Source organism: Chitinimonas arctica, from assembly GCF_007431345.1.
GTDB classification, from domain to species: Bacteria; Pseudomonadota; Gammaproteobacteria; order Burkholderiales; family Chitinimonadaceae; genus Chitinimonas; species Chitinimonas arctica.
Map to the genome: position 1 here is coordinate 570,882 of NZ_CP041730.1, position 230,686 is coordinate 801,567.

Annotated in this window: 163 protein-coding genes and 4 pseudogenes (2 of these 167 only partly in view); 98 read left to right on the forward strand and 69 right to left on the reverse strand. The window is 62.3% G+C overall.

Going from position 1 to position 230,686, the window contains the following annotated elements:
* From prpB to FNU76_RS02695, 4 genes are all read left to right on the forward strand, one after another.
* On the forward strand, positions 1–425 hold the end of the coding sequence (prpB, locus tag FNU76_RS02680) for a methylisocitrate lyase (protein WP_143856273.1). It extends 463 nt beyond the left edge of the window; only the last 425 of its 888 coding nucleotides appear in the window; its start codon lies off the left edge, out of view; its stop codon occupies positions 423–425.
* Between the two features lie 112 nt (positions 426–537).
* The gene (gene prpC / locus FNU76_RS02685; RefSeq protein ID WP_143856274.1) at positions 538–1,689 is read left to right on the forward strand and encodes a bifunctional 2-methylcitrate synthase/citrate synthase; all 1,152 of its coding nucleotides are present in this window, start codon (positions 538–540) and stop codon (positions 1,687–1,689) included.
* A gap of 256 nt (positions 1,690–1,945) precedes the next feature.
* Positions 1,946–2,569, forward strand: a complete 624-nt coding sequence (locus FNU76_RS02690) for a hypothetical protein (RefSeq protein WP_143856275.1) — start codon at positions 1,946–1,948, stop codon at positions 2,567–2,569.
* A gap of 24 nt (positions 2,570–2,593) precedes the next feature.
* On the forward strand, positions 2,594–4,045 hold the full coding sequence (locus FNU76_RS02695) for a bifunctional 2-methylcitrate dehydratase/aconitate hydratase (protein ID WP_143856276.1): 1,452 nt from the start codon (positions 2,594–2,596) through the stop codon (positions 4,043–4,045).
* A gap of 365 nt (positions 4,046–4,410) precedes the next feature.
* On the opposite strand, the gene FNU76_RS02705 is transcribed toward FNU76_RS02695, so the two are convergent.
* From FNU76_RS02705 to FNU76_RS02715, 3 genes are all read right to left on the reverse strand, one after another.
* Complete coding sequence (locus FNU76_RS02705; RefSeq protein WP_223879201.1) at positions 4,411–4,728, reverse strand: type II TA system antitoxin, ParD family; 318 nt, start codon at positions 4,726–4,728, stop codon at positions 4,411–4,413.
* A gap of 122 nt (positions 4,729–4,850) precedes the next feature.
* A complete protein-coding gene (locus FNU76_RS02710) occupies positions 4,851–5,930 on the reverse strand; it encodes an IS630 family transposase (protein WP_144280546.1) in 1,080 nt (359 codons plus the stop codon).
* Between the two features lie 102 nt (positions 5,931–6,032).
* The gene (locus tag FNU76_RS02715) at positions 6,033–7,112 is read right to left on the reverse strand and encodes an IS630 family transposase (RefSeq protein WP_144280546.1); all 1,080 of its coding nucleotides are present in this window, start codon (positions 7,110–7,112) and stop codon (positions 6,033–6,035) included.
* 713 nt (positions 7,113–7,825) lie between these two features.
* On the opposite strand from FNU76_RS02715, the gene FNU76_RS02720 reads away from it, so the two are divergent.
* The 4 genes from FNU76_RS02720 (at position 7,826) to FNU76_RS02735 (ending at position 17,631) form a co-directional block, all read left to right on the forward strand.
* Positions 7,826–8,572, forward strand: a complete 747-nt coding sequence (locus FNU76_RS02720) for a lysozyme inhibitor LprI family protein (RefSeq protein ID WP_143856277.1) — start codon at positions 7,826–7,828, stop codon at positions 8,570–8,572.
* Between the two features lie 9 nt (positions 8,573–8,581).
* Positions 8,582–9,106 (forward strand): hypothetical protein, encoded by a 525-nt coding sequence (locus tag FNU76_RS02725; protein WP_143856278.1) that lies wholly within the window; start codon positions 8,582–8,584, stop codon positions 9,104–9,106.
* Positions 9,107–9,244: 138 nt separating this feature from the next.
* Positions 9,245–10,369 (forward strand): lysozyme inhibitor LprI family protein, encoded by a 1,125-nt coding sequence (locus FNU76_RS02730; protein ID WP_143856279.1) that lies wholly within the window; start codon positions 9,245–9,247, stop codon positions 10,367–10,369.
* Positions 10,370–11,478: 1,109 nt separating this feature from the next.
* Positions 11,479–17,631, forward strand: a complete 6,153-nt coding sequence (locus FNU76_RS02735; RefSeq protein ID WP_179958319.1) for a calcium-binding protein — start codon at positions 11,479–11,481, stop codon at positions 17,629–17,631.
* Positions 17,632–17,720: 89 nt separating this feature from the next.
* On the opposite strand, the gene FNU76_RS02740 is transcribed toward FNU76_RS02735, so the two are convergent.
* From FNU76_RS02740 to FNU76_RS02755, 4 genes are all read right to left on the reverse strand, one after another.
* Positions 17,721–18,545 (reverse strand): hypothetical protein, encoded by an 825-nt coding sequence (locus tag FNU76_RS02740; RefSeq protein ID WP_143856281.1) that lies wholly within the window; start codon positions 18,543–18,545, stop codon positions 17,721–17,723.
* Positions 18,546–18,561: 16 nt separating this feature from the next.
* Positions 18,562–19,782, reverse strand: a complete 1,221-nt coding sequence (locus FNU76_RS02745; RefSeq protein WP_143856282.1) for a hypothetical protein — start codon at positions 19,780–19,782, stop codon at positions 18,562–18,564.
* A gap of 44 nt (positions 19,783–19,826) precedes the next feature.
* Complete coding sequence (locus tag FNU76_RS02750; protein ID WP_143856283.1) at positions 19,827–20,417, reverse strand: hypothetical protein; 591 nt, start codon at positions 20,415–20,417, stop codon at positions 19,827–19,829.
* Positions 20,418–20,568: 151 nt separating this feature from the next.
* A complete protein-coding gene (locus FNU76_RS02755) occupies positions 20,569–21,120 on the reverse strand; it encodes a helix-turn-helix transcriptional regulator (RefSeq protein WP_143856284.1) in 552 nt (183 codons plus the stop codon).
* A gap of 239 nt (positions 21,121–21,359) precedes the next feature.
* Between FNU76_RS02755 and FNU76_RS02760 the strand changes: the two genes are divergently transcribed.
* From FNU76_RS02760 to FNU76_RS02770, 3 genes are all read left to right on the forward strand, one after another.
* Positions 21,360–21,911, forward strand: coding sequence for a cysteine hydrolase family protein (locus tag FNU76_RS02760; protein WP_143856285.1), 552 nt, complete (start codon positions 21,360–21,362; stop codon positions 21,909–21,911).
* A 69-nt stretch (positions 21,912–21,980) separates the two neighbouring features.
* Positions 21,981–22,229: a DUF1272 domain-containing protein gene (locus FNU76_RS02765; RefSeq protein ID WP_143856286.1), complete on the forward strand. Its 249-nt coding sequence runs from the start codon at positions 21,981–21,983 to the stop codon at positions 22,227–22,229.
* A complete protein-coding gene (locus FNU76_RS02770) occupies positions 22,219–23,190 on the forward strand; it encodes a GlxA family transcriptional regulator (RefSeq protein WP_143856287.1) in 972 nt (323 codons plus the stop codon). The genes FNU76_RS02765 and FNU76_RS02770 overlap by 11 nt, the downstream gene beginning before the upstream one ends.
* Before the next feature lie 34 nt (positions 23,191–23,224).
* Here the strand turns inward: FNU76_RS02770 and FNU76_RS02775 are convergent, their stop codons facing one another.
* Both FNU76_RS02775 and FNU76_RS02780 read right to left on the reverse strand, forming a co-directional pair.
* Positions 23,225–24,445 (reverse strand): glycosyltransferase, encoded by a 1,221-nt coding sequence (locus tag FNU76_RS02775; protein WP_143856288.1) that lies wholly within the window; start codon positions 24,443–24,445, stop codon positions 23,225–23,227.
* Positions 24,446–24,510: 65 nt separating this feature from the next.
* A complete protein-coding gene (locus FNU76_RS02780) occupies positions 24,511–28,530 on the reverse strand; it encodes a PAS domain S-box protein (protein ID WP_143856289.1) in 4,020 nt (1,339 codons plus the stop codon).
* A gap of 515 nt (positions 28,531–29,045) precedes the next feature.
* Between FNU76_RS02780 and FNU76_RS02790 the strand changes: the two genes are divergently transcribed.
* From FNU76_RS02790 to FNU76_RS02830, 9 genes are all read left to right on the forward strand, one after another.
* Entirely contained in the window at positions 29,046–29,876 is an 831-nt protein-coding gene (locus FNU76_RS02790; protein WP_143856291.1) for a TetR/AcrR family transcriptional regulator, read from the forward strand.
* Positions 29,877–29,880: 4 nt separating this feature from the next.
* Entirely contained in the window at positions 29,881–31,023 is a 1,143-nt protein-coding gene (locus FNU76_RS02795) for an efflux RND transporter periplasmic adaptor subunit (protein WP_179958320.1), read from the forward strand.
* Positions 31,024–31,126: 103 nt separating this feature from the next.
* Complete coding sequence (locus FNU76_RS02800; RefSeq protein ID WP_143856293.1) at positions 31,127–34,285, forward strand: efflux RND transporter permease subunit; 3,159 nt, start codon at positions 31,127–31,129, stop codon at positions 34,283–34,285.
* A 129-nt stretch (positions 34,286–34,414) separates the two neighbouring features.
* Positions 34,415–35,089 (forward strand): YIP1 family protein, encoded by a 675-nt coding sequence (locus FNU76_RS02805; RefSeq protein ID WP_179958321.1) that lies wholly within the window; start codon positions 34,415–34,417, stop codon positions 35,087–35,089.
* Between the two features lie 30 nt (positions 35,090–35,119).
* Positions 35,120–36,328: an efflux RND transporter periplasmic adaptor subunit gene (locus FNU76_RS02810; RefSeq protein WP_143856295.1), complete on the forward strand. Its 1,209-nt coding sequence runs from the start codon at positions 35,120–35,122 to the stop codon at positions 36,326–36,328.
* Positions 36,325–37,020, forward strand: a complete 696-nt coding sequence (locus FNU76_RS02815) for an ABC transporter ATP-binding protein (protein ID WP_143856296.1) — start codon at positions 36,325–36,327, stop codon at positions 37,018–37,020. Before FNU76_RS02810 ends, FNU76_RS02815 begins: the two co-directional genes overlap by 4 nt.
* Positions 37,008–38,231 (forward strand): ABC transporter permease, encoded by a 1,224-nt coding sequence (locus FNU76_RS02820; protein WP_143856297.1) that lies wholly within the window; start codon positions 37,008–37,010, stop codon positions 38,229–38,231. Before FNU76_RS02815 ends, FNU76_RS02820 begins: the two co-directional genes overlap by 13 nt.
* A 114-nt stretch (positions 38,232–38,345) precedes the next feature.
* Positions 38,346–40,298, forward strand: coding sequence for a S9 family peptidase (locus FNU76_RS02825; protein ID WP_143856298.1), 1,953 nt, complete (start codon positions 38,346–38,348; stop codon positions 40,296–40,298).
* 376 nt (positions 40,299–40,674) lie between these two features.
* A complete protein-coding gene (locus FNU76_RS02830; RefSeq protein WP_223879202.1) occupies positions 40,675–41,361 on the forward strand; it encodes a transporter substrate-binding domain-containing protein in 687 nt (228 codons plus the stop codon).
* Between the two features lie 136 nt (positions 41,362–41,497).
* Here the strand turns inward: FNU76_RS02830 and FNU76_RS02835 are convergent, their stop codons facing one another.
* From FNU76_RS02835 to FNU76_RS02850, 4 genes are all read right to left on the reverse strand, one after another.
* Positions 41,498–42,388, reverse strand: a complete 891-nt coding sequence (locus FNU76_RS02835; protein WP_143856300.1) for an OmpA family protein — start codon at positions 42,386–42,388, stop codon at positions 41,498–41,500.
* 109 nt (positions 42,389–42,497) lie between these two features.
* Positions 42,498–42,875 carry a DUF4398 domain-containing protein gene (locus FNU76_RS02840; RefSeq protein WP_143856301.1) on the reverse strand — a complete coding sequence of 126 codons (378 nt, stop codon included), beginning with the start codon at positions 42,873–42,875 and terminating at the stop codon, positions 42,498–42,500.
* A gap of 164 nt (positions 42,876–43,039) precedes the next feature.
* Positions 43,040–43,354 carry a BON domain-containing protein gene (locus FNU76_RS02845; RefSeq protein ID WP_143856302.1) on the reverse strand — a complete coding sequence of 105 codons (315 nt, stop codon included), beginning with the start codon at positions 43,352–43,354 and terminating at the stop codon, positions 43,040–43,042.
* Between the two features lie 53 nt (positions 43,355–43,407).
* Positions 43,408–43,662, reverse strand: a complete 255-nt coding sequence (locus FNU76_RS02850) for a GlsB/YeaQ/YmgE family stress response membrane protein (protein WP_143856303.1) — start codon at positions 43,660–43,662, stop codon at positions 43,408–43,410.
* 236 nt (positions 43,663–43,898) lie between these two features.
* Between FNU76_RS02850 and FNU76_RS24310 the strand changes: the two genes are divergently transcribed.
* The 6 genes from FNU76_RS24310 (at position 43,899) to FNU76_RS02875 (ending at position 46,056) form a co-directional block, all read left to right on the forward strand.
* Positions 43,899–44,216 (forward strand): CsbD family protein, encoded by a 318-nt coding sequence (locus FNU76_RS24310; protein ID WP_223879203.1) that lies wholly within the window; start codon positions 43,899–43,901, stop codon positions 44,214–44,216.
* Positions 44,217–44,293: 77 nt separating this feature from the next.
* A complete protein-coding gene (locus tag FNU76_RS24015) occupies positions 44,294–44,470 on the forward strand; it encodes a hypothetical protein (RefSeq protein WP_179958322.1) in 177 nt (58 codons plus the stop codon).
* 144 nt (positions 44,471–44,614) lie between these two features.
* Positions 44,615–44,947, forward strand: coding sequence for an ArsR/SmtB family transcription factor (locus FNU76_RS02860; RefSeq protein WP_143856304.1), 333 nt, complete (start codon positions 44,615–44,617; stop codon positions 44,945–44,947).
* Positions 44,948–44,977: 30 nt separating this feature from the next.
* On the forward strand, positions 44,978–45,214 hold the full coding sequence (locus tag FNU76_RS02865) for a hypothetical protein (protein ID WP_143856305.1): 237 nt from the start codon (positions 44,978–44,980) through the stop codon (positions 45,212–45,214).
* A 65-nt stretch (positions 45,215–45,279) separates the two neighbouring features.
* Entirely contained in the window at positions 45,280–45,726 is a 447-nt protein-coding gene (locus FNU76_RS02870) for a hypothetical protein (protein ID WP_143856306.1), read from the forward strand.
* A gap of 33 nt (positions 45,727–45,759) precedes the next feature.
* Positions 45,760–46,056, forward strand: coding sequence for a hypothetical protein (locus FNU76_RS02875; protein ID WP_143856307.1), 297 nt, complete (start codon positions 45,760–45,762; stop codon positions 46,054–46,056).
* A 155-nt stretch (positions 46,057–46,211) separates the two neighbouring features.
* Here the strand turns inward: FNU76_RS02875 and FNU76_RS02880 are convergent, their stop codons facing one another.
* Positions 46,212–48,359, reverse strand: a complete 2,148-nt coding sequence (locus tag FNU76_RS02880; RefSeq protein WP_143856308.1) for a leucine-rich repeat domain-containing protein — start codon at positions 48,357–48,359, stop codon at positions 46,212–46,214.
* 447 nt (positions 48,360–48,806) lie between these two features.
* On the opposite strand from FNU76_RS02880, the gene FNU76_RS02885 reads away from it, so the two are divergent.
* From FNU76_RS02885 to FNU76_RS02895, 3 genes are all read left to right on the forward strand, one after another.
* Positions 48,807–49,154: a type II toxin-antitoxin system RelE/ParE family toxin gene (locus FNU76_RS02885; protein WP_263405645.1), complete on the forward strand. Its 348-nt coding sequence runs from the start codon at positions 48,807–48,809 to the stop codon at positions 49,152–49,154.
* Between the two features lie 14 nt (positions 49,155–49,168).
* Positions 49,169–49,450, forward strand: a complete 282-nt coding sequence (gene nadS, locus FNU76_RS02890) for a NadS family protein (RefSeq protein ID WP_308418597.1) — start codon at positions 49,169–49,171, stop codon at positions 49,448–49,450.
* 519 nt (positions 49,451–49,969) lie between these two features.
* The gene (locus tag FNU76_RS02895; protein WP_143856310.1) at positions 49,970–51,187 is read left to right on the forward strand and encodes a M23 family metallopeptidase; all 1,218 of its coding nucleotides are present in this window, start codon (positions 49,970–49,972) and stop codon (positions 51,185–51,187) included.
* Between the two features lie 62 nt (positions 51,188–51,249).
* Here FNU76_RS02895 and FNU76_RS02900 read toward each other — a convergent pair whose 3' ends face one another.
* Positions 51,250–51,693: a response regulator gene (locus tag FNU76_RS02900; RefSeq protein ID WP_143856311.1), complete on the reverse strand. Its 444-nt coding sequence runs from the start codon at positions 51,691–51,693 to the stop codon at positions 51,250–51,252.
* A 174-nt stretch (positions 51,694–51,867) separates the two neighbouring features.
* The gene (locus FNU76_RS02905) at positions 51,868–52,635 is read right to left on the reverse strand and encodes a DeoR/GlpR family DNA-binding transcription regulator (RefSeq protein WP_143856312.1); all 768 of its coding nucleotides are present in this window, start codon (positions 52,633–52,635) and stop codon (positions 51,868–51,870) included.
* A 201-nt stretch (positions 52,636–52,836) separates the two neighbouring features.
* Between FNU76_RS02905 and glpD the strand changes: the two genes are divergently transcribed.
* The 21 genes from glpD (at position 52,837) to FNU76_RS03010 (ending at position 74,843) form a co-directional block, all read left to right on the forward strand.
* A complete protein-coding gene (gene glpD, locus FNU76_RS02910) occupies positions 52,837–54,378 on the forward strand; it encodes a glycerol-3-phosphate dehydrogenase (protein WP_143856313.1) in 1,542 nt (513 codons plus the stop codon).
* Between the two features lie 111 nt (positions 54,379–54,489).
* Positions 54,490–55,599 carry an ABC transporter ATP-binding protein gene (locus FNU76_RS02915; protein ID WP_143856314.1) on the forward strand — a complete coding sequence of 370 codons (1,110 nt, stop codon included), beginning with the start codon at positions 54,490–54,492 and terminating at the stop codon, positions 55,597–55,599.
* A gap of 14 nt (positions 55,600–55,613) precedes the next feature.
* Positions 55,614–56,684 (forward strand): ABC transporter ATP-binding protein, encoded by a 1,071-nt coding sequence (locus tag FNU76_RS02920; RefSeq protein WP_143856315.1) that lies wholly within the window; start codon positions 55,614–55,616, stop codon positions 56,682–56,684.
* 15 nt (positions 56,685–56,699) lie between these two features.
* Positions 56,700–57,581 carry a carbohydrate ABC transporter permease gene (locus tag FNU76_RS02925; RefSeq protein WP_143856316.1) on the forward strand — a complete coding sequence of 294 codons (882 nt, stop codon included), beginning with the start codon at positions 56,700–56,702 and terminating at the stop codon, positions 57,579–57,581.
* 2 nt (positions 57,582–57,583) lie between these two features.
* Positions 57,584–58,381: a carbohydrate ABC transporter permease gene (locus tag FNU76_RS02930; RefSeq protein ID WP_143856317.1), complete on the forward strand. Its 798-nt coding sequence runs from the start codon at positions 57,584–57,586 to the stop codon at positions 58,379–58,381.
* Between the two features lie 238 nt (positions 58,382–58,619).
* Positions 58,620–58,892, forward strand: a complete 273-nt coding sequence (locus tag FNU76_RS02935; RefSeq protein WP_308418599.1) for a DUF2160 domain-containing protein — start codon at positions 58,620–58,622, stop codon at positions 58,890–58,892.
* Between the two features lie 86 nt (positions 58,893–58,978).
* Positions 58,979–60,703: an ABC transporter substrate-binding protein gene (locus FNU76_RS02940; protein WP_308418600.1), complete on the forward strand. Its 1,725-nt coding sequence runs from the start codon at positions 58,979–58,981 to the stop codon at positions 60,701–60,703.
* A 67-nt stretch (positions 60,704–60,770) separates the two neighbouring features.
* Positions 60,771–62,258, forward strand: a complete 1,488-nt coding sequence (glpK, locus tag FNU76_RS02945) for a glycerol kinase GlpK (protein WP_143856319.1) — start codon at positions 60,771–60,773, stop codon at positions 62,256–62,258.
* Positions 62,259–62,430: 172 nt separating this feature from the next.
* Positions 62,431–62,691, forward strand: a complete 261-nt coding sequence (locus FNU76_RS02950) for an antitoxin (protein ID WP_143856320.1) — start codon at positions 62,431–62,433, stop codon at positions 62,689–62,691.
* Entirely contained in the window at positions 62,688–63,137 is a 450-nt protein-coding gene (locus FNU76_RS02955) for a type II toxin-antitoxin system VapC family toxin (RefSeq protein WP_143856321.1), read from the forward strand. The genes FNU76_RS02950 and FNU76_RS02955 overlap by 4 nt, the downstream gene beginning before the upstream one ends.
* Before the next feature lie 172 nt (positions 63,138–63,309).
* Entirely contained in the window at positions 63,310–63,726 is a 417-nt protein-coding gene (locus FNU76_RS02960) for a DNA topoisomerase IB-related protein (protein ID WP_143856322.1), read from the forward strand.
* A 43-nt stretch (positions 63,727–63,769) separates the two neighbouring features.
* A complete protein-coding gene (locus FNU76_RS02965; RefSeq protein ID WP_143856323.1) occupies positions 63,770–63,994 on the forward strand; it encodes a hypothetical protein in 225 nt (74 codons plus the stop codon).
* A gap of 68 nt (positions 63,995–64,062) precedes the next feature.
* Positions 64,063–64,833, forward strand: coding sequence for a triose-phosphate isomerase (gene tpiA, locus FNU76_RS02970; protein WP_143856324.1), 771 nt, complete (start codon positions 64,063–64,065; stop codon positions 64,831–64,833).
* Between the two features lie 177 nt (positions 64,834–65,010).
* Entirely contained in the window at positions 65,011–67,329 is a 2,319-nt protein-coding gene (locus tag FNU76_RS02975; RefSeq protein WP_143856325.1) for a penicillin-binding protein 1A, read from the forward strand.
* Positions 67,330–67,385: 56 nt separating this feature from the next.
* Positions 67,386–68,780, forward strand: a complete 1,395-nt coding sequence (locus FNU76_RS02980) for a CoA transferase (RefSeq protein WP_143856326.1) — start codon at positions 67,386–67,388, stop codon at positions 68,778–68,780.
* A gap of 3 nt (positions 68,781–68,783) precedes the next feature.
* The gene (locus FNU76_RS02985; protein WP_143856327.1) at positions 68,784–69,947 is read left to right on the forward strand and encodes an acyltransferase family protein; all 1,164 of its coding nucleotides are present in this window, start codon (positions 68,784–68,786) and stop codon (positions 69,945–69,947) included.
* Positions 69,948–70,031: 84 nt separating this feature from the next.
* On the forward strand, positions 70,032–70,985 hold the full coding sequence (locus tag FNU76_RS02990) for an Rpn family recombination-promoting nuclease/putative transposase (protein WP_143856328.1): 954 nt from the start codon (positions 70,032–70,034) through the stop codon (positions 70,983–70,985).
* A gap of 92 nt (positions 70,986–71,077) precedes the next feature.
* Entirely contained in the window at positions 71,078–71,395 is a 318-nt protein-coding gene (locus FNU76_RS02995; protein ID WP_143856329.1) for a hypothetical protein, read from the forward strand.
* A gap of 128 nt (positions 71,396–71,523) precedes the next feature.
* The gene (locus FNU76_RS03000) at positions 71,524–72,909 is read left to right on the forward strand and encodes an ATP-binding protein (protein WP_143856330.1); all 1,386 of its coding nucleotides are present in this window, start codon (positions 71,524–71,526) and stop codon (positions 72,907–72,909) included.
* Between the two features lie 198 nt (positions 72,910–73,107).
* On the forward strand, positions 73,108–74,118 hold the full coding sequence (locus FNU76_RS03005; RefSeq protein WP_223879322.1) for an Rpn family recombination-promoting nuclease/putative transposase: 1,011 nt from the start codon (positions 73,108–73,110) through the stop codon (positions 74,116–74,118).
* Between the two features lie 269 nt (positions 74,119–74,387).
* Positions 74,388–74,843: a hypothetical protein gene (locus FNU76_RS03010; protein WP_143856332.1), complete on the forward strand. Its 456-nt coding sequence runs from the start codon at positions 74,388–74,390 to the stop codon at positions 74,841–74,843.
* A 130-nt stretch (positions 74,844–74,973) separates the two neighbouring features.
* Here FNU76_RS03010 and FNU76_RS03015 read toward each other — a convergent pair whose 3' ends face one another.
* Positions 74,974–77,859: a M9 family metallopeptidase gene (locus FNU76_RS03015; RefSeq protein ID WP_143856333.1), complete on the reverse strand. Its 2,886-nt coding sequence runs from the start codon at positions 77,857–77,859 to the stop codon at positions 74,974–74,976.
* A 334-nt stretch (positions 77,860–78,193) separates the two neighbouring features.
* On the opposite strand from FNU76_RS03015, the gene FNU76_RS03020 reads away from it, so the two are divergent.
* The 15 genes from FNU76_RS03020 (at position 78,194) to FNU76_RS03095 (ending at position 95,244) form a co-directional block, all read left to right on the forward strand.
* Positions 78,194–80,014 carry a M4 family metallopeptidase gene (locus tag FNU76_RS03020; RefSeq protein WP_223879204.1) on the forward strand — a complete coding sequence of 607 codons (1,821 nt, stop codon included), beginning with the start codon at positions 78,194–78,196 and terminating at the stop codon, positions 80,012–80,014.
* A 31-nt stretch (positions 80,015–80,045) separates the two neighbouring features.
* Entirely contained in the window at positions 80,046–81,971 is a 1,926-nt protein-coding gene (locus FNU76_RS03025) for a M12 family metallopeptidase (protein WP_143856334.1), read from the forward strand.
* 185 nt (positions 81,972–82,156) lie between these two features.
* The gene (locus FNU76_RS03030; protein ID WP_143856335.1) at positions 82,157–82,750 is read left to right on the forward strand and encodes a hypothetical protein; all 594 of its coding nucleotides are present in this window, start codon (positions 82,157–82,159) and stop codon (positions 82,748–82,750) included.
* A 113-nt stretch (positions 82,751–82,863) separates the two neighbouring features.
* Positions 82,864–83,283: a type II secretion system major pseudopilin GspG gene (gene gspG, locus FNU76_RS03035; protein WP_143856336.1), complete on the forward strand. Its 420-nt coding sequence runs from the start codon at positions 82,864–82,866 to the stop codon at positions 83,281–83,283.
* A 103-nt stretch (positions 83,284–83,386) separates the two neighbouring features.
* Positions 83,387–84,580, forward strand: coding sequence for a type II secretion system F family protein (locus FNU76_RS03040; RefSeq protein ID WP_143856337.1), 1,194 nt, complete (start codon positions 83,387–83,389; stop codon positions 84,578–84,580).
* Entirely contained in the window at positions 84,577–86,268 is a 1,692-nt protein-coding gene (locus FNU76_RS03045) for a GspE/PulE family protein (protein WP_143856338.1), read from the forward strand. Before FNU76_RS03040 ends, FNU76_RS03045 begins: the two co-directional genes overlap by 4 nt.
* Positions 86,249–87,037 (forward strand): hypothetical protein, encoded by a 789-nt coding sequence (locus FNU76_RS03050; protein ID WP_143856339.1) that lies wholly within the window; start codon positions 86,249–86,251, stop codon positions 87,035–87,037. The genes FNU76_RS03045 and FNU76_RS03050 overlap by 20 nt, the downstream gene beginning before the upstream one ends.
* 1 nt (position 87,038) lies before the next feature.
* The gene (locus tag FNU76_RS03055; RefSeq protein WP_143856340.1) at positions 87,039–87,617 is read left to right on the forward strand and encodes a PilN family protein; all 579 of its coding nucleotides are present in this window, start codon (positions 87,039–87,041) and stop codon (positions 87,615–87,617) included.
* Positions 87,614–88,168, forward strand: a complete 555-nt coding sequence (locus FNU76_RS03060; protein WP_143856341.1) for a hypothetical protein — start codon at positions 87,614–87,616, stop codon at positions 88,166–88,168. The genes FNU76_RS03055 and FNU76_RS03060 overlap by 4 nt, the downstream gene beginning before the upstream one ends.
* Positions 88,165–88,704, forward strand: a complete 540-nt coding sequence (locus FNU76_RS03065) for a hypothetical protein (protein WP_143856342.1) — start codon at positions 88,165–88,167, stop codon at positions 88,702–88,704. Before FNU76_RS03060 ends, FNU76_RS03065 begins: the two co-directional genes overlap by 4 nt.
* Positions 88,701–90,635 carry a secretin GspD/PilQ domain-containing protein gene (locus tag FNU76_RS03070; RefSeq protein ID WP_143856343.1) on the forward strand — a complete coding sequence of 645 codons (1,935 nt, stop codon included), beginning with the start codon at positions 88,701–88,703 and terminating at the stop codon, positions 90,633–90,635. The genes FNU76_RS03065 and FNU76_RS03070 overlap by 4 nt, the downstream gene beginning before the upstream one ends.
* Complete coding sequence (locus FNU76_RS03075) at positions 90,632–91,123, forward strand: type II secretion system protein (RefSeq protein WP_143856344.1); 492 nt, start codon at positions 90,632–90,634, stop codon at positions 91,121–91,123. Before FNU76_RS03070 ends, FNU76_RS03075 begins: the two co-directional genes overlap by 4 nt.
* Before the next feature lie 4 nt (positions 91,124–91,127).
* Complete coding sequence (locus FNU76_RS03080; protein ID WP_143856345.1) at positions 91,128–91,517, forward strand: type II secretion system protein; 390 nt, start codon at positions 91,128–91,130, stop codon at positions 91,515–91,517.
* Entirely contained in the window at positions 91,504–91,989 is a 486-nt protein-coding gene (locus tag FNU76_RS03085) for a type II secretion system protein (RefSeq protein WP_143856346.1), read from the forward strand. Before FNU76_RS03080 ends, FNU76_RS03085 begins: the two co-directional genes overlap by 14 nt.
* 303 nt (positions 91,990–92,292) lie before the next feature.
* Positions 92,293–95,244 carry an ImpA family metalloprotease gene (locus FNU76_RS03095; RefSeq protein ID WP_179958325.1) on the forward strand — a complete coding sequence of 984 codons (2,952 nt, stop codon included), beginning with the start codon at positions 92,293–92,295 and terminating at the stop codon, positions 95,242–95,244.
* A gap of 80 nt (positions 95,245–95,324) precedes the next feature.
* Here FNU76_RS03095 and FNU76_RS03100 read toward each other — a convergent pair whose 3' ends face one another.
* Entirely contained in the window at positions 95,325–96,827 is a 1,503-nt protein-coding gene (locus FNU76_RS03100; RefSeq protein ID WP_308418601.1) for an AMP nucleosidase, read from the reverse strand.
* Between the two features lie 305 nt (positions 96,828–97,132).
* Here FNU76_RS03100 and FNU76_RS03105 point away from each other — a divergent pair, with 305 nt between their 5' ends.
* The 8 genes and pseudogenes from FNU76_RS03105 (at position 97,133) to FNU76_RS03140 (ending at position 108,005) form a co-directional block, all read left to right on the forward strand.
* Complete coding sequence (locus FNU76_RS03105) at positions 97,133–97,885, forward strand: substrate-binding periplasmic protein (protein ID WP_143856348.1); 753 nt, start codon at positions 97,133–97,135, stop codon at positions 97,883–97,885.
* A gap of 84 nt (positions 97,886–97,969) precedes the next feature.
* Entirely contained in the window at positions 97,970–100,522 is a 2,553-nt protein-coding gene (locus FNU76_RS03110; protein WP_143856349.1) for a diguanylate cyclase domain-containing protein, read from the forward strand.
* 230 nt (positions 100,523–100,752) lie between these two features.
* Positions 100,753–101,562 carry a cysteine hydrolase family protein gene (locus FNU76_RS03115; protein ID WP_143856350.1) on the forward strand — a complete coding sequence of 270 codons (810 nt, stop codon included), beginning with the start codon at positions 100,753–100,755 and terminating at the stop codon, positions 101,560–101,562.
* Positions 101,563–101,583: 21 nt separating this feature from the next.
* Entirely contained in the window at positions 101,584–102,789 is a 1,206-nt protein-coding gene (gene pncB, locus FNU76_RS03120; RefSeq protein WP_143856351.1) for a nicotinate phosphoribosyltransferase, read from the forward strand.
* A gap of 10 nt (positions 102,790–102,799) precedes the next feature.
* Entirely contained in the window at positions 102,800–104,488 is a 1,689-nt protein-coding gene (locus FNU76_RS03125; RefSeq protein ID WP_143856352.1) for an NAD+ synthase, read from the forward strand.
* Positions 104,489–104,491: 3 nt separating this feature from the next.
* Positions 104,492–105,457, forward strand: a pseudogene (locus tag FNU76_RS03130) (bifunctional nicotinamide-nucleotide adenylyltransferase/Nudix hydroxylase); the annotation flags it as partial.
* A pseudogene (locus FNU76_RS24840) lies at positions 105,358–105,903 on the forward strand (hypothetical protein); the annotation flags it as partial. The pseudogenes FNU76_RS03130 and FNU76_RS24840, both read left to right, overlap by 100 nt.
* Positions 105,904–106,061: 158 nt before the next feature.
* Positions 106,062–108,005, forward strand: a complete 1,944-nt coding sequence (locus FNU76_RS03140) for a leucine-rich repeat domain-containing protein (protein ID WP_143856355.1) — start codon at positions 106,062–106,064, stop codon at positions 108,003–108,005.
* 141 nt (positions 108,006–108,146) lie between these two features.
* Here the strand turns inward: FNU76_RS03140 and FNU76_RS03145 are convergent, their stop codons facing one another.
* The 14 genes and pseudogenes from FNU76_RS03145 to tssA all read right to left on the reverse strand — a co-directional run bounded on the left by FNU76_RS03145 (position 108,147) and on the right by tssA (position 126,194).
* On the reverse strand, positions 108,147–109,064 hold the full coding sequence (locus FNU76_RS03145) for an Rpn family recombination-promoting nuclease/putative transposase (protein WP_143856356.1): 918 nt from the start codon (positions 109,062–109,064) through the stop codon (positions 108,147–108,149).
* Positions 109,065–109,260: 196 nt separating this feature from the next.
* Positions 109,261–112,692 (reverse strand): type VI secretion system membrane subunit TssM, encoded by a 3,432-nt coding sequence (tssM, locus tag FNU76_RS03150; RefSeq protein WP_143856357.1) that lies wholly within the window; start codon positions 112,690–112,692, stop codon positions 109,261–109,263.
* A 34-nt stretch (positions 112,693–112,726) separates the two neighbouring features.
* Complete coding sequence (tssL, locus tag FNU76_RS03155; RefSeq protein WP_143856358.1) at positions 112,727–114,004, reverse strand: type VI secretion system protein TssL, long form; 1,278 nt, start codon at positions 114,002–114,004, stop codon at positions 112,727–112,729.
* Positions 114,005–114,015: 11 nt separating this feature from the next.
* On the reverse strand, positions 114,016–115,350 hold the full coding sequence (tssK, locus tag FNU76_RS03160) for a type VI secretion system baseplate subunit TssK (protein WP_143856359.1): 1,335 nt from the start codon (positions 115,348–115,350) through the stop codon (positions 114,016–114,018).
* 69 nt (positions 115,351–115,419) lie between these two features.
* Positions 115,420–116,604, reverse strand: a complete 1,185-nt coding sequence (locus FNU76_RS03165) for a type VI secretion system-associated FHA domain protein (RefSeq protein WP_143856360.1) — start codon at positions 116,602–116,604, stop codon at positions 115,420–115,422.
* Positions 116,601–118,577, reverse strand: a complete 1,977-nt coding sequence (locus FNU76_RS03170; protein WP_223879205.1) for a type VI secretion system Vgr family protein — start codon at positions 118,575–118,577, stop codon at positions 116,601–116,603. The genes FNU76_RS03165 and FNU76_RS03170 overlap by 4 nt, the downstream gene beginning before the upstream one ends.
* Positions 118,574–118,963 carry a DUF4280 domain-containing protein gene (locus FNU76_RS03175; RefSeq protein WP_143856362.1) on the reverse strand — a complete coding sequence of 130 codons (390 nt, stop codon included), beginning with the start codon at positions 118,961–118,963 and terminating at the stop codon, positions 118,574–118,576. Before FNU76_RS03175 ends, FNU76_RS03170 begins: the two co-directional genes overlap by 4 nt.
* Positions 118,964–118,975: 12 nt before the next feature.
* Entirely contained in the window at positions 118,976–120,004 is a 1,029-nt protein-coding gene (tssG, locus tag FNU76_RS03180) for a type VI secretion system baseplate subunit TssG (protein ID WP_143856363.1), read from the reverse strand.
* Positions 119,989–121,862 (reverse strand): annotated as a pseudogene (tssF, locus tag FNU76_RS03185) (type VI secretion system baseplate subunit TssF). Before tssF ends, tssG begins: the two are co-directional and overlap by 16 nt.
* Positions 121,859–122,356, reverse strand: a complete 498-nt coding sequence (gene tssE, locus FNU76_RS03190) for a type VI secretion system baseplate subunit TssE (RefSeq protein WP_143856364.1) — start codon at positions 122,354–122,356, stop codon at positions 121,859–121,861. The pseudogene tssF and the gene tssE overlap by 4 nt, the downstream one beginning before the upstream one ends.
* Positions 122,357–122,461: 105 nt before the next feature.
* Complete coding sequence (locus FNU76_RS03195) at positions 122,462–122,947, reverse strand: Hcp family type VI secretion system effector (protein WP_143856365.1); 486 nt, start codon at positions 122,945–122,947, stop codon at positions 122,462–122,464.
* 119 nt (positions 122,948–123,066) lie between these two features.
* On the reverse strand, positions 123,067–124,566 hold the full coding sequence (gene tssC, locus FNU76_RS03200) for a type VI secretion system contractile sheath large subunit (RefSeq protein WP_143856366.1): 1,500 nt from the start codon (positions 124,564–124,566) through the stop codon (positions 123,067–123,069).
* A gap of 30 nt (positions 124,567–124,596) precedes the next feature.
* On the reverse strand, positions 124,597–125,112 hold the full coding sequence (tssB, locus tag FNU76_RS03205; RefSeq protein WP_143856367.1) for a type VI secretion system contractile sheath small subunit: 516 nt from the start codon (positions 125,110–125,112) through the stop codon (positions 124,597–124,599).
* A 47-nt stretch (positions 125,113–125,159) separates the two neighbouring features.
* Complete coding sequence (gene tssA, locus FNU76_RS03210) at positions 125,160–126,194, reverse strand: type VI secretion system protein TssA (RefSeq protein WP_143856368.1); 1,035 nt, start codon at positions 126,192–126,194, stop codon at positions 125,160–125,162.
* A 300-nt stretch (positions 126,195–126,494) separates the two neighbouring features.
* Here tssA and FNU76_RS03215 point away from each other — a divergent pair, with 300 nt between their 5' ends.
* A complete protein-coding gene (locus FNU76_RS03215) occupies positions 126,495–128,222 on the forward strand; it encodes a sensor histidine kinase (protein WP_143856369.1) in 1,728 nt (575 codons plus the stop codon).
* On the opposite strand, the gene FNU76_RS03220 is transcribed toward FNU76_RS03215, so the two are convergent.
* Positions 128,198–128,860: a response regulator transcription factor gene (locus FNU76_RS03220; protein ID WP_143856370.1), complete on the reverse strand. Its 663-nt coding sequence runs from the start codon at positions 128,858–128,860 to the stop codon at positions 128,198–128,200. The two genes, FNU76_RS03215 and FNU76_RS03220, sit on opposite strands and share 25 nt — an antisense overlap.
* A gap of 198 nt (positions 128,861–129,058) precedes the next feature.
* Here FNU76_RS03220 and FNU76_RS03225 point away from each other — a divergent pair, with 198 nt between their 5' ends.
* The 3 genes from FNU76_RS03225 (at position 129,059) to FNU76_RS03235 (ending at position 133,545) form a co-directional block, all read left to right on the forward strand.
* Positions 129,059–129,253 (forward strand): hypothetical protein, encoded by a 195-nt coding sequence (locus FNU76_RS03225; protein ID WP_143856371.1) that lies wholly within the window; start codon positions 129,059–129,061, stop codon positions 129,251–129,253.
* 209 nt (positions 129,254–129,462) lie between these two features.
* Positions 129,463–132,438 carry a collagenase gene (locus tag FNU76_RS24845; protein WP_143856372.1) on the forward strand — a complete coding sequence of 992 codons (2,976 nt, stop codon included), beginning with the start codon at positions 129,463–129,465 and terminating at the stop codon, positions 132,436–132,438.
* Between the two features lie 243 nt (positions 132,439–132,681).
* A complete protein-coding gene (locus FNU76_RS03235; protein WP_143856373.1) occupies positions 132,682–133,545 on the forward strand; it encodes a leucine-rich repeat domain-containing protein in 864 nt (287 codons plus the stop codon).
* 18 nt (positions 133,546–133,563) lie between these two features.
* Here the strand turns inward: FNU76_RS03235 and FNU76_RS03240 are convergent, their stop codons facing one another.
* Both FNU76_RS03240 and FNU76_RS03245 read right to left on the reverse strand, forming a co-directional pair.
* Entirely contained in the window at positions 133,564–134,856 is a 1,293-nt protein-coding gene (locus FNU76_RS03240) for a DUF6630 family protein (RefSeq protein ID WP_143856374.1), read from the reverse strand.
* A gap of 127 nt (positions 134,857–134,983) precedes the next feature.
* Positions 134,984–135,694: a substrate-binding periplasmic protein gene (locus FNU76_RS03245; protein ID WP_179958326.1), complete on the reverse strand. Its 711-nt coding sequence runs from the start codon at positions 135,692–135,694 to the stop codon at positions 134,984–134,986.
* Between the two features lie 154 nt (positions 135,695–135,848).
* Between FNU76_RS03245 and FNU76_RS03250 the strand changes: the two genes are divergently transcribed.
* Positions 135,849–136,688: a hypothetical protein gene (locus FNU76_RS03250; RefSeq protein ID WP_143856376.1), complete on the forward strand. Its 840-nt coding sequence runs from the start codon at positions 135,849–135,851 to the stop codon at positions 136,686–136,688.
* 73 nt (positions 136,689–136,761) lie between these two features.
* Here the strand turns inward: FNU76_RS03250 and FNU76_RS03255 are convergent, their stop codons facing one another.
* The 4 genes from FNU76_RS03255 to FNU76_RS03270 form a co-directional block, all read right to left on the reverse strand.
* Positions 136,762–138,975: a M12 family metallo-peptidase gene (locus FNU76_RS03255; RefSeq protein ID WP_179958327.1), complete on the reverse strand. Its 2,214-nt coding sequence runs from the start codon at positions 138,973–138,975 to the stop codon at positions 136,762–136,764.
* Between the two features lie 463 nt (positions 138,976–139,438).
* Entirely contained in the window at positions 139,439–139,831 is a 393-nt protein-coding gene (locus FNU76_RS03260; RefSeq protein ID WP_143856378.1) for a VOC family protein, read from the reverse strand.
* Between the two features lie 24 nt (positions 139,832–139,855).
* Positions 139,856–140,560, reverse strand: coding sequence for a glutathione S-transferase N-terminal domain-containing protein (locus tag FNU76_RS03265; protein ID WP_143856379.1), 705 nt, complete (start codon positions 140,558–140,560; stop codon positions 139,856–139,858).
* 133 nt (positions 140,561–140,693) lie between these two features.
* Positions 140,694–141,539 (reverse strand): substrate-binding periplasmic protein, encoded by an 846-nt coding sequence (locus tag FNU76_RS03270; protein ID WP_143856380.1) that lies wholly within the window; start codon positions 141,537–141,539, stop codon positions 140,694–140,696.
* A gap of 283 nt (positions 141,540–141,822) precedes the next feature.
* On the opposite strand from FNU76_RS03270, the gene FNU76_RS03275 reads away from it, so the two are divergent.
* The 8 genes from FNU76_RS03275 to phnF all read left to right on the forward strand — a co-directional run bounded on the left by FNU76_RS03275 (position 141,823) and on the right by phnF (position 151,396).
* The gene (locus FNU76_RS03275) at positions 141,823–143,562 is read left to right on the forward strand and encodes an alkaline phosphatase family protein (protein WP_223879206.1); all 1,740 of its coding nucleotides are present in this window, start codon (positions 141,823–141,825) and stop codon (positions 143,560–143,562) included.
* Positions 143,563–143,681: 119 nt separating this feature from the next.
* Positions 143,682–144,704: a putative 2-aminoethylphosphonate ABC transporter substrate-binding protein gene (locus tag FNU76_RS03280; RefSeq protein WP_143856382.1), complete on the forward strand. Its 1,023-nt coding sequence runs from the start codon at positions 143,682–143,684 to the stop codon at positions 144,702–144,704.
* A gap of 15 nt (positions 144,705–144,719) precedes the next feature.
* The gene (locus tag FNU76_RS03285) at positions 144,720–145,832 is read left to right on the forward strand and encodes a putative 2-aminoethylphosphonate ABC transporter ATP-binding protein (protein WP_143856383.1); all 1,113 of its coding nucleotides are present in this window, start codon (positions 144,720–144,722) and stop codon (positions 145,830–145,832) included.
* Entirely contained in the window at positions 145,829–147,541 is a 1,713-nt protein-coding gene (locus FNU76_RS03290; RefSeq protein WP_223879207.1) for a putative 2-aminoethylphosphonate ABC transporter permease subunit, read from the forward strand. The genes FNU76_RS03285 and FNU76_RS03290 overlap by 4 nt, the downstream gene beginning before the upstream one ends.
* Positions 147,542–147,579: 38 nt before the next feature.
* The gene (locus FNU76_RS03295; RefSeq protein ID WP_143856384.1) at positions 147,580–148,680 is read left to right on the forward strand and encodes a 2-aminoethylphosphonate--pyruvate transaminase; all 1,101 of its coding nucleotides are present in this window, start codon (positions 147,580–147,582) and stop codon (positions 148,678–148,680) included.
* A gap of 25 nt (positions 148,681–148,705) precedes the next feature.
* Positions 148,706–149,548, forward strand: a complete 843-nt coding sequence (gene phnX, locus FNU76_RS03300; protein ID WP_143856385.1) for a phosphonoacetaldehyde hydrolase — start codon at positions 148,706–148,708, stop codon at positions 149,546–149,548.
* A complete protein-coding gene (locus FNU76_RS03305; RefSeq protein WP_143856386.1) occupies positions 149,545–150,651 on the forward strand; it encodes a TIGR03364 family FAD-dependent oxidoreductase in 1,107 nt (368 codons plus the stop codon). Before phnX ends, FNU76_RS03305 begins: the two co-directional genes overlap by 4 nt.
* Positions 150,644–151,396 carry a phosphonate metabolism transcriptional regulator PhnF gene (phnF, locus tag FNU76_RS03310; RefSeq protein ID WP_143856387.1) on the forward strand — a complete coding sequence of 251 codons (753 nt, stop codon included), beginning with the start codon at positions 150,644–150,646 and terminating at the stop codon, positions 151,394–151,396. The genes FNU76_RS03305 and phnF overlap by 8 nt, the downstream gene beginning before the upstream one ends.
* A 22-nt stretch (positions 151,397–151,418) precedes the next feature.
* Here phnF and FNU76_RS03315 read toward each other — a convergent pair whose 3' ends face one another.
* The 4 genes from FNU76_RS03315 to FNU76_RS03330 all read right to left on the reverse strand — a co-directional run bounded on the left by FNU76_RS03315 (position 151,419) and on the right by FNU76_RS03330 (position 155,034).
* The gene (locus FNU76_RS03315) at positions 151,419–151,955 is read right to left on the reverse strand and encodes a hypothetical protein (protein WP_143856388.1); all 537 of its coding nucleotides are present in this window, start codon (positions 151,953–151,955) and stop codon (positions 151,419–151,421) included.
* 3 nt (positions 151,956–151,958) lie between these two features.
* Positions 151,959–153,326, reverse strand: coding sequence for a peptidylprolyl isomerase (locus FNU76_RS03320; RefSeq protein WP_143856389.1), 1,368 nt, complete (start codon positions 153,324–153,326; stop codon positions 151,959–151,961).
* A 2-nt stretch (positions 153,327–153,328) separates the two neighbouring features.
* Positions 153,329–154,345: a phospholipase C/P1 nuclease family protein gene (locus FNU76_RS03325; protein ID WP_143856390.1), complete on the reverse strand. Its 1,017-nt coding sequence runs from the start codon at positions 154,343–154,345 to the stop codon at positions 153,329–153,331.
* Positions 154,346–154,482: 137 nt separating this feature from the next.
* The gene (locus FNU76_RS03330; RefSeq protein WP_143856391.1) at positions 154,483–155,034 is read right to left on the reverse strand and encodes a GNAT family N-acetyltransferase; all 552 of its coding nucleotides are present in this window, start codon (positions 155,032–155,034) and stop codon (positions 154,483–154,485) included.
* A gap of 221 nt (positions 155,035–155,255) precedes the next feature.
* Here FNU76_RS03330 and FNU76_RS03335 point away from each other — a divergent pair, with 221 nt between their 5' ends.
* Positions 155,256–156,110, forward strand: a complete 855-nt coding sequence (locus tag FNU76_RS03335) for a tachylectin-related carbohydrate-binding protein (protein WP_143856392.1) — start codon at positions 155,256–155,258, stop codon at positions 156,108–156,110.
* Between the two features lie 370 nt (positions 156,111–156,480).
* Here FNU76_RS03335 and FNU76_RS03340 read toward each other — a convergent pair whose 3' ends face one another.
* The 9 genes and pseudogenes from FNU76_RS03340 to FNU76_RS25155 all read right to left on the reverse strand — a co-directional run bounded on the left by FNU76_RS03340 (position 156,481) and on the right by FNU76_RS25155 (position 201,573).
* Complete coding sequence (locus FNU76_RS03340) at positions 156,481–157,170, reverse strand: hypothetical protein (protein ID WP_143856393.1); 690 nt, start codon at positions 157,168–157,170, stop codon at positions 156,481–156,483.
* A 50-nt stretch (positions 157,171–157,220) separates the two neighbouring features.
* On the reverse strand, positions 157,221–158,450 hold the full coding sequence (locus FNU76_RS03345; RefSeq protein ID WP_143856394.1) for an AAA family ATPase: 1,230 nt from the start codon (positions 158,448–158,450) through the stop codon (positions 157,221–157,223).
* A gap of 204 nt (positions 158,451–158,654) precedes the next feature.
* On the reverse strand, positions 158,655–172,511 hold the full coding sequence (locus FNU76_RS03350; RefSeq protein ID WP_308418603.1) for a non-ribosomal peptide synthetase: 13,857 nt from the start codon (positions 172,509–172,511) through the stop codon (positions 158,655–158,657).
* 8 nt (positions 172,512–172,519) lie between these two features.
* The gene (locus FNU76_RS24980) at positions 172,520–172,831 is read right to left on the reverse strand and encodes a condensation domain-containing protein (protein ID WP_308418604.1); all 312 of its coding nucleotides are present in this window, start codon (positions 172,829–172,831) and stop codon (positions 172,520–172,522) included.
* Positions 172,792–176,307, reverse strand: coding sequence for a non-ribosomal peptide synthetase (locus tag FNU76_RS24985; protein ID WP_308418605.1), 3,516 nt, complete (start codon positions 176,305–176,307; stop codon positions 172,792–172,794). Before FNU76_RS24985 ends, FNU76_RS24980 begins: the two co-directional genes overlap by 40 nt.
* Positions 176,304–189,203, reverse strand: coding sequence for a non-ribosomal peptide synthetase (locus tag FNU76_RS03355; RefSeq protein ID WP_179958328.1), 12,900 nt, complete (start codon positions 189,201–189,203; stop codon positions 176,304–176,306). Before FNU76_RS03355 ends, FNU76_RS24985 begins: the two co-directional genes overlap by 4 nt.
* Positions 189,200–198,796 (reverse strand): non-ribosomal peptide synthetase, encoded by a 9,597-nt coding sequence (locus tag FNU76_RS03360; protein ID WP_143856395.1) that lies wholly within the window; start codon positions 198,794–198,796, stop codon positions 189,200–189,202. Before FNU76_RS03360 ends, FNU76_RS03355 begins: the two co-directional genes overlap by 4 nt.
* A gap of 74 nt (positions 198,797–198,870) precedes the next feature.
* Entirely contained in the window at positions 198,871–200,253 is a 1,383-nt protein-coding gene (locus FNU76_RS03365; protein ID WP_143856396.1) for an MFS transporter, read from the reverse strand.
* Positions 200,243–201,573, reverse strand: a pseudogene (locus tag FNU76_RS25155) (diaminobutyrate--2-oxoglutarate transaminase family protein). The gene FNU76_RS03365 and the pseudogene FNU76_RS25155 overlap by 11 nt, the downstream one beginning before the upstream one ends.
* A 541-nt stretch (positions 201,574–202,114) precedes the next feature.
* On the opposite strand from FNU76_RS25155, the gene FNU76_RS03375 reads away from it, so the two are divergent.
* A complete protein-coding gene (locus tag FNU76_RS03375; RefSeq protein WP_143856397.1) occupies positions 202,115–202,570 on the forward strand; it encodes a hypothetical protein in 456 nt (151 codons plus the stop codon).
* A gap of 63 nt (positions 202,571–202,633) precedes the next feature.
* On the opposite strand, the gene FNU76_RS03380 is transcribed toward FNU76_RS03375, so the two are convergent.
* From FNU76_RS03380 to FNU76_RS03430, 11 genes are all read right to left on the reverse strand, one after another.
* Positions 202,634–203,854 carry an MFS transporter gene (locus FNU76_RS03380; RefSeq protein ID WP_143856398.1) on the reverse strand — a complete coding sequence of 407 codons (1,221 nt, stop codon included), beginning with the start codon at positions 203,852–203,854 and terminating at the stop codon, positions 202,634–202,636.
* Positions 203,855–203,912: 58 nt separating this feature from the next.
* Entirely contained in the window at positions 203,913–204,833 is a 921-nt protein-coding gene (locus tag FNU76_RS03385; protein ID WP_223879208.1) for an NAD(P)-dependent oxidoreductase, read from the reverse strand.
* A complete protein-coding gene (locus FNU76_RS03390; protein ID WP_143856399.1) occupies positions 204,830–206,182 on the reverse strand; it encodes an amidohydrolase family protein in 1,353 nt (450 codons plus the stop codon). The genes FNU76_RS03385 and FNU76_RS03390 overlap by 4 nt, the downstream gene beginning before the upstream one ends.
* A complete protein-coding gene (locus FNU76_RS03395) occupies positions 206,179–207,438 on the reverse strand; it encodes an ATP-grasp domain-containing protein (RefSeq protein WP_143856400.1) in 1,260 nt (419 codons plus the stop codon). The genes FNU76_RS03390 and FNU76_RS03395 overlap by 4 nt, the downstream gene beginning before the upstream one ends.
* A gap of 48 nt (positions 207,439–207,486) precedes the next feature.
* The gene (locus tag FNU76_RS03400; RefSeq protein ID WP_143856401.1) at positions 207,487–208,401 is read right to left on the reverse strand and encodes a transketolase family protein; all 915 of its coding nucleotides are present in this window, start codon (positions 208,399–208,401) and stop codon (positions 207,487–207,489) included.
* A complete protein-coding gene (locus tag FNU76_RS03405; protein ID WP_223879209.1) occupies positions 208,398–209,213 on the reverse strand; it encodes a transketolase in 816 nt (271 codons plus the stop codon). The genes FNU76_RS03400 and FNU76_RS03405 overlap by 4 nt, the downstream gene beginning before the upstream one ends.
* Positions 209,210–211,147, reverse strand: a complete 1,938-nt coding sequence (locus tag FNU76_RS03410; protein ID WP_143856402.1) for a M20/M25/M40 family metallo-hydrolase — start codon at positions 211,145–211,147, stop codon at positions 209,210–209,212. Before FNU76_RS03410 ends, FNU76_RS03405 begins: the two co-directional genes overlap by 4 nt.
* Positions 211,144–212,187 (reverse strand): N-acetyl-gamma-glutamyl-phosphate reductase, encoded by a 1,044-nt coding sequence (argC, locus tag FNU76_RS03415; RefSeq protein ID WP_143856403.1) that lies wholly within the window; start codon positions 212,185–212,187, stop codon positions 211,144–211,146. Before argC ends, FNU76_RS03410 begins: the two co-directional genes overlap by 4 nt.
* Positions 212,184–213,101, reverse strand: coding sequence for a RimK family alpha-L-glutamate ligase (locus tag FNU76_RS03420; protein ID WP_179958329.1), 918 nt, complete (start codon positions 213,099–213,101; stop codon positions 212,184–212,186). The genes argC and FNU76_RS03420 overlap by 4 nt, the downstream gene beginning before the upstream one ends.
* A gap of 1 nt (position 213,102) precedes the next feature.
* Complete coding sequence (locus FNU76_RS03425; protein ID WP_143856405.1) at positions 213,103–213,273, reverse strand: lysine biosynthesis protein LysW; 171 nt, start codon at positions 213,271–213,273, stop codon at positions 213,103–213,105.
* A 401-nt stretch (positions 213,274–213,674) separates the two neighbouring features.
* Positions 213,675–214,388 carry a LuxR family transcriptional regulator gene (locus tag FNU76_RS03430; RefSeq protein ID WP_143856406.1) on the reverse strand — a complete coding sequence of 238 codons (714 nt, stop codon included), beginning with the start codon at positions 214,386–214,388 and terminating at the stop codon, positions 213,675–213,677.
* A gap of 345 nt (positions 214,389–214,733) precedes the next feature.
* Between FNU76_RS03430 and FNU76_RS03435 the strand changes: the two genes are divergently transcribed.
* Positions 214,734–215,108 carry a DUF4902 domain-containing protein gene (locus FNU76_RS03435; RefSeq protein WP_179958330.1) on the forward strand — a complete coding sequence of 125 codons (375 nt, stop codon included), beginning with the start codon at positions 214,734–214,736 and terminating at the stop codon, positions 215,106–215,108.
* 153 nt (positions 215,109–215,261) lie between these two features.
* Entirely contained in the window at positions 215,262–215,876 is a 615-nt protein-coding gene (locus FNU76_RS03440) for an acyl-homoserine-lactone synthase (protein ID WP_143856408.1), read from the forward strand.
* Here FNU76_RS03440 and FNU76_RS03445 read toward each other — a convergent pair.
* The gene (locus tag FNU76_RS03445; protein WP_143856409.1) at positions 215,873–216,526 is read right to left on the reverse strand and encodes a DsbA family protein; all 654 of its coding nucleotides are present in this window, start codon (positions 216,524–216,526) and stop codon (positions 215,873–215,875) included. The genes FNU76_RS03440 and FNU76_RS03445 overlap by 4 nt on opposite strands.
* 41 nt (positions 216,527–216,567) lie before the next feature.
* Positions 216,568–217,440, reverse strand: a complete 873-nt coding sequence (locus FNU76_RS03450) for an MBL fold metallo-hydrolase (RefSeq protein ID WP_143856410.1) — start codon at positions 217,438–217,440, stop codon at positions 216,568–216,570.
* Positions 217,441–217,549: 109 nt separating this feature from the next.
* Between FNU76_RS03450 and FNU76_RS03455 the strand changes: the two genes are divergently transcribed.
* The 6 genes from FNU76_RS03455 (at position 217,550) to FNU76_RS03480 (ending at position 225,562) form a co-directional block, all read left to right on the forward strand.
* Entirely contained in the window at positions 217,550–218,440 is an 891-nt protein-coding gene (locus tag FNU76_RS03455; RefSeq protein ID WP_143856411.1) for a LysR family transcriptional regulator, read from the forward strand.
* Between the two features lie 83 nt (positions 218,441–218,523).
* Positions 218,524–218,868 (forward strand): hypothetical protein, encoded by a 345-nt coding sequence (locus tag FNU76_RS03460; protein WP_143856412.1) that lies wholly within the window; start codon positions 218,524–218,526, stop codon positions 218,866–218,868.
* Between the two features lie 101 nt (positions 218,869–218,969).
* Entirely contained in the window at positions 218,970–220,217 is a 1,248-nt protein-coding gene (locus FNU76_RS03465) for a TolC family protein (RefSeq protein WP_143856413.1), read from the forward strand.
* The gene (locus FNU76_RS03470) at positions 220,217–221,473 is read left to right on the forward strand and encodes an efflux RND transporter periplasmic adaptor subunit (protein ID WP_143856414.1); all 1,257 of its coding nucleotides are present in this window, start codon (positions 220,217–220,219) and stop codon (positions 221,471–221,473) included. The genes FNU76_RS03465 and FNU76_RS03470 overlap by 1 nt, the downstream gene beginning before the upstream one ends.
* Entirely contained in the window at positions 221,470–224,610 is a 3,141-nt protein-coding gene (locus tag FNU76_RS03475) for an efflux RND transporter permease subunit (protein ID WP_143856415.1), read from the forward strand. The genes FNU76_RS03470 and FNU76_RS03475 overlap by 4 nt, the downstream gene beginning before the upstream one ends.
* Positions 224,611–224,779: 169 nt before the next feature.
* On the forward strand, positions 224,780–225,562 hold the full coding sequence (locus FNU76_RS03480; protein ID WP_143856416.1) for a substrate-binding periplasmic protein: 783 nt from the start codon (positions 224,780–224,782) through the stop codon (positions 225,560–225,562).
* A gap of 18 nt (positions 225,563–225,580) precedes the next feature.
* Here FNU76_RS03480 and FNU76_RS03485 read toward each other — a convergent pair whose 3' ends face one another.
* Positions 225,581–226,501 (reverse strand): LysR family transcriptional regulator, encoded by a 921-nt coding sequence (locus FNU76_RS03485; RefSeq protein WP_143856417.1) that lies wholly within the window; start codon positions 226,499–226,501, stop codon positions 225,581–225,583.
* A 231-nt stretch (positions 226,502–226,732) separates the two neighbouring features.
* On the opposite strand from FNU76_RS03485, the gene FNU76_RS03490 reads away from it, so the two are divergent.
* A complete protein-coding gene (locus FNU76_RS03490) occupies positions 226,733–227,605 on the forward strand; it encodes an MBL fold metallo-hydrolase (protein WP_308418606.1) in 873 nt (290 codons plus the stop codon).
* Between the two features lie 123 nt (positions 227,606–227,728).
* Here FNU76_RS03490 and FNU76_RS03495 read toward each other — a convergent pair whose 3' ends face one another.
* Positions 227,729–228,451 carry a nucleotidyl transferase AbiEii/AbiGii toxin family protein gene (locus FNU76_RS03495; protein WP_179958331.1) on the reverse strand — a complete coding sequence of 241 codons (723 nt, stop codon included), beginning with the start codon at positions 228,449–228,451 and terminating at the stop codon, positions 227,729–227,731.
* Entirely contained in the window at positions 228,426–228,908 is a 483-nt protein-coding gene (locus tag FNU76_RS03500; protein ID WP_143856420.1) for a hypothetical protein, read from the reverse strand. Before FNU76_RS03500 ends, FNU76_RS03495 begins: the two co-directional genes overlap by 26 nt.
* Positions 228,909–229,022: 114 nt before the next feature.
* Here FNU76_RS03500 and FNU76_RS03505 point away from each other — a divergent pair, with 114 nt between their 5' ends.
* The gene (locus tag FNU76_RS03505; protein ID WP_143856421.1) at positions 229,023–229,469 is read left to right on the forward strand and encodes a type II toxin-antitoxin system RatA family toxin; all 447 of its coding nucleotides are present in this window, start codon (positions 229,023–229,025) and stop codon (positions 229,467–229,469) included.
* 49 nt (positions 229,470–229,518) lie between these two features.
* Here the strand turns inward: FNU76_RS03505 and fusA are convergent, their stop codons facing one another.
* Positions 229,519–230,686, reverse strand: partial view of an elongation factor G gene (gene fusA / locus FNU76_RS03510; protein WP_143856422.1) — the 3' portion only. It continues 845 nt past the right edge of the window; 1,168 of the gene's 2,013 nt are visible here — the last part of the coding sequence; the start codon falls outside the window, past its right edge; the stop codon is at positions 229,519–229,521.

Sequence of the window (230,686 nt, forward strand, 5' to 3'; positions counted from 1 at the left end):
TGGCCCGCACCGACGCCTTGGCCGTGGAAGGACTGCAGGCCGCCATCGACCGCGCGTGCCTATGCGTCGAGGCCGGCGCGGACATGATCTTTCCGGAAGCGATGGAATCGCTGGAGATGTACCAGGCCTTCGTCGATGCGGTAAAGGTGCCGGTGCTGGCCAATATCACCGAATTCGGCAAGACCCCGCTGTTCACCCGGGCGCAACTGGCTTCGGCCGGCGTGGGCATGATGCTGTACCCGCTATCGGCCTTCCGCGCCATGTCCAAGGCCGCCCTCAATGTCTACGGCCATATCGCCGCAGAGGGAACCCAGCAGGGCGTGCTCGATACCATGCAGACCCGGATGGAGTTGTACGATCACCTTGGCTACCACGTTTACGAGCAAAAACTGGACGCCCTGTTCGCGGCGGAAAAGCAGGCCTGACCACGGTACCGAACGGCCGGCCGCGTAGTGCGAACACATCCGGCCACGAACAAGACAAAACGCTATTGCAATTCAGCCGGCCACGCGCCGCCGCCCTACCTGGAGACAATTGATGAGCGACACCCCCGTCACCCCCAAGCCGAAGAAATCGGTCGCCCTGTCCGGCGTCGCCGCCGGCAATACCGCACTGTGCACCGTGGGCCGCACCGGCAACGACCTGCACTACCGGGGCTACGATATTCTCGATGTGGCACAGGCCTGCGAGTTCGAGGAAATCGCCCATCTGCTGGTCCACGGCAAACTGCCCAACCAGGCCGAATTGACCGGCTACAAGCAAAAGCTCAAATCGCTGCGCGGCTTGCCGGCGGCGGTCAAGGCGGTGCTGGAAAGCCTGCCGGCCGGCGCCCACCCGATGGATGTCATGCGCACCGGCGCGTCGGCCCTGGGTTGCGCGCTGCCGGAAAAGGACGACCACAATATCGCCGGCGCCCGCGATATCGCCGATCGCCTGATGGCCAGCTTCGGCTCCATGCTGCTGTATTGGTACCACTACAGCCATAACGGCAAGCGGATCGAAGTAGAGACCGACGACGACAGCATCGGTGGCCATTTCCTGCACCTGCTGCATGGCCAGCAGCCGTCCGACAGCTGGGTACGGGCCATGCACACCTCGCTGGTCCTGTATGCCGAGCATGAGTTCAACGCTTCCACCTTCGCCGCCCGCGTCATCGCCGGCACCGGCTCCGATATGCATAGCGCCGTCACTGGCGCCATCGGCGCGCTGCGCGGCCCCAAGCATGGCGGCGCCAACGAAGTCGCCTTCGAGATCCAGAAGCGCTACGACAGCCCCGACGAGGCGGAAGCCGATATCCGCGCCCGGGTGGAACGCAAGGAAGTGGTGATCGGCTTCGGCCACCCGGTCTATACCGTCAGCGATCCCCGCAATGTGGTCATCAAGGAAGTGGCCCGCCAGCTATCGCTGGAAGCCGGCAACAGCAAGATGTTCGACATCGCCGAACGGCTGGAAAGCGTGATGTGGGACATCAAGAAGATGTTCCCCAATCTCGATTGGTTCTCGGCCGTCAGCTATCACATGATGGGCGTACCCACCGCCATGTTCACACCACTGTTCGTCATCGCCCGCACCAGCGGCTGGAGCGCGCATGTGATCGAACAGCGCATCGACGGCAAGATCATCCGCCCCAGTGCCAACTACACCGGGCCGGAAGACCTGTCGTTTGTGCCATTGGCGCAACGGAAATAAGGCCGGACCGGCGGTGTTGTCGCGGTGCCTTACCGTTCGCACCACCTGGACTCGGCATAAATACAACGGTTTTTCGCTGCCGGCCAAGCGCTCGCTGCCCGCGCCGCCGCGACCCGCCTGGTTTGCCCTCCGGGTGGGATTCGTACCGCGCTTCTGTAATCACACACTGGAGTCTCTTGTGCTAACTTTGCCCGCCGTGGCGATACCGACCCAGGGCTTGCCACGGTGCGGACATGACACAAGGGAAATACGGTAAATGAATGCAATCTTGCGCAAGACCGAGTCCGGCTTGCAGGCGCTGCAGGTGCGCGAAGGAACGGCCAGGCTGCCGGTGCGTCTGCGCACCCTGTTGTTGCAGGTGGATAGTCAAAAGAGCCGGCAACAGCTAGGCGAGCTGGCCATTTCGCTGGGCAATACGGCCGATATCGTCGACAAGCTGCTGGAAATGGGCTTGGTGGAGATCGTGCCGGGTAGCGAGCTGGCCACCGAAGCAGCACCGGTCGTCGAAGCCACGCCGCCGCCTGCGGTCGCGGTCAGCGCACCTAGTGCGCCGGTCAAGATCGAACCACCGGTATTGCTGGACGAGGAAGAGCAGCCCGTCGCGCAGGAAGATCTGCCGGTCTCGGCCAAGCTGCCCGAGCACTTGCGCCCGGTCGCCGCGCTGATGCGCAAACTGGTGGAAATCCATCTGGGCATCAAGGCCATGCTGCTCAAGCGCCGGATCAGCCACTGCGATACCGAAGCGGAACTGCGTCTGGCCCTGGTGGCGCTGCGCGAAGCATTGGGCAAGGCCAGCAATACCGCCAAGGCCGATACGATTTTGCAGGAGGTCTACGTCCACCTCCCCATGATCGGCCTTAACCGTCCCAAGAGTTTTTAACCCCCGCAAATCAAGGATACCGTCATGTCCGCCGCAATCTCCAACGTCCGGCCCGATCCCGATCAGGTCCTGGTCGATATCGCCGACTATGTCTGGCAATACGAAGTCCAATCGACCGAGGCTTACAACACCGCCCGCCTCTGCCTGATGGATACCCTGGGCTGCGGCTTCGAAGCGCTGGAATACCCTGCCTGCACCAAGCTGCTGGGACCGATCGTCCCCGGCACCGTCGTACCGAACGGCGCCAAGGTGCCCGGCACCTCCTTCCAGCTCGACCCCATCCAGGCCGCCTTCAACCTGGGCGCCATGATCCGCTGGCTGGACTTCAACGACACCTGGCTGGCAGCCGAATGGGGCCACCCGTCCGACAACCTCGGCGGCATCCTGATGGCGGCCGATTGGCTGAGCCGTAGCCGCGTCGCCGCCGGCAAGTCGCCCATCCTGATGCGCGAAGTGCTGACCGCCATGATCAAGGCACACGAGATCCAAGGCGTGCTGGCCCTGGAAAACAGCTTCAACCGGGTCGGCCTCGACCACGTCGTGCTGGTCAAGGTCGCCTCGACCGCCGTGGTGACCAAGCTGCTGGGCGGCACCCGCGAAGAAATCATCAATGCCGTCTCGCAAGCCTGGGTGGACGGACAAGCGCTGCGCACCTACCGCCACGCGCCCAACACCGGCTCGCGCAAGTCGTGGGCGGCGGGCGATGCCACCAGCCGGGCCGTGCGCCTGGCGTTGATCACCCTGAAGGGCGAAATGGGCTATCCAGGCGTGCTGAGCGCCAAGGGCTGGGGCTTCTACGACGTCCTGTTCAAGGGCAAGCCTTTCCAGTTCCAACGCCCCTACGGTAGCTACGTGATGGAGCAAGTCCTGTTCAAGATCAGCTTCCCGGCCGAGTTCCACTCGCAGACCGCCGTGGAATGCGCCATGACCCTGCACGCCAAGCTGGCGGCGCTGGGCAAGGGTGCGAGCGATATCAAGAAGATCACCATCCGCACGCACGAAGCCTGCATCCGCATCATCGACAAGAAGGGTCCGCTGAACAATCCGGCCGACCGTGACCACTGCATCCAGTACATGGTGGCGGTACCGCTGATCCACGGCCGCCTGACCGCCGCCGACTACGAGGACAGCATCGCCGCCGATCCCCGTATCGACGCCCTCCGCGACAAGATCGTCTGCGTGGAAGACACGGCCTTTACCGCCGATTACCACGACCCGGAAAAGCGCTCCATCGCCAATGGCCTGACCGTGGAACTGAACGACGGCACCGTCCTGGCCGAAGAAGTCTGCGAATACCCGATCGGCCACCGCCGCCGCCGCGGCGACGGGATCCCGCTGCTGGAAGCCAAGTTCAAGACCAACCTGGCCCGCAAGTTCCCGCTCAAGCAAGCATTGGCGATTTACGCGCTGTGCGATGACCAGCAGAAACTGGAAGTAACGCCGGTCAACGAGTTCGTGGATCTGATGGTGATTTGATCCTTAGGCCGTCGCCAAGGGACGATAGAACGGGGAGCTGGGCTCCCCGTTTTTTGTTCTAACCCAGCCTGTTCTTGAGGCGGGAGATGATGTCCATGCGTTCGTGCAAAATGGCAAGAATCAATGCCGGTTCGCCAACCTTTGGAAGACAGAAGATGTAGTGGCGCCCCGTCGCTTTCATTCGTAAGCCAGGAAGCAGCGAACTCATGTCCTTGAACACCCGTCGCCGGTTGCGACCTCGTAGGCCGCCTTCTCGATCTGTTCGATGTAGGCGCGGCACCGTAAATCACACCACTTCTCGACGGTGTAATGGGTGATCTCCCGAATGTCGGCGGCAGCGCCTTTGGTTAGGACATACGACTTGGTCACGAAGGCCCTCTCGCCGACAATACTTCGTCAGCCACCTCGGTGATGCTGCGATCAGTCACATCCCCGCGCTGTGCCTCGGCCATGCGGCGCGACAGAAGGGCCTTCAAGTCGTCGAGCGCTTGGTTTTCATCGGATACCGAAGGAAACAGACGCTCAACGGCATACTGTTTGATGGTCTTCCCCTGCAGCGCTGCCGCAGCCTTGAGGGCTTGATGCTGCTGCTCGGTGACATCAATCGTTAGCAGGCTGGTGAGAAACTCGTCAGAGTCCCACTGTGCTGCAGGAAAGCTGTGGAAATACAGTATTTTGTTCAAAAATCAGGCAATTTTCGCCTATTTTCTGAGCAAACCTCCCTGATCTGGTCGGATTTTCCCACGCAGTTACTGATGCAGGGAGTTTCTCACCAGCCTGCTAGTGTGGTGTACCTGAAATAGCATTAATTAATAACTTTGCCTGCACGAGCAATGGCCTCAAGGATTGAATCTGCGCTTTTGCGCCATACAAAGGGCTTCGGGTTGGTGTTGTGGATGTCCAAGTAGTGGCGGATTGACTGCTCTAGATCGGCGACGCTGCTGTGGGCACTACGCTTGATCCACTTCTCACTGATTTGTGAGAAAAAACGCTCCACAAGGTTGAGCCAGGAGGCCGAAGTTGGCGTGAAGTGCAGATGGTAGCGTGGCCTGCTGGCGAACCAGGCACGCACCTTCTCCGTCTTGTGCGTCCCGTAATTGTCCATGATCAGGTGGATATCCAGGTCTGCCGGTACGCTTGCGTCGATGGTATTGAGGAACTGCAGAAATTCGACGCTCCGGTGGCGACGTTTGAGTTGGCCAATGACCTTGCCAGTGGCCACATCCAGAGCTGCGAACAGCGAAGTCGTCCCGTGCCGCTTGTAATCGTGTGTCCGGGTTTCTGCTTTGCCGAACGTAAGCGGAAGTGAAGGCTGCGTTCTATCCAGTGCCTGAATCTGGCTCTTCTCATCCACGCAGAGCACCAAGGCACGATCCGGCGGGGCGAGGTACAAGCCCACCACATCGCGGACCTTATCGACAAAATTCGGATCGGTGGAAAACTTGAACGTCTCCAGCCGATGGGGCTTGAGCCCGAACGCGTGCCAAATGCGCTGCACTGTGGACGCCGACACGCCTGTTGCCTTGCTCATCGTGCGCACGCTCCAGTGCGTCGCGTCAGTAGGCTTACTGTTCCGGACACGATCAATCACCGCCTGAACGTGTTCGTCTAGCACCGTGCGAGGCCGCCCCGACCTCGGTGCATCGGTCAGCCCTGCCAGACCATACGACTCGTACCGACGACGCCACCTTGAGACGGTCTGCGCAGTGGTATCCAGCCGCTTCGCGATCTCTTTGCCTCCTTCGCCGTCAGCACAACTGAGCACAATCTGAATTCGTAGCTTCTCATCGGCCGGCGCCTTGCGCAGCGCCAAACGTGCATTCAGCTCTCTGCGCTGCTCTTCGGATAGTTCCAGCTTCTTGATCGGGCGGCCCGTTCTGGTCATCGTCATAGTCTCCATGAGCTATTGAACTACGACAACTATACCAAATATTTAATTAATTCTACTTTTGAGACACCACACTAGTGTGGTGTACCTGAAATAGCATTAATTAATAACTTTGCCTGCACGAGCAATGGCCTCAAGGATTGAATCTGCGCTTTTGCGCCATACAAAGGGCTTCGGGTTGGTGTTGTGGATGTCCAAGTAGTGGCGGATTGACTGCTCTAGATCGGCGACGCTGCTGTGGGCACTACGCTTGATCCACTTCTCACTGATTTGTGAGAAAAAACGCTCCACAAGGTTGAGCCAGGAGGCCGAAGTTGGCGTGAAGTGCAGATGGTAGCGTGGCCTGCTGGCGAACCAGGCACGCACCTTCTCCGTCTTGTGCGTCCCGTAATTGTCCATGATCAGGTGGATATCCAGGTCTGCCGGTACGCTTGCGTCGATGGTATTGAGGAACTGCAGAAATTCGACGCTCCGGTGGCGACGTTTGAGTTGGCCAATGACCTTGCCAGTGGCCACATCCAGAGCTGCGAACAGCGAAGTCGTCCCGTGCCGCTTGTAATCGTGTGTCCGGGTTTCTGCTTTGCCGAACGTAAGCGGAAGTGAAGGCTGCGTTCTATCCAGTGCCTGAATCTGGCTCTTCTCATCCACGCAGAGCACCAAGGCACGATCCGGCGGGGCGAGGTACAAGCCCACCACATCGCGGACCTTATCGACAAAATTCGGATCGGTGGAAAACTTGAACGTCTCCAGCCGATGGGGCTTGAGCCCGAACGCGTGCCAAATGCGCTGCACTGTGGACGCCGACACGCCTGTTGCCTTGCTCATCGTGCGCACGCTCCAGTGCGTCGCGTCAGTAGGCTTACTGTTCCGGACACGATCAATCACCGCCTGAACGTGTTCGTCTAGCACCGTGCGAGGCCGCCCCGACCTCGGTGCATCGGTCAGCCCTGCCAGACCATACGACTCGTACCGACGACGCCACCTTGAGACGGTCTGCGCAGTGGTATCCAGCCGCTTCGCGATCTCTTTGCCTCCTTCGCCGTCAGCACAACTGAGCACAATCTGAATTCGTAGCTTCTCATCGGCCGGCGCCTTGCGCAGCGCCAAACGTGCATTCAGCTCTCTGCGCTGCTCTTCGGATAGTTCCAGCTTCTTGATCGGGCGGCCCGTTCTGGTCATCGTCATAGTCTCCATGAGCTATTGAACTACGACAATTATACCAAATATTTAATTAATTCTACTTTTGAGACACCACACTAGGCCGCTCATGGGATTGCTCAAGGATGATGGATGTTGATCAATTTGCACAAATGTGGTTTTGTGGTGGCGTACCACAATTGGCATGCTGCGCTCGGCATATTGTAAGAACAAGCATCACGCCATGCGTTCCTTACCACCACATCTAATCTACAAGTCAAATCGGCCAGAATTTGAACAGCTGCACACCGCTCTTGGATTAATGACGTCCTAATCCGTCCTATTCATAGTGCGCGACTGATGTTCCTCCCTGAAGGCCAGGTGCAAGTGCATCTTGTATGGGCGAGGGCTTCCTTTGCCACGCCGGTGAGGCTGCACAAGGGGCTGCTGTGATTTCTACAGCTTCTGGACGATAAGTTGACGTTTTATGCTCGTCTGACGAAACGTGCGACCACCTTGGTCTACCTATTCTTGTTAGCCGCTCTTAGTCATACGCCTAGCTTAGGGAAAATTTACGTGAAACAAGCGTACAAGTTAGGCTTTCGTATTGGACTACCCCGGTATGATGCCCGCCTCGCGGTTCACCGCTTGGATGACAGTATGAGCTCTGCTCCAAGTGGTCAGCGTGCGGCAGATAAGTATTTGCTTATTTCACGCGGAAAATTCACAGACTAAATTTTTTTCGGAGGAACGAAATGACAAAAAAATGGCTTGAGTCAATTGCATTGACAGGTATAACAGTCCTTGCCATCAACGCTAGTGCAGCAAGTTTTGATTGTACTACCGCAAAGCGAACAGCAGAGAAACTCATTTGTACCGATTCAAACTTGTCGAAGTTGGATGAGCAGCTTCACGAAGCCTATCGAAAGTTAGGCAGCAATAAGCAACTACGAACCCAACAGCGGGCTTGGTTGAAGACACGGGATGCGTGCTTGGAAGTGACCTGTCTAACAGGAGTTTATGGACAGCGACTTGCCGTACTACAATCCCTGGCGCCAATCTCAGCAAAGAACGGATTGCCCGTCACAACGAAAGCGGAGCGCAGTTCTCACGCCACCACGCATGCGGGGCAAAGTGATTTCTGCAATGAATTTTCTAATGATTTGGAAAAAACTCCTCTAGGCTCCACAGAGCGTTTCGTTGAATATGCTGATGGAGAGGGGCGCGCAAAAATATTCAAAGATGTGGATATTGACGGAGACAAAAAAAATGACGAAGTGATGCAAGACTGCGGAAGTATTAGTGAAGGCACTTGCACCCTTTACATACAGCTCTCTGGAGGCAGAGGGTATGAATTCACGGACAAACCATTCACTTTGATTCGCTTGCGCGGGGAATATTATGCGCTAGTGGGTCATACTTATCCAGAAATAAATACAGGCAATCGCCGTTTATTCGCTTTGTCAAGCAGGAAAGCGAGTCTGGCTTGCAAAGGGCTTTAAGGGTTTTGTATGAAATATACTAGAAATCTCTCGGCTGAAGCATACAGCAATTTTGTTATGCAGCTAATCAGTGGATGTGAAGGACACATCACTCGTACCAGAGATATTGGCGACGGGAAGGCCACAGTAGGTTGGGGGTATACGTTCAACCGCTCCAACAACGTGGCGATTTGGCGGAGTTCTGGCATTTCCCTAACAGAAGATGAGCTAGGCATACTGAAAAAAATTGACGAGGCCAAGGCGCCAAAACAGACTGCGCTTGCCATTGCAACCTTTCCCCGGAATATAAGCAGGGCCGAAGGCCAAGCGTTGCTACTACAGACTTATCCTCAATATGAAGTACATGCTGACGGCTTGAACATGCCTTTCTCGCCGGAGCCAGCGTTTTCGGTAAGCCTATCAAGATGGCCTGCAGGCACTGATGAACTTCTGCGGCATCAGCGAGTGAAATTTCGCCCTCTACTTAGGCACACGGCTGGCTTAGGGAAAATTTACGTGAAACAAACGTACAAGTTAGGCTTTCGTATCGGATGACTCCGGTATGATGCCCGCCTCGTGATTCACCGCTTCGACGACGGCATGAACTCTGCTCAGAGTTGTCAGCGTGGAGAAAATAAGAACTTTCTTACTCGCTGTGGAAAGTTCAGACTAAATTTTTTTGGGAGGACTGAAATGACAAAAAAGTGGCTAGAGCCGATTACCCTAGCAGCGATGGCATCCCTCACCCTGAACGTTAGTGCCGCTAGCTTCGACTGTGCAGGTGCAAAACGCTCTATCGACAAGTTGATTTGTGCTGATACGGTCACTTCTTTATTGGACGAGCGACTCGCTGAAGTTTACTTGCTAGCAGATCCCGATAAGCAGCTTAAATCAGAGCAATTGGTATGGCTGAAGAAACGCGACACCTGCCGCGATACTGCATGTCTTATTACTCAATACAAGGCTCGTATCGAAGAACTGCAATCCTTGTCAATCTTTGTTCCATATGCAGGAGCATCAACTACCCCCACCCATAAAAAACGTAAACAAATTTTCGTTCCTATGCAGTGGGACTTCCTTCAAGAAAGGAACGAGATGTATGGCGGTGTTACCGTTTATGGCAGCGAGGATAAAATGTGCCAAAACTTAAAGTCCTATTTGAACGAGGCCGCACCCGAAGGGACGTCGGTACGTGGCACTTCTACACTCCAAAATTATTGCAGTTCGACTATTTTGCTCGCACCGATTTTCTCAGAGCCTCCATGGACTGAGCTTGATCCAAAAGAGCATAAAGCCTTGATAGAGAAATTGCTTCAATACACTCGCGACGGCGCAGAGAAATATTTCCAGAGTGCTGGCTTAGCTTCTTCCTCGCAAGCTCGCTCCTATGCAGCGGAGGCGGAAGAATTTATTAATAGCGGTGGACGTGTTCAGTATTGGAAGACACGTCTACTGGATAACGCTTACCCACCAAATGACCCAGCAACAATTGCGTTGGCTTCGGGCGAACAGCATGTGATACAGCTGAGATTCAATACTAACACTCCTGTAGTAAGAAGTGAATATGCGCCATTGGAGAACGGTTGCAAAACGCCTGGTTGGTACGGTCGTGTTTTCCTGGTAACAGGTGATCTAGCAAATCCAGAGAAGATAAGTGGGTGGAACACTACACATGCCTCTCTAAAATTATTCGAGAAAGACCCTGTGCTTATTAGTGACTATGGTAGCGGAGTTGATATAAAGAGTTCGCGTGAGAAAGATATTCCTCACGATTGCCGACTTGTCGTAAAGTCTAAGTACGTAGGTAGGAAAAAATGAGCATAACCTGGCGTCCTGTTTCTGGTGATTTCGTTCAATCACTTTTCAACGTGTTAACTTCTTTCGAGTCGCCGCGCACTCCTGCTGAGCGGCTAAAGTTGCATCCAATAAAGACGCCTACCATTGGTATTGGGTTTGATTTGCTTGAAGGCCGTGATCCTATCCAGAAAGCCGTGTTCACTGCGATGGGAATGGATGTAGCGCACGCCTGGATAGATGCCCGAACTACTCCAGGGACGCCAGAACGAAAGGAGCAGGATTATATTACAGAATTACGAAGGCTAATTCAGGCATCCAATACGACACAGTCTGCTTACGACGCGGTAATGGCAAGAAGAAATGCTTCGATTGCATCTGACCCTGCTTATAGCGCGATTATCAACGCGGACAAGCGGCGTAGTACCTTTACATTCCTTGACGACAATGAGGTTTTTAAAGCATTACAGATCGCATGGCCAACTTATGAGGCGAAAATCTATCGCCATGCACCTTCACTGAGAAACACGCCGTTTTCTACCTCGAAAGAAATGGCTATTGTTGCGACTTTGGCATGGCTAGGTGTTTATGGGCGACAAACAGGGGCTACATTAACAAAAAATACACGCGCCTATGCCTGGTTTCAAATGCGCTACCAATGGAAGGAAGGCACAGGGGTAAAAGCCGAAAATAATGGTGGTTGGGCTAAGCGCAGTTATGGGGCATCGGCCATGTTCGGCGTGTATGATACCGCAGGGACCGCGACAATAGATGAAGCGAAAAGTCTTTACAGTATCGTCACCGAAAACCGGAAGCGGATATTTGACCGCGAGCTTAAATATTCGGTCAGCCCTGATGGGTTGGTAGCGGCCAAGGATAGGGTAAAAGCGGCTAACATCGACTATAAGAAGGCAATGACCGTTTCGGGGTCTGAGCAGGCTAAAACGCTAACTGATACACTAAAACCTGCCTATCAGACATTCCTAACTTGGTCGAATACCCAGCGCGGCCCCAACGCCCCGGCTATCGACCAAGCGATAATTAGCAATACCGCCGCGATTTATTTCAAAGATGAAGGGCTTCAGAGCCAAACGCTGGACGCCCGCGTGGATGATAGCCGTACAGGCGCCAGTTTGAATAACAATCTCCTGGTTGGCGGTGCAGGCGCGGACCAGCTCTACGGCGGCACCGGCCACGACTACCTAATTGGCGGTGCAGGGGCGGACATCCTGCGTGGCGGTGACCAAAACGACACGCTGATTGGCGGCCTCGGCAATGATCAGCTGGAGGGTGGCAATGGTGTGGATACCTATGTGATCGAGGCCGACGGCGGTAGCGACACAATTACGGATACAGACGGCCAAGGCACGATCAAATTTGCCGGCACGACATTGTCCGGCGGTTCACGTAACGGTATTTTTGGAACCTATCTAAGTGCCGACGGCAAGTTTCGCTATGTCGCCAACAAGGGCGCCAGCCCAGGCACCGGTGTGCTCGTGGTGACTTGTATAGCCACTGGGCAAAAAATGGGCATTCGCAATTTCAGCAGCGGTCAATTCAGTATCAACCTGACTGAGGGCACTACGTCCAAACCGCCCGGCACCGTCGGCTTAGCGAGCAACGACTTGCTCGGTTACTTCGGCAGTTCTCTCCCCACGTCGGCGGCTTTGCGCCACGGCGTCGCAGCCGACATGGCCGCCCCCCAGATGATCGGGATCTACGGCAAGGGCGGCAACGACTTTATCCTGGCGCCGGACGGCAGTGGCACGCTGGAGGGTGACGAAGGCAATGACTATATCTATGCCGGCAATGGCCTCAAGCTGATCACCGGCGGGTCCGGCGACGACCATATCCAGGGCAACTGGCGACTGTTGCCGCGCGTCAGCAGCAATCCCCGTGATATCTGGAACAACAGGTATCAGGACTGGACCCTACGCTATACCGCCTCCCGCAATCTCAAGCCCTTCTATGTGATTCCCGATGAGGGTATGGATATCCATCTGGATCTACCCTACCACTGGGAGCTGGATGGCACGCCGCAAAGCGGTAGCCAGCCACGCCTCGATATGAACAAAACCGAGCAAAAGGCCGCCAACACCAGCGGCTTCTTTGCCGACGGGGGCGAGGGCAAGGACTTTGTCGAAGGCGGCAATGGCGCTGATAGCCTGATGGGCAATATTGGTCAAGATACCGTAGTGGGCAACGGCGGCGATGACCAACTCTATGGCGATGCTGGCGAAGACTGCCTGGTGGGCGATGACGGTAACGATACGCTCGATGGCGGTGATGACAGCGATACCTTGGTTGGGGTGGTTGGCGATGACCTGCTATCCGGAGGCGGAGGCAACGACTATCTCTATGGGGGCAGCTTCGACGAGCGATTCAGTGGCAGTGACGATGACCGGCTATACGGCGGCGAGGGTAATGACACCCTCGACGGCAATGGTGGCTCGGACCAGCTATTCGGCGATGAAGGTAATGATTTGGTGGTCGAGAGCGGAGCGGGTGCGCTAGCCGATCGAAACCTGCTCGATGGCGGCGACGGCAACGACACCGTGTGGGCGGGCACTGGTAACAATAACTTGTTCGGTGGCAACGGCAATGATGTGTTGCTGGTCGGTTCCGCCACCTTGGCGCTTGAGTTGATCGGCGACAATTACCTCGATGGCGGTGACGGTGAGGACAAACTGCAGGGCGCCAAGGGCAACGATACGTTGGCCGGCGGCGAGGGCCTGGATAGCGTGCGCGGTGGCGCGGGTGAAGATCAGCTATTTGGCGAAGGCGGCAACGATCTGCTGACGGGCGAAGAGGGCAAGGACACCCTTACTGGCGGAGAAGGTAGCGACTCGCTGAATGGCGGCGACGGTGACGATACCCTGGACGGTGGCGAAGGCGATGACCGACTCGACGGTGGCGATGGCAATGACCTGCTGCAAGGTGGCGAAGGCACGGATGGTCTGTATGGCGACGCGGGCAATGACACTTTGAGCGGGGATGGCGAGGACTATCTCGACGGCGGCGAAGGGGATGACAGCATCAGTGGCAGTGACAGCGACATCCTGCAAGGCGGCAGCGGCAGCGATACCCTGCAGGCTCTGGGCAGCGGCCTCTCGCTGCAAGGTGGCGAGGGCGATGATCGCTATCTGATGGCCGACGCAATCGACGGCGAGGCACGGTCGGAGATTATCGATGCGGCCGGCAGCAATCGCATTGTGCTCGACGCGAGCTTGGATGAGATAGCGGTAGCGAATAGCAACATCGACTTGGCATTCAATGCCGGCGGTACGTCCTTCACGGTGCGTGGCGGCCTGCGCAACGGCAATTTCCGCTTTACCGCGTTGGCGGAGAGTTCGGGTACGCCGACCACCGCGCACATTGCGGGTACACCGGTTGCCGCCTTGGCAGCAGCGGGGGTGCTAGCCGATACGGAATCCACCGAACTGGACCTGTCGTTCAAAACCTTGATGAACAGTGCCTGCCGCACGGCGATCCTCCTCACATTCGAAGATCGGCAACAAGCCAGCGGCTTCTTCGGCGGCCAGGCCAATGACAACGTGACCGGCTCCCTGCTGGCCGACAATCTGGACGGCAACAGCGGCAACGACACCCTCAGCGGCCGAGCCGGCAACGATACGCTGATCGGCGACCTGGGCGACGACAGCCTCTATGGCGACGCGGGCAACGACCAACTGGATGGCGGGCTGGGTAACGACAGCTATGGCTATCTGCGGGGCGAGGGCCATGATCAGATCAGCGATACGGGTGGTGATGACACGCTAAACCTGTTCGATATCGCACTGTCCCAGCTTACCGTCAGCGCCAGCGGCCGCGACCTCAGCCTGCGCCTGAACGAGCAAGATGATGTGCTGGTCAAGGGCGGTATGGACGGCGCGATCAACCACTTTGCGTTCAGCGGCGGTACGGTTTCCCTCGGCTATCTGCTCTCGCGCCTGCGCACCGCCCCGTTGAACCTGACCGGTACCGCCGCCGCCGAAAGCTTGGAGGGTGGCATGGGCAACGACACGCTGAATGGCCTGGCCGGCAACGACAGCCTGGCCGGTTACGACGGCTCGGACACCTATCGCTTCGCCCAGGGCGACGGTCGCGACACCATCAATGACCAGGGCGCCATCGGCGAAAGCAATACCCTGCAGTTCGCCGCCAATATCGTGCGGGCCGATATGCGCCTGAAGCAGGCCGGCAATGATTTGCTGGTGAGCTTCGCTAACAATGGTGACGCAATCAGCATCCAGAACTATTTCATCCCGGTCGGCACCGTCAGCGAATTCCGCTTTGCCGACGGCCAAGCCTGGAACCGTGCGGCCATCCAGCAAAAGCTCTTGGCCGACTCCGCGACGGCTGGCAATGACACGCTCCAGGGTGGTGCAGGCGACGACCTACTGAACGGCCTGGCCGGCGACGATGTGCTGAATGGCGGTGAAGGGAACGACACCCTCAATGGTGGCGTCGGTAACGATAGCTTGAACGGCGGCTGGGGAGACAATCTCTATCAATTCGATGCCGGCTTTGGCCAAGACAGCTTGCGGAGCGACTACGCCGCCGGGCAAGACCTCATCCAGTTCGGTACCGGCCTGCTCGCCAGCCAACTGGTGCTTACCCGGCCAAGCGACACCACCGACCTGGTGATCGGCTTCCAGGGCCGGTCCGATACGCTGCTGCTGGCCGACTTCTTCAACCGCTATGCGACCTATAGCCATCTAGCCAGCCTGCATTTCGCCGACGGCAGCAGCCTCGGCAGGCGCGCCCTGCACGATGCCTATTTCGCTGGTTTGGCCAACCAGGAAGATAACTACATCCCAGGTACCGAGATGGCCGACACGCTACGTGGCCTGGGTGGCAAGGACTACCTGACCGGCCGAGACGGCGACGACCTGCTGGAGGGGGGCGATGGCGACGACGATCTGTCCGGCGACGAGGGCAACGATACCTTGGTGGGCGGTGCCGGTAACGACCGACTTTCTGGGGGCGCGGGCAATGATGTGCTGAAGGTAGAGGGTGGGGGTATCGACCACCTGAGTGATACCACGGGCAGCGATACCGTGCAGCTATGGCAAGGCACAACCCTGGCGGACCTGACCTTTCAGCGCAATTACTTCATGGACCAGCTCGATATCGGTCGGAAGGGCAGCAGCGAAGTGGTCCAGTTGTCAGGCTATTGGCGTTACCCTGACTTCAATCAGATCCAGGGCGGCACCATTCTGCTAGCCGATGGCACCGCGATCACGCCCGAGACTTTCTATGCCCAAGCCCTGCGCAACAGTGCCGGCAACGACCTGATCACCAACTTCGCCTCCGATGACAGGCTGTTGCAAGGTCTGGCCGGCAATGACCGTATCGAGGGCGGACGCGGCAACGACACGCTGGAAGGCGGCGCCGGTGACGACACCGTGATCGGCTATGGCGGCGAAGATACCTTTGTGTTTGGTCGCGGCGATGGCCAGGACCTGCTGGTCAATTACGATAACAATGGAACACGCAGTCCCGATGGCTCGCCGCTACCCTTGCGCGGCACCCTCAAGCTCCGTGATTTGCGGGCCGCCGATATCAGCATCCGCAGCGGCGACCAGGGCAGTCTCTTGCTGGAAGTACTGGGCAGCAACGATAAGCTGACCATCGCCGCTTACTTCCGCGATATCAACAACGGCAACGCCCATAACGTGGCGGTGGCTCGTATCCAATTCGCAGATGGCGTGATCTGGGGCAAGGACGAGATCCAGGCTGCCCGGCTGAACTACCAGCTTGGCTACGAACAGCTTTTCGAAGGCGATGCCGGCAACAACCAACTGCAGGGCCAAGCCACTCGCGACTTGCTGCGCGCCTACGCCGGTAACGACAACCTATTCGGCTTCGGCGGCGATGACCGACTGGAAGGGGGCGATGGCAACGACTACCTGAGCGGTGGGGATGGCCGGAGTGCAGATAGCGGCAACGACCTGCTGATGGGTGGCAATGGCGATGACCAGCTTAATGGCGAGGACGGCAACGACAAGCTACTCGGCGGCGTGGGCAACGACAAATATGTATTCAAGGCCAACTGGGGCCAGGATGTCATCGACAATACCGGTGGCGGCACCGATTGGCTGATCTTTAGCGACGTCGAACGCAATCAATTCAGCTTCCGCCGCGAAGGTAACGATCTGATGATCGGCGTAGTTGGCGATGCCAGCCGCAGTGTGCGGGTGTTGAACCACTTCAATGGTGGCGAGGCAGCGATTGCCTATGTGCAACCGAAGAGCGGCAACGGTATTTCGGCCGCCGAGATTGCCCGGCTGATTCCGCCGAATACCCCCACGGCTGGCAACGACAACCTCAATGGCACCGCTGTCGCCGAAAGCCTGGCGGGTGGCGCTGGCAACGACACGATCTATGGCCTGGGCGGTAACGACTCCCTGGCTGGCGACGATGGCGACGACCGCCTCAACGGTGGCGACGGCGACGACAACTTGCGCGGTGGCAACGGTAATGACCAGCTATTCGGCGAAACCGGCAATGACCTGCTAGATGGTGGTGGCGGCGATAACACCCTCGCAGGCGGACTGGGCCATGACTTCTATATCGTCAGCAATGGCCGTGAAGTGATTGTCGAAAACGCCAACGAAGGCAGCGATACGGTGGTTACTGGTGTCAGCTACACCCTCGGCAATCAAGTCGAAAACATTACCCTGGCTCCCGGTACTGCCGCCATCAACGGTACCGGCAACGCGCTGAATAATGTGCTGACCGGCAACAACGGTGCCAACCGCCTGGACGGCGGCCTGGGTAGCGATACCTATACCCTCGCAAAGGGCGGCGGCGCTGACGTCATCCGCGATTTCGACACGACCGCCAACAACGTCGATGCCATCCAGTTCAAGGATGTGAAATCAACCGAGATTAGCGCGGTGCAGAAGGTGGGTGCGAATCTGGTCCTGAAGTACGGCGCTACCGACCAGGTAACCGTCGAGAACTACTTCGACGCAACCAATGCGCTGTCCTATCGCATCGAACAGTTCAAGTTCAGCGATAGCGTGGTCTGGAACAACACGCAGATCCAAGCCAAGGTGGTGACAGCCAAATTGCTGGGCGACACCGTGCCTGGCGCGGGTGGAATTGTTCTGCCACGGCCGCCGATGGTGGCGAATCAAGTAATTTCGGTCGATCAACAGCTGACCAGCTTGGTCAGTGCCATGGCAGCGTTTGCACCGATAGATGCGGGCCTGCTACATCAAACGGTGCCAGCGCATGAGCACTATTCACCACTGTTGTCGGCAAACCGGTTGATATAAAACCGTTTTACAGCATAAGCGGGAGCCCATAGCCATTTCATGGGTTCCCGTGATGCCACAGTACGAACATTGTTTCGTCTGAGTCATGCTTATTGGATCGCGCAAAGACATCGTTTGATCGGAGCAAAAGCCAATGGATACAACGCGCCGTCCGTGAGATCGGTTAATTCCTGTGGCTTTACAAATTTTCTCAATTGCTCTTTTGACATAAATCTTTGAATTAGCAATCCAGCCAGCTCCGCACGCTCAATTATTTCGCTATCCAAGTAATCACTTTCTTTAAATTGCCCGGAAATTGGCTCTTTGAATAGATCCTTCTTCAGAACATCCGTTTCATCATACTGAGCATAGCGAAATCGTTCGAAGCCTGCCGGCTCAATCTTTCTTGCAAAATGGATCAATACCTGCTCCAGTTCGCTGACTCTAAGCCTCTGCTCATAATCATTCTTGCTAATGAATTCATAATCTTCGTGCTCGAATATATATTTTACCGCGCCTTTTTGAGTGATGTCTTTTTTTATCAGCAACGGTCCCGGCCGCGTAAAAGCATACAACAGGACATCTTTCTCGCAAATAAAGTTGAGCAAGGTATTAGAGCACGCGTTGTACCCAACTTCACTAAAAAGCCCCAGCCGCACAAGCTCCTTGCCAACATGTGTACCGTACGATAGTTTAGGCAGCAGTTCGAACAAGATCCTTATCTGCTCATCACTTTTCCCGGCACGTTGAGCTTCGCGTAAAAAATCATCAAACTTCGCTTCCAAACCATCAAAATATTCGTGCAGAAATGCATTTTCCATCTTCACTTCTGAGCAATAAACAGAAATCACATCCGCGCTCAGCTTTGAACAATATTGCACCCACCCGGAATTGAGGGATATGGCGACCTGAGGTATTGCAACTGATTTCATCATCCTATCATTCTCCTCATTAGATCGGTGCGGTAACACCCTCCGAAGCTTCAGGCTTCCATAACGCTCGGCCACCGTCATTCGATAAAAACCGTTTAATTCTTTCAGCAGCCAACGTTTCTTGGCCATTTGCTGCAAGAACTTTCAACTCATGAATATCATGCTCACTCATACCTGTGCGCAATAAGAATAGCGTGGCGAATTCCCGCCTGATTTTCACCCCCGTCTCAGAAATAATCGTCGCACCTTTGCCTTGTTCAAAGGCATTGTTTTCCTTGGCAACTTTTCTAGCGAACCTTTCCTTTTCTGTAGCAATATCCATCCTGGCTTGAGCGCTCTTTGCTTTGGCCGCTTCTTTTCCGCCACTTAAATGCTTAACCAACAATTCTGCTGCGAGGTGGCTATTTGCCGCATAGCCAGCGGACTTCATCTTTTCTTCCAAGCTCGCGAGCGGTTTGCTTTTTAACGCATTAGTCGCGCCCGCTTGCAAAGCGTTGTCACGTCCTGCCTTTTTCGCTTGCTCACGTAGTTGGCGATTTCGGTAGGTGTTATATCCTATCCATAAACCACCTGCCAGAAGTGCCACGGCTCCGATTGCCAGCAGGACAACCAAACCGCAACCTGTCGCGGCCAAGGCAATAGTAGTTACGCCTACTGCAACGCCAAGCGCGCCATAAATAATGCGTTTTTTGGCATGACTTCTTTTGTCTCTCTGCAAGCTCCGTTCGAAATCCTGGTTGCTAATGAATTGAGTATAAAAAGCACCATATACCGCCTGCATATGGCGGTATTCATCACGCGACGTTGCTTTGAAGCATTGAATATTTTCACTATATTTCCCAAAGCGACTATTGACATTTCCAACACCAATTTTCCGCTTGTCCAACTTGCCATCCTTGGTTAAGAATAAGCAACCTTCCCTTGCGGCGGCTAGCTTTCGAAATGAAGGTCTATCTTTGAGATTTAGGCACGCTTTCATTTTGTCGCGTAAGTCCTTCGCAACCCGCCTTGCCTTATTCGTCGCGCGCCACGTCACTCCGCCTTGAACAATTTGGGCTGTCCCACTGGCCACCGACAAGGCACCGCCCGCGATGCCCGCCGCTGTAGCGGCAAGATGAACAGCGGCGCCGAAGGACTCGGCCGAGCCGGTAATGGTCAGCGCTGCGCTCCCTACTTGAAGCACGCCGTCACGGGCCAGCCCAACCGCACTGGCGGGTACTGCCTTGACTTGCTGTTTCAAGGCAATTTTTGCATCTTGGTATAGGGCGTGGGCTAGAGCACCCTTCAGTGGTCCGCAATCGAGGCCGGGTTGTCGCTTTCCTCACTCTGCGATGCCGGCAAGGCCGAAGATCGATCAACGCGCGCCAGCAGCGGCGATTCGACGGTTATCTCGTCACTGGCTGGATGAGTTTGCTCCTGGCGAGATGAATCGGCGCGCTCGGCTTCATCCGCCTTGCTCTTGTTTTCGCGTTCCGCCGTCTTGGCCTTTTCGAATGCCTTGGCAGCCGGTTTGTTGTCCCGTTTTTGCGCCCGTGACTGCCTGATGGCAATGGCCAACTGGATGGTTGCACGCCAACTCATGCCCGCCTCAGCCAAGCCAAATACGCACCCCGCCAGGCCAAGGAAGCCGCCGACTTCACCCGGAAGCGAGGGGGCTCGGTCATGGCAAGCGTCTGCGATGGCGATAGGACTTATCGAGGCTTTGGCAAAGGTTTCGACGGTCCAGGGGCCGAGTAGGCCAATCTGTAGGTTGTACTCCTTTAGATTTGGCTTTTCGGGCGCTCGCGAAGGAGCGGGTTTGTCGGGCTGTTTGAGGGCAGGCTCGGCTTGACGCTGGGGCAGCCGAGAGAAAGCGGCGATCAGAGCGATGAGCATGGACAGACTCCTACGGCGAGGGAGTAGGCAAACCGATTTTTTACTCTAATTACCCTCCCCTCATAGGCCATACGCATCTAGCCGCGCATCTGTTTTTCCCTGCAACCTTCATCTTTTTGCCGACACCGCTTGCCGCCGCCAGCAGCCTAAGTTAGGGCATATAGCCTGGTCGCGCAGACCCGCTCGATGCCAAAATTTGGTCAGCCACATCCGTGATGCTGCGGTCAACCACGTCCCCGCGTAGGACCTCGGACATGCGGCACGACAGCAGGGCCTGCAAGTCGTCGAGAGCTTGCTCCTCATCGGAGGCTCCCTTTTCGGAAAGTCGCAACTCTCGCACTGCCGCAGAGGTCATATCCTCGCTGCGGTCCTGCACCTCAAGCCGGGATTCGCTAAAATTCACAACGTCCAGAATGCCTTTGCTGAAAGGCTTGAAGGAAAAGGCTAGGTGGGCATCAAAGGCGTGTGCAAGCTTCCGCAGGGTCCTTATTGTCCAAGCGTCATAGTCCACATCTTCCAATGCGCTGATCTGCGCCAGCTTCATCCCAGTCAGGTCAGCCAGCTGCGCCTGCGTCAGCCCACGCTGCTCCCTTAGCGCCTTGATTTGCGCGGCAATGGCCATATTGGCGAACTGCTCCAAGTAGGCGTGCGCATAGTCTCTGTCCTCGAATTCGACGGTAAGTCGCCTAGCCAACTCACTCATGTTCTGCTCTCCCAATTAGTCGGATCGAGCCTCCTGATGCCGTAAGAACAATTGCCACGCCATGCGTTCCTCCGTACCTCATCATGTACAGATCAAATCTGTCCGGGATTCGAACCACGGCACAACACCAGCCGGAAACAAACGTCCCATTCCGTCCCAATTCAGTCTTTATCCACCACTTTCAAGCTTATAATTTAAGAATAAATTACGGACATCCCAGCCACCAATGGAGTCCCAAAATGTCCCAAACCCTCCTGGTCATCGATGTACAGGAATCATTCCGCCACACGCTTTACTGGCAGACCGACGATCTCGCCCGCTACCTGGCCGCGCAGAATCGCCTGATTGCCGGCGCCCGCGAGGCCGGCGTACCCGTGGTACGGATATTCCATGTCGATGCCGACGGCCCCTTCTCGCACGATTCCGGCCTGATCGTCCCGCTGGCCGGCAGCGACACCCATGCCGACCACACCGTCCAAAAGCATGTGCACAGCGCGATGGTCGATACCGGCCTGCCGGAATGGTTGCGGGCACGCGGCATCGAGCGGCTGATCATCTCGGGGATCCGCACCGAACAGTGCTGCGAGACCACCACCCGGCATGCTTCGGATATCGGCTTTCAAATCGATTACGTCAGCGAAGCGACCCTGACCTTTCCCATGCGCCATGCCAACGGCCGCGTTTTCTCCACGGCCGAGATCCGTGAAAGGACCGAACTGGTATTGGCCGGCCGATTTGCCCGCATCTGCACGGTGGATTCGGTACTCGACACTTTGAGCGTGACTGCCTGAGCCATCTTGATCCTGTCACCCTGCCTCGGCGGCCGATGGCGCTTGCCAGGCACCCCCACGGAGAAGTCCATGCTGACCATGCGTCCCGGCTGTGAACGTTGCGACAAGGACCTGCCCGCCGACCAGGCAGGCGCCTATAGCTGCAGTTTCGAATGTACCTACTGCGCCGACTGTGCCGTCACCCTTTTGCAGCAGATCTGCCCCACCTGCGGCGGCGAACTGCTGCCCCGGCCTCGCCGTCCCACCCATAAGCTGGGCAAATACCCGGCCAGCACCGAGCGCATCTATCGGCCATTGGTCGCTAGCGATGCCGGCTGAGCGGACCGCCGCGCCGCTGCCGGTGTATTTCCTGCTTTTGCCCGGCTTCCTGCTGCTGGATTTCGCCGGCCCGGCCGAGGCGCTGCGCATCGCCCAGCGTCTCGGCGTACCGTTCGAGCTACGCTGTATCGGGCCGGATGCCATGCCGGTCAGCTCGCTGGGGGTGCCGGTCGCCGGCGTGGCGCCGCTGCCGGACAGCTTGCCGGCGGGATGCTGGCTGTTTATCCCCGGCTTGTTGAGCAAGACATTGGTGGAACGGCGTGCCGACACGCTGGCAGCCGTCAAATGGCTGAAGCGGGTCTGGCGGCCGGATATCCAGCTGGCCACGATCTGCTCGGCCGCCGTGCTGGCCGGCGAAGCGGGCTTGCTGGACGGCCGCAGTTGCACGACCCACCACACTTTGACCGAGACCTTGCGGCAGTGCGCACCCCGGGCCAAGGTGGCCGACAACCGGGTATTCGTCATCGACGGCAATATCGCCAGCTCGGCCGGCGTGACCACGGGCATCGACCTGACCCTGGCGCTGATCGGCCAATTGGCCGGTCCCAAGCTGGCGCTGGATGTGGCCCGCGAGATGGTGGTCTGGCTCAGGCGCGATAGCGAGACCCCTCAGCTATCGCCCTTTCTTAGCCATCGCAATCATCTGCACCCTGCCGTTCACCGGGTACAGGATGCCATCGCCGCCGAACCGGCCCGCGACTGGTCGCGCGATAGCCTGGCCGCGCTGGCCTGCGTCAGCCCCCGGCACCTGGATCGCCTGTTCAAGCTGCATACCGGCCTGGCGCCGCTGGATTACCGCCAGCAAATCCAGCTGGCCCAGGCGGAACCCCTGCTGGCACGGCTTGACTGGTCGCTGGAGCGTATCGCCGAGGCGGCCGGCTTCGGCTCGGCGCGCGATCTGCGCCGCGTCTGGTTGAAGCAACGGGGGACGCCGCTCAAGCGTAAGGCCGCGCCGGCGTGAAGCAAGCCTGCAGCGCTCAATGACCGATACGGCACTAGCGCCGGGCAACAGCCTCGGGCACTGTCCCGGTGTCCGCCACGGGCGCGCCAAGCAGCACCCGCTGGTAGAAACCCGCCAGGCGCTCGGCCATGACCGGGGCGCTCCAGGACTGGGCAAAGGATCGCGCCTGGCTTCCCATTGCCTGCCGCAGCGCCGGCTGTTGTAGCAGGCGCAGCAGTTTTTCGGCGAAGTCCTCGGCATCGTCCCGCGCACACAGGCAACCCTCTTCGGCGGCCAGGATATCGCGAGCCCCCATGGCGGGGATGGCCACCACCGGCAGTCCCATGGCCATGGCCTCCAGCAGCACCAGGCCCTGGGTCTCGGTGGTGGAGCCGAATACAAAGACATCGGCGGCGCGGTAGCAGTCCAGCAGCTCGCCGTCGCGGGCCAGGTAGCCGACGAATTGGACGTGTTCTTCCAGTTTCATCTCCACTGCCATGGTGCGCAAAGCGCCCAGGGCCGGGCCTTCGCCGGCGATCAGCAAGAGGAAGTCCGGTCGAATCAGGCGGATCACGGCGCTCACCCGCAACAGCAGATCGATATGCTTTTCATGTGCGACCCGGCCGACGAAAAGCGCCACTTCGCGTTGTGCGGCGATGCCATGGCGCTGCCGAAAGGCCGTGCCATCGCCGCCGGCGAACTGATCGAGCGGAATACCGGTCGGAATGACTTCGATAGGCACGTTGACGCCATAGCCGCGCAAGGCATCGTACATGGCGCTGGAGGGGGCGATGACACCGGCGGTGGCATTGCACTGCCCGCGCGAGAAACGGCGCGCGAAAGCCCGCGTCAGGCCGGCCGGCAACAGCCGGGCATAGTGGTGCAGGTATTCCTCGAAGAAGGTGTGATAGGTGCTGATCGCCGGAATGGCCAGTTCGCGCGCCAGGGCGAGTCCGGCGTAATGGGCGACGAAAGGCGTCTGGATATGTACCAGCGCGTAGTCACGCTCGCGCAATTGCGGCAGCAGGCGGGCGATCAAGCCTCGCCGCATCATTCTGTCTTCCGGATCGAAGGCCAGGTAGCGTGAGGGAATGCGGAATAAACGCCTGTTCTCGTCGTCCGGTTCGCCGTGCGTCCCACCGCCGTCCGGATAGTCCGGCGCGATCAGGTCCACCTGGACGCCCTGCCCCGCCAGCTCGCGCCGAAAGGTCTGGATCGAGGTGGACACCCCGTTGACGCGGGGGAAATAGACATCCGAGACCATCAGTACGCGCATTGTCGGCAACCTTGGCGGGGAAAGACCCCAGCCTAGGCGGCGGCCATGACAGATTGATGAAGTATTCAGGCGCCGCCTGGCCCTTGCTCGCTGACCACGGCGCGGTCGCGCCCTGCCTTCTTCGCTTGGTAAAGCGCCTGGTCGGCCGCAGCCAGCAGGAAATCGGCCGCCATGCCGGGTTGCGGTATCACGGCCGCGATGCCGACACTGGCGGTCAGATAGGCGTGGGTGGGTGAGAATGCATGCGGAATGGTGGCATCGGCCAGGCCTTGCCGGATCCGGGCTGCGACGGATAGCCCGCCGTCAGCTTCGGTCTCGGGCAAGAGGATGACGAATTCCTCACCGCCATAGCGCGCAGCAAAATCACTGGCGCGCGGTACGGAAGCCTGCAGTATCTGGGCAACCTTGCGCAGGCATTCATCGCCCAGCTGGTGACCATAGCCGTCGTTGTACTTCTTGAAATGGTCCACATCGATCATCAGCAGGGCCAGGGGATGGTTCATCCGGACGGCCCGGCTCCATTCGATGGCAAAGCGCTGGTCGAAGGCGCGCCGGTTGGCCACGCCGGTGAGACCATCCTGCTGGGCCATGCGGCCCAAATCGGTATTGGCGCGCAGCAGTTGCTCATTGGCGGCATTGAGCGCCTGCTGGGTGACCCGCATCTCGTCGATATTTTCCAGCAGGCGCTCCTCGAAGGCTTTGCGCTCGGAAATATCGCGCATCACCCAGGTGAACAGGCGCTTACTGCCCAACTGGATCTCGCTGACGGTCAGTTCCAGCGGAAAGGTGCTGCCGTCCTGGCGCTGGCCAAGGATTTCGCGCCGTTGGCCGATCACCTGGCTGCCGTGTTCGCCGGTTGCGATATAGCGGGCGAACGCCTGGGTATGCTTGTCGGCCAGCGCATCAGGCAGCAGCATGGCTACCGGCTTGCCCATCACGCGGTGCAAGCCGTAACCGAACAGGTCCGCCACCGCCGGGTTGAGCGCCTGCACCTCCGCCCGCTCATTGATCACCACGATGGCGTCCTGCACGCTTTCCAGGATGGAATTCAGCAGGGCATCCTCCTCGACCATCTTGGCTTCCATCGCCCGCATTTCACTGAGATCGTGGGTGATGGTGGCGGTAAAGCTCGGTTCTCGGCCATTCATGCGTGGCGCGACCAGTAGCTGGCGGGTATCGATGATCTGGCCGTCCGGCAGCTGCCACTGGGTATCGCCCTGCCAGGGTTGGCCGGCCAGGGCCTGCGGGACGGCGATATTGCTGATCAACTGGTAGGACCAGTCGGTGCAGCCACGCTTGGCATGCACATCGACCAAGTCTTCGTCGGGCGCGATGCCGCGCATACGCCTACCGGCCAGATTGATATAGATAAGGCGTTCATCCAGCGAGGCCATCGACACCATGTCCGGCAAAGCCTCCACCACGGCATGGAGCCGGTCGCGCTCCTCTTCGACCTGCCTTTGTTCGCTGACATCGTAGGCAATGCCCATGCTGCCGGCCGGCTTGCCGCTGCCGTCCAACCTGACCGAGAGGGTGAGCTTGACCGGAATGCGGCGGCCCTCGCGATGCAGATACGTCCATTCCCGCACTAGGGGCTCGTGGCGGGCCGCCAGCATGAACATCTGCATATTCGGTTCGACCGTCTCGCCAAGCTGCTCGCCCAGCTCAAGGGCATAACGCGCCAGTTCGGTATTGTCGTGGAACAGCGTGGGCGTGTGGCGGCCGACCAGCTCGGCCGCACTGTAGCCCAGCATCTGCTCGGCGGCCTTGTTGAACAGGGTGATCAAGCCATCGATACCGACCGCGACAATGGCGTAGGGGGAAGAGTCGAAGATATTCCGTTGCAATGCCTCATTGCTGGCCAAGACGAGTTCGGCTTGCTTGCGTGCGGTGATATTGCGGCTGGTCAGCGTCACCCCCCAACCCATCGGCACCACCCGGTTCTCGTACCAGCCGGGTACCACGCCCAGGTAGTCGAGATAGGCTTCCTCGACAAAGGGCTCGCCCCGCTCGATCGACCTGACATAACGATCGAAATAGCCCAGTTCATAGCTCAATGGCTGGATTTCGGACAGGAGCCGGCCCAGGAAGTATTCGCGCGACGCATTGACCACCGCCAAGGCTTGCTGGTTGGCTTCGACATAGCTGAAATCGACGATGCGGCCGGCTTCATTCTTCACCACCTCCATCACGAAGACCGCGTCCAGGCTGCCATTGAATACCGCTCGGAACAGTTCCTCGCTGCGCGCCACCCGGGCCTGGATGCGCGCCATATCGGTTACGTCGCGGGCAAACAGGATGGCGCCGTTCAATTCGCCGCTATCGTCGCGCAAGGGCGCGAAGGAGGCATCGAACAGACGCCGCATGGGCCCCAGGGTTAACCGCAGCTGGCCATGCTTGCCTTGCAGTGCATTGCCGAACTGGGTCAGCAGATTGCCCTGGTCGGTGGGGAAGCGCGCCATCCAGTCGAATAGCTGATCACCGGGCTCCGGCGCATCGCGATAGAGCGAGCCGAAGGTCTGCCCCAAGGCCGGGTTGGCCAGGGAAACCCGCATCTGGGCATCGATGGCCAGGATGGGATCGCCGCTGCCGTCCAGCACGCCCTGCACCAACTTGAGGGCGGTGGCCAGGCGGGCTGCATGGTCCTTGCTGGCCTGGATGTCGGCGAAACTGATGATGCAGGCGATCGCCTTCAGCATGGCGCCGGGTCCCGCCGAGAACATGCAGACAACCCAACGCCGGCTACCATCGGCACGCCGCAATTGCATCTCCAGGCGAGGCGGCACTTGCCCAGCCGCCAGCTCGGCCAAGGCCGCTTGCATCCGTTCCTGATCGGCCGGTTCGAACAGCGACCACCAGCCGTGCCCACGCGCCAGGGAAGCGCTTAGCGCCGTCAGATTCAACCAGTTGCGGCTGAAGAAATACCCCTCGCCCGCCTGGTCCAGCACCATGACGCCCAGCGGTGCCTGCTCCAGCAAGCCAAGGAAGATCTGCTCCCGGGCCAGCTTGGCTTCGCCGCGAATGGCCTGGGTGGCCAACAGGATGGCGCCCACCAGGGCCAGGGCCAGGGCGCCGCCGCCAAACAGCAAACTCAGGCGCTGTGCATCGGCGAGGTTGGGTTGCAGGGCGTCTTCATCGTGCTCGCTCAGCAGTATCCAGTCGAGCGCCCGGTCCACCGTGACAAAGGGAAGCTTCAAACGGCTGGATTCCGGTCGCTTGGCCGGGTCCGCGGGTTGCACGCGACGATAGTTCCATAGCCCCCCATCATCGAGAAAATGGCCACTGATACCACTGGCCATCTTGGCCCACACCGAGGGCGAACGCTCGGGCAGGGTCCTACCCGTGCGGGTGAGCAAGCTGAAATTGTCCTCCTCCCGGCCACCGGCAAGCCACTGGCCGCGACTATCCACCAGCGACAATCGGCTGCCTTCCGGCGCGCCCGCCCGCAACCGTTCAAAAAGCTGGTTGGCCACCAGGTCCAGCACCAGCACGCCCCGCTTGTTACCGTCCACGTCGAACATCGGCGTGGCCAGGCGCATGGTGGGTCGATAGGGCTTTTCCAGCTGCCCTCTATCGCGATTCAACTCCAGCGCCGACAGATAGATCTGTCCCCGCGCCAAGCCCACCCCTTCGATAAAGTATTCGCTGTCGTGCGAGTCCTGCAGGCCCTCGCTATTCACCTGGTAGGGCTCGCCGCCCGCGAGCCTGATCCGCAGGCGTTCACGGCCGCGCAGATCCAGCAATCGGGCTTGCGCGTAGATGGACTTGTAAGCGAGCAGATTCAGGAATTGCTCGGACTGTTCGCCCCATTGCGCCGGCGCCTTGCCCACCAGCAGCCGAACGGCGGGGTCGTTGCTCAGCAACATCAGATCGACCGCGCTCTCGGTCAAGGCGTTGGCGATATCGCGCTGGCTTGCCGCCAGTTGAAGGTCGGTCCGCTGCGCCAGATTGAGCAGGTTCTGTTCACGCTCGTTGCGCCACAGCCACAGGCTGGCCAGTAAAGCCAGCATGGCAAGCGGAACAAAAGCACTCAGAAAGCGCCGCGACCACTGGGCGCGCGGCGATAGCATGGTGGCTGAAAGCATCCGTCAGGCTCGGGTTTCGCTTAGCTGTGTGCGATTTTTTTGTGCCTGAACTATAGATGGGCGAGACGCATTCCGGGTGCCGGACATGAAACGGAGAACGCTGTGAACCGTACCGTTCGAATTCGCCTGCGTACATCATGAAAGGTCCGCCTCAGTGCAATCGATGGCAATACGCGGCGGATCGAACTCAACCTCCTCAACGTCCGGCATTGCTAGCGCATCCGCAATATTCCGACCTCGCTTCGGGAGTCGCCGGTAATCGCTATCGTCTCGATTGCGTTCCAGGCTCGATAGAGTTGTTTTGGTCATGTCGGGTCCCCGTGCATGCGCACAATGTAGGTATGTGGCCACATCGCGCCTCCACAGGCTTCCGAAAAGCATGGCGTGGAGCCAATACAATATGACCGCCAAGCCTCTCCATTCCACTATCCCCGTGTTTTTTCGCCAGACGGCGCTTTACACCACCCCCGCCGGAGACATAAAATACCGATCAGTATGCTTATGGAGCACCGGACTTGAATCGTTCAGCCACCCCCGCCTCGATCGAACTGGATACGCAGGAAGCGCGCCAGCGCGCCCTGCTTGCGCTACGCGGACTTACCGCAGGGAAGTCCGCCGGCGAGGTGAACTATGGCGAAATCGCTGCCGCCGCAGGCTTGCCCTGGCAGACGGTCAAACGGCTGTTGGGTCCGCGCGACGGTTTTGCCGCCTTGCTCAACGGCGCCGCGCCAGAACCCGTCGATACCCGCGACCGCATCCTGGATGCCGCGGCACGCATCTTCGCCCAGAAAAGTTACCAGGGCGCGTCGCTGGACGAGGTGGCGGCCGATGCCGGGCTGACCAAGGGTGCGGTCTATTGGCATTTCAAGAGCAAGAGCGATCTGTTCTTTGCCTTGCTCGACAGCCGCTTCCAGCAGGAATACGACGAACATCTGCCGGAAGCCTTGGCGCACGAGGCCACCCACGCCGATCCGAAGGAAGGCCTGAAAGCGGTACTGGGCAGTGTGGTCGGGCGCGTCAAGGACGATCCGGACTGGCCACGGCTGTTTCTCGAGTTCATGGGCCAGGCCCGCGATCCCGATGTGCGCCAGCGGCTGGCCAGCGCCTACCAGGATGCCTGGCGCATGTCGGCCGGCCTGATCGCCCACCAGCACCAGCTGCGCGGCCAGACCCCGCCGGCCGATCCTGAGCTGCTGGCCATTTTCTGGAGTGCCTTGATGGACGGCCTGATCATTTCCTGGCTGGTCAATCCCGAACGCATCCAGCTCGACACCCTGATGCCTCGCCTGGTCGACATGCTGTGGCGCGGTCTCGAACCCCAATCCCATGATTCTCCCAAGGAGTAGTCCCATGCCTGCCCTGCTAGCCCGTTTCAAGCGCCGCCCGCTGCTTATCGGCGCGGCAACCGTCCTGGTCGTAGGCGGGATTATTGCCAGCCAGTCCGGCCGCGCGGCGCCCGACGCATCCAAGGCAGCCAAGCCGCCGGTGGTACTGGAACTGGCCTCGTCGGACGTCGTCCGCGTGGCGGACGCCAGCCTGATCCGGCCCTTGGCCTTGTCGGGCAGCCTCAATCCGGTGCGGCAGACCGCCATCAATGCCGAAGTCGAAGGCGTGGTGGCCGCTGTGCTGGTGCGCCCTGGCGAGGTGGTCAAAGCCGGCCAGGTCCTGGCCCGTTTCGAGACCAGCGACCTGAACCAATTGCTGGCCACCCGCCAGGCCAACCAGGCCCGTGCACGCGCCGAAATGCAGCTGGCGCAGAAGAACAGCGAGCGCAACGCCGATCTATTGAAGCAAGGCTTTATCTCGCCCAATAGCTACGACCAGTCGGAAAGCAGCCTGGCGGTCGCCGTGGCCCAGTTCAAGGCGGAGGAGGCGCAAACCGCCCTGGCGCGTAAAGCGCTGGGCGATAGCGCGGTGCGGGCGCCTTTCGGCGGCATCGTGTCGGATCGAAAGGTCGAGCCTGGTTCACGCGTCAATATGACCCAGCATCTATTCAGCGTGGTCGATCTGGATGAAATGGAGTTCGAAGCCGCCGTGCCGGTCAATGCCCTGGCTGCCGTGAAGGTCGGCCAGCACATGACCCTGACCGTGGAAGGCTACCCCGGCAAGCAGTTGGGCGGCCGAGTAGAACGGATCGCCCCGGTGGCGGACAGCGCCTCGCGCATGGTGCCCATCTATGTACGCCTGCAAAATCCGGACGGCTTGCTCAAGGGTGGCCAATTCGTCCAGGGCGAACTGGCCCTGGCGCGAGCCGACCATGCCGCCACCTTGCCATTCGGCGCCATCCGCGGCCTGCATGGCCCTGCCCCCCATGTCATGGCGGTCGAGAACGGCAAGGCCGTTTCGCGGCCGGTGCGCCTGGGCCTGCTGAACGAGCTGAGCAAGCAGGTCGTGGTGGAAAGCGGCGTGCCGGTCGGCGCCCTGGTCATCATCGCCAAGGTCGAAAACATCAAGGCGGGCCAGGCGGTCAAGCTGCCACCAGCCAAATCCTAGCTGCTCCGGTCCCGCCCCGGCGCGGGACCAATGCCTCGTCTCGCCCCTAGCAAGGGCGTGGGTACCTTCCAAGAATAAAACTAGTCTGACAAGGACAACCGCCATGTGGTTCACCCGCATCAGCATCCAGAATCCCGTCTTTGCCACCATGATGATGGTGGCACTGGTGGTGCTTGGCCTGGTGGCCTACTTTCGCCTGCCGGTGGAGGAAATGCCGGATGTGAAATTCCCCTTCGTGATCGTGGGAGCGACCTACCCGGGCGCCTCGCCCGAGATCGTCGAGACCGAAATCTCCCGTCCGCTGGAAGAGAAGCTCAGCACCCTGTCGGGCATCAAGCACATCACGGCCGACTCGTATAACGGCCAGTCCATCGTGTTCGTCGAATTCGAGCTGAGCACCGATATCGACAAGGCCCTGCGCGATGTGCGCGAGAAAGTGGACGAGGCCAAGGTCGATTTCCGCAAGGAGATCGACGAGCCGTTCATCACCCAGGCCCGCAACGACGACTCGCCGACCATCTCGGTGGCGGTCACCAGCGACAAGCTGTCGCTGCGCGACATGACCATCCGTACCGACCAGTACATCCAGCGCCAGTTCCAGACGCTCAAGGGCGTCGGCAGCGCCCAGCTGGTGGGCGGTGTCAAACGCCAGGTGCGGGTGGAAGTCCAGCCTGAGCGCATGCACGCCCTGGGGGTGGGCACCGACCAGGTGATCGCCGCACTGCGTAGCGAAAACCGCGAGGTACCGATCGGCAATATCGCCTTCGACAAGACCGAGCGCATCGTCCAGCTGAAAGGCCGCGTCGCCGAAGCGAACGACTTCAGGCAGCTGGTGGTGGCTCGCCGTGCCGGCCAACCCATCACGCTGGGCCAGGTGGCGACGGTCGTGGACGGGGCCGAGGAAGAGGAATCGCTGTCCCTGGTCAACGGCCAGCGCTCCATCTCGCTGGATATCCGCAAGGTGGATGGCGCCAATACCATCGAGGTCACCGACGGGGTGAAGGAGATGGTGAAGAAGCTGGACAAGGAACTGAAGGCCGAGGGCATGAGCCTGACCGTGGTGGGCGATAGCTCGCGCGGCATTCGCCGTTCGCTGCAGGAGGTCAAGACGACCATCTTCGAAGGCGCCGCCCTGACCATCCTGATCGTCTGGCTGTTCCTCGGTTCCTGGCGTTCGACCGTGATCACCGGCTTGACCCTGCCGGTGGCGCTGATCGGCACCTTCTTCTTTCTGCAGGCTTTCGGCTTTACCCTCAATGTGATGACGCTGATGGCGCTCAGTCTCTGCGTGGGCTTGGTGATCGACGATGCCATCGTGGTGCGCGAGAATATCGTTCGCCATGCCGAAATGGGCAAAGGCCATTATCAAGCCTCGCTGGACGGCACCCAGGAGATCGGCCTGGCGGTGCTGGCCACCACCCTCACCATCGTGGCGGTCTTCCTGCCGGTCGGCTTTATGGGCGGCATCATCGGCAAGTTCTTCTTTCAGTTCGGCATTGCCGTCTGCGCGGCGGTGCTGATCTCGATGCTGGTGTCGTTCACGCTGGACCCGATGCTGAGCTCCATCTGGCACGATCCGCACGCCCACGGCATGCGCCATACCGGTCCGCTGGGCCGGATCCTGGACGGCTTCGAGCGCTGGATGGACCGCGTCTCGAATACCTACGGCCGGGTGATCGAATGGGCGCTGGGCCATCGCAAGACCACCCTGGCGATTGCCTTCGCCACCTTGATTGCCGCCTTCGCCATTCCGGCCGCCGGCCTGGTCGGCGCCGAGTTCATCCCCAAGGCCGACACGGGCCGGATCTTCGTTGATTTCCGTACCCCTATCGGCACTTCGCTGGACTACACCACCATCAAAGCCCGCCAGGTGGAAGCCGCCCTGCGTGAATTCAAGGCAATCGATGAAATCTATACCACGGTCAACACCGGCGATTCGGGCGGCAAGCATATCGGCACCACCACCATCAAACTGGTGGACCGTGACCTGCGCATACCGCAAGACGAGTTGATCCCCAAGGTACGCGAGCGGCTGGAACGCATCGCCGGGGTTGAAATCCGTGGTGTCCGCGGTCCGGATGGCGGTGGCGGCGGACCGGCCGTGGCCATCCAGATCCAGGGTAAGGAACTGGGCGAGCTGCGCCGCATCGCCGAGAACATCAGCGAGCGTCTGAAGCGGGTCAAGGGGCTGACGGATGTGCAGACTTCGCTGCGTGCCGCCAAACCCTCGGTGGATATCGAAGTGAATCGCGAGCTGGCCTCGGCGGTGGGCTTGTCGGTCGGCCAGGTCGGCGAATCCTTGCGGCCGCTGGTGGCCGGCGACAAGGTCACTACCTGGAAATCGCCGGACGGCGACAATTACGACGTGGTGGTACGCCTGCCACGCTCGGACCGCCGCATCGTCGAAGACCTGGGCAAGCTGCCCATCGCCAGTGGCGACCTGGACCCGCGCACCGGCCAACCCGCCATGATCCCGCTGTCGCATATCGCCAGCGTGAAGGAAAGCGGCACCTCGACCCTGATCCAGCGGCGCGACCTATACCGCAATGTGACCATCACGGCCGAAGTGCAAGGCATGCCGGTCGGCGCGGTCCAGCCGGACGTAAAGAAGGTGCTGGACAGCATCCAGATGCCGCCGGGTTACCACTATGTGCAGGAAGGCGCCAATGAGTTCATGAACGAGTCGGCCGGTTACGCCGGTATCGCCATCCTCACCGGCGCCATCTTTATCTACCTGGTACTGGCATCGCAGTTCGGCAGCTTCAGCCAGCCGCTGGCCATCATGGTGTCGCTGCCGCTCAGCCTGATCGGTGTGATGCTGGCGCTGATGGCATGGGGCAGCACGCTGAATCTGTTCTCGGTGATCGGTGTGATCATGCTGATGGGCCTGGTAACCAAGAACGCCATCCTGCTGATCGACTTCGTCAATCGGCTGCGGCGCGACGGCGTGCCACGCTACGAGGCCATTGTCGAAGCGGGCCGGGTTCGTTTGCGTCCCATCCTGATGACCACCTTCGCCATGATAGGCGGCATGCTGCCGCTGGCCCTGTCGATGGGCGAAGGTTCGGAGACGCGGGCGCCGATGGCCCATGCCATTATCGGCGGGGTGGTCACCTCCACCCTGCTGACCCTGGTGGTGGTGCCCGTGGTGTTCACTTACCTGGATGATTTCGGCGCCTGGTTCCTGCGCCTGTTCAGCAAGCACCCGATGGACGACAAGGCAGCGTTGGAAGCCGCGCCGCAGGCGAGTAGCGGCAGATAATCGTCGTTGAGCGCGACTTTCGGGTATTTCGTCGCATGCACCAATCCGGCCGGCATGGGTTTCGTTACCATGCCGGCCGTTGCTTGTGATTCTGCAACGCCCCAGGAAAAGAACCTTCACGAGGATGCCATGCAGCTGCTGACCGCCCTGACCGAACCCTCCAAGCTTTATACCGAACTGAAACAACGTCCCAGTTTCATCCTGCCCATGCTGTTGATGCTGGTCGGCACCGTGGCGGTCTGGCTCCTGTACTTCCAGCGCGTGGATAGCGGCTGGCTGGTGGAGACCATGGTGACCGCCGGCGGCGGCACACCGGCCGAGCAGGAGATGATGCGCAAGAGCATGAACCCCGACATGCTGATGTGGTGGTCAGTGATTGCCGCGCCGGTGTTTATCGTGATCTTCCAGTTGATGCTCGCCCTCTACTACAAGCTGGCCGGCAAGGTGGCCGGCGCGGAGTACGGTTTCCGCGCCTGGTTCGGCTTTGTCAACTGGTCCGGCGTGCCCCTCTTGCTGTCCACCGTGGCGAGCTTGATCAGCGTGCTGACCATGTCGCCGCAGACTTCGCCACAAGGTGTCGCCCCTACCCATCTGGACCCGCTGCTGGTCGAGTTGGCCATGGATCACCCCTGGCAGAGCTGGGCCACCAGCCTGGACCTGTTGAACCTGTGGTGCATCGCCCTGGCGGCCATCGGCTGGCGCGTGTGGACCGGCACCGGCTGGGGCAAGGCGGTTGGGGTCGCGCTGCTACCGCACCTGGTGATTTATGGCATCTGGGCCGCCGTGATATTGGCAAGGTCGTAAGCCCTTTTCCGAACAGACAGGATCTCCGATATGCGTTTGCCGTTCAGTAAGAAATGGCTGGGCCTGGCCTTGGCCGTGCTCGTGATTGCCGTACCGCTGGCCTTGCGGGCCAAATCGGCCGGCGACGGCAAGCCGGTGGAGATGGTCACCCTGGCCCGGCAGGCCATCCGGCCCACCATCCTCGCCTCCGGCACGCTGGCCTATCGCACCGAGGTGGCCTTGACCGCCGAGGTGACCGCCAAGGTCAAGGAGATCCTGGTGGCCGAGGGCGACGACGTCAAGGCGGGCCAGTTGCTGCTGCGATTGGACCCGGAAAGCTACCGCAACGCCATCGAGCGGGAACAGGCCAGCCTGCGGCAGAACGGCATCGGCATAGAACGGCAGACGGTGGCGCTGGAGCTGCGGCGCAAGCAGTTCGATCGCACCAGCAAGCTGTTCGAAGCCCGCATGATCGATCAGTCGCGTTATGACGAAGACCGCAATCAGCTGCAATTGGCCGAAGTGGAGCTGAAATCCAGCCGCGAAGCACTGACGCGCGCCAACACCGTGCTGGCCGATGCACGCGAGCAGCTGGGCAAGACCGAGGTACGGGCGCCGCTGGCCGGCCGGGTGGTGGCCTTGCCCATCAAGGTGGGCGAGACCGCCATCCCTTCGACCATGAGCTTTGCCGGCGCGCAGCTGATGACCATTGCCGACACTTCGACCATACAGGCCGAACTGAAGGTCGATGAAGGCGATATCGCCAAGATCAGTACGGGTCAATCGGTCGATCTCTTTGCCGCCGCCTATCCGCAGCAAGCGCTCAAGGGCCGTGTCGAAAAGGTCGCACTGGCGCCCACGGTGGAAAACCAGGCACGTGCCTATAAGGTCACGGTCACCCTGGCCAGCACCGACGGGCTGAAGCTGCGGTCCGGCATGAGCTGCCGGGCGGAGATCTACCTGGGCGACGGCAAGCTGCGCCTGGCGGCGCCGGTCGAGGCGGTGATCAGCGAGGACAAGGATGGCAAGACTACCCGCCGCTACCTGGTCCTGGTCCGCGACGGCAAGGCCGACAAGGTGGAGGTGCAATTAGGCCTGTCCGACGATAAATGGCAGGAAATCGTCAAGGGCGCCAAGGCCGGCGACAGCCTGGTGAGCGGCCCCGGCCGTACGCTGCGCGAGCTGAAGCAGGGTGAGCGGCTCAGCCAGCAAACGGCCGAGGACAAGCAGGCATCCAAGCCCAAGGGCGAAGCGACATGATCACGCTGGAAGGCATCGTCAAACGCTACCGCATGGGTGAGGAGGAGTTCGACGCCCTGGCCGGCGTGGATCTGCATATCGCCCGCAACGAGTACGTGGCCCTGACCGGGCCGTCCGGCTCGGGCAAGTCCTCTCTGATGAACCTGCTGGGTTGCCTGGATACCCCCAGCCAGGGCGAATACCGCTTGAACGGCCGCAATGTGGCCAGTTTCAACGACCGCGAACTGGCCGGTATCCGCAACCGCGAAATCGGCTTTGTCTTCCAGAGTTTTCACCTGCTGACCCGCCTCGACGTGCTGGGCAACGTCGCCCAACCGCTGATCTATCGGGGCCTGCCACCGGCGGAGCGGGAGCGCCTGGCCCGCGAAGCCTTGCAACGGGTGGGCCTGGGCCAGAAGCTGCGCCATCTGCCCAACCAGTTGTCCGGCGGCCAGCGCCAGCGGGTGGCGGTGGCGCGCGCCCTGGTCGGCAATCCCTCCATCCTGTTGGCGGACGAACCCACCGGCAACCTCGACTCGAAGACCTCGGCCGAGATCATGGCGCTGTTCGACGCCCTCCACGGCGACGGCCAGACCGTTATCCTGGTCACCCACGAAGCCGATATCGCCGCCCATGCCGCCAGGGTGATTCGGCTGGTGGATGGCCGCATCGAATCGGACCTTGCCCAGGAGCGCCGGCCATGTACCTCTTGATCGAATCCGCCCGGGCCGCCTGGATCAATTTGCTGGCGCACCGTTTGCGCAGCTTCCTGACCACGTTGGGCATCGTCATCGGCACCGCTTCGGTGGTGGCCGTGGTGGCGCTGATGCAGGGTTTTTCCGATTCCATCAGCGCGCAGTTCGCCGACCTGGGCGGTACCGCGCTGACCTTGAAGGCCCATAACGATTTCAGCAATTTCAATACCGGCAATATCAACCAGTTGCGCACCGAGGATATCGACCTGCTGCGCTACCAGGTAGAGGGCGTGTCGCACGTGGTGCCGGTCATGGGCGTGGCCTACGGCGGCACGGTACGCTACCGCGGCCGCTCCGCCAGCCCGCAGGTCTATGGCAGCACCGCCGAATATCAACAGGTGGAACGGCGCTATCCGGATAAGGGCCGCTTCCTGGTCGAAGGCGACGACCAGGGCCACCGCCGCGTCGCGGTGATCGGCGCCAAGCTGCGCGACGACCTGAAGATGCCGGACAATCCCGTCGGCGAATATGTCCAGGTCGGCAGCGAGTGGTTCAAGGTGATCGGCCTGATGGAAAAGCGCGGCGAGGTGTTTGGGATGTCGCAGGACAACTACCTGATCGTGCCCTTTGAAGTGGGCCGCGCCCTGCAAGGCAACAATCGGCGGCTGATGTTCGAAGTGCACTTTACCGTAAACGATATGAAGGATATCGAGCAGGTGAAAGATCGGGTCAATCGCCAAATCCGCGCCGCACACCGTATCCAGCCGGGCAAGGACGACGATTTCGAAGTGGAATCGGCCGATCAACTGGCCCGCCAGTTCAGCCAGATCACCAGCATGGCCACCCTGGTACTAGGCGGCATCGTCGGCATTTCACTGCTGGTCGGCGGCATCGGCATCATGACCGTGATGCTGGTCAGCGTGACCGAACGGACGCGTGAAATCGGTATCCTGAAAGCCCTGGGCGCGACACGCAGCGATATCCTGGTCCAGTTCCTGATGGAGTCCGGCATGCTGTCGCTGCTGGGCGGCCTGATCGGCATCGCCATCGGCGTGCTGCTGGGACATGGCATCGCCGCCTTGATACCCAACTTTCCACCGGCCTCGGTGCCGGTCGGGGTCGCCATCGGCGCCGCTGTGTTTTGTGCCTTGGTCGGGGTGATTTTCGGCATCATGCCGGCTTCGAAAGCAGCCAATCTCGATCCGATCGAGGCGCTGCGCTATGAGTGAGCCCGCTGGTCGATGCTGGTAAAGGCCTGCACCCGCTAGTCGCGTGAATAGGCACCCACACCCGTGGAGTGCCTATTTCGCATTTTTCCATTTCAACAGTAAGGTCGATATCCCATGCAACCCACCCTGCTCGCCGTCCTGATCGCCAGTAGCCTTGCCGTTCATGCCGCCGAAACCGTCAATTACAAGGGTCTAGGCAAAGCCAGCATCACGGCGGAGACACTGGAAAAATTCCGCGCCAAGCCTTTGGATGCCACCCTCAGCCGCAAGGTCCAGGCCACGCTCGACCTGCGCGCGCCCGGCAGCGGCGTGCTGGCGCCGGACGGCAAGTCGCTTTATTTCGGCTGGCGGGTAACGGGCGTGGCCCAGGTATGGCGTATCGACGGCCCCCAGACCTTCCCGGTGCAGATGACCGGCGGCGAAGACGCCACCAGCATCAATGACATCACCCCGGACGGCAAATGGCTGGTACTCAGCCGCGACCGCAAGGGCGAAGAAAACCCCGGCATCTATCTGCAAGCGGCCAAGGGCGGCCCGCTGACGGTTATCCAGCATATTCCCGACGTCCAGACCTTCTTCGAGTTCATCAGCGACGACAGCCGCTACGTCTATTACCGCAGCAACGATGAGGTGAACGATAGCTACACCTTCTACCGCTATGAGCTGGCCAGCGGCCGCAAGGAAAAGCTGTTCGGCGAAAAAGGCAGTTGGAGCGTGCTGGACCACCGCGCCGACGGCACCCTGCTGGTACAGAAATCCAATAGCAACAGCGCCGCCGAAATCTGGCAATGGCACCCGGCCACCGGTAAGCTGGAACCGCTGCTGGGCCAAGGCGAGAAGGAAGAATTCGAAGCCCGCTACGGCGCCCAACCCGGCGAACTGATCGTCCACACCAACAAGTTCAGCGATTTCCGTCGTCTGTACCGCTGGGTAGGCGGCAAATTCGAGGCCATCACGCCCGAGAAGAAGTGGGATGTGGCCGGCTTCTCGCTGGACGAGCAAAAGCAGCGGCTGTATTACAGCGTCAATGAAGGCGGCTATACCCGCAGCTACGCGCTGGATGCCGCCACGCTCAAGCCTATTGCCCTGCCCACCTTCACAGGCGCCGACCACGTCAATATCGCCGGCGGCACCCGCGACGGCAGCAAGACCATCGTCAGCGTGGGGACCGCCACCGCGCCCCGTTCCAGTTATGTGCTGGACTGGAAGAGCGGCAAGCTGACCCAGTGGGTGCTGCCCTCCACGCCCGAGATCGATACCGCCAGGTTCGCTGTCGCCAGCCTGGAAAGCTATCCCAGCCGAGACGGCGTCGCGATCCCCATGTTCGTCCGCCGGCCGGCTCAATGCGCCGCCGACGGCGCCGGTGCGCCCTGCCCGGTCGTGGTGCATTTCCACGGCGGACCGGAAGCCCAGTCCGACGCAGGCTTCTCGGCCTATGGCCAACTCTTCGTCGATGCCGGCTTTATCTACGTCGAACCCAATGTGCGCGGCTCCGATGGCTACGGTAAACAGTGGCTGCATCTGGATGACGGCCCCAAGCGCCTGCAGGTAGTCGGCGACATCGAGGATGCCGCCGTCCATATCCGCAAGCAGTGGGGCCGCAACGGCACCGCCCCCCGTATCGGCGTGATGGGCGGCAGCTACGGCGGCTACGCCACCATGGCCGCGATGACCATGTTCGCGGGCAGCTACGATGCCGGTGTGTCGACGGTAGGCATTTCCAATATGCTCACCTTCCTGGAGAACACCGCGCCTTATCGCCGCACCAACCGCATCGCCGAATATGGCGATCCGGTGAAGGACCGCGCGGCCTTGATCCAGCTCTCCCCCACCACGCATATCGACAAACTGAAGGACCCCCTGTTGATCATTCAAGGTGCCAGCGACCCGCGCGTGCCGGTGGGCGAAGCCGTGCAGATGTATGAAGCCGCCAACAAGAAAGGCATCGCCGCCGAACTGATCATCTTCGGCGATGAAGGCCATGGCGCGCAGAAGCGCGAGAACCAGGTGGCCGCCATTGGCCATACCTTGCGCTTTATGGAGCGTTATCTGAAGGCTGCCAAGTAAGTCGTAGCTTGTCCGCTGCCATGCATGTCCCCGCTTCGGCGGGATGTGCATGGCTTGGTCAGGCTTCGCCCGGTTGCTGCCGGCGGTTATAGTGAGCCGGCTTAAAATCGCAAGGATGCGTTCGCATAATAGAAGGCGGGACGCCGGATTATATTTCCCAAGGCGTCATTGCAGATGCATTTAGTGACGATTATTTTCCATGCAAATGTCCTAGGTACGCATTTAACCCTTTAGACTCCTGCCGGCAGTCGAATACCGTACCCATTATTCAGAACGGATCATTATGAAACGCTCGGCATCGCTATTTTATATAATCACACTGCTTGGCCTCGGCCAAGCCCATGCTCAGGCTCCAACGGAAGAAATCCGCATCGCCATGGAGGGCAAGTTCCCGCCATTCGAGGAAATGGATGCGAACGGCAATCTGAAGGGTTTTAATGTCGATATCGCCAATGCCCTTTGCGCGGAAATGAAAGCCAAATGCAAGCTGGTCCGTTTCGAATGGGATGAGCTTATCCCTGCCCTGAAAGCACAGAAGGCCGATGCCATCCTGGCTTCGATGGCCATCACCCCCGAGCGCCAGACCCAGGTCGACTTCACCAACAAGTACTCGCACACTCCGGCCTTCTTTTTCGCGCGCAAGCGCCGCGTGCCTTACGTCTATATCACGCCCAAGCGGATCGCCGGCATGAAGATCGGTGCGCAGAACGGCACCACCAACGATAAGTATGTGTCCGCCGTGTACGCGGCCACCTCGCCCATCGTGCGCTACGAATCGACCAAGGAAATGTACGCCGCCCTGGTCAAAGGCGAGATCGACCTGGTACTGGATGACTCCGTCGCCGGCTACTACGGCTTCCTGCAAACACCGCAGGGGCAAAATTTCGAAATGGTCGGTTCGTCCATCGTGGAGCAGAAATATTTTGGCGAAGGCGCCGGTATTGCCGTACGCAAGGGTGACAAGGCGTTGCGCGAACGCCTGAATAAAGCGCTGGCCGCGGTGCTGGACAATGGCGTCTATCTGGAAGTGCAGCGGAAATATTTCATTTTCAATGTCTATTAAGAAGTAGCAGCGCGTCTGGTTCGTCCATACAAATGTTTTGCGGTGGTTAAACGGGAGTTCGAGCGCTTGCTGCCCGAACTCCCGCTGTCCAACGCATGACCTTGCTTCCTGACAGCCAACCGCACCGAGCCATGGATCAGCGTTGCGGAATTACGCCGCTGGCATCCGACAGCACAATCTCTACCCGCCGATTCAGCTGACGGCTCTGGGCGGTGTCGTTGTCGGCCACCGGGTGGGTCTCGCCATAACCTCGGGTGCTGACCCTGCTACGCGCTACGCCCAGCTCCTGCAAGGCACTCTGCACCGCGCCGGCCCGGCGTTCGGACAATTCCTGGTTATGCGGACCTGAGCCCGTACTGTCGGTAAAGCCCTCCACCAACACATTGCGCTGGGGGTTTTGCTGCAGCACATCGGCCAGTTTTTGGGCGGTACGCATGCCGTCCGGATTCAAGCGCGCCATATCCGTACCGAACAGCACATCACCCAGGGTGATCACCATGCCGCGTTCGGTCTTCTTGGCCGCGAGATCCGCCAGCTGGGCTTCCAGCTGTGCGTTGCGGGCCTGGGCTTCCTGCATCTGGCGCTGGGCTTCGGCGGTGTCGGTCTGTGCGGCCTGGGTGACCAATTTGGCCTGCTCCGCATTCAGCTTGGCTTGATCGGCCTCGATGGTGCGCTGTTCCAGCCGCATGGCATCGCGTGCCTTGCCTGAGCTGGCCACTTCGGCCTCGGCTCCCTTGCGCTTGGCGACTTCCTGGCTCAGGGCAATCTTTTGCTTGGCGATATAGGCCAGCTTGTCGATCTTTTCCTTGCTGTCATCCTGGCTGGCGGCCGTGTTGGCTTGTGCCATGGCGTCGCCCGCCAGTTTGATTTCCTGCTGCGCATAAGTCGCGACTTGCGGGTTGTTTTGCGCGGCCTGGAACTCAAGGCGGGTCTGATCCAGCAAGCTGGTGGTGGTAGGTACGGAGCCGCAAGCCGCCAGCATGGCGGCAATCGCCACCAGCACAGGGGTTGAAGTAGATTTTTTCATGATGGAATCCTTTGGTTTACCACAGTGCTGGGCCCCGCCACAGCAAGATGCCGGGATACGGCCACCCGGGATGCGGCCTGCCGGGATGCGGCCTGCCGACAGAGCGGGTTTATTTGCTGTTGCGGTTCAGTTCTTCGCGCAAGACGCGGATATCGTCCTGCAAGGCATCGGCGGCGAGTTGGGCCTTGGCCGAAGTGGCCTTACCCTGAGCCAGCTTGGCATCGGCTTGTGCCTGGGCCGCCAAGTCGGTAGCCCGCGGGTAATCCTTGTCCATCATGGCTTTTTGGGCCAGCGCCATCTTCTCGCGCGCCAGGTTCATCTCGACCGGGGCAAATTGCGTACCGCCGGCGCTGGCGGCGTTATCTACTGCGGCGGCAGAGACGGCGACTTCGGCTGTCGCGGGCGTTTTCATGCTGCTGCAAGCGGTGAGCGCCAGTACGGCGGCCCCCAAGATGGCGAAGCGCCGCTGGTGGTATTTGCTGGTCATGATGTATCTCCGATAAAGAATCCCTTGAACGCGGTATTGCCCTCAATGCATGACTTATGGGCGCTATCGGACAATTGATCGGTACGTTGTCGCACATAGGGCGGGATTATTGGCGATCCACGCATCTCTCGGATGCCAGTCCAAAGTCGATGGCCATCCGTGCTTTACTTGATGCGCATTTCGTCTCTGACGGATTTCACGCCATGCACGTTGCGCGCCACTTTCACCGCAATATCGGCAGCCGTACGGGAGTTGACGAAGCCGCTAAGCTGCACGGCACCCTTATAGGTTTCGACATTGATCTCGGCCACTTTCAGGCTGGGTTCGTTTAGTACGGCTGCCTTGACCTTGGTGGTGATCACACTGTCATCGATGTATTCGCCAGTCCCCTCGTATCGAGGGGTAGAGGAGCAGCCTGCCGTGGCGCCCAACATAAAGGCCATGAAGAGGGTGGGCACGAACTTGGGTAGGGCTTGCATGGTATGTTGCTCCGAAAGCGTGGAGTGAGAGATCCTTTGACGAGAGCTGGACGCTAGCGCAGGCCGCGAGAAAGTGCGTGGTAGGCAGCGAGCGCAATGGTCGCGCCGGCGACGGCCACGATCGGGCTGTAGATAGTCAGACCGGTCACCCCGGCCATGCCGAATGTGTTGAACAGCCAGCCACCGATGACGGCGCCCGCGATGCCGAGCAAGAGATCCATTACGACACCCTGGCTGCTGCTGTCGACGAGCTTGCCGGCGACATAGCCGGCGATAAGCCCAAGGATGATCCAAGCGAACAAACTCATGATGGTCTCTGGAGTAAGGAAGTCCGATGACAAGGCAAGGCTAGGCTTGGTCGATAAACAGTGTCGGTGCGGTGGAGTACATAGTCCATAAGCAGGCGCCCTGCGCGATTCGGGTGTTCTGCCTAAAGTGCGACAGCGCACAGACCCGTCGCGGGGCGCGGCTCATTGTTCGTCTGTCATAGCTCATCCCGGCACCCCGCGATCGTGCGGTTCACGGGCATCCATCCGAGGTCACCATGAACACGCCAAACGAACAAAACTGCTCCGCCGATACCACGCCACAGGGTGCGCATCACGCGGAGGCAAGCATTCGCGATAGCCAGGAGGCCTATATCAGCAAAGCGCTGCTATCCATGGCGGAGTTAACCGAAGCCAATTGGCAAAAACAGATGCGTGCCGCCAAGATCACCTGGCACAAGCTGACCGACAGCGAGCTACTTCGGTCGGAAGGGCAAAGCCAGAAGCTGGCGGGACTGGTGCAGGAGCGTTATGCCATTCCCCGTGCAGAAGCTGACAAGCAGGTTGCGAGTTTCTTCCGGAATTACTGGGCCTGAACCATGGCGTGAATGGGTGGCGATAGATCTGGGCGAGCCAAGCCGAACAATTCAACGGACGCCTCCGGAGAGCCTGCATGCAACGACATCCTTATCCCACTCCCGAGCTTGAAGAACGATCCCTATTCGATCTCATGACCTCGCCCGCCACCAGCGCCGAAGTACACCACAAGCAGATGCTGCATAAACGGGATGTGCGCCGAAAGATTGAAGATCTGAAGGATCAATCTCGCTACATCGCCGATCTTTGGTGAACCTCCTCGCCGTCCTGGCACCCTCAACCTGCGCCCTGACGCTACCCTCATAGCGGACGTTTCTATCGCCGGACGCTTTGCCGGCTTACCCCAGCTAGACCAGCTCCGCTTGCTTTCCTTTCACCTGTCAGATATTGTTTACATATGACAGAATATTCAGGAAACCCAAACGGAGAACAGCTGCTCGCGATGTTGGCGGCGCTGTCCAATCCGCACAGGTTGCGAATCGTTGCCGCCCTTGTGAACGGAGGGCGCAACTATGTCAGCCAACTTGCGCGTGAGATCGGCATCAGCCGGCCCTTGTTGCACCTGCACCTGCAAAAGCTTGAAGACGCCGGCCTCGTCACGGGCAAGCTGGAGCTTTCCCACGACGGCAAGGCACTCAATTACTTCGAAGTCACGGCGTTCGCCGTCGAGCTCACCCCGGACGCCATTGCGCAGGCAGTGAAATCCCTGAAGACCAATCCAGAACCATAGAGGTGTCCCATGTCAGCAGGCGTGTATTTTTTGACGATTTGCCTCCCGCTGGGGACGGTACTGATCATTTTCGGCATGAAGTATTTCTCGGCCATGCAACAAGCAAAGGCGCGCTTCAACCAGGACGAAGCGTACCGACAGATCGCCACCAGGATGGCCGAAGCGCAAGCCGAAACGGCGGCGGCACTTTCCGCCATCAACGGCACGCTCACTGACATCAACACACGCCTGGCGGCCGTCGAGAAGATTCTGAAAGACGTGGAGTAGCCGGATAGCCGCCAATTTCCAAGCCAAACGCACCAAATCGATAATCACCGGAGGAATCTGCCGCCATGACTGAAATCTCGCTTTTCCGTCTTTACCTGTTGCGTGCGATGTATTTGTTTATCGTCGTTGGATTTGGCTTGTTTATGTGGCCGAGTATTCTTCGCAACCACCAATCATGGGAGCTGATGGAGGGCGTGGTGAATTGCATGCTGGTCGCCTTTTGGACGCTATCGGTCCTGGGGCTGCGCTACCCGCTGCAAATGCTGCCCATCCTGCTGTGGGAGCTTATCTGGAAGTCGCTTTGGCTCTTGGCTGTTGCGCTGCCGCAATGGTCCAGCGGCCACATGGACCAGGCAACCCAGGCGAATGTCATCGCCTGCGCCGTGGTGGTGCTTATTCCATTCGTCATTCCTTGGCGTTATTTCATCACCCACTACCTCAAAAAGGCGGGTGATCCCTGGCTACGCCGTGCCGATCCGCAGCCCTCGCCGGCACCCGCTGGCGTGCTTTAGACAACCTTTAGCTCCCACACCGAAAGGCATCCCATGAAACACGCCATTGCATTCCTGCTGATTGCCGCGAGCCTTGCCCACGGCGCCCATGCCGCCCCTACCAATTCGGTACAAGCCGCCACCCTGTCGGACAAGGATCGAATCGACCTTCTGATTCGGCAGAACACCTTGCTGACGGAAGCGAATGAACGGTTGATTGCGCAGCAGCGGGAAAAACCCGCGTCGAAGGAAGAGACGTTTGCCAGCTGCATGCAGGCGGCAAGGGGGCAGACGAGTGCCATGGTTGCCGAGTCCATCGGGGGGCATTGCGACCAGCTGTTGAAGAAGTGATACGCCTGGTCGTTGCGGTGAGGGAGCCAGGGTAGGCTTGGCTTTCTCAAATGGGTGTTGTGCGGGAGTACGCCTCAAGGTCGGCAATTTTCGTGGCAGCGGATCTCGAACAAGTCGCCTCTTCCCAATCTGCAGGACGTCCCCGTTCGCCCGGCTTATTGCCACACTGTCGCCAGCTCCTGCAAGGCATCGCCGTAACCCTTGTAGAGCGCTTTGTCGCTGCGGTGTATGCCGAATAGCTCGGGAATCAAGCCGCGCGGATTCAGGGCACTCGCCAGGCTGCGGTAATAGTCAATCGGCGTACTGCAATCGCGGTACAGCACATTCTTGTCCACCTTCGGCAACACGTCCTCGGCCTTCCCCTCGAACAGCAAGGGTAACCACTCGATTTGGCGCTGCTGCACCTGGCTAAAGGTTCTGGCAATGTCGCTGCGTGGCAGCACGAGCTGCTGTTTATAGGCGGGGGTGCCAATCAACAGCAGATAGGCAGCATCGGCCAGCGGTCCACTGCGGCGAACCGCGATGCCCAAGGTGGCTAAGTCTTGTACCAAGACCTCGATGCGCGCCGCCAGTTCGGTCTTGGCTTCCGTCGCTGCACTTAAATAGCAGACCGGTACCTGCTTACCGTGCTGGCGAAGCACGGTCTGACTGCTCCGCAGAAAGGCGTCGAACGCGGCACGGGCGGCGAGCGGGTCGATGGGTGTGCTGGCGGGCGGGCGTAACTTGGTCTGGAAATGCTGCCAGGCGCGCTGGTAGTCGGGACCGACGGCCGCACCCAAGAGCCGCGGAATCAGTCCGCCCTCGGGCTCTCCCATATGCTGGGCATAATCCGCCGGCACGCTGAAATCGCATTCGCTGCCACGTAGATCGATCGGCAGTGCCTGCTCGGCGGTACCCTGGTACAGCAGCGAGATCAAGGCGTCGGGCTGCTGCTGGCGCAGTGTGCGTAGATGGACGAGTTCGATCTGTAGATTGTTGCGCTCTGGCGCGGTGGCTCGTTCAAGCAGTCGGGGTGTGCCGATCAGCAGCACATGGCGGCATCGCCCCAGAGTGGCCATATAGGCATCGATCTGCCCGCTGAGGTCGCTGATATCCAGTTGCACCGGCATGCCGAGTTTTTCCAGATCGTTTTGCAGGCGGATCAGAAAGGCTTGCAAAGCCCGGTTGGCCGACCCACTGCTCGGCGTTTCCCAGGCATAGCTGATAAAGCAGCGTGGCGCGGGTCTGGCCTGCCAGAGTCGGAGCCGTTTCAATTCGCGCAGAAAATCCTGCCAAGCGCGTCGTTCGGGGACCAGCCCTAGACTGGCTTGACGCGCCAGCATTTCTCGCTGGGTGATCACCGTGGCCTCGACCTGCTTGAGCTTTTCCGCCGCCAGCTTGATGCTGGCCAGTGCGGCCGGCTGGGTGGGGGCACGCTGGTTCAATTGCTGGCAGGTGGCCTGGCAGCGGACCAGTTCATCCTCGCCTTGTCTCACCTGGGTCCGTAATGCGCTCAGCTTGGACGAATCAGGCGTGGATTGCTGCTCGGCCAGCAGGGCGATGCGTAGCGCCAGGATGTTCAGGTGGGCGTGGAGTTCGTCCTGGCTGGCCAACAGATCGCGCTTGTCCTGTTCCAGCGCGGCGATCCGCAGCCGCAGCGCGCCATCGGCCGCGATACTGCGCCGATGCGAGCCCGCCTGTGCCAGTTGCCGCTGGAGGTCGGCCAATGCCTGTTCCTTGGCGGCCAAGGCCTGCGCCTGTTGCTCGCATTGGGCTGCCAACCGGTCGTGCCACTGGCGGGTAGATGCCTGCTGTTGAGCGTGAAGCTGCTGCTCCTCTGCCAGTTGCTGAGGCAGATCGGCGGCAGTAGGGGTTTGAGGGGATGGCTGTGGCGGCGGCGCCATCAAGGCTGCGTGCGCCGCCTGCAGCCCTTGTTGCGCGGCCGCGTGGTCGCAACAGATCGCCAGTGCCCGCACAAACGCCGCATGTGCCAGCACAAAGCGTTGCGCCTGAAGGTGCGCCTTGCCACTTTGGGTGTGCCCGTCGGCCTGCTTGAGCTGTTGTCGGACGAGGTCGAGGGCGGCTTGGATGGGCTGGCGATCTTGATACTTGATTCCCAACCGTAGCGCCTGCCGGAACCGCTCGGCGGCCTGCTGGACTTCGCCCGCAACGGCGAATTGTGTGCCTTGCTGCAACAGGATTTTAGATTGACCTTTCGTAACTTTCTGGTTGCGGGTCAATGCGGCATTGATTTTGCGCTGCGCGCCGCTGTCGCCAATCTGGTTCTGGCTCAGGTCGAGCTCCGTCAGGCAACGATTCTGCACTAGCGCACTAGCGCACTGGCCAGCGCCTGCGCGCCGCTGTCACCAATTTTCTTACAGGCAAGATCGAGCGCTGGCAGCGTCGAATGGCCGTGCGCACCTCAGGATCGGCGATCGCCTCCAGCCGACCAGTCAAGTCCAGGGTCGATACGCGGGGTACGGCGGCAGGTACGGGCTGCATGATTCCCTCTCCTTGGTTTTAGGCCCGAACACGATGAACTCGACAAGCCCTGCAAGGCAGGAGGGCGGTCAAGTTAGCGTGATGTGCGCGCGGTAAGCACATCAGGAGAGAGGCTTTGGATGCAATATGCCTTACGAGATTGCCGTTCGCTTGTTGCTTTATCTAATCGCTACCTCTGCCGAAGACACACCACAACGAATAGCTGAAAGCGCCGTCGAGAACCCGATAGACAGGTGCAATGGGTGGGAAAGACTAAGGAATTCTAGCTGTTGAGCTATCCGCCATTGGCGCATATCATGCAATATATAGAATTCATTGAAACCCCTACATTTACCCGCTTGGTCACCCACCTACTGACAGACGATGAATACATCGATCTCCAGAATGTCTTGGTAGAAAATCCAGAAAGGGGTGACCTGATTCAGGGCGGTGGCGGCATCCGTAAGCTGCGCCACGCCTCGTCCGGCCGTGGAAAAAGTGGCGGTGTGCGGGTTATTTACTACTGGATTCGGGATGACGAGCAGATTTACATGCTTTATCTCTATCCCAAATCGAAGCAAGACAAGCTGAGCGACAGGGAAACCGCCTTGCTGCGCGAGTTTGTGAAGGACTTATAACGATGGAAAAAATCATGTTTGACGAACTGGTGCAAAGCCTGCAAGAAGCCAGGTCCATCGCTCGCGGCGATGCCCCGGCCTCGCGCCGATTCAGGGTTTCACCACCTGATGCCAAGGCAATACGCGAACAAACCGGCCTGTCCCAAAGCGAGTTTGCCCGTTTAATGCAGGTGAGTATCAAGACATTGCAAAACTGGGAGCAACACCGCCGCAACCCAACGGGTCCGGCTGCTGCGTTGCTTAGGATTGTGATGACAGCACCCGAGGTAGTACTCAACTCGCAGTTGGAAAAGTAGCCTTCACCAGCGCAACACACAATCGAGGCGGCGACGGTTTGCAGATCGGGTTTGCCGGCGAAAGCACCCCTCACCTAGCCCTGCTCAAAAAACAGGCGCCCCGGCGTATACCACTACCCACCAACACCTTAGCCGACTTGTTCCAAAGTTATGCCAGTACTTACCCACAGTGGATGTGGACAGCTTTGACCTCCGATCAAGGCTGGGCTGGCACCGGCATGGCTCCCAGCCCCTCGAGCGGCAACGGATTTACCGCACGTACATTTACCCAGCCAGCATAACCACCGCCATACCAGCCACGCCCTAATTTGGGTCCAAAGCGGACTCATCTGTAAGCAAGTGGCCTGCTTATTCTGTGGGTAAGTGGTATTAGACAACCGGTAGTCAGCGCGGTATTGAGTACATCCGTCCTGCTTACTACGGTGAAGCGACCGGCGGGTCCCTGTGGGTCCGCCGGGCTCGCATGCGTCGGCGCGCATTACGGATAAGCCGACGTATTCACCTAGTTCAGGAGGAATCATGTCGAATCGCTATCTACCGAAATTGCTCTGCACCGCCAGTCTGCTCGGAATCTGTATCAACGGTCCGCTCCGTGCCGCCGAAGCCTCGAAGCCGGATAATAGTTTACGACAGGCGGCCAATACGGCGTTTTCCGCCCACACGGTGAAATCCCTGGCCGACGCCCCTACGTCGGACGATACCCTGGTCGAGGTGCTGGCCGGCGCCGTACCGGGCTGGGCTTTCGGTTCGGTAACCCAAGTCATCAACGACGGCCGCGATGCTGCACCAGTGTCGCTACTCTACCTGGCACAGCGCACCGCAGGTGGCTGGAAGCTCGGACTGGAAGGGAGCGACAGCTTCTTTTCCTTACTGGAATCGGTTCCCGACCAGGTCTTGAGCCGCGCTGAAAAAGCCACCTTTCGCAGCCAGCGCGCTGCGCTCAAGCAGTTGGCCGGGGTGGAGACCGGCCTGGGCCTGCCTTGGCCCAAGGGTGCATCCTGGCGGCTGACCGGCGGTCCGCACGGCAATAGCGGCAGTAGCCGGCCCTACGATTCGATCGACCTGGCGGGCGGCGACGGGCGGGTGTTGGCGCCGCGAAATGGCCGCATCTACAAGAGTTGTATCCGGAATGGCAGCGCGCTGGTGACCCTGGTACACGACAATGGCTATTCCACACGCTACTACCATATGGAAAGCCTCACCAATGTCGCCGATGGCACCATGCTCGCCACCGGCGCCTATCTGGGCCATATCGCCAATGGGCTGCCCTGCGGCGGCTCCAGTAGCGGTGCCCATGTCCATTACTCCTTGACCCGCAACGGCAATGCCGAGCCTTTCAACAACAAACTGGTGGGCGGCTGGCAATTCTTCGAGGGGAGCAGCCCCTACCAGGGCTACGCCTTACGCAGGAATGTCCGGGTAAATGTCGGTGGCTATCTGATCAACGATGGTCCCAATCCAGGGCCCGGGCCCGACCCCGAACCGATGGTCGTAATCGTTCGCGCACCCAATGGCGCCAAGGTCAATCTGTACAAATCGCCCCAGCTCAGCGCCACGGTGCTGGGCACCGCCGGCCATGGCGAGTCCGTGAAAATCGTTTGCCATGCCTATGGCGATGCGGTGCAGGGAAATTGGGGCTCGACCAAGCTGTGGAACCGCTTGACCACGAACGCCTGGGTCAGCGATGGCCATGTAGAGACGGGCAGCAACAATCCGGTAGTGCCTGCATGTCCGTAATCGGTTAGTTCACGCGGACTACGCGGCCTGTCGGTATCCGCCGGCGGGCCGCTTCGAGCGGGCTATTGGGTCGAACGCTGATCGACCAGAATCCAGTTGAGGCCGGTATTGTTGACCACCTTGCTCATGGCGAGCAGATCGACCGGCTTGATGACGTAGCAAGTGGCGCCCAACTCCCGCGCCATCAGGATGTCGCACTCCAGATCGGAAGTGGTCATGACTACCACCGGAATATGCTTGGTGCGCTCATCGGCCTTCAGAATGGCCAATACCTCGGTACCGTCCACGCGCGGCATATTCAAGTCCAGCAGGATCAGCCCCGGCAGCTCGGGCGTGCGCTGCGCGAACGCCTCGCGGCAATAGATAAAGTCCAGCGCCTCCAAGCCATCCTTTACCCAGGTGAGCGCATTGGCGAAATTGCTTTCGCGCAGCAGCTCCATGCTCAATTCGGCGTCGTGAGGATCGTCTTCCACCAGCAAAATATGGGTTGGCTGCTGTGCTTGCATCGGTTCACTCCTGCTGCCACAGACTTGGCAGATACCGTTTTGATGGTGAATCACGCGCTTTGTTCGGCGGGCACGCGCGAATGTCTCACCAAATAGTAGGACAAGTGCGAAGGCTCGGCTGCGTGGGAAGCACCGAACAAGCTCGCCAAATCCGACCTTACCTACCGTAGCAATTCAAGTGCCGGCCTGCCCGGCGACGAACACCCGGGTACCCGCCTCGCGCAAGGCCGCACCCAAGTGTTCCGGTACCGGCATATCGGTGAACAGGCAATCGACCTGGGACAGGTGTCCCAGCCTGACCAAGGCTTCACGGCTGAACTTGGTATGGTCGGCCACCAGCCAGACCTGGCGAGACTGCTCGATGATGGTCTGGGCGACCTTGACCTCCTGATAGTCGAAATCGCGCAGCGTTCCGTCCGCCTCGATGCTGGAGACACCGATGATGCCGATATCCACCTTGAACTGGCGGATGAAATCGACCGTCGCCTCGCCCACCACGCCACGGTCCCGGTTGCGCACCACGCCACCGGCCACGATGACCTCGCAATCGGGATTCGCCGACAGGGTCATGGCCACGTTCAGGTTATTGGTGACCACATGCAGGCCGCGGTGGTGCAACAGGGCATTGGCCACCGCCTCGGTGGTGGTGCCGATATTGATGATCAGCGAGCGGTCGTGGGCCAGCTCGCTGGCCACCAGCTGCGCGATCCTTTGCTTGGCTTCGCTATTGAGTACCTGCCGCTGCGGATAGGCGATGTTCTGCACGCTGGACGGCAGTCCGACGCCGCCGTGATAGCGCCGCACCAGCTCTTCTTCCTCCAACTGGCTGACATCGCGCCGGATGGTTTGCATGGTGACGCCGAAGTGGGTCGCCAATGCCTCCACCGATACGAAGCCGCAGCTGCGTACCCGTTCCAGCAGTTCCATTTGCCTCGGGTTCAAGGGCATGTCCTTTTTCGATCAGGTACGGGCGACTATAAGTGCAATTACTCGGAAAGCGATAGATCATGTTGTTCAAATTGGTTAATCGCACAAAAACGAACAAAAACGAAAAGTTCCTTGCCACAACGAAGTCTGTTTTAGTACATTTGCATGGTTAAGTGAGACATAAACGAATATCAGCGCCAGCCAGAGGAGAACACGGTGGAAGCAAGCGAATATGATGTTGTCGTAGTGGGAGGCGGCATCAATGGCGCCGGCATCGCTCGCGACGCGGCCGGTCGCGGCTTGTCCGTGTTGCTTTGCGAAAAAGACGATCTGGCGCGGCACACTTCCTCGGCCAGCACCAAGCTGATCCATGGCGGTTTGCGTTATCTGGAATATTACGAATTCGGCCTGGTGCGCAAGGCCCTGCAAGAGCGTGAAGTCTTGCTCAAGGCGGCGCCGCATATCATGTGGCCGCTGCGCTTCGTCATGCCGCACGACAAGCATCTGCGTCCGGGCTGGATGATACGGGCCGGTCTATTCCTATATGACCACTTGGCCCGCCGCCAGATCCTGCCCGGTTCGAGCGGCATCGACCTGCGCCGGCATGAGGCCGGCAAGCCCTTGCAGGCACGCTTTGGCAAGGGTTTCGTCTATTCCGACGGCTGGGTGCAGGACGCCCGGCTGGTCACCCTCTGCGCCATGGACGCCCGCGAACGCGGCGCCACCATCCTGACCCGCACCGCCTGCGTCGGTGCACAGCGTAGCGAAGGCAGCTGGCGTATCGCCTTGCGCGATGCTTCCGGCGCGGAACGCACCGTGGGGGCCAGGGTACTGGTCAATGCCGCCGGCCCCTGGGTGGGGGATTTCCTGTCGCAGGTGGCGCAGGTCAAGTCCGCCCGCCGGGTCCGGCTGGTCAAGGGAAGCCATATCGTGGTGAAGAAGCTGTACGAGCATCCCTATGCCTATATCTTCCAGAACCCGGACAAACGCATCATCTTCGCGATTCCCTACGAGCAGGATTTCACGCTGATCGGCACCACCGACCTGGAATACCGTGGCGCCGCCGACCAGGTCGCCATCGACGCCGACGAAACTGCCTACCTGTGCGAGATGGCCAGCCGCTATTTCAGCAAGCCCGTCGTGCCGGCCGACGTGGTCTGGAACTATTCCGGCGTGCGGCCCTTGCTGGATGACGAATCGGCCGATGCTTCCGGCGTGACCCGCGATTACGACCTGGTCATGGACCAGGGCGGCGCGCCCATGCTGTCGGTGTTCGGTGGCAAGATCACCACCTTCCGGAAGCTGGCCGAGGAGGCCGCCGACCTGTTGCAGGAACAGCTGGGCAAAGGCAGCGGGGCTTGGACCGCGCGTGCCACATTGCCCGGCGGCGATCTGCCCGGCGGCGATTTCGGTAAATTTCTCGAAAGTCTGCGCCAGGCCCATCCCTGGCTGCCGGCCACGCTGGCACAACGCTATGCGCGTGCTTATGGCAGCCGCACGGAGGCCATGCTGTCCGGCGCTCGTTCGCTGGAGGAGCTGGGCGAAGAGGTACTGCCTGGCTTGTATGAAGCCGAAATCCACTACCTGCATCGGCAGGAATGGGCCTGCAGCGCCGAGGATATTCTCTGGCGCCGATCCAAGCTGGGCCTGCATGTACCGGCCGATGGCGGAGAAATACTGGCGCGTTGGTTGGCAGAGCATGTTGTAAATGTGACAAAATCGAAAGATTCGCCGCAAATCGCACCCACGGGCCATTAAGCGTACCTTGTCGCGCCCGGCATTGAATTTTTCAGCATCCCCGCTCGGCGATGAATGGCAAGCCGTGCGGGATGACGTACACGTCCGCGACGGACAATGGAGACAAGCACCATGCAGCTTCAACTGGACGGCGTGAGCAAGCTGGCCGGCGCGGATACGCATATCTATCCGCTCGACCTGCAATTGCAGGCCGGCAAGATCAATGTGCTACTGGGCCAGACCCGTGCCGGCAAGACCACCGTGATGCGGCTGATGGCCGGCCTGGACCGGCCCAGCCATGGCCGCGTGCTGGCCGATGGCGTGGACGTCACCGGGGTATCGGTGCGCCGCCGCAAGCTGGCCATGGTCTACCAGCAGTTCGTCAACTACCCCTCCTTCAGCGTGTTCGAGAACATCGCCTCGCCCTTGCGCCTGGCGGGTGGACTGAGCGAGCAGGACATCCGTGCCCGCGTCGGTGCGATGGCCGAGAAGCTGCATATCAGCCATCTGCTGGACCGGCTGCCCGGCGCGCTGTCCGGCGGCCAGCAGCAACGCACCGCCATGGCACGCGCCATGGTCAAGCAGGCCCCCTTGCTGTTGCTGGACGAGCCCTTGGTCAACCTCGACTACAAGCTGCGCGAGGAATTGCGGGCCGAACTGAAGGAATTGTTCGCCGACGGCAAGACCACCGTGGTCTACGCCACCACCGAACCGCAAGAAGCGTTGCTGCTGGGCGGCCACACCGCTGTGCTGGACGAGGGCCGTTTGCTGCAATTCGCGCCAACGCTGGAAGTCTTCCACCACCCCGCCACCCGCCGGGTGGCGCAAGTGTTCAGCGACCCACCCATGAATCTTTTCCCCGCCACCGTCCGGCCCGGTGAGGCCATGGCCCATCTGGCCGATGGACTGGCCCTGCCGCTGGCGCCGCATCTGGCCGCCTTGCCGGCCGGCGACTACCAGCTGGGGGTGCGCCCCAGCCATCTGCGGCTATCGGCCAACGGCCCGGCCGACCTGGCCCTGCCCTGCCATATCGAACTGGCCGAGATCAGCGGCTCGGACAGCTATCTGCATGCCCGCCACGGCAATGCCGACTGGGTGGCGCAGTTGTCCGGCGTGCGCGAACTGGCGCCGGGTAGCGCGGTGCAACTGTTTATCGATCCGCGCGAGGTATTCGCCTTTGACGCCGCCGGCAAGCTGGCGGGTTCGCCCGATCGCCTCAACGCCATGACCGGCAGCCACTGACAGGAGACAGGACCATGGCAAGAATAGAACTGGCCGGGCTCGGTCACCGCTACCCCGGCAACGAGGCTTACTCGCTGCAACCGCAGACCATGGTGTGGGAGGACGGTGGTGCCTATGCGCTATTGGGTCCTTCCGGCTGCGGCAAGACCACCCTGCTGAATATCATCTCCGGCCTGCTGATCCCCAGCGAGGGCAAAGTGCTGTTCGATGGCCGCGACGTCACCGCGCTACCTACCGAAAAACGCAATATCGCCCAGGTTTTCCAGTTCCCGGTCATCTACGACACGATGACGGTGTTCGACAATCTGGCCTTCCCGCTGCGCAATCGCAAGATGCCCGAAAAGGAAGTGCGCAGCCGGGTGCAGGAGATTGCCGAGATCCTCGATCTGAGCGGCGAGTTGAAGCGTCGCGCCAGTGGCCTCTCGGCCGAGGAAAAGCAGATCATTTCGCTCGGCCGCGGGCTGGTGCGCAAGGACGTGGCGGCCGTGCTGTTCGACGAGCCGCTGACGGTGATCGACCCGCATGTGAAGTGGCTGCTGCGGCGCCAGCTCAAGCTGATCCACCACCAACTCAAGCTGTCGCTGATCTATGTCACCCACGACCAGATCGAGGCACTTACCTTCGCCGACCAGGTGGTGGTGATGTACGAGGGCCAGGTGGTGCAAATGGGTACGCCGCAGGATCTGTTCGAGACGCCGGCCCATACCTTCGTCGGTCACTTTATCGGCAGTCCCGGCATGAATCTGCTGCCGTGCGAACTGAATGGCGACTCCATCCGCCTGGGCGAGCAGTCCTTGTCGCTGGAAAAGCCGCTGGCCACCCGGCTGGCCCAGGTCGGCCAGGCACTGACCCTGGGGGTGCGGCCGGAATTCATTCGGCTTGCCGCACCGGGCGCCACCGCCTTGGACGCCGAGGTGGTCAAGCTGGAAGACCTGGGTACCGTCAAGTTGCTGACCGTGCAGTTGGCCGGCCAGTTGCTGCGGGTCAAGCTGGGCGAACACGAGAGCGTGGCCGGGCCCCGCGTACGGCTAGACTTCGATCCCGCCCGCACCATGTACTACGCCGCTGGCCAGCGTGTGGCCTGAGCGAAGGAAGAATAGATGAAACCCCTCAATAACAAGGCCTGGCTGCTGGTTCTGCCGGTGGTGTTGTGTGTGGCCTTCTCGGCCATCATCCCGCTGATGACCGTGGTCAATTATTCGGTACAGGACATCCTCAGCCCCGACCAGAAGGTCTTCGTCGGCACCGAATGGTTCAAGACCGTGCTGCGCGACCCCGAGCTGCATGGCGCGCTGCTGCGCCAGCTGATCTTCTCCGCAACCGTGCTGGCCATCGAAATCCCGCTGGGCATCATGCTGGCGCTGGCCCTGCCGGCCGCCGGCTGGCGCTCCTCGCTGGCCCTGGTGCTGCTGGCCATGCCGCTGCTGATTCCGCAGAACGTGGTCGGCACCATCTGGCAGATCTACGGACGTACCGATATCGGCCTGGCCGGCGTCATGCTGAGCAAGCTGGGACTGGACTACAACTACGCCTCGCATTCGCTGGATGCCTGGCTGACCGTGGTGGTGATGGATATCTGGCACTGGACGCCGCTGGTTGCCTTGCTGGCCTTCGCCGGCCTGCGCGCCATCCCGGAAGCCTATTACCAGGCCGCCCGCATCGATGGCGCCTCGCGCTGGGCGGTATTCCGCTTTATCCAGCTGCCCAAGATGCGCGGCGTGCTGCTGATCGGTCTGCTGTTGCGCTTCATGGATAGCTTCATGATCTACACCGAACCCTTCGTGCTGACCGGCGGCGGCCCCGGCAATGCCACTACCTTCCTCAGCCAGTACCTGACCCAGAAAGCGGTCGGCCAATTCGACCTCGGCCCGGCAGCGGCTTTCTCGCTGATCTACTTCCTTATCATCCTGCTGGCTTGTTTCGTGTTCTACACGCTGATACAGAACGCCGGCAGCAGCGATCAGCCCAAGACGGAGGCCTGACCATGAAAAAACGCTACTTCGGCCTGATGCTCTATCTGCTGTTCACCATCCTGCCCATCTATTGGATGTTGAATATGTCATTGAAGACCAATGACGAGATCAGCGGCAGCTTCACCCTTTGGCCCAAGCTGGTGACCTTCGCCAACTACCAGGCCATCCTGACCGATCCGTCCTGGTACAGCGGCTATGTCAATTCGATGATCTATGTGGCCATCAATACGGTGCTGTCGCTGGCGGTGGCCTTGCCGGCCGCCTACGCGTTCTCCCGTTACCGCTTCCTGGGCGACAAGCATCTGTTCTTCTGGCTGCTGACCAACCGCATGAGCCCGCCGGCGGTCTTCCTGCTGCCTTTCTTCCAGCTGTATTCCAGCGTCAATCTGTTCGACACCCATATCGCGGTCGCCCTGGCCCATATGCTGTTCAACGTGCCGCTGGCGGTGTGGATCCTGGAAGGCTTCATGTCCGGCATACCGCGCGAGATCGACGAAACCGCCTATATCGACGGCTACAGCTTTCCGCGCTTCTTCGTGCGCATCTTTATCCCCTTGATCGGCGCCGGCATCGGCGTCACCGCCTTCTTCTGCTTTATGTTCAGCTGGGTGGAACTGCTGCTGGCGCGCACCCTGACCTCGGTCAATGCCAAGCCCATCGTCGCCATCATGACCCGTACCGTCAGTGCCGCCGGCATGGACTGGGGCGTACTGGCAGCCGCCGGGATACTGACCATCGTGCCGGGCGCGCTGGTGATCTATTTCGTCCGCAACTACATCGCCAAGGGCTTTGCCATGGGCCGGGTCTAAGGTGCCCAAGCTCGATTCGCGCTCCGCACGAGCGTCAGCGAGGCTCCCTCGCGGCGGGTGCGTGGTTGTAGGTGCCGCAGGCACCGTACAACCACGGCCTACTCCTTGCGGGTACGAGGGCGGGGGGAGTAGGAATAAATCAAGCGGAACGACGATTCAGACTGTTTTAGGCGGTTAACACCCGGCTCCGCCGGGTGCTGAACTGAACGTTCAGGAATAGCAAAGGGAGTTAAATGTTATGGAATGGATGGCTTGGACTACGCCCGTGGCGGTGTTCTTCAGCGCGATCGCACTGATGCTGATCGGCATGACCGTCTGGGAACTACTTAGCCCCACGGTGGCACGGCGCGGCCTGCTGCCGCTGACCACCACCCGCGGCGACCGCCTCTTCCTGGGCCTGCTCAGCGCGGCCTACGTCAACCTGGCCTGGGCCGGCTTGAGCGATCTGCCGCAGTGGTACGGCACCGGAGGCTCCTTTGTGCTCCTGCTGCTGATCATGCGCTGGGGCTGAAAGACCGATTACGACAACGCCGGCCGAGCCTTCCGGCCGGCGTGCATTTGCACCGAAGGTATGGCTAGACAAAACAGGAGACAGCCGTGGTCAAGAAACTGGTAGTGGCAATCGCCTGCGCTTTCGCGGCGCCGATGGTAATGGCGGGGCCGGCGGAAGCGCAAAAATGGGTGGACGCGGAATTCCAGCCCAGCACGCTTTCCAAGCAGCAGCAGATGGACGAGATGAAGTGGTTTATCGCCGCCGCCGACAAGCTGAAGAAGGCCGGCATCACCGAGATCAATGTCGTCTCGGAAACCATCGATACCCACGTCTACGAATCCAAGACGCTGGCCAAGGCGTTTGCCGAGATTACCGGCATCAAGGTCAACCACGACATCATCCAGGAAGGCGACGTCGTTGAAAAACTGCAGACCCAGATGCAGTCGGGCAAGAATATCTATGACGGCTGGGTCTCCGACTCCGACCTGATCGGTACCCACTACCGTTACGGCCAAGTGGTTCCGCTGTCCGACTTCATGGCCGGCGAAGGCAAGGAATTCACCAGCCCCACGCTGGACCTGAAGGATTTTATCGGCACCAAGTTCACCACCGCGCCGGACGGCAAGCTCTACCAGCTGCCCGACCAGCAATTCGCCAATCTGTACTGGTTCCGTGCCGACTGGTTCGCCAAGCCGGAGCTGCAGAAACAGTTCAAGGCCAAGTACGGCTACGACCTGGGTGTGCCGGTCAACTGGTCGGCCTACGAGGACATCGCCAACTTCTTCACCAATGACGTGAAGACCATTGACGGCGCCAAGGTCTACGGCCATATGGACTATGGCAAGAAAGACCCTTCGCTGGGTTGGCGCTTTACCGATGCCTGGCTGTCCATGGCCGGTTCGGCCGACAAGGGCACGCCGAACGGCCTGCCGGTGGACGAATGGGGCATCCGCGTCGCCGACGACAAATGCACGCCGGTGGGCGCTTCGATGAGCCGTGGCGGTGCCACCAACAGCCCGGCCGCCGTCTATGCGCTGACCAAGTACATCGACTGGATGAAGAAGTACGCCCCACCCCAGGCGCTGGGCATGACCTTCTCCGAAGCCGGCCCGGTGCCCGCCCAAGGCAATGTCGCCCAGCAGATCTTCTGGTACACCGCCTTCACCGCCTCGATGAACAAGGCCGGCCTGCCGGTCGTCAACAAGGACGGCACCCCGAAATGGCGCATGGCGCCCGGCCCGCACGGTCCGTACTGGAAGGATGGCATGCAGAACGGTTATCAGGACGTCGGTTCCTGGACCTTCTTCAAGTCCACCCCGCTGGCCCGCCGCGAAGCCGCCTGGCTGTATGCCCAGTTCGTCACCTCCAAGACGGTGTCGCTGAAGAAGAGCATCACCGGCCTGACCTTCATCCGCGAGTCGGATATCCAGAGCAAGGCGATGACCGATCTGGCGCCCAAGCTGGGCGGTCTGGTGGAGTTCTATCGCAGCCCGGCCCGGGTAGCCTGGACCCCCACCGGCAGCAACGTCCCCGACTACCCCAAGCTGGCCCAGCTGTGGTGGAAGAACGTCGCCACCGCGGTCACCGGCGAGAAGGCCCCGCAGGAAGCCATGGACAACCTGGCGAAGGAGATGGACGCCGTCATGGCCCGTCTGCAACGCGCCGGCATGAAGGCTTGCGCGCCCAAGCTCAACGCCGAAACCGACGCCAAGCAATGGCAAGCGAAGGGCTCGGCGCCGTGGGCCAAACTGGCCAACGAAAAGCCGAAGGGCGAGACCGTGCCCTACGAGCAGCTGTTGAAGGCTTGGAAAGAAGGTAAGGTAAAGTAAGGTAAGCAGCAGGTGACGGGTGGCGAAGGCCACCCGTCGAACTTTCTACACTATGGATTCCCATGCCATGCCCTACATCCTCGCCCTAGACCAAGGCACCACCAGCTCCCGTGCCATCGTGTTCGACGAGCATGGTCTGCCGGTCGCCAGTGCCCAGCAGGAATTCCCGCAACACTTTCCGCAGCCGGGCTGGGTAGAGCACGACCCGCTCGATCTGTGGCAAAGCCAACTGGCCACCGCCCGCCAAGCGCTGGAGCGGGCCGGCATCGAAGCCCGCCAGCTGGCGGCCATCGGCATTACCAATCAACGCGAGACCACGGTGCTGTGGGATCGCGCCAGCGGCAAGCCGCTGGCCAATGCCATTGTCTGGCAGGACCGCCGCACCGCCGAACACTGCAAACGACTGGCCGACGCCGGTCATGAAGCCATGGTGCGCGAACGCACCGGTTTGTTGCTCGATTCCTATTTCTCCGGGCCCAAGCTGGCCTGGCTGTTGGACAACGTCCCCGGCGCCCGGCAAAAGGCCGAGGCAGGCGAACTGGCCTTCGGCACCGTGGACAGCTGGTTGATCTGGAACCTGACCGGCGGCCGCCGCCATATCACCGATCCCAGCAATGCCGCCCGTACGCTGATGTTCAATATCCATAGCCAGCGCTGGGATGATGAGCTGTTGGCCCTGCTCGATATCCCCGCCTCGCTGTTGCCCGAAGTGGTCACCTCCAGCGGCCGCCACGCCGAAACCGAAGCGGATTTGCTGGGCAGTGCGGTCTTGATCGCCGGCATCGCCGGCGACCAGCAAGCCGCCCTGTTCGGCCAAGCCTGCCACCAACCCGGCATGGCCAAGAATACCTACGGCACCGGCTGTTTCATGCTGTTGCAGACCGGCCAGACGGCCCTGCAATCCAGCCATGGCTTGCTGACCACGCTGGCAGCCAGCGGCGACGATAAACCGCGCTACGCACTGGAGGGCAGCGTCTTTATCGGCGGTGCGGTGGTGCAGTGGCTGCGCGATGGTTTGGGCTTGGTGCCCAACTCTTCGGCGGTGGAACCACTGGCGGCCTCGGTGCCGGATAGTGGCGGGGTGTTTTTCGTGCCCGCCTTTACCGGCCTGGGCGCGCCATACTGGGACCCGCATGCCTGCGGCGGACTGCTGGGGTTGTCGCGCGGCACCACGCAGGCGCATATCGCTCGTGCCGCGCTCGAAGGTATTGCCTACCAGTCGGCTGATCTGCTGGAAGCGATGCAGGCCGACGCCAGCGAGCCTTTGACCGAATTGCGTGCCGATGGTGGGGCTGCGGCGAATAACCTTTTGCTGCAATGCCAGGCCGACCTGCTGGGCGTACCGGTAGTGCGGCCCAAGGTGCTGGAGACGACTGCGCTGGGCGCGGCCCTGTTGGCCGGGCTGGCGGTCGGGGTCTATCCCGATATGGCCGGGTTGAGCGCGTTTTGGCAGATGGACCGGGTGTTCGAGCCGGCCATCAGCCGCGATGAGGCGGCGGAACGGCGGCGCAAGTGGCGTTCGGCGGTGGAGCGGGTGAGGAATTGGCAGGCGTAAGCATGGATACGGGCGAGTATCTCTGCCATTGATAGGAATTGCGGCTTGCACAACACTTAGCGTAAGCAGATAGCGTGGATGGCAGGGTCGTGCGCAATACTTGATATATGGCTTGATATGTATCGTCGATGAGTACATTCTTCGATACATATCGTAAGTAGGAGTACGTGCCATGACACAGACCGCCAAAATCTTCACCACGGGCCGCAGCCAGGCAGTTCGCTTGCCGCTCGAATTCCGTTTCGACGAGAAGGAGGTCTACATCCGCCGGGATGTGGTCACGGGCGACGTGATCCTGTCACGCCGGCCAGATTCGTGGGATGGCTTCTTCGCCCTTGATGCGACAACGGACGTTCCGGCCGACTTCATGAGCGAGGCTGATCGCAATCAGGGCGAGCACTCCCGCGACCCGTTCGACGACACACCGGTATGACGACATATCTGCTCGACACCAACATTGCAAGCCACATCATCAAGGGCGACATCCCACGCGTGCGGGAGCGCCTTGTTGCGGTACCGATTCATTGCGTCGCGGTCTCGGTCGTGACGCAAGCCGAACTGCTGTACGGCGTCGCCAAGCGCGGCCATCCTCTGGGGCTCACGACCAAGGTTCACGAGTTCCTGGCGCACGTGCCGGTCTTGCCTTGGACGGCCAAGGTGGCTGAAGTCTACGGTGAGCTACGCATAGCCTGTGAGGCAGGTGGTGTGACGCTCGCGCCAATGGACATGATGATTGCCGCGCATGCGAAGACCCTAGCGCTGGCCGCATCGCAGGCACTGGGCCAGGCGATCTTGGTTACGAGGGATGGCGCGTTCTCACGAGCGCGCATGCTCGGTGGATTGACGCTCGAAGACTGGACAAAAGAAGTGGCATCCTGAAGCGCGCGAGCCGTCCCAATAAACGGAATTGCACGCCTTATATCCACTTTGGAACCAGTTCACCGCTACACGCATGCACGTTGCTGCATCCAAACAGCGCCCGGCCTCGCCGGCGCCGTGCGCACTTCGCCGCACCGTCGAAAATGCGGAGCATCCTTGAGACGCCCATTGCATGTGGAACAAGCATGAAGGCCACCGAGAAGCACGGCGGGCGGGCCTGCATCATGGAGGCGATGAGGGGCCGGGTATCAGCCGCCGGCGTTATGGGCGCGGGTTTCGCTATCTCGATGCGGCCGGCCAGGCAATCAAGAATCCAGCCGAGTTGCGCCGTTTCCGCTCGCTTGCCCTCCCACCCGCATGGCGCGAAGTGTGGATCAATCCCGACCCACTCGGGCATATCCAGGCTACCGCGCGTGATGCGCGCCATCGCAAGCAGTATCGCTATCACCCCAGCTGGCAGACGTGGCGCAGCGAGCGCAAGTTCGAGCGCCTGCTGGCCTTTGCCGAAGTGCTGCCCAGATTGCGCGCCCAGCTCGCGGCCGACCTGAAAACGGGCGGGGACTTGCCTGGCGGTGGAGGCGCTGCGTAAAGCGGATCCGGCGCTATCGCCACGCCGACAACAGGTGCAGGCCATGACGGAGGTAGCAAACCAGCTCGGCAACACCGTTGCGGTTTGCCGCCGCTGCTACGTCCACCCTGCCGTCCTGGCGGCGCATCTGGCGGGGGATTTGTCCGAATATCTCGCGGCAATCGACGATACCGCCAGTTCGGCGAGCGGACTACGCGCCGACGAAGTGGCCACCCTCGCCGTGCTGCGCGCGATGCGCAAAAAAGGCCGGCGCGCCGTTTCCGGGTAGCGGTAGTTTGAGAAAATCCCCGTACGCTAGTATAAGGTGCGCCCTGCAGAACAATTTTGAGACAAACCATGCATATCAATTCCGTACAGCAACGCAAACTGGTGGTCGGCAACTGGAAGATGCATGGCAGCCTGGCCGCCAATACCGCCTTGCTCAATGCGCTGCGGAGCGCCGAGACCGGTCCGGCCGAGGTGGTGGTGTGCCCGCCCTTCCCTTACCTGGCCCAGGCGGCCACGCTGCTGGCCGGCAGTGCCATCGGCCTGGGTGCGCAGAACTGCGGCCATGAGGCCGGCGGCGCCTATACCGGCGAAGTCGCCGCCGCCATGCTGCTGGAGTTCGGTTGCCGCTACGTCATCGTCGGCCATTCGGAACGGCGTGCCGATTTCGGCGACGATGATGCCCGCGTGGCCCGCAAGGTGCTGCTGGCACTCGAACATGGCCTTACCCCTATCCTCTGCATCGGCGAATCGCTGGCACAGCAACAGGCCGGCGAGACCCGCGCCGTACTCCAACGACAATTGCAGGCGGTGCTGACTCATTTGGAACCGGCGCGTATCGAGCAATTGGTTATCGCCTACGAACCTATCTGGGCCATCGGCACCGGCCTGACCGCCACGGCCGACTATGTGGCCGATATCGCCGGCTATCTGCACCAGTTGATCGCGCAGGCCATGGGAGCGGCCGACAATCGCCCTGCCGTGCGTTTGCTGTATGGCGGCAGCGTCAATGCCGCCAGCGCGGATTGGTTGCGCCAGTTGCCGGACATCGCCGGCGTGCTGGTGGGAGGCGCCTCGCTCAAAGCGGATCAGTTCGATGCCATCTGTCAGGCATTCAGCTAGACCCAGTAAGCCAAGGCACAATAGCGGGCACGTGCATATCGCCCGCTTTCCCATCCATCCGTCCGATCGCCGCCTGTGACCAATCCCCTTTTTGACCAGCTATCTTCCGGACTCGCTCGTTTATTGGATTTATGGCGACGCCACCGGCGGTGGATATTCACCCTCCTGGCGCTCTGCTTGATTGCCCTGGCCGGCGGGCTCTGGTGGCTGGGGCGCGAATTACCGTCCCTGGACGAGCTGGACAATCTGCAACCCAAGCTGCCGATGCGCGTCTATTCCAGCGATGGCGTGCTGATAGGCGAATTCGGTCGCGAGCGGCGCAGCATGCTCAAGCTGGCCGATACGCCGATACACCTCAAGCAAGCGGTGCTGGCCATCGAAGACGCCCGCTTCTACGAGCATGGCGCGATCGATATCGTGGGCGTCCTGCGCGCCGGCATGGCCAATCTCAGCAGCGGCGGCACCGGCCAGGGCGCCAGCACCATCACCATGCAATTGGCACGGGATCTGTTTCTGACCCGCGAGAAGAACTGGACCCGCAAGCTGCGGGAGATCCTGGTCGCCTACAAGATCGAAGCGGTACGCAGCAAGGACGAGATCCTGGAGCTGTATCTGAACCAGATCTACCTGGGGCAGCGGTCTTATGGCTTCGCCAGCGCCGCCCGCATCTATTTCGGCAAGGAAGTCCGCGAGATCACCCTGGCCGAAGCGGCCATGCTGGCCGGCCTGCCCAAGGCGCCCGCCGCCTACAATCCCGTGGTCAATCCGACGCGCGCCCGGGTACGCCAGGTCTATATCCTCAAGCGCATGCATGAGCTGGGCTATATCGATGCCGCCAGCTACCAGCGCGCACTGGCGGAGCCGCTCAAACTGGCCGACGGCCAGATCAGCGCCTCGGCACCCAGCCCGCATGCCGAATACCTGGCCGAAATGGTGCGCCAGCAGATGGTGGCACAGTATGGCGAGTCGGCTTATGCACGCGGCCTGGTCATCAAGACCACCTTGGATTACGCCACCCAGACCGCCGCCTGGGAGGCGGTAAGCGGCAGCTTGCTGGAGTTCGATCGCCGGCGCGGCTACCGTGGACCCGAGGGCTTTGTCGCCCTGCCCGCCGATGCCGACGAACAGGCTGACGCCGTCGCCGATGCCTTGGAAAGCCATCCTGATGCAGACCAATTGACGGCGGCCGTGGTGTTGTCGGTCAGCGGCCGTGGCGTCAAGGTGATGGACCGCGATGGCGATACCCAGCTGATCCCACCCAGCGGTTTACGCTTCGCCGCCGCCGGGATGCGTAGCGATGCCTCGCCGCAAATGCGCATCCGTCCCGGCGCCATGGTGCGCATCAGCGGCAATGCCGAGGGCAAACCGGAAATCGGCCAGCTGCCGGAAATCCAGGGCGCCCTGGTCGCCCTGGCGCCCCAGGATGGCGCCATTCGCGCCCTGGTCGGCGGCTTCGATTTCAAGGCCAACCCTTTCAACCGGGTTACCCAGGCGATACGGCAGCCCGGCTCCACCTTCAAGCCCTTTGTCTATTCCGCCGCGCTGGAAAAAGGCGTTGGCCCGGCGACCTTGGTCAATGACTCGCCCATGTCTTTCCGGCTCGATCCCAACCGGGATGAGCAATGGCAGCCCAAGAACGACGATGGCGCCTACCTGGGACCTATCACGCTGCGCCGCGGCTTGCAGAAATCCAAGAATATGGTCGCGCTGCGGGTGCTGGAAAATATCGGCGTGGACTATGCGCGCAACTATATCGTCACCCGTTTCAATTTCAGCCCCAAGCAGGTTCCGCCCTATCTGCCCATGGCCCTGGGTGCCGGCCAGGTCACACCCTTGCAGCTGGCCGGCGGCTATGCCGTATTCGCCAACGGCGGCTACCGGGTCAAGCCCTATTTCATCCTGGAAGTACGCGATGGCAAACAGCAGGTGCTGCAGCAGGCCCAGCCGGCACTGGCCGCCGTCGATGCGCCTCGGGCCATCTCGGCCGCCAATGCCTTCCTGATGAACGATCTGCTGACCGGTGTGGCTCAGCACGGCACCGCCTACCAGAGCAACAGCCTGGGCCGCACCGACCTGGCCGGTAAGACCGGCACCACCAACGACGCGCGCGATGGCTGGTTCGCCGGCTATCAGCACACCCTGGTGGCCGTCAGCTGGATAGGTTTCGACCAGCCGCGCCCCTTGGGCAGCAGCGCCGGCTCGCAACTGGCCCTGCCGCAATGGATGCGATTCATGGGCAAGGTATTGAAGGGCGTACCGACCCACGTGGTGGAACCGGTGCCAGGGGTCAGCCAGCTGAATGGCGAGTGGTATATGGATTCCTATACGCCGGGCAATGGCTTTGTGGGCGGTATCGGTACGCAGGGTATGCGTCCGTCCACCGAAGAGGAAGAAGTCCCGGAAGAGGAAGTGGTCGAGCCAGAGGAAACGGACGGCGAGGCTGAACCCAGCACGGATGAGCAAGCGCCGCGCGATCGGGAAAAACGCGACCGTTAAGGCCGCCTCTCCGGCATGCGTCGGATAGTGCGCAAAAAAAAGCCACAGGGAAATGCATGCTCGACCAAACCACCTCCGCTGTTCAAGCGCTGGCCCAACTCTGGCAGGCTAGCGGCCTCGATCCGGCCGCCCTGGCCCGGGTCCGTCTCGGCGGTAGCCGGTCCCTGCCCTCGTCCTTCGCCGTCGGCGCCGCCGCGCAAGCCAGTATCGCCGCTGCCGGCCTGGCCGCCGCCGAACTCTGGCGCCTTCGCAACGGCCAACACCAGACCGTCTCGGTGGACATGGGCCATGCCGTTGCCGAGTTCCGCAGCGAACGCTATCTGCGGGTAGACGACCAGCAACCGGCCGACCCCTGGGACAAGATCGCCGGTGCCTATCGCTGCGGCGACGGCCGCTGGCTGCGACTACATACCAATTTTCCGCACCACCGCGATGGTGTGCTTAAGCTGCTGGGTTGCGAACATGATCGCGCCAGCGTCGAGGCCGCATTGCAAGCTTGGCAGGCCGAAGCGTTCGAGACCGCGGCCTCCGAGCAAGGCATGGTGGTGGCGGCCATGCGTTCATTCGCCGAATGGGATGCCCATCCCCAGGCGGCGGCCGTGCGTGCACTACCGGCGTTCACGCTGGAACGTATCGGCGATGCGCCGGTCCAGCCGCCAGCACCTGCCGAACGGCCGCTATCCGGCATCCGCGCCCTGGACCTGACCCGGGTGATTGCCGGTCCCGTGTGCGGCCGTACACTGGCTGCGCACGGCGCGGAAGTGCTCCATATCAGTTCGCCGCAGCTCCCTACCATTCCGCCCCTGGACATCGACACCGGGCGCGGCAAGCGCAGCTGCCATCTCGACCTGGAGCAGGCCGGCGACCGTGGCGCATTGCAAGCGCTGCTGCGCGATGCCGACTTGTTTGTACAAGGCTATCGGCCCGGCGGACTGGCGGAGCGGGGTTTTGGTCCGGAACAGGCGGCTGCGCTGCGGCCGGGCATCGTCTATATCTCGCTGTCGGCCTATGGGCATATCGGCCCGTGGGCGCAAAAGCGCGGCTTCGATTCGCTGCTGCAGAGCGCCTGCGGCTTCAACCATGCCGAGGCGGAAGCGGCCGGACAAGATGCGCCTCGCCCGTTGCCCATGCAGGTCCTGGACCATGCATCCGGCTATTTGATGGCCTTGGGCGCCATGGCCGCCCTGCATCGGCGAGCGAATGAAGGCGGTAGCTGGCATGTACGGGTGTCCTTGGCGCAAACCGCGCACTGGCTGCGGGGCCTGGGCAGGGTGCCCGGCGGGCTGGATATCGCTGAATTCGACCCGGACAGCCTAGCCGGCTGGCTGGAGGAATCCGAATCCGGCCATGGCCGCCTGCGCGCCGTCCGCCACGCCGCCGAACTCAGCGTCACGCCGGCCCATTGGCGGCTCCCGGCCATGCCGCTGGGTACTCATTCTGCGGGTTGGTAAGCGATGTCCGAGACATTCCTTGCCCGTAACCCGCGCATCGACCTGTTGCGCGGCATTGCCATCGCCCTGGTGTTGCTGCTGCATTTCCATCTGGCCTATGGCCTGCACATAAGCGTTTTCGCCGAATGGTTCTCGCCCAAGGCCGTCAAGATGGTCGCCATCAACGGTAATTTTGGCGTCACCCTGTTTTTCGTCATTTCCGGCTTTCTGATTACCGGCAGTGTGCTCCAGCGCCACGGCAGTCTGGCCAACATCGATCTCAAGGCTTTTTATGCGTACCGGGCCAGCCGCATCCTGCCTTGCCTGTTGTTGGCCCTGGCCGTAATCGTCGGCTTGGGCAGCCTGGAGCTGCCCTTCTTCGGCAATAGCGATGATGGCCAAGTCCGCTCGGCGAGCTACTTCTGGATATCGGCCGGGTCGGTGCTGACCTTTTGGCACAATGTGCTGATGCAGGAAGTAGGCTGGTTCAATTACTGCCTGAATATTTACTGGTCGCTCTCGGTGGAGGAGATGTTCTACCTGGGCTTTCCGCTGCTGTGCCTGCTGTTCCGGCGCGACTGGCTGATCATATTGGCATGCCTTGCCTTTATCGTCATCGGACCTTACTACCGCAGCCTGCATAGCGACGACGAATTGTTTTTCGAATGTGGCTATCTCGCCTGTTTCGACGCGATCGCCATCGGCTGCCTGGCAGCCATGCTGGCCAGGCGCATCAAGCTCGCCAGCAGGATGGGGCAGCTGGCGCAGGTCCTGGCCGCCGTGCTGCTGGCGGCGGTCTACCTGCGCGGCATCCATGGCAATGAGGTGTTCGGATTCAGCCTGGTGGCGCTGGCCGGTGCTGTCCTGCTGATCGGCGCCACCGGCAAGCAGGCGGGTCCACTGCTGCGCAGCGCGCCCCTGGCGGCGGTGCGCTGGATGGGACGGCACAGCTATGAGCTGTATCTGTTCCATATCATCGTGCTGGCGCTGATGCGCAACCTGATTCCCACTGAAGCCATGCCTTATGCCTATAAGCCACTTTGGCTGGCCTTGTTCCTGGTGCTGTCGGCCTTGTTGGCGGGGGTGGTGGCTAAATGGTATGCGGAGCCTTTGAACCGGCGCGTGCGTAAACGGCTTGTGCAGGTGAAAACGAATGTTCAGGTCGTACCACGGGAAGTGACGGTCTAAGGGGGCAGAGTTCTACCTTGCCCTGGTCAAAGTTCAGGCAAAGGCCGTATTTCACGCTCTGCGCGACCCAGGCAAGCTAGTGGAATGTTCGATCACGATGCCGCCTACAAACGCATGTTCTCCATTCCTCGCGCGGTAGAGGATCTGCTGCGCGAATTTATCGACGAGGAATGGAAAGAAAAGTTGGATTTCTCCACACTTGAGCAAATCAACGGCAGCTTTGTCACTGAACGCTGGCGTCGGCAGATGACTGATGTGGTATGGAAGGTACGGCTGGCCGACCAGGAACTCTATATTTGCCTGCTGGTGGAATTTCAATCCAAGATCGATCCCAACATGGCGCTGAGAGTGGCCAGCTATGTGCTGCAGTTGTATCTGGACCTGAGCAAGGATCCGAAGCGCCTGCCATTGACGCCCAGCGGCAAGTTACCGCCGGTCTTGCCTATCGTTCTGTACAACGGCGCGCCGCGTTGGAACGCGCCCCTGGAACTGGACGAACTGATCGAAGCCGGTCCTGGCAAGCTGCCGGATTTTCGGCCGCACATGCGATATATGCTATTGGACCAGGGCGCCTTTCGGGAGCAAGATTTGAAGGGCTTGGAGAATGTGGTGGCGGACATCTTTCGGCTGGAAAACGCCGAAAACCCGGCAGTCGGGCGCAGGATAATACGCAGGTTGAAGCGATATTTGGCGGCACCGGAGCATGAAGAGCTGCGTAAGGCGTTGAAAAATTGGATCGCCAACATATTGATACCTTCCAAGTTTCCGCAATTGGACTGGCCGACGGCTCAGTTAGACGAGATAAGTGATTTGCAAGGAGTCGAAGCGATGATGACGAACAAGATGGACCTCTGGGCTGAAGAGTTTGTACAGAAGGGCGAAGCCAATATGCTGCTCCGTCTGCTCAAGCGTAAATTCGACACCCTACCGGACTGGGTAGAGGAGCGGTTGAGCGGTGCAACATTCGAGCAATTGGAAAGCTGGGATGACCACATCTTGTTGGCCAGCAGTATCGATGAAGTGTTCGGGCCGCGTTGAATTTGAACCGGCGCTGGCGGAAATAGGCGCCCAAGCGCTGCCACCGAAAGTGGCCGTCTAAGGGAATCGAGCTCCGGCCAGGTTCTGTCAAAGTGCAAGTAAAGCCCGTATTTCCCATCCCATACGAGCCAGGCAATATTGTGGGATGCCTTAATAACGATGCCGTCCAGCTGCTTTCGATCCTGCCCATCGTGCTGTACAACGACGAACCACGCCAGAACGCACCACTGGGCCTGAACGAATTGATTAAACCGATCCCGGCCGCCTGCCGGATTTCCGGCTCTAACCCGGGCGGCCACATCTGCGCTATCTGGTATTGGACAGACAATCGACTTTGTGATGCCAAACGACCACTAGCCTATCTGTCGATGAGTACCTACTCAATCTTGGGGATGCGTAGCACCATCTAACCAAGATAGACTGAAGCTGGAGGCCAATTCAGATCCATGTTAATGCTAACCCTTCCCTATTGAGGGGCGCGCGAACTGGGCCGAGCCTCAGGGGTTAAAAATTAGCGCTACATCACCAAGGACACACTATGCCAATTCCGCTTAGAATAATAAATTCAGCACAATTGAATGCCGTGCTATTGATTGAGGAATCGCATTTTATCGATTTAAAAAGTATTGATATTGCGCCAAGTAGCCTAACCAAGACTGCGGCGGCATTCTGCAATACAAGTGGTGGTGAATTATTCATTGGCATCGAAGAGATTGAAGGCGAGCGAGGCAAAGAACGGAATTGGAATGGCTTCAACGATCAAGAAGGCGCCAATGCCCATATCCAGGTCATTGAAAATATGAGTCCTCTTAGCAATCATTACAACGCTGAGTTTCTTGGGTCCGCCGAAGCTTCTGGTCTCGTGTTACATCTTACGATGTATAAGACCAAGGAGATCATTTCTGCGTCGAATGGAAAGATCTATGTTCGGCGCGGTGCGCAGAGCCTTCCGGTCGAAGGCGAAGGTGCTATTGACAGGCTAAAGTACGACAAGGGGATTAAATCATTTGAGGATGAAATTATTAATACCAGGGTCGAAGAAGTTGCGAATTCCATAACAATTCTTGAGTTCTTGCTAGACGTTGTGCCATCTGCAGAACCTGATCAATGGCTGTCCAAGCAGCAGACATTGGTTGATGGTCGCCCCACTGTCGCAAGTGTCCTTCTTTACAGTGACCTGCCGCAGGCAATCCTTCCGAAACGATCAGCCATAAAGATACTTCGATATAAAACGAAGGAACATGGCGAGCGCGATTTCCTGGCTTTCGATCCGCTAACCATAGAAGGGCCGATTTATTCGCTGGTGTATGATGGCGTTGATAAATGCAAAAGGCTAATTGAGGAAATCAAGAAGCTTGGTCCTGATGGACTCGAATCGATTGCCTATCCTGAAGAGGCGCTTCACGAAGTTCTGACTAACGCGGTTCTCCATCGGGATTATAGTATCGCCGCAGATGTCCAGGTTAGAATCTTTGACAACCGTCTGGAGATTGAAAGTCCGGGGCGACTGCCCGGCCACGTAACTATCGACCTGATAACCAAGACCCAGTTTGCCCGCAACCCTAAACTTGTCCGTCTCGTCAACAAATTTAAGAATCCTCCAAATAAAGATGTTGGTGAAGGTCTCCGTACAACGTTTGAGGCCATGGAAAAACTACGGCTCAAAAAACCGCTTATTGAGGAGCGCGAGAATTCAGTAGTAGTAACTCTTCGCCATGAAAGTCTTGGATCGCCCGAACAGCTCGTTATGGATTACCTCGAAAAGAATGGCGAGATAACAAATGCCGTCGGTCGCGACATTACTGGAATTAAGTCTGAGAACACGATGAAGGAGGTCTTCTACAGGCTTAGAGATCGCGATCAACTTGAGCAAGTACCTGGCAAATTGGGGAAGAATTCTGCGTGGCGGCGAAAGGTAAACTAGCCCATCATTTACCTGGCCGATGCAAAAAGCCATACAGGGCAGTGAATTTACACGTTAATATCATAAATACTAGGGAAGGCGAGCCATTCGAAAAACGTCTTGATATGTCCGCCTTGGGCCGCCAGGCGTCTAGTTATTATCAAAAAATCAGGCAAAGACCGTATTAACCGCCCCGCGCGAGCGAGGCATCCTCGTGGGATGAGAAGAAAAAACGACGCTGCCTATAAGAGCATGTTTTCCCATTCCTTCGTGGTCAAGGGATTTTTGCATGATTTTATCCGCGAGGATTGGATCGCTCAGCTGGATTTCTCCTCCCTCGAACGCATCAATGGGAACTACGTCAACGATCACTTGCGCGAGCAAATGAACGATGTGGTGTGGAAGGTGCGGCTGGCGGACCGTGAACTGTACATCTGCATTCTGATCGAGTTCCAATCCCGGATCGATCACTCAATGGCGCTGCGGGTGGCCAATTACGTCACGCAGCTGTATCTGGATCTCGGTAAGAATCGTAAAAATTTCCCCTTGACCGCCAGTGGCAAACTGCCGCCGGTCCTGCCCATCGTGCTGTATAACGGCGAGCCTCGTTGGAACGCCCCGCTGGAACTGGAGGAATTGATCGAGCCTGGCCCCGGTCGCCTGCCGGATTTCCGGCCGCACATGCGCTACCTGGTATTGGACGAGCGCGCCATTCCGGAGGAAGATTTACAGAAGCTGAAGAGCGTGGCGGCAGCCATCTTTCGTTTGGAAAAGGCCCATGCGGCCGAGTGCGACGGCATCGTGCACGATCTGGCATGCTGCTTGGCTGCGCCGGAGCATGCGGAGCTGCGGAGGGATGTGAACGCCTGGATCACCAGGGTGCTGCTGCCTTCCAAGGCCTCGGAAATGGGCTGGCAGGATTGGAAACTGGACCGGGAAATCGATTTGGAAGGAGTCGCAACGATGTTGGCGAACAGAGCACAGCGCTGGAACCAGGAATTGTTACAAAAAGGGGAGGCACAAGGCCTCGAAAAAGGTCGTGAGGAAGGGCGTGAGGAAGGGCGGATCGAGGGCCAAGCCATGCTGCGCCATTTGCTCGTGCTCAGATACGGTCAACTACCGGATTGGGTGGAGATGCAGCTCAAGGAGGCAACGTTTGATCAGTTGAAAAGCTGGAGTGCGCAAATTTTTTCGGCCGCCACACTCAAAGATGTGTTCGGGCCACATTGAACATGGAATTTGTATGCGGCTTCATCGTATTGCCAGGTGCTACACACCTTGCAGCGCACCTTTTTTATTTTTGAACGTGTTGTGAACTTGCCTGGGTAATAGGGCGAAACACCATCTCAGCAAGGCCCCGCCAAGTAAAATAGAGATGCCAGATCAAGTGCTGGCAAGTCATTGTGTTTTCGGGTCAGACTCTTATACCCGTGCTTTCTAATTTCACAACCAGGCAAAGCGTATTGATTTGCCAAAGAAGATGAAAGGAGCAGCATTTCATGAGGAAAATGGGCGTGCTATCGCATATCTTTCGAGTGAATAACGCCGAAAATCCTGAAGCCTTGATCGGCATACTGGATGATCTGATGGTCTGTTTGGCGGCACCGAAGGAAGCTGCATTGCGACGAGACGTCACAACTTATATCAAGCTTACGATACCCGATAAATTTCCACAATTGAAATGGTCGGCCACCGAGCTGGACGCTATAACCGATTTACAAGGACTCGCAACGATGTTGGCAAATAATGTAAAACGCTGGACCACGGACTGGATACTACAGGGGAGGAAATACGGCCCAGCTAATATGCTGCGCCATTTACTCCTGCGCAAATATGGCCGATTACCGGATTCAGTAGACGTACGACTGGCCCGTGCAACCAGCGAGCAATTGCTAAACTGGGCGGAGCAATTATTATCAGCCAACCATATCGATGAGGTTTTTTTGCATCAATAATTTTAAATTGCCTCTTCACACTTCCACCATACCGACACGCACTAAAACAAATCTCCTTTTCAAATCATAGATGCAATGTAAAAAAACCGGTGGCTAGCTTAGCCACCGGTTTTTCCTTGCGCGGACCCGCTTACTCCACCCGTGCCTTCAATTTCACACCCTGATAAGGCGACTTGCCTTGCAGCAAGACGTGGTAGTAGCGATTACCACCTTGCAGATCATCCAGCACCAGGTTTTGACTACCGGCCGCGGAGCGGTACTGGTAATCACTGGTGCTAGGCCAGGTGCCGGTCTTGGCGAACAGCGCCAGTTCATTGCCGCCTTCGGTGCTTAGCGTGATGCGCTTGGCGTTGGCCGGTGCATAGACCCAGAAGAAACCACGTTCGCCGCTCAGGTTGCCGCGCAGGCAATAGTCGCTCAGTCCTTGCGGATTGGCCGGGCACTTGCTCTCGCTATAGTCGCCATCACCACCGCCCGCGCCATTGAAGGCCGCGCTCAGCTTGACATTGGCGAAGGGCGACTTGGGCTTGAGCATCAGGTGGTAGTAGCCAGCCACCGGCTTTTCGATCAGCACGGTTTCGCTATTGCCCGCCTGTACCGACTTGGCCACATAGCTGCTTTCGGTAGGCCAGCCCTTGCCGTCCTGCACGTACAGATCGGCATCGCCGCTACCGCCGCCCGTGCTCAAACGCAGCTGCCGGGTGCCGGCCGGGACATTGATGTAGTAGTAGGCGGCGCCGGTGCCGGAAACCACGCGGGTACAGCCGTCGGCCAAGGCATCGCTGCGGGCTGGGCAATTGCCGCCACCGCCGCCGCCATCACCGCTCACGGTCACGGTAAAGCTGCCGCTGGCGGACAACTTGCCGTCCGATACCGTCACCGTCAGCTGGGCGGTACCCAGTTGGCCGGCCCGTGGCTGCAGCTTGAGGCTGCGTTGGCCACCGCTGCCGCCCAGGATCATGGATGTGGCGGGGAACATGGCCGGATTGCTGGAAGCGATGGCGACGCTCAATTGCGCTGCCGGTGTTTCCTTGTCGGCGACGGTGAAGGCCAGCGTGGCGCTTTGGCCGCTGATGATGCGCTGATCGGCCAAACCGGTCACGGTGGGCGCGGTATTGCCGCCGGTGCTGCCGGCCGGCTTGCCGCCGGCGAACTCGCCGCTGTCGCCGACCGTTTCCAGCCACTTCGCGAACTCGGCGTCATAACGGCTGCCGAGGCTGTTCATATGGCTGGTATAGCCGGCGTAGTCGCCGCTGCGCGTCAGGCTGAGCGCCTTTTCCACGTCGGCGCGGTGCTTCTCGAACATAAAGCGCACGGCCAGGTAGCCCCAGCGATAGGCGCGATTGGTGTAGTCGCCCATATCGTACTTGTTGCCGAAGATGGTGCTGAGCGCATAGGTCTTGCGACGGCCTTCGGTGATCGCTTCGGGATAGTTGTTCTGATGCGAGTAATACTCGGCCACGCCCTCGCCCCACCACACGCTATTGACCGCATTGGAGCGACCGAAGTCGCCTTCCAGGTCGTAGCGGCCATCCAGGTAGTGGATGAATTCGTGTTCCAGGTTCCACACCTGGAAAGCCGGCCGGTTCCAGGATGCTTCATGGGCAATAAAGCGGGCCTGGTTGTTGGCATCGGCCGGATTGCCTTCCAGATACATGCCGCCATTGTTGGTGTCGATACCGAACAGCACGCTGGCATAGGTGGCGTAGTTTTGGTAATCGTCGAACACCACCACTTCCAACGCCGAATTCTTGTCATTCGGCACCGGCTTGCTGGCCTGTGGATCGCCACCGAACATGCCGTAGTGGAACAGCTTTTCCTCGGCGCCGATCAGGGCGCAGGATTGCTTGAACTGTTCGGTATTCATGTCCTGCGCCAGGATCTTCAGCGAAGGGCTGCAATCGTAGCGCTTGGACAGCACCTTGCTCTTGAGCGTGACCTTGAAATTGCAGGTGTTGTAGTAATTGCAATTCGCCGCATCGTAGTAGTCGGCCATGCTGGCCGAGGCCAGCCACAGTCCGGCGCCCTTGCCGACCATTTCGTTTTCCAGCAAGACGGTGCGCAGCAGCGGCTTGACCTGCTCCTTGCGCTCCGAATACTTCATGAAGCGGCCGGCTTCGCGTACCGCGTTGACCAGCACGAATTCCGAATCGGTGCCGCGCAGCGAGAGGCGTTGCCGGTAGAACTTGTCCAGCGCGTCGACAACCTTGGTGTCATTGCGGACCAGGGCGGCGAAATCATCGTTCTGATGGCCACGGAACAGCACGGTAAAGACGTTGTTCACCGCATTGCGCATGGACCAGTTCTTGAAATAGCTATCGTCGGCGCGCTTGAGCAGGTCGAGCACCACCGGCAGGTAGCGGGCGTTCTCGCCGGCGCTATCGATCAGGGTGACGGCTTCGCTCAGCAGATCGCCGTTTTCGCTGTTGACCTTGCGCAGCGAATCATTGGCATACAAGGCGTCCAGGGCGGCGCGGATGGCAGTCTTCAGGCCTTGGCCATAATCGCCCACATCGCTCTTGTGATACCACTGCACGAAATAGCCTGCCCGCAGATAGGCGACCAATTGCTGGATCTGGTTGCGGTTGGTGCCATCGTAGCCCTGCGCGGCCTGTCTCAACGCGCCGGCGATGCTGATCATCTGGGCTTCGTTCAAGGCAGCGCGCGCGGTGCCGCCAGTAACCGTATAGAGCTTGCCGATGCAGGAAGTGGTTTGCGATTTGACCAGGCTGACCAGCGCATCGCCCTTCACCGCGCCGAAATCTTCCACCCGGCAGGGCGTGGTATCGGCCATGGCGTGCTGTAGCGCACGGCTGCGGGCCATGTCCGGATTGGCGATATCGGCCGTTACCGGCTTGAGCACCGGCTGGGTAGCGGTACCGACCACGCTATGGCGGGTGGAAGGATCGACGGCTTGCTGAGTCGGTGGGCTGGGGGGGATGGCGCCGTGGACGGTACTAAAGGCCAGGGCCAGGGCTATGGCCAATTGGCCGCGAGCGTGGAGGCGATAGTTCATCTTTTTTTATTCCGTAGTGGCGCTTGGCGACCAGGGCCGCACGCCTTGCGTGATGAGTGCGCCACGGAATTGATTAGCTAAAGCCCGTCCACGGCGCGGTTTGACAGCGGCGTGAACTATACACCTGGATATGACAAATGCATACAACGGATGCATTTGTCCCTACATCCCGACAGGACCGGAAAAACAACCGTTCGTCGGTTTGGGTGATATTTATGACAATTGCATATTTACATTAATCCAATTGTACTGCTTAATCGCCGCCGTCATAAGCGACATTTCACTACCAAGGAAGATCATGAGGACAAAACAAGCTTCAATTTGGCGGTTGGCCATGCTGACAATGGCAGTTGCCAGCGCTACCACCGCCCTGGCAGCCAGTCGTATCGATCTCAGCCAGGGCATGCCGGCGGCTGATGCGGTCGGTCAAGGCGTAGAGCTGCGCCCCGGCACCACGGTGACCACCGCGGACGGTAGCGAAAAGACCAAGTACACCCAATTCCATCAAGGCATCCGCGTCTGGGGCGAAGCCGCACCGGTCAGCAGCCGTTCGCGCAATGTCGCCGGCACACTGTCCGATTCGCGCAACTTCGACGCCGGTACGCTGGTGCAAGGCATCGCCGCCGACCTGCCGAATGCCAAGCCGCGTATCGGCAGCGCCGAGGCAATGTCCATCGCCAAGCGCATCGCCCAATCGCGCGGCGTGCAAGTGCGTTATGCGCAAAATGAAGAAAACGAGCTGTTGATCCGCCTGGATGAACAGAACCGCGCCCAGATGTTCTACCTGGTATCGATGTACGTACCCGGCCAGAACGCCAGCCGCCCGCACTTCATGATCGATGCGCAGACCGGCCGCGTGACGAAGCAGTGGGATGGCCTGGCGCACCGCGATGCCGCCGGCCCCGGCGGTAACGAAAAGATCGGCCAGTACGAATACGGCCGCGACCAGCCCGCGCTGGACCTGACCCAGGATTGCCAGTTCGACAGCGCCAACGTGATCACCATGGACATGGGCAACACCTGGCAAGGCACCGGCCGCGCCTACCGCATGGCCAGCTGCCCGAGCACCGGCACCCCGCGCAATACCGTGCGTGCCGCCAATGGCGCCTATGCCCCGCTGAACGATGCCCATTATTTCGGCAATGTGGTGTTCAAGCTGTACAACGACTGGCTGGGCAAACGTCCCATCCAGCAGAAGCTGACCCTGCGCGTGCATACCGGCCAAAACTGGGAAAACGCCACCTGGGACGGCCAGGCGATGAACTTCGGCGATGGCGCCCGCCGCATGTATCCGCTGGTCTCGCTGGGCGTGATCGCCCATGAAGTGAGCCACGGCTTCACCCAGCAGAACAGCAACCTGGTCTATGAAGGCCAGTCCGGCGGCATGAACGAAGCGTTCTCCGATATGTCTTCGGCCGCCGCTGAAGTGTATGCCCGCGGCAAGACCGGCTTCATGATCGGTGACGACATCATGCGCGGCGATCGCAACACCGCCATGCGCTACATGCTCGATCCCGAGCGCGACGGCATGTCCATCGGCCACGCCAGCAAGTACCGCAGCGGCATGGACGTACACTTGTCCAGCGGCGTTTACAACAAGGCCTTCGCCTTGCTGGCGAACAAGCCGGGTTGGGATGTACGCAAGGCGTTCACCACCTTCGCTACCGCCAACATGCTGTACTGGAAGCCGCAGTCGGACTTCAACGACGGCGCTTGCGGCGTGATCCGCGCTGCCGACGACCGCAGCATGCCGCGTGCCGACGTGATCGATGCGTTCCGTCAAGTGGGCGTGACCTGCGCCAACGTCCCGCCGGTTCCGGGCGGCGGCGGCAACACCAGCACCCTGCAGAACGGCGTGACCCAGGCCAACCTGGTCGGCCAGGCCAACGGTCTGCTGCGCTACACCATCGATGTGCCGGCCGGCGCCAAGTTCCTTGCCATCCGCACCGGCGGCGGCAGCGGCGATGCCGACCTGTACGTGAAGCATGGCGCGGCACCACAGCCCAGCACCACCGACACCGGCACGGTCTACTCGGCCGGCGAAACCGGTAGCGAAGCCGTGCTGATCAAGCAGCCGCAAGCTGGCCGCTACTACGTGCTGGTGCATGCCTACTCGGCTATCCAGGGTCTTTCGCTGATCGCCGTCACACGCTGATCGCCCATCGACAAATCATCGAGACTACGCCATGAAACTGAAATTCTCCGCCCTCACCCTGCTGGTGGTGACCGCGCTGGGCGCCTTCGCCCAGACCACCAATGCCGTGGGCAATCCCGAACTAAGCGTGCCGCGCAAGCCGGTGTTGGCTACCGCCAAGCTGCAAGGCAGCGATGAGCAGATCACCTACCGCGTGGTAGACGGCTACGCCCTGTACGGCGATATCGTGCTCGGCAAGCATGCCGATATCCAACGCACCGGCATCCGCCCTTTCACCGTCGGTGAATGGAGCAAGCCCAGCGTCAACCAGTCGCACATCCCGTCCGACAACCACTACGCCAGTGCCAGCCGTTGGCCGAACAACACGGTCTACTACGTCTACGACAGCCAGTTGTCGCAAGCTGCCCGCAACGCCATCCAGGCCGGCATGAAGCTGATCTCGGACAAGACCGCCGTTCGCTTCGTCGCCCGTAGCAGCGAGCCGAACTACGTCCGCTTCTTCGCCGGCGGCGGCTGCTACTCCATGGTGGGCATGCAAGGCAGCGCGCAGGATATTTCGATCGGCTCCGGCTGCGAATACCCCGGCACCGCCGCCCACGAAATGCTGCACGCCCTGGGCTGGATGCACGAACAGATGCGTCCGGACCGCGACAGCTATGTCCGCATCAACGAGCAGAACGTGGAAGACTGGGCGAAGGGCAACTTCACCAAGCTGCGCACCAACCAGGTCGATACGGTCGGCAGCTATGACTACTACTCGGTCATGCACTACCCGAGCTGGGCCTTCAGCAAGAACGGCCAGGACACCATCGTGCCGCTGGACAGCCGCATCGATGCACGCCAGATGGGCCAACGCTCCGACCTGAGCCCGGGCGACGTCGCCTCGGTGCAGAAGTTCTATCCCGGCACCACCGGCACCATCCCGCTCAAGGCAACTTTCAGCGCCCAGCAACTGGTGGTCGATGAAAACGTCGGCGGCAGCCTGACGCTGGATCTGGCCGGCTCGGACCTGACCGGTCTGCGCTTCGAAACCCGCTCGGACAACCAGCAAGTGGTGCTCGCCACCGGCGTGACCGTGCAGGCCGGCGCAGGTGTCAATCAGCGCTTGATCAAGGTCGTACCGGTCAAGGATGCTTTCGGCAGCGCCAATGTCACCGTCAAGGTGATCGCTCGTGACGGCAAGGAAGCCAGCGCCACGTTCAAGCTGAACGTGATCGAAGTGAAGACCGACGGCGGCGGCACCACCGCCACCAAGTACGATGCCGGCGGCAAGTACAAGCACGGCGACGTGGTCGACCTGAACGGCAAGCGCTACACCATGACCCTGCTGGTCAACGGCCAGCCCGGCGGTACCTACTGGATCTGGGGTTCCTATTGCAACCCGGCCAGCTGCACCAAGGACAAGCCGTTCAACTACGGCGGCTGGTTGTCCACCTACTGGACACCCACCGACGGCGGCGGCACCAAGCCTCCGACGATTCCACCAACCACGACCAAGTGCGCCACCGTGCTGGATGTCGCCCGCGACTACCAGATCGTGCAGAACGGCAGCCGCAAGTCCTTGACCCCGGCCGGTGACGTGGCTTCCGCCCCGCTGCTGCTGTGGCAGGACGGTGGCGCCAGCCGCTGGCGTCTGCAGCGCAATGCCGATGGCTACTATCAGATCGCCAGCAAGGTGGGCGGCCTGGCCATCGACGTGGCCAACGGCGTCAAGACCGCCGGCGCCGAAGCCATCCTGTGGCCCGTCACCGGTGGTGAAAACCAGCAGTGGTGCCCGCAGTCGGCCAATGGTGGCTACCAGTTGGTTGCCCGCCACAGCGGCATGGCCCTCGGTACCGCCAACACCAACGACGGCGCCCGCGTGGTCCAGGAAGCCCTGGCCGGTGCGGAAGCCTGGTTGCTGAGCCCGGCGGCCGATCCTAGCCGCGCACCAAGCACCAAGAAGTTGCCGCAGTAATTGCTGGTCCGGGATGGCGGCACAGCCGCTATCCCCCGCCATCCCTGGTACTTCGCCAGGGATGGCGAATCCGGCTCGTATGGATGCGTCGAATTAGTTCCGTTACACGGCTGTAAACCCTTAGAATGTCCCGTCATACCGGCAGTGCCGGTATTGCGATTTGAAGATCGTCACCCGAGTCCGCCATGACAACATCCCGCCTGCTTTCGCTCACCCTGGTCGGCCTGCTGCTCGGCTGTCAGAGCATGGCGCAAAACTCCCCCAACACCGCAGCGGCGCAAAATACGGCCAAGCCGATCGTCGCGGTCCAGCCCGCCAGCCTGGCGCCGGCACAACTGACCCTGGACGCCACCCCCAGCGTGCAATGCCCACCCGACCGGCCTTGCGATGCCCAAGCCGTCTACCGCGCGCTGCAGTGGCAGTCCGCCGGCGTGGAGGTCTATCTGTCCTTTGCCGGCAAGCTGGCCGAGGCACGCGACGTGGCCAGCCTGGCCCGCCACTTCGGCCACGCCGACATCTATCTGCCCCAACCTGACGGCAAGGTACTGGCGGTCCACGCCGGCAATGACGACTCGGCCGAAGCCAGCCTGCGCTTCCTGCCCGCCCCTGCCGGCCGTCTGCGTGCCCAGCTTGTTGCAAAACGGCATCGCCTACAGTCGGATGGCGCGCAAAATGGCGCCGCCTGCCGTACCGATGACATGCAAGGCATCTGTCGCCGCGAAACCAGCGTGACAGGCCCGTGGACGCTGGATCTGGACCTGGCTTGGCCGGTACGCTGAAGCCCAGAAACCGTGGCTAAACCGCTGATTCGCCGATAATAAATGTAAATTAGACTATGCCGAACGATTATACGGATGGCATAATCCGACGCTTTTCCCGCTCACGAGTTCCCATGCCTCTTTTGCGCCGTCGCCAAATCGGTTTCACCCTGTTGGAATTGCTGATTGCCCTGGTCATTATCGGCCTGCTGGTCGGCGTGGTCGGCCCCAACCTGTTCAAGAATTTGGGCAAGTCCGAAGTGACCACCGCCCAGCAGCAGATCGATGCCTTGTCCAAGGCATTGGAGCAGTACCGCCTGGATACCGGCCACTTCCCGCGCACCGAGCAGGGCCTGGCCTCCTTGATGGCACAGCCCTCGGACGAACCGCGCTGGCGTGGTCCGTATTTGAAGAAGGCCGTCCCGCCGGATCCTTGGGGCCAGCCTTACCAGTACCGCAGCCCCGGCAGCAATAGCCGCGACTTCGACCTGTTGTCCAACGGCCCCAGCGGCCGGCCCGGTGGTACCGGCGACAACGCGCCGATTACCAACTAGTGGAGCGGCCCGTGCTGATTCGCCTCCCCCATCCGCTCGCCGTGCCCGCCACGCCGGCTAGCCGCGTGCGGCGCCCGCGCCCCGTCGGGGAGCGCCGCTAGCCATGTCGCAATCCTTTCGCGTCAACGCCATCGATACCGAACGCCGCTTGATCAGCCTGACCATCAGCGCCGACTCGCCGGAACAGGCCCGTGCCCAGGTGCAGGCCCAAGGTATGAAGGTGGTGGGCGTGAAAGCCGCAGCAGCCGGCGGCTGGTCACTGCAGCGCAAGCCCCGCTTCGACCTGTTGCTGTTCACCCAGGAGTTGGTGGCGCTGCTGGAAGCCGGCCTGTCCTTGACCGAATGCATCGAGACCCTGGCCGAAAAGGAAATCCGCCCGGCCGTCCGGGTCGTGCTGGATGAACTGATCCTGGCCCTGCGCCAGGGCAAGACATTGTCGCAGGCCATGTCGGCGCGGCCGGCGGTGTTTCCGGAATTGCTGGTGGCCAATGTGCGCGCCAGCGAGACCAGCGGCGATATGGATCGCGCGCTGGGCCGCTTTATCGCCTACCAGCAACAGATCGACGCGCTGAAGAAGCGCATGGTCGGCGCCGCCATCTACCCCGCCATGCTGATGGTGGTGGGCGGCGGCGTTTGCCTCTTCCTGCTGGGCTACCTGGTACCCAAGTTCAGCCGCATCTACGAAGGCATGCACACCGAACTGCCGCTGATGTCGCGCCTGCTGCTGGCCTTCGGCGGCATGATCGAGCAGCATCGCCTGGCCGCCGCGCTGTGCCTGCTGGGCACCGTGGCCGCCGTGGTCTGGCTGGCCGCCCAGCCCTCGGTGCGCGCCGCCATGATGGCGCGCGCCTGGCGCAGCCCCTGGCTGGGCGAGCGCTTGCGCTTGTTCCAGTTGGCCCGCTTTTATCGCGCCGCCGGCATGCTGCAATGCGGCGGCATTCCGGTGGTCACCGCCTATGAACGCGTTGCCGGCCTGCTGCACCCGGTATTGCGCGGCCCCTTGCTGCAGGTGGTCGCCGCCTTGCGCCAGGGCCAACCGCTGGCCGACACCATGCAGCGCGCCGGCCTGACCACCCCGGTCGCCTTGCGGCTGCTGCGCGTCGGCGAAAAGAGCGGACAATTGGGCGAAATGATGGAACGCATCGCCAGTTTCCATGACGACGAGCTGAGCCGCTTCGTCGATGCCGCCACCAAATTGATCGAGCCTTTGCTGATGATGCTGATGGGTGGCTTTATCGGCTTGATCGTGGTGTTGATGTATTTGCCCATCTTCGATTTGGCCGGGGGCTTGAAATGAACGCGCGCGTCAATTCTTCGGTACTGCGGGCCAAGCTCAGCCAGGCGGAACTGGCGCGGGCGCGCGAGGCGGCCGAAACCGGCGGCATTCCGCTGCTGGAAGCCCTGGCGACCGATTCGCAATCCAGCCGCGAAGCCATGCTGGCGGCGCTGTCGGCCACCCTCCGCATTCCACAGGTCCCCCCGGCCAAGCTGGCCGGCCTCAATCCCGATTTCAGTCGGCTGTCCTTCACCGAATGCCAGAGCCGGCTTTGCCTGCCCATCCGCCACAAGGACCGCGTGGTCGCGGTGGTGGCCGACCCCTTGCAACCGGGCCTGCTGCATTGGCTGGAACACAAGCTGGACGGCGTCTACCAGCTGGCGCTGTGCGACGACCGCGAACTGAGCGCCCGCTTCGCCGCGCTGGAAGAAGGCCGCCGCGCCATCGACGGCATGGTGCCGCAGGCACAGGGCAACCGCCGTGGCGAGACGGTGGAAATCATTACCCTGGCCCGTATCGCCGAGGAAAGCAGCCAGCCGGTCAAGCTGGTCAATTCCACCCTGTACGACGCCCTCAAGAGCGGCGCCAGCGATATCCATATCGAAAGCGACAATGAAGGCCTGGTCATCAAGTACCGCATCGACGGCGTGCTGGGTGAAGGCAAGCGGGTCAACGGCGTGGAACTGGCCGAGCAGACCATCTCGCGCCTCAAGGTCATGAGCGAGCTGGATATCGCCGAACGGCGGGTGCCTCAGGATGGCCGCTTCAAGGCCATGATCCTGGACCGCGAAGTGGACTTCCGCGTTTCCATCATGCCCAGCATGCATGGCGAGGATGCCGTGCTGCGGGTATTGGACAAGCAGGCCATCACCAGCCAGATGGCCGGTCTCAGCCTGGAAAGCCTGGGCCTGGACCCTGCCACCCGCGCCATCATCCGCGAACTGGCGGCCGAGCCCTACGGCATGCTGCTGGTCACCGGCCCGACCGGTTCCGGCAAAACCACCACCCTCTATGCCGCGCTCAGTGAAATCAACGACGGCAGCGACAAGATCATTACCATTGAAGACCCGGTCGAGTACCAACTGCCGGGCATCCTGCAAATTCCGGTGAACGAGAAAAAAGGCCTGACCTTCTCGCGCGGCTTGCGTTCCATCCTGCGGCACGACCCCGACAAGATCATGGTCGGTGAAATCCGCGACCCGGATACCGCCCAGATCGCCGTGCAAGCCGCCTTGACCGGCCACTTGGTGCTCTCCACCGTCCATGCCAACTCGGTGTTCGACGTGATCAGCCGCTTCCTGCATATGGAAGTGGACCCCTACAGCCTGGTATCGGCACTCAACGGCGTGCTGGGCCAGCGGCTGGTCCGCCGGGTCTGCCCGCACTGCGCCGTGCCGGAACGGCCCAGCCCGGCCCTGCTGCTCGCCTCGCGCATCCGGCCCGATACCCTCAAGCACTTCAAATTCCAGATCGGCCGTGGCTGCGCCCGCTGCCGCCAGACCGGCTACCTCGGCCGCGTCGCGATCGCCGAGGTGCTGCGCCTGAACGATCCGCTGCGCGAACTGATCCTGCGCCGCGCGCCCATGAGCGAGCTGAAAGAAACCGCCCGCCGCTACGGCACCCGTCCGCTGCGCGAAGTGGCCCTGGCCGCCGTCGCGCGCGGTGAAACCACTCTGCAGGAAATCAACCGTGTTTCCTTTGTCCGCTGAACGCGTGGTCGTGGCCGTCCTGGCCGACAGCCTGCAAGCCGTGCGCCTGAAAGGGCAACGGCGGCTGGCCAGCGCCCGCTTTACCCTGCGCCTGGCCGATGGCGCCCTGCTGCTGGACGAGTTGGCCGCCTGGCTGATCGGCGCCGGCGCCGGTGCGCGCAAACTGGAAGTGGTGTTATCCAACGCCTGGGTCCGCTATGCCGTCCTGCCCTGGCATGCCACCCTGGCCGACGACAGCCTGTGCCAGGACTACGCCCGCACCCTGCTGGCCGAACAGTACGGCGAAGCAGCCAACGGCTGGACCTTGACGCTATCGCCGCTGGCCCCGGGCAGCAACCGGGTGGTCAGTGCCATCGACACGCGCTGGCTGGCTTCCTTCGCGGAGCTGGCCGGCCAGCAACGCCTCAAGCTGAGCAGCGTGCGGCCCATGCTGGCCAGCGTATACAACCAGCTGTCCAGCAAACTGCCGGCCGAATCGCTGCTGGCCGTGGTGGAACCACAGCGGCTCTGCCTGCTGCAGCTAAAGGGCGGCGATTGGGTCAACCTGTACAATCGCATGCTGACCGAGCCGTGGGAGCGACGCCTGCCGGGCTTGATCGCCCAGGCCAGCGCCAGCCTCGATGCGCTGGACACCCCCGTTTTCATTGTCGCGCCCAGCCGCGACCGGCCGGACCTGGGGCGCTTGTCCGCCACCTGGTTGCGGCTACCGGCCCGGACCGGATTCGATCCACGTTTAGACCAGGAATGGGCGTTCTGCCTCGGATGTTGAAATGCGTAAGGTAGAACTCGATTTTATCCGCCAGCCCGGCGGCCATCCGCTCGTGAGCGGCCTGGTTGCCGCCTTGGGCCTGGCTGCGGTGTTGGCCGCCAGCTGGCATCTTGCCGATCTCGATGCGCAGTTGGCCCGCGCCGACGGCCAGCGCTGGCGCCAGGATGCCGGCCAAACCACCGGCAAGGGCGACCCGCAGGCCGAGCAGCGCGCCCGCGAGCTGGCCGGCCAGTTCGGCCGCCCGTGGGAAGCCTTGTTCCTGCAATTGGAAAAGACCGATGTGACCGGCGTACAGCTCTCGCAGGTACTGCCGCAGGCCAGCGAAAGCCTGGATGATGGTCAACGCCGCGTATTGCTGGGCGGCGAGGCGGAAGAAACCAGCCAGTTGTACGATTATCTGCGCCGCTTGCGCGACCAATCCGGCCTGCAGCAGGTACACCTGCTGCAACAGCGCTGGGACGAAGATGCCGAGTTGATCCGCTTCCAGGTCGCCGCGCAATGGGCCGGCCCGCAGCCGGGCCAGGCACTGCCGGTTGCACCGGCCGCGGCCACGGCGGCGCCGAGTGGAGCCCGGCCATGAACGCGACTGCACTTTACCCCTGGGTACGCTGGGCCTGGCAGCGTCTGGGCAGTGCCGGCCGGCTCGGCATCTGGCTGTTGCTGGGCGCCCTGGTCTTATGGCTGGTGCAACTGCGGCCGCGCGAAGACCGGCTGCGCACGCTACAGGAACAGGAACGCACTGCACGGCAAATGCAGGCCGCGCAGCCGACCAAGGTCGATGCGCTGGGCACCTTCTATCGCCACTTCCCGGCCTTCTCCACCCTGCCGGACCAGTTGGCCGCCATCGACAATGCCGCCACTTCGGCCGATATGGCCGTGCGCGAATCGGAATACCGGCTACAGCAGGTCACCGGCCTGCCGCTGCTGCGCTATCAGGTCAGCCTGCCCATGGACGGTGACTATCCTTCCTTGCGTACCTTCCTGAAAACGGTGCTGGACCATTCGCCCAATGCCGTACTGGACGAGGTACGCTTCGACCGGGACGAGGCCAGCGACGTGGTCACGGCACGGCTGCGCTTCAGCTTCTATTACCGCGACGACCGCCAAGCCGCCCCGGGAGCCAAGCCATGAACAAGCGCAGCAAACCCCTCTGGTTCATGGCCTTGGCCGTGGTAGCCGGTCTGGCCTGGTGGTCCAGCCGCCTGGAGCAGGACGGCGGGGACATTGAATTGCAAACTCCCGCGACCGCCGGCGCGCCGGCCGATGACGCAGTTGCTGGCCAGGCGGACAAGACCGCCGCGGCGGACGACTGGTTCTCGCGCCTGGGGCGCGACAGTGCCCAGGCGCCGGTGGGCGACCCGTTCCACTCGGCCAAACCCAATGCCGCCCAGACCAGCTCAGCGGAGACCGCGCCACCGCCTCCGCCACCACCTCCTCAGCCCAGTGCGCCCGCCGAAACCACCCTGCCCTTCCAGTATCTGGGCAAGCTGGAGCGCAACGGCCGCCTGGACGTCTATCTCGACCTGCAAGGCAGCCCACTGGTCGCCCACCTGGGCGACACCCTGCCGCAAGGCTGGCGCCTGGAACGACTGGACGGCGCCGGTCTCACCTTTACCCACCTGGGCACGCAACAAAGCCGGGTGCTGTCCCTTGGAGCAAACCCATGAAATACCCCCTCTCCAGCCTGGTCGCGCTGGCCCTGCTGGGCGGCTGCGCCAGCGATCAGGCGGCGCTCAGCCATGCCAAGCAATTGCTCAACGAAGGACGCACCGATGAAGGCGCCGCCGAGCTGGAACAGCTGGTGCGCACCTATCCGGAAAACAGCGCCATCCGCGCCACCTGGGCCCGCACCCGTGAACAACAGGCCGACCGCCTGGCGCGCGACGGCGATACCTTGCGCCTGAATCAGCAGTTCGAGGAAGCACAGTCCCGCTACCAAGCCGCCTTGCTGGCCCTGCCCAACCATCCGCGTGCCCGCGACGGCCTGGCCCGGCTGGCCAAGGATGAGCAGCAGGCCGGCCGCGTCAACGAAGCGGCCCGCGCCATCGCCGACAAGGACGATGCCGGCGCCCGCACCCTGCTGAAGGGCGTATTGGCGGACAACCCGCGCCATGCCCGTGCCAAGAAGCTGCTGGCCGAGCTGGAAAGCAAGCGGCTGCGCCAGGACAACACCCCGGCCGGCGCAAACTCGCCGCTCAACACCCCGGTCACGCTGGAATTCCGCAACGCGCCGCTGTCGTCCATCTTCGATATGCTGAGCCAAAGTACCGGCGTCAACTTTGTGTTCGACCGCGAAGCGCAATTGGATGGCCGCACCACCATCATGGTGCGCGACACCCCGTTGAACGATGCGCTCAATGTGCTGCTGGCCGGCAATCAGCTGTCCAAACGCCTGTTGAACGACCATACGGTGATGATCTATCCGGCGAACGCCAATCGCCAGAAGGATATCGACCCGCTGCACGTCAAGACCTTCTATCTGGGCAATATCGAAGCCAAGTCCGCCCTGGCCCTGATCAAGACCATCGTCAAGACCCGCGATATCTATATCGACGAGAAGCTCAACACCCTGGTCATGCGCGACAGCCCGGAAGCCATCGCGATCGCCGAAAAACTGCTGGCTTCGCAGGACCTGGCCGATCCGGAAGTGGTACTGGACGTGGAAGTCATGGAGATTTCCAGCGAGAAGCTGGCCAATCTGGGCATGCAGCTGCCCGACCGGGTGTCGCTATCGGTGCCGACCAGCTTCGACGGCAGCAGCCTCAGCCTGGGCGAGCTGCGCGCGCTGGGCAAGGACGGCCTGCGCGTCGGCATCTCCGACCCCGCGCTTATCCTGAATCTCAAACATACCGACGGCGCCGCCAACACGCTGGCCAACCCGCGCATCCGGGTCAAGAACCGCGAAAAAGCCAAGATCCAGATCGGCGACCGCGTCCCGGTGATCACCACCACCACCAATCCGACTTCCGGCTCGGTGGCCGAATCGATCAATTACCTGGACGTGGGCCTGCTGCTGGACGTCGAACCGCAGGTCTATCCCGATAATGAGGTCGGCATCCGCCTCAATCTGGAAGTCAGCAATATCGTCAAGGAAGTGCCCAGCAAGTCCGGCCTGCTGACCTACCAGATCGGCACCCGCCGCGCCAATACGGTCCTGCGGCTCAAGGACGGCGAAACCCAGGTGCTGGCCGGCCTGATCAAGCGCGAGGAGATCGAATCGGCCGCCCGCGTGCCCGGCCTCGGCCAATTGCCGCTATTGGGCAAGATCTTCTCCTCGGAAAAGAACCAATACAACCGCTCGGAACTGGTTCTGCTGATCACGCCGCGCATCGTGCGCAACCTGGAGACGCCGGATAGCGAGCTGACCCAGTTCGCCAGCGGCACCGAAAACAGCGTCGGCGCCGACCCGCTGCAATTGCCAAGCCGTGGCGCCAAGATCAGTGTGCCCGCCGCCAACGGCGGCCAAGCCGTCCCACCGCCACCGGGTACCGTGCCGCAGGGCGTGCAGGTCGAACCGATGCGGCCGCCGCTGCCGCCGCCCCCTCCTCCACCGCCGCCACCTAGCGGCGTCCAGGGCCAGGGTGGCACCCGGCCATGACCTGGGCGCGCGGCGTTCGCCGGCACGCCGGCTTCACCTTGATCGAGCTGCTGGTCACCTTGACCCTGCTGGCCATCCTGGCAACCGCCGCGATGCCGCTGACGCAGCTCAATGCCCGCCGCAACAAGGAGCAGGAACTGAAGCTGGCGCTGCGGGAGATCCGCAGCGCGCTGGACGAATACAAACGCGCCGGTGACGATGGCCGGATCGAGAAGGTGGCCAACGGCAACGGCTACCCACGCAATCTGCAACAACTGGTCGATGGCGTGGAAGACCGCAAGTCGGCCGAGAAGCGGCGTATCTTCTTTCTGCGCCGCATTCCGCGCGACCCGTTCTTTCCGGATGCCAGCGCGTCGGCCGCCGCCACCTGGGGCTACCGCAGCTACCAGAGCCCGGCCGATGCTCCCCGCGAGGGTGATGATGTCTACGATGTTTACCCGCTCAGCCCGGAAACCGGCCTGAACGGCCGGCCCTACCGAGAATGGTAAGCGCATGAAGCAAGCCCGCTCCCCTCGTCCGAACGGTTTCACGCTGATCGAGCTGCTGGTGGCCATGGCCATCATCGCCATCCTGCTGACCCTGGTTACTCCGCGCTACTACGGCAGCGTGGACCGTGCCCGCGAAACCGTGCTGCGCGACGATCTGTCCACCCTGCGCCGGGTCATCGACCAATTCCACGGCGACCGCGCCCGCTATCCGAACAGCCTGGACGAGCTGGTCGAGATGCGCTATTTGCGTGAAGTCCCGCTCGATCCCCTTACCGAACGGCGCGACAGCTGGCGGGTGGTCGCCCCCGGCGCCGACGCCAAGGGCAATGTCGCCGACGTGAAGAGCGGCGCGCCCGGCAAAGCGGCCGACGGCAGCAACTATGCCGACTGGTAAGCAACGCCAGGCTGGGCTGGCCTACTTCTGGCTGATGGGTGTCTTACTGATCATGGGCCTGCTGCTGGGCAAGGCGGTGGAAGTCAGCGCCACCCAGGCGGAGCGGCAGCGCGAAGCAGAATTGCTGTACGTCGGCGGCCTCTACCGCGACGCCATTCGCCATTACGTGGAAATGCCCGGCGGCAACGGCCGTTACCCGGGCAGGCTGGAGGATCTGCTGATGGATCCGCGCTTCCTGCAGCCCGTCCGCCATCTGCGTCAGCTCTATATCGACCCGGAAACCGGGCAACGCGACTGGGCCGTGATCAATGCGCCCGGCGGCGGTGTGATGGGCGTGCACTCGATTTCCACGCGCATGCCACATAAGCAGGATGATTTCAGTGAGGCGAATGCGGAGTTCGTCAAAAAGCCGAGCTTGTCGGAATGGGTTTTCGTTCACCAGCCCGGCACGCCGAGTTCGACGGTGAAATAGGATCGCCGGACCCGTGCTGCATATCTCGGCAGAACTGACGGCCCACTGACCGCGCCGCTGCTTCGAACCTTCGTTTCGTTCCTGCACTTCCAAGCAGTTGCAGCTTCATTGGCTGCCGGTCCGTCAACTTTCAGATCACTAATGGCTCCCCTACGCCGGCGACCAGCTTCGCAATTAAGCCACATCGGAACATGCAATTGGCATGATGCGCTTCGCTGCTGTGACAAAGTTTGCTAATATTCCCTCGTCATAGCACTGCCTCGCCTTATCTTGCCCGCCACGCCTTACGTTCCGGAAGCATCCATGCCTGTACGCCCCTCATTCTTGCGCAAGACCCTCGTCATGGCCTTGCTGCCTTCGCTGCTGCTGACCGCATGCGGTGGTGGCGGCGGTGACAGTGATAAACCCGACCAGACCGGTGGCACGAACCCGACTGTTCCGCCGACCGTTCCGCCGACCGTCCCGCCGACCGTCCCGCCGACCGTTCCACCGACCGTTCCACCGACCGTTCCACCGACCGTTCCACCGACCGTTCCACCGACCGTTCCACCGACCGTTCCACCGACCGTTCCGCCGGTCGAAGACGCCCTGGCAGCCGCCATGCGCGCCGGCGATATCAAGCTTCTCAGCGACGGCAGCGTATTGCCGAAGGCCATCAAGCAACAGATCGGCCAGCGCAATGCCGAGCACACCGACCTGCTGCAACAGATCTGGGCCAACGACAGCATCGTCTACAACCCAACCGGCAATTCCCAACTGCTTACCCCGATCAGCAACCGGGATTCGGCGCGTATGTTCCCCCTGCTGGTCGGCAGTGGCGGCCAGACCTTGGCTGCCGCCGGCCGGGTCGAGCAAAGCCGGGTCGCCGCCATCGGCAGCAATCTGCTCGGCAATCTGCAAGCAGGCAGCGCGCCGTCCATGCAGTCGCCCAGCCGTCGTCTGCTGGCCTGGCTGCTGCTGGGCAAGCAAGCGGACATCGGCAGCGCTCGCAGCATCAGCCTGTTGCGCTACAGCAATGGCGAGCAGGCCGCACTGAAGCTGTGGTTCAAGAGCCAGTATCCCAACTGGACCGTCACCAGCTGCAACGACGATAGCCAGCTCACGGCCTGCGGTCAGGCCAGCCAGCTATTGCTGGTCGGCAGCCAGGCGGCCTCGCCGGACAACGGCAACACCGTGCTGTCGGCCTACCTGAAGCAGGCGCTGGCCGCGGGCAAGCCGCTGCTGTATCAACACACCGGCAGCTGGGGCGACGGCGGTTTTCCGCAAGCCGCCGGTCTGCTGGGTTTGGCCCCCCTGCCCTATGCCGGCAACTATTTCGCCAAGGACAGCGCCAACTGGAGCAACCTGGCCGCCATGCAGGCGGCGCAGGGCGCCAAGCTGCAACCGCAGCAAGCGCTGACGCGGCTGGTGGATCACCTGAGCAAAGGGGATTACACCTTCAACTGGAGCCAGTGCGGCGACGATGACAAACGTTGCGGTGGCGCCGGCGGGATAGACCAGGAGTTCTACCAGGGCGCCGAGCAGGTCAAGAATTGGATCAGTGCATTGGAGCAAGCCGGCCAGCCGGTGTTCGCCGCGGACAGTCCTGCCCTGCTCAAGCAGCTGGTGCTACTGGGCGACCAGTATCGGCGCAGCGTACGCTACCCCATGAGCAAGGAGGGCACGCCCACCGCGCAATTCATGCAAGCCCTCTACGCCGACCATGCCCTGGCCAGCCTGCGCACCGTGACGCCGGCTTTGGATCTGCGCGGCAGCAGCTTTAGCCCGGCGTTGGCCGACGCAGTCCCGGCCGCCGAAGTCAGCCGCAGCTTCACCAGCCGCAATGTGGAATTCAGCACCAGCGCGGCCGTCTATGCGCTACCGGGTCGTAGCTTCACTGTCAGCCGGCAGGATCGTGGCGGCGGCAAGGCCTGGGTATTCGTCAACCAGCTGCGCATGGGCGCCGCGCATGTATTCGGCAGCAAATACGACCGGCCGATGTATCTGTGGGGCAATGCCATCCCGCTGGTCTCCGGCCAGACCGTCACCGTTACCCATCCCTATGGTGGCTTGGTCTACGTGAAGCTGGACAACGCCACGCCCGCCACCAATATTGACCTGAAGTTCAATGGGGTGGGTCAACAGGCTGTCTATAGCGGCCCGGATAGCGCCGCCACCTTTGCCGCCAACGTCAAGAGCAACCCGCTGGGCTGGTCCGAAATCCTCACGCCGGGTTTCGAGGTCCACTCCACCAGCGACAAGATGCGCCAATCGATCAAGGACTACGGCGACGATATCAATCGTCTGGTGAGCGATACCTGGACCTATCTCTACAAAGACATCTACAACCTGGCCGCCTTCAATGGCCGCGACCTGGCCCTGCCCGCCAGCGTGGCCGATTTCTGCCGGCAAAAAGGCTGGGATTGCGGCAGCAACGCCATCCATGGCCTCAACGGCGTGCAGCATTTCAATACCGACCAAGCCAACTGCGGCTATATGTGCTCGGGCCAGCCGATTGATAGCTACGGTTCCTACCACCCGCTGGGCTGGGGCGAGTCGCACGAGATCGGCCACAATCTGCAATACGGCCGTTTCAAGCTGTATGGCGGCCAGTCGGGCGAGATATCCAACAATATCTTCCCGGTACACAAGTGGCTGCACTACAACCGCGACAACCCGAACGCCACGCAATACGGCCGCGACCTCGCCCAGAAGGCCACGTTCGAGCTATTGCAAAACGCGCAGAAGCAGCCGGCCGGCAACGTCGCCGATTACGTCAAGAATGGTTTGTGGTTCAACGAGAATCTGTTCTGGGGCCGCCTGATGTTCTATTGGCAGGCCGCCCTGAACAGCCGCGCCCTGCCGGGCATCGGCGACGAAGGCTGGGACCTCTACCGCCTGCTGTACCTGCAGGAGCGCCTGTTCCAGAATGCGCTCAAGAGCGATGCCGACTGGAGCGCGGAACGGGCCAAGCTGGGCTACTCCCACGCAGCCTATGCCAGCCGTAGCGCGGTCCAGAATATCGTGGCGGAGGACTTCATGCTGATCGGCATGTCCTATATCACCCAACGCGACCAGCGCGATTTCTTCGATATGTGGGGGATACGCTATAGCGCCAACGCCGCCAGCCAGGTGGCCAGCTATGGCTATGCCGCCGCGCCCAAGCGCTTCTGGGTGGTGCCCTGCGAATCCAAGGGCTTCAAGGCCCCGCTCGCCACGCCGTTCGCCGTCGATGGCAAGACCGCATGGCCCGCTGCTGGGAACTGTCCGGCTTAAGGCCTGCGTCCTGTGGTCCCGGCAAATACCGGGACCATCGCGCGGCGGCGGCGGCAGCCACCGTCGCGCCTACTTCTTCTTTACTGGAACGCCACCTCGGCGAAACTGCGCAGTTTGCGGCTATGCAGCTGGTCCACGCCGCGCAGCATTTCCATGGCGCGGATACCGATGCGCAAATGCTGGTCCACCCGTTCGCGGTAAAACTGATTGGCCATGCCCGGTAATTTGATTTCGCCGTGCAAGGGCTTGTCGCTGACGCACAGCAGGGTGCCGTAGGGCACGCGGAAGCGGAAACCATTGGCGGCGATGGTGGCGCTTTCCATATCCAGCGCCACCGCCCGGCTCTGGCTGAAACGGCGCTGCGGCTGATTGTCCGGCAACAGCTCCCAATTGCGGTTGTCGGTGCTGGCCACGGTGCCGGTGCGCATGATGCGCTTCAGTTCGGCGCCTTCCGTCTCGGTAATCAGCGATACGGCCGCCTCCAGCGCCTGCTGGATTTCCGCCAGCGCCGGGATCGGCACCCACAGGGGCAGGTCTTCATCCAGCACATGGTCTTCCCGCACATAGCCGTGGGCCAGCACGTAGTCGCCCAATTGCTGGGTGGTACGCAAGCCGGCACAGTGGCCCAGCATGATCCAGGCATGCGGACGCAGTACCGCGATATGGTCGGTAATGGTCTTGGCGTTGGCCGGGCCCACGCCGATATTCACCATGCTGATGCCGCTGCGATCGGCCCGGACCAGGTGGTAGCCGGGCATTTGCGGCAGGCGGGGCAGCGCCTTGCCCAGCAGGTCGGTGGCCTCGGCATCGAGACCACGGCGGCGGGTGACGACATTGCCCGGCTCGACAAAGGCGATGTACTCGCTGTCGGGATCGTTCATCGTCTCGTGGCCCAGTCGAACAAATTCATCGATATAGAACTGGTAGTTGGTAAACAACACGAAATTCTGGAAATGCTCCGGCGTCGTACCGGAGTAGTGGCGCAAGCGGTGCAGCGAATAGTCCACCCGTGGCGCGGTAAACAAGGACAAGGGGCGCGGCTCGCCGGCACGCGGTTCGTAGGTGCCATTGGCGATGCCGTCGTCCATGGCGCCCAGGTCGGGCAGGTCGAACACGTCGCGCATCAATTGGCGTCGTTCGGCGCTCAGGCTGCCCTCGATATGGTCATGCTCGGCAAAGGAAAAGTGCACCGGGATCGGCTGGGTGCTGGTACCGACTTCCAGCTCCACCTGGTGGTTCTGCAGCAGATAGGTGAATTGTTCGAGGTAGTACTCGGTATAGAGGTCGGGACGCGTCAACGTCGTTTCGAAGCGGCCCGGACCGGCCACGAAGCCGTAGCTGAGATGCGCGCTTTCGGTGGCGTTCTGGCGTGCCACCGTGTCGGTCTGCACCCGCACGAAGGGGTAGCAGGCCCGGACATGGCCGGGCAAGGTCTCGCCGGCGACAAAGCGCTGCATGGCGTCGCGCAGGTGCGCCACGCTGGATTCGTAGATCTCGCGTACTTTGTCCAGGGCGGCAGCGGCGTCGGTATGGCGGGAGGGGGCGATAAAGCTGGGGAGGTAGAGCATCGCGCTATTCTTCATATGTTGTCGCGTCCGTATTGGAGGTGGGCGGCGGCTGGGCCGGCATGGCCCGAGAATACATATTCATTTTTCTTCAATCAATATTTAAGACACATCCCGGAAGCTATCCCACTGGCAAGGGTGAAACAGCCGGGAAGGCAGGCGAATATCATTCAAGTTTGCTGATAAATATTGCACCCCCAATCCCCGCCATGACGCCTTGCGGACCCAAAGGCTGGTTTCTACACTGCGTGTAACAAATCGCCGGGCCGGCGGCTATTTCTCACGACGTCCGCAAGGGCGACACCTGGAACAAGAGCCATGACATGAAGTGGAAAGCGTATGGCTTAGCACTCTGCCTCGCGCTCGATGCGGCAGCAGCGGAATCCATCACCATTGGGGCGGAGGACGACTGGTATCCTTATTCTGGCTTGGTGAACGGCGAGCTGAAGGGGCTTACCGTCGAACTGGTGCGCGAAGCCTTCAGTGCGGTCGGCATCACGGTCAAATACGACGTGATGCCCTATGCCCGCTGTATGGCGCTGACCAGGGAAGGCGCCCTGGTCGCTTGTTTCGACACCCTGCGCCACCCCGGGATCGAGGCGGACTATCGCTGGCATGCCTTGCCTATGTTCCACGTCCAGTACCAGATCTACGCCCGGGCCGATTCGGTGGAGCACGATCTTCGCCCCACCGACCTGGAAGGCCGCGATGTGGCGGTAACCAACGGCTACGAGTACGGCCCCGACTTCGATACCAACAAGAAGATCTTGCGCACCTTCACCCTGCGCGACGAAAACAATTTCCGCATGCTGATCGCCGGGCGGGTGCGCTACACGGTGGCGATGGATCTCAATACCCGCGCCTTGATCAAGAAACGGCCGGGTGAATTCGCCGGCAAATTCAAGATCGTCGGCCAGGTCGCACCGGCCGGCGTCTACACCGCGTTCTCCAAACGTCACCCGGCCGCGGCACAAGCCATGGAACGCTTTGACCAGGGCATGGCCATCATCCGCAAGAACGGCCGCTACAAAACCATCGAGGATAACTGGAGCCGACGCCTCACCCAGACCAAGTAAGCGTCGGCCCATCGTCTACCCCTGCCATGCCGGACCCGTCATCGTCGCGCTCGGCCCTGCGCCATCGAGGAAGCATCGCCGGATATGCACAATTGCTTACGCACCGGATTCACGCTTGGCTTCGTCGTCCTGCTGGTGGGCGCGGCGCTGCCGTTCTCGCTTTCCTTCCAGGTGGCTGCCCGGCACGAGGCCGCAACGGCCGAGGAAAGGACGCTGGACCAGCTGGATGCCTTGCTGTCTGCCTACAAGGATGCGGAAACCGGCGAACGGGGCTATATGTTGGCCGGTCAAGAAGCCTATCTGACCCCCTATCGGCGCGGCCAGGACGATATCCGGGCGCTGCTGCCTCCGCTGCGCGACAAGCTGGCGCGAGTGTCCGCCCAACGGCAATCCTTCTCCCGGCTGCTGGCGCTGGATGCGCAATTTGCCCGCTACCAGGCGGAGCGGATCGCAGCACGCCGACGCGACGACCAAGCCGGCGGAGAGCACACCGATCATGGCAAGCGCCTGATGGATGGCATCCGTGTGGAGGTTGCCGGCCTGCAGGCGCATGTGAAAGCGCGACTGCGGAACCTCTCGGCCGGCGCCCGGCAGCTGGATGAGTGGAACCGGCGCGCCATCGTCATCGTCACCTTGATCGATCTGCTGCTGTTCGGCGCCGTCTATGTATTCGCCCTGCGCAGCCTGCGTACCCAGCAAGAAAACGGTGAAGCCTTGCAGGCCGCCAACAGCCATCTCTTGCGCGAGGGCGAGCGGCGCCACGCCGATGCCCAGCAGATGGAGCGACATGCCCAGCGGCTGACCCAAATCATCGCTACCCAATCCGAGTTGGCGCAATCAGCCATGGATATGACGCATTTCCTGGATGTGGTGGTACAGCGCATGCTGGTGCTCACGCCGGCCAGCGGCGCCGTGGTGGAGATGGTGGAAGGCGATGAAATGGTCTATCGGGCCGGCAGCGGCACGGTGGCTGAATTTGTCGGCCTGCGCCTGCAACGAGGCAGCAGCCTGTCGGGCCTATGCGTGCGGGCGGGGACGGTCATCGTTTCGGCCGATTGCGCCAACGACGAACGGGTGGACCAGGTCGCCCGCCGCAAGGTGGGCGCCGGTTCCATGGTGGTGGCGCCGCTGTTCCGGGCCGGCGAGGCGGTCGGCGTGGTCAAGGTGATCGCCCCCACCGCGCACGGCTTCGATGGCAACGATATCCAGACCCTGCAATTGATGGCCGGCATGCTGGGTGCGGCACTCGGCAACCAGCTGCAGTTTCAGCGCAATGACGCGCTGTTGACCGAACGCACCCAAACGCTCGCGGCACTGGAACGAGAGCTGTTGCGTCGCGAGAAATACGAAATCGAGCTACAGCGAGGCCGAGAGCGAATCCAGTCCATCATCGCCGCTTCGCACGAGGCCTTTATCTGCATAGACAGCGCCGGCCTGGTCACCGATTGGAATGCCCGGGCGGTCAGCATCTTCGGCTGGGAACAGGCCGAAGTCATGGGCCAGCCGCTGGAGCAATTGATCATTCCGGAGACCCTGCGGGAAAAGCACCGGCAAGGCATTGCACACTTCCTCGCCACCGGCGAAGGCCCGGTATTGAACCGGCGCATTGAGCTACCCGCCCGTCGTCGCGACGGCAGCGAGATTCCGGTGGAACTGACCATCACCGTGCTGCGGAAGGAAGGCGCGGTGGAGTTCCCCTGTTTTCTGCACGATATCAGCGAGCGCAAACATAGCGAGGCCCTGCTGCTCAAACAGCAGGAAACGCTGCGTTCCATTTCCGACAATCTCCCCGCGCTGGTGGGGTTCGTCGATAGCGAGGAGCGTTTCCAGTACTGCAATCGCCAGTTCCAGGCCATGCTGGGTTTGGACGTGCTGGGGATGACGCTGGAGCAGGCCATGGGCAAGGAATTCCATACAGCCATCGCGCCCTTGATCACCGCTGCCCTGCAAGGTGAACCCGCCCGCAGCGACAGCGCCATGATGACCCTGCAGGGCATGCGCGATTTCGAAGGGCGTTTTATCCCGCAGACCGATATCGGCGGCAACGTTGTCGGCTTCCATATCATTGCCTGGGATATTACCGAGCGTAAGCAGCGCGAACGTGAATGGCAGTCGCGCGCTTCGGTGGACGCGCTGACCGGCCTGCTGAATCGGGCCTTCTTTCTGGAAGCCCTGGAATTGGCGCTGCGGCGCCATCGCCGCACGGGCGAAGCACTCGCCGTGCTCTACCTGGATATCGACCACTTCAAGCAGATCAACGATCAACACGGCCATGCCGCCGGCGACGCCGTACTGCAGGCCTTTGCCGGCTATCTCAAGGGAGCCTTGCGCGAGTCCGATATCGTGGGCCGTTTTGGCGGCGACGAGTTTTGCGTGGCACTCGACAATGTCCAATCTCCGGACAACGCCGCTGCCGTGGCGGAAAAAATCCTGGCGGCCGCGCAGCAGCCGGTGCTGTTCCAGGGCACCAGCCTGAGCATCTCGACCAGCATAGGCATCGCCTTCGTCGATATGCCTGCCCTACGGGCCGAGCACCTGATCCCGATGGCCGACGCCGCGCTGTATCGCGCCAAGCAGGCGGGGCGTAATCGCTACAGCCTTGATGTGGTTCCGCCTGCCAGTATGGTGTTCGAGTAGATCCAGCACGGCAGTCGCTGAATAGCGCCATAGGCCCTGCCTAAAAAACAGGCACGCCATGGGAATACCAGGGCGAACAGGAACTTTGCGAACTTGCTCTCGAGTTATGCCTGACTTTATCCACAGGCTGTGGGGATGATTTAGCGGATAAGCCGTCTCAACATAGTTGCACAATGCAACTATATTGGTCACAATAGCCGCACCTCCACCATTCAGCGAATGGAACCGCGATGCACACCTCGGGCAATACGCAGCTTCTGATCATCGATCCGCAAAACGACTTTTGCGATATCGCCGGCGCGGCACTGCCGGTACCGGGCGCCCATGCCGATATGCAGCGCCTGGCCGGCTTGATAGCCCGCCTGGGACCGGCCTTGGCGGGCATCCATGTCAGCCTCGACTCCCATCATCCACTCGATATTGCCCACCCCGGCTGGTGGTGCGATGCGGCCGGGAAGGCGCCGACGCCGTTCAGCGTGATCGGCGTGGCGGAGGTACGCGGTGGCATCTGGCGGGCGCGCGATCCGGCTCGGCAGGCTGCCAGCCTGGCCTATGTGGAAGCGCTGGCCGGCCGGGGCCGCTACCAGCTGATCATCTGGCCGGAACATTGCCTGATCGGTAGCTGGGGACACAATGTACAGGACGACCTGCAGCGGTCGCTGCACGACTGGAGCCTGGCCAGGCTGCGCAACGTCAATTATGTCGGCAAGGGCAGCAATCCCGGCACCGAGCACTATTCGGCCATCGCGGCCGAGGTACCGGACCCGGCCGACGCGGCCACCCTGCCCAATCTCGACCTGCTTGAACGTTTGGCTGCCGCCGATACCATTCTGGTCGGCGGCGAAGCGTTGTCGCACTGCGTGGCAGGTACCGTCCGTGATATCGCCGACCAGCTCGGCGCCGATCAAGTCGGCAAACTGATGTTGCTGGCCGACTGTTGCAGCCCGGTAGCCGGCTTCGAAGCGCAGGCCGCCGCCTTTGTCGGCGAATTGCAAGCCCGTGGCATGCGCTTGGGCCTGTCGACCGACTATCAAGCTTGAACCCGTAAAGGACTCTCCCGCATGTCTGCCGCTTCGTTCGACCCGGTCATCCTTTCGCTGCTGGATACCGATCTGTACAAATTCACCATGATGCAGGAGATCCTGCATAGCCAGCCCGAGACCCAGGCGGAATACACCTTCAAGTGCCGTAATCGGCCCGAACTGCCGCTGGCCGCGCTGCGCGGCGAGATCGAGGCTCAATTGGACCATCTCTGCGGACTACGCTTCGGCGAAGACGAATTGGCCTATCTCGGCGGTCTGCGTTTCATCAAATCCGACTTTGTCGATTTCCTGCGCCTTTTCCAATTGCAACGGCGTTTTATCCGCCTGGAAGCGGATGGCGACGGGCTGGATATTCGTGTCAGCGGCCCCATGCTGCATTGCATGCTGTTCGAAATCTATGTGCTGGCCATCGTCAACGAAGCGTATTTCCGCCAGTTCGCGCAAGAAGCGGCCTGGGCCGCCGGCGAGCAAAAGCTGGCCGCCAAGCTGGCCGCGCTGCAAGCCTTTGCCGCCGAGCCGGCGCGGCGGGCACCCTTCGTCTTTTTCGACTTCGGCACGCGCCGCCGGTTTTCGCGCGAGTGGCATGCCCATGTGGTGGCGACACTGGCGCGCGAAGCCGCCCCGTTCATGCGCGGCACCAGCAATGTCCTGTTGGCCTGGCGGCATGGGCTGACGCCCATCGGCACCATGGCGCACGAGTATCTGCAAGCTTTCCAGTCCTTCGGTTCGCGGCTGCGCGATTTCCAGAAAAACGCATTGGAACATTGGGTGCGCGAATATCGCGGCGACCTGGGCATTGCCCTGACCGATGTGGTCGGCATGGATGCCTTCCTGCGCGATTTCGACCTGTATTTCTGCAAGCTGTTCGACGGCTTGCGCCATGACTCGGGCGATCCCTTCGCTTGGGGCGAGAAGGCCATCGCCCACTATCACGCCATGAAGATCGATCCCAACAGCAAGATGCTGGTATTCAGCGACGGCCTGAACCTGGAAAAGTCCTTCGCGCTGCACCGCCATTTCGCCGACCGCGCCCGTACCGGTTTCGGCATCGGTACCGATCTCAGCAACGACTGCGGCCATACCCCGCTGCAAATCGTGATGAAGCTGGTGCATTGCAACGACCAGCCGGTAGCCAAGATCAGCGATAGCCCGGGCAAGGGGATGTGCGAGGACGCAAACTTCCTGAACTATCTATGCGATGTATTCCAGACGGAACGCCGGTGAGGAAGCTGCCATGACGCTACGTATTTCGCTTGCCCAACTCGACTACACCCTGTGCGACTTCGACGGCAACCTGGCCCGCATGCGCGTCGCCATCGCCGCGGCCAGCCAGGCCGGGGCCGACCTGCTGGTGTTTTCCGAACTGTGCCTGTCCGGCTACTACCCGCAGGATATCGTCGAGGAACCGGATTTCCTGCCGCGCCAGCAAGCGGCGCTCGATGCCTTGCTCGAACTCTCGCGCGCCACCGACACGGCGCTGGCGATCGGCGCGGTCACGCGCAACGAAGGGGTGGGCAAGCCTTTGCACAACAGCCTGTTGCTGATCAAGCGCGGCGAGATCGTGCTGCGCTACGACAAGCAGTTGCTGCCCACCTACAATATTTTCGACGAGCGCCGCCATTTCGAACCGGGCGTGAACCAGGCCGCCCTATTCGAACTGAAGGGCCATAGGCTGGGTTTCCTGATTTGCGAGGATGCCTGGAATAGCGAGGGCAAGGATTACGCCATCGATCCGGTCAAAACCTTGGCCGAAGCCGGCGCCGAGCTGTTGATCAGCATCAACGCCAGCCCCTCCCATGTCGGCAAGCCGGCGCAACGCCATGCGCTATTCGCCGGCATCGCACGCCACTGGCGCTTGCCGCTGGTCTACGTCAACCAGGTGGGCGCCAATGATCAGATCGTGTTCGACGGCGGCTCCTTCGTGGTCGATCCCTTGCACGGCGTGGTGCACCATCTGCCGCTGTTCGAAACGGCGCTGGAAACGCTGGAGTTCGAGCAGGGTTTTCGCCGCCAGGGCCAGGCGCTGGATCAGGCCGTCGAGCTGCACCTGGCCGACAGCGAGTTCTATTATCGGCAAATCATCCTGGGCCTGCGCGACTACGCTGCCAAGATCGGCTTCCATAAAGTGGTGGTGGGCTGTTCCGGCGGCATAGACAGCGCGCTGACCCTGGCGCTCGCCGCCGACGCCCTGGGTGCGCACAATGTGGTCGCGATCACCATGCCATCGCAGTACTCCAGCCGAGGCAGCGTGACCGACTCGGTGGCGCTGTGCGCCAATCTCGGGGTGTCGCTGCTGGAACATCCCATTGCGGAACTGGTGGCCGGCTACCGTGCCGGCTTCGCCGGCCATTTCCATACGCAGCCCTCCGGTTTGACCGTGGAAAACCTGCAAGCGCGCATCCGCGGCACCATTCTGATGGAGTATTCCAACCACTTCGGCCATCTTCTGCTCACCACCGGCAATAAATCGGAGATTTCGGTCGGCTATTGCACGCTGTATGGCGATACCAACGGCGGCCTCAATATCATCGGCGATCTGTACAAGACCGAAGTCTTTGCCCTCGCCGCCCATTACAACCAGCGGCATGGCCGCGAGCTGATCCCGCAAGCCATCATCGACAAGCCTCCATCGGCCGAACTGGCGCCGGACCAGCAGGATAGCGATTCGCTCCCGCCCTACCCGGTGCTGGATGAAATCCTCAAGCTACATATCGAGGGCAGCCGCTTGCGGCCGGCCGAACACGCGCATGCCGACGCCTTCGTCGCCGAGCTGCTGGCGGCCGGCGACGGGGCCTTGGTCGAGCGGGTGCTGGGTCTGGTGGCCAAGTCCGAATTCAAGCGCCGCCAGGCGCCCCCCATCATCCGGGTGCGCAATCGCGCCTTCGGCAATGGTCGGCAAATGCCGATCGCCACGGCTTGGTGAGATATGGACTTCGATACCCTGGTCTATATCGGCCGCTTCCAACCGCTGCATAACAGCCACCTGGCCCTGTTGCGGCAAGCCTTGGCCAGGGCGGAACACGTACTGGTGGTACTGGGTTCGGCCGGACAAGCACGCAGTTGCCGCAATCCCTTCACGGCGGCGGAGCGGCAGGACATGGTCCGCGCCAGTCTCGGCAAGGAGGCCGACCGGGTCCGCTTTGTCGGCATACGCGATTACTACGATGGTGCGCGCTGGCGGGCCGCATTGCAGCAGGCGGTCACGGCCGCGATACCGGCTGGCCGGCGCATCGGCCTGATCGGCCATCTCAAGAACGATAGCACCCGCTATTTGCAGGATTTTCCGGACTGGCCGCTGCTGGCCATGGCCAATATCGATGGCCGCAACGCAACCGATCTGCGTGCGCGGTGGTTCGAGGCGGAGGGCGACGTCGAGCCCATCGCAACGCACCTACCGCCGCCGGTAAGCGAGTTTCTGCGGCATTTTTCCGCCGGCGCCGACTTTGCCGCGCTGCTGGGCGAGTACCGTTATCTGGGCGATTACCGCCAGGCCTGGGCAGCAGCGCCGTATCCCCCGGTATTCGTGACGGTCGATGCCGTCGTACACTGCTGCGGGCACGTGCTGCTGATCCGGCGCGGCGGTTATCCGGGCAAAGGCTGTTGGGCCTTGCCCGGCGGTTTTCTCGATCCACGCGAACGGGTAGCGGACGCCGCGCTCCGTGAACTGCGGGAGGAAACCGGCCTGCTGCTACCGGCCGAGCTAGCGAACCCGGCGGCATCGCAACACGCCTTATTCGACCATCCCGACCGCAGCCCGCGCGGGCGCACGCTGAGCCACGCCTTCTATTATCCGCTGCCGCTGGACCGGCTGCCGGCCATCCAGGCGGCGGACGATGCCGCCGCGGCCCGTTGGGTGCCCGTAGCCTCGCTGGCCGGCATGGAAGCGGAAATGTTCGAGGACCACCTGCTGATCCTCGACCGCTTCCTGGGCCTGCTCTAGCGCCTCTCCCGTTCAAACCCAAGATCGATCGTATGCCCTCCCCCGCCCACTCCGACTCCTACGTCCGCAAATCCCTCCTGTTCGCGCTGAGCGCCGAACGGCTGACCCTGTTTTACCAGCATGACGATTGGATCAGCGATACGCAGGCCATCACCCTGGCGCAACTCTGGCTGGAGCGTGCGCAATTTCGCCTAAGCGCGGCGGAGTTGCGCCGCGTGGCCATGCTGAGCGACGGGTTCGCCCGCAAACTGGCAAGCAGCCTCTCGCGCGAGGCTGGCCTCTACACCGCGCACGATATGCAGGAAGCGCTGGACCCCCGCCACGACTCTCCACTGGCCAGCCAGTTGCGCGAGGAATGTGCCCGCCTGGATGACGAACAAGAGGCGGGCAGGCCGTAATGGCCCTGGGTACGACATTTCCGGAGGCATTTCGATAGCGGCCGCCCATTTGTGGAAGCCCGCCCGAGCATGCGGCTGATTTGATCGAGTCCTTGCCCGGCGTGTCAGGCGCCGCTAGTACGCGGTACGCGCGGGCTTAATGCACGGAGCCCTCGTCGATGCAACCGAGCAGGATCGTCCCCCACCCGCAGTCGCCGGGCACCATGCAGGCGCGCCTGAATACCCTTGCCCATCCCGCCCAGCAAGCGGTACTCGACCGCTTGCGCCGCCAGGACCCCACGTTTTTATCATTGCGTCTATGCACCGATAAATACCAGTATGTCGAGGTAGGCACGAACCTCCGGCCGCTGGTCGCCCCCGATCCGCCGTTCCGGGACTGCGAAAATCCGATGGAAACCCCCAGCCGGAACACCTTCGAATTCGGCATCGACGATGGCGATCTCATGGATACGTGCAACCCCGGCGTGCTGCGCGACTTCGCCAATGCCATCGCGGAAAACACCACGCTGGAAAAACTCACGCTGGAACGCACCTTGCTGGACCGCGCCAACGTCGACCCGCTGTGCCACGCCCTGATGCGCAACCCATCCTTGCGCGAGTTGCACCTGAAACATGTACGGCTCGATCCGGCTGGTTTGGCCATGCTGTTCCGGACCATCGCGGCAAGCCGCCTGCATACCCTTACCCTGGAAAACCTTCCCCTCGATCGCAACGATACGCGGAATCTGTGCAAGGCCCTGGTCGAGTGCGAAACACTCGAGTGCCTGAGTTTGATCAAGAACGAGCTGACCGGCCCCTGCGCGGTAACGCTGGCCGGCCTCCTCAAAAACCATGCCGGTCCCAGGACGCTGATTCTGCGCGACAACCCCATCCAGGCCGTCGGCGCGCACGCCTTGGCCGGTGCGCTCACCCACAACCGCTCACTGGACACCTTGATACTCGACTATTGCCAAACCCGCAGTAGCGGCATCAACGCCCTGATGGAAGCACTGCAGGTCAATACCCACCTCCGCGTGCTGCACTTTTACAGGAATCACCTGTATATGGATGACGCCATAAGCGATCACTGCGGCAAGACGATGGCAAAGACACTGGCGGTGAACCGCCACCTCACCGAACTCGGGCTAGGCCAGTGCGGATTGAATGCCGGCTTTGCCAAGCATCTATGCGCTGGTTTGGCCAACGCGTCCCGGCTGGCCGTGCTTAATCTGGATCACAATGGCATCTTTGGCGGCAGGGAAGTGGCCAAGGCCTTGGGCCTGGCGCTCAAATCCAATACCAGCTTGACCACGCTGCTGCTGACGAACTGCAAGATCGAAAACCTCGCCTGGAACCTGCTGTCGGAAGGCCTTGCCGGTAATCCCCACAGCCGGCTTCATAGCCTCTATCTGGGCGGCAACGAAATCTCCGACATCCCCCTACGAACGGCCTTCGACGTCACCCGACAAAGGGTCTTGACCTTCAACCCGCCGGAAACTGTGCCCTTGGATTCGTTCGAGCACATCGCCGCAAGCGAAGCCGTGCTCAGGGTCGATCTGTTCGGCTGCAAATTCAAGGATTTCACCTTGGAAAAGCAGCTTGCCCCCGCATTGCGGCGGCACCGCCAAGCGGCGGAAACCAAGCTGGCGGCGCTGACCAAGGCGGGGCAACAGGCAATGGATGCCAATCGGTTCAAACTGGCGAGCGAAAAATTCAGGGAAGCGCACCAACTGCAACACGGCCATAGGGAGCATGGCTTGATGACCACACCCAGGCTCAAGACCGACTTCCCCGTTTCGGATAGCTTGGCACAAGCCGAGCGCGTGTTCTTCGCCGCCAACCGGCAAGCCGGCAGGGGCTGGGCGGCACTGGAAAGCAAGCTCCCCATCGTGGCGCGCGCTATTTTCCAAAATGCACTGGCGCTGTGCGCCGACTGCGAGCAAGCGCGATGGGGTTTGGAAGCACTCGACAAGCAGTCGCCGCCCGCCCCAGGCGATAGCATGGGGAATGCCGATCTGCCGGTCGAGAGCGCCGCAACGCGGCCGCTTCTACCTCGGTTTTCCGACCCCCCGATGCGTAAGGACAAAGGTAAGGAGCGTGACTACGGTGGGTGGGTGGCTTAGCGAAGCTGTTTGGGCCGTGCAGACCAGGCCTGACGACCGTCGACCGTTGCACCACGAAGTAGCCGGGCGGCGCTGGGAGCCGACTTCCGGCGAAGGTGCATTCGCCTGGACGATAAATCCAAGGCCGTCATTTCACGGCACTCAGTCGCTCGCCTGCTTGAGATCTGTTTCGACAAGCCCCGTTAGCTGCATCACGGTGGCTTTGTCCATACCTCTCTCCAGCATGGCACGGGCGACTTTTAGCAACGTATCTTTATTTTCTGCGCGCCCAAGTTCCAAACCGCGCTGTTCTCCACGCTTCTCACCGCGCTCTTCAAACATTTGGGCGATGGTTGTCATCACAAACTCCTCATACTGTGGCGCACCACGCGCCAAGGTTGCCAACAAAGCATTCGGCAGGCTGGTTTCCCCTACCTGTATGACATAAGTCAGCAGGCTTTTCATTTGGTCGGGGGTACAGGGGTTTGACTGGTTCAAGTCGAACAGTTCCTCAACCAGCGGAGCGATATCACGCACGCCAATGTACTTCTGAACGTACTCCAATTGGGCGATGCCTTTGTGCTGGCGAATTTCTTCGTCCGGTATCACCGTGACATCCACCAGCGGGAAGGGCCTGGTATACAGGTTGACGGCGGCTTCCGGCCGGTCAAACAGATCAAGCCAGTCGGTGCTGTAGGGGTAAGGGCTGACGCGGCCGTGGTAGAACAAGAGCGGCACCACCAAGGGTAGGCGATCATTGCCTTGTTGCAGATGATTATGCATGGCGGCAATGCAATAACGCATCAGCCGGAAAGCCATGAGCTTGTCCGCGGTCGATTGGTGCTCGATCAGCACGTAGATATACCCATCCTGGCCAGCGGTTTCGACCGAATACAGGATATCCGAGTAGTAAGCACACAAATCCGGCTCGATAAAGGAACTGGATTCCAATCGCAGCGTGCTCAAATCACATCGGTCGCGCAGTGCGGGCGGCAAATGCACCTTCAGGAAATCTCGCGCCGTATCGGGATTGGTTAAAAAATTCTTGAACAGCGCATCGTGCGGGGTCGAGGTGCTCATGGCGGCAGTGTGTGGAAAGCGGACGTTTTAGGGTTGTCAGGGCGATACCAAATGTGCGCCCGACTTTTTAACGCCTGGTGCCTTCACCCGCCAATCAGGCAAAAGCCTGAATCACGCTGATCAAAACCATAAAACCGGCATCACGCCGGTTTTATGGTCGAGTTTGCATCTTTTGCAGCGCCGCTTAACCGGGCGGTTACAAACTGTCCGGGCAGCGGAACTGGCTCAATGCCGCAAGATTGAACGGATTCACCACGCTGGCGGCATTCAGGGCCAAAGCCACCTGCTTGCCGCCCAGGTCGAATGTCAAGTTGAAGCGGTCCAGTTGCAGCGGTTCCAGCTTGGCTTTATCGAGCAAATGAAATAGCGCCCAGCTACCGTTGATGCTGATGCCGCCACCGGCTTCGGCGAGATTGGGGGCGTAGTCCAGTCGAGCCGGCCGTGCCGCTTGCGCCGCCGGCCAGCGAAAAGCGGTGGGGCGAGCCGGGCCATGGGCGTAAACCAGGGTCTGGCCGCCGAGGTCGAGGGCGAAGCGGGTCAGGTTGGCGTCCATGCCAATGGGCGTCAGCTCGAAACGTACCGCCGCAACCTTGCCGCCGTCGGCGAAAAAAGCATCGCGGATGGCGGCGGCCCGCTCGAACTCCTGCAGTACGCTCTGCGGCAGCGCCAGGCTGGCCTGCGCCTGGCTACGCCAGCGCCATTGGCCGGCCGTGGTATCGACATAGCGCAGCAAGTTCTTCTGAAAGAAATCGTCCACCAGGCCGCCTGGACCCAGCAGCCGGCCGAAATCGTCCGGATTGACGTCCTGTGCGCTTTGCCGGTTGAATGGATAGCGGCCATCCAGTGCCTGGCGGCAGGCCGGCGCCACGGTCGCCAACCACAGCGCATTCAAGCGCTCGCGCTCGCCGCTCAGCGCCAGGGAGGCACTGCTGCCAGCCAGTGCGCCCAGCAGGGAACCGATCAATTCCGGCTGGCCTTCGGCCGCCAAGCGCAAACGGGCCAGCGCTTCGTCGGCGGGCGGTGCGGCCACGCCCCGCTGGCTGGCGGACAAGGCCGCATCGAGATAGACCCCGACCTCCTTCAACTGCGCCTGGATCTGCTCCAACGGCGCCGGCCCGGCCATGCCCGGCCGCCCAACCATTTGATGCAGGGCGGTAAAATGCTGTTCGACCGGATTGGTGCTGGCGGCACTGTTCGTAGGCGCCGCTTTGGCGGTCGCATCGCTATCGAAACTCGTCTGCTTGGCTACTGCCTGCAAAAACTGCCGCATGGGCGAATCGGCCGCCGCCAGCAGTTTGACCACCGAAGCCTGGTGCTCCAGCGTGGTCGGCGCCAGCAAGGTCACATCGCCCAATAGCGCTTCCCAGCGTTCGATGTATTCGGCGAAGTAAAGGCCGTCCAGTGCCTGCTTCAGCGTGCCGGCTTCGCGCGCGTCAGCCATGGCCTCGCTTTTGCCCAACACCCAGTTTTGCTGGTTCAGGTCGGCGATGGCCTGGTCGCGCAACTGCAGGTAGCGGATATAGCCGGACCGCGTGTAGGCACCCTCCACCCCTTGGCTGAGCAGGCGCCCGCTGCGCCGGCTCAGCACCAGCGGTGCGTTGATGCCCGCCATCTGGCTGACCGAATAGGGTTCGGCCACGGCCCGCAGCAGCTTGACGCGCAGTGGTTCGTACAACCGTTGCGCCAAGGGTTGACGGGCCAATTCGACGCGGGCACGGGCTACCAGCTCTGGATCGGCGGTTTGGTCGCGGACCACTTGCCGCCCCTGGGTCAGCGCGGCGAAATGTACCGCCAAGCCGGCTTTTTGCTGCCCATCCAGCCCACTGCGGCCACGTGTATCGCGATCTATCCAGTCCAATACCGTGGCGGCATCGTAGACACTGCGATTGCCCAGCATCAGGTAGGCCCGCAAGGTCTGATAGCGTTGGGACGGATCCAATCCCTCGGTCCGCAAGGCCTCGCCCAGGCGATTCAGCAGATAAGGCCGCAAGGTCTGTTGCAGGATGCGTTGGTACAGGGCTTGGCCGGCACCATCCAGACGCTCGCCGCGATAAGGGCCGTAGCGCAGCAGCAAGGTCTCCGGCGCGGGCCGGCCATCGCCGCCGGGGATCGCCCTGGCGGTGTCCAGCAATGGCAAGAGGGTCTCGGGCTGGTGAATATTGTAGCCATTGCGCGTCCAGCGCTGCAATTCCACACTCGCCCGGCTGACCGCCGTTTGTTGCTCGCGCTGATGGGTATAGTTGCTTAGCAGGAGTACCGCCGCCAGCAAACCGGTCACCGCGATGGCGCCCACCGCCGCCCGCTGCAGCCAGCCCCGGCGCCGCTCCAGCTTCCAGTTGGCGCCGGCCAGACCGGATTCCTGGAAGATCACTTCGCGCAGCAGGCGGGTCAGGAAGAAAGCGCGCGGCTCCCCCGCCATGGGGGTGGCGATATCGGGCGTGCGCAGCTGTGCCGCCAAGGGGCTGATCGCCTGCATGGGCAAGCTACCCTCTTGCTGGGCGCTGCTGAAATACACGCCCCGCAACATGGTATTGGGCCGAAAACGCGAGGACTCGAAAGCCTCGTGCAGAAAATGAGCCAATCGTTCGCCCAAGGCGGCGAACTGGATCGGAAAGCCGTGTATGGCGGCGCGCCGTTCCAGGTCGCTTTCCTGTTGCAGCCGGTCGACCAGCCGCGCATGCATTTGGCCGACCAGGGCCTGGAATTGGGCCGGAAAGTCCGCCAGGCTGTCGTCCACCTGGTCCGGTTCGCGCAAGGGAAAGCTCATTCCCCATACCTGCGCGCGCTGGTCGCGTCCCAGGTCTTCGAAATAGTCGGCGAAGCCGGGCAGCCGATCGCACTGGGTCACCAGCAGATAGACGGGAAACTGGGTGCCCAAGCCCAGATGCAGTTCGCTGATGCGCTCATGCAGCAGATTGGCCTGGGCCGCCCGCGCCGCTTCATCCTGCCAGAGATCGGCGACATTGAGCGTGACGATCACGCCATTGAGCGGGCAGCGGCGACGGTAGCGGCGCAAATACTGCAACAGCGTGTCCCAGACCGCCAGCTCGGCGCGGTCGCGCTGCGGTGCGAGCGTGCAGCGCCCGGCTACATCCAGCAATACCGCCCGCTCGGCGATCCACCAATCGCAGGGCGCGCCGTTGCCGCGTCCATCGGCGGGCATCATGGCGGCGGGGAAACGCAGGCCGGATTGCTGCAGCACGCTGCTTTTGCCACTGGCCGAGGCACCCAATAACAGGTACCAGGGCAATTTGTAGATGTCGTGTCCGCGTAGCCGGCTAGCCAGCCCGACCCGGCGCAACAGCCGCTGCGCTTCGCGAAAACCGTGCGCCAGCGCATTGCGCTGGTCGATGCTGTTCTGCTCGTCCGGCGCCAGCGCAGCCGTGCCGGGCATGACCAAACGCACACCCGACAATTTGCCGGCCAGGCCGCGCAGGCTCCAATACAGCAGCCAGATACCCAGCAAGACCAGGATCAATTGAACACGGACCATCACGGCCGCAAGGGGGGCTTTGCCATCCACGGCGATACGCGGCCCCTGGAACCAGACCAGGAGCGCCAATAGCACGGCCAGCAAAAGCGAGAGGACAAGGGGCTTGGCAAGCCAGCCAGCAATTCGTTTGATCATTCGAGGCAATCTTCACGCAGGGGGCGGGAGGGTTTTAAAGCGCGGCGCCGGGCGCCAGCACGGTGATGACCACACGGCGATTGCGGGCCTGGTTGGCCGGGCTATCGTTGGCAACCAGCGGCTCCAGCTCGCCACGGCCCTGGGTCAGGAAGCGTTCCGGTTGGCCGGCCTGGCGCAGGATGGCCAGCACGGCATCGGCGCGCGCCTGCGACAGCTGCCAATTGGAGCCGAAGCGGTTGGACGTCAGCTTGCGATCATCGGTATGGCCAGCGATCACCACCCTGCCCGGCACGGTCCGAAGGGCCTCGGTCAAGCGCCCCAACAGCGGCCGGTAAGCCGGCTGCACCTCGGCGCTGCCCGAGGCGAACAAGCCGTCCCCGAACAGGGTCACCACCGAACGATCCCCACCCTCCTGCACCGACAGCAACCTGGCGGCGATCTCCGGTGCCAGCAACTGCGCCAGCCGTAGCTCCAGCAGCGGCTTGGCCACCACCGGCTTGCGCGGTGTTTCCAGCCCGATCTGCTGCAGCTCCGCCAGCAACGTATCGTTACCGCTCTCCAGGCGCCAGCGCAAACCGCCGTACAGCAAGACGACCGCCAGCGTCGCCAGGCCCAGCGTCAACCACAGCGGCTTCATGCGCAGCAGCGGGCTGCGCCTGTCCACCACGCCGCGCCATTGCGGCGACAGTTCCGCTTCCGGCACCCCGCGCTGGCCACGGATCAGCTGCCGCAACCAGGCGCGCAATTGCTCCAGCTCGCCTCGCCCCCCTTCCACCAGGCGGTAGCGTCCTTGCAGGCCCAGCGCCAGGATCAGGTAGCACAGCTCCAGGCCGTCGATATTGGACTTGGGATCCTGTGCCAGCCGTTGCAGCAATTTGAAGAATTGCTCGCCCCCCGCGGCCTCGCCATGAAAGGTCACCAGCAGGCTGCGGCTGGCCCAGGCGCCGCCGCCGCCCCAAGGCGTGGCCGAAATGACTTCGTCCAGCAGCGTGCACAGGCAGTAGCGCGCCGTTGCCAGCAGTTCGACGGCAATACGCTGCTGCTGGCAGTCCGCCACGAAGGTCTTGGTCATCTCCATCAGCTGGCCGCGCAATGCTTCCATGGTCGGTGGCGTCATCGTCAGGCGCAGCAGCGGCACCAGTTGCAGCAGCGGCTGGGCCGCCCGTACCAGCGGATTCAGGCCACCCAGCTGGATGGCCGCCAGTTCGGCATATTCATACGCAAGGCTATTCGCCTCGAACGGCGCGGGGATGGCCGCCGCCTCGGCGCCCTCCGGTGCGAACCGTTGTTCCGCCACGGTTTGATTCAACATATCCCCTCCCTTTAGCGGCGGATCGCCCAGAGTTCCATATCCAGGCCGGGGAATTCGCCGGCCACGTGCAAGGCGATGCCGGCCGAGCCGGCCAACTGCGCCCACAGCTCATGGCTGTTATCCAGTGCGAAGTAGCTATAGCCGGCATGGAACGGGAGTTGCCGAGGCGCCACCGGCAGGCCGCGCAGCCCGACGCCGGGGAGTTGCAGGTTGACCAGGTCGCGGATCTTTTCCACCGGACCGATCTTGACCTGCGCGGGGAAGCTGCTCCAGATCGCCTCGACCGGCAGGTCGGCATGCACCGCCAGCACGAACGAGGCGGTATTGAATAGGCTGGGATCGGGCAAGACCGCCACGCTCAAGCCGAACTTGCGCTTCTCCAAGGCGATAGGCACCGCCAGGGGGTCCATCACCATGCTGAGCGAGTGGCGCAGCTCGGCCATCAGCGGCTGGAAGCTTTGCTGCAGGGCATCGTGCTGGTAGGCCGGATAGCGGGAGCTGCGCTTGCTTGCCTGGCTGAAGCTGGCCAGCTCGCCGGCCAACTGCACCACGGCACGGTACAGCTGCTCCGGATGCAGTCCGCTACAGGCGCTGAAATGGGTGAACAGCGGTTCGGCGCGGTTGATCAGCTGCAGCAGCAGGAAATCGGCGATTTCGCCGGTGCCGGTGACGCCGGGTTGGGCCAGCCTGGCCGCCAGCGCATCGCCGCGCTGGTGAAGCAGCCCCGCCAGTTCGTCGACAAAGGCCGCCAGCCGCGGCGCCACCCGATAGTCGAGACAGGGCGGCGAATAGGCCGGGTCCAGCACCAGGCGGTTGTCGTCGCGCCGTTCCACCACGCGCGCCACGCCCAGCGTGGCATAGGCATTGGCCACCTGCTCGGCCGGCGCCAGGCGCAGCCGCAGGCGCCCTACCCGCATCAGCGCACTGTCGTCGGCCCCTTCGTTGCTGTCATGCACCTCGCACTCGGCCCCCTGATAGCGGGCGTAGGCGTCGGCATGCAGATTGGCGCCCACTTCCGGCACGCCGGGACGGCGCAGCGGCAGGGCCAGCACGATTTGCGTATCGCGCATATCGGCTGGAATATCCAGCGGCAGCGGTAGATCGTCATTCAGTGGCAGCGACAGCGGCGTGCCGTCCGGCATCACCCCTTCGCAGGCCAACAAGGCCAGCTTGCCCAGGCCCAGCTGCTGCTCATCGATCAGCAGGCGCGAGAAACCCCAGCTATAGCCCCCCAGGGCGCGGCAGCGTGCTTCCAGCAAGCTGTGCAGATAGCGGTCCTGCTGCTGCAAATGCTGTGGTTGCAGCAACATCCCTTCGGACCAGATGACTTTGTTGTTCCAGAACATGTTTCCCCGTCTTACTTTTAATTGATCTTATTGTTCACCCGCACCCAGCTTTGAAGACCCTCGCTATCGCTATACCTCCTGCGGCGCGGTCAGCAGGCAGAGCCGTTGATATTCCAGCACCACGGCTTGGTACTGCTTGTCGAATTCCCCCCAGGATTTGGCCGAACGCTGCCATGGCAGCGCCGCGCCTGCCTCGCGTTGGATACGTGTGGGTGCGAGCCGCAGCAATACGTCGCAGAGGGCGGCCTGCAGGCTGGCGATCTTGTCGTGTTGGCGTGCATTTCCGGCGGCCAAGGCCTCGACCAGCACGCCGCCGTCCGGCCGGCTGTCATCCGCCGGTTCGCACAGGCATTGGCGCAAAGTCACTCCGGCATCGGCCTGTAGCGACGTGCTGCGACCGAGCCGGGACGGCGACGGATTTTCCAAGGCGGCTTCGACCGCCGAGCGCAAAAGCCGGCCGACCCGTTCGGCGAAATGCGGTGCCTCCGCCTGTTCCAGCGCGAGTTCAGGCAGGCCCAGGCCGTGTAGCAACCGAGCCAGGATTTCCGTCGCCTGGGTTGCGGCGGCGGTCAAGGCTGTGTCAGGTCCCGTTTCGAACAAGGCGGGCGACCGGGCAAGCGGACCAACCGGCAGCGGCTGGCCCGGCCGGCTGAGGCCGGCGGCCGGATCGTAGCCGTCGGGGAAAATATGGCTCGCCCCACCCAGGGGCAGGCGTTCCGGCGCAACGTGGTCGCTGATGGAACCGGCGAAAGCCGGGCCGTCGGTGGCCACCGGCATTGTCAGCAAGGGATCCGCTTCGATCAGGCGCAGCGTGGGTGATCCCAGCGGGATTTCCTCGGCCAGCGGTAAAAAGCTGGCCAAGGTATCCAGTCCCTGGTATCCATTTGCTGCAGCAGTCTGGACGCCGCCCGCCACACCGGCCCCACCTTCCAGCCCGACTTCCAGATGGTAGGGACCGATCCGCAAGCGGTCGCCATGGTGCAGCCGTGCCGCGATACCGAATTCCAATGGGCGCTGATTGTGCTCGATCCGGTTGTTGCCCAGGTCGTTGAGATAGAAGGCATCTTCCCGGTATTCGATGCGGCCTTGCAGGCGCGAGACGGTTTGCGATTCGTCGGCCAGCACCAGCCTGTTTTCCGGCGCACGGCCCAGCGTACCGCCGCTGCGATCGAAAAGCGCGCCGAGGGCCTCGATGGGCACCACTTCGCAATGGCTGAGCACGGTCAGGCGCAGGGTGGAGGGAGTGGAATTCATGCTAGCTCCTTGCTGCCGTCGTCCGCCTTCAGCGGCGCGGTCGGCGCGGTGGGGGAACAACCGGCGCCCGCGCCGGCGCCACCGCCGGCATTGAGCAAGACCGGCGTGCCGGTAATGGATACGCTGGCCGGTCCGATCACGATGGAGCCGCCACCGGCCTTGAGGGTGATGCTGGCGCCGGCTTCGATCACCAGGTTGGTGCCGGCCTTGATATGGACGGCCATGCCGCTGTCCACGGCGAAATTCATACCGGCTTTCTGCAGCAGGTCCTTGCCGGTTTGCAGCGAGACGCTGCCATCCACCTTCTGGTTATGATCGCCGCCCACCAGGGTATGCATGGCGCCGCCCACCTTGACGAACTGCTTGCCCTCCACCTGCAGATGCTGGTCGCGGCCCACCCAGGTCAGGGCATCGTGCTTGACGTAGCTTTCCCAATCCTTTTCGGCCCGGATAAACAGCTGCTCGCTGCCCTTGGCATCATTGAAGCGCAGCTCGTTGAAGCCGCCGCCCCCCTTGGACGAGGCGGTCTTGATGGTGGAAATGGCCGCCTTGGCCGGCAGCGCATAGGGCGGCATATTGGCGGCGTTGTAGACGCTGCCGGCGACGATGGGTTGATCCGGATCGCCATCGAGAAATTCGACGATCACTTCCTGCCCCACGCGCGGCAGGAACAGGCTGCCCCAGCGCTTGCCGGCCCAGCCCTGCGCCACCCGTACCCAGCAGCGTTGCAAGCGCTTGTCGGCCGGGGCCGGCGAAAACTGCTCCCAGTGGAATTGCAGCATGACCCGGCCGTATTGGTCGGTATGGATCTCTTCGCCTTCCGGCCCCACCACCATGGCGGTCTGCGGCCCCGTCAGGCTGGGTTTTGTCGTCAGCGGCTGCGAACAGAAGCCGACATCGTGCCCGATCAAATTCATGGTGCAGGCAAAGACCGGCTTGGCATCGGTTTCGAGCACCGTGGCGTAAGCGTCGGAATGGAGGGTATAGCTGGCCGATATCACCAGATATTGCCGGTTCTGGTCGGCACGCGGATGGCCGTTCAAGCGGAACAGGCCGCCCGGACAGACGCCGCGCGCATTGGTCTCGGCCTCGATGCGCTGGCTCAGCACCTTGTGCGCCTGCAAGGCAATACGCGCATAGCGCTCGCCCTGGGCGGCATCGGTATAGGGCGCGGGACAATCCTGTTGCTCCAGCTCGCCCGCTTGCGGCAACTTCGCCCGCGCCAGCAGACCTTGCTGGCCGCTCTTGGACGGCGCCTCAAAATCAAAGGCATTGCTGCTGAAGCGGCCGGCCTGCAATTGTCTGCCGCCACGCCATTGCCGAATGGCTTCGCACAACTGCGCGCCCCAGGGTTTGTAATCGACCTGGCCATAGCCGGGGATGGCGGTGTGCACCTGGGGCGAATCCGCCAGCACCAGGGTATGTTTGCCGCCGGCATGGCGGAAGAAGTAATAGATCCCTTCGCGTTCGATCAGGCGGCTGAAGAAATCGAAGTCGCTTTCCCGATACTGGGCGCAATGCGGCAATACCGGATAGCTGGCGGAGCACTGGTTATCGACATCGATGTGATAGTCCCGCTCAAGCAGATCCAATACGATCTGCAACACGGTCTTGCCGGAAAAGAAGCGGCAGTGCGAAGCACGCGTCAGTAGCCATAACCGGGGCCGCAATACCGCCTGGTAGGACAACAGCCGGTCCGATTGCGGCAAGGCGGCGCCCAGGCCGAACTCGCTGACGATGCCATTGAACTGGCGTTCGCCGCCGCCGGCCAGCGCCAAGGTCACCGACATGTCCTGGCCGAGCAGCGCGTCGAAATCGAGATCGGCATCGGTGCCGAGCAAATCCAGGCGGTACTCGCTCAACCGTCCGAGCGCTTCTTCGCCCTGCATGCGCAAAAGCAGCAGGGTATCGGCGGCAAGCGGGCCCTTGACGGCAAGTTGGCGGTTTTTCTGGGTAAACAAGGATGTCGTCACGGTAGTTGGGTCTGGGTGGTGCCGGCCATATTGATGGCGATCATGCCGCCCCAGTTGCACAGGCATTTGGATGCGTTATCGAGCGCCGGGAATTGGCCGATGATCACGGTCGGTTTGCCGGGCAGCCACGGCGCGGGCGTCACCGGTACGCACGGCATGGGCGTCAATGCCCCCATGGCGGCCGCCGTGGCCGCCGCCACCATGGGATTGGCCGGCGAGTTGCACATGCCGAAGGGCAGGATATTGACCATGGGCTTGGAGTCCATGATGGTCGCGGCCGGGCCGGTCTCGGCGATGACCTGGGCGAGCGGCAGCACCACCAGGCTCGATGGGGCCGCGCCAAAACTGCATTTGAGCATGGCGCCGTTGGCGACTTGATTGGACACGATGGGGCTTCCTTATCCTGGTCCGCCACGCGGTTTGATCAATAGCCGCCTGGCGCTTTCCTTTGCGCTACCCGCCGCCAGCCAGGTCCCCAGACCCATGCCGGCCCCGTCCCCCAAACGCGTCCCCTTGATCGCCGCCGGCTTGAGCCGCAATTCCACATCCCAATCCAGTGCGTGCCCCACGTACTGGCGTACCCAGGCTTGTAGACGTGAAAAGCTGGCGCCGCCCGGCAACAGGCGGTCGTAGTCGGCCTGGTCCAGGGGACCGATCACGATGCGGAATTTGTGCTGGCAATCCCACACCTTCTTACCCAGCACGCAGCCCTTGCCCAGGGTGGACGAGCCGCCCCTGGCGCCCAGCCGGGTATGAGCCTTGGCCGGCAACGCCAGCCATTGCCCGACGAATTGCTCGATGGCCACGGGCAGGCCGAAGTATTGCGAGAGCAGCAGCGCCAGGCCGGCGGCATGGCGGGTCTTGCCGGCCAGCAATCCGGTAAAATGCAGGTGGTCCTGCTCGTGCGCGCATTGCCGCGCCGCATCCGGCAGCGATGCCCTTGCGCTTTGACCGGACAAGCTGCCCAGGTAGTCGGCGAAGCGATCGTCGTCGGGCCGGTCGCGGCTGATCACCGGCTGGCTGCTGGCCCAGCTCCGATAAAGCAGGCTGAGGATGCGGTGGTGGAAGATGTCCAGAAAGGCTGCCAGCGTGTGATCGCCGGCGTGATGCTGCCGCTCGCGCACGTACTCGGTCAGGTGCAAGGGCATCGGGCCGTCCGCACCCAGCAGACCCAGCAGATTGACCGCCAGCCGGGCCGGCCGCTCGCCGGCGCGCCGGTACGGCCCCAAGGGGGTGGACTGGAAGCACAGTTCGGCATCCTGCCCCAGCCGCAGCGCATCGTCGGCGGGACGGAAGGACTGGCCCAGCCTCGGCTTGTCGCGGTGGGCGCGCTCCAGCAGACGCATCGCCTGGTAGAAGTCGAAGCGGTGCGAGGATTTTTCCAGGCGATCGGCCAAATGCTCGGCGCGATTCACAGTAGCTGACATAGTCCCGCCCTCGCCGGCCAGCGCATGATCTCGCCGCGCGCCACGGTCCTTACCACGGTTTCGGTAAAGCTATTGATCGATACATAGAGGGCGAAGAAACGCTGCAATACCGCCCCCAGCAGAAAGGCCCCGCGCCTTCGAACGCATCGTCGTCAAAGGTAATGGTCAGCTCGACGCCGCGGCCGAAGCTGATTGGCCCCTTGCTGGGCAGATGGCGGGTGACCGGGCGGGAGGCGATGCTGCGCAATCCATCGATCTGGCGCTGCGCCGCCATATCATGGGGCAGGCAATACAGCCCCAGTAGTTCGCGCAGGGTGCGTGCGCCCGCTTGCGGATCGGATTCCAGCAGCGAGAGATAGTTGAGCGAAAGATGGTTGAGCAGCCGCCACGATATCGCCCCGTCGGCCAGGGCCGGGCGCGGCTGGCTCGGTCCGGCCAGGCAGCGAAGCGCCGTCACCGGCAGCTCGGTCTCCAGGGTGAAGTCAGCGGCGCCCACCCCGACCGGCATCTGCAAGGGCAGGTCGCGATTGGTACACAGCAACTCCAGCCCCAGCTGGCGCAACTCGCCCTGGCCGGGGGCTTCGGCCGCATCCACCAGGGCGATGAACAGTTCACTGCCCAGGTAGCTGGAACGGGCGCCCTGGCGACGCGGTGTTTCCGCCGGTAGACGCGGTTCGCGCCGGAGTTGGTAGAAGGCTTCCGCGCTGCCCGGACGGTGATCGCGGGCGCAATGGAACGGCAGGAAGGGCTGGGGGGTGGCGTTGCCGGCCTGGTAGCCGCTGACCGATTCCACCCGGTAGACCTCGAAGTCCAGCGGGCGGGTGCGGTCGGCCAGCACCTGGTATTCGAACTGTTCGTCGGAGATGGCTATCCGGTCGGCCCGGCGCGGGAAAAGATTGATGGCCGGCGTGCAATGCAGGGCGAAATGCGAGCCGTTCAGCCCCTGCTCCAATTGCGGGTCGTGCCGGTCCAGGAGCAGCAGCAATTCGAACTCGCTCTCCTCACAGCGCCGCAACGCGGTATTGAGGCCGGCCAATTCGACAAACAGGAAGCGTTGCGGAAAGGCAAAGTATTCCTGCAGCAGCCGATAACCCTGGAAAGACTGGCGCGACGGCGGCAACAGCGCTTCATCCTCGTCGAATCCCACCGGGCGCAAGGCGTCATCCGGCAGGCGGGCATGCCAGTCCACCGGCCGTTGCGTCGGCAGCACCAGCACGGCAGCGACATGGGCCAGCAATTGTTCGTATAGCCGTTCCGGAATGCCTTCGCTGCCGCGCAGATGCAGTTGCAGGGTATCGAGCTTGAGCTGGTTCGCCGCCAGTCCGCCGCCCACCCGCAGGCGTAAGCGGATTCCGGCCTTCAAATTGGGCGGCAGCTCCGCATCCACGCCGCCGATGGCGCCGCCGAAACTGAAATAGCTGGCCGAGACCAGGCTCAAAGGCCATAGCGTCATGGCATGCGCGCTACGGTATTCGCAACGGGTGCTGCCCACCTTGTCGAGCAGGCTGTGCATGGCCGTGCCGCGTGGGACGGCCACGCCATCGCCCAAGGCGGGATTGCTCAGGTCGGGCTGCAGCTGCACCACCGCCATCGACGGCGTCGGCGTCAGGTAATGGGGATAGACCAGCTCGGTCAGATGCTGGGTAAAGCGGGGAAACTGGGCGTCCAGCTTCATTTGTACGCGTGCGGTCAGGAAACTGAAGCCTTCCAGCAGGCGCTCGACATAGGGGTCGGCGCATTCGAAGCGCTCCAGGCCCAAACGCGCGGCAACCTTGGGAAAGGCTTCGGCGAACTCGCCGCCCATTTCGCGCAGATGCTGCAGCTCCTGGCTGTAATACTTGAGCAGGGTCGGGTTCATGGCGTGTGCTCATGCAGGCGGACCTGGCCTACTTCCAGGTCCAGGTCGGTCTTGAAGTAGAGCCGCTCCGGATAGGGCTGCGCCCATAGATCACCTTCGATCAGGTAGGACACGCAATTGTTGGCATCGCCCATATTGATCGCACTGACCTTCAGGCTATCGGGCATGATCCTCGGCTCGAACACGCGGATTGCCTCGGCGATGGCCTCCGCCAGACGCGCCGACTTCATCCCGGAGGCCGTCTTGCCGGCGAGTTCCGGCATGCCGAAATTCAGCACCGACTGCCGTACCGGCGCAAAGTCGGACAGATCGAGCCGGCTTTGCAGGTGGGTGGTGTTCAATAGGTGGGTCAGGTCACGCCGTACGCTTTGCCGCAGCTGCCGCATAGACAGCACCCGGCTCTCGCGCGACTCGTGGCGCTGCTCCGGTTCGAGATCGGTAAGACGGTCCAGCAGCGAGGGCTGCAGCCGGTCTTTGCTGCTGAGTTCGGCCATGGCGGGAGGGGCTTTGGGTGAGCAATGATAGGGACGCGCTAGCGGCGACGGGGCAAACGGGCAGGCAACCGCCCGCCCGTGCTCACTTCAATGACGCAGAATCCATTAAACGGATTTGTTGGCCGGAATATTCCACTTGGCTTCCGTGCCCGCTTTGGCGTTGCCCGCTGCATCCTGGATCTTGTATTGGATATGGAAGCTGGCGAAGTTCAGCGAGAAGTTCTCGGTAAAGCGATCTTCACCACCGCTGCCACCGGTCGAATAGGACGAAACCAGCACGTCCTTCAGGGTGATCGTGTAGTAGTCGATCGGCGATGTACCCGCTGCCTTGCGCACGCTCAGAATCACTTCGGGGAGGTGTTCGCCCTTGCAGGCGCAGAGCACCAGCAAGGGGCTGGCGTTGTCGGTGTACTTGGTGAAGGAGATATCCTGGATACCTACCTTGCCGGCGCCGCCGCCGGTACCGCTGTGCATGGTGCCGGACTGGGTCAGGCCCCAGCTCCAGGCCAGGATTTCCATTTCTTCCTTGTGGCCTTCATTCTGCGATTCGCCGGGAATGGATTGGATCTTCAGATGGATATCTACTGCCATGGTGCTCTCCTGTGGGTTCCCGTGTGGAACGTTCAAACCTTGTCGTTTTTAGGGCCCGCCGCTGATGGCGACGGGGTGAGACCGGGTGCCGGTGAGCTGGCCCCCTTTAAGAAACCGCCTTACGCACCCTTGGCGGACGGCAGCTTCGAGACCAGCCGCAAGGAGACCGTCAGGCCCTCCAGCTGGTAGTGCGGCTTCAGATAGAACTTGGAGGTGTAGTAGCCGGGATTGCCCTCGACCTCTTCCACCACCACTTGCGCGTCGGTGAGGGGCTTGCGCGCCTTGGTCTCGTCCGACGAGTGCAGCGGCGAGGCATCGACGTAGTTGATGATCCAGTTCTGCAACCAGCGCTGCATATCGTCCCTGCCCTTGAACGAACCGACCTTGTCGCGGACGATGCACTTGAGGTAATGGGCAAAGCGGTTGCAGGCGAACAGGTAGGGCAGCCGCGCCGCCAGATTGGCGTTGGCGGTGGCGTCCGGGTCGTCGTATTCGGCCGGCTTGTGCAGCGACTGCGCGCCGATAAAGGCCGCCACGTCCGAATTCTTCATATGCACCAGCGGCATAAAGCCGTTCTTGGCCAGCTCGGCCTCGCGCCGGTCGCTGATGGCGATCTCGGTCGGGCACTTGCTGTCCACACCGCCGTCGTCGGTCGGGAACACATGCATGGGCAGGCCATCCACCGCACCGCCCGACTCGATGCCGCGAATCTGCGAGCACCAGCCATAGGTCTTGAAGGAGCGGTTGATATTGACCGCCATGGCGTAGGCCGAATTGGCCCAGCAATAGTGGTTGCTGTTGGCGCCGGCGGTGTCTTCCTCGAAGCTGAATTCCTCCACCGGGTTGGTCTTGGCGCCATAGGGCGAGCGGGCCAGGAAGCGCGGCATGGCCAGGCCGATATAGCGCGAATCCTCCGACTCGCGCAGCGAGCGCCAGCCGGCGTGTTCGGGGGTCTGGAACAGCTTGGTCAGGTCGCGTGGATTGGCCAGCTCCTGCCAGCTTTCCATCAGCATCACCGCCGGCGCCGCCGCAGCGAAGAAAGGGGCGTGGGCAGCGGCGCTGATCTTGGCGACCTGGGTCAGCAGGTCCACGTCAGGACCGCTGTTGTCGAAGTAATAATCGGCCACCAGCGCGCCATAGGGCTCGCCGCCGAACTGGCCGTATTCCTCTTCGTACAGCTTCTTGAACATCGGGCTCTGGTCCCAGGCGGCCCCTTTGTACTTCTTCAGGTTCTTGTGCAGCTCGTTCTTGCCGACATTCATCACCCGGATCTTCAAGGACTCATCCGTCTCGGTATTGCCCACCAGATAGTGCAGGCCCCGCCAGGCGCTTTCCACGGCCTGGAATTGCGGGCAGTGGAGAATCTCGTTGATCTGGCCGGTCAGCTTCAGGTCGATCTGGGCGATCAAGGCTTCCACCGTGCCCAGCACATCGGACGACACCAGGCTGGCATCGCGCAGCGCCTGCTCGGACAGGGTGCGCACCGCTTGTTCGACCGCCTCCTGCGCCTTGTCGGTACGCGGCTTGAATTCCTTTTGCAGCAGGCTGGCAAAGTCGTCCGTCCCCAGGACGGCTTCCGCGCCGGCCGCTTGTTCCAGTGTTGCGCTTGCTTCATTCATCGTTTCGGCTCCCTCGGCAATGGCTTCGATTTATTCCTGCGGTGCGGCGGTTTCTGCCTTGGGCGCGGCGCTAAGACTCTGCATCAAGGCCGGATCGGCCAGGAGGCGGGCGATCAGCTCCTCCGCACCGGTCTTGCCGTCCATATAGGTCAGCAGATTGGACAGCTGGCTACGTGCCTCCAGCAGCAGGCGCAGGGGCTCGACCTTGCGGGCGATGGCCGCCGGCAGGAAGTCGTCCATGCTCTCGAAGGTGATATCGATGCCGAGATTGCCTTCTCCGGTCAGCGTATTGGGCAATTGCGCCGCCACGCGCGGCTTGATCGACTTCAGGCGTTCATCGAAGTTGTCGCTATCGATTTCAAGGAATTTGCGCTCGGCCAGCGGCGGCAGGGGTTCCACCGGCTGACCGGACAGATCGGACAACACCCCCATGATAAAAGGCAGGTTGACCTTCTTTTCCGCGCCATACAGTTCAACGTCGTATTCGATCTGTACCCGTGGCGCGCGGGTACGGGCGATGAATTTCTGGCTGCTTTCCTTGGCCATGAATGAGCTCCCGAGTGGATGGAATTGTTATTGGAGAGGGATGTGTTTCAGCCTGGGCTGGTGCCGCCCAGCTGATGGATGCCGCCCAGGCTTTCCGGGGCGAGGTCGGCAAGGATCTCGACGAAGTTCATCGGTACCAGCCGGCGAGCGCGTTTGAGCAATATCGGGATGGGGCTGGATGGCTCCTGCCGCTCGTAGTAAGCGCAGATCTGTTCCAGCATGTGCAGCACATCGTCGCGGCCCGAGACTTCGCCGGGCCGCCGGCTCGGCGCCTCGGACACCACGTCGGTGACCGAATCGACCAGGGCAGGTGCGCTGGCCGGTCCGGTGCGATCGACACGGCGGGCAAGCTGGTGGTCGATTTCGCTACGGGCGCGCCGTAAGGCTTCATGCAACACGGCGAAATTGAGCGCCTTGCCATAGCCGACCCGCTCGGTCAGCAAGGCCTCGATGCGACCGATCGAATCGCAACAGACCGACAAGGCGGTCGCCGTGGCTGCCAGGCTGGGCAGCGCCACATCCAGGCAGACGGCATCGATCTCGGCTTGGCTGAGCTGCGCCGCGCCTTCGGCCAAGCTCAGGTGACCCGCGATCACATCGATATCGCGCAGGGTGACGGTACCGCAGGCGCGCGAGTCGGCCAGCGCGACGGTGCGCAACTCGGCGACCATGCCGGCGCCATTGCTCAACAACAACAGGGCATTGAGCCGGGCGGTGGGATCGAGCGCATCGTCGGGGTCCAGTTGCGGATGGAGCTGGTCCCAATGGCGCGCCAGCAGGCCTTCCAACAGGACCAGGCCATCGGCGAAGCCGGCCATGCCATGGCGGTGCAGCAGGGCGCGGCACAATTGGCCGGCAATGCGCAGATCGTGGCTGCGGCCCGACAAGGCTAGCGCCAGGCGTTCGACCGCCTGCCAGTCCGGCCCTTCCGCCACCTGCATGGTGCGGCCGTACTCGACTTCCGGCTTACCCTGCAGCAGACGGTTCAGCTCGATGGCATCGGGGTGGTATTCCAGGTCCTCGCCGCAGGGTGCGTCGCTTGATATGTCCTGCAGCAAGGTTTCGATATCGAGTACAGGCATGGCGGGAACGGCTCGGATAGGTTGAAATTTCCGTCCGCCATCCCGCTTCGCCCGCCGCCATGGCAGCGTCCGCGGCCGGCAGCAAGGGCGTCAGGCACGTATTCACCTTACCCGATCGCCTTTCCCGCTCCACTTATACGGAAGTATAGGGATGCCCTAAACACGCCAAGCTCAGGCAAGCTGGGAACCTCAAACGACAATGCCACTGCGCTGAGCCATTCCGTTTCCCCGCCGCGGCCGCCGGCCCCGCCTGCGCCCGCCCGGGGAAAGATCAGCCTATCCCCATGAAAATAAGAAAATATGCACATCGAAAATGCCATTACCACCGAGCAGGCACGCCACCTGCATCGCAATACCCCCATCGTCGTACTGACCAATGTCGTGGGTGCGGCGGTCGTCTCCGCCGTCTACCTGGACACCATCGAACCGTCCGCCCTCCTGCCCTGGCTGTTGGCCTTTCTGCTACAGACCTGCTACCGCCTCGGCTTGTGGCATCGTTTTAGACACAGCGACTTCCGCCCCTCGGTTGCCCACTACTGGTTCCGCCTATCCTTGATCGGCAGCCTGTTCGCAGTGGCGCTCTGGTCGCTGGGCATGTTGCTGTTCTTCACCATCGGCAGCTTCATGCAGCATTTCGCCTTCTGGTGCGTCACCATGCTGGTGGGCGTTTCGTCCACCTTCACGCAGGGACCCCACTATCCGCGACGTTTTCTGCTCGGCTACTTCCCCTTGCTGATCCCGCTGATCTGCCTGATGGTCCACGCCGAGGTCATCTGCTGTGGCGTGCTGAGCGCCATCGCGGGTTTCGCGCTATTGCTGCTGTTCTATGCGCAACGCTTCAACAAGCTGTTGACCGATTCGCTCCAGCTGCGCTTCGAGAACCTGGACCTGGTCAACCAACTCAGGGCGCAGAAGAAGATCGCCGAAACGGCCAATATGGCCAAGTCGCGTTTTCTGGCGGCCGCCAGCCATGACCTGCGCCAGCCCATCCACGCGCTCAGCATCCACCTGCAATCCCTGGCCGCCTGCACGCTCCCGGCCAAGGCCGAAGCCTTGGTCAACGATGCCAGCGAATGCTGTGACAGCATGAACGATCTATTCCGCAGCCTGCTTGACGTATCCCGGCTGGATTCGCAGGCGGTGCAGCCCCTGTACAGCAGCTTTGCGCTGCAACCCCTGCTTGAGCGCCTGGTGAGCGAATACCGTCCACAGGCCCAGGCCAAGTCGGTCGCACTGAGCCTGCGGCCCTGCCGGGCGTGGGTACACAGCGACCCCACCCTGGTGGAGCGCGTCCTGCGCAATCTGATCTCCAATGCGGTGCGCTATACCCAGGCGGGCCGCATCATCGTCGGCTGCCGGCGCCAGGGCAATGCGGTACGGCTTGGGGTATATGACAGCGGCCAAGGGATAGCTGCCGATCAGCAGGCCCTGATCTTCGAAGAGTTCTACCAGATCAACAAAGGCAGCAGCCATTCCGCCCACGGGCTGGGATTGGGTCTGAATATCGTGCAGCGCATGACCCAGTTGCTGGGCAGCCAGGTCACCGTACGCTCCATACCGGAACGGGGCAGCGCGTTCAGCTTTGTGCTGCCCCTGGCCAGCACGGAACAGACGCGGACCAGCGCCTTGCCGGCCACGGCCGTGCGCTTCCGTCCCCTGGAGGACGCATTGATCGTCGTGATCGGCCGAGGCGGACGCGTGGCGGAAATCGCCGCCGCCCTCAAGGCGGCCAGGCGCTGCCATGTGATCGCCACCGAGACCAGCCAGCAGGCGCTGGAATGCCTGAGCAACTGCACCTTGGTGCCTTGTGCGCTGATCTGTTGCGCGGCCGACAGCGACCAGGCGATCAGGCGTCTGCGCGACGAGTTCAATCAAGCCATCCCGGCGCTGATACTACCCGGCGAGGAATCCCGGACCGGGTGCGAAGCCATGGACGATACCGTGGTCCTGCCCGAATCCACCTCCATCTCCACGCTGTTGCAGACCCTGCGCAGATTGGAGGATCAGGTGGCATGCTCCATGGTATAGAGCCCCAGGCGCCGTGCCATCAGCACGGCCTGGGTGCGATTGACGACATTCAGGGCGCGGAACACCGAAGAAACATGCACCTTGACGGTGATTTCCGCCAGCCCCAGGCGCAGGCTGATTTCCTTGTTGGAATAGCCCTTGGACAACATCATCACGATCTCCCGCTGGCGCGGCGTCAGCGATACCAAGGGCGCCCCCGCGCCGATATCCTCGCCCTGGGCGGTGACCCACTTCGGCGCGCCGATGCCGCCGCGCACCACCTGCTGGACGATATCGGTCATCACGTCCATCGCCACCGCCTTGGAAACGAAGGCGCGCACGCCGGCACTCAGTGCCGCGGTCGCCTCGCGCCTATCCTCCGACGCCGAGACGGCGATAATGGCCAAGCCTTCCCATTTGCGCCGGAAGGCCACAATGGCATCCACCCCGCACAAACCCGGCAAGCCCATATCCAGCAGCAACACCGCCGGCAGCTCGTGTTCGGCCGCAAGCCGCAGGCCCTCCTCCGCGCTATGGGTACTCTTTATCTGGTAACCCGGCAGGCAGTCTTGCAGTAGGCGGGTCAATGCTTCTCTATACAAGGGGTGATCTTCGACGATCAAAGCGATCTGCATGGCGATTGGCGCTGTGTTGAACATTCCTGTTTTGATAAACCGGCAGAAAAAAGACCTGCCCCCCCTCTAGCGCTACATGCCTATCAAGCATTTGCGTTTTTATTTATTATTTCGGCAATATTACGCTGCGTCAGCCCGATGTAAGCAGAATTTGCGCACCTGCCAGTTTTTGGCATTTTTCATACGGTCCTCGGACCGGCCAACCTCCACCGGAGCAACAGCATGGCCCTGAAAGTCCCCAAACCCCGCAACCCGTTCGCCATGGCCGCCAGCCGGCGACATGCCGGCGTGCATGACAAGGGTGGCAAGATAAAGCGACGCGATGCGCGGCAAAGTCTGCGGCAGGCACTGAAACAAGGGCGGGAGGATTTTTCCCCGCCCTTTTTCTTTGTGCCGGCCTTGCCTGCATCGGGATAAGGACGGGGAAGGCTTTGGTGGGGATGAGACAGGTATGCAATATCACTTGACGCGAATATGACACATGCATATTCTGGGCGGCTATCGTTGCATAGCTCCGCCGATTATATTCCAAAAGCATCACACTGGCCGAAGAGCCGGTTGCCATAAAGGTCGGAGCAAGCTGGTCCAGCGGTAATTTTTTCTTCCTTACTGCCGGTGAACCCAATATGTCCAAGCCCAAGCTTATTCCGCAGTACACCCTGACCAGTCTTTTCGTCTGCGTCACCCTTGCCTTCAGCACCGCGCACGCCGAAGTCGCGCCGCCGAAAAACGCTAAACGCAAGCCCCAGCCGGTCAACACCATCGAGCACGACCATGACCATAGCCATGCCCCGCAGCAGGCCAACCGCCCCCCGGTGGCAGGTGCCATGCGCGGCGTGGCCGTGGAAAAATGCGATCCCGATGCACTGATCTCCTACCGTGGCAAAGCCCTGATCGAAAAGGTCAAGGTCGCCGACTGCTCGCGGGCCCTGTTCAATGTGCGCGCCACCACGGCCGCCATCCTGTTCAGCGAAACCCAGATGATGAGCATGGCCAGCGAGTTCCAGACCCTGGCCCGCTACTACGACGGCAGCAACGACAGCCACATCAACGATATTCAGGAATACATCCGGGCCGGCTACTTCTACCGCAGCAACAACAACTCCGGCTACAGCGATCAGCTGAAGGTGGCGATCCGGTCGGGACTGGAACTCTTGCTGGCTTCGTCCGGTTCGCGCGCCACCACCTGGCAGAACGGCGATGTGTTGCAAAGCGCCTACAAGATGATTACCCACATCAAGGACTTTGCTTACTTCCTGCCCATTACCCGCGGCAAGCTGGCCGAGGCCAGCGGTGACTTCATGAAGAAGAGTGGTACCGCCGCCGCGGTATTCGAGCTGCTGCGGCAGTACGGTGGCCAACCTTGGAGCGACAAGGACGCCCTGGCCGTGCTGAAGCGCGATGGCAGCTATGCCACCGCGCTGTCCGATTTCTACCAGCGCAATAACAACCTGCTCGGCACCGACCAGGAATACGTCCTGGGCGCCGCCGTCAACACCCTGGCCAGCTTCCTCGAAATCTCGGAACTGAAGACCCAGGTACGTCCCCTGGTGCGCAATGCCATCGGCAACGTGCAACTATTCGGCCGCGGCGAATCGATCTGGCTGAATGCCGCCCGCCAGATTCGCAGCTACGACGAGGACAACTGTAGTTATTACGGTACCTGCGGCGCCAAGGCCAAGTGGGAAGCCGCCGTACTGACCAGCTCGCGCAACTGTACCCCGACCATCAAGATCCTGTCGCAAGGCTACTCGCAGACCGACCTGACCAAAGCCTGCCAGCAGTTGCTGGATGAGGAAAAATTGTTCAGCTACTCGATGTTCGGCAATACCGACCCGAGCAAGAACAATATCATTCCGACCAAGAACAACGCTGGCCTGGAAGTGATCGCCTTCAAGAGCAAGGAAGAATATTCCAAGTACGGTTCGGCCATCTACGGCATCGACACCAACAACGGCGGCATCACCATGGAGGGTGATCCCTCCCAGCCTGGCAATGTGCAGCACTTCTATGCCTACCACAAAGAAGGCCAGCCGCTGATCTGGAACCTCAAGCACGAGTTCATCCACTACATCGACAACATCTACAACATCGAGAACTACGGCAAGGCCTACTGGTCCGGCCAGCCTATCGTCTGGTGGATGGAAGGCCTGGGTGAATACTTCTCGCTGGAGAACGACAACGCATCGGCCATCGAAGTAGGCAAGCGCAAGACCTATCCGCTCAGCACCATCTTCCGCAATTCCTATGAGATGGCCGACTACCAGGACCGCGCCTATCGCTGGGGCTACCTGGTGATGCGCTTTATGTTCGAGCGTCACCGCGCCGACGTCGAAGATATCGTCGCCAAGCTGCGGGCCGGCGAATACGATGCATACGGCAAGATCCTGTTCGAACGCATCGGCACCCGCTATGACAGCGAATTCAGCCAATGGCTGGATACGGTCAGCACCGGCGGCACCTTCGCCGGCGCCAGCTACGGCGGCGGCAAGAACAACGCCAAGGGCGGCAATACCGGTACCAGCACCGGGGGCGGCGGCAGCGGCAGCGGCAAGCCGATTCCCGGCACCGGCACCACCACCTTCGAGCAGAACAAGCCTTACAAGCATAACGACCAGGTGCTGTTCAACGGCCAACGCTATGCCCTGGTGGTCACGGTCGACGGCGCTACATCGACCACTTACCCCATGCCCGGCTATCTGGTCGCCCCCGGCGGCAAGACCTATCAGTCGCCGGACAAGCGGGTCATGGCCTACTGGACCAAGTCCGGCAACATGCCCGGCCAGTTCGACAGCAGCAAGCAGTACCGCCATAACGACGAAGTGATCTTCGACGGCAAGAACTACAGCATGGTGGTGTTGATCGATGGCAAGGTGGTCGGCGACTACGGCCTGTATGGCTCCAGCTGCGCACCGGGCAAGAACTACCGTAGCACCGATGGTCGCGTGTCGGCTTATTGGGTCGCCAGCACGGCGGGGACTGGAACTGGAACTGGAACTGGAACTGGAACTGGAACTGGAACTGGAACTGGAACTGGAACTGGAACTGGAACTGGAACTGGAACTGGAACTGGAACTGGAACTGGAACTGGAACTGGAACTGGAACTGGAACTGGAACTGGAACTGGAACTGGAACTGGAACTGGAACCGGTACTGGAACAGGAACCGGCACGACCACCTTCAGCATCTATCAACAGTACCGCCACGACGATCAGACCCAATGGAATGGCAAGAGCTACCGCTTTACCGTCACCTTGGACGGCAAGACGATCAGCGATTACGCGCTGTACGGCGGTAGCTGCGCACCAGCGGCTTGTCGGCCGGATAGCCCGTTCAGCAGCAGCGACGGACGGGTCAAGGCCCATTGGCAGGAAGCCGGCGGCAGCACGGGCACCAGCACCGGCAACTTCGACACGCATAGGCAATATCGCAACCAGGACCAGGTGTCGGTGAACGGCCGCAGCTATACCTTTAGCGTGGTGGTGGACGGCAAGCCGTCGACCGACTTTCCGCTCTATGGCGGTAGTTGCGAACCGGAGCGCTGCGGTGCGAGCAATCCTTTTGTCTCGTCCGACGCGCGTTCCAAGGCTTTCTGGTATTGATAGCAGTGCGCTGAGCGGCATCCAGGGTGGGCGGCACTGATGCTCCCCCGCCGGACACTTGCCTTCTGAAGCGAACGACCAAGCCCCGATATCGGGGCTTGGTCGTTTCCGGCTTATCCAGACATCCCAAAAACAATAGCGCAAAAATAAAACCCAAAGATTTATTTTTTGAATATCAATAGATTTATTTACTAGAGGAATTTCTGAAAATTATGCAATCAACGTATTTCAAGGAGGATATTCATGGAAAATATAGCTATTCGCACTGCATCGATCAATTCCACCACCGAATTAGATCATTTGCATGACGCGCCTGCGGAAGCGCAACTGCGGGATATCATCGCACGCATCGAAAGCAACGATGAAACATTGACTGAAGTAAGCATCGCCGGCACCTTTATGATAAGTGTGAAAAACATTGAGCAGCTTGGCGCTAAATTGTCGAAAAATAACATTGTCCACACGCTGCGCCTGACTGATTGCAATTTCGATTCCGAGTATTTGTGGGCATTTTTTTTAGAATTGAGCGAGAACAAGACCATCAAGAATCTTGACTTCAGCGAGAACCCGGATCTCGGCACGCACGGCATGCGTGCCTTGGAGGAGCGATTGAGTAAGCGGGGAAGTCCTTGCTTGAACAGTTTGGCATTGAGAGAGTGCGAAATAACGCCATCTCACATTGGTAAACTCCACCACTGCATGCAGGTAAAGCATCTGGACCTGGGGCTTAACCTACTCTCCGATCCGGGCGTGGAGGTATTGGCCGGTAGCAAATCAGGCCTGCTGGAGTCGTTGAATTTAGACTGCAATGATATCTCCGATGCCAGTATTCATGCATTGATCACGCTTGCCGAAAAAACGCCGTCCCTGATAAAAATATCCTTGCGTGGCAATCCAGGCATCAGCCATGCCCAAATGGCCGAATTGACTGCCGTACTAGAAAGAAATTCCGCATCCGGACCCCGCAAGCGGGCACGTAGCGACCAAACGGATTATAATCTGGAACATAAATTATTCAAATTCGGGTTGAATAATGTACGCGCCAGATCGGCAACGGAGAGGCAGCAGGCTCATATTAGGCGTGAAGAACTCAATGACAACACCTGAACTAATCCGCCACGAAAATCAACGCCATGCGGCTTCGTCCATAACGTCCACAGACAGCTGCTCGCATAATTCAAGGAATTGCACTTCATCCTCGGCACGGACGCAAACGGCCTGCCACGCATCGCCGCCGTCATCCACGACTACCAGCCGCTTGCCGTGCTCGGCCAGCCAAGCCGTCAGGGCCGAAAGCAGTGCGCTGCAACGGGCAGGGCCTTCGGGCGGCGCGGGGGGCGCCACAAATGGCGGTAGCCCGCGAGCCACGCACAGCTGTTCCGCTTGGTGGGCCAGTGTCGCATCGTCCTTGAGGTCGGCAAACGTCCCCATTCCCAAGGCGGACAGCGCTTCCATGACCGAGCCCAGCTCCGGCATGGTCTTGCGTTTACCCAATGCCATTCTCGCCGCAGCCGTCGCGGTGGCGTCGTCGCCGCATGCCAGCTCTACCCAGCGGGCGTAGGCTTCCGCCGGCTTGAGGGAATGGACTTTCCTGGGTGCGAGCTGGGGAATAAAAGGCAGCTCCGGCCCCGCGCCAATACCGCAAGCTCGCCAGGCGTCGCGCGTGTCGCGGATATGTGCGCGGTAGTAGGCGACCAACTCGCGGGGATAAAACAGTTGGTCACGGAATGGCGTGTCGTCGATATCGTAAGCACAAACGGCCAAACCGGCATTGATAGGCAAATGGGTGAATGCCGACACCTGCTCGGAAAAATGCTCGCGATAGCCATACGGCTTCATGAGCTTGGGCCAGTTGCCCATAAACGATGCCAGGGCGGACTGTCGCTTCGCTTCCTCCCCGACTATGGCCGTGATGACCGGTATCTCGTATCCATCCTGGTTGCGCTGCGGCTGGTATTTTTTCGCGTAGGCGTAATGCGGGACGAAGGCCTTCAGCAAGATATCGAACAAGACGGGACCATCGGCCAGATCGAGCCACTCGTCGATGCGCTGTAGTTCGGTACCTACTTTGTCAAAGCATACCAGCGCGAACAGGAATGGGTATCCCCACGGTTCGGATGAATAAAGTCGCAGCTTATGGTCTGGAAAGTAAAACGACGATAGCTGCTGAGCATGCCTCATCGCCGGCAGCAGTTCGCTCATAAAGTAATGGGCAAGCTCGTCGATCGCGTCGCCACGGGCGTAACGTTTGAGAAAAACGTCCATCTGTTTCTTGAAGAGGGAGAGCAAATCGTACTGATGCGGGTCGTCGCGCTCCGTTTCGGCCCGTTTGATCTTTAGGGCGATCGCGCGTTCTTCGGATGCGATTCCCTCGTTCAGCGAGGCTATCGTGGTGCTAGGGTTTCTCAGGTTTGCCATTGGGGGGAATTTCAAGCAAAACGAGATAGTAGCGGGTAATCGGTGACACGGATCATCATAGGTGAATGATTTTTCGTGACCTATTTTTTAGCCAAACGCCATTTTTTCCGCACTGCAGTCAAATTGCTTACCTCGCCACTTTGAAATACTCCTCATACCGCCCCGATTCACGCAGCTTCTTCAGCCCGCGATTGAAGCGCAGCAGCAGTTTGGCATTGTCCGGATTGGCCTTGGACAAGATCAGGAAATAGCTGACCACGTTGTAAACCTTGGGGTGATGGGTGATCAGATCGAACTCCGCTGTCACGAAATTCTTTTGCAGCAGGGCATAACCCACGTTCAGATCGGAAGGAAAGATATCAAAGCGCCCAGCCAGCAATTTGCGGAAGTTTTCCACGTCGGAGTTGGCCCGCTCCACCTTGATCCTGGGATTTCGCTCGAACGCATAGTCGTAGCCATTGGTACCACCCACGCGCAGGTTGATCAGGTCGTCGTAGGTCTTCCAATCGACCGGGTTGCTTTTCAAATGGAAGAAAACCGACTTGCCTTCGAATACGGCATCGCTGAAGAAAAATTTCTCGGCCCTGTCCGGCTCAAAGGTCCACACCACCGAGCCGTGGTATTTGCCGCTTTCCGCCTCGGCATAGGCCCGGCGCCAAGGCCGGAACACATAGCGTACCGTCACCCCCTCAAGGGCGAAGGCGTCCGTGACGATATGCGAGGCAATGCCGTAATTCGGCTCGTATTCCGATAGATAGGGTGGCCATTCCCCATTGGTCAGCGTGACTTCTTCCCCCCTCGCCCACAGCGGCAGTAGAAAAGCCAACAGCCACGTCACGATGCTTCTCATCCAGGCACCTGCTCAAACATGGGAGATATCGATCCAGCATAGCACCCGGTTGGCCGCCGCGCGTCCGGCCGAGCGGCTGCTATGCTGTGCCGGCAGGGCCAACAAGCGCATCAGCGCGAGTCATTTATTCGGAGGAAAACCCATGTTCAACAGTACTGTCCTGGAAGTCGGCATAGGCTTGATATTCTGCTTCTGCGCCGTCAGCCTTATCGTCAGCTCCATCAATGAAACCCTGGCGTCCATGTTGCAGCTGCGCAGCAGCCAGTTGCTGGAGGGGGTCAAGGACTTGCTGAACGACCCCAAGGCCACGGGTGTCGTGCTCGACCTTTACAACCATGCCTTGGTCAATCCGCGCGGCTCGGCCGGCATGGCCACCAGTACGGCGGAATTGTGCGGCAAACCCTCTTACATTCCCTCCAAGCATTTCGCCCTGGCGCTGATAGACGTGCTGCAAAACCGGGGGCAGACCAAGCAGAGCCTGGCGGTGGCGATCGATGCCATCAGCGATGCGCAACTGAAGCAGATGATGCAGGGCATGTACGATCGCGCGGCCGGCGATATCGAGGCGTTCGAGCAGAGCCTGTCCAACTGGTTCGACAATGGCATGGCGAGGGTGGCCGGTGCGTACAAGCGGCGCATGCAATTATGGACGCTGATCTTTGGATTCACCGTTGCCGTGCTATTCAATATCGACACGGTGCACCTGTTCCAAAGCCTCTGGGTCCATCCGGGGATGGTGCAAAGCCTGTCCAGCAGCAATGCCGCCAATGTCGAGCAGGCGATGTCGGCACTCAATCAGCTGCCGATAGGATGGAACCGGGCACCCACCGAGTACAGCGCCGGACAATTGCTGGCCTTCCTGCCCGGCTGGCTGCTCACTGCCCTTTCCACCCTGTTCGGTGCACCGTTTTGGTTCGACCTGCTGCAAAAAGCCAGCAATCTGCGAGGTTCGGGACCGAATACCGCGGCTACGCCGGTCTAGGCCCCCTATAAGAAAAGGCACCTCGCGAGGTGCCTTTTCACAGCCAGGTGGGACGGATGTCCCCCCGCTGAAGTCACTTGCCGTGTACCTGGAACAGGTCGCTGCCTGCCGCATCGATGGCTCGGGTCTGCGGATTGTTGTCCAGCCGCTGCCAGCCTGGGCAGTAGTTGCCCGAGCAAGGCACGTTGGTATAGCGCCAGATCCAGCCGTCATTGTGCAGTTGATACAGGCCGCCAATAGCCGAAACGATAGCGGTGGTCTTCGGGTTGTTGTCCAGACGCTGCCAGCCCGGGCAGGAGTTGCCGGTGCAAGGCGTGCCGGTATAGCGCCAGATCCAGCCGTCGTTATGCAGTTGAAAGAGTGACCAGCCGGCTGCGGTGATGGCGGTGGTCTTCGGGTTGTTGTCCAGCCGCTGCCAGCCCGGGCAGGTGCCGCCCGAACAAGGTGCACCCGTGTGGTGCCAGATCCAACCATCGTTGTGCAGCTGGAACAGGCCTCCACTTGAAGCGACGATGGATTTGGTCTTGGCATTATTGTCCAGCAACTGCCAGCCGGGGCAGGATCCGCCGCTGCAAGGCGTACCGGTGTAGCGCCAGATCAAACCGTTGTTGTGCAGTTGGTAGAGCCTGCCGCCGGCTGCCGTGATGGAGCTGGTACGCGAATTGTTGTCCAGCATTTGCCAGCCTGGGCAACTACCGCCCGAGCACGGTACACCGGTATAGCGCCAGATGCGGCCATCGGTATGCAGTTGGTACAGATTGCTGCCTTCCGCCGCGATTGCGATGGTCTTGGTGTTGATGTCCAACAGTTGCCAGCCTGGGCAGGATATGCCGCTGCAAGGCGTGCCGGTATAGCGCCAGATACGGCCATCGTTATGCAACTGGTAGAGTACGCCCCCGCCGCCTGCCGCCACACTGACGGTACGGGTGTTGTTGTCCAGCTTTTGCCAGCCTGGGCAGGAATCACCGCTGCAAGGTGTGCCGGTGTAGCGCCAGATGGCGCCGCTGGGATTGCGGAAGGTGGAAACCTGCGGGCCGGTGGTGCCCAGGACGCGGGCATTATTCGCCTGATCCGCATTGCCCATCGCCACGCCGCCATACTTCACGTCGGGATTGGACCAGTACGGCAGACGCGGGCAGCTGGGTGAGCAGTCATAGGCCATGACCGTGCGCCAGGAAGGCCCCTGGAAACCGTGGCCATAGGAGAACGGCGTGGTACTGGAGTCGGCGGCGATATTGTGCCGGGCGCCTTGCAAGTGGCCGATCTCGTGACCGAAGGAGTAGTAGCCGGTCGCGCAGCTGTAATGCACCGCGGCAAAGGCACTGGTGGGGGTGGCCCAGATCGCGTCGGCCATGCCGCAATAATCGGTCTGGTTGACGATCAGCACCACCACATCGGCGCCGTAGATGTTGCGCAGGGTATGGAGGTTATCCATATTGCCGTCAGCGGTCCCCGCCAGCTGCGAGACGATGGTGTCGTAGCTCTTGCCGGCTTCCGTGTAAGCCACCTTGACCCGATGGACCAATTGCAGCCGGGTTTTCACCTTGCTGTTCTGGTAGCTGGCATTGGTTTCGTCCACGGCCAGCTGGATCATGGCCAAGGTATTGGCGGCGCCGCCCTTGGCGGTTTCCACCGAGCCGGTGTAAGCCACCAGTACCTTGGTGACCGGACCGATCGAAGCGAGCGTGCTGTCGAGCGTGGCGCTATCGGCCACGGCCAGATCGCCACCGGTGGCATCAGCCCGGCTTAGCGGCTGGTTTGCCGGCCTGGCTTGAAGCTCCTTCTGCTTGAAGCTGGGCGGCTCATCGGGGGGGAACTGCGACTCGTCCACCTCGACCAGGGCATGCACGCCTGCACCCATGGACTCGATGCGGAACAGCTGGCTACCACGGCGAATGGTTCCTTCCACTGCGTCGCCATGTACCGACAGCATGGCGTCGCCAGGCTGATCGGCCAATTGGCCGCGCCAGGAGAAGTCATTCTCGCCGCGCTGCGTCAGGCTGGTCCGGGTGGCGCTGCTGGGTTGGCCACGCAAGTCCAGATCAAGCCGCTGGTCTTGCTTGAGCGCGTCCAGGTTGATACGGATAGCGGTGAACTGCTTTGTGGTCTTGCGTGCCTTGATTTGCTCGGCCAGGCGCTGTTGTTCCGGGTGCATTTCGGCATTCACCGACTGCGGCAGGGGTATGAACAATTGCGCGGCAAATGCCGATATGGGTAATACCAGGGTCAGCATCAGCAATTGCAGACACCTGCCCAGCCATTGCCGGGGGTTTAATTGCGAGAACATAAAAATCCTCCTTGAATAATACCTGACAGCAGGCAAAACGATAGCGCCGGTCATTTATCGATTAAATGAACGTCCTGACGAATTGACCATCGTTTTATTTGAAAGCCGGGTTCAAGCGAACTCAGGCTTATCGAGCGCCGGTTTGGAAAGAAAGCTACCTTCGCGATCGATGAACGGCTTTTTAGAGTAATCGACCTAGGCTTGCATCCCTCATCTGGAGGAAAAGTTCCGGCTATCCTTACGAACGGTATTTTTGCCCAATGGAGGCAATCGCGAGAGGCGTGGCTGTGTATTACGCATGGATGCCGGCAAACCCTGATTCAATAAGCGACGGCGGTTTTTCCGCAGCATGCCTGCAAGTAGAAATTGAGAGAAAAAGCGGGCAGCCGAGCGGTGCGCCGTCTGTCGAATCTCCCCCTCGGCGTGAACGTGAATAGTTCGCCCGCGCACCTAAATCCCCCCCTTATCGAGGGGCGGGACGAGCGTAACTTTCGATCAGCATTTCCCACTGATGCCCGTCGGGCTCGTTCCAGTAAATCATCTTGCCGCCGAAATCCGTATTGACCCGATGGTCCACCGGCCCCCGCACGCTGCTGCGATAGGTGATGCCGGCCGCCTGGATGCGGGCAAGGATGGCGTCGAATTCGTTCGGTTCGACGCGGAAGCAGAAGTGGTAAATGGGAAAGGGCTCATCGGTTTCGATGAAATCCAGGGTGAGCCCGTCATTGACATACACCGCCGAAAACGGTCCCAGGGCGGTTTCCGCCCATGGCACGCCAAGCAATTCCGCGAGGCGCCTGGCCGACGCAACTTTCGTGTGCGAGGGGACAATGGCGTGATCGAGGTAAATGGTCATGACCGGCCTCCTGGATTGTGCTGCTTAGGCCCTTTTCGGGATGGTCAAGCCACGGACCACCGCCGGACGTGCCAAAAAGGCGTCAAGCGCGCGTTGCACATGGGGAAAATCGGTAATACCCACCAACTCGCCCGCCTCGTAGAAACCAATCAGGTTACGCACCCAGGGGAAGATGGCGATATCGGCGATGCCGTATTCCGCACCCATGAGCCATTCCCTATCGGCCAAACGCCCATCGAGCACGGCCAACAGCCGCTTGGACTCGGCGACATAACGGTCGCGCGGACGCTTGTCCTCGTATTCCCGGCCGGCGAATTTATGGAAGAAGCCCAATTGGCCGAACATCGGCCCGATCCCACCCATCTGGAACATCAACCATTGCAGGGTCTCGTAACGGCCGGCGCCGTCGGCCGGCATAAAGCGGCCGGTCTTTTCGGCCAGATACACCAGGATGGCGCCGGACTCGAACAAGGCCAGCGGTTTGCCGCCGGGCCCGGCGGGATCGAGAATCGCCGGAATCTTGTTGTTGGGGTTGAGCGAAAGAAAGGCCGGCGACAGCTGGTCATTGCTGTCGAAGCTGACCAGGTGCGGCTCATAGGGCAGCCCGGTTTCTTCCAGCATGATGGAGACCTTGACGCCATTGGGCGTGGGCAAGGAATAAAGCTGCAAGCGGTCGGGATGTTGCGCAGGCCATTTCTCGGTGATGGGGAAAGCGGACAGATCGGTCATGCGGGCTCCATTTGGCAAGCGTGGCTGGCGAACGGCCACGTGCCTCTTAGGTGGAGTACAACCTTGTGTATTCCTAGCCCGCCTGGCTTTTATAAAATCAGCTCAAGGCACGAGGGTTCCTCCCGCCGAGCGTTCAAGACGCCGGCACCGGCTGGCGCGCGGGAGCCGGCACGGCAGCCTCAGCCGCGGTATCGGAATAGCGATTGATATACTTGAGCGTGAGCCGCTCGGATTCGCTCTGGCGTATTTCCGCCAGCGCCTTCCAGATTTTCCAGCTCAGCTCCGGATATTTGGCCATGAAAGGATGGCTGATCTGCAGATAATAGTCTTTGGTCACCAGCGGCGGCTGCACCTTGGTGATGGTTTGAAATTCAGGATATTTCTTCAGGGTATAGTCGCCCACCTCGGTCAGCTGGGCAAAGCCGTCAATGCGGCCGGCCAGTAGCATGCGCAAGGCGCTTTCCGATTTATCGACCACGCTGACCGCCACCCCCATCTTTTTCAAGTCCTCGACAATGGCGTAACCGCGCATGGCGGCGATTTCCAATTGCAGCCCGCTGAAGCTGCGGCCGTTCCATTCCACCGCCGAATCCTTGCGCTTGTACAAACTGTAGGATTTGGTATCGATCCGGTAAGTCCGGTCGTCCTTGCCGTCCTTCATCGGGTAGGCGCCGTTCTTCAGGCGCTCCAGCTTGAAGCTGCTGGCGAATATGCCATCCGCGGCCCCCGACTCGAGTTCCGCCAGACAACGCAGCCAGGGTTTGCGGGAGAATACGATGCGTAGGTCGGGCACCTTTTTTTCGATCAGCTTGACCATCTCCACCGAAATTCCCGGGTCATCCGGTATCAGTTCGGAAGCACCGGTGTGATCCGGCGTGTCCTTGTCTTCATAGGCAACCCGAAACTCGACTGCCTCGGCTCGTAGCAGCAACACGGAACCCAGCAGGAAGGGAATGAGCATTCTGGCGCGAGCAAACATGGCAAGCCTCCAAAGTAGGCCTGGGGTTGTAAACCCAGTATAGCGTTCCCGGCATAAAAGAAAGCGGCGTGGTAAACCGCCCTTTGGACTGCGCCATTTCCACACAAAATCAGTGACATAGCCACTGCCACACGTTTGCCATATTGCCCAGCTAGCCTGGCCGCGGCCGATCCGAACCGGACCGGTCGGCAGGGACGCGCGTCCTTGCTCCAATCGGCATCACCAAGCTGGGGGGAATGCAACAATGCAAGGAATAGGGAAGTCAATCACCCGGAGTCTGCTGTTGGCGGCTCTACTGGGGACAAGCGCCACCAGCCAGGCCGCGCCCAAGGCGGTACTGATCGGCATCGACGGCACACAATACGAAAAACTGCTGGCACTCGATCTGCCCAATATGCGCCGGCTCTATCAGACCATGGCTTATACCGGCGGGGTGCAGGGCAGCGCCAGCGAGCAAACCACGGTAAGCGGACCGGGCTGGACCACCATGCTGACCGGCGTCTGGGCCAATAAGCATGGCGTGACCTCCAATGATTCCGGCTTGGCCAATGCCCAGTTTCCCAGCGTGTTCAAGCGCATTCGCCAGGCCAAGCCGAGCGCTTATATCGCCAGCATTACCAATTGGGCCAGCATCAACCAACGCTTCCTGACACAGGATGTCGTCGGCAACGATTTCAATGCCAGCGGCCTCAGCGACCAAGCGGTGGTGGACAAAACGGTCGAGCAGATCCGCACTACCCCTGCCGACTTTATTTTCGTGGCGCTGGACGATCCGGACCATGCCGGCCATGCCAGTGGTTTTGGCGCGGCTTATAACCAGGCCATACGCGACAGCGATGCCCGTCTGGGCCAGATCCTGGCGGCGGTAGAGGCCAAACGAGCCGCGAGTGGCGACGACTGGCTGGTCCTGGTCACCACCGATCACGGCCGGGAAGCACTGCTGGGCTATAACCATGGCAGCCAGACCCGTTCCGAGAAGACCATCTTCATCGCCAGCAACCAGGCGCTGAATGCCGAGTTCAACCAGCCGGTCGGCAATGTTTCCAACCAGGGCTTCGGCGGATTGTATGGCTATGCGGCCCAGACTTCGATCGCGCCCACCATCCTGCGCCACTTGGGCATCGCCTTGCAGCCGCAATGGTTGCTGGACGGTATCCCGCTCAACGGCACCCTGGCCGTGCAGAAGCTGCTGCCGGCCAGCGGCAGCCAGGCCACCCTGAACTGGTTCGCCGCCGATGGCGGCATGGTCGAGATCCGCCGCAACGGCATCACGGTCGCCACCGTACCGGCCGCCCAGCAGGGTTGGCTGGATGGGGCTGCGATACCAGGCCAGGCCGACTATAGCCTGATCCACAATGGCACTCCGGCCGCGCTGCGGCTGAATCGCCGCCAAATCCAGGCCACCCTGGATTGGGATGCCACGCGCAGCTATTTCTTTCTCGATGACGGCAGCTACGTGCGTTACAACCAGGTACTGGACCGGGCCGACAGCGGCTATCCCGCTGCCACCAGCGACAGCAGCTGGCCAGGATTGGGCAGCTATGCCGGCAAGCTGCGGGCCGGCTTCAGCAAGGATGCCGGCGTGGCTTACTTTTTTCTCGATGACGGCCGCTATATCCGCTACAACAAGATCGCCGACCGGGTCGAGAGCGGCTATCCCAAGCCGGTCAACGATAGCACCTGGCCGGGACTGGCGGCCTATGCCGGCCAAATCCGCGCCACGCTACGCTGGAGCGGCGGTACGGTGTACTTCTTCCTGCGCGACGGCCGCTACCTGCGCTACAACCTGATCCTGGACAAGGTCGATGCCGGCTATCCCAAACCGGTGACCGATGCCAACTGGCCAGGCTTGGGCGCTTATGCCGGGCAGATTGAATCGGCCCTGAAGTGGGACGATACCCGTGCCTATTTCTTCCTTGGCGGCAAACGCTATATCCGCTACAACATCGCGCTTGACCGGGCCGAGAGCGGTTATCCCCGTGCGGTGGACCAGGCCAGCTGGCCGGGACTGCTGGTGCAGTGATACCCGGCCAGACGCTTAATCTCGCGGTCATCTAGACATCACGACCTCGTAATGCGGGCTCCTTAAAGTGGTTTGCGCCGGCCGAAACGGCTGGCCCATTCCACCCACCAGGAGTCGTCATGCAGGTTCGCCATGTCTTGAAGCCGCTCGCCGTGTTCGCCGCCCTGCTGGCGGGCGCTGCCCACGCCAATACCACGCTGACGGTCTACACCGCGCTGGAAGCCGACCAGCTGAAGGCTTACCAGACCCAGTTCGAAACGGAATACCCCGATATACGGATCAAGTGGGTGCGGGACTCCACCGGCATCATCACCGCCAAGCTGCTGGCGGAGAAGGCGGCACCGCAGGCCGACGTGGTGATGGGCGTGGCGGCCAGCTCGCTGCTGTTATTGTCGCAGCAGGGCATGCTGCAATCGTACGCACCCAAGGGATTGGAAAAACTCAGCAAGCAGTATGTGGACAATGCCAAGGAGCCGACCTGGGTCGGCATGGACGTCTGGGGCGCCACCCTCTGCTTCAACACGGTCGAAGCCGCCAAGCAAGGGATCAAGAAACCGGAATCGTGGCGCGATCTGCTCAAGCCCGAATACAAGGGCAAGATCGTGATGCCCAACCCGGCTTCCAGCGGTACGGGTTATTTCGACGTGACCGCCTGGCTGACGCTATTTGGCGAAAAAGAAGGCTGGTCCTATATGGACAAGCTGCACGACAACATCGCCCAGTACACCCATTCCGGTTCCAAACCCTGCAAGCAGGCGGCGGCCGGCGAGTTCCCCATCGGCATTTCGTTCGAATACCGCGCCGCCAAGCTGAAGGAAGGCGGCGCACCGCTGGAGTTGGTGTTTCCCAAGGAAGGCCTGGGCTGGGATGTCGAAGCCACCGCCATCATGAAAGGCGCCAAGAACCTCGATGCGGCCCGCAAGCTAGCCGACTGGTCCGCCTCCCGCTCGGCCAATATCCTGTACGAAAAGAATTTCGCCATTGTCGCCTATCCCGGCGTAGCCACGCCAAACAGCCATATCCCAGCCAATTACGAGCAACTGCTGGTCAAGCAGGACCTGGCCTGGTCGGCCAGCAACCGTGACCGCATCCTGGCCGAATGGACCCGTCGTTACGACGGCAAGTCCGAGCCGCGGAAGTAAGGTGGCGAGCCGCCCATGAATCGCCAGGACCTCCCCCTTCCGGCCGGGACGAGCGGCCAAGCGGCCGGCTGGCTCCATTGCACCGGTATTCACAAACGCTTCGGTGGCTTTCGGGCGCTGGACGGCATAGACCTGCCCATACGAAAGGGGGAGTTTCTCTGTTTGCTGGGTCCTTCCGGCTGCGGCAAGACCACCCTGCTGCGCATCCTGGCGGGCCTGGAACAACAGGATGGCGGTACCGTGCATATGGGCGGGCGCGACATCGGCCGCCTGCCGCCAGCCGCGCGCGACTATGGCATCGTGTTCCAGTCTTACGCCTTGTTCCCCAATCTGAATGTATCCGCCAATATCTCTTATGGCCTACGTACCAGTAGGCAGGCCAAAGCCAGGCGCGTGGCCGAATTACTGGATCTGGTGGGGCTGGCAGGATCGGCGCAAAAATATCCCGCCCAGCTTTCCGGTGGACAACAGCAACGGGTAGCCTTGGCGCGCGCCCTGGCCACCTCGCCCAGTCTGTTGCTGCTGGATGAACCGCTGTCCGCCCTTGATGCCCAGGTGAGAGAGCATCTGCGGGGCGAGCTGCGCACCTTGCAGCAACAGCTAGGCGTAACCACCATCATGGTCACCCATGACCAGGAAGAAGCGCTGGCGCTGGCGGATACCGTCGCCGTGATGCGGCATGGGCGCATCGAACAGCTGGGCAGCCCGGAGCGCATCTACCGCGAACCCGCCAGCCGCTTCGTCGCGGACTTCGTCGGCCGTGCCAACTGGCTGCCGCTTAGCCGCGACGCCAGCGGCGCTTTCTGCCTGGCCGGCATTCGGCTGGCGCCTGGACTGCTTGCAACAGACACCACGGCGACCACCGCTACCTTGTTCTGCCGACCCGAGGATGTCCGGATCGAGCGGTATTGGCGCCCCGGCGCCAATACCATGATGGCGGTGGTCGAGCGGGTCGATTTCCTGGGTGGCTTGCGGCGCGCCAGCCTATCGCTGTGCGCCGCGCGCAATATCACCCTGCTGGCCGATGTTGGCCCCAACGACGCCGGTTTGGCCGGCCTGGTTCCCGGTCAGCACGTCCCCCTTACCCTACCGCCGGAGCGCTTGCGGGTTTTTGTGGGACCGGCATGATGCTGCTGCCAAGCCTTGGCCTACCCCACCTATCCCGCCTGAATCCACCGCGCAGCACCGATGAAAGGCTGGCCGGCGCCCTGGTCTGGCTGCTGGCCCTGATGCTATTGGTTTTCCTGGCCTGGCCCCTGGCCTGCATCCTGGTCAAGGCGGTACAGGACAGAGCCGGCCAATTCGTCGGCATGGCCAATATGCTGGCCATGGCTGGCGAAACCCGCTTGCTGGATGCGGCCTGGAGCAGCTGTCGCCTGGCGGGGCTCACCACTATCCTGGTGCTGCCCTTGGCAATGGCTTTCGCCTTTGCGCTTACCCGTTCGCGCCTATGGGGCAAACCGTTCTGGCGGCTGGTGGCCTTGTCTCCCATGTTGGCACCCTCCCTGATGCCGGCGATTTCGCTGGTCTATCTATTCGGCAATCAGGGCCTGCTCAAGGGTTGGCTGGGTGAAACCAGCATCTACGGTCCGCTGGGTATCGTGCTGGGCGAAGCTTTTTACACCTTCCCCCATGCCTTGCTGATCCTGACCACTTCGCTTGCCATGGCGGACGCCCGTTTGTATGAGGCGGCCGAGGTTTTGGGCGCCGGCAAATTGCGGCGCCTGCTGACCATAACCCTCCCCAACTCGCGCTACGGCCTGCTCGCGGCGGCCATGGTGGTGTTCACCCTGGTGGTAACCGATTTCGGCGTGCCCAAGGTTATCGGCGGGCAGACCAATGTGCTGGCGCTGGAGGCCTACAAGCAGGTTATCGGCCAGCAGAACTTCGGCAAGGGTGCGGTGATCGGCCTGCTACTGCTGGTGCCGGCCTTGCTGAGCTGCGGGGTCGAACGATGGCTGGCGCATGGCCATGGCGCGACCACCAGCGGCCGGTCGGTCGGCTACCGCGCGCGCCGCAATCCCGCCCGCGACATCCTGCTGGGCCTGCTGTGTGCCGGTATCTGCCTGTGCCTGCTGCTGATGCTGATCACGGCCGTGGCCGCCTCGCTGATCAAGCTGTGGCCCTATGACCTCAGCCTGACGCTGATCCACTACGACTTCGACCAGGTCGATGGCGGTGGTTGGCAGGCTTTCGCCAATAGCCTCGAACTGGCGACGTGGACCGCCTTGGGTGGTGCCGGCATGGTCTTCCTGGTGGCCTACCTGCTGGAAAAAACCCCGGCGCCACGCTGGCCCGCCGCCGTAATCCGTACCCTGGCCCTGCTGCCCATGGCGGTACCCGGCCTGGTGTTGGGGCTGGGCTATATCTTTTGTTTCAACGCCCCCGGCAATCCGCTGCATGGCCTATATGGCGGCATGACCATCCTGGTCGCCGCGACCATCGCCCATTTCTACACCACCGCCCATCTCACCATCGGCACGGCCTTGCGGCAGATCGATGCGGAAATCGAAGCGGTGGCGCGCGGCCTAGGCCGGGCCTGGTGGACCAGCTGCCGCAGGGTGACGCTGCCCATCGTCCTGCCGGCCCTGCTCGATGTAGTGCGGTATCTGTTTGTCGCCGGCATGACCACGGTCAGTTGCGTGATCTTCCTCTACACCCCGGACACCGTGCTCGCCTCGATCGCCGTATTGAATATGGACGACGCCGGCGACACCGCCGCCGCCGCGGCGATGGCTAGCTTGATCGTGGCCAGTTCGCTGGCCGCCACCCTGCTGATCAATCTGCTGGGTTGGTGGCTCAAGCGCCGTACCCAGGGTTGGCGCGCCACGCCATGACACCGCAAGCACTCTCAAAACAGGATTGGACCCTCTTCATGCGCGACCCCATTTTGCTGACCCCTGGCCCCCTGAGCACCACCCTGGCGACCAAGACCGCCATGCTGCACGACTGGGGTTCCTGGGATAGCGGCTTCAATCGCTTGACGGCCGATATCTGCCGGCGCCTGGTCGCCTTGATCGATGGTGGCGAGGAATATGCCTGCGTGCCCATGCAGGGTTCCGGCACCTTCGCGGTGGAGGCGGCGATAGGCAGCCTGCTGCCCCGCGACGGTAAGCTGCTGGTACTGTGCAACGGCGCCTATGGCAAGCGCATGGCCCGGCTGGCCGAGGTCATGGGACGCGCCGTCACGATTCTGGACTTCGGCGAGACCGCTCCCGTCGATCCCGCCCGCGTTGCCCAGCGCCTGGCAAGCGATCTCGCCATCACCCATGTCGGCGTAATCTACTGCGAAACCAGCACCGGCATCCTCAATCCCCTGCGGGAAATCGCCGACGTGGTGGCCCGCGCCGGCAAGCGCCTGGTCATCGATGCGATGAGCGCCTTGGGCGCCCTGCCGCTCTCGGCTCGCGAAACGCCGTTCGATGCCGTGATCGCCAGCGCCAACAAATGCCTGGAGGGTGTCCCCGGCATGGGCTTCGTCCTGGTGCGGCGGCATAGCCTGGAGGCGGCGCAGGGCAATGCCCATTCGCTGTCGCTGGATCTGTACGACCAGTGGCGGTATCTGCAGCAAACCGGGCAATGGCGCTACACCCCGCCTACCCATGTGGTGGCGGCCCTGTCCGCCGCGCTCGATCAGTTCGATGCCGAGGGTGGCCGCCCGGCCCGCCTGGCGCGCTACCAAGCCAACTGCGACATGCTGCTGGAAGGCTTGCAGCAACTGGATTTGCAGCCTTTCCTGCCAGCCGCCATCCAGGCACCCGTCATCGTCACCGCCCACGCCCCGACTCATCCAGCGTGGCGATTCGACGCCTTCTATCAACGCGTCAAGGCCTATGGCGTGGTGCTCTATCCCGGCAAATTGACCGAGCTGGAGACCTTCCGTATCGGCTGCATAGGCGCCATAGGCCAGGCGGAAATCCAACTGGCACTGGATGCCATGGCACACGCGCTGACCGAGATGCGAATCCGTAACTAAGGCAAGCCCGCTAGAGGAGAAACCCATGCCAGCCAATCACTATCGCCACACGCGCCATTACCATGGACCGGTGCAAGCCATCATCTTCGACTGGGCCGGCACCCTGGTGGATTTCGGTTCCTTCGCCCCCACCCAGGTCTTGATCGATGCCTTCCAGGGCTTCGGCATCGCCATTTCCATGACCGAAGCGCGCGTTCCCATGGGCTTGGCGAAATGGGACCATATTGCCGCGCTGGGCCGCCTACCGGCGGTAGATGCCCGCTGGCGGGAAAAATACGGCTTCAGCATGCGGCGCGAGGACGTGGATGCGCTTTACGCCGCCTTTATGCCCTTGCAGATAGAGCGGGTGGCGCATTACTCCACGGTCATTCCCGGCGCCCTGCCGGTGCTCGCCACCTTGCGCGCGCGCGACATCAAGCTCGGCTCCTGCTCCGGCTATCCGCGTGCGGTCATGGACCGTTTATTACCGCATGCGAGGTCGCAAGGCCTGGTCGTCGATCACGCGGTCGCTACCGATGATCTAAAGCCCGGCGGCCGGCCCGGCCCGTGGATGGCCTTGGCCAACGTCATCGAACTGGGCGTAAGCGAATTGGCCGCCTGTATCAAGGTGGACGATACCGTCCCCGGCATAGAGGAAGGCTTGGCAGCCGGCATGTGGACCGTCGGCCTGTCGCTCTCCGGCAATGAAGTGGGGTTAAGCGCTAGCGAAGTGTGCGATCTGGATGCGGAGGCCTTGCAGCAATGCCGGGCTGGGGCGGTCGCCAAGTTAAGCCGGGCCGGCGCGCATTATGTGATCGACAGCATCGCCGACTTGCCGGCCGTGGTGGACGCCATCGCGCTCCGCCTCGCCCACGGAGAACGGCCATGAGCCCGCCGCGCCTGGCCGTCATCGGCGCGGGCATGCTGGGTTTGGCCCATGCCTGGGCGGCCGTGCGGCGAGGCTATGCCGTCACGGTATTCGAGCGCGACCACCAAGCCTGTGGCGCGTCGGTGCGCAATTTTGGACTGGGCTTGCTCCTGGGCCAGACCCAGGGCGAGATGCTGGAGCTGGCCCACCGCACCCGCAGCCTCTGGCTGGACCTGCTGCCGGCCCTGGGCTGCTGGCACAAGGCCCAGGGCAGCCTCATGGTGGCCCGCGACGACGCCGAATGGGCGGTCCTGCAAATCTTCCAGCAGGACCTGGGCCAGGTTTACGGCACCCGCCTGCTCGATCCCGCCCAGCTTGCCCTGCACCACGTACACGGCTTGGGCGGCTTGCGCAGCCACCACGAAATCGCCTTCGATGCCCGCCGTACCATCCCGGCGTTCGCGCGCTGGCTGGCCGAAGTACACGGTGTGCGCTTCCATTACGGCACCCAGGTCCATACCATCGCGCTGCCCGAACTGCATACCAGCCGCGGACCACACCATGCCGACCGCGTCATCGTATGCGCCGGTCACGATTTCCAGACGCTTTACCCCGGCGCCTTCGCCGATTTGGATTTGCAGCGCTGCCGACTGCAGATGCTGCGGCTGGCCAACCCCGGCATGGTGCTGGGGCCGACCCTGATGACCGGCCTCTCCACCCTGCATTACGGTGCCTTCACCCAACATCCGCCCTTGGCGGCGCCACTGGCCCGACTGCGGGAACGCCTGGCAGGCGAACAACCCGCGCTGCCGGCGAATGGCATTCATCTGATCGTCCAGCAAGTGGGTAAAAGCGGCGACCTGATCGTCGGCGACTCGCACCATTACGGCGCCGACGTCTCGCCCTTCAACAGCGAAGAGGTCGACACGCTGATTCTGGGGCTGGCCGAACAGTTGCTGGCTAGGCCCTTGCGGGTAAAGGAGCGCTGGCAGGGCGTCTATGCCAAGGGAGCCGATGCCTATGTGAATTTGCAGCCGGCACCGGACGTGCAGTGCGTCGCCATCACGGCGGGCGTGGGCATGAGCATCGGCTTGGCCCTGGCGGAACGGGTGCTGCATGCCTGATATGTCACCGCTAAGCACCACATCCCCCTGCCAGCTCGCACGCCGTTCCGGCACCGCCATCTGGCGCCAGATCGAAGAAACCCTGGCGGCGGACATCCTGGCTGGCGCCCGCACGGGACGCCTGCCCAATGAAACCGAACTGGCCGCGCATTTCGGCGTAAACCGCCACACCGTCAGACAAGCGGCCAAGGCCCTGGCCGATCGCGGCTTGGTCGAGGTGGTGCACGGTCGCGGCACCTTCGTCCGCGAAGGCATGATCGCCTACGAACTGGGCCGCCGCAGCCGCCTTGCCCACAGCCTGGCCAAGGCGCGGCGCATAGGCGTCAGCCAACTCACCGGCCAACGGGATAACGTGGCGGAGTCGGATGTCGCGGAAATGCTCGAACTGCCGCCGGACAGCCGCGTCACCCGGATCGATACCCTGGACCGGGTGGACGAACGGGTAGTGGGTGTTTGCACCCAGTATTTCCCGCTACCGCGTTTTGCCGGTTTAGCCGAGGTCTACCAGCAACTGGGTAAGACCCATCTGGCCTTGGCACACTTCGGCGTGACCGATTTCCAACGCAAGCTGAGCCGCATCAGCGCCATGCTGCCGACCCGCGAGATGGCGCAATTGCTGGGCCAAGCCGTTACACAGCCGATACTCCGTGTCGAAACCGTGTATGTCGATGCGGACGGTATCCCTATCGAATACGGAATTTCGCATTTCGATAGTGGCGCGGTGCAGTTGGTTGTCGAGCCATGAATCATACCGCCGCGGACAGTCATCACTGCACTCCCACCTTAGCCCCCAGCTCCGTCTGCATCTGCGCAATGCGGCGGCGCTTTTCCTCAGCCTGGGCGATCTGTTCCGCGCTGATGATGCCTTCCGCCCGCGCCCTCACGATGTCGGCATCGAGCTGCGGTAGGAGCTTGTTGGCCGCCTGCACATAGGCGCGATATAGCTTGGCCTGCTGACGTTCGGTATAGCGTTGGTATTGCTCCGGGCTGGCCAACTCCGAAGCACTGGGTGCCTCCTGCTCTTGCGCCTGCCGGGCCAAGGGTGGCGCCCTTTCATCGCCATGCTCGCGCGCGGCGGTCAAGCTCAGGATGGCCGACGCCGATTGATCGATGACGGGCAGCGCAGGCGGCATGGATTGCGGGGCGACCGCGACCAGCGGGGCCATTTGCGGCATTGTCGGCACCGTCCGGTCGACAGGTTTCGGCGCGGCCACCACCTCGGTCGGGTGGCCGGGCCATAGCAGCCCGGCCACCCCTAGCATGGCAAGCAGCAAAGTCGCCGCGACAAGCGTGGATCGCTTCATCAGCTACTCCTTACCGGGCAGGGCTGCCTGCCGAAAACCCAGCGCATCGGGATTTAATTCAACGTCGGCTTCGCGGTAAAGCGATTCGCGCAGATCCTTGAAATACGCCACCGCCTTACGTTTGGCCAATGCCTGGCTGGCGATATAGCGCACCGCTTCGCTATCCGCCGGCTGCATGCCTTCCCGCCGCTCTTCGACCAAGACAATCCGCCAGCTGGCGACGCCGTCCCTGGCCGGCTCCCTTACCGGCCGCGACGGCTTGCCGGGCGGCAGTGCGAAAGCCAGTTCGTTCAGCCAGGGCGCCTGGCCCGCATTGGGCAACAACCATCCCAGTTCGCCGCCCTGCCCCGCATCCTCCGCATCGGAAAACGCCTTCGCGACCTCAGAGAAATCCCCGCCGTGTTGCAATTTCTCGTAGGCGCTTTGGCAGCGGCCGGCATCGGCACAGCGAATGTGGCGGGCCCGTACTTTTTCGATTCGCTTGAATTCCGCCGGATGGGCAACGTAATAGTCTTGTACTTCGGCGGAGGTGATCGCGGCAGCGAGGCGCGCAAGATGGTCACTGCTGTAATGCATATCCGCCTCCACCCCCAGCAGCCGCAACAGTGCGCCCCGGCGATCGCGGTCCTCGATCGCGCGGCGCAACAGGTCCAGGTCGGCAATGGCCAGACCGCTGTCGCGCCGGGTCCACGCCAGCACGAATTTACCGGCCAGCAGTTGCATGGCCTGCTGCTCGCGGAAACCCGCGTCGCCGCCGGCCAATTGGGTCTTGCCCTGGATATTCTGCCTATGCCAGATATCCCCCAGGGTGATACGGCCCTGCTCGCCATGGGGCAGGCGATAGTCGAGCAAGGGAATCCGCCCGGCTTGCCCGAGCTGGGCCGCCGACAACTCCCCATCCAGGCGCACCGTATCGGTACGGGGAAAAACGGTTTCCAGGGTCTGCGGCGTAGGTGAGTGGCGCTGGAGAACCAGTTTGTCCAGGCCGCCCACCTTGGCCAGCGCGGCTTCCAGTTCGGCCTTGTAGACGCGCCGCAGATTGGCGATCAATTGATCCTCGACGGCCACATCGCGGGCAAACGCCACGCCGACAGCCGGAAACAAGGCCGCTTCGTCGAAGCGCCGGCTGGCGTAGTCGCCCAGCAGACGATTATCGATCAGCGAGGCCAGGACCTTATTCAAGGGCGCGGCGCCCTCTTGGTGGCCGCCAATGCGTTGCAGCACGGACAAGCCGGCAAGCGTTACGGGTTCGCCGTTGATGCGGGCGACAAGGGACGGGTCGTTGACGCTGTCGCGACTGGCCGCACCGACCGTCAAACTGACGGTCAGCGAAGCCCAGAGCGCCAGCCGCTGGTAAGCAGGCCGGCGCATGATCAGAAGCGCTCGGCGGCGCGGTTGAGGATATGCACGACCATGGCAATGGCGTGCGGCACCACCACCTTGGCAACGGTACGACGCGTTTCATGATCCGTGGCGGACAGCACGGCGCCGCCACGGGCGTAGGAAATATCGCCGCCCTGGGTCAGCAAAGGCCGGATATCCGTGGCGCTGAGCGCTACCGGGGTAAAGTCCGCCAAGGCCGTTTTCACCAGGGCCGGATCATTCAGGCGCTCGCTGTCGTAGTAGTCCTTGACCCAGCCCTCCCACTGCACATGGTTGAGCGCCGACGTCGTCCAGGTGTGGTGTGGCTGCAGCAGATCGGTGGTGTGCATCACAAAACCCAGCGTTTGCACCGTGGGCCGGGCCAGGAACTGCTGGAACCAGTACTGGCCCAGATTATCGATGGGCTGGAACGGCATGGATTCGAAGTCGGCATACATCGCCGGAGTCGAATGTCCGCCCATGCGGTAATTGGCCTCGGTGAGACCATAGCTGTTGTACTTGGAATTGTCGCCGAACCAGCCCTTCAGGCCGCCCCGGCCATCGTCCAGATAGTCGCCATACAGCCAGGCCGCCGCCATATTGTCGATATCGCCCCATACCGTGAGCTTCTGGTAGTTGTAGCCGCCCAGCGCATTGCCATGCACATCGGGACCGGCGGTATGGTTCTGGAAATGGTGGTAGCTGGTGTAGTTGACGAAAGCGGAGCCCATCCCCCACAGCGGAGCCAGCTGGCAATCGCCGGTGGTCGCGCCGCACAGATAGGTGTCGGCGAAATCATCGACATCATAGGCCCCCTGCCCCAGCGCGGCGGCGAACTGCTCCACGGTGTAGCCGGCGCGGGTGGCGCCGGACTGCAGCTTGGCGAAGTTGGTCGTGGCGGCATTGGCCTGCATATAGGCCACGGCATCGATCACGATACGGCGATGGGTTTCCTGCGAAAAGGCGTGCGCGGGAGAGACTAGACAGCAAGCTACCGCTACACCGGCCAACAGACGGGCGAGTTTCATTGCGTTGCTCCTGAGTATTTTTTCGTTGGGGCCAAGTGGCCGCGACCGATTCTGGTCCGCCCATATGGCACTTTCGTGAAAATGACTGCTCAGGGAATTCGCTTTTTACGGTGTTTTGCCCGCCTGGGTGGCGAAGGCTATTTCTTCCACTCGCTACGCAACAAACCATACAAGCCGGAATCGGACACCTCGCCATCGACGATCCACCGTTCGCGCAGATGGCCTTCCTTTTTAAAGCCCAAGCGCTCCAGGCTCCTGGCGGAAGCTTCGTTGCGGGGATCGATATCGGCCTCGACCCGATTCAATGCCATCTCGTCGAAGCCGTAGGCCAGCATGGCCGACAAGGCTTCGTGCATATAACCCTTGCCCCAGGCGGCGGCGCTCATCCCGTAGCCGATCTCGGCACGCCTGCACTGCTCATAAAGGTTGAACAGCGTGCAATTGCCCAGCAACTGGCCGTCTTCCAGCCGCTCCATGCCGAACCGGACGTACTTGCCGGCCGCCATGGATTCGACATCGCGGGCAATGAGCTTATGCGCCTCCTCAAGGGTGGGCCACGGCGGGGTACTCCAGTAGCGCATCACGCGCGGATCGGAAAAGATGGCGAACAGGGCGGGCGCATCGGCATCGCGCAAGGGGCGCAGGAGCAGGCGCGGGGTGGTGAGCGTGAGTTGGTCGAATGAGGGCATGGTTTAGGCTGGGCTCGTTAGGTATAGACGGCGCGGCAGGTGCCCTGATGGTCTTCCAAGCCGCCCGCGCGGCTACTGCAGACGCTTTGTAAATTCTTGCATCTTGATCTAGCTTGATAAGCTGGCGGACCTCGCGAGAATACCACAAGGCCGTCTAACCCACGTTCAGCATCAATAAGTGGGCTTCGCCACCAGCAGCGAAAAAGGAGGAGAGTAAGCAAATGCGTAAATATCAATTGATCGTTATTTTTTCCGCCATCTTGGCTACGGCCGGAAATGTTCAGGCTGATACCAGGGCTTTTGCCACGGAAAGTATCGGCACAGCGAAACAGTCGGTTCAAGCGAGTACCCCGACTCCCGTCTACGCAATCGCATGGAATGGCGATATGCTTTTCTATAAGCATGCGGGTACGGGCGACGGTTCACCCAACTGGCCTATCCAGGCAGTCAAGATAGGCCATGGCTGGAACTTCAAACAAGTCTTTGCAGGCGATAATGGGGCCGTCTACGCAATATTGGACAACGGCGACATGCTCTTCTACAAGCATGCGGGCTATAACGACGGCTCGGCCAATTGGCCTATCCAGGCAAAAAAGATCGGCCACGGCTGGAATTTCAAGCAAGTCTTCGCTGGCGATAATGGCGCCATCTACGCCATACAGGACAACGGCGACATGCTGTTCTACCAGCATGCGGGTTTTAATGATGGTTCGGCTAATTGGCCTATCCAAGCCAAAAAGATCGGCCACGGCTGGGATTTCAAACAGGTCTTCGCCGGCGATAATGGTTCTGTCTATGCCATCCAGCACAACGGCGACATGCTCTTCTACAAGCATGCGGGGTTTAACGACGGTTCGGCCAATTGGCCCATTCAAGCCAAAAAGATAGGTCACGGCTGGAACTTCAAGCAGATCTTCGCTGGCGATAATGGAACCATCTATGCCATCCATGACAATGGCGACATGCGCTTCTACAAGCATGCGGGCTTCAACGACGGCTCCGTTAACTGGCCTATCCAAGCCCAGAAAATAGGCAATGGCTGGAATTTCCGGCAAGTCTTCGGTGGGAGTAACTGAAGACGGCGGATGCAAATCCGGGTTGCAATCGTAAACCTGGCAGGAAGGTGGCCAATGCAGGCCACCTTCCTGCCAGGAAAAGACGATCTGCATGGATTCCTGCGCTCACTTGAGCCAAGCCGAACGAGAACGGATTGCGGCGATGCGGGCAGGCGGACGTTCAGAAAAGGAGAAACGTCGGCCAGGTAAAAACGTCGCCGCCGTACTCGCGCTTAAAAAATAGGCGCCTCGGCGTAATCCACTACCCACCAACACCTTAGCCAACTTGTTCCAGACTTATGCCAGCACTTACCCACAGGGGGTGGGGATAGTTTGCTGCTCTCTTCCCGCGATCCTTGAGCAGGCTAGGCCTTGGCGATCTGAGCGTTCGTCATGGCAACAGAGGCAATCCTGCGTTCTTGGCTGCTGCGTGAAGCGCCTGTTTGAAGGCGTTGAAACTCGGCATGTGGATTCGGAGCGGATCGACAGTGCCGTTTACCACCCAGTCGGCTTGCTCGTCAGCCGTCGGATCCAGGCCGCCGCATAGCGCCGCCAACTGCTTTTTCAGCGAGTTCGGGCTGTCGTCGTTGCCGGATGCATCCTCAAGTGACGCACAGTTCGCATAGCCTGGCTGGCGACGTGCGCACAGCAACCAAGCTTCTGACTTGGGGCGCGGTACCATGGGCACCCCCGTGTCACATTCAACTTGCGCGAACCCGCGGCGCATCGAATCCACCTTTTCTTGCCAATCTGATGCTGCCGTTGACCTGGTCTTATCGCCATCGCGGAACAATATTGCCAGCACCGGCTGCGCCTCTTGCGTGGAGGTCTGCTTAGCCAGCAGTCCCAATAGCTGGGCATTGCGCGTGAAGAAGGCAGTGCCCTTGCCATACTTCACACCGGGTAACAACGGCGAGCCTGGTTTGCGCAAGACAGCCAGTTCGGTCTCATGGACATGCGTGACGCAATCACCTCCGGCCTGGTGCGTCTCCAGCAGGCTGTACTCCGTGTGATGGCGCTCCAACAGTTTGTCCACTACCCAGGCCATTGGTCCAGGCACGAATGCAATTCCGTCGGCCATCGGCCTCTTATGACCCAAATCCGTTGGCCCTTCCCCAGATAGAATCAACCTCATGACGCTTGGACTTTCACCAGTGCCATCGCCTCAGCAGGCAGCGCCTCCAGATGCGTGTCGACAAACACCTCACCCGGGCCTAGCAGAGCGAGCTTCTTCTGCGTGCTGGGTAGATCAAACAGACGAACCACCTTGGTGTGTCCAGCACTGTTCCTATACAGCAGCAATACCGCTTCCCTGGCAATGTCATCTGGCAAGTAGTTCAACACCAAGGGACTGTGTGTAGTCACGATCACCTGACGCTCAGCGTCGAGCAGCAGCCGCACTAGCTTCTGCATCAACTCCGGGTTGATGCCGTTTTCGATCTCATCGAAGAGCACGCAGCTTTGACCCAGGTCACCTATCCGTTTGGAATGGTCGGTGGTTTTCGACATGCTCACTTGCGAGAGGATTGCCAATACGCGCAGCAAACCATCATTTACCTGGCGTGCATCCGACTCAAGACGTGAAGGCGCGGTTTGTACGCTGTCGTACTGCTCAACGATGCGCAGATCTTTCCAACCCGCCCGCAGCGCGGTAGTTGAAAGTTCTGAAACCTGCGGGTAGAACTTCTTCAGGGCCTTGGTCAGCGCAGCCTTGTCCTTGGCGGGCAAGCCATGGATAAAAGCACCCAGTCGTTCGCCGCCATAGCCAATATCTGCTCCTTCCTTGGCACGCCGACGCATGGACTGGGGCGACAAAAGGTCGAGCGAGCGTAGGTTGGCCGCCACATGCTTCAATACACCCAAGGCCGGATGGACATCGCGAACATTGATGAACGAGAGGGTCGATCCCTCGTACTTCATTGAACGCACGGGATACTGCACCGAGGGTTTACTGTCCGTGCCCGCTACCAGCAACTGCCCATCCTTGATGTGCAGTGCCTGCTCCACGCCGTCGACCGTCACCGTCTCTGCGGTGCAACGCATCTCGGTAGTATTGAACGCTCCACTCCAGACTATGCGCCCCTCGCCGGGCACCTCTACCTCCAGCTCGAATTGGATCAACTTCTTGAGCTTCAAGAACCGACTAGTCAAATCAGAAGCTTTCCATTCGCGCTGCTTTAACCACGACGCCACCTGCCCGTTGGCCAAGTGTCCCACAAAGTCGAAAGCCTGCAGCACCGTGGACTTGCCCGCCCCGTTCAGCCCCACCAAGCAGGTGAACGAACCCAGTTGATGAGGTGTTGGCGGCAGACGGAAGTCGACTAGCGATTTGAAGTTGTCGATGTAAAAGCCCTTGATCATGGCCGTTCTTTCTTATCTGTGATGACGCTCATGTCGGCATGGCGTTTTCTCTTATCGGTGTCATGCGGTCAAGCCTTTCAAAGGCAAGTACGGTCATGCTGTTGATTCCTAAAGGCATAGGAAGTTCGACGAGTCATTTAACGCCCTCCGATACCGTTGGATGCAAAATGCTCGTCGCGCTTAAACCGCCCTCCCTCGCTCCCCTTACGTTAGCCACCCCTCCAGCAGCGCCGCAAGCTTATCCACGTGCGGAGCCTGCAGCATGGTCATGTGATTGCCGCCGGTACCCCACATGCACGGTGCTTCCGCCAGGTCCTGCCAGCGTGGCAACTGGGCAAGGTGGTCGCCCTCGCTCACCACGTGCAGCACACCGGAATAGCGGCTGCCCGGCCGGTAGCGGGTGTTGAGATTGGTTTCGAACACCCGCACGATCCCGCGCAAGGCTGCCAGCGGTGTGGCCGCCGGGATCCGGCCGGTGGCCGCCAGCGCCGAGCGCAGCAGCCGTAGCTGCTCATCCGGCGCCAAGCCGGCCAAGTCTCGCCGCGTGACACCCAGGGGCTCACCTGGCCCCAGATCGTAGAGTTCGACCAGCTTTAGCAAGACTTCCAGCCTGGCGTGATGCGCCTGCCCTTCGCCATCCGGTGGCGTGGTATCGAGTAGCGTCAAGGTCGCCACCTGCTCACCGTCTGCCATCAGCTGGTGCGCCATCTCCAAGGCGATCCAGCCGCCGAAGGAATGCCCCAGCAAATGGTATGGCCCCCTTGGCGCGACCTCGCGGATGGCCCGGATATAGGCACGCGCCGCTGCCGGTACATCTCCATGCGGTACCAGATCGCCAAGCAAGCCGCGCGGTTGCAGGCCATGCACGGTCAGGCGGGCCGGCAACGCCCCGGCCAGGCCGGCGAAGGCGGTGACACTGGCGCCGGCGCCGGGAACACAGAACAGGGCGGGCGCCGTGGCGGCGTGGCCGGTCCGCAGGGTGAAACGGGGTGCGTAGCGGAATTCGGCACAGTCGGCGGGTTCGCTTGCCGCCCGCGCCAATGCTTCGCCCATGCGTTTGGCCAGATCGGCTGCGTGGGGCGCTTCCACCATGCTCATATGGTCCCCCGCCACGTCCAGCTTGAGCACGGCCGCGCAAGGCAGGCTGGCGCCATTGGGACGACTGGCCGGGTCGGCGTCTTGCGCGCTGAACAAGGTCACCGTGACGGGCAGGCGAGGCGGGATATAGTCCACCAGCGCCCGCTTGATGGCGTGCTGCACGGTCAACAACCGGGCGAGGGTGTCGATCGGCACCTGCGCCGGCAACAGCCCTTCCTCCTGGCAGATCGCCAGCATGGCATCGGTTTCCTGCCTCGCCGCCAGGTCGGCCAAACGGGTCCGCATGGCCTCGGGCACATTGGCCAGCAAGGTGTCCGTTTCGGTCAGCTCGGTCGAGTCATAGCGGTCCGGCGTATCCAGCATACCGATGAATTGCACCGCCTCGTCCGCGCCCAGCAATTGATGCGCCATCTCGTAGGCGATGGTACCGCCGGCGGACCAGCCGGCCAGCCGGTAGGGGCCATGCGGCTGGACCTGGCGGATCGCCCGCACATACCGGGCTGCCATCTCCTCCACTCGGCCCTGCGCTTGCTCCCCGGCCACAAGGCCGCTGGCGGCCAGGCCATAGACCGGCAGATCGGCCGGCAGGCTGCCCAACAGTTCGCCGACATAGGCGATCTCGCCGCCGCCGGGATGGATAAAGAACAGCGGCAAGGCGCTCCCGCCCGTGCGGAACGGAGTGAGATTGGCTGGCGGCCGTGCCGACACCGGCGCGGCCAAGGCCTGCGCCAAGCCGGCCACGGTGGGTGCGGCAAACAGCTCGCGCAAGGGGATATCCACACCCAGACGCTGGCGCAAGCGCGCCATCATCTGTACCGCCAGCAGGGAATGGCCGCCCAGTTGGAAGAAATTGTCGTGTCGCCCCACGCGGTCCACCTTGAGCAGCTCGGCCCAGATCGCGGCGACGGACTGTTCGGCTTCGCCCTGCGGCGCGGCATGGTCGTTACCGCCCACATCGGTCCGGGCCAGTCCGGCCGGCGCCGGCAGGGCCCGGCGTTCCAGCTTGCCGTTCGGGCTGAGCGGCATGGCGGCCAGGTGGACGAAGGCGGTCGGCACCATATAGTGCGGCAAGGCTTGCGCCGCCTGCTGCCGCAATGCCTCGGCGCTTACGGGGGCGCCGGTGTGGTACGCCACCAGGCGAACATCGTCGGCCACATCCTCGCGGGCGAGCACCACCACCTCCGCTACGCCGTCCAGGCGGGATAGCTGCGCTTCGATCTCGCCCAGCTCGATGCGGAAACCGCGCAGCTTGACCTGGAAGTCGTTGCGGCCCAGGTAATCCACCGTGCCGTCCGCCAGCCAGCGCGCCAGATCGCCGGTCTTGTATAGGCGCTGGCCAGGCTGAAACGGATCGGCGACATAGCGCTCGGCGGTCAGCTCCGGTCGATTGAGATAGCCACGGGTCAGGCCGTCACCACCGATGTACAGCTCACCGGCAACACCTACCGGCACGGGCTGGCCCCAGCCATCGAGGATATGGATGCGGGTATTGGCGATGGGCCGGCCTATGCCCGGGCAGGCCTTGTCCATGCGGGCCAGGGTGGACCAGACCGTGGTTTCGGTCGGCCCGTACAGATTCCACAGGACCGGTACCCGCGCCAGCAGCGCTTCGGCCAAGCCGAGCGGCAGTGCTTCGCCCCCGCAGATCACCTTGAGGGGCCGAGGCAGTATCGGCCAGTCCTGCTGCATCAACATCCGCCAAGTCGCCGGCGTGCCCTGCAGGAAGCCGACCTCCCAGCGCTCGATCAGGGTACGCAATTGCTGCGGATCGGCCGCCTGCCCGCGGCTGCCCAGTACCATGCGGGCACCGCAGACCAAGGGCAGGAACAGTTCCGGCACCGACATATCGAAGGACTGCGACGCCAGACTCAATAGCGTATCGGTCGCCGCCAGCCCCGGTTCCTGGCGCATGGCGTGCAGCAGGTTGGCGACGTTGCGGTGCTCGACCATGACGCCCTTGGGCCGGCCGGTTGAGCCGGAGGTGTAGATCACATAGGCCAGTTGTCGCGGATGCTGGCCACCGTGGTCGGGATTGTCGTCGGGGCAAGCCGCGATTTCGTCCCACTGCCTATCCAGCAACACCACGGGCGTATCGCCGATGGGCAGTTCGGCGAGCAGCGGTGCATGGGTCAGCAGGCATATGGGCTTGGCGTCGTCCAGCATATGGGCCAGGCGCTCGGTCGGATAGGCGGGATCCAGCGGCACATAGGCGGCGCCGGCCTTCAGGATGCCCAGCAATCCGACCATCAGGTCCAGGCCCCGCTCCACCGCCAGCGCGACCAGGCTGTCCGGCCCGGCGCCCCGGGCGCGTAGATAGTGGGCCAGTTGATTGGCACGCTGGTTGAGCAGCACATAGCTGATCGTCTGCTCGCCATGTATCACCGCCGTGGCACCGGGGGTAAGGGCTACCTGGGCTTCGATCTGCTGGTGCAGCAGCGCCCGTGGATAGTCGCCGGCGGTTTCGTTCCAGGCCAGCAACCGCGCTTGGGCGGCGGCATCCAGGATGGGCAGGCGAGCCGGTGCCTGGCTGTCGTCGACCACCATGGCGGCCAGCAAGGTGGTCCAGCTGGCCAGGAAGCGTTGCACGGTGGCCGGGTCGAACAAGGCGGTGGCGAAATTCAGCCCGCCGGCGATGCCGTCTTCGCTCTCCGCCAGTTGCAAGGCCAGGTCGCATTGGGCCGTCACCAATTCGCCGTCCATCTCCCCGAGTTCGAGTCCCGGCATGGCCAGATTGCCCGACGGCAGGTTTTGCCAGGTGAAAATGGTCTGGAACAAGGGCGTATGGGCCAGGCTGCGTGGGGGTTGTACGGCCTCCACCACCTGGTCGAAGGGCAGTGCCTGATGCTGCTGGGCGGCCAGGACTTGGGTCTTGGTGTGCCGCAGCAGCTCGGCTACGCTGGCTTGCTCGCCCGGTTTGATGCGCAAGGCCAGGGTATTGACGAAAAAGCCGATCAACGGCTCGACCTCGCTGCGCTCGCGCCCCGCCACCGGGCTGCCGATCAGCACGTCTTCCTGCTGGCCGAGGCGGCCCATCAGGATCGCCCAGGCAGACAGCAGCGTCATGTACAGGGTCACGCCATGACGCTGGCCAAGCGCCTTCAGCTCGCGGCTCAGCCGGGCATCCAGCTTGACCGAGAGGGTTGCGCCGGCATGGTCCTGCCGCGCCGGCCGGGGCCGGTCGGTGGGCAGCTCCAGCAGGGTCGGCGCGCCGGCCAGATAGTCGCGCCAGAAGGCGGTCTGGTCGTCGCCATCGGCCAGGGCCCTTCTTTGCCAGGCGGCATAGTCGGCATACTGGATGGCCAGCGGCGGCAAGGGATCGGGCTCCCCGCGCAGGAAAGCGCCGTACAGCTGGCTCAGCTCGTTCAGCAAGATGCCGACCGACCAGCCGTCCGAGCAGATATGGTGCATGACGATGTGCATTACATGCTCGTCCTCCCTCAGCCTTAGCAGCTGCACCCGTACCGGCAGCTCGCGGCTCAGGTCGAAGGACAGGGCGGTGTGCGCGGCAGCCAACCTGCCGGCCACCGCTTCGGCATCGGCCTGCCCGCGCAGATCATGCTGGCGGAGGCGCAATTCTGCTTGTGCCAGCACCCTTTGCACCGGCTGGCCGTCCACTTCCTCGAAACGGGTACGCAGCGCTTCGTGCCGGTCGAGGATGCCTTGTAGCGCACGCGCCAATACCCGCGAATCCAGCGCGCCGATCAAGCGCACGGCACCACTGATGTGGTAGGCCTCGCCGGCTCCGTCCATCCGGGTCAGGAACCACAACCTTTGCTGGGCCAGCGACAGCGGCAGCGGACCATCGCGGCGGACCGGCTCGATCGCACCGCCCTGCGCACGGGCGGCCACGGCGATGCGCAGGGCCAGTTGCGCCAGCACCGGCTGGTCGAACAACTCGGCCAGCGGCAATTCGACCGCCAGGCTGCCACGCAGGCGCGAAACCAGTTGCACCGCCAGCAGGGAATGGCCGCCCAGTTCAAAGAAATTATCTTCCCGCCCTACCCGCTCGACCTCGAGCAGGTCTTGCCACAGGCCGGCCAGCACCTGTTCGATATGGCCTTGCGGGGCGATATGACCGGACTTGCCCACCGCCAGGCCGGCCGGCGCCGGCAGGGCCTTGCGGTCCAGCTTGCCGTTCGGTGTCAGGGGCATGGCATCCAGCGCGACATAGGCAGACGGCAGCATATGCGCCGGCAAGCATTGCGCCGCGTATTGCCGCAAATTTTCGGCCACGGCCGGCGCACCGGTGTAATAAGCGACCAGGCGCACATCGCCTGGTACATCCTCGCGCGCCAAGACCACCAGCGCCCCCACTCCGTCGGCTCGGCCCAGTTGTGCTTCGATCTCGCCCAGCTCGATCCGGAAGCCGCGTAGCTTGACCTGGAAATCGTTGCGGCCCAGATAGGCGATGTTGCCGTCAGCCTGCCAGCGTGCCAGATCGCCCGTCTTGTACAAGCGCCGACCGTGCGGATCGGCGACGAAGCGCTCGGCCGTCAGCTCGGGCCGATTCAAATAGCCGCGCGTCACGCCATCGCCGCCGATATATAGCTCGCCCGGCACGCCGATCGGCGTCGGCCGCATGGCTTCGTCGAGGATATGGACCTGGGTATTGGCAATGGGCCGGCCGATATCGGGCTTGGGCTCGCTTAGCCGGCGCTGGGTGGACCAGACCGTGGTTTCGGTCGGTCCGTACAGATTCCACACGGCGGGAACCCGCGCCAGCAGCTGCTCGGCCAGGGCGGGCGGCAGCGCTTCGCCGCCGCACAGCACCTTGAGCGGGGTGGCCGTGGCCGGCCAGGGTTGCTGGACCAGCATGCGCCAGGTGGCGGGCGTGGCCTGCAGGATGGTGGCTGCCGATTGTGCGATCAAGGCGGCGAGACGCTCGGCGTTGGCCGCCTGTTCGCGGCTTGCCAGGACGATGCGGGCACCGCAGAGCAGCGGCAGCCACAGTTCCAGGGCGGCAATGTCGAAGGACAGCGAAGTTACGGCCAGCAGCACATCGCATTCATCCAGGCCAGGCTGGACCCGCATGGCGTGGAGGAAGTTGAGCAGATTGCCGTGCTCGACCATGACGCCCTTGGGCAAGCCGGTTGAACCTGAGGTGTAGATGACATAGGCCAGTTGCCCCGGGCCATGCCCGGCATGGTCGGGATTGGTATCCGGGTAGGCGGCGATCTCGTCCCATTGCGTATCCAGCAGCACGGACGGCACGTGGGTGCCGGGCAAGCCGGCCCGCAGCGCATCCTGGCTCAGCAGGCACAATGGCTTGGCGTCGGCCAGCATATGGGCCAAGCGTTCGGCCGGATAGGCCGGGTCCAGGGGCACGTAGGCGGCACCGGCCTTCAGGATGGCCAGCAAGCCCACCAGCATGGCCGGGCCGCGCTCGACCGCCAGCGCCACCAGGCTATCCGGTCCCGCGCCCCGGGCGCGCAGATAGTGGGCAAGGCGATTGGCGCGGCTGTTCAGTTCGCGATAGCTGAGCGACGCCTGCTCGAATACCAGCGCCACCACATCCGGTGTGCGGGCTGCCTGCGCTTCGATCAATTGATGCAGGCAGCGCTCGCGCGGATAGGCGGCGGCGGTGTCGTTCCAGCTTTCCTGCAATTGCGTACGCTCGGCCGCGGGCAAAACGTCGATGTGCTCGATCGCGCTTTGCGGCGCCGCCTGCAAGGCATGGACCAACCCCTCCAGCGCCGTTTCCATCAAGGCGCAGATGCGCTGCGGCGCGATACCTTCCACGACTTGGGCGGTCAGCACGAAACCCTCGCCCAGGTCGTCGATGGCCAGGCTCAAGGGGTAATTGGTGCGTTCCTGATTGGCCAGCCAGGCGATGCCATCGTCCACGGGCGCTTGTTCCGGTCCCTGTCCGCTGTAACGGTAATTCAGCAGGGCAGTGAACAAGGGCGTCCGGGCCGCCACAGCGCTGCAGCGCTGCGCCAGCGCCAGCGGCGCGTGCTCGTGGTGCAGCAGTTCCACCAGCAAGGCATGGGTGCGGTGCAGGCTTTGCTCCACGCCCAGCCCGCCCACGGCGATGCGCAGCGGCAGGGTATTCATGAACAAGCCCAAGGCCCGGTCGGACTGGGCCCCGCCTTGCATGCGGCCGAACAAGACGGTGCCGAACACGACCTCCCGGCGGCCACTGGTACGCGCGACCACCAGCGCCCAGGCCAGATGCATCAGGCTGGCGGCGCTGACACCCAGGCGGCGCGCCTGAATGCGGACCGCCCGGGCCAGTTCCACCGCCAGCGCCTGCTGTGCTTCGGCAATGCCGCTGCCGTCGCCTTGTACATCGAGCAGGCCGAAAGGTGCTGTCGGTTCATCGATATCGCCCAGCAAGCGGCGGAAAAAGGCTTCGTGCTCCGCCTGGCTGACGCCCAGCCTGGCCTGCGCGACAAAGTCGCGGAACGGTGCCGGCGGCGGCAGCGGCTGGCCCAGTTCGATGGCTTGGGCCTCTTCCACCAGCAGCTCCAGGGTGGTGTGGTCGATGGCCAAATGATGGGCGAGCACGCTCAACAGCCAGCGCCGGCCATCCGGCGCCGCCTGGCAGCGAAGCAGCGGCGCCTGGGTGATATCCAGCCGGTAGCGGCGCGGGTCGTAGCGCGCTTGCAATTGCGCGCCGATATCGCCATCCGCCTCATCCAGCGCCAACCATTCCAGCGGCAGCGTCGCCTGACGGCGCACCACTTGCAGCGGCTGCGGCAAACCTTGCCAGACAATGCCGGTCCGGAGGATATCGTGCCGGTCCATCACCGCCTGCAGGGCCGCCAGGAAGCGCTCCAGCCGCGGCAGCGAGTCGAAGGCCAGCAGATAGGATTCCAGATAGGCATCGGCGGCGGGATCGAGCAGGTGGTGGAACAGCATGCCCTCCTGCAAGGGCGCCAGCGGATAGATGTCCTGCACATTGGCGGCGCGGCCCTCCACCGTGGCGACAATGGCGTCGATGCCGGCCTGATCCAGGCTGACCAGGGTCAACATGGCGGGCGTGATGCGTTCGGCACCCGTCGGAATCAGGTTGGGCGGGACAACCACCGCGCGGCTTTCCGTCGTCAATTGCCCGGCCAGCTTGGCCAGCGTGGGTGCGCTGAACAGGCTGCGCACATCGGTGTGCAGGCCGGCTTGGCGCATGCGCTCGATCAGGCTGATGGCGAGCAGGGAATGACCGCCCAATTCGAAGAAGTTGTCCTGGCGGCCGACTGGTTCGATTTTCAGCAGCTCGGCCCAGATGGCGGCCAGGGCAATTTCGGTCTCGCCCCGTGGCGCTTCGTATTCGCGCACGCCATAGGCCGCCGTTGCCGGCGCCGGCAGCGCCTTGCGGTCCAGCTTGCCGTTGGGCGTGAGCGGCAGCGAAGCCAGCCGGACAAAGGCGGCCGGCACCATATAGGCTGGTAGCGAGCTGCTCAGCGCCTGCCGCAGCGCATCGGCATCGGGCGCTTGCTGGCCGGTGTAGTAGGCCAGCAGTTGCTGGTCCTGTTCCTCCCGCGCCAATACCGCCACCTGCTCGACCCCGTCGATACGGCGCAAGGCCGCTTCGATCTCGCCCAGCTCGATGCGGAAGCCTCGCAGTTTGACCTGGTGGTCGTTGCGTCCCAGATAGACGATCTGGCCATCCGGCCGCCGTCGCGCCAAATCGCCGGTGCGATATAGACGGGCGCCGGGCGCCGGATCGAAGGGGTCGGGGATAAAGCGCTCATCGGTAAGGTCGGGCCGGTTCAGATAGCCGCGCGCCACCCCTACCCCGCCGATATGAATCTCGCCTACCACCCCAACGGGCACGGCCTGGCCGCGGCGATCGAGGATATGGATGCGCATATTGCTGATGGGCCGGCCTATCGGCACCGCGCCGGCCACGATATCGCCCACTTCATGGACCACGCAGCCCACCGTGGTCTCGGTCGGTCCATAGTGGTTGAAGATGCGCATGGCCGGCGCATGCAGGCGCCACCATGCCAGGGTCGAACCTTGCAGGGCCTCGCCGCCTAGCACCAGGGTGCGGATACGGCCGGCCAGCGATTCGGCCGGGATGGCCTGGCGCAACAAGGCCAGATGCGAGGGGGTCAGCTTGACCGGACCCAGGTCCCGACCGGCCAATATTTGCTCGCGCCAACTGGCCAGGTCGTTGCCTTCGGGGCAGAGCCGGACGGCCCGGCCGCAGATCAGCGGCGGATACAGGCTGGTCAGGGTCAGGTCGAAACTGAAGGAGGTAAAGATCAGCGAGCCCTCCCCCCCCATCACGTCGAACTGCCGCATGATATGGGCCGAGTAATTGACGATGGCGCGATGTTCCACCATCACGCCCTTGGGTCTGCCGGTGGAACCGGAGGTGTAGATCACATAGGCCAGGTGTTGCGGCGTGATGCCGATCGCGGCGGCATCGAGGTCGCCGGCCGGATGCCCGGCGATGGCCGGCCAGTCGGCGTCCAGCGCGATCACCTCGGCGGCGCAGTCCGGCAGGCTCGCCCTTAGGTGCTGCTGGGTCAGCAGCACGGCCGGACCCGCATCGTCCAGCATGTCCCGCAGGCGCTGGGCAGGGTAGCTGGGGTCCAATGGCACATAGGCACCACCGGCCTTGAGAATGCCCAGCAGGCCGACCAGCAGGTCCACGCCCCGCTCGGCGCAGATGGCCACCAGCCGGTCCGGTCCCACCCCGCGCTGGCGCAGATGGCGCGCCAGCTGGTTGGCGCGGGCATTGAGCTGGCGATAGTCGAGCCGCTGGTCCTTGTCCTGTACCGCCAAGGCTTCCGGCGCGCGCGCCACCTGGGCTTCGAAGAGTTGATGCAGGCATTGTCCGGCCGGATATTCCCTGGCCGTGTCGTTCCACGCCCGCAATTGCGCGCGCTGGGCGGCATCCAGCAGGGGCAGTACCGCCACGACCTGCCGGTCGTCATCCACCATGGCCGCCAGCAAGGTGGTCCAGTAGCTCAGGTAAGCCTGGACGGTGGCCGGCTCGAACAAGGCGGTGGCGTAGTTGAGGCTGCCGCTGATGCCGGCTTTGTCCTCTTGCAAAGTCAGGGTCAGATCGAAGTGGGCACTGGACTGGGGCACGTCCGTCATCAGCGCGTCCAGCCCTGCCATGGCCAGCGTGCCGGCCGGTGCGTTCTGCCAGTCCAGCATGGTCTGGAACAGCGGGGTGTGGCTTAGGCTGCGCGGTGGCTTGAGCGCCTCCACCACCTGGTCGAAGGGTAGATCCTGATGCGCTTGCGCGGCCAAGACCTGCGTCTTGGTGCGCTTCAGCAGCTCAGCCACCGTGGGCTCGTCGCGCAGATCGATGCGCAAGGCCAGGGTGTTGACGAAGAAACCGATCAAGGGCTCGATCTCGGCCCGGTTGCGGCCGGCTACCGGACTGCCTACCACCACTTCGTCCTGATTGCCCAGGCGGGCGAGCAAAGCCGCCCAGCTGGCCAGCAGGGTCATATACAGGGTGGTGCCGTGACGCTGGCTGAGCGCCTTCAAGCCCTGGCTCAGCTGCGCATCCAGCCTGACTTCGATCGCTGCGCCGGCATGGTCCTGCTGGGCCGGCCGGGGCCGGTCGGTGGGCAGTTCCAGCAGCGTGGGCGCACCGGCCAGATTAGCGCGCCAGAAGGCCGCCTGGTCCTGCCCTTCGGCCAGCCAGTTGCGTTGCCAGGCGGCGTAGTCGGCGTATTGGATGGCCAGGGGAGGCAGCGGATTCGGCTGGCCCTGCAGGAAGGCGCCATACAGGCGGCTCAACTCATCCAGCAGTATCCCGACCGACCAGCCATCCGAGCAGATATGGTGCATCACGATCTGCAATAGATGCTCGCGCTCGCCCAATTGCAGCAGCAGCACCCGCAGCGGCAAGGCCTGCGTCAGATCGAAGGGGGTCGCGCCGTGGGTGGCGGCGATGGCCTGCCAGGCAGCATCATCCTGGCCGCGCAGATCGTGCTGCTGCACCGCCAGGGCGATATCGTCCCGGACGATTTGCAGCGGCTGGCCGTCGTGCAGTTGGAAGCATGTCCGCAGGGCTTCATGGCGGGCCACGATGGCCTGCAGCGCCCGGACCAGCACCGGCTTATCCAGCTCACCGCTCAAACGCACGGCGCCGCTGATATGGTAGGCCTCGCTGCTGCCCTCCATCTGGCTCAGGAACCACAGCCGCTGCTGGGCCAGCGACAAGGCCAAGGGGCCGCCACGGTCGGCCGGCGGGATGGCCTGCTGCTGCGCGGGGGCGCAGGCAGCCAGACGCTCCGCCAGTTGCGCCAGCAGCGGGTATTCGAACAGCTCGCCCAGCGGCACGTCCACTTGCAGGGCCTGGCGCAGCCGCGACAGCAGTTGCACCGCCAACAGCGAATGGCCGCCCAGCTCGAAGAAGTTATCGTGGCGGCCCACCTGCTCGACCTTCAGCAGCTCGGCCCAGATGGCGGCCAGCAACTGTTCGGTGTCGCCTTGCGGTGCTGCGTATTCACGCGCGCCATAGGCATCCCCTTCCGGTGCGGGCAAAGCTTTTCGGTCCAGCTTGCCGTTCGGTGTCAGCGGCAGACGGTCCAGCCTGACATAGGCCGCCGGCACCATATAGGCCGGCAGATGTTCGGCCGCATGGCGGCGCAGCGTCTCCGCCGCCACCGCTTCGCCACTGTAATAGGCCACCAGCCGCTTATCGCCCGGCTGGTCCTCGCGGGCGATCACCACCACTTCGGGCAGCAGGGCCGCCAGCTTGGCCTCGATCTCGCCCAGTTCGATCCGGAAACCACGGATCTTGACCTGGAAGTCATTGCGCCCCAGGTAGGCCACCGTGCCGTCCGCCTGCCAGCGTCCCAGATCGCCGGTCTTGTATATGCGCTCCCCGAGCTTGAACGGATCGGCCAGGAAACGCTGTGCCGTCAGTTCAGGCTGGTTCAGATAGCCACGGGCCACCCCGGCGCCGCCCACATACAACTCGCCGGTCACCCCCACCGGTACCGGCTGGCGCCGGCTATCGAGCACATACAGGCGTAGATCGGGGATGCGCACGCCAATAGGGCTGGGGCCGACCCGGCCGGTATCGCTGGCCAAGAGCGGGCAATAGCTGACATGCACGGTCGTCTCGGTGATGCCGTACATATTGACCAACTGGGTGGCGCGGTTGCCGGCCCGTTCGTACCAGGGTTTGAGCAGCCGTGTTTCCAGCGCTTCGCCGCCGAAGACGATCTGCCGCAACCGGTGCGGCTGTTCGGTCTGGGCCGCGATCAGCTGCTGGAAGGCACTGGGGGTCTGGTTCAACACCGTGACGCCCTGCTCGCACAGCAGCGCATAGAAATCGGCCGGCGAACGGGCCGTCTCAAGCGGCACCACCACCAGCCGGCCGCCATGGCTGAGTGCGCCCCACAATTCCCATACCGAGAAGTCGAAGCCGAAGGAATGGAACAGCGTCCAGACATCCTGGTCGTCGAAGCGGAACCAGGCGCGGGTCGCGCTGAACAGCCGGGCCAGCTGGCCATGCTCCACCATCACGCCCTTGGGCTGGCCGGTGGAGCCCGAGGTGTAGATCACATAAGCCAGCTGCTGCGGACCGGCACCGCCGGCGGGATTGTCGCCGGACAACCCGGACCAGCGGGCGGCATCGGCCTGCAGATCGAGCACAAGGTGCCCGTCCAGTTCGCCCAGCGCGGCACGGCCGGCCTGGTCGAGCAGGACCAGCGCCGGCTGGCTATCGGCCAGGGTGGCGCGCAGCCGTTCGGAGGCGTAGGCCGGGTCCAGCGGCACATAGGCGCCACCGGCTTTAAACACGGCCAGGATGGCGACCACCATCTCCACCCCGCGCTCCAGACAGAGGGCCACGCGTACTTCCGGCCCCACCCCCAGGCTGCGCAGATGGTGGGCCAGCTGGTTGGCGCGATGGTTCAGTTCGCCATAGCTCAGCTGCTGCTCGCCCCACACCAGGGCGGTGGCCTCCGGCCTGGCGGCTGCCTGTTGTTCGAATGCCTCATGTACGCAGCAGGTAGGCGGCAGCGCTGCGGCCTGGTTCCAATCCGACAACAGCAGCCGGCGTTCCGCCTCCGGCAAGATAGGCAGGCCGGCGACCGCCTGCGCCGCATCCAGCGCCATGGCTTGCAGCAAGCGCATCCAATAGCTCAGATACCGTTGCACGGTGGCCGGCTCGAACAAGGCCGTGGCGTAATTGAGACGGCCGCTGATGCCGGTTTCGTCTTCCTGCAAGGATAGGGTCAGGTCGAACTGGGTCGTGGTCTGGGCCATCTCGACGGGTGCCAGCTGCAATCCCGGCATCAACAGCTCGCCACCCTCGGCGGCCTGCCAGTCCAGCATGGTCTGGAACAACGGGGTATGGCTGAGGCTGCGCGGCGGCTTGAGCGCCTCCACCACCTGGTCGAAGGGCAGGTCCTGGTGGGCTTGCGCGGCCAGCACCTGCGCCTTGGTGCGCTTCAGCAAGTCGGCCACCGTGGGCTCGTCGCGCAGATCGATGCGCAAGGCCAGGGTGTTGACGAAGAAACCGATCAAGGGCTCGATCTCGGCCCGGTTGCGGCCGGCCACCGGACTGCCTACCACCACTTCGTCCTGATTGCCCAGGCGGGCGAGCAAAGCCGCCCAGCTGGCCAGCAGGGTCATATACAGGGTGGTGCCGTGACGCTGGCTGAGCGCCTTCAAGCCCTGGCTCAGCTGCGCATCCAGCCTGACTTCGATCGCTGCGCCGGCATGGTCCTGCTGGGCCGGCCGGGGCCGGTCGGTGGGCAGTTCCAGCAGCGTGGGCGCACCGGCCAGATTAGCGCGCCAGAAGGCCGCCTGGTCCTGCCCTTCGGCCAGCCAGTTGCGTTGCCAGGCGGCGTAGTCGGCGTATTGGATGGCCAGGGGAGGCAGCGGATTCGGCTGGCCCTGCAGGAAGGCGCCATACAGGCGGCTCAACTCATCCAGCAGTATCCCGACCGACCAGCCATCCGAGCAGATATGGTGCATCACGATCTGCAATAGATGCTCGCGCTCGCCCAATTGCAGCAGCAGCACCCGCAGCGGCAAGGCCTGCGTCAGATCGAAGGGGCCGCGCCGTGGGTGGCGGCGATGGCCTGCCAGGCAGCATCATCCTGGCCGCGCAGATCGTGCTGCTGCACCGCCAGGGCGATATCGTCCCGGACGATTTGCAGCGGCTGGCCGTCGTGCAGTTGGAAGCATGTCCGCAGGGCTTCATGGCGGGCCACGATGGCCTGCAGCGCCCGGACCAGCACCGGCTTATCCAGCTCACCGCTCAAACGCACGGCGCCGCTGATATGGTAGGCCTCGCTGCTGCCCTCCATCTGGCTCAGGAACCACAGCCGCTGCTGGGCCAGCGACAAGGCCAAGGGGCCGCCACGGTCGGCCGGCGGGATGGCCTGCTGCTGCGCGGGGCGCAGGCAGCCAGACGCTCCGCCAGTTGCGCCAGCAGCGGGTATTCGAACAGCTCGCCCAGCGGCACGTCCACTTGCAGCGATTGACGCAGCCGCGACAGCAGTTGCACCGCCAACAGCGAATGGCCGCCCAGCTCGAAGAAGTTATCGTGGCGGCCCACCTGCTCGATCTTCAGCAGCTCGGCCCAGATGGCGGCCAGCAACTGCTCGGTATCGCCTTGCGGCGCTTCGAATTCGCGCGCGCCATAGGCATCCCCTTGCGGCGCGGGCAAAGCCTTTCGGTCCAGCTTGCCGTTCGGCGACAAGGGCAAGGCCGCCAGATGGACAAAGGCCGCCGGCACCATATAGGCCGGCAGCGCGCCGCCCAGCACCTGCCGCAGCGCCTCGGCCGATTGCGCCTCGCCACTGTAGTAAGCCACCAGCCGCATATCACCCGGCACATCCTCGCGCGCCAGTACCACCGCCTCGCGCACACCCTCGACTTGCGCCAGGCAGGCCTCGATCTCGCCCAGCTCGATACGCAGGCCCCGCAGCTTGACCTGGAAGTCATTGCGCCCCAGGTATTCGATGCTGCCGTCGGACAGCCAGCGCGCCTGGTCGCCGCTTTGGTACAAGCGGCCCTTACCGGCGAAGGGATCGTCGATAAAACGCGCAGCCGTCAGCTCGGGCTGGTTCAGATAGCCCCGCGCCACCTGCACGCCGCCGATATACAACTCGCCGGCCACCCCGACCGGCACCGGCTGCAGCCGGCTGTCGAGGATATAAATCCGGGTATTGGCGATGGGCCGGCCGATGGGCACGGCGGTGCGCCGGTCGTCGGCCCGGCAGGCCCAGGCCGTCACATCCACGGCCGCTTCGGTGGGCCCATAGAGATTGTGCAGCTCGGCCTGCGGCAGCCGCGCCAGGCATTGGCGGGCCAAGGCCGCCGGCAAGGCTTCGCCGCTGCAGAATATCCGCTTGAGGCTGTCGCATCCCTCCGCCGCCCCCTGCCCCAGAAAGACCTGCAGCATGGAAGGCACGAAGTGCAGCGTGGTCACCCCGGCCTGGCGGATCAAACCGGCCAGATAGGCCGGATCCTTGTGGCCTTCCGGCCGGGCCATCACCAGGCGGGCGCCGGCCAGCAAGGGCCAGAAGAATTCCCATACCGAGACGTCAAAACTGAACGGCGTCTTTTGCAGGACCACGTCCTGTCCATCCAGCGCGTAGGCCTGCTGCATCCACAGCAAGCGGTTCACCACCGCGCCATGCTCGTTCATCACCCCTTTTGGCCGGCCGGTGGAGCCCGAGGTATAGATCACATAGGCCAGCTGGCCGGGGCTAACGGCGGGAAGATTGCCGGCAGACTGCCCGGCCCAGTTCGCGGCATCGGCTTGCAGATGCCAGCTGTGCACACCCTCGGCGCCGGCAGTAGCCAGGGCCTCGCCGCCCACCCGATCGACCAGGACCAGCACGGGCGCGCTGTCCTGCAACATATGGCGCAGCCGCTCGGCCGGGTAGTCCGGGTCCAGCGGCACATAGGCGCCGCCGGCCTTGAGGGTGGCCAGCAGGCCCACCACCATGGCCACGCTGCGCTCGACGCAAAGGCCGACCAGCCGATCCGGCCCCACCCCGGCTTGCCGCAGCGCATGGGCCAGGCGATTGGCGCGGGCATTGAGCTCGGCATAGCTCAGCTGCTCGCCCTCGCACACCAGCGCGATGGCGTTCGGCGTACGGGCCACTTGGGCCTCGAACAGCTGGTGGATGGCCTGATCGGCCGGGTAGGCTTGGGCGGTGTCGTTCCAGCCGGCCAGTACCTGCGCCCGCTCCGGGGAAGGCAGGACGTCGATATCGTACAGCGCCTGCTGGGGTGCTTGCTGCAAGGCCCGCAGCAATTGCGCCAGGGCGGTCAGCATAAAATCGCATACCCGCTGCGGATCGATCTCTGCGCTCACCTGGGCGGTGATGGCGAAGTCCCTGCCCAGATCATCCACCGTCAGGGTCAGCGGATAATTGGTGCGCTCGTGGCCCAGCAGGATATCGATATCGTCCTCACCGGCAGCGCTGGGTACTGCCGTCTCCTCGCTATGGCGGTAGTTCAGCAAGGAAGTAAACAAGGGCGTCCGCGCTGCCACGCCACTGCAACGCTGGGCCAGCGCCAACGGCGCATGTTCGTGCCGCAGCAACTGCACCAGGCGGGCATGGGTCTGCCGCAAGGCCGCCTCCACGCCTTGTCCATCGATATCCAGCCGCAAGGGCAAGGTATTCATCAGCATGCCCAGCACCCGGTCGGCCTCGGCACCGCCCTGCATGCGGCCGAACAGCACGGTACCGAACACCACGGCGCTGCGGCCGCTGAGACGGGCCAGGACCAGAGCCCAGGCCAGGTGCACCACACTGGCGGCGCCGACATTCAGGCGGCGTGCCTGGGCGCGCAGCGCTTGCGCCATCTCGGGGTCCAGCAGCGTGCGGGTTTCGACGATATCGCTCCCGTCGCCCTGCACGTCCATGAGGCCGAAGGGTGCGGTCGGCGCATCGATATCGGCCAGCATCTCGCTGAAGAAAACTTCGTGCGCCCGCTCGCTGACACCCAGCCGGGCCTGCGCGACAAAATTACGGAACGGCACCGGCGGCGCCAAGCGATCCAGTTGGCCCTGCTCGATGGCCTGGGCTTCCTCGATCAGCAGCGCCAAGGTGGTGTGGTCGATGGCCAGATGGTGCGACAACACGTTCAGCAGCCAGCGGCCCTGGGCCGGGTCCTGCGCGGCATGGCAGCGCAGCAGCGGCGCCTGGCCGATATCCAGGCGGTAGTGGCGGGGATCGAAGCGGCTTTGCAATTGCGCGGCGATCTCCCCTTGTGCCGGGTCCAGTTCCAGCCACGCCAGCGGTAGCCGCGCTTGCCGGCGCACCACTTGCAAGGGCTGCGCCAATCCTTCCCAGACGATGCCGGTACGCAGGATATCGTGGCGGTCCATCACCGTTTGCAGCGCCGCCAGGAAGCGCTCCAGCCGCGCTTTCGAGCGGAAGGCCAGCAAATAGGCCTCCACGTAGGCGTCGGCGGCGGGGTTGAGCAGATGGTGGAACAGCATGCCCTCCTGCAAGGGCGCCAGCGGATAGATGTCCTGCACATTGGCGGCGCCGCCTTCCACCGTGGCGACGATGGCGTCGATGGCGGCCTGCTCCAGCGTGACCAGGGTCAGCATGGCCGGCGTGATGCGCTCGGTCCCGGCGGGGATCAGCAGGGGCGGCACCGGCACGGCGCCGCCCACCCCGCTACCCAGCTGTTGGCCGCTTTGCAGCAGTTCCACCAGGGCCGGTTTGTGTTGGCGCAGCATGGCGAGCAATTGCGGGTCGCCCAAGGCCTTTTGGTCGCCGCTGACGGCCAGGTCCTTACCCTTTAGCGCGAGTGCGATACCCTTGCTATCCAGCAGACTGATCAGATCGATTACGGTCAAAGCACAATCTCCATCAATTGGGTGGTGGCAGCAGCCATGTCCGCCAGGGTGGGCGCCATGAACAGCAGGCCGACATCGGCATGCAGGCCTTCCCGGCGCATGCGTTCGATCAGGCTGACGGCCAATAGCGAATGGCCGCCCAGTTCAAAGAAGTTGTCGTGGCGGCCCACCCGCTCCAGCTTCAGCAGCTCGGCCCAGATGGCCGCCAGCGCCTGCTCGACTTCGCCTTCAGGCTCGGCATGGACACGTCCGCCCAAGGCCAGCCCGTCCGGCGCCGGCAGCGCCTGCCGGTCCAGCTTGCCGTTCGGCGTCAGCGGCAAGGCCTCCAGCGCCACGAAGGCCGCCGGCACCATGTAGTGCGGCAGCGTCTGCACGGCATGGCGGCGCAGCGTCTCTACGTCCACCTCCGCGCCAACCACATACGCCACCAGGCGCTTGTCGCCCGGCTCGTCCTCGCGTGCGATCACCGCCACTTCCTGCACGCCGGCCAGCTGGGCCAGCTTGGCCTCCACCTCGCCCAGCTCGATGCGGAAGCCCCGCACCTTCACCTGGAAGTCGTTGCGGCCGATGAACTCCACTTCCCCGCACGGCAGCCAGCGGGCCAGGTCGCCGGTCTTGTACATGCGTTGGCCTGGCGTGAACGGGTCGTCCAGAAAGCGCTCCGCCGTCAGCTCAGGCAGGTTCAGATAGCCGCGCGCCACCCCGGCGCCGCTGATATACAGCTCGCCCGCCACCCCCAAAGGCACCGGCTCGCGCTGGGCATCGAGGATGTACATACGGGTATTGGCAAAGGGCTTGCCGATGCTGATGCGGCTGACCCCGGCCTGATAGCGCACATAGGCGGCGCTGCACGAAACCGTGATCTCGGTCGGTCCATAGGTATTGACCAGGCCGGTGCCGGCCGGCTTGAGCGCTTCCCACTGCTTGAGCTTGTGGGCCGACAAGGCATCGCCGGTGACATTCACCATCCGCACCCCCGCCAAGGCGGCCGGGGTGACGCCGGCCTGGCTCCACTCGCCCACCAGGCTGTGCCAGTGCGCCGCCGTCAAATGCACCATGCCGGGCGCCAGCGCAGTCTCGGCCAGGCCGAAGGGGACATTGCTGGGTAGCAGGGTGGCGCCGGCCAGCAGGGCCGGCATGATTTCTTCGATCGACAGGTCGAAATTCAGCGAATTCTGCTGCAGCACCGTCTCGCCCGCCGCCAGCCCGAACCAGCCGATAGCGTCCAGCGTGTAGTTGACCAGGCCACGGTGTTCGATCATCACGCCCTTGGGGCGTCCGGTGGAACCGGAGGTGTAGATCACATAGGCCAGATGGCGGGCGCTCAGCCCCTCGACACGCGGATTGTGGTCCGGCTGGCCGCACCAATCGCCGCCGTCCAAGTCCAGCACGGGCACCCCGGCCGCCACATGCGGCGCCACCAGGGCGCGGGTGCTCGCGGCGCACAGCACCGCCAGCGGTGCGCTGTCCGCCAGCATGTAGGCAATGCGCTCGGCCGGATAGGCCGGGTCCAGCGGCACATAGGCGCCGCCGGCCTTGAGGATGGCCAATAGCGCCACCAGCATGGGCGCGCCCCGCTCGGTACACAGCGCCACCCGGGCATCCGGTCCCACGCCCAAGCGGCACAGGCGATGGGCCAGGCGGTTGGCCTGGCGGTTCAGCTCGGCGTAGCTCAGCCTGTGCTCGCCGTCGTCCACCGCGATGGCCGCGGGCGTGGCGTCCACCTGTTGCTCGAACAGCTGGTGCACGCAGGCATCGTGCGGGTAGTCGCGCGCCGTGCCGTTCCAGCCCCTCAATACCTGTTCGCGCTGGGCCGCGTCCAAAAGCGGCAGACGGCTGACGATGCCCTCCTCGTCGGCCACCATGGCTTGCAATAGCCGGCGCCAATAATCCAGCAAGCCTTGCGCCGTTTCGCGGTCGAACAAGGCGGTGGCGTAGTTCAGCCCCCCGGCGATGCCGTCCTCGCCCTCATACAGCGATAGCATCAGATCGAACTGGGCCGTGGCCAGCGGCGTATCGATTTCATCGAGGTGCAGGCCAGGCATGGTCAGCTCGGCAGCCGGCGTGTTGTGCCAGTCCAGCATGACCTGGAACAACGGCGTATGCGCCAGGCTACGGGGCGGTTTGAGTGTCTCCACCACCTGGTCGAAAGGCAAGTCCTGATGCGCTTGCGCGGCCAGCACCTGGGCTTTGGTACGCTTCAGCAATTCGGCCACGCTGGGCTCGCCGCGCAGATCGATGCGCAGCGCCAGGGTGTTGACGAAAAAGCCGATCAAAGGCTCGATTTCGGCTCGGTTGCGGCCCGCCACCGGGCTGCCCATCACCACCTCGTCCTGGCTGGCCAAGCGGCCCAGCAAGGCGCCCCAGCTGGCCAGCAGGGTCATATACAAGGTGACGCCATGGCGCTGGCCAAGCGCCTTCAGATCGCGGCTCAGTTGCGCATCCAGTTGCAGTGCCACGGAAGTACCGGCATGGTCCTGCTGGACCGGCCGGGGCCGGTCGGTGGGCAGTTCCAGCAGGGTCGGCGCGCCGGCCAGGTTGGCGCGCCAGAAGGCCGCCTGATCCTGGCCCTCGGCCAGCCAGCCGCGTTGCCAGGCGGCGTAGTCGGCATATTGCAGCGCCAGCGGCGGCAAGGGGTCGGGGCGGCCATGCAGAAAGGCCGCGTAGAGCCTGCTCAACTCATCCAGCAGTACACCAACCGACCAGCCATCCGAACAGATATGGTGCATGACGATCTGCAGCACATACTCGTGCTCGCGCAGGCGCAGCAGCAAGGCCCGCAAGGGCAAGGCATGCGCCAGGTCGAACGGTTCCGCGCTGTGCGACGCGCTCAGCGCCAGCCAGGCCTGCTCATCCTGGCCACGCAAGTCATGCTGCCGCAGTACCAGCTGGGCATCGTCGCGCAAGACCTGCCTGGGCTGGCCATCGACCAGCTGGAAGCAGGTCCGCAAGGCCTCATGGCGAGCCACGATGGCTTGCAGTGCCCGGCCCAGCACCTGCCGGTCCAAATCGCCGCGCAGCCGGACGGCACCGCTGATATGGTAAGCCTCGCCGGCACCTTCCATCCGGCTCAGGAACCATAAGCGCTGCTGCGCAAGCGACAAGGGCAGCGGTCCGGTACGGCCGACCAGGGGAATGGCCTGCTGCGCGACCACGGCCATGCCGTCGAGCCGCGCGGCCAAGCGGTCCAATTGCGGATGATCGAACAAATCGCTGAGCGGCAGCTCGACTTGCCATTGCTGGCGCAGCCGCGACAATAGCTGCATTGCCAGCAGGGAATGTCCGCCCAACTCGAAGAAGTTGTCGTGACGCCCTATTTTTTCCAATTGCAGCAGTTCGGCCCAGACAAGTGCCAAGGCTTGCTCGCAGCGGCCTTGCGGCGCCTGGTAGTCGGCGACACCGAGCCGGCCCGGCTGCGGCAGGGCCTGGCGATCGAGCTTGCCATTCGGGGTGAGCGGCAAGCTCGGTAGTTGGATAAAGGCGGCCGGCACCATATAGGCCGGCAGGTATTGGGCCGCATATTGGCGCAGCGCCTCGGTCAGCTCGGTCGTGGCGCTGTAATAAGCCAGCAGCCGCGCCTCGCCCCCATCCTCCTGGCTGGCCAGCACCGCCACTTCGACCACGCCCTCGACCTGGGCCAGGCATGCCTCGACCTCGCCGGGTTCGATGCGGTAACCGCGTATCTTCAGCTGGGCATCGGCGCGCCCCAGGTACTCGATATTGCCATCGGCCAACCAACGGGCCAGATCGCCGGTCCGGTACAGCCGGCCCCCGGATGGCCGGCCCCCGGACACAAACGGATCGGCGATAAAGCGCGCTGCGGTCAGCTCGGCTTGATTCAGATAGCCACGCGCCAGTTGCGCGCCACCGATATACAGCTCGCCCGCCACGCCGATCGGCGCGGGACGGGTCTGGGCATCGAGGATATAGACCCGGGTATTGGCAATGGGCCGGCCGATATGCAGCACCCTATCGTCGCGCCGCAGCACACCCGAAGTGGCCACCACGGTAGCCTCGGTGGGTCCGTAGTTGTTGACCAGGGTCTGGCCGGGCGCCAGCCCGGCCGGCCGGCGCCGCAGCCGGTCGCCGCCGGTCAGCAAGGTATGCGGGCCTGCTGCCGCGTGGCCGGCGGCATAGGCCAGTTCGGCCAGCGGGGTGACCAGAAAACTGACGTCCAGGGTCTGGGCATGCCACCAGCGCAGCAGCAACTGCGGATCGCCGTCGGTCTCGGCCGGCGGGAGCAAGAGGCTGCCGCCGCTGCACAGGGCAGGCCAGGTTTCCCAGCCGCTGGCATCGAAGCCCACCCCGGCGGTGGCGGCGCTGCGGCTGCCGGCGTGCAGGCCGAAGGTATCGATATGCCAGTAGAGCAGATTGACCAGGCTGGCATGCTCGACCATGACGCCCTTGGGCCTGCCGGTGGAGCCGGAGGTGTAGATGACATAGGCCAAATGGGCGGAAGTCAGCGCCGCCAGCGGCGGATTGCCGGTATCTTCCTGGCGCCAGCGCTGGGCATCGTCGGTCAGGTCCAGCACCGAACCGGCCGAACCATAGGCCGCCATGGCGATGCATAGCTGGGCCTTGACCTCGGGGCTCAGCCGCGCCTCGCTCAATACCACCAGCGGGGCGCTGTCGCGCAGCATGAAATCCAGCCGCTCCGGCGGATAGGCCGGGTCCAGCGGCACATAGGCGCCGCCGGCCTTCAGCGTGGCCAGCATGGCTACGACCCGCTCCACGCCGTGGTGGGCGCAGATGGCCACGCGGCTATCCGGCCCCACGCCCAGCCGGCGCAAATACCAGGCCAGGCGATTGGCCCGGGTATTCAGTTCGCGGTAATTCAGGCAGCGCTCGTCCTGCTCCAGGGCGGTGGCCTCCGGCGTACGTGCCACCTGGGCTTCGAACAACTGCTGTACGCAGCGTTCGCGCGGGTAGGCGACAGCGGTGTCGTTCCAGCCTTCCAGCAACAGGGCACGCTCCGCCGCCGGCAGCACGTCCAGCGCGCGCAGCGGGCGGTCCGGTGCTTGCTGCAAGGCCTGCAGCAATTCAGCCAGCGCGGTTCGCATCAGCGCGCAGACACGCTGCGGACCAACCTCCGCCGCAGCCTGCACGGTCAGCGCGAAGTCCTCGCCCAGATCGTCCACCGACAGCGTCAGGGGATAGTTGCTACGTTCATAGCCGCCCAGCAGGCTGATGCCCGGCGCCAGGCCAGCGGCCGGCTGCTCGCTCATTTCTTCGCTATGGCGGTAATTGAGCAGCGAGGTGAACAGCGGCATCCGCGCCGGCACGCCGCTGCAGCGCTGCGCCAGGGCCAGCGAGGCGTGCTCGTGCCGCAGCAATTGCGCCAGCAAGGCATGGGTACGCCGCAAGGCCGCCGCCACGCCCTCCTCGTCCACATCGATACGCAGCGGCAGAGTATTGATAAACAGGCCCAATACCCGGTCGGCCTGGGCGCCGCCTTGCATACGGCCCAGCAACACCGTACCGAACACCACCTCCTTGCGGCCGCTGGTACGGGCCAACACCAAGGCCCAGGCCAGGTGCATCAAGCTGGCGGCGCTGACGCCCAGCCGCCGCGCCTGTCTGCGTATCGCCAGCGACAGTTCCGGCGCCAGGCGCTGCTGGACTTCCGCCATTGCGCTGCCGCCTTGCACGTCCAGCAAGCCAAAGGGTGCGGTGGGGCTGTCGATATCGGCCAGCATGGCCTGGAAGAAAGCCTCGTGCGCCGGCCGGCCGGTACCCAGGCGGGCCTGGGCGACCAGGTTGCGGAAGGGGGCAGGCGCCGGCAGAGGCTGGCCGGCCATGATGGCCTGCGCTTCCGCCAGCAGCAGTTTCAGGGTGGTGTTGTCGTCGGCAAGATGGTGCGACAGCACGCACAGCAACCAGCGCCCTTGCGCCGGATCGGCGGCGGCATGGCAACGTAGCAAGGGTGCCTGGCTGACGTCCAGACGGTAATGGCGCGGGTCGAAACGGCTTTGCAACTGTTCGGCGATATCGCCCTGGGCACTATCCAGCGCCAGCCATTGCAAGGGCAGCGACACCTGGCGGCGCACCACTTGTACCGGCTGGTCCAGTCCCTCCCAGGCAATGCCGGTACGCAGGATGTCGTGGCGGGCGATCACCTGCCGCAACGCGGCCAGAAACGTTTCCAGGCGTTCGCGGCTATCGAAGCCCAAGAGGCTGATCAATAGATAGGGGTCGCCCTCGGCCTGCATCAGGTGGTGGAACAGGATGCCTTCCTGCAACGGGGCCAAGGGATAGATATCCTGCACATTGGCGGCACCGCCCTCCACCGTCGCCACAGCGGCATCGATGGCCGCCTGGTCCAGTTGCAGCAGGGTCAGCATATCGGGCGTGATCCGCTCGGCACCGGCGGGAATCAGGTTAGGCGGCACCACCACTTCCTGGCTGTCCGAACGCAGCTGGCCGGCCAGTTCCGCCAAGGTGGGGCTGCTGAACAAGGCCCGCACATCGGCATGCAGACCGGCTTGGCGCAAGCGCTCGATCAGGCTGACCGCCAACAGCGAATGGCCGCCCAGCTCGAAGAAGTTATCGTGGCGGCCCACCTGCTCGACCTTCAGCAGCTCGGCCCAGATGGCGGCCAGCAACTGTTCGGTGTCGCCTTGCGGTGCTGCGTATTCACGCGCGCCATAGGCATCCCCTTCCGGTGCGGGCAAAGCTTTTCGGTCCAGCTTGCCGTTCGGTGTCAGCGGCAGACGGTCCAGCCTGACATAGGCCGCCGGCACCATATAGGCCGGCAGATGTTCGGCCGCATGGCGGCGCAGCGTCTCCGCCGCCACCGCTTCGCCACTGTAATAGGCCACCAGCCGCTTATCGCCCGGCTGGTCCTCGCGGGCGATCACCACCACTTCGGGCAGCAGGGCCGCCAGCTTGGCCTCGATCTCGCCCAGTTCGATCCGGAAACCACGGATCTTGACCTGGAAGTCATTGCGCCCCAGGTAGGCCACCGTGCCGTCCGCCTGCCAGCGTCCCAGATCGCCGGTCTTGTATATGCGCTCCCCGAGCTTGAACGGATCGGCCAGGAAACGCTGTGCCGTCAGTTCAGGCTGGTTCAGATAGCCACGGGCCACCCCGGCGCCGCCCACATACAACTCGCCGGTCACCCCCACCGGTACCGGCTGGCGCCGGCTGTCCAGCACATACAGACGGAGGTCGGGTATGCGCACGCCGATAGGGCTGGGGCCGACCCGGCCGGTATCGCTGGCCAAGAGCGGGCAATAGCTGACATGCACGGTCGTCTCGGTGATGCCGTACATATTGACCAACTGGGTGGCGCGGTTGCCGGCCCGTTCGTACCAGGGTTTGAGCAGCCGGGTTTCCAGCGCTTCGCCGCCGAAGACGATCTGCCGCAACCGGTGCGGCTGTTCGGTCTGGGCCGCGATCAGCTGCTGGAATGCACTGGGGGTCTGGTTCAACACCGTGACGCCCTGCTCGCACAGCAGCGCATAGAAATCGGCCGGCGAACGGGCCGTCTCAAGCGGCACCACCACCAGCCGGCCGCCATGGCTGAGTGCGCCCCACAATTCCCATACCGAGAAGTCGAAGCCGAAGGAATGGAACAGCGTCCAGACATCCTGGTCGTCGAAGCGGAACCAGGCGCGGGTCGCGCTGAACAGCCGGGCCAGCTGGCCATGCTCCACCATCACGCCCTTGGGCTGGCCGGTGGAGCCCGAGGTGTAGATCACATAAGCCAGCTGCTGCGGACCGGCACCGCCGGCGGGATTGTCGCCGGACAACCCGGACCAGCGGGCGGCATCGGCCTGCAGATCGAGCACAAGGTGCCCGTCCAGTTCGCCCAGCGCGGCACGGCCGGCCTGGTCGAGCAGGACCAGCGCCGGCTGGCTATCGGCCAGGGTGGCGCGCAGCCGTTCGGAGGCGTAGGCCGGGTCCAGCGGCACATAGGCGCCGCCGGCTTTAAGCACGGCCAGGATGGCGACCACCATCTCCATCCCACGTTCCAGACAGAGGGCCACGCGCACTTCCGGCCCAACACCCAGGCTGCGCAGATGGTGGGCCAGCTGGTTGGCGCGATGGTTCAGTTCGCCATAGCTCAGTTGCTGCTCGCCCCACACCAGGGCGATGGCCTCGGGCCGCATGGCTGCCTGTTGTTCAAACGATTGGTGCACACAAGCTGTCGGCGGAGTCAGTTCGGTGCTCGTGTCGTTCCACCATTGCAACAGTTGCGTACGCTCGGCCTCGCCCAGGATCTGCAGGCTTGCCACCGCTTGGTCTTCCCCGGCCACCATCGCTTGCAGCAGATGGATCCAGTAGCCCAGATAACGCTGCACGGTGGCCGGCTCAAACAAGGCCGTGGCGTAATTGAGCACGCCGGCCAGACCGTCCGCGCCGTCATGCAGCGACAGGGTCAGGTCGAACTGGGCGGTGGTATGGGCCACCTCCAGCGGCGATACGGTCAGGCCGGGCAAGGACAAGCCCGCCGCCGGTGCCCCTTGCCAGTCCAGCATGGTCTGGAACAGCGGCGTGTGGCTGAGGCTGCGCGGCGGCTTGAGCGCCTCCACCACCTGGTCGAAGGGCAGGTCCTGATGGGCTTGCGCGGCCAGCACCTGCGCCTTGGTGCGCTTCAGCAAGTCGGCCACCGTGGGCTCGTCGCGCAGATCGATGCGCAGCGCCAGGGTGTTGACGAAGAAACCGATCAAGGGCTCGATCTCGGCCCGGTTGCGGCCGGCTACCGGACTGCCTACCACCACTTCGTCCTGATTGCCCAGCCGAGCGAGCAAGGCCGCCCAGCTGGCCAGCAGAGTCATATACAGGGTGGCGCCATGACGCTGGCTGAGCGCCTTCAAGTCCTTGCTCAGCTGCGCATCCAGCCTGACTTCCATGGCTGCGCCGGCATGGTCCTGCTGGGCCGGCCGAGGCCGGTCGGTGGGCAACTCCAGCAGCGTGGGCGCACCGGCCAGGTTGGCGCGCCAGAAGGCCGCCTGGTCCTGGTCGTCGGCCAACCAGTTGCGATGCCAGGCGGCATAGTCGGCATATTGGATGGCCAGGGGAGGCAACGGGTCGGCTTCGCCGCGCAAAAAGGCGCCATACAGGCGGCTCAGTTCGTCCAACAGCACGTCGATGGCCCAGGCATCGGCGGCGATATGGTGCATGACCAACTGCAGCACATATTGGCCGGTCTGCATCTGCAGCAGCAGGACCCGTATCGGCAGATCGCGGTCCAGCGCGAAAGGCGCAGCACTATGCTCGGCACCGAGCTGGCGGGCGGCCGAGTCGGGGTCGTCGTGACCACGCAGGTCGTGCACCTGCGGCACCAATTCGGCCTTCTCCAGCAAGCATTGCCGCGGCTGGCCATCGACCAGTCGGTAGCAGGTGCGCAAAGCCTCATGGCGATCGACGATAGCTTGCAAGGCGCGCTGCAAGCCATCGCGGTCCAGCTCGCCGGTCAACCAGACGGCCGCGCTGATGTGGTAGGCCGCGGCAGCACCCTCGATGCGGCTGAGAAACCACAGCCGCTGCTGGGCCGGCGACAGCGGCAAAGGAGCCTCGCGGCTGACCAGCGGAATGTCGGACTGGCTAGCCCCCGCTGCGCCACCAATCCGTACGGCCAATTGCGCCAATTGCGGGTATTCGAACAGCTCGCCCAAGGGCAGGTCCACTTGCAGTGTTTGGCGCAGCCGGGACAGCAATTGCACCGCCAGCAGCGAATGGCCGCCCAGCGCGAAGAAATTGTCATGGCGACCGACCTGCTCGATCTTCAAAAGATCGGTCCAGATTGCGGCCAGCGCCATTTCGACTTCGCCCTGCGGGACTGCCTGGCTGCGGCTGCCATAGGCATCCGCTTCCGGCGCGGGCAATGCCTTGCGGTCCAGCTTGCCGTTCGGCGACAGCGGCCAGGCGGCCAGCCGGACGAAGGCGGCAGGCACCATATATGCCGGTAGCAGTACGGCCGCCTGCTGCCGCAGGTCGGCCGCCGGCTGCTCACCGGTGTAATACGCAAGCAGGCGCATTTCGCCCGGCTGGTCCTCGCGGGCAATCACCACCACGTCAGGCAGCAGCGAGGCGAGTTTGGCTTCGACCTCGCCCAGTTCGATCCGGAAACCGCGCAGCTTGATCTGGAAATCGTTGCGGCCCAGGTATTCGATGCTGCCGTCCGCCAGCCGGCGGCCCAGGTCACCGCTCTTGTACAGCCGGCTACCTGGCAAGAACGGATCGTCGATAAAGCGCTCGGCGGTCAGCTCGGGCAGATTCAGGTAACCGCGTGCCAGCTGCACCCCACCGATATACAGCTCGCCGGCCACGCCCAGCGGCACCGGCCGCAAGCGGCTGTCGAGGATATGGATACGGGTGTTGGCGCCCGGCCGGCCGATATTGCGCCAATCGCCGGCCTGCCCGCTAGGCTCATGGCTGCTGGCGCTCACGGTGGCTTCGGTCGGACCATAGGTATTCAGCAGGCGTGGCCGCCGGCCGGTACCGGCGAACCAGGCTTGGAGCGCGCTGTCGCCGACCGCCTCGCCGCCGATGATGACCTGGCGCACACAAGCCGGGGCAGGCAGGCCCGCCATGGCCAGTTGGGTCCAGAACTGGGTGGGCAGATCGACGACACTGATCCCGTGATCCGCGCACAGCCGCCAGAATGTCTCGGCATCCGTCAGCCAGGCGTCGCTACGCAGCACCACGCAGGCACCCTGCGCCAGGCTGGCGAAGATTTCCTCGACCGAACCGTCGAAGGACAGCGAGGCAAACTGCAGCACCCGGTCAGCCGGCCCCAGCTCGATACGCTCGGCCAGCATCAGTATCTGGTTGCGGACACTGCGGTGCTCGACCATTACCCCCTTGGGTTGGCCGGTGGAGCCGGAGGTATAGAACACATAGGCCAGCCGGCTGCCCTCGTCGGCTTCGGCCTCCCCGTCCCGTTCGCTCCGACCTTGCCAGTCGCCGGCATCGTCTTGCAGATCCAGCACCCGCGCGCCATCAGCCAGTTCACGGGTGATTTCCAGCGGTACGGTACCTTGCTTGAGCAGCAGCAGCGCCCCGCTGTCGCGCAACATATATTGCAGCCGTGCAAGCGGATAATCGGGGTCCAGCGGGACATAAGCGCCCCCCGCCTTCAGGGTGGCCAGCATGGCCACCACCGTCGCCGCGCTGCGCCGTGCATACAGCGCGACTCGCCCATCGGGCTGCAGACCCAGCGCGCGCAGATGATGGGCCAGCCGGTTGGCGCGGGCATTGAGCTCGGCATAGCTGAGCACAAGTTCGCCCTCGCGCAGCGCCATGGCATCCGGCCGAGCCGCCGCCTGGGCTTCGAACAAGCGGTGAACTGCCGCCCCACCCTGGTATTCGACCTCGGTGGCGTTCCACTCATGCAGCAGTCGGCCATGCGCTTCGGCCGGCAGCACGTCCAGCTGTGCCAAGGGCAGTTGCGGCTGCCGCGCCAGCGCCTGTACCAATTGCGTCAGGGCCTCGCCGACATAGTCGCAGACCAGCCGCGGATCGACACTGGCGGGTACTTGCGCGGTCAGCATAAAGCCCTGCTCGCTGCCAAAGTCGTCCACATCCAGGCTGACGGGGTAGTTGCTGCGCTCCTGTCCGCCCAATAGTTCGATGTCGCCCAGTAGCTGCCCCTCGCCGGGCTGGCTGCTATAGCGGTAGTTCAATAACGAAGTAAACAGGGGCGCGGGTGCTGCCACGCCGCTGCAGCGCTGCGCCAACGCCAGCGGCGCGTGTTCGTGCCGCAGCAATTGCACCAGGCAGGCGTGGGTCTGCCGCAAGGCCGCTTCCACGCCCTGTCCATCGATATCCAGCCGCAGGGGCAAGGTATTCATCAGCATGCCCAACACCCGGTCGGAAGCAGCGCCACCCTGCATGCGGCCGAACAGCACGGTGCCGAATACCACCGCGCTGCGGCCGCTTAGGCGAGCCAGGACCAGGCCCCAGGCCAGGTGCATCAGGCTGGCGGCGCTCACGCCCAGCCGGCGGGCCTGCAGCCGGATCGCTTGTGCCAGTTCGGGCGACAATCGCCGGCGCGCCTCCTTCATACCGCCGGCGGCGTCCAGCAGATCGAACGGTGCCGTCGGGGCATCGATATCGGCCAACATGGATTTGAAGAACGTCTCGTGCTCCTGCTCGCTCACCCCCAGCCTGGCCTGCGCCACGAAGTTACGGAAGGGTGCCGGCGCCGGCAGCTCGGCCAGGCGTCCCTGCCTGATGGCCTGGGCTTCCTCGATCAACAATTCCAGCGAGGTGTGGTCTATGGCCAGATGATGGGACAGCACCTGCAGCAGCCAGCGGTCCTGGCCGCCGTCCTGCGTGGCATGGCAGCGCAGCAGCGGTGCCTGGCCGATATCCAGGCGGTAATGGCGCGGGTCGTAGCGGGCTTGCAATTGGGTAGCGATCTCGCCCTGCGTCGGGTCAAGGTCCAGCCATTCCACCGGCAAACACGCCTGCCGGCGCACCACTTGCAAGGGCTGCGCCAGTCCTTCCCAGACGATGCCGGTACGTAGCACATCGTGCCTGTCTATGACCTGCTGCATGGCCGCCAGAAAATCCTCCAGCAGCGCCTTGCTACGGAATGCCAGCAGATTCGACAGTAGATAGGTATCGCCCTGCGATTCCAGCAGATGGTGGAACAGCATGCCCTCCTGCAAGGGCGCCAGCGGATAGATGTCCTGCACATTGGCGGCGCCGCCTTCCACCGTGGCGACGATGGCGTCGATGGCGGCCTGTTCCAGCGTGACCAGGGTCAGCATGGCCGGCGTGATGCGCTGCAGATTGTCGAGCAAGGCCTGCTTGTATTGCTTCAGGGCAACCGCCAGTTCGGCATCCATGGCGCCACGGGGTGCCCGCACCACCAGCTCGCCCTGGTCCGCCTGCAACTGGATGTTTTTTTCCGCCAGCCGGGTCAATAGGTTTTCTACTGTCAAAGTCTAAACTCCTCGAATTCGCTGGTATCGGCAAGATCGTCTTGCCGTGGATTGGCGGGCGCCGCCGGCCGGGGGATCAAATTGGGCGGCACCACCACTTCGTCGCCGCCGGGACGCAATTGCACCGCCAACTCCGCCAGCGTGGTGGCGGTGAACAGCAGGCCGACATCGGCATGCAGGCCTTCCCGGCGCATGCGTTCGATCAGGCTGACGGCCAATAGCGAATGGCCGCCCAGTTCAAAGAAGTTGTCGTGGCGGCCCACCCGCTCCAGCTTCAGCAGCTCGGCCCAGATGGCCGCCAGCGCCTGCTCGACTTCGCCTTCAGGCTCGGCATGGACACGTCCGCCCAAGGCCAGCCCGTCCGGCGCCGGCAGCGCCTGCCGGTCCAGCTTGCCGTTCGGCGTCAGCGGCAAGGCCTCCAGCGCCACGAAGGCCGCCGGCACCATGTAGTGCGGCAGCGTCTGCACGGCATGGCGGCGCAGCGTCTCTACGTCCACCTCCGCGCCAACCACATACGCCACCAGGCGCTTGTCGCCCGGCTCGTCCTCGCGTGCGATCACCGCCACTTCCTGCACGCCGGCCAGCTGGGCCAGCTTGGCCTCCACCTCGCCCAGCTCGATGCGGAAGCCCCGCACCTTCACCTGGAAGTCGTTGCGGCCGATGAACTCCACTTCCCCGCACGGCAGCCAGCGGGCCAGGTCGCCGGTCTTGTACATGCGTTGGCCTGGCGTGAACGGGTCGTCCAGAAAGCGCTCCGCCGTCAGCTCAGGCAGGTTCAGATAGCCGCGCGCCACCCCGGCGCCGCTGATATACAGCTCGCCCGCCACCCCCAAAGGCACCGGCTCGCGCTGGGCATCGAGGATGTACATACGGGTATTGGCAAAGGGCTTGCCGATGCTGATGCGGCTGACCCCGGCCTGATAGCGCACATAGGCGGCGCTGCACGAAACCGTGATCTCGGTCGGTCCATAGGTATTGACCAGGCCGGTGCCGGCCGGCTTGAGCGCTTCCCACTGCTTGAGCTTGTGGGCCGACAAGGCATCGCCGGTGACATTCACCATCCGCACCCCCGCCAAGGCGGCCGGGGTGACGCCGGCCTGGCTCCACTCGCCCACCAGGCTGTGCCAGTGCGCCGCCGTCAAATGCACCATGCCGGGCGCCAGCGCAGTCTCGGCCAGGCCGAAGGGGACATTGCTGGGTAGCAGGGTGGCGCCGGCCAGCAGGGCCGGCATGATTTCTTCGATCGACAGGTCGAAATTCAGCGAATTCTGCTGCAGCACCGTCTCGCCCGCCGCCAGCCCGAACCAGCCGATAGCGTCCAGCGTGTAGTTGACCAGGCCACGGTGTTCGATCATCACGCCCTTGGGGCGTCCGGTGGAACCGGAGGTGTAGATCACATAGGCCAGATGGCGGGCGCTCAGCCCCTCGACACGCGGATTGTGGTCCGGCTGGCCGCACCAATCGCCGCCGTCCAAGTCCAGCACGGGCACCCCGGCCGCCACATGCGGCGCCACCAGGGCGCGGGTGCTCGCGGCGCACAGCACCGCCAGCGGTGCGCTGTCCGCCAGCATGTAGGCAATGCGCTCGGCCGGATAGGCCGGGTCCAGCGGCACATAGGCGCCGCCGGCCTTGAGGATGGCCAATAGCGCCACCAGCATGGGCGCGCCCCGCTCGGTACACAGCGCCACCCGGGCATCCGGTCCCACGCCCAAGCGGCACAGGCGATGGGCCAGGCGGTTGGCCTGGCGGTTCAGCTCGGCGTAGCTCAGCCTGTGCTCGCCGTCGTCCACCGCGATGGCCGCGGGCGTGGCGTCCACCTGTTGCTCGAACAGCCGGTGCACGCAGGCATCGGACGGGTAATCGCGCGCCGTATCGTTCCATTGACGCAGCACCTGGTGTTCGGCCGCCGACAATAGCGGCAAGCGGGCCGGTACCATGCGATCGTCGGCCACCATGGCCGCCAGCAGCGTGGTCCAGTAGTCAAGGTAGCGCTGCGCCGTGGCTTGCTCGAACAGCGCCGTGGCGTAGTTAAGGCTGCCGACGATGCCCGAGCCATCGGCGGACTCCTGCAAGGACAGCGTCAGGTCGAACTGGGCAGTGTGCTGCGGCAGGACCAGCGGCGTCAGGCGCAGACCGGGCATCACCAACTCGGCCGGCGGCGTGTTGTGCCAATCCAGCATGACCTGGAACAAGGGCGTATGCGCCAGGCTGCGGGGCGGCTTGAGTGCCTCCACCACCTGGTCGAAAGGCAGGTCCTGATGGGCTTGCGCGGCCAAGACCTGCGCCTTGGTGCGTTTCAGCAGCTCGGCTACCGTGGGCTCGTCCTGCAGATCGATCCGCAAAGCCAGGGTATTGACGAAGAAGCCGATCAAGGGCTCGATCTCGGCCCGGTTGCGGCCGGCCACCGGGCTGCCTATCACGACGGCTTCCTGGCTGGCCAGACGACCCAGCAAGGCGCCCCAGCTGGCCAGCAGGGTCATATAGAGCGTAACGCCATGGCGCTGGCCAAGGGTTTTCAGGCCCCGGCTCAGTTGCGCATCGAGTTTGACCGCGATGGCGGCGCCGGCATGGTCCTGCCGGGCCGGCCGGGGCCGGTCGGCAGGCAGCTCCAGCAAGGCCGGGGCACCTGCCAGATTGGCGCGCCAGAAGGCGGCCTGGTCCTGCCCTTCCGCCAGCCAATCGCGCTGCCAGGCAGCATAGTCGGCATATTGGATGGGTAGCGGCGCCAGCGGATCGGGACGGCCATGCAAATAAGCCGCGTACAGCCTGCTCAACTCATCCAGCAGGACCGCCAGGGACCAGCCGTCGGCGGCGATATGATGCACAATCAGCTGCAATACATACTCTTCGTCCCGCAGGCGCAGCAGCACGACCCGCAGCGGCGCTTCCTTACCCAGATCGAAGGGTTCCTTGCTCAGGGTCTCGCTAAATGCACGCCATGCGTCCGCGTTATGGCCGCGCAGGTCGTGCTGTTGCAATACCGTCGCGACGGACGCCAACGGAACCTGCATGGGCTGGCCATCGACCAGTTGAAAACAGGTCCGCAGCGGCTCATGCCGGGCCACGATGGTTTGCAAGGCCCGGCCCAATACCGCGCGGTCCAGCTCGCCGCTCAAACGCACGGCGCCGCTGATATGGTAGGCCTCGGCACCGTCCATCCGGCTAAGGAACCACAGCCTTAGCTGGGCCAGCGATAAGGGCAAGGGTCCGTTACGTTCAATACGGCGTATCGCGTGGTGGGTGGCCGCGGCCATGCCATCCAGCCGCTCGGCCAACCGGGCCAGCTGCGGATAATCGAACAGTTCGGCCAAGGGCAGTTCTACATCCAGCGCCTGGCGCAGCCGCGACAGCAATTGCACCGCCAGCAGCGAGTGTCCGCCCAGTTCAAAGAAGTTGTCGTGGCGCCCTACCCGGTCGAGCTTGAGCAAGCCCATCCAGATGGCGGCCAACGCGGTTTCCGACTCGCCTTGTGGCGCCACGTAGTCGCGCGCACCATAGGCGGCAGATTCCGGCGCCGGCAGGGCCTGGCGATCCAATTTGCCGTTCGGCGTCAGCGGCAGCACCGCCAGCTGGACAAAGGCTGCCGGCACCATATGGTGCGGCAGCTGCCCGCCCAGCCGATGGCGCAACAATTCGACCGACAGCGGATAGGCAGCGGTGAAATAGGCCACCAGGCGGGTATCGCCGGGCACATCGTCGCGGGCCAGTACCGTCACCTCGCCCACGCCTTCGATCCGGGCCAGGCAGGCTTCGATCTCGCCCAGCTCGATGCGGAAGCCGCGGATCTTGACCTGGAAGTCGTTGCGGCCCAGATATTCCACCGTACCGTCGGGCAGCCAGCGGCCCAGGTCGCCGGTCTTGTACATACGGCCGCCCCCGGCCGCGAACGGATCGGCAATAAAACGCGCAGCCGTCAGCTCGGGCTGGTTCAGATAGCCCCGCGCCACCCCCGACCCGCCGATATGGATCTCGCCGGCCACACCCAGCGGCACCGGACGCCCCTGCCCGTCCAGCAGATAGAGCCGCGCATTGGCGATGGGACGACCGATATGCGGCACGGCAGCGCTCGCGGTGATGGGCGCGATCGTGCTGTCCACCGTACACTCGGTCGGTCCGTAGACGTTGTAGTAAGTCTTGCCCGGCGAGTCGGCCAAGGTGCGCCAAAGCGCCGCGCCGATGGCCTCGCCGCCGACCAGGGTCAGTGCCGGGGTGGCCGCTTCATGCAGGGCCAGTTGCGAGGGAGTACAGTCGAAGCCGTCCAGGCGGCTGGCCGCGACAAATTCGCCCAGCGCCGCGCCATCCAGCCTGACCCAGGCCGGCACGATCACCAAGGTGCGGCCGGACAACAGCTGCAGCCATTGCTGCACCGCCGCGTCAAAGGCAATCGAGGCATTCAGGCTGATACGCTCGGCCCGATGCTGCTTATGGATCGCCCGCTCCAGTCCAGCCCATAGATTGACCACATTGCCGTGCTCGACCATCACGCCCTTGGGCTGGCCGGTGGAGCCGGAGGTATAGATGACATAGGCCAATTGCCGTGGATCGTGTCCGGCATGGTCCGGATCGCTATCCGGATAGGCGGCGATTGCCTGCCATTGCTCATCCAGCAGCAGCACCGGCACCTCGCTTTCCGGCAGATCGGCCAGCAGCGCTGCCTGGGTCAGCAGGCGCAAGGGCTGGGCGTCGGCCAACATATGGGCCAAGCGTTCGGCCGGATAGGACGGATCCAGGGGCACATAGGCGGCTCCGGCTTTCAGGATGCCCAATAGACCCACCAGCATATCCAGGCCGCGCTCCACCGCCAGGGCCACCAGGCTGTCCGGCCCGGCACCCTGGGCGCGCAGATAGTGAGCCAGCCGATTGGCGCGGGCATTCAACTCGCGATAACCGAGTTGCTTGCGGCCATATTCCACCGCCACCGCATCCGGCGTACGCGCCACCTGCGCTTCGAACAATTGGTGCACGCAGTGCTCGCGCGAATAGTCGGCAGCGGTGTCGTTCCAGCTTTCCAGCACTTGCACGCGCTCCCGCTCGGGCAGCACATCGATGGCTTGGACGGCTAGCTGCGGCGTATCGCGCAGGGCCAGCACCAGACCGTGCAAGGCGGTTTCCATCAAATCGCAGATGCGCTGGGGATCGATGCGGTCGCTGACTTGGGCGGTCAAGGCAAAACCCTCACCCAGGTCGTCGATGGCCAAGGCCAGGGGGTAGTTGGTGCGCTCGTGGCCGCTGAGGAAAGCTATGCCCTCACCCATGTCCGGCGCTTGCGCCTGGGCGCTGTAGCGATAATTGAGCAGGGAGGTGAACAACGGGGTGCCGGCCGGCACCGCGCTGCAGCGCTGGGCCAAGACCAGCGGCGCATGCTCATGGCGCAGCAGTTGCGCCAATGCGGCATGGGTGTGCTTGAGCGTAGCGGCCAACGGCTGCCCAGCCACTTCGACCCGTAACGGCAAAGTATTGATAAACAGCCCCAACACCTGATCGGCCCGGGCACCGCCCTGCATCCGGCCAAACAGCACCGTACCGAACACCACATCCCGACGGCCGGTACAGCGCGCCAGCACCAGCGCCCAAGCCAGATGCATCAAGCTGGCGACGCTGACGCCCTGGCGCCGGGCCTGGCCACGTATCTCGCGCGCCAGATCAAGCGGCAGCGTCCGCTGCGCCTCGGCGATCGCGCTGCCATCGCCCTGTACGTCCAGCAGATCAAACGGCGCGGTAGGCGCATCGATATCGCCCAGCATCTCCTGAAAGAATGCTTCGTGCGCCTGCCGGCTGAGCCCCAGGCTGGCCTGTGCCACCAAGTCGCGGAACGAGCCGGCCGGCGGCAGTTGCTGGCCCAGCGCGATCGCCTGGGTCTCCGCCAGCACCCGTTCCAGCGTGGTATGGTCGAAAGCGAGATGGTGGAACAAGATGCGCAGCAGCCAGCGCTCCCCGTCGCGGGCGGCATGGCAGCTCAACAGCGGCGCCTTGCCCACGTCCAGCCGGTAGCGGCACGGATCGAAGCGTGTTTCCAGTTGCAAGCCGATATCGCCCTGCGCGCTATCCAGTTCCAGCCAGGTCAGCGGCAATTCGGCTCGTCGGTGTACTACCTGCAAGGGCTGTGCCAAACCCTGCCAGGCGATGCCGGTGCGCAGGATATCGTGGCGATCGATCACCGCCTGCAAAGCCGCCAGAAAACCATCCAGCCGCGCCTTGCCGTCGAAGGCCAGCAGGCAAGGCAGCACATAGGGATCGCCGGCCTGCTCCATCAGATGATGGAACAGGATGCCCTCCTGCAAGGGCGCCAGCGGATAGATGTCCTGCATATTGGCGGCGCCCCCTGCCACCGTGGCGACCAGCGCATCGATGGCGTCCTGGTCCAGGCTGACCAGGGTCAGCATCTCGGGGGTAATGCGCTCGGCGCCGGCAGGAATCAGATTGGGCGGGACCGCCACTTCCAGGCTGGTCTCGCTGAGTTGCGCGGCCAGGCGGGCCAAGGTAGGCGCCCCGAACAGGCTGCGTACATCGGTATGCAAGCCCGCTTGGCGCATCCGTTCGATCAGGCTGATGGCCAACAGCGAATGGCCGCCCAGCTCGAAGAAGTTATCGTGGCGGCCCACCTGCTCGATCTTCAGCAGCTCGGCCCAGATGGCGGCCAGCAACTGCTCGGTATCGCCTTGCGGCGCTTCGAATTCGCGCGCGCCATAGGCATCCCCTTGCGGCGCGGGCAAAGCCTTTCGGTCCAGCTTGCCGTTCGGCGACAAGGGCAAGGCCGCCAGATGGACAAAGGCCGCCGGCACCATATAGGCCGGCAGCGCGCCGCCCAGCACCTGCCGCAGCGCCTCGGCCGATTGCGCCTCGCCACTGTAGTAAGCCACCAGCCGCATATCACCCGGCACATCCTCGCGCGCCAGTACCACCGCCTCGCGCACACCCTCGACTTGCGCCAGGCAGGCCTCGATCTCGCCCAGCTCGATACGCAGGCCCCGCAGCTTGACCTGGAAGTCATTGCGCCCCAGGTATTCGATGCTGCCGTCGGACAGCCAGCGCGCCTGGTCGCCGCTTTGGTACAAGCGGCCCTTACCGGCGAAGGGATCGTCGATAAAACGCGCAGCCGTCAGCTCGGGCTGGTTCAGATAGCCCCGCGCCACCTGCACGCCGCCGATATACAACTCGCCGGCCACCCCGACCGGCACCGGCTGCAGCCGGCTGTCGAGGATATAAATCCGGGTATTGGCGATGGGCCGGCCGATGGGCACGGCGGTGCGCCGGTCGTCGGCCCGGCAGGCCCAGGCCGTCACATCCACGGCCGCTTCGGTGGGCCCATAGAGATTGTGCAGCTCGGCCTGCGGCAGCCGCGCCAGGCATTGGCGGGCCAAGGCCGCCGGCAAGGCTTCGCCGCTGCAGAATATCCGCTTGAGGCTGTCGCATCCCTCCGCCGCCCCCTGCCCCAGAAAGACCTGCAGCATGGAAGGCACGAAGTGCAGCGTGGTCACCCCGGCCTGGCGGATCAAGCCGGCCAGATAGGCCGGGTCCTTGTGGCCTTCCGGCCGGGCCATCACCAGGCGGGCGCCGGCCAGCAAGGGCCAGAAGAATTCCCATACCGAGACGTCAAAACTGAACGGCGTCTTTTGCAGGACCACGTCCTGCCCATCCAGCGCGTAGGCCTGCTGCATCCACAGCAAGCGGTTCACCACCGCGCCATGCTCGTTCATCACCCCTTTTGGCCGGCCGGTGGAGCCCGAGGTATAGATCACATAGGCCAGCTGGCCGGGGCTAACGGCGGGAAGATTGCCGGCAGACTGCCCGGCCCAGTTCGCGGCATCGGCTTGCAGATGCCAGGTGCGCGCGCCCTCGGCGCCGGCAGTAGCCAGGGCCTCGCCGCCCACCCGATCGACCAGGACCAGCACGGGTGCGCTGTCCTGCAACATATGGCGCAGCCGTTCGGCCGGGTAGTCGGGATCCAGCGGCACATAGGCGCCGCCTGCCTTGAGGGTGGCCAGCAGGCCCACCACCATGGCCACGCTGCGCTCGACGCAGAGGCCGACCAGCCGGTCCGGCCCCACCCCGGCTTGCCGCAGCGCATGGGCCAGGCGATTGGCGCGGGCATTGAGCTCGGCATAGCTCAGCTGCTCGCCCTCGCACACCAGCGCGATGGCGTTCGGCGTACGGGCCACTTGGGCCTCGAACAACTGGTGGATGGCCTGATCGGCCGGGTAGGCTTGGGCGGTGTCGTTCCACTCCAGCAAGACGCGCCGACGCTCACCCTCGTCCATAAGCGACAGTTCGGCGACAGGCTGCTCGCCGCCTTCCAATACGCTGTCCAGCAGCAGATCCATGCGCTGCCGGATAGCCGCCACTTCAGCACCGGTGAAAAACCCGGTGTTGTAGTTGAACTCGATCTCCACCTCGCTGCCGGCGTGGTAATCGCAGACGCATACCGCCAGCGGCGTCTGTTCGAAACCATGGTGCAACTTATTGACCCGTACTTCGCAGCCATCGATATCGAAATCGCCGGGAAAGGCTTCCGAGGCCAGCGTCAGATCGAACAACTGTGTGCGACCGGACTGCGCCAAGCGCAAGGCACGGTTGAGATCGGCGATCGGGAAGCGCTGGTGGCGATAGCAGCGACGCAGCTCAGCCGCCACGCCCCGCATCAATGCGGCGAAGGACCGGTCCGGCTCGACCGCGATGGCGAGCGGAATAATGGAAGAGAACATACCCAGCGTCTGCTTCTGGCGAGCATTGCCGCGGTTGTGCACCGGCACGCCTATCACCAGTTGCCCGACATCGTTGACGCGCGCGAAGTAGGCCGCCAGCAGGGCGAGCATGAAATGCGGCACCGAGCAGCCTTGCGCCTCGGCATAGGCGACCAGCCGGTCAAAGCGCGGCCGCGTGATAGCCAGGCGCAGTTGGCCGCCGGGCCGCGGCACGCCACCCGGCGCTGGTACCGGCAGCAAGGCCGGCGGCAGGCGGGCGAAACGCTCCAGCCAGAACTGCCGGTCGCGCTGGTAGCGGGTCGAAGCAAGATAGTCGTTATCGTCCGCCAGGAAGTCCAGATAGGACGGCCCTGCTTCCGGCACATCCGCCGTGCCCGTACCCAATCGATTGTAGTTGTCCACAATGGCATGGCAGAGCAGCGCCACCGCCACGCCATCGGCGACCAGATGGTGGCATTGCAGCAGGAGGCAATGACGGTCCACCCGCACACGCAGCAACTGCGCCGACCATAGCGGCTGGCCATAAAGGGGAAAAGACGTGGCGGACACCTGCCGGCAATGCTGGTCGGCGCGCGCTTCGGCATCGGCATGCGCGCTGAAGTCGAATCGTTGCAGCCCCACCGCCGACGTGGCGAGGACGGACTGGCCGGCCACGCCCCCGTTGCTTTGCAGCACAAGCCGCAGGGCGTCGTGGGCGGCGGCGGTCGCGGCGACGGCCTGGCTCAATCGCTCCACGTCCAGTTCGCCGGCAATCGCTAGCGTCACGCCAACGTTGTAGTTGGGTAGTTGCGGCTGCAGCACCTGATCCAGCCAGATCACTTGCTGCACCGAACTCAATGGGAAACCAGGCGGCGCGCCGACGTCCTGCGCTTGCTGTAGGGAAGTAGACATGCATGAGTCCTCTATCCGGAGAATTTCATTCAAGGAGATGCCCGGGGACCGGCCCGGGCGGCGGCTTCCCCGCTTCAGCAGGCCAGCGGCTGGACCGTCAGCGGCAGCGGCGCCGAGTCGTCGGCATGGTCGGGCACCAGTTCGTCCAGGCGCCGCAAGCGCGTATGCAGCAAGGCCAGCAAGGACATCAGACAGCTACCGGCCCCGCCTGCCACGAACATGAATCCCAAGCCCCGGCCCTTGCCGGTACCGACCCAGGCACCCACCGTGTCCGCCCAGGCGCCACCTGCGGCCAAGGCCGGTTCGAATACGTGCTCGCCCAGATTGCCGCCGGCCAGCATCACCACACACATGGCCAACAGATTGAGCGCGCCCAGCAAGGCAAAAATGCTGCCCTGGCGGGCCTTGGGCGTTTTGCGCATCCACAAGGCGCCGGCACAGGCGCCGGAAGCACTACCGGCGAACAAGGCGAAGAAGGCACACAGGCACCACAGCGGCACCGAGGTGGTAAAGCCGGCCAGCAGCACAAATAGCGACAGCAAGGCATCCGCCAGCAGTACCCAGACCATCAGCCGGCGATCGACCCGCACCAGCAGCAAGAGCGCCGAACCCGCCAAACTGCCCAAGGCACCGCAAGTGAGGATCAAGCCCAGCGCATCGCTGGAGTGGGTGGACAGCACCAGCGGCGTCATCATCGCGGTGGTCAGCACCAGCAGGCTTTCCTGCAGTACGGTGTAGATCGCCAGGCCCAGCATCAGCGGCATGGCCCGGAAATAGCGGATGGCGGAGCCAAAGCTATCCAGGGTGCCGTGTACCAGGCCCAGCCTGGCAGGGACCGGCACACCGCGTATGGCATGGCTGGCCCGCGTCAAGGCGCCGAAGGCCGCCAGGGCGCCGGCGAACACCAGGATCAGCTGGATCAGCATCACCCCCTTGAGTCCGGCGGCGCCCATCACATAGCCCGCCAGCAGCGGGGCACCGATCTGCAGCAGGCTCTGGGTCAGGCCGATCAAGCCGCTGGCCTGGGTCAGCCTGTCCTTCGGTACGATCAGGCTGACCGCCGCGCGATAGGCCGGGCCGCGCACCGACGCCACGATGGCGCCGGCGGCATTGAAGAAATACAGATGCTCCACCGCCAGGCTGTCGCGGAACAACAGGGTGGCCAGCAGCACGATCAAGGCCGCCGCCGCCAAGTCGCAGCCGGCGATCACCCAGCGCCGATCGAAACGGTCGGCCAGCACGCCGGCTAGCGGAGTCATCAACAATGCCGGTGCGGCGGCCGCCAGGATGGCCTGGGAGAATTGTTCGGCCGATCCCGTGCGCTGGAAAATCCACACGCCCAGCGCAAAGCTCATCAGCGCCGCACCGATATCCAGCGCCGTTTCGCTCAACCACAGCAGCGCAAACGCCGGACGCATCAGGCGGCTGCGCGCCGGCGTCAGCGCATCAGTGGCCATGAAGCGCGCCGGCTACCTGTTTGGCCCGTACCACGGCGGTCTCGAAACGGTCGAGGATGGCGCCGATATCGCTCGGTGTAATGATCAGCGGCGGCAGGAAGCGCAGCACGGCGCCGTGGCGGCCACCGGTCTCGACCAGGAGGCCATTTTCGAACGCAGCCCGCTTGATCGCCTTCGCCAACGCGCCAGCCTGAGGCCCGCGCCCGTCCGCCGCCGGCTTGATCACTTCGACACCCACCATCAAACCGCGTCCCCGCACATCGCCCAGCTCCGGATGGCGGCCGGCGATCTGCCGCAAGCCGTCCACCAGCAGCGCACCCATGGCGGCAGCGTGTTCGTCCAGCCGATCGCGGCGCAGGATTTCCATGGTGATCTTGCCGGCCACCATGGCGATCTGGTTGCCGCGGAAGGTACCGGCGTGCATGCCTTGCGGCCACAGATCCAGCGCTTGGTCATACACCACCACCGCCAGCGGGAAGCCACCGCCCACCGCCTTGGACAGCACCAGCACATCGGGCACGATGCCCGCGCGCTGGAAGGCGAACATGGTGCCGGTGCGGGCAAAACCGGTCTGAACTTCGTCGATCACCAGAGGAATATCGTGTTCACGCGTCAACTTGCGCAAAGCGCGCAGCCACTCGTCCGACACGGGAATGCAGCCCCCTCCCCCTGCACCACCTCGACCATGACCGCGGCCGGCTTGGCAATGCCGCTTTCCGGATCGGTCAGCATATTGGTGAGGTATTGGATGGACAGCTGGTCGGTCATGCTGCCGTCGGTCCCGAACGGGCAGCGATAGCGATAGGGATAAGGCGCAAAATGGATACCGTCCACCCGCAAGCCGATACCGGTCTTGGGCGAAAGATTGCCCATCGCTGCCAGTACACCGCTGGTCATACCGTGGTAGGCGCCATGGAAGGCGATGATGGGGTGGCGGCCGGTGGCGTAGCGCGTCAGCTTCATCGCAGCCTCCATTGCATCGGAACCGCTGGGACTACAGAACTGGACCTTGGCCCGGGTGGCCCACTCGCCCGGCAGAAGACCGAACAGGGATTGCACGAAATCGAACTTTGCCGGCGTGGTCAGGTCCAGTACCTGCTGGACCTGACCCGAACCGATGAAGCGTATCAAAGCCTCGCTCACCTCGGGATGGTTATGCCCCAAGGGCAGCGCCCCCGCGCAAGCCAGGCAATCGATGATCTCGCGACCGGTCTGGTCGCGCATGCGCATGCCGGCACCGGATTCAAACACCGCTTCGAATGTGGAAGCGTAGGTGCGCGCCTTGGATTCGCGCTGTTTCACTACCTCAAACCTATCCATTGCCTTGATCCCTTGCTGACGGAGCAGATGAATTTCGGGACTGGCAATGTAGCGAACATGGTTTCGGCAACGCTTCCCCCAAATGGGGGAATTTCGTCATATATTTTGCTGCGGAGCGCAATGCCAATGCGCTAATACCGGTATCTATATGGGAGAAAATATTCGCTGCAGTGCAGCGAAAGCGGCGGAAAAGAGGATCCTTAGTGAAGCATTATGCTTAATGGGTATTGATGTGCTGCAGGATCGTCATTCAGCGGAATCAAGCCCGCGACGTGTGGCCGCCCGCTTGGCTGCGAACTTCGCTTCCACTTCGGCTGCCGAAATCAGGTTGCCAGCATTAGCCGAATCCAGACCGGTTTGAACAGGCCCTTAACCGCACCGAACCATCGCCCAAAAAACGTCCGCCAAACAGGCTTCAGCTCAAACGCTTCGACAGCCGATATATTCAGGCGGAATTCAGGCGTGGCGGACTATCATGGCGTCAACATAAGCCGAATCGGAATACGTTTTGGTGCCGTTGTTTCGTCGACTGGAGAACATCATGCCGCGCATTTCCCTCTTTGCCGCCCTGGCGCTGATTGCCAGCACCATCCCCCCCGCCGCGGCCGCCGATGTCGGTGTCTCCATCCATGTCGGCGATCCAAGCTTCTACGGCCGAATCGATATTGGTGACGTACCGCCGCCGCGTGTCATCTACACCCGCCCGGTGATCGTCGAAACCCAGACGGTACGCGTGGTGGAACAACCACTCTATCTACGCGTCCCGCCCGGTCATGCCAAGAAGTGGCGCCACTACTGCGGGCGCTATGACGCTTGCGGGCGCCAGGTCTATTTCGTGCAGGACAGTTGGTATCGCGATACCTATGTGCCGCACTATCGGCGCCAGCATGGGCATCCAGGGGATGAAGACAAGCATCGCGGCAAATCGAAAAAACACGAGGGCAAGCATAAACACGGTCACGGCCACGGCCACGGCCATGACCGCCACCACGATTGATTGCAACCAGGCCACGAAACTGCGGCGAGATCACCTCGCCGCAGCAGCCGTCAGCCCAAAACCTCAAGCCACTTCGTCAACCGTAGCCAGCCTTGCCATCGGGTTGGCTTCACGCCGCGCACTCAGCAGGCAAAAGCCGGCACAGCCCACCGCAATGGCCGCGACGATATACCAATTGAGGCCGGGCATGCCGAGATCGCGCGATAGATCGTAGAGGAGGCCGGCCATGAAGGTCCCCACCATATTGCCAAAGCTGCGGAAGAAATGCATGGCGCCCATTGCCTTGGCGAGGCGCTCGCTTGGTATGCGCTTGGCAACCCAGAGATCGAAGGAAGGCGTGAACAGAATATCGCCCAGCACCACGATAAAGCAGCCGGCAATCACATAGTGCGAGGTCAGGCCGGCCCCGAACAGTACATACGCAGCAGCCATGGCGGCGAAGGCAAACGCCATCACTTGCCCGGGTTGCAGGCGCTTATTCATATAGCGGAACACCGGAAATTGCAGCACCAGCAAGGTCAAGCCGGTGATCCAGAAGGGTGTGGACAGCGGCAAGTCCTTGACGTAGGCCTGCATATGCAAGGGCATGCCGATCAGAAAGCTGATCGACAAGAGCCAGAACACGCTGGATAGCAGAAAATACTGCCCGCCACCGCGTAATTGCAAGCCACTGAGAATCGCCAGGTTCACCAGTGGCACGGCTGGCTTGCCGGCCGCGCCGCCTTCGCTATCCAGGCGAGCCGGGATAAAGCTGTAGGCCGCCAGGCAGTAGACCATGAACAGCGCGAACACCACGGCGAACACGGTGGCCATCGCGACACCCATAAACAAGCCGCCGAGCAAGGCGCCTGAAATGGCGCCTACCTGACAAGACATCTGGAAGGACGAAAAGGCCTTGGGACGATCCGCCTCGGGAAAGGTACTCAGCACATTCTTCAGGCCGGGGAAGGAGATGCCCGCGCCAAAACCGACAAAGAAGGCCAATACGCCGTAGAAGACCACACTATCGCCGGCCTGGCCCATCAAGCCCAAGGCCACCGCTTCCATCGCAACGCCGGCAACGATACTGGCGCGGGTACCCATGCGGACGGTCACGCCTTCGTAGCAGAAAGTAGCGCTGAGCCGGCCGACATAGGTGAGGAACATCACGAAGCCCGCCCAGAAGCCGCTATGGCTAGCACCCAGGGTGGAGATCAGATGGGGAAAATAAATATAGTTGCCGATATGCGCCAAGGCGATGCCGGCATTGATACCGAGTAGGGTTCTTCTGGTTTGGGGAGACATTCACACACCTTGTCATTCGATGAGAATCGGGGAGGCTCCGGACACGTCGCGAGACGGTTCAAACGGACTTCGGCACCAGTTTCGCGCCGGTCAACCTCTCCTGCGCCTCCACCAGCGAAGTCACGTACTTCTTGCCGTAACCGAGTGCGCTGGCAACCGAGAGCGACTGATGCACCGCAGCACCAACCATCGAAGGCAGGCCCATGTTCTCCGCCATATGCAGGTAATAGCGCACATCCTTGCGGGCGTTATCCAATTCGAACCGCAGGCTGGACAACTCTCCGCCCAGCGTCTTGGCCATGGCCTGGAACAGAGGGGAATTGACCGGACCGGCCGACATCATCTCCACCAGTCTGACGGGGTCCACCCCCGCACGCTGGCCGATGGCGAAGGCCTCGGCCGTGGCGGTGCAAATGGATTGGCCGATGAAATTGTTCAGCAGCTTGACCACATGCCCCGCCCCGGGTCCGCCGACATGGAAGACATTTTCGGCGAAGCAGCGCAATAGCGGCTCCAGCCGCTGCAATACGGCCGGCTCGCAACCGACCATGATATTGAGCTTGCCGGCTTCGGCCTCTTGCGGTGTACGGCCCAAAGGCGCATCGACCAGGATGACGTCCTTGCGTGCGCAGATTTCGCGTAGCCGCGCCGTCGAGTCGGGCTCGCTGGTCGAACAATCCACCAGCACGAGGCCGGCACGGGCACCGGCCAGCAGGCCGCCTTCGCCGACAATTACCTGCTCGACCTGAGGCGAGCCGGTCACGCAGATAAAGATCACTTCCGCGCCGGCGGCCAACTCGCTCAAGGACGCCACCCGGCTCGCGCCGGCGGCCAGCAGATCGTCCACCCGCTCGGTCCCGCCCCGCACGGTCAAGCCGAGCGCATGCCCTGCCGCCAGCAGGTTCCTGGCGATCCCATGCCCCATCAGGCCGGTCGCGCCCACCATGCCCAGCCGCGCCATTTCATGACTTTGTGTCATAAGCTCACCTTCCCTCTCGTGGCGCCTGTCCGCAGCGCGCCGATGATCTCAACGATTTTCGTCCTATCCACCTGCGCGCCCCGCACATAGGTCGCGCTGGGTAGCGAGCCTGCCGCGCCATGGACGTCGGTAAACAGATTGAAGGTCGCTTCCGCCCCCACGCGGATCGGATGTAGATCAGTCTTCCGGCCGGCCATCCGGTCGAAGAAGCCGCGTCCACCCACCGTAGCCGCGGTCTGCAGCCGGTGGTTGCAACCCTCGGCCTGCTCATCGAGCAGACGTACTTCGCCGAGCAGGCTGTAGCCGTGAAACCCGCCGGTATTGCCGGAATCGGTTCCCACCAGCAGCGCACCCCGCTCCATGGCGGCAATACTGTTGCGGCGGATATTGCTCAAGGCCTGCGTGCGCGACTCCTGACAATTGCGCGCGATGCCAAACGGCTGCTCGATACCGGACACGAAGTCGATATTGGCGGCGTCCTGGGTCTGCGCAAAGCTGGGTCGGCCATATTCGTCGAGAAACTCTTCCCGCCGCAGGATCATGGGACGCAATCCGCTCAAGGTGGAGACGAACTTCGCACCAGGAATGCTTTGCCAATCCGCCTCCGACAGTTCGACGTCGCGAACGGCATGGGCGAAGTAGCGAAACCCCATGCGCCACGCCAGCATGACTTCTTCCCGGGTGGTGCAATCGAGCACGCAATCGAGGCCTTGTGCCTGCGTCGCCCGTGCCAAGCCGGCCAGCAACTCGGTCGATAAGCGCGAGAATTTCGGCACCCCGCCCGGTTGTTCCACCCCACCGGTAAACATGATCTTGAGGAAGGTCGCGCCCATGCTGCGATTGGCATGCAGGATGGTATCGAGGTCCGCCAGGCACCCCAGCATGAACACCGGCGAGGGGAATTCCGTCCCATGGCCGCCCTTGCCGTCGAGGCCGCACATGGTCGTGACGGCGTAGGCGCAATGGGCGATCTCCGGGAAGGGCAAGGCCGTCTCGTGGGCCGCCTGCCGCCAGCGCTTCTGCACCAGGGGGAAGCCGAACATATCGACGATATGGGTCACGCCGTGATACAGGTACTGCAGCGCGACGATGGCGGGATCATCCACCGAATCATCGAAGTTGGGCGGCAGCGCCATATGGGCGTGGCATTCGGTATACCCCGGCCATAGCGCCGCCGTCGCGCGCTCGGCACCCGCTTCGCCGGCCGGCTGGATGGCGGTGAAGACCCCCTCCTCCATCGTTACGTCGTAAAGCATGGCGGGATCGATATACGGCAGGGCAAGCCGCTGGAAGACCTGCTTTCCGCCGGCGGCGGACTGCCGTGCGTGATCGGATTGGACCTTGATCATCTTGCCACGCCAACCGCGATTTCCAGATCGATCAGGTCCAGTGCCGCTTCGCAGCGGCTACTGGCTTCCTCGCGGCTACTGCCGGTAAAGACCATATGCCCGACCCAGTCGAAGTTGCTCTTGGAAAGCTTGGTCACGGGCCGGCCCGGCACGCGATAGCTCAGCGCATCCTGGTAACCAGGCAGCGCCTTGAGCTTTTCCAGGTCGATGCGGGACAGCGTGCCGTCAACGGGTGAACCGAACCAGCGCACGCTGGCAACGATCTTGCCAGGGATAGGATGTTCCGGTTCTTCGCCCAATGCCTGGCGAATTACCTCCAGATAAGGATCGACACCGCTGGAGATCTTCATCAGACCGGGCACGATGCCGCCGATCAGGCGGGCATTCACTTCGCACAGCACCGGACCATCCTTGCCCAGGATGTATTCGGCGTGGATAAAGCCAAAGTCGATGCCCAGATTGCGCAAGACCGCTTCGTTCATGGCGAACAATTCGGCCTGTTGCGGATGGTCGTTCAGAAAGGTCGCGCCCATCTCGATAAAGTAGGGGAAGCCGCTCAGGCAACGGTCGGTCACGCCTAGATTGACGATACGGCCATCCTTATGGACGCATGCTTCGACCGACACCAATTCACCGGCGATGAATTCTTCGACCAGGATGTCCGGAATACGTACCACGCTGCGGCCGTAATCCACTACCTTGGACAATTCGGCCAGGTAGTCGGCCAGCTCGGTCTCATTGGTCAGGTGCAGGACATGCAGGCTGGCCGATCCGTCCGAAGGCTTGATCACACAGGGAAAACCGACCTCGCGCACCGCCGCTTCGATCAGGGCATGGTCCAGCGTCGGTACATGGGCAAAGCGGGGTTGTCGCACGCCGGTACCGGCCAGCGTCAGACGGGTGCGGTGCTTGTGCCGCGCATTCAGGGCGCCATCCACATTCATGCCGGGCAAACCCAGGGCCCGCGCCACCGAGGCGGTGTGTACGGTATGGTATTCACTGTAGGTGGTGACACCATCCACCGGCTTATCGGCATGGATGCCCTTGGCCAGTTCGACCAGGGCATCGATAAAGAAAGTATCGGCCGATTTGATCACCTGGCAGTTGGCGTGCTCGAAGGCAGCCTTCGTCAATGGCGAGACATTCAGGTAAAAATCGGGATCCGCCGAAACGAAGGTGACGTGATGGCCCAGTTGCAGTGCGTTGGCAATACCGGCAACGCCATTGGGGTTACATTCGATCATCAGGATATGCATGGGATTTCCTAGGTAAAGGTTTAAATGCTTGTTTTTTTGAATGCCGACTCAGGCCATCGCCGCCGTCAGCGTGTCTATCTTCTCCAGCAAGGCCGCCGTGGAAAATCCCAATGATTCAAGGACTTCCTCATGCGACCCGCCACTATTCGGCCATTTCTCTCCGCAATTGAAGGAATGGACCCGGCAGTCGGGCATCAGCAAGGCCAGCGCCGACCCAATGCCACCCATGGGCCTGTGCTCCTCCACCACCAAGACCGTATGGCAGCGGGCGGCGATTGCCTGGGCCGCGATCTCCAGCGCCGGCTGGTCCAACATGCAGAGGTGGGCATGCGCGAGATCGCCGCGCTGCTCGCGGGCGGCCAACACCGCCACGGTGCCCATTTCCCCGGCGGACACCAGGCACACGCCCTGGTCGGATCCGCCCTGCCAGACAATGCCGTGCGAGTCGCGTTCGCCGTCCAGGCTGGCATAGGCGCCGTTGCGGCCCAGGCGCATATAGAACGGTCCGGGCGTACCGACCATAAGCCTGACCATTTCGCGGGTTTCCTCCTCCCCGTAGGGCGCCAGGATGCGGATGCCGGGAAACGAGCGGATCACGGCGAAGTCTTCCAGGCAGTGATGGGTGGTGCCGAACCAGCCCCCGGCCACCCCGGCATAGGGTGCGACGACCTTGATATTCGCCCCCATGTAAGCCAGCGACAGCTTGATGCTCTCGGCCGACCGCAGCACAGCGAAAGGCGCGAAGGTGCTGAAAAACGGCGTATAGCCGTTCAGTGCGATGGCGGTAGCGCAATCCACGGCTGCCGCCTCGGCAATGCCCAGGTTGTAGAAGCGATCCGGAAACGCTTCCTGGAAGGGATGCTTCGCCCCACCCAGGTCGGCCTCCAGACATACGATTTCCGGGTGCTGGTGCGCAAGCCGCGTCAACTCTTCCCGGTAGGCAACTCGTCCTGCCAAGCTCATGCCATGGACTCCTTCCACTTTTGTGCCATCGCCGGCTTGAGCACGACGTAATGGCAGGCGGGATTGTTTTCGATGGCGGGAATGCCCTTGCCCTTGACGGTCTCGGCGATGATCGCGAGCGGACGGTCTCCGGTCAGGTCATGCGCGACGATGCGGGCGGACAAGGCATCGATATCGTGCCCATCCAAGGTCTCTACCCGAAAACCGAAGCTTTCGAAGCGCTTGTCCAGATTCTCCAAGGGCGAGATATCGTCCACCGCCCCATCGTTCTGGCCTCCGTTGCGGTCGATCACCACCACGAAATTGCCCAGACGCTGCGCACTCGCCAACTGGAATGCTTCCCAGCAGAGGCCTTCCTGCAATTCCCCGTCGCCCGCCACCACCAAACCACGCCGCCTATCCCCCTTCAATTTCCTGGCCAAGGCCCAGCCGACCGCGTAGGCCACGCCATGGCCCAGGCTGCCGGTGGAAAACCGGATGCCGGGAATCTTGTGGTTGGGGTGGCCTGTCAGGATGGAGCCGCGCCTGCCGTAGCCCACCGCCGGATCCTCCGGCAGCATGTCCATATGGTGCATAACGGCATAGAGTCCAGCCGCCGCATGCCCCTTGCTCAGCACCACCTCGTCGCCCTGCTCGCGGTCGCTACTGATAAAAGCCGCGATCAGGATGTCGGCGACCGATAGGCTGCCTCCCACATGGCAACCGGTCGGCGTGGCGCCGAGATCGACGATGGTTTGCCGTACTTTCTTTTGCAACTGGACGATGGCCGGGTTTGGCGCCGCCATGGCCAACTGGTCGGTATTCGCGTTCATGGCTGGGGCCTGCGACCGGTAAACCAGTTCTGGATCGCCTTATCCAGAACCTGTCTGGCCTGCTGATATTCCTCGGCGGTAATGAACTCGTGGCTGGTGTGATCCAGCGAGGAGTCGCCGGGGCCATAGGCCACCATATCCACGCCGGTCCAGGTGGTCGCCAGCGTATTCATGTCGCTGGTACCCTTCTTCACCACATAGCGCGGCTTGATGCCGTCGGCCGCGAAGGCGCGGTTGAAACTACGCGCCAACTCGCAGGTGCGGCCCGTCGTATAGCCCGGCGTGGCGCACAGGATCTCGCAGCTGACTTCGGCACCTTCCGACTCCGCCACGACCTGCAGCAAGGCCGCCAGATCAGCCTTGGGCGATAACCGGAAATTGAGTATGCCTTCGGCGAATTGCCTGGCCGGATCGCTCCAGCTCTTGGCGGAAATCAGCGCATCGATGCCTTCGGGGTCGAATTGCTCGGCACCGCTACGCAGTTTCGCCACCGTGGTCACCATCAGATCGGGCGCGGAAACGATACCCTTGCCGGCCGAGTGCGCATGCGGCACCGCGGCCAGGATGCGCAACTTCAACAGCCCGTAATAGCCCAGGGTCAAAGTATCGTAGCGGCTGGGTTCGCCAATGATCACGGCATCGGCGGGCATGGTATCGCGGATATGGAATGCGCCCTTCGACGAGGTCACCTCCTCCTCCACCGCGCCCACCACGGTCAACTTGCCATGGGCAGGCACCTCGGCGGCCAGCAGAGCTTCGACGAAATTGATCAGCGAGCCCTTCGCATCGACGATGCCGCGCGCGCAGACATGGCCGTCCTCGTTCAGGACCGGACGCCATGGGCCAGGTACGGTATCCACATGGCTGAGCATCATCAGGTGATCGACGCCCTCGCCCTTGCTGGCGACGAAGTTTCCCGCCTCGTCCATCCAGGCACGGACGCCTTGGCGCTGGCATAGCGACACCAGCCAGTTGACGAACTCGGTCTCGTCGGTGGAAACCGAATTGATCGATGCCGCTTGGGTCAGCATCTTGACGGCAGGATGCGGCGGCACCAGCGGCCAGATATGGGTACTGCCCAGCGGCTGACTTAGTGCGTGCGGCCCGACAATGCGCACATCGGCATTGCCCTGCTCGATGACGTAGTGAGCCGCGCGCATCTTTTGCTTCATACGCCCGCGCACAAAATCCAGCTCGTCGCCCGGGAAGATATCGGTCACCACCGAAGCCGGATCATCCACCTGGCGCAGAATGCCGGGCGTACCGGTGACGAAGCGCACGTGGTCCGCCTTCAAGGTCACCGCCAGGAAGGCGGCCAGCAGGTCGGCATCGGTATTGAGTATTCCGCCGGCGACGTCGGCGTCCGCCACCGGCGCGGTCAGGCAGACCACATCGTGGTTTTCCAGCAAATGCTGCAGCAGCCTGGTTTGGCAACGCAGCGGCTGGCCGACCAGATGGTCTCGCACGATGATGGACTTGCCGTCCCGGTTGACCTTGATCGGACGATTGCGGCTTGCTTCCACCAGGCCCAGACTGAATGCCGGCGCCACAAAGGCGCGCAGGCCTTGTTGCCGTAGCTGGTGGGTCACCTGTGGAATCACCGCCGTTTCATAGGCGCGTACCAGGGTTGCGATATCTTCCGCATCGGCGGTACGCACCTGGTCACCGTTGGACAGGGTATGGAACACCATGGTCCGGCCTTCAGACGCGTATTGCCGCTCGATGGCGCTGCCGCCGCCCATTACGACCAGCACGCGCCGGCCGCTGAGGCTCAGCTTGCGGATATCCTCGAAAATCACCCCGCCGGCGTCCAGGCTGGCACTGCCGACCTTGACGACGTAAAGCGGTTCGCGGGCTTTCGATGGGGCGGCCGCGGCGGTCTGCTTGGCTGCGGTTTCGAGCTGCTTGGTTTCGGTACTTGTTGCGGCGGTCATGGCCACATCCCTCCGTGAGTCAGGCCCTCGTCTTCCGAGAAGCCGTGCATTAGATTCATTGCCTGTATGCCTTGCCCCGCCGCGCCCTTGATCAGATTGTCCAGGGCGCTGATCACGGTGCAGCGGCGTCCATCCACATGGCTGGCCACCTCAACCGCGTTGGAACCGACCACCGTCTTCAGCATCGGCACATTCCAGGGGCCCTGGGCCTGCCCCAGATAGCGGACGAAGCGGGTGCCGCCGTAGGCCGAGAAAAACGCTTTGCGCACATCCAGCTCCGTGACGCCATCGCGCAGCGTCATAAAGGAAGAGACCGAAATTCCCCGCGGTCCGTCCAGGCTGCCGACCGACAAGCGCAGCGCGACTTCGCTACCCGCGTGGTCGCGCAAGGCCTGGATGATTTCCGGTTCGTGCCGATGGCCGGACAACTTGTAAGGCCGGTAGTTATGGCTGCGCTCGGCCGGATGCTCGGCGCTTTCCTTGCCGCTGCCGCTGGAACCGGTCTTGGCCTCGGCCACGATTTCGCCTTCCACCAAGCCCGCCGCAACCAGCGGATAGAGGCTGTAAAAGGTGGCCACCGCCATGCAACCGGGCAGATTGATCAGCTGGCAGTCGGCGTAGTCCTGCTGCCAGAATTCCGGTATCAGGTAGCGCGCACCTTCGGGCACGCCGTGCGCGGCGGTTTCCGGATAGTGCGTCGCCAACAAGGCCGGATCGCGCAAGCGATAATCCCCCGCTAGATTGATGATGCGCTTGGCCTTGGGACGTATCTGCGCCAATACCCGGGGCAGCACGCCGCCCGGTAGGCAGGAGAAAACGACATCCGCCTCGCGCATGGTCTCGATGGTGGAAAATCGTTTGCGCCCCGCCTCGGGAAAATGCCGCAAGGCCGGCAAGCTGCGCCCTATCGCCTGCCCTGCCCGCGCCCGCGAAGTCGCATCCAGCAATTTGACCTGGCGATGCGATTGCAACAGCCGGATCAATTCACCGCCCACAAAGCCGGCAGCGCCCAGCACCGAAACCGTGATCTGCTCGCTCATACCGCCACCGCGGAGGCTTGCACCGGTTTTGTTTCCCAGAAGTCCGGTTTGAACCTGGCCACTTCCCGTGCCGCGTAAGCCGCGATGGCCGAAGCGATATCGACACCATGAATCTGCGAAGAGCGGGCGAATTCCGGGTTCTGATTGACTTCGCACACCAGCAGATCAGGTGAGTTGCGTTGCTCGAATAAATCGAGCCCATAAATACCGGGACCAATTGCCTCGACCACGTTGACGGTCAATGCGCGCATGGCTTCGGTTATTTCACAGGGCACGACGCTGGCCCCCAAATGGGTATTGGTTTTCCAGTGATCGGTTTCGCGGCGGAATGCCACCAGGGGTTCACCATCCACCACCACGACACGAAGGTCATAACCCGGCTTATCGACAAATTCCTGAATCAGGATGGGGAAATGCTTGAACATGGCATCATGGGTCTCCCATGCGGACAGCCAGGCCTCCAGGCTTTCGCGGCTGCGAATCAAGGTGACGCCGCGCCCCCATGAGGAGGAAGAGGGTTTCAATACGAAATTGAAACCAAACTGCTCGCCATAGCGCTCGATCTCTTCACTGCAGAAGGCAATCCACGATGCCGGCGCCGGAATATCGTTCTGCCGAAAGATCAAAGCCTGGGCAATCTTGCTGCAGCAGATGCTGATTGCCTCATTGCTATTGATTGTATGTATCCCGCATGCCTTGAGCATGCGCGATACTTCCACGTTCTTGGATTGGGATAGGCAACGGAGCAGCGCAACCTGAGGTTGCGCCCGCTCGTTACCCTGCATAAGCCAACCCAGATCCCTACCGTCGACACTAATGATTACATTCAGCCCAATCGCTTCCAGCGCATTAATAATGGCCCGCTCTTCAGGCCTGATCTTCGTAAGTACGACTAGTACGGTTCCGGTTGACATATTACTCGCCCCAATCTTCCTCGATCTCGGGAGCCAAGGCCAATTTGTGCTGGCCATCCGGCATCAACAATTCATGTTCCTGTCCGCAAGCGCCACAGGCGAGAATTTCACCGGCCAATATATCGGCGGCAATACTCATCGGTTCGGAACAAACGAGGCATTCATTACTCATGATGTGTCCTTGATTTCTGATTACGATGCAGTTCGTTTCCACGGGAAGGACGTTCGGGATTGCCATCCCCGATCGGTTCCGTTAAAACGGAGCCCGACGTGTGATCGCTTTATCCAGACAATCCTTCCCGTGGCGATTTACGGCTACCCGAATCGTTCGGACGACCAAGGACACAGCCGTGCGATCGCCAAGGCGAATCACAATGGTGGATATGCTTCGATCGTCCGTAAGAAAGTCGCGCCCATCCACCGCACGGTGTTCGGTGGACAGGCTGCGCCGGTAGCGCGTCCCGGTTCGGAGCCGCAATTGAACGGCAGGCCTGGTAAGTTTGATAGCTGCCCATTCGGGCAGCTATCGTCATCCTGCCGCTATCGCCGTAGCGGGAAGGACGTTGGTCGCGCTCAGTACAGCATGCCGAGCAGAGAAGCCTTGATTGCCGCACCAGTCTTATTGGTGGCTTGCATTTTGCGCATGGCGTTGCCCAAGTGGAACTTCACCGTACGATCGTCGATGGCGAGGATCATGCCAATCTCGATGTAGGTCTTGCCCGCCGCCGTCCACTTCAGAATCTCCCGTTCGCGCGGCGTCAGCTCCTGGGTGCTTTCAGGCATCAGCTTGGGCGCCAAAAAATCCACCATGCAGCCATGGGCCGCCACGGCCAGCCACATCAGCCGCGTCTCTTTTTCATCCATTTCGGCCTGGCTGACCCGCTCGGCCGAACGCACCAGCGACAATAGCCCCACCGTGGCGTACTTGCCCCGGGTCGGCATGCACCAGCCATGGCTCAAATGGTGCAGGCGCGCCTCTTCCCAGAACTGAGGCTGCGACTGCGGATGGTCAGCCGACCAAACCATCGAGCTTGTCTGCTGCAATCCGTGGTGAACGGTCGGATCGATTGCGAAGTAATCATTGGCGATGTAGTGCTCCGCCCAACTGATCGGATAATCGGAAAACAATGAGAAGCGGGGTGCGGAAACCGGCAACGGCGCCCGCAATCCATATGAGCTATGCTCAAAACCTAACTCACGGGCGATCCCCGCGACCGATTGAAACAGCTCTTGCTCCGAACGAGCTTGAGACAAATGCGCTGTATACCGCTCACGCCAGTTTTCCATCCTCATTTCCCCGTTTATATTATCTTGCTCGTTTTTATGTGTCTTGGGGACATACTAAATACGACAGCCACACGGATGACAGTGAGGATGAGTGGAGGCATCGATCAACGAGAATCCTCGATCGATCGTCGCTGTTTTGCCCTCGACTGCGCCGCTTGGCATGCCGACTGGTTCTGTGCCAGTTGTTTTATCAGTACGTCCCATGAGTGCCCGAATGGACAGTGGGCAACTTTTTCTATGCGGCGTAGCATTGTAGTGTGCGACTGCGGCATCGCCCATTGACCACTATGCAGTGTTGCGCATAGCGTGAAGCGAATGGGTCTGGTGTTGTTTTTTGGAGTGGCCATGGCCGTCTCGGATGGATACATACGGCTGACCTTCGCCGATTTCTGCGCCCTGCGCCTGTCTCAGTGCATGGCGTGGCGTGATATGGCGCTGCTCGATGAGCTGCGTGACAGTGGTTTGCCGGTAGAGCAAGCCGGCTACTGCGAATGGAGCAGCGAGGAGACCGAAAAAAAAATCAGTCTGGGCTGGGCATGGTTTCGCCCCAACCCGGATGCTTCCCCCATGGTCGCGCCTGGCGGCATCAGCAGCAATATGATGCTCTGCAGCCACGCCGGCTACGATCTTGGCATGGCAACCACCGAGCAATTACTGATGTCCTGGCTGGCCGGCCAACCCTGGCAACTTGGTCTACCCGAGCCTCTGGCCAGTAGCTGAGGCATGACGCCGCTGGATCCAATCCACGCCCTCCTACCCGCAGCCTTCCCCATCCCAGCTTGTACAGCCTGTCAACCCGTCGGAACGGGCAGCTGTCATCTGTATCAGCTATCACTTGTAATAGTGCACCGCATCAATCCAGGTCAACGCAACATGTTAAATACAGTTACGGGAACACGTCGGGAATTGAAGCCAGAGCTGGAACAGGCATTGGCTGCCTATCGGCACAAGGTATTTGTCGAAGCGCTGGGCTGGCCCCTGCCGGCACGGGACGGATTGGAGCGTGATGCTTTCGACCGCGCGGATACGATCTACGTGGTGGCCCATGCCGACAATGGCGAAGTCTGCGGTTGCAGCAGGCTCTTACCCACCACCCGCCCCTACTTGCTGAGCGAGGTATTTCCGGACTTGATGGGCGACATCCCGCTACCGCGCTCGCCCGAGGTATGGGAGCTGTCGCGCTTCGCAGTCAGCGCTCCGACCGGTAAAAACCTCAGCAGCGCCGAATCCTGGCAAAACACCCGCGGCCTGGTCGCCAAGACCGTTGCACTTGCGGCAAGCCATGGTGCCGAACGCTTGATCGCGTTCTCCGCGGTCGGCAACGAGCGCTTGCTGCGGCGCATGGGCGTCAATGTCCACCGCGTTTCCTGTCCGCAATTGATAGACGACAAACCCGTGCTCGCCTTCTGGATAGAGATAGACCAGCAAACGCTCGGCGCCTTGGAGCTGGAGTTCACCCCCGCGGAAGCAAGGCCGCTTATCAACTAAGACCGGGAGCGAACAGAACCTTCCCTTATCAAGAAGGTTTTCCATCGCTCCGGCTTGCCGAGCCAGGGGCCGACATCGAGCAGCTTGAACGCGCCATCGTCCAACTCCAGCGCGAAGCTTGGAAATCCCCGTCCCCCAACCCTGTCCAGCAAACGGCGGCTGGCGTCGAAGTGACGCTCGGTCGCCGCCCCGCTCAAACGGGCATAGACCTCGCGAAATGCCGCCGCATCCAGGCCGAGATCAACTGCCAGCCTTACCAGCACATCCGGCTCGGCAATACGCTGGCCTTCTATGTAGTGAGCCCGCTGCAGCCTATGGATCATCGCCACGCCACGGCCGGCGATGTCCTCGCACGCCAACACGGCCGTGGTAGGCGGCGCCGAGTCCATCACCGCGCCGGTGTCGCGCAGCAAACCCTCGAAATAAGCGTCGCCGAACGGCTGTCCGGAAAGCTGGGCGATGCGCCGGTCATGCGGCAGCACGTAATCGCGCCACTGCGGCGTAATGGGACGGCGATGGTCGCCGACCATCATGCCGCCGCCGTGAAAGGCGATGCGCAGCCCGGCGACCTCGCCGGCCGCCGCCACCAGCGGCGCGGTGGCATAGCACCAGCCGCACAGCGGATCGAAGATAAAGTGCAAGGTCATCATCGTGGTCTCTTTATCCTGGGATATACCGGATACGGCCCCGTTTACTGCGGCCACTTCATCTCGCCCTTGATCACCTTGGCGCTCAGCTCCAGCGACGAGACCTCGCCCAATTCGGGATACGCCTGCTTCATCGCCGCGATCAGCGCGCCACTGTCCCTGGCTTGGCCGGCCTGCTTTTCAAAGCGATCCAGATAGGCGGCGGTGAACTTCACCGCGCCCAACCCCTTCGGTGCGGCGCCAAGAAAGTGGCCCGGCACGACCGCGGTCGGCTTGAGTGCTTCTATGCTCGCGAGCGTGGCTCGCCAATCCCGCCGCGATTGCGCGGTCTGGGTATCGGCAACCCAGACATGGTCGCCGCTATAGACGATCGCACCGCCCACCACGGTACGCAACGAGGGAATCCACACGTAGCTACGTTCCGGGCTGGGGCCATTCAGTCCCTTGATCTCCAGTGCCTGGCCTTCGAGCATCAGTTTGTCGCCTTGCAACACTTCCGGCAGCACCAGCGCCTTGGGTGCCTTGTCCTTCAGGATGGGGCCCCAGTAAGCCAGCTTGCCGTCCATCGAAGCCTTGATCGCCGCGACCGTCTGCGCGCTCGCCACGATTTTCGCAGCGGGAAAGGCGGCCCGGATAACATCAAGCCCGAAGTAATAATCCGGGTCGCCATGGCTAACATAAACGGTCGTCAGCCGCTTACCCGTTGCCTTGATACGGCTCGCCAGCGCCTCGGCATCGTTGCGTTGGAACTGCGCGTCGATCAGCACGGCATCGGACTCGCCGCTGACGATTTCCGATGCGACCGGGAACATGGACTTGGCGCCGGGGTTATATACATCGAGCGACAAGGCTGCGGCGGCAGCCGGCAGGTTGGCGAAGAAAACGAGCGCGGAAGCAAGGAGGGACGGGCGAATCATGCTGAACTTCTTTTCTGGATGGTGATGAGATGGTGCGCATAATAAGTTGCGCAAATCGAACGAAAAACCCCAGAATAATCAATTATTTGTTTCTTTATTAGATCGAATCATGGATCGCATTGTCGCCGCACAAGTCTTTATCGCCATCAACGAGCGCGGCAGCCTGATCAAAGCCGCCGAATCACTGGATATGTCCCGAGCCATGGTGACGCGCTATCTCGCGCAAATCGAGCAGTGGGCGGGCGCCCGCCTACTGCATCGAACGACCCGCAGGCTGGGCCTGACAGCCGCCGGCGAAGCCACCCTGGCAAGGTGCCGCGATATGCTGGCCATCGCCGAAGCCATTCCGGTGGTCGCCGACGCCGAGCCGGACGAACCCCACGGCATGCTACGGATAGCCTGCTCCCAGTCCTTGGGGCAAGCCTCGCTGGCAGCGGCGGTAGCCACTTATCTAAAGCGCCACCCACGCACATCCGTGGATCTTCAGATAGGCAACAGGGCGGTCGATCTGGTTGCCGAACGCATCGACCTGGCGATACGCATCACCAACCAACTCGACCCGAACGTCATCGCGCGGCCACTGGCGATATGCGAGTCGGTGGTGTGCGCGGCGCCCGCCTACCTCCAGGCCCATGGCACCCCGCAACGGCCCGAAGACCTGGCGCAGCATAACTGCCTGACCTATTCGTATTTCGGCAAGAGCCTCTGGACCTTCGAGCACGAGAACCAACCCTTGAATGTCCCGGTGAGCGGCAATCTCTCCGCCAACGACTCCGTGGTGCTCTTGCACGCCGCCATCGCCGGCACGGGCATCGCGCTGCAACCGCTTTTCTCGGCCGCGCCCCTGCTCGCCAGCGGCGAGCTGGTATCGCTATTGCCGAACTATCGGCCGCAATCGATGGGGATCCATGGTATTTACACTTCCCGACAGCAGCTCTCGGCGACTTTGCGGACAATGCTGGACTTCCTGACAGGGTGGTTCGCAGAAACCATGGGGTAACGCGGGCGATTCACCATGTAGCGCGAAAGCCGATTACAATTCAACAAAGCAACTTTGAGCCAGATCGTCTGACCAATCGCACCATGCAACCGCTGTTCCGCCACTTCCTGCTGCTGTTGATCGCCTTCTGCCTGCCTTTGGCCAGCTGGGCGGATGCGGCTGGCCCGGTGCGGCAACCTTGTTCTGCGATGGCAAGCCTACAAGCCGGCATGGCAAAGATGGACTGCTGTGCCGATGCAGCCACCATGGACAAAGCAGGCAGTCCTTGCAAGGCAGGCCAGGAATGCAAGACCGGCAGCTTCGGGCAAGCCGGCGTAAGGGCTTTGTTTATCCCCGTCCAGAACACCTCCCCCATGATCGGCACCCAAGCCGATCACTTGCCCACAGCCGCCCCTGCCGGCCTGTGGCGCCCTCCCCGCCAAGCCTGACTCCCTGAAGAACGTGCCAGCGGCCTTGCCGGCTGGCGTTCGTGCGCCTTGCCCGCCAGCCATCGCTAGCGGGCGGCGCGACGCAAATTCGGAGTTGGACCATGTTTTCCTTGCCCCCTTGGCAGCCTTTGGCTGCCGCGTTGGTGCTTTCCGGACTATCCCTGGCCACGCAGGCTGCCCCCTTGAGTTTTCAAGCCGCGCTGGACGCCGCGGAGCGCAATGCCCCGCAACTGGCGGCGCAGCGTGCCGGTATTGATGCGGCCCGTGCCGCGGCGATTTCGGCCGGCGCCTTGCCCGATCCCAAATTGTCGATAGGGATCGACAACCTCCCTGTCTCGGGTACCGATCGCTGGCGGTTGAAGCGCGACTTCATGACGATGCAGAAGATCGGCCTGATGCAGGAAGTACCCAATGCCGGCAAGCGCCAGGCGCGGGTGGATGCTGCGGATGCCGCCCTGGCGCGCAGCGAGATCGAGCGCACATTGACAACGCTCACCGTGCGGCGCGAAGCGGCATTGGCCTGGCTCAAGCGCTACTACCTGGAACGCAAGCAGGCCTTGTTCGATGACCTGGCACACGAGAACCGGCTCCTGGCCGACGTGGTTCGGGCACAGCTGGCAAGCGGTCGCGGCACGGCAGCGGACGTGCTCAGCCCCAGGCAAGAGGCTGCCATGCTGGCCGAGCGGCGCGACGAACTGTCGCGTGATCTGGCCCTCGCCCATTCGGCGCTAGTCCGCTGGGTCGGCGCGGAAGCCAGCCAGGCGCTGCAAGGCGAGGCACCCAGCTACCCCGTCGGGCCCGATCGTCTGCAAGGGCGGTTGCAACAACACCCCGAGCTGGCGGTGTACGTTGCGACAACGGCCCTGGCCGAAGCGCAGCTCAAGGAAGCCGAAGCGGGCAAGCGGCCCGACTGGGGCGTGGAAATCGCCTACCAGCGTCGTGCCGCGCAGTTTGGCGATATGGTGTCGGTGCAGTTCAGCTTTGATCTGCCGATCTTCCAGTCCACCCGTCAAACCCCGCAGATCGCCGCCAGGCAGGCCGAGCTGCGCCGTGTAGCAGCCGAGCGCGAGGCCCTGCTGCGCGAGCATCGGCAGCTGCTCGCAGCCGATCTGGCTGAGTACGGCCGGCTTGATCAAGCCATCTCGCGGCAGCAGCACGACTTTCTACCCTTGGCACAGCAAAAGGTGCTGCTGCAGACCGCCAGCTACCGCTCCGGCAAGGTCGATCTCACTGCCGTACTAGCCGCCCGCCGCGAACTGATCGACGTCCGCCTGAAAACCATAGACCTCGATAGCCAACGTGCCCAACTGGCTACGCGGCTGCACTTCACCTATGGGGAAAACGAATAATGACAACCCAAACCCTCAAGATCCTTGCCGCGGTGCTGGCCACTGCCACCGTAGGCGCAGCCGGCGGCTACTGGTTGGCGCAACAGCGCATGGCTGGCCCGGCGGCGGACCTGTCCGCCGTTGCCACCGGCGCGGCGCCGGAGCGCAAAACCTTGTATTGGTATGACCCCATGGTGCCCGACCAGCACTTCGACAAAGGCGGCAAGTCGCCCTTCATGGACATGCAGCTGGTACCCAAGTACGCCGACGAGGTCGGCGCTACGGCTGGCGTCAGGATTGATCCGGGCGTCCGCCAAAACCTGGGTATGCGCTTGGCCAAAGTCGAGCGGGCCAGCATGTCGCCAACGATTAGCGCGGTCGCCAGCGTGCAGTTCAACGAGCGAGACGTGGCGGTGGTGCAGGCCCGTAGCGGCGGATTTGTGGAGCGCGTCTACGCTCGGGCGCCGGGGGACGTAGTCGTTGCCGGCGCCCCCCTGGCCGACGTGCTGGTACCCGAATGGGCTGCCGCACAAACCGAATTCCTGGCGCTGGCCAATAGCGGCGACCGAAGCCTGCTGGAGGCCGCACGCCAGCGCCTGCGCCTGACTGGCATGCCGGAGGGACTGATCGCCCTGGTGGAAAAAACCGGCAGGGTGCATGCGGTGACGCCCATTGCCACGCCCATTGCCGGGGTAATCCAGACCCTGGAAGTCCGCATGGGAATGACCTTGAGTGCCGGCATGACCCTGGCCCGCGTCAATGGTCTCGCTACCGTCTGGCTGGAAGCAGCGGTACCGGAAGCACAAGCAGGGCAGATCAATTTGGCCCAAACGGTGGCTGCACGCTTCGCCGCCTATCCCGGCGAAGCCTTCAAGGGCAAGGTGATCGCCATCTTGCCCGAGGCCAATGCCGACAGCCGTACGCTACGGGTACGGGTGGAAATGTCCAACGCCAAAGGCCGTTTCAAGCCTGGCATGTTTGCGCAATTGCAACTGGCGGCAGGCGAATCCACGCCGGCCTTGATTGTTCCGTCCGAAGCCGTGATCCGAACCGGCAAGCGCAATGTCGTGATCGTCGCCCTTGACGGAAACCGCTTCCAGCCGGTGGAAGTCGAGCTGGGCTCCGAAGTCGGCGACAAGACCGAGATACGCAGGGGGCTGCTGGCGGGCCAGCAAGTGGTCGCCTCCGGCCAGTTCCTGATCGATTCCGAAGCCAGCCTGATCGGCGCAGTCGCACGCCTGGACGGCGCGGCTGCCATCGAGGGAGCCCGGCCATGATCGAAAAACTGATCCGCTGGTCCATCGCCAATCGCTTCCTGGTGCTATTGGCCACGCTTTTCCTGGCCGCTTGGGGCATATGGGCGGTCAGGACCACCCCGCTGGATGCACTGCCGGACCTGTCGGATGTGCAGGTGATCATTCGTACCAGCTATCCAGGCCAGGCGCCGCGCATCGTCGAGAACCAGGTCACCTATCCGCTCGCCACCACCATGCTGTCGGTACCCGGCGCCAAGACGGTGCGGGCTTTTTCCTTCTTTGGCGATAGCTTTGTCTATGTGCTGTTCGAGGATGGCACCGACCTTTATTGGGCCCGCTCGCGGGTGCTGGAATACCTGAATCAGGTGCAGGGCAAGCTGCCTGCCACGGCCAGGGCGTCGCTGGGACCGGATGCCACCGGCGTGGGGTGGGTCTATGAGTACGCCTTGGTCGACCGGTCCGGCCAGCATGACCTGGCCCAGCTCAGGGCGCTGCAGGACTGGTTCCTGAAATTCGAGTTGAAGAGCGTGCCCAATGTGGCGGAGGTCGCCAGCATCGGGGGCATGGTCAAGCAGTACCAGGTGGTGCTCGACCCAGCCAAGCTGGCCGCCTTTGGCATCCCTCACCAACAGGTCATCGAAGCGATCCGCAAGGCCAACCAGGAAACGGGGGGTGCCGTGCTGGAACTGGCCGAGACCGAATACATGGTGCGGGCGAGCGGCTATCTCAAAACCCTGGACGACTTCCGCGCCATCCCCCTGCTGGTGGCCGGCGGGGGCGTGCCGGTACGGCTGGGGGAGGTGGCCACGGTGCAGCTCGGTCCCGAGATGCGGCGCGGCATTGCCGAGTTGGACGGCGAGGGTGAGGTGGCAGGCGGGGTGGTGATACTGCGTTCAGGCAAGAATGCCCGAACCACCCTGGCAGCGGTGCAGGCCAAGCTGGCCGAGCTGAAGAAAAGCCTGCCGGCGGGCGTGGAGATCGTGCCGACCTACGACCGCAGCCAATTGATCGACCGGGCGGTGGAAAACCTCAGCCACAAGCTGCTGGAGGAGTTCCTGGTGGTAGCGGTGGTCTGCGCCCTTTTTCTCCGGCACCTGCGCTCGGCACTGGTCGCCATCGTCGCCCTGCCGTTGGGGATCCTTGCAGCCTTTATCGTCATGCGCTGGCAGGGGGTGAACGCCAATATCATGTCGCTGGGCGGTATTGCCATCGCCATCGGTGCCATGGTGGATGCCGCCGTGGTGATGGTCGAAAATGCGCACAAGCACATCGAAGCCTGGCAGCATCGGCATCCCGATCAGACGCTGGAGGGCGGCCACCACTGGCAAGTGATGTCCGCTGCGGCGGTCGAGGTCGGCCCCGCGCTGTTCTTTTCCCTATTGATCGTCACCCTCAGCTTTATTCCGGTATTTACCTTGGAAGCGCAAGAGGGCCGGCTCTTCGGTCCGCTGGCGTTTACCAAGACCTATGCGATGGCGGCGGCAGCCGGCCTGTCGGTGACCTTGATCCCGGTATTGATGGGCTACTGGATACGCGGACGCATCCCCGATGAGCAGCAGAACCCGCTCAACCGTGTACTGGTCCGGCTGTACAAACCGGTGCTGGACCTGGTGTTGCGTTGGCCTAAATTCACCGTGGCAATCAGCGTACTCGCCTTATCGACCACCATCTGGCCCCTCGCCCGGCTGGGCGGCGAGTTCATGCCACCGCTTGACGAGGGCGATCTGCTTTATATGCCTTCGGCACTGCCCGGCCTGTCGGCGGCAAAGGCGGGCGAGCTGTTGCAGCAGTCCGATAGGCTGATCAAGACCGTGCCCGAGGTGGCGACCGTATTCGGCAAAGCCGGCCGCGCCGAAACCGCCACCGACCCGGCGCCGATGGAGATGTTCGAGACCACCATCCGTTTCAAGCCTCGCGAGCAATGGCGCTCGGGCATGACGCCGGAAAAACTGGTCGATGAACTCGATAAGGTAGTGAACGTGCCGGGGCTGTCGAATATCTGGGTGCCGCCTATCCGCAACCGTATCGATATGCTGGCCACCGGTATCAAGAGCCCGATCGGGGTGAAGGTGGCGGGCAGCGATCTGGCCGCGATCGACCAGATCGCGCAGCAGGTCGAACGGGTCGCCAAGACCGTGCCGGGCGTATCGTCGGCGTTGGCGGAGCGGCTCACCGGTGGCCGCTATATCGATGTAGATATCGACCGAATGGCCGCCGGCCGCTACGGCCTGAATATCGCCGATGTGCAGTCGGTAGTCGCCAGCGCCATCGGCGGGGACAACGTCGGCGAGACGGTGGAGGGCCTGGCGCGTTTTCCCATCAATGTCCGCTACCCGCGCGAAATCCGTGACTCGCTGGAAGGTCTGCGTAGCCTACCCATCCTGACGCCAGCGGGTGCGCAGATCACGCTGGGTACCGTCGCGCAGATCAAGGTCAGCGAAGGCCCGCCCATGCTCAAGAGCGAAAACGCCCGACCGTCCGGCTGGGTCTATATCGACGTGCGCGACCGTGATCTTGCTTCGGTGGTCACCGACCTCCGCACCACAATCGATCGCGAGGTCAAACTGCAGCCTGGCATTAGCCTTAGCTACTCAGGCCAATTCGAGTTTCTGGAACGCGCCAAGGCTCGCCTCAAGCTGGTGGTGCCGGCTACCTTGCTGATCATCTTTGTGCTGCTCTACTTGACCTTCCGCCGTCTCGATGAGGCCGTCCTGATCATGGCCACCCTGCCCTTCGCCCTGGTGGGTGGGGTCTGGTTCCTCTATCTGCTCGGTTACAACCTTTCGGTGGCTACCGGCGTCGGCTTTATTGCGCTGGCTGGCGTAGCCGCAGAGTTTGGCGTGGTAATGCTGCTTTACCTTAAACAGGCCGTGACGGAACGCGAAGCCGAAGCGTCGATATTGTCCGCCGAGAGTTTGGACGACGCCATCCGTGAAGGCGCGGTCCGGCGGGTGAGGCCCAAGGCCATGACGGTAGCGGTGATTCTGGGGGGCTTGCTGCCCATTCTGCTGGGGAGTGGGACCGGAAGCGAAGTAATGAGCAGGATTGCGGCACCCATGGTGGGGGGGATGATTACCGCGCCGCTACTATCGATGCTGGTGATTCCGGCGGTTTTTCGGTTGGTACGGAGGCGCTTTCTGGACGTCCCGATACCGTGAGCGGTGGGATCGCAGGCAATTGCTCACTTGCGTCTTGTTCAAAGCACCCTCAACACCATTCATCCGGGAGTTCGCCAAGTTGGACTCATCCTGCCTATAGCAAAACAGCCAGCGCTCGCTTATCGGCGCCGGATTTGTTCCCGACATCCCATCCGCCGAGGTTCCAGCCATGCGAACGACGATTTTCCTTGCTATTGCATCTCTTTATTTGCCGCTGGCCGCTCAGGCCGCCGAAAAAGTGGTGCTTTACGGCGACGATGACTATCCCCCCTACTCCTATGTCGAGCAGGGGCAATTCAAAGGAATCTATGTCGATTTTCTCAAGCGTGCCGCCGGCAAGCTCGACGGCTACGAGGTGGAACTCAAGCCCGTGCCGTGGAAGCGCGGCTTAGCCACGCTGGAAAGCGGCGAAGCCATGGCGCTGTTCCCGCCATATTTGCGTAAAGAGCGTGCTTATATCCAGCCCTATTCAGTTTCCATGTATACCGAAACCATCGTGATCGTGTGCAATGAACAAAGCATGAGCAAGCCGCGCAAGAAATTCCCCGAAGATTTCGGTGACATCGCCATCGGGGTCAACGCGGGTTTCGTGCTGTCGGATAGCATACTTGCCGCGCAAAAAGCCGGTACGGCACGGATCGTGGAAGTCAAAGGCACCGACGCGAACCTTGCCAAGCTGGCCAGCAATCGCATCGGATGCTATGCCAACGATCGCCTATCGATTTATTACGCGCTTAAAAAGATGAAGGCCGCGCCCAATGCCGCCGCCGAGGTGAAGGCGCTCAAACTCAACGACACGGTACAGCTTTCCAGCGAGGACGCATTTGTCGGCTTTAGCGCCAAGAATGCCGCGCCATACAAAGCGGACTTTATCAACAAACTCAACGCCGGCATTGAAAAAGCCAAGAAGGAAAACGTAGTCGGCAATCTCATCAGTACCTATGCGATGTAGATCCAGCCCTATGCATGGCTAATTCAGTATCCTGTCCCAATAAGCCGGCTCCCCAAAAGCATTGCGCAGATGGGCAATAAATAGCTGCGCTTTCGCGGCATGTGAACGGCCCGGCATACGTACCGCGTGTATACCGGGCCGTATCTTCATCTGAGCGCTGTAATAAGTAGGAAAAATAGAGACCAACTGCCCTGATTCCATCGCATCGCAAACCATCCAGCTTGCCAGATGAACGATACCGATGCCGGCCAGTGCCGCCTGCAATAGGGATTCGGTGTCGTCCGAGCGAAAGCTGCCCCGTATAGGCAGCGGCGCTTCGCGATTTACGCCGGGGTAACACCACCATCCCGCGGGCACGGGGGGCGTCGCCACCGCCAGGCAATTGTGCTGGAGCAGGTCTTGTGGGGTAGCGGGTCGGCCATGCCGCGCCAAATAGGCCGGACTGGCACAGGTCAGCCTGTGTAGCGGCGCCAGCGTGGTGGCCACCAGATCGCTATCGGGAAGCACGCCTATGCGCACCGCGACATCTACCCTTTGCTTAGACAGGTCGACGATTTCGTCACTGACATGCAAATCAACTTCCATCAAAGGGTACCGGCTTAAAAAAACGGCAACCGCCGGTGCGATATGACGCCTGCCGAATGCGGAGGGCGCCGTCACGGTCAGCAAGCCACGCGGGTCGCCATTCAACTCGGACATCGCCTGCCTGGCATCGTCCAGCTCTGCCGCGATGTTCCTGGCTCGGGGCAGAAATTGTTCTCCCGAATCGGTCAGCAGCAAGCGCCTTGAACTACGGTGAAATAATTTGATGCCCAGCTCTGCCTCCAGTGCGTCCATCTTTCTGGAGATCGACGAGACGGCCACATCGTGCCTTTTCGCCACTGCTGAGAGGCTGCCTGCCTGGACGACTTCCAAGAAAATCTGTATGGCATCAAACATGGCAGGGCCCGGCTAAGCTTTGCGAAAAACGCAAAGATGGTTTGCAATTAGACGGACTGTATCGATTTTCGCAAAGAAATAGTATCGCACCCATCAACAACGGCTGGCGAATAACCAAAGAAAGTGAATATGATCAAAAACACATTCCACAAGTTGGCTCGTGCTGCTTTGCATCTGTCTATCGCCGGGGCATTTGGCATGAGCAGCAGCGTCGCATTTGCAGCCGCGCCCATGGTAAAAACTTCCGCACCCGCTTATTACCGCAGCATGCTGGGGGCGTTCGAAGTGACCGCGCTCAGCGACGGCACGGTCAAACTGCCGGTCGATAAAATTCTTATGGCGCCGGAACAGAAAACCACCGAAGCCCTGGCAAAATCATTTTTGAAAGCACCGCTGGAAACCTCGGTGAATGCCTACCTGGTCAATACCGGCAACAAGCTGATCTTGATCGATGCCGGCGCCGGCAGCCTGTTTGGACCTACCCTGGGCAAGTTGATCGCCAATCTCAAGGCCTCCGGCTATGAGCCTTCGCAAATTGACGACATCTACATTACCCATCTGCACCCCGATCACGTCGGCGGCGTGATGGGCAATACAGAAATGGCTTTTAGCAATGCCAACATACACGTCGATCAAGCAGAGGCGGATTACTGGCTGAGCCCAAAGAACCTGGAACAGGCACCGGCCGAAGCCAAAGGCTTTTTCCAAGGCGCGGTCGCTTCGCTTGGTCCTTACAAGGCGGCCAACAAGCTGCGGACCTTTAGCCGTGATGGCGAATTGGCGCCCGGCCTGACAGCCCATTCCACCTATGGACATACTGCCGGCCACACATCCTATCTCGTTGAAAGCCAAGGCGAAAAAATGCTGGTTGTCGGTGACTTGATCCACGTCGCCGCAGTGCAGCTGGACAAACCCGAGATAACGGTAACGTTCGACTCGCGCGCCAAGGAAGCCGCCGCCATGCGCCAGAAAGTCTTTGCCCAGGCTGCAAAGGACGGAGTCATCGTCGCCGCCACGCATATACAGTTTCCTGGCATGGGTCGACTGAAAAAAAGCGGGGCCGGCTATCAGTGGCTACCGGTGAATTTCACGCAGATGCCTTAAAAATTGGTGTTGATGCGGGAAGTCTGCGCGTAGCCCCTACGGCAGCCCAGCGCACCGCTCTGGGCTGCCTGGTTGACTAGGCGATTGCTTATCCCGTGTATGGGATTGTCAGTGACAATTTCGTCACCTGGTACGAGTGAAGACAGCCCTACTGCGCTCAGCCTCCAACTCATCGAGGGTGGCATTGAAGAAGTCACGCATCGTCTCAAGCGAGGGTGCGTCTTCCAGGAGCGCGTCATATCCCGCATCCGCAATTGCAGGCTTGGCATGGCGCAGCCGCATCACCGCGGAATCGAGCAGATGGTCTGCGTCATGCAGATGGAAAGCCCGCAAGAAATCCGCCGCGGAGTAGCCGTGACGGGTCATCAGCACGTATAAATCAAACCAGTCGCGAGTCTTGGATCGACTGGCAACCACCAAGGCCTTCAGCGCAAATATCTCGTCCAGGGTAGCGACACGAAGCATGTCGTCCGGCGTGCCCTTCAGGATCGAGTTTGCAGGTGTATCAAGGCAGACCAAGGAGACCTTTACCGTCTCATTGCCATCAAAATTCTGCTGAAAGTCGTACAGATCCAATCCTGCGTTGATGAATTCGTCAATTTCAGTTGCTGGCTGATTGAGTACCAATGCCGTACCGCGCTGCTGAAGATCCCGCACCATGGCCTGAATCTGGCGCTTAGGGAGTTTTCTACCGTTGTAGGCAAAATCCAGGTCTTCGCTGAGGCGGTGGCCGATGCGGAGCGCGAGGGCAGTCCCACCGATCAGGACAAATCCACGGAGCCCCGAATGCCACCGGAGCGTTTCCCAAAGGTGCTGCGTATCAGGCCTGAGCTTGCTCGTATCCAAGACGAATATTCCTTAACAACCGATCGGTAATATGCGCTGCCCGCTTGGCTTCTTCGTCATCGCCGGCAATCAGGGCAGCCCATTCCTTCTCAACGGCATCCAAGCCGAAATACACAGCAGCATCGAGCAGCATTTGAAATTTGGGTTGCACCAGCGCAGCGCGAATCAACACTGCGGGTTCGGCCGTTGATTTGTACCACACCAAGGTAGGGTACTTATCCCTGAACGTTTTCTTGTCCCTTGCCCGGGTGCTTCCCCCTACCGGGACACCATCAGCAGACAGTACAAGCTGCACATCAAGCGCAGCCAGTAACTTCTCCAGGTCGCGAACCTTGGTAGCACCCGTGCTCTTCTGCCGAGACAGCGTTTCGGGCGACAGGCCAGCAGCCAGAGCAAGTGCACGCTCCGACTTTCCCTGGCGATGGCATTCCTCAATCAACAGATCCAGCAGCGGCACGGTCTTTACCTATAATTTCGTCAATACAATAATGTAGTATATTGACGTTTCTATCAATATTTCAAGGTGCGCTATAGTGTCGGCGAACACGAAATTTCCGCCGGAACGCCGAGTATGCCGATAGTTGAAGACAGTATCGATATCGCCACGCCGCGAGCGCGCGTCTACCAGATTACGCAGGACTACAGCGTGCGCTTCGACTGGGACCCCTTCCCTGATCGCCTCGAAGTCATAGGCGGCGGCGACTACGCCGCGCAAGTCGGCACCCGGGTCCTCGTGCGTTCCAGGTTGGGCATGGAGATGGTGGTCGAGTTCGTAAACGTCGATCCTCCCGGCCGGGCGAGCATCGCCATGGTGAGCGGCCCTGCCCTATTGAAAAAATTTGCCGGCTCATGGATATTCGATGAGCTTGAAGATGGACGGACACATGCGAGATTCCGCTATCTGATCCAAGGCAGAAAAGGATTGCTCAAGCCTATAGTGGACGCCGTTGCTGTCGTGTATTTTCGGCGCGTTGTGCGCAAGCGCCTGGCTGGATTGAAACAGTATTGCGAGCGTTAAAAAAGGGCGAACACAACGTGCTCGCCCTTGTTGAAGTAAAACTATGCCGCTATGCCACCCACTCCGCGGTCATATTGCCCGGCACCACCTCGTAGTGGTCGAACTGCATCGTAAAGCTGGCGCGGCCTGAGCTGAGCGCCCGCAAGCTACCGATGTAGCCGAACATCTCCTCCAATGGCACATACGCGTCGATTACCGCACGGCTGCCCCGCAGCTCCTGGCCCCGCACCAAGCCCCGGCGCCGGTTGATATCGCCGATACAGTCACCGACATGGTCCGTTGGCGTGACCACCTCGACCGCCATCACCGGTTCCAGCAGCGCTGGGCCGGCCTTGGCCACGGCTTCGCGGAAGGCGGCGGTCGCAGCCTGCTCGAAAGCCAGCGTCGATGAATCGCGATCGTGGTAACTACCGTCCAGCAAGGTAGCCTTGAAGTCCACCGTCGGATAGCCCGCGAGCACGCCGTTCTTGGCCGCGTTGCGGATGCCCGACTCCACGCTGGGAATGAACTCGCGTGGGATTGCGCCGCCGCTGATACGGTTCTCGAACTGCACACCCGCGCCACGAGGGAGCGCCTCGAAGCGCAGCAATACCTCGGCAAATTGCCCGGGGCCGCCCGTCTGCTTCTTATAGACATGCCGCACCTCCACCATCTTGACGAACGTTTCGCGGTAAGCCACCTGCGGCTTGCTGCTCGACACTTCCACCCGGTAGCGGCTACGCAGCTTCTCCAGCGTGACCTCCAGCTGCAGCTCACCCATACCGGACAAAATAGTCTGCCCGGAATCATGGTCCTGCCTCAGCCGTAGGCTGGGGTCTTCCTGAACCAGCGTATGCAAGCCCTTGAACAGATTCTGCTGGTCCTCCCGCGTCTTCGGTTCAATCGCCACATCGATCACCGGCTCCGGCGCGACGATCCGCTCCAACACCAGCGGGTGATCCGGATCAGTGAGCGTTTCGCCGGTTGCGGTCGCCTTCAAGCCGCTAAACGCAGCAATGTCGCCGGCCCGGACGCTTTGCCTTTCCTGCTTGCGGTCCGCATGCATCTCATACAGCCGAGACACACGCTCACGCTTGCCGGTGTTGGCATTGAGCACCGTCGAACCGGCTTCCAGCTGCCCTCGATACACCCTCACGAAGGTCAATATGCCATGATCGTCGTGCACCACCTTGAATGCCAAGGCGGCGAACGGCTTATCGACGTCCGTCCCGATGTCC

Bases quoted from the DNA above. Each gene is read 5' to 3' on its own strand.
- prpC (WP_143856274.1), top strand. From the start codon at position 538: ATGAGCGACACCCCCGTCACCCCCAAGCCGAAGAAATCGGTCGCCCTG.
- FNU76_RS02690 (WP_143856275.1), top strand. From the start codon at position 1,946: ATGAATGCAATCTTGCGCAAGACCGAGTCCGGCTTGCAGGCGCTGCAG.
- FNU76_RS02695 (WP_143856276.1), top strand. From the start codon at position 2,594: ATGTCCGCCGCAATCTCCAACGTCCGGCCCGATCCCGATCAGGTCCTG.
- FNU76_RS02710 (WP_144280546.1), bottom strand. From the start codon at position 5,930: ATGACCAGAACGGGCCGCCCGATCAAGAAGCTGGAACTATCCGAAGAG.
- FNU76_RS02715 (WP_144280546.1), bottom strand. From the start codon at position 7,112: ATGACCAGAACGGGCCGCCCGATCAAGAAGCTGGAACTATCCGAAGAG.
- FNU76_RS02720 (WP_143856277.1), top strand. From the start codon at position 7,826: ATGACAAAAAAATGGCTTGAGTCAATTGCATTGACAGGTATAACAGTC.
- FNU76_RS02725 (WP_143856278.1), top strand. From the start codon at position 8,582: ATGAAATATACTAGAAATCTCTCGGCTGAAGCATACAGCAATTTTGTT.
- FNU76_RS02730 (WP_143856279.1), top strand. From the start codon at position 9,245: ATGACAAAAAAGTGGCTAGAGCCGATTACCCTAGCAGCGATGGCATCC.
- FNU76_RS02740 (WP_143856281.1), bottom strand. From the start codon at position 18,545: ATGATGAAATCAGTTGCAATACCTCAGGTCGCCATATCCCTCAATTCC.
- FNU76_RS02750 (WP_143856283.1), bottom strand. From the start codon at position 20,417: ATGCTCATCGCTCTGATCGCCGCTTTCTCTCGGCTGCCCCAGCGTCAA.
- FNU76_RS02755 (WP_143856284.1), bottom strand. From the start codon at position 21,120: ATGAGTGAGTTGGCTAGGCGACTTACCGTCGAATTCGAGGACAGAGAC.
- FNU76_RS02760 (WP_143856285.1), top strand. From the start codon at position 21,360: ATGTCCCAAACCCTCCTGGTCATCGATGTACAGGAATCATTCCGCCAC.
- FNU76_RS02765 (WP_143856286.1), top strand. From the start codon at position 21,981: ATGCTGACCATGCGTCCCGGCTGTGAACGTTGCGACAAGGACCTGCCC.
- FNU76_RS02770 (WP_143856287.1), top strand. From the start codon at position 22,219: ATGCCGGCTGAGCGGACCGCCGCGCCGCTGCCGGTGTATTTCCTGCTT.
- FNU76_RS02775 (WP_143856288.1), bottom strand. From the start codon at position 24,445: ATGCGCGTACTGATGGTCTCGGATGTCTATTTCCCCCGCGTCAACGGG.
- FNU76_RS02780 (WP_143856289.1), bottom strand. From the start codon at position 28,530: ATGCTTTCAGCCACCATGCTATCGCCGCGCGCCCAGTGGTCGCGGCGC.
- FNU76_RS02795 (WP_179958320.1), top strand. From the start codon at position 29,881: ATGCCTGCCCTGCTAGCCCGTTTCAAGCGCCGCCCGCTGCTTATCGGC.
- FNU76_RS02800 (WP_143856293.1), top strand. From the start codon at position 31,127: ATGTGGTTCACCCGCATCAGCATCCAGAATCCCGTCTTTGCCACCATG.
- FNU76_RS02805 (WP_179958321.1), top strand. From the start codon at position 34,415: ATGCAGCTGCTGACCGCCCTGACCGAACCCTCCAAGCTTTATACCGAA.
- FNU76_RS02810 (WP_143856295.1), top strand. From the start codon at position 35,120: ATGCGTTTGCCGTTCAGTAAGAAATGGCTGGGCCTGGCCTTGGCCGTG.
- FNU76_RS02815 (WP_143856296.1), top strand. From the start codon at position 36,325: ATGATCACGCTGGAAGGCATCGTCAAACGCTACCGCATGGGTGAGGAG.
- FNU76_RS02820 (WP_143856297.1), top strand. From the start codon at position 37,008: ATGTACCTCTTGATCGAATCCGCCCGGGCCGCCTGGATCAATTTGCTG.
- FNU76_RS02825 (WP_143856298.1), top strand. From the start codon at position 38,346: ATGCAACCCACCCTGCTCGCCGTCCTGATCGCCAGTAGCCTTGCCGTT.
- FNU76_RS02830 (WP_223879202.1), top strand. From the start codon at position 40,675: ATGGAGGGCAAGTTCCCGCCATTCGAGGAAATGGATGCGAACGGCAAT.
- FNU76_RS02835 (WP_143856300.1), bottom strand. From the start codon at position 42,388: ATGAAAAAATCTACTTCAACCCCTGTGCTGGTGGCGATTGCCGCCATG.
- FNU76_RS02840 (WP_143856301.1), bottom strand. From the start codon at position 42,875: ATGACCAGCAAATACCACCAGCGGCGCTTCGCCATCTTGGGGGCCGCC.
- FNU76_RS02845 (WP_143856302.1), bottom strand. From the start codon at position 43,354: ATGCAAGCCCTACCCAAGTTCGTGCCCACCCTCTTCATGGCCTTTATG.
- FNU76_RS02850 (WP_143856303.1), bottom strand. From the start codon at position 43,662: ATGAGTTTGTTCGCTTGGATCATCCTTGGGCTTATCGCCGGCTATGTC.
- FNU76_RS24310 (WP_223879203.1), top strand. From the start codon at position 43,899: ATGAACACGCCAAACGAACAAAACTGCTCCGCCGATACCACGCCACAG.
- FNU76_RS24015 (WP_179958322.1), top strand. From the start codon at position 44,294: ATGCAACGACATCCTTATCCCACTCCCGAGCTTGAAGAACGATCCCTA.
- FNU76_RS02860 (WP_143856304.1), top strand. From the start codon at position 44,615: ATGACAGAATATTCAGGAAACCCAAACGGAGAACAGCTGCTCGCGATG.
- FNU76_RS02870 (WP_143856306.1), top strand. From the start codon at position 45,280: ATGACTGAAATCTCGCTTTTCCGTCTTTACCTGTTGCGTGCGATGTAT.
- FNU76_RS02875 (WP_143856307.1), top strand. From the start codon at position 45,760: ATGAAACACGCCATTGCATTCCTGCTGATTGCCGCGAGCCTTGCCCAC.
- nadS (WP_308418597.1), top strand. From the start codon at position 49,169: ATGTTTGACGAACTGGTGCAAAGCCTGCAAGAAGCCAGGTCCATCGCT.
- FNU76_RS02895 (WP_143856310.1), top strand. From the start codon at position 49,970: ATGTCGAATCGCTATCTACCGAAATTGCTCTGCACCGCCAGTCTGCTC.
- FNU76_RS02900 (WP_143856311.1), bottom strand. From the start codon at position 51,693: ATGCAAGCACAGCAGCCAACCCATATTTTGCTGGTGGAAGACGATCCT.
- FNU76_RS02915 (WP_143856314.1), top strand. From the start codon at position 54,490: ATGCAGCTTCAACTGGACGGCGTGAGCAAGCTGGCCGGCGCGGATACG.
- FNU76_RS02920 (WP_143856315.1), top strand. From the start codon at position 55,614: ATGGCAAGAATAGAACTGGCCGGGCTCGGTCACCGCTACCCCGGCAAC.
- FNU76_RS02925 (WP_143856316.1), top strand. From the start codon at position 56,700: ATGAAACCCCTCAATAACAAGGCCTGGCTGCTGGTTCTGCCGGTGGTG.
- FNU76_RS02930 (WP_143856317.1), top strand. From the start codon at position 57,584: ATGAAAAAACGCTACTTCGGCCTGATGCTCTATCTGCTGTTCACCATC.
- FNU76_RS02935 (WP_308418599.1), top strand. From the start codon at position 58,620: ATGGAATGGATGGCTTGGACTACGCCCGTGGCGGTGTTCTTCAGCGCG.
- glpK (WP_143856319.1), top strand. From the start codon at position 60,771: ATGCCCTACATCCTCGCCCTAGACCAAGGCACCACCAGCTCCCGTGCC.
- FNU76_RS02950 (WP_143856320.1), top strand. From the start codon at position 62,431: ATGACACAGACCGCCAAAATCTTCACCACGGGCCGCAGCCAGGCAGTT.
- FNU76_RS02955 (WP_143856321.1), top strand. From the start codon at position 62,688: ATGACGACATATCTGCTCGACACCAACATTGCAAGCCACATCATCAAG.
- FNU76_RS02960 (WP_143856322.1), top strand. From the start codon at position 63,310: ATGTGGAACAAGCATGAAGGCCACCGAGAAGCACGGCGGGCGGGCCTG.
- FNU76_RS02965 (WP_143856323.1), top strand. From the start codon at position 63,770: ATGACGGAGGTAGCAAACCAGCTCGGCAACACCGTTGCGGTTTGCCGC.
- tpiA (WP_143856324.1), top strand. From the start codon at position 64,063: ATGCATATCAATTCCGTACAGCAACGCAAACTGGTGGTCGGCAACTGG.
- FNU76_RS02980 (WP_143856326.1), top strand. From the start codon at position 67,386: ATGCTCGACCAAACCACCTCCGCTGTTCAAGCGCTGGCCCAACTCTGG.
- FNU76_RS02985 (WP_143856327.1), top strand. From the start codon at position 68,784: ATGTCCGAGACATTCCTTGCCCGTAACCCGCGCATCGACCTGTTGCGC.
- FNU76_RS02990 (WP_143856328.1), top strand. From the start codon at position 70,032: ATGTTCGATCACGATGCCGCCTACAAACGCATGTTCTCCATTCCTCGC.
- FNU76_RS03000 (WP_143856330.1), top strand. From the start codon at position 71,524: ATGCCAATTCCGCTTAGAATAATAAATTCAGCACAATTGAATGCCGTG.
- FNU76_RS03005 (WP_223879322.1), top strand. From the start codon at position 73,108: ATGAGAAGAAAAAACGACGCTGCCTATAAGAGCATGTTTTCCCATTCC.
- FNU76_RS03010 (WP_143856332.1), top strand. From the start codon at position 74,388: ATGAGGAAAATGGGCGTGCTATCGCATATCTTTCGAGTGAATAACGCC.
- FNU76_RS03015 (WP_143856333.1), bottom strand. From the start codon at position 77,859: ATGAACTATCGCCTCCACGCTCGCGGCCAATTGGCCATAGCCCTGGCC.
- FNU76_RS03020 (WP_223879204.1), top strand. From the start codon at position 78,194: ATGCTGACAATGGCAGTTGCCAGCGCTACCACCGCCCTGGCAGCCAGT.
- FNU76_RS03025 (WP_143856334.1), top strand. From the start codon at position 80,046: ATGAAACTGAAATTCTCCGCCCTCACCCTGCTGGTGGTGACCGCGCTG.
- FNU76_RS03030 (WP_143856335.1), top strand. From the start codon at position 82,157: ATGACAACATCCCGCCTGCTTTCGCTCACCCTGGTCGGCCTGCTGCTC.
- gspG (WP_143856336.1), top strand. From the start codon at position 82,864: ATGCCTCTTTTGCGCCGTCGCCAAATCGGTTTCACCCTGTTGGAATTG.
- FNU76_RS03040 (WP_143856337.1), top strand. From the start codon at position 83,387: ATGTCGCAATCCTTTCGCGTCAACGCCATCGATACCGAACGCCGCTTG.
- FNU76_RS03045 (WP_143856338.1), top strand. From the start codon at position 84,577: ATGAACGCGCGCGTCAATTCTTCGGTACTGCGGGCCAAGCTCAGCCAG.
- FNU76_RS03055 (WP_143856340.1), top strand. From the start codon at position 87,039: ATGCGTAAGGTAGAACTCGATTTTATCCGCCAGCCCGGCGGCCATCCG.
- FNU76_RS03060 (WP_143856341.1), top strand. From the start codon at position 87,614: ATGAACGCGACTGCACTTTACCCCTGGGTACGCTGGGCCTGGCAGCGT.
- FNU76_RS03065 (WP_143856342.1), top strand. From the start codon at position 88,165: ATGAACAAGCGCAGCAAACCCCTCTGGTTCATGGCCTTGGCCGTGGTA.
- FNU76_RS03070 (WP_143856343.1), top strand. From the start codon at position 88,701: ATGAAATACCCCCTCTCCAGCCTGGTCGCGCTGGCCCTGCTGGGCGGC.
- FNU76_RS03075 (WP_143856344.1), top strand. From the start codon at position 90,632: ATGACCTGGGCGCGCGGCGTTCGCCGGCACGCCGGCTTCACCTTGATC.
- FNU76_RS03080 (WP_143856345.1), top strand. From the start codon at position 91,128: ATGAAGCAAGCCCGCTCCCCTCGTCCGAACGGTTTCACGCTGATCGAG.
- FNU76_RS03085 (WP_143856346.1), top strand. From the start codon at position 91,504: ATGCCGACTGGTAAGCAACGCCAGGCTGGGCTGGCCTACTTCTGGCTG.
- FNU76_RS03095 (WP_179958325.1), top strand. From the start codon at position 92,293: ATGCCTGTACGCCCCTCATTCTTGCGCAAGACCCTCGTCATGGCCTTG.
- FNU76_RS03100 (WP_308418601.1), bottom strand. From the start codon at position 96,827: ATGAAGAATAGCGCGATGCTCTACCTCCCCAGCTTTATCGCCCCCTCC.
- FNU76_RS03105 (WP_143856348.1), top strand. From the start codon at position 97,133: ATGAAGTGGAAAGCGTATGGCTTAGCACTCTGCCTCGCGCTCGATGCG.
- FNU76_RS03110 (WP_143856349.1), top strand. From the start codon at position 97,970: ATGCACAATTGCTTACGCACCGGATTCACGCTTGGCTTCGTCGTCCTG.
- FNU76_RS03115 (WP_143856350.1), top strand. From the start codon at position 100,753: ATGCACACCTCGGGCAATACGCAGCTTCTGATCATCGATCCGCAAAAC.
- pncB (WP_143856351.1), top strand. From the start codon at position 101,584: ATGTCTGCCGCTTCGTTCGACCCGGTCATCCTTTCGCTGCTGGATACC.
- FNU76_RS03125 (WP_143856352.1), top strand. From the start codon at position 102,800: ATGACGCTACGTATTTCGCTTGCCCAACTCGACTACACCCTGTGCGAC.
- FNU76_RS03140 (WP_143856355.1), top strand. From the start codon at position 106,062: ATGCAACCGAGCAGGATCGTCCCCCACCCGCAGTCGCCGGGCACCATG.
- FNU76_RS03145 (WP_143856356.1), bottom strand. From the start codon at position 109,064: ATGAGCACCTCGACCCCGCACGATGCGCTGTTCAAGAATTTTTTAACC.
- tssM (WP_143856357.1), bottom strand. From the start codon at position 112,692: ATGATCAAACGAATTGCTGGCTGGCTTGCCAAGCCCCTTGTCCTCTCG.
- tssL (WP_143856358.1), bottom strand. From the start codon at position 114,004: ATGTTGAATCAAACCGTGGCGGAACAACGGTTCGCACCGGAGGGCGCC.
- tssK (WP_143856359.1), bottom strand. From the start codon at position 115,350: ATGTTCTGGAACAACAAAGTCATCTGGTCCGAAGGGATGTTGCTGCAA.
- FNU76_RS03165 (WP_143856360.1), bottom strand. From the start codon at position 116,604: ATGAATTCCACTCCCTCCACCCTGCGCCTGACCGTGCTCAGCCATTGC.
- tssG (WP_143856363.1), bottom strand. From the start codon at position 120,004: ATGTCAGCTACTGTGAATCGCGCCGAGCATTTGGCCGATCGCCTGGAA.
- tssE (WP_143856364.1), bottom strand. From the start codon at position 122,356: ATGGCCGAACTCAGCAGCAAAGACCGGCTGCAGCCCTCGCTGCTGGAC.
- FNU76_RS03195 (WP_143856365.1), bottom strand. From the start codon at position 122,947: ATGGCAGTAGATATCCATCTGAAGATCCAATCCATTCCCGGCGAATCG.
- tssC (WP_143856366.1), bottom strand. From the start codon at position 124,566: ATGAATGAAGCAAGCGCAACACTGGAACAAGCGGCCGGCGCGGAAGCC.
- tssB (WP_143856367.1), bottom strand. From the start codon at position 125,112: ATGGCCAAGGAAAGCAGCCAGAAATTCATCGCCCGTACCCGCGCGCCA.
- tssA (WP_143856368.1), bottom strand. From the start codon at position 126,194: ATGCCTGTACTCGATATCGAAACCTTGCTGCAGGACATATCAAGCGAC.
- FNU76_RS03215 (WP_143856369.1), top strand. From the start codon at position 126,495: ATGCACATCGAAAATGCCATTACCACCGAGCAGGCACGCCACCTGCAT.
- FNU76_RS03220 (WP_143856370.1), bottom strand. From the start codon at position 128,860: ATGTTCAACACAGCGCCAATCGCCATGCAGATCGCTTTGATCGTCGAA.
- FNU76_RS03225 (WP_143856371.1), top strand. From the start codon at position 129,059: ATGGCCCTGAAAGTCCCCAAACCCCGCAACCCGTTCGCCATGGCCGCC.
- FNU76_RS24845 (WP_143856372.1), top strand. From the start codon at position 129,463: ATGTCCAAGCCCAAGCTTATTCCGCAGTACACCCTGACCAGTCTTTTC.
- FNU76_RS03235 (WP_143856373.1), top strand. From the start codon at position 132,682: ATGGAAAATATAGCTATTCGCACTGCATCGATCAATTCCACCACCGAA.
- FNU76_RS03240 (WP_143856374.1), bottom strand. From the start codon at position 134,856: ATGGCAAACCTGAGAAACCCTAGCACCACGATAGCCTCGCTGAACGAG.
- FNU76_RS03250 (WP_143856376.1), top strand. From the start codon at position 135,849: ATGTTCAACAGTACTGTCCTGGAAGTCGGCATAGGCTTGATATTCTGC.
- FNU76_RS03255 (WP_179958327.1), bottom strand. From the start codon at position 138,975: ATGTTCTCGCAATTAAACCCCCGGCAATGGCTGGGCAGGTGTCTGCAA.
- FNU76_RS03260 (WP_143856378.1), bottom strand. From the start codon at position 139,831: ATGACCATTTACCTCGATCACGCCATTGTCCCCTCGCACACGAAAGTT.
- FNU76_RS03265 (WP_143856379.1), bottom strand. From the start codon at position 140,560: ATGACCGATCTGTCCGCTTTCCCCATCACCGAGAAATGGCCTGCGCAA.
- FNU76_RS03270 (WP_143856380.1), bottom strand. From the start codon at position 141,539: ATGTTTGCTCGCGCCAGAATGCTCATTCCCTTCCTGCTGGGTTCCGTG.
- FNU76_RS03280 (WP_143856382.1), top strand. From the start codon at position 143,682: ATGCAGGTTCGCCATGTCTTGAAGCCGCTCGCCGTGTTCGCCGCCCTG.
- FNU76_RS03285 (WP_143856383.1), top strand. From the start codon at position 144,720: ATGAATCGCCAGGACCTCCCCCTTCCGGCCGGGACGAGCGGCCAAGCG.
- FNU76_RS03290 (WP_223879207.1), top strand. From the start codon at position 145,829: ATGATGCTGCTGCCAAGCCTTGGCCTACCCCACCTATCCCGCCTGAAT.
- FNU76_RS03295 (WP_143856384.1), top strand. From the start codon at position 147,580: ATGCGCGACCCCATTTTGCTGACCCCTGGCCCCCTGAGCACCACCCTG.
- phnX (WP_143856385.1), top strand. From the start codon at position 148,706: ATGCCAGCCAATCACTATCGCCACACGCGCCATTACCATGGACCGGTG.
- FNU76_RS03305 (WP_143856386.1), top strand. From the start codon at position 149,545: ATGAGCCCGCCGCGCCTGGCCGTCATCGGCGCGGGCATGCTGGGTTTG.
- phnF (WP_143856387.1), top strand. From the start codon at position 150,644: ATGCCTGATATGTCACCGCTAAGCACCACATCCCCCTGCCAGCTCGCA.
- FNU76_RS03315 (WP_143856388.1), bottom strand. From the start codon at position 151,955: ATGAAGCGATCCACGCTTGTCGCGGCGACTTTGCTGCTTGCCATGCTA.
- FNU76_RS03320 (WP_143856389.1), bottom strand. From the start codon at position 153,326: ATGCGCCGGCCTGCTTACCAGCGGCTGGCGCTCTGGGCTTCGCTGACC.
- FNU76_RS03325 (WP_143856390.1), bottom strand. From the start codon at position 154,345: ATGAAACTCGCCCGTCTGTTGGCCGGTGTAGCGGTAGCTTGCTGTCTA.
- FNU76_RS03330 (WP_143856391.1), bottom strand. From the start codon at position 155,034: ATGCCCTCATTCGACCAACTCACGCTCACCACCCCGCGCCTGCTCCTG.
- FNU76_RS03335 (WP_143856392.1), top strand. From the start codon at position 155,256: ATGCGTAAATATCAATTGATCGTTATTTTTTCCGCCATCTTGGCTACG.
- FNU76_RS03340 (WP_143856393.1), bottom strand. From the start codon at position 157,170: ATGGCCGACGGAATTGCATTCGTGCCTGGACCAATGGCCTGGGTAGTG.
- FNU76_RS03345 (WP_143856394.1), bottom strand. From the start codon at position 158,450: ATGATCAAGGGCTTTTACATCGACAACTTCAAATCGCTAGTCGACTTC.
- FNU76_RS03360 (WP_143856395.1), bottom strand. From the start codon at position 198,796: ATGTCTACTTCCCTACAGCAAGCGCAGGACGTCGGCGCGCCGCCTGGT.
- FNU76_RS03365 (WP_143856396.1), bottom strand. From the start codon at position 200,253: ATGGCCACTGATGCGCTGACGCCGGCGCGCAGCCGCCTGATGCGTCCG.
- FNU76_RS03375 (WP_143856397.1), top strand. From the start codon at position 202,115: ATGCCGCGCATTTCCCTCTTTGCCGCCCTGGCGCTGATTGCCAGCACC.
- FNU76_RS03380 (WP_143856398.1), bottom strand. From the start codon at position 203,854: ATGTCTCCCCAAACCAGAAGAACCCTACTCGGTATCAATGCCGGCATC.
- FNU76_RS03385 (WP_223879208.1), bottom strand. From the start codon at position 204,833: ATGACACAAAGTCATGAAATGGCGCGGCTGGGCATGGTGGGCGCGACC.
- FNU76_RS03390 (WP_143856399.1), bottom strand. From the start codon at position 206,182: ATGATCAAGGTCCAATCCGATCACGCACGGCAGTCCGCCGCCGGCGGA.
- FNU76_RS03395 (WP_143856400.1), bottom strand. From the start codon at position 207,438: ATGCATATCCTGATGATCGAATGTAACCCCAATGGCGTTGCCGGTATT.
- FNU76_RS03400 (WP_143856401.1), bottom strand. From the start codon at position 208,401: ATGAGCTTGGCAGGACGAGTTGCCTACCGGGAAGAGTTGACGCGGCTT.
- FNU76_RS03405 (WP_223879209.1), bottom strand. From the start codon at position 209,213: ATGAACGCGAATACCGACCAGTTGGCCATGGCGGCGCCAAACCCGGCC.
- FNU76_RS03410 (WP_143856402.1), bottom strand. From the start codon at position 211,147: ATGACCGCCGCAACAAGTACCGAAACCAAGCAGCTCGAAACCGCAGCC.
- argC (WP_143856403.1), bottom strand. From the start codon at position 212,187: ATGAGCGAGCAGATCACGGTTTCGGTGCTGGGCGCTGCCGGCTTTGTG.
- FNU76_RS03420 (WP_179958329.1), bottom strand. From the start codon at position 213,101: ATGTCAACCGGAACCGTACTAGTCGTACTTACGAAGATCAGGCCTGAA.
- FNU76_RS03425 (WP_143856405.1), bottom strand. From the start codon at position 213,273: ATGAGTAATGAATGCCTCGTTTGTTCCGAACCGATGAGTATTGCCGCC.
- FNU76_RS03430 (WP_143856406.1), bottom strand. From the start codon at position 214,388: ATGGAAAACTGGCGTGAGCGGTATACAGCGCATTTGTCTCAAGCTCGT.
- FNU76_RS03435 (WP_179958330.1), top strand. From the start codon at position 214,734: ATGGCCGTCTCGGATGGATACATACGGCTGACCTTCGCCGATTTCTGC.
- FNU76_RS03440 (WP_143856408.1), top strand. From the start codon at position 215,262: ATGTTAAATACAGTTACGGGAACACGTCGGGAATTGAAGCCAGAGCTG.
- FNU76_RS03445 (WP_143856409.1), bottom strand. From the start codon at position 216,526: ATGATGACCTTGCACTTTATCTTCGATCCGCTGTGCGGCTGGTGCTAT.
- FNU76_RS03450 (WP_143856410.1), bottom strand. From the start codon at position 217,440: ATGATTCGCCCGTCCCTCCTTGCTTCCGCGCTCGTTTTCTTCGCCAAC.
- FNU76_RS03455 (WP_143856411.1), top strand. From the start codon at position 217,550: ATGGATCGCATTGTCGCCGCACAAGTCTTTATCGCCATCAACGAGCGC.
- FNU76_RS03460 (WP_143856412.1), top strand. From the start codon at position 218,524: ATGCAACCGCTGTTCCGCCACTTCCTGCTGCTGTTGATCGCCTTCTGC.
- FNU76_RS03465 (WP_143856413.1), top strand. From the start codon at position 218,970: ATGTTTTCCTTGCCCCCTTGGCAGCCTTTGGCTGCCGCGTTGGTGCTT.
- FNU76_RS03470 (WP_143856414.1), top strand. From the start codon at position 220,217: ATGACAACCCAAACCCTCAAGATCCTTGCCGCGGTGCTGGCCACTGCC.
- FNU76_RS03475 (WP_143856415.1), top strand. From the start codon at position 221,470: ATGATCGAAAAACTGATCCGCTGGTCCATCGCCAATCGCTTCCTGGTG.
- FNU76_RS03480 (WP_143856416.1), top strand. From the start codon at position 224,780: ATGCGAACGACGATTTTCCTTGCTATTGCATCTCTTTATTTGCCGCTG.
- FNU76_RS03485 (WP_143856417.1), bottom strand. From the start codon at position 226,501: ATGTTTGATGCCATACAGATTTTCTTGGAAGTCGTCCAGGCAGGCAGC.
- FNU76_RS03490 (WP_308418606.1), top strand. From the start codon at position 226,733: ATGGTAAAAACTTCCGCACCCGCTTATTACCGCAGCATGCTGGGGGCG.
- FNU76_RS03505 (WP_143856421.1), top strand. From the start codon at position 229,023: ATGCCGATAGTTGAAGACAGTATCGATATCGCCACGCCGCGAGCGCGC.